This window comes from Pseudomonas saliphila (assembly GCF_008638345.1).
GTDB lineage: Bacteria > Pseudomonadota > Gammaproteobacteria > Pseudomonadales > Pseudomonadaceae > Halopseudomonas > Halopseudomonas saliphila.
The window spans coordinates 1-230,686 of record NZ_VTVA01000006.1 but is presented as its reverse complement, the minus strand read 5'-3'; the positions used below and the strand labels follow the sequence as shown (position 1 = coordinate 230,686).

Here is a 230,686-nt window from a genome sequence, read left to right as displayed (position 1 = left end):
CACCAGCGCCTTGCCAAGCTCCGGATTGGCTTTCAACACCTCCGTATTGACCGCCATCATGTCGATGATCTCACCCGGAATCTCGGTGGAATCGAACACCTGGACCGCATCCGGTGATTGTTGCTTGATCAGGCTCAACTGCGGATTCCATACCGCCGCTGCCGTCACGTCCGGAGTCATGAACGAGGCGACCGCATCAGCGTCCGAGGTATTCATTACCTTGATGTCGCGCTCGGACATGCCGTGCTTTTCCAGCGCCCGCGCCAGCAGATAGTGGGAGACAGACAGCTCGACCAGATTGACCTGCTGACCGCGAATGTCTTCCATGCTGGAGCCCTTCTTCAGCAGGACGCCGTCGTTGCCATTGGAGTAATCACCGAGAATCAGGGCGGTGGTATCCACCCCGCTGGCCGCCGGAATGGTCAGGGCGTCCATATTGGTCATGCCGCAGGCGTCAAAGGCACCCATGGTGTACTGGTTGATCGACTCGATGTAATCGTTGAACTGCACGATCTCGATCTCGATGCCGTATTTGTCTGCCCATTTATCGACAATGCCGTAATCCGCCGCATAGGCCCAGGGCATCCAGCCGGCATAGATCGACCAGGCGACCTTGAAACTCTGCTTCTTCTCGTTGGCAACCGCGCCGGTTGCCAGGCACAGACTGGTAGCCAGCACGGCCGCCCATTTGCAGATTGACGTTTTCAACATGGTTATTACCTCGTGCATCGATAAAAGGATGCCGCTCCGGCCTCAGTAATGCGGCTCGGTATAGCGGGTCAGGGTTGGGGATTCGTGGTCATACCAGGCGGCAGCGTCTTCGCTGAAGTCGGCGGCCTGTTTGAAACTGATTACTGCTTCAATAGTGTCGACAGCGAAGCGCCGCTCACAGCGCGAGCCCTCAATGGTCAGTTGCTGAACGATCTGATGGGAGTCGGGGAGGTATTCGAATCCATCCAGGGGACACAGAAGCTGCCCGACTCGGGCCGGACAGGTCGAATGTTCGACGCGATAGTCAGCGGTCATCGATCCCGATGCCACGGAGGTCTCGAAGTTGAATAGATGGGCCAGGCGCTCGGCATCTCCAGCGGCCTCGGCTACCTCGTCGCGCAATAACCCGCTTGCGCTACGCGGTATGACATCATCAGCGCGCCCAAGCACCAGCGCGGCATGGTCGCCACAGATGATAAGCCCGCCACCGCGATGCCGACGCACGTCAGTGTCGAGATCCCGTTCCTCGATCAGTCTCAAACCGATCAGCGGCCCAGGAGGCGACGGCTGCAAGCGCCAATCCTCGACATAGGCCCCGCTGGGGGCGAACTCGATCATGCAGTTACCGACGCGCTGCAATAGGGCCGGCTCCGGCCACCGGTTGTGCAGTTGCAAGGAGGATTCGCCATGCCAGCTTAGCGTTTCACTGGTCCATTCAGAGTCCGCAGCCCAGCCTTCGTAGTCGGCCAGCACTTCAAGCTCTGCACGTGTGTAGTCGGCCCAATCGCGCGGTGGCGGCTGCACCTGCGCTATTGGCAGACGCAGGTCGATGGTGAAAGTGCGGCTCTGAATCCAGCATACCGTCGTAGTCGTATCAGTCTGGCCATTGGCAAAACTGATGGCGCGGCGTCGGAAATACCCCAGCATCCAGTCAGGCACACCGCTGTTCGCGGGGTGCGGATATCTTTCCAACAGTTCCTGCAGCCTCATGCCGTTTCCCCTTGCTTGCGTCCCTGATGCCCAAAGGAAGCGAGGCCGCGGGCGCCCTCCGGCATCGATAGTTCGCCGGTTTCGAGGCGGCGCTTGAGGTAGCCAAAGGTCTGCACCGTCTGCGCAAACAGGTGGTCACCACAGCGTACGGGCTCGTAACGCGCCGGTGCTGACTCGCTTAACAGCTCGGGCACCGGTGCAATGACCGTGTCGTAATCACAGGCGCAAAACAGCGGAAACGAATAGCGTTCCTCGGCAACCTTGCGCACCCGGTGCGAGGTGGCGACATACATCCCGTTGCTGAGCACTTCGAGCATATCGCCGATGTTGATGACAAAGGCGCCGTCAACCAGCGGCACATCAATCCACTCCCCAGCACCGTTGAGCACCTCCAGGCCAGGGGCTGTCGGCAGCAGGATGGTGAAGCACTCATAATCGGTGTGCGCACCAATACCCGGCCGGTCTGCCGCGTCGGGGTTGAAAGGATAATGGACCAGCCGAAGCTGGCTTGGCGGGGTCGTGACATAGCGGCTGAAACCGTCCTCCGGCAGGCCCAGCGCCAGCGCAAAGCCTTTGAACAGCTGATTGCCCAGGGCAAGCACCGCATCGTAGTAGGCTTTTACGTCCTCCTTGAACCCGGGCATATCCGCCCACTGGTTCGGCCCAAGCATTGGCCGGCGCTCCGCGCGCGGGTCCAGATCAAATCCCAGGTCATAGGCTTCCTTGTGGTCGATGGCGCCGGAGTCGAACTGCTCCTCGCCTTCGGGCACATAGCCGCTATGGTTGCTCGAATGGCCGATATAGTGGCGCATCTTGTCTTCCAGCGGCTGTGCGAAGTATTCCTGTGTGCGGGCGACCAACCTGTCGATCAGTGCCTGGGGTACGCCGTGTCCGGTGATATAGAGAAAGCCTGCATCCTTCGCTCCCTTTCCAAGGTGCGTGGCGGTTTCCTTGCGCGTGGCCGAATCGGCCGAAAACAGTCCGGATACGTCTACAACCGGGAGGCTGGTGAAAGCGGAATGGGTGGTACGAGCGCGCAACTCTTCGGACGCCATGGGTCACCTCCTGTTCGGATAATCGAGATGTCACCTGGTCGTCCAGGACTAATGCGAACGGAGCAAACATGTCCAGCAAATAGCCTGGACCTGCTGCCTGATCGCCCCGGGTCGTCCCGGGAAATTCAGCACGTATCCACACGGCCAAGCAGCGCCGTGATATCTGAGATAAAGCAAGACTCATACCATTGACCCAGCCCATCGCTAACAACGCGCGGCGTGCCCCATGCCGGAGTACTTGTAAGCAGCTGATAGCTGATCCTGCCGGGAACAACGCACCAAAACGGCGCATCGATGCTCGCCCTCGGTGCGGTGTTGGATCCCAAAACAGGGCACGGCCAGCGGACCTGTAGCCCGTCCAACGCAGCACAACACGCGCCAACCGGGAGGCAACGCCTCTTTTTCGAGCGCTGGCATGGCGATTGCTACATCTCTGGTGCAGGAAGCTGCGAATCAAAAATGGCTGACTAGGGTTCCGGCTCGCATCGCGAGTGACTGGTCCGAGAGTTGGCGACCTCCAGTGAGGTTACACGGCGGGACAAAAGCCCGGGAGAACAGCGTCTTAGAGCGCAGCTCCGTGCCGTCATGCCTAAAACTGGAGGTCAAACATGCGCCGATCAGCACCCGAAATGCGATGGATCCCGCGCCGCTACATAACCGGGATAAGTCATACCGCTACGGGTACCTCTAGCGAACAGTGGGGGCTAGCCCCATGCGCCTGATCAACGTCCGTCCCGGCAAACCCGGCAGGCTGCTTCTGCTACTGCTGCCCTTCGCCCTTCTGGTGCTGGTGTACCTGTCCTATTCTGCCCAGCGCCTGGAAATCAACCCAAGCGACAAGCTGTTGCCGAGCCCGGCGCAGATGGCCACGGCGATGGATACTCTGGCCCTGCAGCCGGACCGGCGCAGCGGTGACTACCTGTTCTGGCAGGACACTGCATCCAGCCTGCAGCGCATTGCGATCGGCCTGAGCATAGCCGCCCTGGTTGGCCTGTGTCTGGGCGTCGCAGCCGGCGCCATTCCGCTGTTCAGTGCAACCCTTTCCCCGCTGCTGGCGGTGCTATCGATGGTTCCACCACTGGCCTTGCTGCCCATCCTGTTCATCGTGTTCGGGCTGGGGGAACTGTCCAAGGTCATGCTTATTGTGATCGGGATAACGCCGATCATCGCGCGCGATCTGGAACAGCGCGCCAGAGAGATTCCTCAGGAATTACTGATCAAGGCACAGACGCTCGGCGCCAATACCTGGACCCTGATCCTTCGAGTCATCCTTCCGCAACTGCTGCCGCGCCTGCTGATCAGCCTGCGACTGGTGCTGGGGTCGGCCTGGTTGTTCCTGATTGCCGCCGAAGCCATCGCCGCCACCGACGGTCTGGGCTACCGCATCTTTCTGGTACGTCGCTACATGTCCATGGACGTCATCCTGCCCTACGTCGCCTGGATCACCCTGCTTGCCTGGACCATGGACTTCGGTCTGCGCGGCCTGATTCGCCTGGCATTCCCCTGGTACGAAGGAGCCAAACCATGAATGACACCACCCTTGTTGCGCAACCGCCCTTTCTCCAGGTGAAAAACGTCTGGCAGCAATACGGCGATCAGGTCGTCCTGGAGCGTTTGAATCTGACTTTTGCCGAGGGCGAGTTCTGCACCCTGGTCGGCACCTCTGGCTGCGGTAAATCTACCTTTCTGCGCATGCTGCTGGGCCAGGAAACACCCAGCCGCGGCGATATCCTGCTCGACGGCCGGCCGCTCCAGGGCGAGCCCGACGCCAGCCGCGGCGTGGTTTTTCAGCGCTACTCGGTGCTGCCTCACCTGAGCGTGCTGGATAACGTCGCGCTCGGCCTGGAGCTCCCCAGAGCACCGCTGTTCGGCAGGCTGTTTGGCCGTGCGAAGCGCGACGTACGCGACCAGGCGGCGGTGATTCTCAACAAGGTGGGCCTGGGCCATGCGCTGGATAAATACCCGGCGCAGCTGTCCGGCGGCATGCAGCAGCGTCTCGCGATCGCCCAGGCGCTGATCATGAAGCCGCGCATTCTGTTACTCGACGAGCCCTTCGGTGCGCTGGATCCGGGGATTCGCAAGGACATGCATAGCCTGCTGCTGGAGCTCTGGCAGGAGACCCGCCTGACCGTCTTCATGGTGACCCATGACCTGTCCGAAGGCTTCACGCTCGGCACCCGACTGATGGTGTTCGACAAACCGCGAATCGACCCCGATGCACCACATGCCTATGGCGCACGCATCACCTACGACATTCCGCTCAACAGCAATCGCCTGGCTGCTCGCACCGCGGTCGAGTCGTTACCCGAACATATCATCCACAGCCTGAATTCAGCTGCGTAAGGAGCTTCACATGACTGCTGAACTGACTCTACGTCCTACCTTGTACGAGGAAACCGTCCCCGGTGGCGGTCATACCTCATTCGTGCTCAAGCGTGGCCAATTGCTGCGCATCACCGATCCCCAGGGCGGCGCGAACGTCAGCCTGATGCTGCTCAATGCGCATGAAAAGAGCGAGCGGCTGAACCTGCCCGATACGTTGAAAGGCCAGCACACCGCCAGACTCACCGCCGGCCATTGCCTGTACTCAGATATGGGCCGGGTACTGGCAGCCATTACCGCGGACAGCTGCGGCTGGCATGACAGCTTTGGCGGCGTGCTCAACGCAGCAGAGACCGCGGAAAAATACGGCCAGGGCCGCTACCAGGAGCTGCGCAACGGTTTCTATCGCAACGGTCATGACAATTTGCTGGTGGAAATGGGCAAGTGGAACCTCAACCAGCAGGACCTGCTGATGACCCTCAACCTGTTTAGCCGGATCAATGTGGACGCTGATGGCTGCTTCGAATTTGTCACCGGCAACTCGAAAGCCGGCGACTACATCGAACTCTACGCGCCCATGGACAGCCTGGTGATTCTGACCCCCCTGCAGCATCCGATGGACCCTAATCCAGCCTATGACCCGCGCCCGATACAGCTCAGCTGGCATCAGATCGAGAGCGACGGCATCACTGTGCTCTGCCGCACCTCGCGCCCGGAGAACAGCCGGGGTTTCCACAACACTGAACGACTCTATGTCTAGGGGATCCGAGATGATTACCGCAAGCGAAAAACATCCCGAAGCCGCCGTGTATCAGGCCACCATCCCCGCAGGTGAGCCCTTCCTGTTCGACATCAAGGCGGGCCAGACACTGCGCCTGCTCGACCTGGAGGGCAATCAGGCAGTCGATACCCTGTTCTTCAGCGCAGCCAACCCGCGCGAACGCTTCGATCCACAGCGCACCCTGCGCAAACAGAACCGCGTGTACCTGACCACCGGGACGGTGCTCTATTCCAACCTGGGCAATCCGCTGCTGACCATCGTCGCCGACACCTGTGGCCGGCACGACACCCTTGGCGGCGCCTGCGCGCAGGAAAGCAACACCGTGCGCTACTCGCTGGACAAGCGCTACATGCACAGTTGCCGGGATAACTTCCTGCGCGCCTGTCTCACTGATGGGCGTCTGGACAAACGCGATATCGGCGCAAATATCAACTTCTTCATGAACGTGCCAGTGACCAGCGAGGGCGGCCTGACCTTTGAAGATGGCATTTCCGCTGCGGGCAAATATGTCGAGTTGCAGGCACACATGGACATCATCGTGCTGATCTCCAACTGCCCGCAGCTGAACAACCCCTGCAATGCCTATAACCCGACGCCGGCACAGGTGTTGGTCTGGGACTGACTGATCGATCAACCACGGACGACCGTGGTGCAGAAGATAAAAGCGGGACGGCCCGCCTACCCTCTCGAGGGAACTGCCATGTTCGACAAACTGCTTATTGCCAACCGCGGGGCCATTGCCTGCCGCATTCTGCGTACCCTTCGCCAACTCGACGTAAAAGGTGTCGCGGTCTATTCCGAAGCCGACGCCGCCAGCCTGCATATTCAGCAAGCCGATGAAGCTCATAGTCTCGGCGAAGGCCCTGCGACCGGAACCTACCTGGCCGTGGACAAGATACTCGGCATTGCTCAGGCCAACGGCGTCCAGGCTATCCATCCCGGCTACGGCTTTTTATCCGAAAATGCGGCCTTCGCCGAAGCCTGCGAAGCGGTCGGTATCGCCTTTATCGGCCCGACGCCGGAGCAACTGCGCGTGTTCGGTTTGAAGCACACCGCTCGCGCGCTGGCCAAACAGCACAATGTACCGCTGCTCGAAGGCACCGAGCTGCTCGACAGCCTGGAAACAGCCCTGACCGCCAGCGCTCAGATCGGCTACCCGGTGATGCTCAAGAGCACCGCTGGCGGTGGCGGGATTGGCATGCGGGTGTGTAATACCGAACGTGAACTCAGTGAAGCCTTCGAAGCCGTCAAGCGGCTCGGACAGAACAACTTCAGTGACGCGGGCGTGTTCATCGAGAAGTACATCCAGCACGCCCGCCATCTGGAGGTGCAGATATTCGGTGACGGCCAGGGCGAGGTGATTGCTCTGGGCGTACGCGACTGCTCGGTTCAGCGGCGCAACCAAAAGGTGCTGGAAGAAACGCCCGCACCCAATCTTCCCGACGGCATGGCCGAGGCCTTGTGCCAGGCGGCCATCAAGCTCGGCGAAGCGGTGAAGTATCGCAGCGCCGGCACCGTGGAATTTGTCTACGACGGCGATGCCGAGCAGTTCTATTTCCTGGAAGTGAACACCCGCCTTCAGGTCGAGCACGGCGTTACCGAACAGGTATGGGGCGTTGATCTGGTGCGCTGGATGGTGGAACTGGCGGCTGGCGACCTGGCGCCACTGTCCACGCTGGCACAGTCGCTCAAGCCAGAGGGTCATGCTATTCAGGCGCGGCTGTATGCCGAAGATCCGGGGCGCGACTTTCAACCGAGCCCGGGGCTGCTCACTGCAGTCGACTTCCCGCATGCCGATGGCAAGCAGCTGCGTATTGATACCTGGGTCGAAGCGGGCTGCGAAATCCCGCCGTATTTCGATCCGATGATTGCCAAGGTCATCAGCTGGGCTGAATCCCGGGCGTCGGCCAGCGCCGGCCTCGACGCCGCGCTGGCAGACATCACGCTGTATGGCGTAGAAACCAACCGCGACTATCTGCGGCAGATTTTAGCCGATATGCCCTTTGCCAGCGGCGCGCCCTGGACCCGTTGCCTGGAGCAACTGGAATACCGGGCCACTACCTTCGAAGTGCTGAGCGCCGGAACCCAGACCACCGTGCAGGACTATCCCGGCCGGCTGGGTTACTGGGCCGTCGGCGTCCCGCCCTCAGGCCCGATGGACAGCCGTGCCCTGCGCCTGGGCAATACCCTGCTGGGCAATGACGCAGACGCGGCCGGCCTGGAAATAACCATGAGCGGCCCCAGCCTGCGCTTCAATACTGATGCGGTAATCGCTGTAACCGGCGCGCCTCTGCCGATCAAGCTGGACGGTATCGAACAACCCATGGCCACCGCGCTATTGGTGTCGGCTGGCAGCGTGTTGACGCTGGGGACCATTGCCGGCACGGGCGCACGCAGCTATCTGTGCGTGCGCGGCGGGCTGCAGGTGCCGGACTACCTTGGCAGCAAGAGCACCTTCACCCTGGGCCAGTTCGGCGGCCACGGTGGTCGCGCCCTGCGGGCCGGTGACGTCCTGCATCTCGCCCCGCTTGATGACACATCTGTCGGTGCAAGCCTGCCAGGCGAGCTGCTGGGTGAGCTTCCGGAAGTGCGCGAGATCCGCGTCATCTACGGGCCCCATGGCGCGCCGGAATACTTCACTGATAACTACATAAAGACCTTCTTCACCACCCATTGGGAGGTGCATTTCAACTCCAGCCGGACCGGCGTGCGACTGATCGGCCCCAACCCTGAGTGGGTCCGCGACAGTGGCGGCGAAGCCGGGTTGCATCCCTCCAATATCCATGACAACCCCTACGCCATCGGTGCCGTGGATTTCACCGGCGACATGCCGGTGATCCTGGGGCCGGATGGGCCCAGTCTCGGCGGGTTCGTCTGCCCGGTGACGGTGATCGAGGCTGACCTCTGGCAACTTGGCCAGCTCAAGGCCGGCGACAAGGTACGGTTCGTACCGGTGTCCGTTGATATTGCGCGCAGCCTGGCACGCACAATGAACGCGGAATGCGCCAGCCTGCAGCCACAGCCTTCCCAGAAAACCGACGATCTCGCCGTGCCTGAGCTGTGCTCACCGATCGTTCTGGATCTGGGACAGCACGACAAACGGCTGGTTGCGCGGCTGGCCGGCGATACGCACCTGCTGATGGAAATTGGTGATGCCGAGCTCGACCTGGTGCTGCGCTTTCGCGGGCACGCCCTGATGCAGGCGCTGGAAGCCAGACAACTGGACGGCGTGATCGATCTGACGCCCGGCATCCGCTCCCTGCAGGTGCATTATCAGCCGGAGACGCTGCCCCTCGCGTCGCTGCTGGAGACCATCACAGGCCTGTGGGATCAGGTCTGTGAGACTGACAACCTCAAGGTGCCGTCGCGCATCGTGCATCTGCCGCTGTCCTGGGACGACCCGGCCTGCCAGCTGGCCATCGAGAAATACATGACCACGGTGCGCAAGGATGCGCCCTGGTGCCCGAGCAACCTGGAGTTCATTCGCCGGATCAACGACCTGCCCGATCTGGATGCGGTACACCGCACAGTATTTGACGCCAGCTATCTGGTCATGGGCCTGGGCGATGTGTATCTGGGTGCGCCCGTGGCGACGCCCCTGGACCCGCGCCATCGTCTGGTGACGACCAAATACAACCCGGCGCGCACCTGGACGGCGGAAAACTCGGTGGGCATTGGTGGCGCCTATATGTGCGTCTACGGCATGGAAGGTCCCGGTGGCTATCAGTTCGTCGGCCGTACCCTGCAGATGTGGAACCGCTACCGCGAAGTCGCGGCCTTTGATGGCAAGCCGTGGCTGCTGCGCTTCTTCGATCAGATCCGTTTCTATCCTGTTTCCGCTGACGAGCTGCTGCGCATTCGCCGCGACTTCCCGCTCGGCCGCTTCGACCTGGAGATCGAACACAGCGAATTGTCCCTGGCTGACTACCAGGCCTTTCTCGACCGTGAAGCATCCGAAATCGGTGATTTTCGTACCCAGCAGCGCTCGGCGTTCAGTGCCGAACGCGAGCGCTGGATTGCATCCGGGCAGGCTGACTATCAGAGTGTTGAACCAGCGCCGGAACCCGAAGAGAACGCTCCGCTTGAAGCAGGCCAGCACAGTGTCGAAAGCCATATTGCCGGTAACCTGTGGCAGGTACAGGTTGAGCCCGGCGCTGTCGTCAAGGCTGGCGACGTGCTGGTCATTCTTGAATCAATGAAAATGGAAATCCCGCTTACTGCGCCCCACGACGGGATCGTGCGTGAGGTCCGGGTTCAGCCCGGTTCAGCCGTGCGAGCCGGTCAGCGGGTGATCGTTCTGGAAGAGGTCCGTGAAACATGCCAGTAAATACCTTTGATCTGCGTCTGGACACCCTGCGCCTCGCTTACCGCGAAGGTCAGTTGACCCCGCGCGAACTGATACGCAGCCTGCGCGACCGGGCCGCCGCCCTGAACCCGGACTTCAACCTGTTCATCCATCTGCTCAGCCCAGCCGAACTGGAGCCCTATCTGGATGCGCTGGACGGCAAGCAACCTGCCGAGCTGCCCCTGTTCGGCGTGCCCTTCGCCATCAAGGACAACATTGATCTGGCCGGGGTGCCAACCACCGCCGCCTGCCCCGCCTTTGCCTACACACCGGACCGCAGCGCTACGCTGGTTGAGCAGTTGATCGCCCTTGGCGCGATTCCGCTGGGCAAGACCAACCTGGATCAGTTTGCTACAGGACTTAACGGCACGCGTTCGCCCTATGGTGAATGCCGCAACAGCGTGCATCCGGAGTATCCCTCTGGTGGATCCAGTGCCGGGTCCTCACTCGCCGTTGCCCTTGGCGTGGCCAGTTTCGCGCTGGGTACCGACACCGCCGGATCCGGCCGGGTGCCGGCAGCGCTGAACAATCTGGTCGGGCTCAAACCCAGCAAGGGATTGCTGTCCACCGCCGGCGTCGTACCGGCCTGTCGCACACTGGACTGCGTGACCTACTTTGCCGCCACCGCGCAGGAAGCCAGCCAGCTGCTAGCGCTCACTGCCAAGGTCGATCCGCGTGACCAATACAGCCGCAAGAATCCGCTGTGGAACGACGGCTCAGCCTTCGGCGCAGTAACGTCTTTCCGCTTTGGCGTACCCAGGCAGCTCGAGTTTCTCGGCTGCGTCGAAAGCCCGGCGTTATTCGATAAGACTATCGCCGATCTTCAAGCCATGGGCGGCGAAGCGGTCGAAATCGATTTTTCACCCTTCCTGGAAGCTGCCAAGCTGTTGTATGAAGGGCCTTGGGTCGCGGAGCGTTACAGCGTTGCCGGAGAACTGATCGAGCAACAACCCGATGCGGTGCTGCCGGTGATTCGCGCCGTGCTTGAACAGGCGCCGGGTACCACGGCGGTGCAAGCGTTTCGTGCCCAGTACCGGTTGCAGGAACTCAAGGCCGTCTGTGATGCAATCATGGCCGACCTCGATTGTGTGCTGACCCCGGCCTTCCCGCGCCCGGTGACGCTGGATGAACTGCACGCCGAACCGGTCAAGCGTAACGCCGACCTGGGTTACTACACCAACTTCATGAACATGCTCGACTTCGCAGCCGTCGCTGTACCGGCGGGGTTCATGGGCAATAACTTGCCTTGGGGCGTCACACTGTTCGGACGTGCCTTTACCGACCAGTACCTGCTCAGCCTGGCAGCCAGCTTGCAGCGTCAGCACGGGTTGTCACTGGTTGGCAGAACCCGGCTCAACGCTCTGCCACCGCAGCAGCCAGCGCGCAATGACCGCGCGCGGCTGGTTGTCTGTGGTGCCCATCTGGAGGGGTTGCCGCTCAACTGGCAACTGCAGCAACGGGGCGGACGGCTTGTCAAAGCCACCCGCAGCTCACCCGACTACCGGCTCTACGCCCTGGCAGGCGGCCCGCCCTATCGTCCCGGCATGGTACGCGTGGCAGAAGATGGCGCAGCCATCGACGTAGAAGTCTGGGAGTTGCCGAGCGGTGAACTGGGATCGTTTCTTACCGGGATACCTGCGCCCTTGGGGCTGGGCAAGGTGCAGCTTGAGGACGGTCGTTGGGAGACCGGATTCATTTGCGAGCCTTATGGTCTGGCAGGTGCCGAGGATATAACCCGCTTCGGTGGGTGGCGCGCTTATCTTGCCGAAAAAAACCGGTAACCGCCCGAGACAGTAGCTGAAAGTGGAGAGTGCTCCGGACCGTCAAACTGCGCCGGACCACTTTCAGTCCGCATCGAAGGTGATATGCACCGACGGAGCGCTACGCTTGGCTTCGCCGTGATAAACGACCTCAATGTTGTTGCCATCGGGGTCCAGCACAAAGGCGGCGTAGTAGCCGGGATGATAGTCCCGATCGCCCGGCGCGCCGTTATCTGTGCCGCCGTTAGCAAGCGCAGCACGATAGAAACGTTCCACCTGTTGAGGGTCTGCCGCTTGAAACGCGAGATGTTGGCGGCCGGTCAGCTCGCCAAGCGCGGCCGGGGAGTCGGCGCTTGATACAACCAGCTCATCGGCCCAGAAGAATCCCTCGCCTCGCCCGCCCAGCGGCACGTCTAAAACGTCCAGCAAAGCAGTATAGAACCGTTCGGCGGCGGCAAGGTCGCGCACGACGAGCTGGATGTGATCGATCAGTCGGCCGCGATATATCTCCAGAGTTTCCATAATGTTCACCTGTGCGGTTTGATTATCGACTTCTCAGGTTAGATCGCGCCCCACCTCCTCGCCAGGTAACACATCGGGCGATCGCCCGTCCCTGGGCGACCAGCAACAGGCGCGATGCTTAGGCCTGTTTTTTCTCGCTGACCGCAACAATGTGCCCGTCGCGCGGATTGACCCGACCTAGAACCAGGTCTTCGATCAGCTGCTGAGCCGATTCGAATCCGGCATGCTGAGCGATATTCATCCAGGGTGCGCTCGGATTACTAACACGGCCGATGAACGCCAGCTGCGCTTCATTGAAACGGCGCGTGACTTCCTTCGGACCCCAGTCGGTGTTGCGTTTCTTGATCTGATAGGGTGCGAAGTAAGGCTGCGGCTGCGGTCCCGGCAGGTCCTGGTCTGCCTTGTCGAGGTGATCCTGCGACTGCGCCGAACCGGCGTAGCAGTTGTAAACCAGAGACTCACCGAAATGCTTATATACACGGGCACGCAGCGCATTATCCCCGGCAAAATCCACATAGAGTGTCGGCACGCTTGGATCCAGTGACTCCAGTTCGTCGTAGGTCACGGCTTTTTCGTAGCAGCCAAGGGAGTCGACAAAGTCACGATTGCCTTTGGAGGTCCAGCCCAGCAGCTTCACATCGTCGCGATTCTCCAGGCAGAAGGCGGTGCCGTAGGCGGTCTTGCTTGACGCGCTGGAAAACAGGATCTGTTTCGCACCGAAGAAGCTGTTGTCCTCGAGGAAGTCAGCGAGCATGAAGGAAGTGATGAACAGGGGCCGCAGAAGCGCCTGATAGGGCTCGTATTCCGGACGATATGCGGCATCGGTGGTGGTGCGCTGGTAATGGTTATAAGCAGAAGTCAGGTCCAGGCGGTGCGGAGCGCCGTCATAGAATCCGCGCTCGCTAACACGCACCGGCTGCATGACCAGGTGCGTCGCGATCGGCCAGTAACCGTAAAAACGCTCGCCGGGCTCCAAGCCTTCAACAGTGGACTCAACTACCTCGGCAAAGCCCCAGGCGGGCATGTGGCCCCAACCTTCAGCCTTGGTCGGGAAGAAACTCCAGTAGCGCAAATGCGGCGTGTCACCAAAGGCGGCATAGGTGATGTTGTTGGCGGTGATCGCCAGATCAGTTATTTTCAACAGCGCTTCGCCGACTTCGAGCTTCGGCAATTCGGACGTCACGAGGCGCGTGCGTTCCAGGGCTGATTTATCGGTTTGCAACTGCGTTACAGTAGTCATATTCATTCCTTCCTGTCAGTGAGGCCAAGGTGCAACGACTGTATCCCATCAATCCGGCTCCCGGGTTCGGTTACCACTGATGCGTAACCGGCCACCGGAACCCCGCACCAAGCCGCTCAAGCGCCCCTCTCAGGCCCGCGCAAAGGTCACGGTGCAGGCGATTTTCGACACCTATGTTCGGATTTGGCAGCGCGATGGCTGGGAGCGTATCAATACCCGCGCCATTGCTCTGGAGTGCGGCATCGCCGTTGGTACGCTGTACGATTACTTCCCCAGCAAGATGGCCTTGCACTCCGGATATATTCGACACTGCATCGAGGCGCTGATTCAGCAAGTTGAGCAAACCGCAGTCGAACCCGAAGAGCTACCTTGGGAAGAGCGCATCCATCGCTTGCTGCAGCTGGTGTGCGGGCTCGAGCGTTCAGGCCTGCCGTGGTATCACCCCAAGTTGCTGGAACTGGAACCGACGGTGGCGGAGCACAAGCACCAGCAACGCGCGCATAACGAGCTCAAGCATATGTGGCAGCGCGTTTTCGAAGCCTGCAAAGACCTGCCCCGGCCGGTCAGCGCTGAAACAATCGAGGCACTGCATCTGGCCGTGTGGGGCGGGCGGCGCTACAGCATCCTGCTGCAGCTTGGCGAGGATGAGGTCCGGAGCTGGGCGGGTGAGATGGAGCGGATGTGTCGGGGGGTGGTTTTGGGGGGTGAGTGAGCGTGGATGCTAGCCATCTCACCGGCTGCTACGCTTTATTGGATGGTGAGTTGCTGGAACCGATGCGTAAGGGTCATGCTTCATATTCTGCTGGTATACCGCTNAAGGGTCATGCTTCATATTCTGCTGGTATACCGCTATCGCCGCGGGTCGCGCCTCCCACAAATTAGGCGGCAGATGCTTCTCTGAGCTCTTGTGTTTGGCTCTGGCCCCGGATTATCGGTCAGTCACGTAATTTTCTAATATTTGCTTAGTTTCCCGTGGGAGGCGCGACCCGCGGCGATGGCGGCCGCAGGACGCCCGGGGTTTGGTTCCGCGCTACTCGGGCTAGACCCTATAGATCCCGCACCGCCCGCGAAGCCAACACAATCCTGTCTGCCGGCACCCGCAACTGCGTCATCAGATACTCCTTGAACGCCCCCGACCAATCCTGCCGCTCGATAGCATCCGCCATACAGCTCAGCCAGATATCCCGCTCGGCCTCGTGAATAGCCCAACGCGCGTGAAAGGATGGAATACTGATCTGGCCGTAACGCTCGCGATATAGTCGCGGCCCTCCCAGCCAGCCACAGAGAAAACGAGTCAGTTTGTCCCGCGCCTCGCTGAGATCTTCCGGATACAGACGGCGGACCTCTGCTGCTCCCTCAAAGCCATCCATGGTCTGATAGAAATCGTCCACCAACTGACGGATGCCTTCATAGCCTCCGGCGGCCTGGTACGAGGCGTCACCCTCACCGAATTGCGGCATTCTCTAATTCCTTATTCAACGTGCCGAGCTTACCCATTAATCAAGAAAACCCTTGAGCTGCTGTTCGCGCTTCTGCGCATGGTCGGTCATGCATAACTGGTAGGCCGGTATGCGTATTGAACCGCCCTGGTTGAGCGCGAAGCGAGCATCGCAATCGGTCTTGCGAAATGCCGCCCATTGATCCTGCGCATGGACCAGCAATTCACGCGTTTCAAGTGCATGGGGATTGTTCTGGGGGTGGGATTCGAGCTCATCAAGCAGTGCTCTTAACGTCTCGTCGAGGCGTGCGTCAGCGCGTTCACTTTCCTGCGTCACGCAGTCGATGATGTCTGCATCCGAAATAAATTGGCCGCATTCGCTGCCAGCCATAGCCTGCGATGACAACACCAGCATGCTGCCCGCGATTACCGATTTCATTTGCCCCATGACTTTTGCCCCTTCAACCCGGTCCCCGAAGATTATCAGCAAACCTTCGATCCAGCTGCTTGTCACACAGACAGGCATCGAAAGAGGACATGACATGGCGCATAAATTCAAGGTCGGTGACCACGTCAGCTGGAATTCCGAAGCCGGGCGGGTCAGCGGCACCATTACCAGGGTGCACACCTCCGACACCACGTACAAAGGGCATACCCGGCGAGCAAGTGAAGACGCGCCGCAGTATGAGATCAAGAGCGACAAAACCGATCACATCGCCATGCACAAGGAAGATGCGCTCAGGAAACTGAACTGAATATGACGTTCCCTGAAACCGTCTGGACCATCGGCCATTCAACCCGCTCGATCGAAGAGTTCGTCGCTGTGCTTCAGCACCACGGGATCGAAGCGGTGGCTGACGTGCGCCGCTTCCCCGGCTCACGACGTCTGCCTCAGTTCGGTACAGAAACCTTGCAAGCGAGCCTGGCCGCTCATGACATAAAGTACGAGTTGATCACCGAGCTCGGCGGTCGACGCCGACCCGCCGCAGATTCGGTCAATATCGCCTGGCGCAACACGTCGTTCAGAGGCTATGCCGATCATGTTGCGAGTGACGAATTCCGTGTCGGATTGCGGCGCTTGTGCGATTTTGCTACCCAGTACAGAACCACGATGATGTGCGCTGAGGTGCTATGGTGGCGCTGCCACCGCTCACTGGTATCGGACGTGTTGCAGGTCGCCGGGACACGCATCGTCCACATTCAGGATGAGAAACACTGTACCGAACACCCGTTCACGCGTCCCGCTCGACTGTACAAGGGTGCTCTGACCTACGATTCGAGCAAAGGCGAACCGCTGAACGCGAAAGAGCGAAGCCAGGGCATCCAGACTCAGCTTGATTTATGATGTGCGCTATCGCACTCACCCGGCAGGCACCTCGGCCTGCCCTGTTCTATCTTTAACCCACACTTCTCAGCCGGAGCCTTTCATATGGCGGATAAAAAAGACGACATGCGCAAATACTCATCGCAGGTAGTGGATGGCGTCGCAACCGCCCCGGCTCGCGCCATGCTCCGCGCCGTAGGCTTCACTGAAGAAGATTTCAGCAAACCCCAGGTCGGGATTGCCTCGACCTGGGCAAACGTGACGCCGTGCAACATGCACATCAACCGGCTTGCTGAAGATGCCGGGCGCGGCGTGGATGCCAATGGCGGCAAGAGCGTCATCTTCAACACCATCACCATTTCCGATGGCATCGCCAACGGCACCGAGGGCATGAAGTATTCGCTGGTGTCCCGTGAGGTGATCGCCGATTCGATCGAAACCGTTGCCGGATGCGAAGGCTTCGATGGTCTGGTCGCCATTGGCGGCTGCGACAAGAACATGCCGGGCTGTCTGATCGGTATGGCGCGGCTGAACCGCCCTTCCATTTTTGTGTATGGCGGCACCATCAAACCGGGCGCTAATCACACCGATATCATTTCTGTGTTCGAAGCCGTTGGCCAACATGCCAAGGGCGATATCGACCTGCTGCAAGTGAAGCAGATCGAAGAAACCGCCATTCCCGGTCCCGGTTCCTGCGGCGGCATGTACACCGCCAATACCATGGCCTCGGCAATTGAGGCACTCGGCATGTCGCTGCCCGGTTCGTCTGCGCAGAATGCGGTTTCGCTGGACAAGAGTGAGGACTGCATCAACGCCGGGCGACAAGTGCTCGAGCTGCTCAGACAAGACATCAAGCCGCGGGACATCATGACCCGCAAGGCCTTTGAGAATGCCATCCGTGTGGTGATTGCGCTGGCCGGCTCGACCAACGCGGTGCTGCATCTGTTGGCCATGGCCCATGCGGTGGACGTGGAACTGACCCTGGATGATTTCACCGAGACCGGTAAAACCACCCCGGTGCTCGCCGATCTACGCCCCAGCGGCCAGTACATGATGTCCGAGCTGGTTGAGATTGGCGGTATACAGCCGCTGATGAAGCGTCTGCTGGACGCGGGCTTATTGCACGGCGACACACTGACCGTCACTGGCAAGACGCTGGCTGAAAACCTCGCTGATATTGATGACTATCCCCAGGGCCAGCAGATCATTCGCCCCTTCTCCGACCCTATCAAAAAGGATTCCCATCTGGTGATCCTGCACGGCAACCTGTCACCAGATGGCGCCGTGGCGAAGATCACTGGCAAGGAAGGACTGCAATTTGCAGGCAATGCCCGCGTGTACCACGGGGAGGAAGCCGCGCTGGCCGGCATTCTCGACGGCCAGGTGGTTGCCGGTGACGTTGTGGTAATCCGCTACGAAGGGCCTAAAGGCGGGCCTGGCATGCGCGAGATGCTGTCGCCAACGTCAGCCATCATGGGCAAGGGGCTGGGCAAGGACGTGGCGCTGATTACCGATGGCCGCTTCTCCGGCGGTTCGCACGGTTTTGTCGTCGGCCACATTACGCCGGAAGCCTTCGACGGCGGGCCTATCGCGCTGGTCGAAGACGGCGACCGCATCAGTATCAATGCCGAAACCCGCCAGATCACGCTGGACGTAACAGAGCCTGTGCTTGCCAAGCGCAAGGCGCGATGGCGCAGGCCGAGCCCGCTCTACACCCGCGGGGTACTGGCCAAATACGCAAAGCTGGTGTCCAGTGCCTCCGAGGGTGCGGTCACGGACAAATAGTCCCGCTCAGAACGGTTCCGGGAATGCGACTCTGGACGCTTCATCCGAGATATCTCGATCCAAAAGGCCTCGTAGCGTTGTGGCGTGAAGGCCTGCTGGCGCGTGCTGTGCTGCATAACCAGACCAAGGGTTACAAGCAGCATCCCCAGCTTGAGCGGTTCCGGGCTCATCCGGATCCGCTCGCGGCGATCGATGCGTACCTCGCTGCGGTGCTGGCCGAAGCCACTGCACGGGGGTACCGCTTCGATCGCAGCAAGATCGCCTACACCGGGCCCGTCGCACCCATCGCTGCGACGACTGGCCAGATGGCATGCGAGTGGGCCCATCTGATGAACAAACTGCAAGCCCGTAGTCCCGACTTGCATACACGCTGGCTTGAGATCGCGAACCCCGATTGCCATCCCCTCTTTGTTGTTGCGCCCGGTCCGGTCGCGTCCTGGGAACGGGCGCCCATCGTTTCCGGCTAGGTCCGCTTTCAGCGTCTGCGCAAGCGCCTCGACTCGGTATGACGCAATGCCCGCTCCCCGCTCTGGCACGCAAACTGCACCCTTCAAGGTACATCCATCCCGATAACCTTAAAGGGGAGCATATGAACAAGAGCTTCTGGAACGCAGGTCACACGCCCACGCTGTTTGCCGCCTTTCTCTACTTCGACCTGAGCTTCATGGTCTGGTACTTGCTTGGCCCATTGGCGGTGCAGATCGCCACCGATCTGGACCTGACCGCACAACAGCGGGGCATGATGGTCGCCACGCCAATACTTGCCGGCGCTATTTTGCGGCTGGTTCTAGGCTATCTGGCGGACCGCGCGTCGCCCAAAACTGCAGGGATAACCGGCCAGCTGATAGTGATCAGCGCGCTGCTGTTTGCCTGGCTGATGGGTATCAACAGCTATCAGCAGGCGCTGTTGTTAGGGGTTGGCCTCGGCTTTGCCGGCGCGGCCTTTGCCGTAGCGCTGCCGCTCGCCTCACAGTGGTATCCCCCCGAACATCAAGGCACGGCAATGGGCATTGCCGGCGCGGGCAATTCCGGGACGGTACTCGCGGCGCTGTTTGCGCCAGGTCTCGCCTATCTGTTCGGCTGGCAGAACGTGTTCGGTCTGGCGCTGATTCCACTGGTCGCGACACTGATCATATTCATTCTGGTGGCGCGCAACGCTCCTGCACGCCCCAAGCCCAAGGCGGCGCGTGATTATCTTAAAGCGCTGAGCGACAAGGACAGCTGGTGGTTCATGTTCTTCTACAGCATTACTTTTGGCGGCTTTATCGGGCTGGCCAGTGCCTTACCGGGCTATTTCAATGATCAGTACGGCCTGGACCCAGTCACCGCGGGCTATTACACCGCCGCCTGCGTCATGGCTGGGAGCTTCATGCGCCCCCTCGGCGGCGCGCTGGCAGACCGGGTCGGTGGTGTCACCGCGCTGTCCTGCATGTACGCGGTGGCCGCACTATGCATCGCGATTGTCGGCCTTAATCTATCAAGCTCTTATGCGGCACTGGCCTTGTTCGTTGCGGCCATGCTCGGACTCGGCGCTGGCAATGGCGCTGTATTCCAGCTTGTTCCGCAGCGCTTTCACGGTGAAATCGGCGTCATGACCGGGCTTATCGGTATGGCCGGCGGTGTCGGTGGCTTCGTATTGGCCGCCGGTCTGGGCACGCTCAAGCAGTACACCGGAGATTATCAATTGGCGCTCTGGCTCTTCGCCGGTCTGGGAATGCTCGCCTGGGTGAGCCTGTTGAATGTGAAATACCGCTGGAGGACCACCTGGGGATCGTCGGTAATGACGGCGGCACGGGTTTGATAATGGATGCCGTCTCGACCATTGGCCTCGCCGGTGAGCACTTGCCGGAGTTGAAACCGAGCGCTTTGGGGTGTCGAGTTCCATCTCGACAAATGTGACTTCCCCCAGCGCCGCTGGCCGGGATGGAACCCGGCCCTCCAAAGTAGGTCCCCAACAAGATCAAGCATTCCAGTCGGCCATGGGTTTCGCCGGAACACATCCCATCACTGCGCACCACCAATGCGCATCAAAGCTTCAACGCGGTGCAATTACGGCGCTGAATTCCCGGCACAACGCCTCTAGCCCGCTATTCAGGCCGGCAGCTGACATGGCACAACCTGTGCACTCTTCTCACAGCAAAACGAGGTGTCCATCGGCGCGATGGGCGCTCCCGCTAAACAAGCGCTGAGCACTGCGCGTATAAAAGGAGCACTCCATGCAGAGGCTTAAACTGGTCCTGATTGGCAACGGCATGGCCGGTATTCGCACCCTTGAAGAGCTGATCAAGCTGACTCCGGATATGTACGACATCACGGTGTTCGGTGCCGAGCCGCATCCCAATTACAACCGCATCATGCTGTCCCCCGTACTCGCCGGCGAGCAAACTTTCGACGACATTATTCTCAACGACCTGGACTGGTATCGGGACAACGGTATCCAGCTACACCTTGGTCGCAGAATCGAAAAGATCGATCGCATTCGGCGCCGGGTTATCGCCGACGACGGTACCGAAGCCGAGTATGACCGCCTCGTTCTGGCGACAGGCTCCAGACCCTTCATGCTGCCAGTGCCGGGTAATCACCTGGGCGGCGTGATCGGTTACCGCGATATCGAAGATACCCAGGCCATGCTCAAGATTGCCCGGCGCTACAAGCACGCCGTCGTCATTGGGGGCGGTCTGCTGGGGCTGGAAGCTGCGAACGGCCTGAAGCTGCGCGGCATGAACGTGACGGTTGTGCATATCGGCGAAACCTTGCTCGAACGTCAGCTCGACAAAACCGCCGGCACCCTGCTTCAACAAGCGCTGGAGCAGCGTGGCCTGAACTTTCTGCTACCGAAGTTCACCAGTGAACTGGTCGATGACGGTGCGGGACGGGTGTGCGCCGTGCGGTTCAATGACGGCACCGAAATTCCGGCGGACCTCGTGGTGATGGCGGCGGGCATACGGCCTAATACCGAGTTGGCCGAATCCGCCGGGCTGGCCTGCAATCGCGGCATTCTGGTCAACGACACCCTCCAAACCTTTGATCCACGCATCTACGCGATCGGTGAATGCGTCAGCCATCGCGGCATCGCCTATGGGCTAGTGGCGCCGCTGTTCGAGCAGGCCAAGGTCTGCGCCAACCACCTCGCCATGCTGGGCTTCGGTCGTTATCAGGGCTCAGTCACGTCGACCAAGCTCAAGGTGACCGGGATCGACCTGTTCTCCGCCGGCGATTTCCTCGGCGATCAGGAGTGCGAATTCATCACCCTTTCTGACCCTATCCGCGGCGTATACAAGAAGTTGGTGATCAGGAAGGACGTTCTTGTTGGGGCCTGTCTCTACGGTGACACGTCCGACAGCGGATGGTATGTCCGTCTGATTCAGAACGGGCAGGACATCAGTGAGATCCGCCACCATTTGATGTTTGGCGAAGCCAGTCTGGCCGCACAGCCCGCCGGCGAAATACGCCGCATCGATACCAGCGCTCAGCGCCAGACCGCCAGCAACGCAGAACCGTTGAGAGCCATAGCATGACCTTCAAAACCGCGTCCACCTGCTGCTACTGCGGCGTCGGCTGCGGCGTGCTGATCGAGCATGATGGCGAACGCATTCTGGATGTGCAGGGCGATCCGACCCACCCCGCCAATTACGGACGCCTGTGCACCAAGGGCTCGACGTTGCACAAGACCGGCGATCTGGCGGCCCGCGCCCTCTACCCGCAATTGCGCCTCGGCAAGGGGCTCGCACGCACGCGCGTCGACTGGGATTCTGCCATGGGCCATGCGGCTCAGATGTTCGGACAGGCAATTGCCGAACACGGTCCCGACAGCGTCGCGTTCTATATTTCCGGACAGCTGTTGACCGAGGATTACTACGCCTTCAACAAGCTGGCACGCGCCCTGATCGGCACCAATAATATCGACAGCAACTCACGGCTGTGCATGTCCAGTGCGGTGGTAGGCTACAAACGCAGCTTGGGCGCCGATTCACCGCCCTGCTCCTACGAGGACATCGAACGCAGCGACTGCGTGCTGATCGTCGGCAGCAATATGGCCTACGCACACCCGGTGCTGTTTCGCCGGCTGGAGCAGGCCAAGGCCGAGTTTCCGGACAAGCGCATTATTGTGGTCGATCCACGTCGCACCGATACCTGTGAGCTGTCAGACCTGCACCTGCAGATCCAGCCCGGCACCGATGTCGCGCTGTTCCACGGCCTATTGCATCTGCTGGTGCGCGGGAAGCTGATTGACCGTGCTTATATCGATGCACACACCCGGGGCTTCAGCGAACTCGCAGCGCTGGCTGCCGAATACACGCCGGAGAGGGTGAGCACTATCTGCGGCATTCCCCAGGCCGATCTCGAGACGGCTGCGCGCCTGATCGGCAGCGCGCCGAGCTTTCTGTCGCTATGGTGCATGGGCCTGAACCAGTCAACCTCCGGCAGCGCCAAGAACAGCGCACTCATCAACCTGCATCTGGCAACCGGACAGATCGGCAAAGCCGGAAGCGGTCCCTTCTCGTTGACCGGCCAACCCAACGCCATGGGTGGCCGCGAGACCGGCAGCCTGTCGAATCTGCTGCCCGGCCATCGCGACGCCGGCAATGCCGAGCATCGTGACGAAGTGGCGGATTACTGGGGCGTCGATCATCTGCCTTGCACGCCGGGGCTGAGTGCCATCGAACTGTTCGAAGCAGCGCGCAGCGGCCGCATCAAGGCACTCTACATCGCCTGCACCAACCCCGCTCAATCCCTGCCGGACCAGACGCTGGTGCGTGAAGCGCTTGCGGCCTGCCCCTTTGTGATCGTGCAGGAGGCCTTCGGTAACACCGAGACCTGCCAATACGCCGATCTGCTGCTACCCGCCGCCAGCTGGGGCGAGAAGCAGGGTTCGGTGACCAATTCCGAGCGACGCATCAGTCATGTACGCGCTGCGATACCTGCGCCCGGGGAAGCGCGCGCGGACTGGAATATCGTCTGCGATTTCGCCCGTCGGCTGGAAAAACAACTGCGCCCGGGGCAGGCAAGTCTGTTTGATTTCAGCGCACCGGACGAGCTGTTTGATGAGTTCATCGGTCTGACCCGGGGCCGCGACCTTGACTACAGCGGTTTGAGCCATGCAATGATCGACGAGCTGGGGCCGCAGCAATGGCCCTTCCCTGTTGGCGCGACTGTCGGAACGCGACGGCTGTATGCCAATGGCCGTTTTCCCACCGATGACCGGCGCGCGCGTTTTCTGCATGAGCCCTATTTGCCGGCCATCGAACAACGCGACTCAGAATTTCCTCTCACACTGAATACCGGCCGTCTGCGTGATCAATGGCATGGCATGAGCCGCACCGGTACCGCGGCGCAACTCTTCGGGCATGTCGATCAGGCGCAGCTGAGCCTGCATCCAGACGACCTTGAACGACGCCACCTCAGCGACGGCCAGCTGGTGAAGGTAACCAGCCGGCGGGGCGAGCTGATTCTCCCCGTGCTGGCGGATGATCAGCTGCGGCCCGGCCAGGCGTTTATTCCCATGCATTGGGGTGACCGTTATCTGAAAGGCCTCGGAGTCAACGTGCTGACCCAGCCGGCGTTCGATCCGTTGTCCAAACAGCCCGAGCTCAAGCACACCGGCATTGATGTGCAGCCGGTTGCGCTGGCGTGGGAGCTTTTCGTTCTGGTGGAAGGCGATGTGCAACAGCGGTTCGACGCGCTGCGCCCGCTGTGCGAGCAGTTTGATTTCGCCAGCTTCGCACTGACGGGCCGCGATCGGCCGGCCTTGCTGATCCGCGCTGCACACACAGTCGCACCGGATACGGCCTGGATGGATAACCTCGACCGGCTAATCGGCGTTAACGAAGGGTCCGTGCTGGTGTACGACGATCCTGGTCAGTCCGTTGGCAAGCGCATCCGCATCGAACAGGGACGCATCACCGCTATCCGGCTGACCGGCGAAGCGGTTGCACGCGACTGGCTACGCGGCCTGTGGGAAAGAGGCGAAATCAGCTCACCGTTGCATCGCTGGTTCCTGGCGCCACTGGCATCGCCACCCGGCGGCGGCGCAGCAGCTACGGATAAAACCATCTGCAACTGCATGAACGTCAGCGCCAGCCGAATTCGCGCTGGCGTCGAGCATGGAATGGACTTGCAGGGTTTGAAGGATCAGCTCGGTTGCGGAACGCAATGCGGATCATGCGTTCCTGAAATCAAACGCATGCTAGTGGCTCGTGTGCTTACCACTTGAACCGCAGGGCGTAACGCAACCGCGCCACGCCCTCCGGCCGCCCTACTCGGCGATCAACTGACGCAGCACATAATGCAGGATCCCACCGGCTTTGAAGTAATCCACTTCATTACGGGTATCGATTCGGCACAGGACGTCAAAGCTGAACTGTTCCCCATTTGAGCGGGTACCGTTCACCTTTAGCGTCTGGCCTGGCTGGATGTCATCAGTGATGCCCTGGATATCGAGTACTTCATGACCATCCAGCATCAGCGACGCCACGCCCTGGCTGTCAAGAAACTGCAGCGGGAGGATGCCCATCCCGACCAGATTGGAGCGGTGGATACGCTCGAAGCTTTCAGCGATGACCGCCTTGACCCCGAGCAGATTGGTGCCCTTGGCCGCCCAATCCCGGCTGGAACCGGTGCCGTATTCCTTGCCGGCAATCACCACCAGTGGCGTGCCCTCGCTCTGGTAACGCATTGCCGCATCGTAGATCGCCATACGCTCGCCAGACGGCGTGTGGATGGTTTCCCCACCTTCTTCGCCGCCCAGCATGCGGTTGCGGATACGGATGTTAGCGAAGGTACCGCGCATCATCACTTCATGGTTACCGCGGCGCGAGCCATAGGAGTTGAAGTCTTGCGGCTTTACGCCCAGGCTCTGCAGGTATTCGCCCGCAGGGGACGACGCCTTGATGTTACCGGCCGGAGAGATATGGTCAGTGGTGATCGAATCACCAAATACTGCCAAGACGCGAGCACCGGTGATAGGCGCAAGCGGGATCAGCGGCTGGTCGATCGTCTCGAAATAGGGTGGATTCTGGACGTAGGATGACTGACTGTTCCAATCGTAGGTGCTGCCCTCGCTCACCTTGATCGACTGCCAATGCTCGTCGCCAGTGAACACGTCTGCGTAGCGAGTGCGGAACATGCTGTCTTCAACCAGCGACACCGCTTCGGCGATCTCTGCGTTACTGGGCCAGACATCGCGAAGGAATACCGGCTTGTTGTCCTTGTCCAGACCCAGCGGTTCCTCAAGCAGGTTCATGCGGGTGTTCCCGGCCAGTGCATAGGCGACCACCAACGGCGGAGAGGCCAGCCAGTTGGCTTTGACGTGCTGATGTACCCGTCCCTCGAAGTTGCGGTTGCCTGAGAGCACAGCCGACACCACCAGATCATGCTCACCAATCGCCTGGGCGATCGGCTCGGGCAACGGGCCAGAATTACCGATGCAGGTAGTACAGCCGTAGCCCACCAGGTTAAAACCAAGCTGGTCGAGATACTGGGTCAGCCCGGCCTTCTGCAGATAGTCGGTGACGACCTTAGAGCCCGGCGCCAGGGACGACTTGACCCAGGGTTTACGTTGAATACCGCGCTCGATCGCCTTCTTGGCGACTAGCCCAGCGGCCATCATTACGTTGGGGTTGGAGGTATTGGTGCAGGAGGTGATAGCTGCAATCACCACGGCGCCGTGCTCCAGCGTATGCTTTTCGCCGTTAAGCGTTATGGATGCCTGGCTGCCTTCGGCGCCAACCGCAGTGCCGCCACCGCCCTCGCCTTCCAGCCGCGCTTCTTCCTGATCGGCAGGTTTGACCTGTAATCCCAGCAGCTCATCGAACGCTTTGCCCACATTGCCCAGTTCCACCCGGTCCTGCGGACGACGCGGTCCGGCCAGGCTGGGCACAACCTCGCCCAGATCAAGGTGCATGCTATCAGTGAATTCCGGCTCGTCGCCAGGGTTGCGCCACATACCCTGCGCCTTGCAGTAGGCCTCGACCCGCTCGACGACTTCGGTCGGGCGGCCGGTCAGACGCAAATAGCCGATGGTGATTTCGTCAATCGGGAAGAACCCGCAGGTAGCACCGTATTCCGGCGCCATATTGGCGATCGTCGCGCGGTCGGCCAGCGGCAGATCAGCCAGACCATCGCCATAGAATTCAACGAACTTACCCACTACGCCCTTAGCGCGCAGCATTTGGGTGACCGTCAGTACCAGGTCAGTGGCGGTCAGGCCTTCCTTCAACCGGCCGGTCATTTTGAAGCCGATCACTTCGGGTATCAGCATGGACACCGGCTGACCCAGCATAGCGGCCTCGGCTTCGATGCCACCTACACCCCAGCCTAAAACGCCGAGACCATTCACCATCGTGGTATGGGAATCAGTGCCGACCAGCGTGTCCGGATAGGCCCACTGCTGACCATCCACCTCGGAGGCCCAGACGCTTTGCGACAGATACTCCAGATTCACCTGGTGGCAAATGCCGGTACCAGGCGGTACCACGCGGAAATTATTGAAGGCCTTCTGCCCCCAGCGCAGGAATTCGTAGCGTTCACCGTTACGTTGCATCTCCATTTCGACATTGTCGTTGAAGGCGCTGGGATCACCGAAGTGGTCGACCATGACCGAGTGGTCGATCACCAGATCAACCGGGGACAGCGGATTGATCCGCTGCGGATCGCCGCCAGCGCGGGCGACTGCGTCACGCATCGCCGCCAGATCGACCACCGCCGGCACACCGGTGAAGTCCTGCATCAGCACGCGGGCCGGCCGGTATTGAATTTCGCGGGAGGATGAACGGTTCTGAAGCCAGTCCGCCATGGCCTGAATATCGTCACGTTCGACGGTCACGCCGTCTTCATGACGCAGTAGATTCTCCAGCAGCACCTTCAAGGATTTCGGCAAACGGTCCAGATTGCCGAGCTGTTCGGCTGCTTTGGGCAACGAATGATATCGGTAGGTCTGGTCTCCGACCTGCAGGGTAGACATGGTACCCAGACTGTTCACTTGGGACATTGATCAAATCTCCTCTCGGGCTGACCGACGGAAGGCGGCCATGGCGTGGAATAAGGTCACCCTGAATGATCATCAGAGCCATTGCAACCTGGGGGCCGGCACGGGTGCTGCGCAGTTGATACAACCAGCATAGACAACAAATTCACCCTCAGCGTTGCATCGCCACTATAGAGTCACACGGGTAAAGCCCACACCGCTGCAACATCGTGCTCCGCTTCGTACCCAGGGGCTACCCTCAATGCTAGAATGCACCTTTTGCACATCCTCAAGGAACAAGACCTATGTGCGGCATCGTCGGCGCCATCGCTCAACGCAACATCACCCCTATTCTCCTGGAAGGCCTGCGTCGGCTTGAATACCGGGGTTACGATTCAGCCGGCGTTGCGGTGATTGCTGAAGGCAATGGCATCCAGCGCGTGCGTGCAGAAGGCAAGGTCATCGAGCTGGAAAACAGCCTCGCGGTGCAGCCTGCCAACGGTCACCTGGGTATCGCGCACACCCGCTGGGCTACGCATGGCAAGCCGGCGGAACGTAATGCCCATCCGCACCTGTCCACACGGCTGGCTGTTGTGCATAACGGCATCATCGAGAATCATGCCCCGCTGCGCAGCAAACTCAAGGATCTGGGTTACCAGTTCACCTCGGATACCGATACCGAAGTCGTCGGCCATCTCTTGGCCCACCATTACAGTGAATCAAAGGATCTGCTGGCGGCGTTCCGCGCAACGCTTGCGGAACTGCATGGCGCCTACGCTCTTGCCATGATCCATGAGGATCAGCCCAACACGCTGTACTGCTCGCGCATGGGCAGCCCGTTGGTTATTGGCGAAGGCAGTGAGGAGCACTACCTGGCCTCGGATCCACTGGCGCTGCTGCAGGTGACGGACCGCTTCCGCTACCTCGAAGAAGGCGATTACGCCCGCATCAGCATGAACTGCTGCGAGATCTGGAACGCCGAGCATGAGCTGGTCGAGCGGCCGGTCAAGCGTTATGAACATGCTGCGCACAGTCTGGACAAGGGTGAATACCGGCATTTCATGCTCAAGGAAATCTTCGAACAGCCAGCGGCCATTGCCGAAACCCTTGCCGGAACGCTTGCTGATGATCATGTGATGACCGCCTTGCTGGGCCCGGACGCTGAAACGCGCCTGGCCGATGTGGCCAACATTCATATTGTGGCCTGCGGCACCAGTTATCACGCGGGGCTGGTCGCTCGCTACTGGATCGAAGCGCAGGTCGGCATTCCCTGTCAGGTGGAAGTCGCCAGTGAGTACCGCTACCGCACCGTGGTCGTGCCGGCCAATACGCTGCTAATCACCATTTCCCAGTCGGGCGAGACCGCCGACACCCTCGCCGCCCTGCGCTATGCCAAGACTCAGAATTACCTTGCGTCGCTTGCTATCTGCAACGTAGCGGGTAGCTCTCTGGTACGCGAAGCCGATTGGCGCCTGCTCACTCACGCTGGCCCGGAAATCGGCGTGGCATCCACCAAGGCTTTCACTACCCAACTGGTTGCTCTGCTGTGGCTGACCACTGCGCTGGCGCAAGTGCGCGGTACCGGCAAGGAACAGATCATTGCCAACATCATGGCGCTGCGCGCTCTGCCTGACGTGATAACCAAGGTACTGGCGCTTGAGCCAGCTATTACCGAACTGGCGGAACGTTTCGCCAACAAGCAGCACGCCCTGTTCCTGGGTCGCGGAACGCACTTCCCGATCGCCATGGAAGGCGCGCTAAAACTGAAAGAAATCAGTTATATACACGCCGAAGCTTATGCAGCAGGCGAGCTCAAGCACGGCCCGCTCGCGCTGGTCGACGAAGATATGCCGGTGGTCAGTGTTGCGCCAAGTGACAGCTTGCTGGAAAAACTGAAATCCAATCTGGAAGAAGTCCGCGCCCGCGGTGGCCAGTTGATTACCTTCGCCTGTGAGACCATCGAGCAGACCCCCAACGATGAAAGCAACGAAACCATCGTGCTGCCCTGGGTCGAAGAATGTATCTCTCCGATCGTCTACACCATCCCGCTGCAGCTACTCAGTTATCACGTGGCATTGGTCAAGGGCACCGACGTCGACAAACCACGGAACCTGGCCAAATCGGTAACGGTGGAGTAATTCAGAGCGCGCCACAGCGTAAGCCGCAACACCACGGACCGACCCCCTCCGGCAAAGGCTGGGGGGATTCGGTTTTAGCCGCCCCACCCTGCAATCACTTGGGCGCGAAAAAGCCTTCGACCCGGTCTATCTCAAGCGGACGAAAATGCAGCTCCACCTGATTGGCACCGTGGGCCTGGCTGATAATCAGGCGCTTGTCGGCGGATACGTTTTGGAGCCGTCCTTCATGCACACGCCCCGTCAGGGTGGTCAGGCGCAGTAGCGTGCCCCTGAACAGATCCGGCTCCTCCACCACCGTCAACAGACTCAGCGGGTGCCAGGCAGGTTGCGGCGCTGTCGCCACCTTGGCAGACGGGGCTGAGGGCATGGTCGGCTCTTTGCGTGCGGCTTTACGACTGACCACGTCCACCAGCCAGGCAGGCGTTTCCTCCAGCACAGCAGTGCCGACCAGCCAGGTTTGCTGTGCGGTGGGTAAATGCAGCTGTATCTGCAATGCGGTTGTGCCATTGATCTCGGGATCAAGATCCAGGTCAAGGCTGTATTCCCCGGTCACCAGTCGCAAGCCGGGGCTAGTCAGCGCACCCTGATGCCAACGCAACCGCACATGCGGCCACTCGCCTGCATCAGTGGGAATACGCTCGATCGAAGTGGCGCTCAAGAGTGATGGGGCGGAGCTGAAACGGATCGCCAGGGAGCGGCGAACACGCTCTGCAGAGGTCTCTTCGAATATCAACTCATCATCGCGCCAGTACACCCGCTGGGGCGCAAAGGTCTGCCCGGCTACTTCGCCATGCAGGGTGGTCTGTTGAGCAGGTGCGGCGATCCAGTCGCCTGACATCAGCATTGCGTAACGCTCCGGCTGTTGCTGATGCAGCAGCCCCAGCCCGAGGGCGATCGCCAGACAACCTATGCACAGCGTCAGGCGCGGCCAGAACGCAAAGCCACGGTCACGCATGAGCAGGGTAACAAGCGGAAACGTCAGCGCTAACAACACCAGGCCGATGGACAGGTGCCGAGACTGCACGACCAACCAGACCCAGGCCGCGCAAGCAAGAAAAATACCACTCAATATCAACAAAGCGTCCATGCTCTCGGCCCTTTAGCCAGGGTCCGGCTTCTTTCAGCGAAGAAGACGGTTCGTCCTAGTCCAGCTTGAAGTGTGCCCGGGCAGTGGCAATCGGTTCGTTGGAGCGAGTCTGCCAGGCTGTGATGGCTACATTACCCACACGCCGACCCTGACGCCATACCTGACAGCTGGCGTAGGTATCCTTCTTCAACCCCGCCCGCAGGTAGTCGATCGAGAAATCGATGATTTTGGGAAACTGCGGGCTGTTCATGAAGATCATCAGATGCAGCATTGCAGCCTGCTCCATGAATCCGGCGATGACGCCGCCATGGATCGCCGGCAATACCGGATTCCCGATGTTGTCACTGCTCATCGGCAAGCGAAACAACACCTCATCGCCGAGCGCCTGAACCTGGATACCGATTAACTTCGCGTAGGGTACGGCGTCGATCAACGGCTCATAGTCGCCACTGTCGTGTGCCTGACGGATTAACGATTCGATTCTTGCTGCGTCCTGACTCATGCTGCTCCCTCGTCGATCGCCCGTGCCAGTTGACCGGTTGCGGCGGGCTTACCCATGCGCATGAATGTGCCAACCACGTGGGCGATAGGCTCCTCGCGGGACGCCTGATAAGCCACACCACGGGTAAAGATCACGGTCGGCGTGACCCGATAGCATTCAGCAAACCCGTAGATAGTCTCGCCCGGTTGCGCAGGTCGCATGTAGTCGATGCGCAAGTCGAGTGTCGGACAGATTTCGAATTCGGTAAGAAAACAGACTGTCGATATCCCGCAGCAGGTATCCATCAAGGTAGTGATCGCACCACCATGGACCAGACCGTTGACTGGATTACCGACAATTTTGTCGCTATAGGGCAGTTTCAGAACAAGCCCGTCCTGGTCTGCCTGCTCGACGGTGATGCCGAGTACCTGGCAATGACGCAGCACGGATAGAAAATTGCGCGCGCGGTCTTCAATGGTTCCCATAATGTTCCTGAACTGAGCCTTTCAAGCGCCGCATTCTATCAGAGAATCCTGAGTCAGAGCCGTGCGCAGCAAGGCTCAAAATAGAGTCTCTGGAACTAACCCCCTAATAACATGACCAAAGCTGTGAATATATTCACGGGAGAACACTATGAAAAAACTTTGCGCAACAGCGGTACTGGTAGCCAGCTTTGGTCTTCTCGCCGCGTGTGGTGGGGATGAAGAAGAAGTGGAGTATCCACCAGAAACGACTGACGAAAGCACCATGGGCACCGATGACACCATGGGCTCTGATCCAGGCGCAACGGGTACCGATATGGGCACCGGCACGGGTACGGGTACCACTGGCACTGGCACTGGCACTGGCACTGGTACCACCGGAACCGAGACCGGAACCTACACAACCGAACCGGAAACCGGCACCAGCCCCGGGACAACCGACCCGGATATGGATACTGGCACTGGCACCGGCACTACAGGCTCAGGCACCAGCGGCACCGGAACCCAGTAATAGCAGTCACGGTTTTCTGCAGGGTGCGCCTGACGGGCGCATCCTGCTTGAACCGACATCCCTCCCTGCCCGTTTTCAGGCCAGATGCAGTCAGCATGACGCCGCCTTGACCCACCATCACACCATGCCAATGCAAGCCGCTAGCGCTACTCGGGATTATCCGGTTTAGGGTCAACGAATGCCGTCGGGGTAAACATCATTGCCTCGAGCACATGGGAATGAAACTCGCGCCGATACAACACCCAGACGACCCAGGTGGTCGCTGCCAGAAACAATACCGGGTTGATAAACCAGGCGAGTGTTGCCAACGCAAAGTAATAGGCCCGCAAGCCTAGATTGAATGAGTAACCAGCCATCGACAGAACCCTGGCAGCGCGCGCCGCATAGGCCTTGCGTTCGCCTTCGGTGACTCGCTTCTCGCCTATCAGGGGTGCAGAGCCAAGCAATACCGAGGCAAAATTGTACTGACGCATCCCCCACGAAAACGTAAAAAAGGCATAGACGAAGATTCCGAGCATGACCAACAACTTGATCTCGGATGCCCCGCGGCTGACAGGAACCACAAAGGGCAGGTCCTGCAACAGGCTCTGCGCTCGGTCGGTCGCCCCCATTACCGTAATCAGGCCCGCCAGGATCAACAGTGTGCTGGAGGCAAAGAACGCCGTGTTGCGTTCCAGGTTGGCAATCACACTCACGTCGGCGATTCTCTGCTCGCGCATCAACAGCCGACTCATCCAGTCCTTGCGGTAAAGGTGCAGAACGCTGGCCAGACACGCCGTATCACGCGCCTTGCGACGCGCATAATAGGTGTAGCCGACCCAGCAAAGAAGAAACCACACAAGAGCGATGGTATTAAGCCAGACATTTCCGGCATCAGGTAGCGACAGCATCAAACCACCTCAATTATTGGCAGCAGGACGCAAAGCGCCGTGCCGACTGCGATCCACGACAATGGCAACCACCAGCATTGCCACCGCCGGCACGAGCCAACCCAGTCCCTGGGAGGATAAGGGCAACGCCTGCAACCAGGTGGTCTCAGGGTCCATCAAGCCAGCCGCTTTGAGCCCGTCGATAACCCCGAAGACCAGTGCCACCAGCATCACCGGCCGCATAATATTCTGCGGGCGAGCCCAGCCATGTACCAGTAGCCCAACCAGCACCAGCACAATGGCCAATGGATATAGGCCGACCAAGACCGGGATGGAAATCCGTATGAGGTTATCCAGCCCCTGGTTCGCCACAGCCATGCTGAACAGCGTGAACACCCAGACCACCGCTTGATAACTGACCGGCATGATGCGGCTGAAAAACTCACCACAGGCCACCATCAGGCCCACCGCGGTGGTCAGACAGGCGAGCGTAATCACCACGCTCAACAATAAGCTTCCGGCAGTGCCAAAGCGAAACTGCACAAAGGCCGCCAGAATTCGCCCACCGTTGGCCCCTGGCTCCACCAGCGAGCCACTGGTCGCTCCCAACTGGAACAATGCAAGGTAAACCAACCCCAGGCCGATAGCCGCAATCACGGCGGCGACCATGGTGTAACGAGTGACAAGACCGACGTCAGTGATCTGGCGATCACGTATGGCAGTGGTGACAACGATGCCGAACACCAGGGCCCCCAGGGTATCCATGGTCAGGTATCCCTGCAGGAACCCCTGAATAAAAGGTGCACGGCGATAGGCTGCCTCTGCTGGCGCGACGTCCCCTGCAGGAAAAATGAGCGCAGCCAGACCTAATATCACCAGCGCTGCTATCAGTATTGGCGTGATGTATTTACCGACGTTATCCATCAGGCGCCCCGGCTTGAGAGCCAGAAACAACACCGCCGAGAAGAACACCAGCGTATAGACGAGTAACGCCTGCCAGCTGTCCTGCACGAAAGGCACTATACCTATTTCATATGACACTACGGCGGTACGCGGTGTGGCGAACAGTGGGCCAATCGCAAGGTACACCAGTATGGCCAGGACCAGACCGGGCCAGCGGCCTAATGAACTGGTCAGCTCATTGATGCCACCGCCTACTCTGGCAAGCGCCACCAGGGTAAGCAAAGGCAGACCCACCGCGGTGATCAGGAAGCCGAGCGCCGTCGGCCAGAGGTTTTGCCCAGCGACCAGCCCGGCCTCGGGGGGGAATACGACGTTACCAGCGCCAAGAAACAGAGCGAATGTCATAAAGCCCAGAGCAAGCAGATTTGCGGATGACAGTTTTTTCACGAGATCTCTTCAAGGTCAGGCTCATCCGGTAAAGACGAGCGATAGCCCGCGCATTATAGATGACCAGATACACAAAAACCCCGCCGAAGCGGGGTTTCATTTGACGCAGGGGCCGTAGCCCCGGATATCAATTACTTCATTGCCCAGCCAGTCAGCTCGGACAGTGCCTTGCCAATATCAGCCAGGGAACGTACGGTCTTGACGCCCGCATCTTCCAACGCTGCAAACTTCTCGTCGGCAGTACCCTTGCCGCCGGAGATAATCGCACCGGCATGGCCCATACGCTTGCCCGCCGGAGCGGTTACACCCGCGATGTAGGAAACCACCGGCTTGGTGACGTTGGACTTGATATAGGCTGCAGCTTCTTCTTCAGCACTGCCGCCGATCTCGCCGATCATCACGATAGCTTCGGTCTTCGGATCCTTCTCGAACATCTCCAGGATGTCGATGAAGTTCGAGCCCGGGATCGGATCACCACCGATACCTACACAGCTGGACTGGCCAAAGCCGGCGTCCGTGGTCTGCTTGACCGCTTCGTAGGTCAGGGTGCCTGAACGGGACACAATACCGACCTTGCCAGGCAGGTGAATGTGGCCAGGCATGATGCCGATCTTGCATTCGCCGGGAGTGATAACGCCTGGGCAGTTAGGCCCGATCAGACGTACGCCCAGTTGGTCACAGACGACTTTACAGTCGAGCATGTCCAGAGTCGGGATGCCTTCGGTGATGCAGACGATCAGCTTGATGCCACCGTTGGCCGCTTCAAGGATGGAGTCCTTGCAGAACGGCGCCGGAACGTAGATCACGCTGGCAGTAGCACCGGTCTGTTCGACGGCTTCACGAACGGTGTTGAACACCGGCAGGCCCAGGTGGGTAGTACCCCCCTTGCCCGGCGTGACGCCACCAACCATCTGGGTGCCGTACTCGATGGCCTGTTCGGTGTGGAACGAACCCTGCGAACCTGTGATGCCCTGGCAAATTACCTTGGTATCTTTATCGATCAAAATGCTCATTTATTTACCCTCCGCGGCCTTGACGACTTGCTCAGCAGCGTCGGTCAGACTGGTTGCTGCAATGATGTTCAGACCACTTTCCTGCAATACCTTGGCACCCAGGTCAGCATTGTTGCCTTCCAGACGAACCACTACCGGTACTTTCACGCCGACTTCTTTCACCGCGCCAATGATGCCTTCGGCAATCATGTCGCAACGAACGATGCCGCCGAAGATGTTGACCAGAACGGCCTTAACATTGCTGTCGGACAGAATGATCTTGAAAGCTTCGGTAACGCGCTCTTTAGTCGCGCCGCCGCCCACATCCAGGAAGTTCGCAGGCTTGCCGCCGTGGTGGTTGACGATGTCCATAGTACCCATGGCCAGACCGGCACCGTTGACCATGCAGCCGATGTTGCCTTCAAGGGCAACGTAGTTCAGTTCGAACTTGGCGGCGTGAGCTTCGCGCGGATCGTCCTGCGACGGATCATGCATTGCACGCAGTTTTGGCTGGCGATACATGGCGTTGCCATCAATGCCAAGCTTGGCGTCCAGGCAGTGCAGATCACCGTCGGCCTTGATGACCAGCGGGTTGATTTCCAGCAGAGCCAGGTCGTAGTCGGCAAACAGTTTACCCAGACCCATGAAGATCTTGGTGAACTGCTTGATCTGGTCGCCTTTTAGGCCCAGCTGAAATGCCAGGTCACGGCCCTGATAAGGCTGTGGTCCGACCAGCGGATCGATGGTTGCCTTGAGGATCTTCTCGGGAGTGTCTTCTGCGACCTTTTCAATCTCCACGCCACCTTCGGTAGATGCCATGAACACGATACGGCGGGTGGAACGGTCGACGACTGCGCCAAGGTACAGCTCCTGGGCAATGTCGGTGCAGGATTCAACCAGAATCTTGGCAACGGGCTGGCCATCGGCATCGGTCTGATACGTGACCAGACGCTGGCCAAGCCATTTTTCAGCGAAAGCCTTCGCGTCTTCCTTGCTTTTGATCAGCTTGACGCCGCCTGCTTTGCCGCGACCGCCAGCGTGAACCTGAGCCTTGACGACCCACTCGGTACCACCGATTTTGTCGCAGGCTTCTGCTGCTTCTTCAGGAGTGTCAACAGCGTAACCCTTGGAGACAGGAAGGCCGTACTCAGCGAAGAGCTGCTTTCCCTGATATTCGTGGAGATTCATACGTGTCTACCGTTTTGATCGTGTAGGAATTGCGTTCATGGCAGCGGCCAGACCGCACCGCCGTCACCCTTGCCAGGCGATGTATCGTTCTCATCCGACAGGATTCATCGTCTGGGTATCACCCGCAGGTGACTGGCCGATCCTTCGACCTGTGCTTGCAGATAAGGGCCAGGCAACCGGCGGATTTTATGACCCGCCGGTCACAGGGGCGATATCTTAACGCTTCTTGCGATTGGCTACATGTATTGCGTGGCCATTTACCGCTAACGCTGCTTCCTTCAGCGCTTCTGATACGGTCGGATGCGAGAAGACCATCATGCCGATGTCTTCTGCGCTGGTGCCGAACTCCATAGCAATGGCGCCCTGCTGTACCAGCTCTGCTGCACCAGGACCAATCACGTGTACACCCAGTACACGGTCAGTCTTGGCATCCGCAATCACCTTGACCATACCAGTGGTTTCGTTAGCCGCTACTGCGCGGCCATTGGCTGCGAAGGGGAATACGCCGACATTGACTTCGACGTTTTCAGCCTTGAGCTGCTGCTCGTTCTTGCCGACCCACGCGATTTCCGGGTGGGTATAGATAACCGAGGGGACCAGGTCATAATTCATCGCAGCTTTCTGGCCCGCGATACGCTCGGCAACCATCACGCCTTCTTCAGACGATTTGTGTGCGAGCATCGGACCACGAACCGCGTCTCCGACGGCATACACGCCCGGTGCGCTGGTTTCGCAGTAGTCATCAACGAAAATCACACCGCGCTCATCCAGATCAACGCCACAGTCGGAAGCCAGCAGGTTCTCGGTATAAGCGCGACGCCCGACCGCCACAATCAACTTGTCGAATGTCAGCTGCTGCTCGCCGTTGGCGTCAGTGAACGAAACGGTTACCTGCTCACCCTTGACTTCAGTGCCAGTCACCCGGGCACCCAGACGAATCTGCAGGCCCTGTTTGGTGAAGGTCTTGAGTGCTTCCTTGGCCACCTGCTCGTCGGCCAGGCTAAGGAACTTGTCCATCGCCTCGAAAACCACAACCTCGGCACCCAGGCGACGCCATACCGAGCCAAGCTCCAGACCGATCACACCGGCGCCGATCACGCCCAGCTTCTGCGGAATGGTCTGGAAATCCAGTGCACCGGTGGAATCGACAATGATGTTTTCAGTCAAAGGTGCAGGCGGGATTTCGATTGGGCGTGAACCGGAGGCAAGAATGACGTTAGTCGCCTCGATAAGGGTGGTGGTGCCGTCCTTCGCGGTGACTTCAACCTGCTTGTTGGCCAGCAGCTTGCCGTGGCCTTCGATGGCGGTGACACCATTGGCCTTGAACAGCGCGGCTACGCCACCGGTGAACTGCTTGACGATCTTGTCCTTGCGGTCAACCATCGCCGGCACATCAATAGTGACACCTTTGGTTTCGATGCCATGCAGCGCCAGACCTTCCTGCGCTTCATGAAATTTCCAGGAACTGTCCAGCAACGCCTTGGACGGAATACAACCCACGTTCAAGCACGTCCCACCGAGGGCCTGTTTGCCGTCCTTACCTACGTATTTCTCGATACATGCGGTTTTCAGACCGAGTTGTGTGGCGCGAATGGCGGCCACATAACCACCGGGACCGGCACCGATAACGACCACATCGTATTTCTCACTCATATCCATTTCCTCTATTTGCGGCGGAGCTCAGAAGCTGTCAGGCACAATCCCCGCTGACAGCTTGCCGCTCGACACTGAACGCGTTGACTGAATCAGATTTCCAGCAGAATGCGCGCTGGATCTTCCAGCAGATCCTTGATGGCAACCAGGAAGCTGACCGCTTCCTTGCCGTCGATCAGGCGGTGATCGTAGGACAGTGCCAGATACATCATTGGCAGCACGACTACCTGTCCATTCACGGCCATCGGACGCTCCTGGATCTTGTGCATGCCCAGAATCGCGGCCTGCGGCGGATTCACGATCGGCGAGGACAACAGCGAACCAAACACACCACCATTGGAAATGGTGAAGGTGCCGCCAGTCATTTCTTCCATCGACAGCTTGCCGTCACGCGCCTTGCGGCCGTAGTCGGCAATGGTGCCTTCGATCTGTGCGAGCCCCATGTGCTCAGTGTTGCGCAGGATAGGTACAACCAGACCACGGTCACTGGATACGGCAACGCCGATATCCTGATAGCCGTGATAGACGACGTCATTGCCATCAAGGGACGCGTTGACCGCGGGAAAACGCTTGAGCGCCTCGGTGGCCGCCTTGACGAAGAACGACATGAAGCCGAGACGTACACCGTCGTGTTTCTTCTCGAACTGGTCCTTGTACTTCTTGCGCAGATCCATGATCGGCTTCATGTTAACTTCATTAAAGGTAGTCAACATCGCCATGCTCGACTGGGCATCCACCAGACGCTCGGCGATACGTGCGCGCAGGCGGGTCATTGGTACGCGTTTCTCAACACGATCACCCTCTCCCAGCGCCTCGGCACCGGAGGCGGCAGCCGCCGGCTTGGCAGGTGCTGCAGCGGGTTTGGCCGGAGCCGCTTTCTTGGCTTCGATGGCGTTCACCACGTCTTCCTTGGTGATGCGCCCGCCCTTGCCGGTGCCGGAAATCTGCGAAGCGTTCAGCCCATTCTCTTCGGCCAGCTTGCGTGCGGCAGGTGCCATTATCGCGTCGTCAGCCGATTCAGCTGCAGCAGGTGCAGCTGCCGAGGAGGCTTCCTGCTTGGGTGCTTCCTTGGCAGCAGGCGCTGACGCGGCGGCACCTTCGTTCAAGGTGCCAAGCAACTCGGCGCTGAGCACGGTCTCGCCTTCGCCCTTGATGATGTCTCCGAGTACGCCATCGGCTTCCGCCAGTACTTCCAGTACGACTTTGTCGGTTTCGATATCAACGATCAGCTCGTCGCGCTTAACTGCATCACCCGGCTGCTTGTGCCAGGTCGCCACGGTGCCGTCGGCAACCGATTCAGGGAAAGTAGGGGCCTTGATTTCAATAGCCATGGTCGATCCTTATCAATTCTGTTGTGTCTGCAACGGCTTAGATGGTGAAAGCGTCTTGCAGGAGTTTTGCCTGTTGTTCTGCATGCATGGACGCATATCCACCAGCGGGCGCAGCCGAGGCTTCCCGTCCAGCGTAGTCCAGATACAGGTTGTCGATCTTGTGCTGGCCGATTACCCGACGCATATGATGCTGGCTGCAATACCAGGCGCCCTGGTTCATCGGCTCTTCCTGACACCAGATGACCTTCTTCAATGACTGGTAGGGCGCCAGCGCTTCGGCGAGGTCTTCCTCGGGGAACGGGTACAGCTGCTCGATACGCACGATGGCCACGGTCTCATTACCCTCGGCACGACGTTTTTCCAGCAGATCGTAGTAAACCTTGCCGCTACACATCACGACGCGCTCAACCTTGGCAGGGTCGAGCGTGTCAATCTCCGGGACAACCGTCTGGAATGAACCCTCGGAGAGGTCTTCCAGGCTGGATACCGCGAGTTTGTGACGCAGCAGTGACTTCGGCGTCAGCACGATCAGAGGCTTGCGCAGCGGACGAATCACCTGGCGACGCAATAGGTGATAGATCTGCGCAGGCGTGGTCGGCACACAGACCTGGATATTATGCTCGGCGCTGAGCTGCAGGAAACGTTCGAGACGCGCAGACGAGTGCTCCGGACCCTGCCCTTCATAACCGTGCGGCAGCAGCATGGTCAGCCCGCACAGACGGCCCCACTTGTGCTCCCCACTGGAGATGAACTGGTCGATAACCACCTGGGCACCGTTGGCAAAGTCACCGAACTGTGCTTCCCAGATCACCAGTGCATTGGGAGTAGTGGTTGCGTAACCGTACTCGAAGGCCAACACCGCCTCCTCCGACAACAGCGAGTCATAGATATCGAAGCGCGGCTGGTTTTCCGACAGGTTGGCCAACGGAACGTAGCTGGTCCCGTCCTTCTGGTTGTGCAACACCGCATGACGGTGCGAGAAGGTACCGCGACCAACGTCCTGACCGGAAATGCGCACCGGGTGTCCTTCATGCAGCAACGTGGCGTAGGCCATGGTCTCTGCGAAACCCCAGTTCAATGCCAGGCCGCTGGCGGCCATCTTGCGACGGTCTTCGATGATCTTGCCTGTCTGACGCTGCACGACCAGGCCATCAGGCAGGGTATTGAGCTGATTGGCCAGATCCTGCAGGGTCTTCAGATCGAAACGCGTGTCGTGGCGCGCTGTCCACACGTGCCCGAGATAGGGTGCCCAGTCGACGAATGAGGTGCTATCGGGCTCCTTGACCAGACTTTTGACGACGTGGTCGCCATTGTCCAGCGCGGTCCGATATTCATCGATCATGCTCTCGACATCTTCGCTAGTCAGCACACCGGCTTGCACTAGACGCTCGGCGTAAATATCACGCGTGGTCGGATGCTTGCTGATGACTGAATACATCAGCGGCTGGGTGCCGGAAGGCTCGTCCGCTTCGTTGTGACCACGACGGCGATAGCAGACCAGGTCGATAACCACGTCGCGCTTGAACTGCATGCGATAGTCGACAGCCAGCTGGGTGACAGACAGGACTGCTTCAGGATCGTCACCGTTCACGTGAAGAATCGGGGCCTGGATCATCTTGGCCACATCCGTGGAGTACTCAGTGGAGCGCGCGTCTTCCTGACGGCTGGTCGTAAAGCCGACCTGGTTGTTAATAATGAGGTGGATGGTGCCGCCGGTCTTGAAGGCACGGGTCTGAGACATCTGGAATGTCTCCATGACCACGCCCTGGCCGGCGAACGCCGCATCACCGTGAATACTGATCGGCAACACCTTGTTGCCAGTGGTGTCCTTGCGACGGTCCTGACGCGCTCGCACAGACCCTTCGACCACCGGAGATACGATCTCAAGGTGTGAGGGGTTGAATGCCAGTGCAAGATGCACTTCACCGCCGGAGGTCATCACGTTGGACGAGAAGCCCTGGTGATATTTGACGTCGCCGGAGCCCAGCTCCAACTTGGTCTTGCCCTCGAACTCGTTGAACAACTCGCGTGGGTTTTTGCCAAGCGTATTGACCAATACGTTCAGACGGCCGCGGTGGGCCATTCCCAATACGATCTCCTGCGTGCCATAGGAACCGGCACGCTGGATGATTTCGTCGAGCAGAGGAATCATGCTCTCGGCACCTTCAGCGCCGAAACGCTTGGTACCCGGATATTTGGTACCCAGGTACTTCTCAAGGCCTTCGGCAGCGGTCAGACGCTCAAGCAGGTGCTTGCGGCTTTCCACCGAGTGCTGTGGACGACCGCGCACGGTTTCCAGTCGCTGCTGAAACCAGCGACGCTGGGCCGAGTCGACGATGTGCATGTATTCGGCGCCGAAAGTCGAGCAGTAAGTCGACTGTAACGCCTCAATGATTTCTCGGAGGGGGGCTTCTTCCTTGCCGATTTTCAGTTCACCCGTGCGGAACACGGTGTCCAGATCGGCGTCGGTCAATGCGTAATCGTCGAAGGTCAGGTCAGCGATATTGTCCCGAACCCACAAGCCGAGCGGATCGAGACGAGAGGCCTGGTGACCGCGCATCCGATAGGCCTGGATGAGGCGCAGTACATCAACCTGCTTCTTCTCGTGCTCACTGCTGACTTGGCCACCGGCACTCGCCTGGGGACGGCGGTTACTGGTCGCAAGCTTCTGAAAATGCTCGCGAATGGTGGAATGGGAAACATCCGATGCGGCGTGTCCGTTGATCTGTGGCAGCTTCTGAAAATAACTGCACCACTCCTCGGCTACGCTGTTCGGATCGTGCAGATAGAGCTCATAGAGCTCTTCAACATAGGAGGCATTCCCACCGGATAAGTGAGACGTGCTCCACAGCTGCTGCATTTCGCTGTCTGGCATGCTTGGTCACCCTCTTTAAGGGGACACCATCTGGCGCAAAGACCATTAATCGGCATAAGAAACTGCCTTCCGTGCAGGCTATGATTAAAGCGTTCGACAGTGTCGCTGCCGCTCTCTGCTCTGCTCATCCTGATGCCCGGAATAATTGCCGGCCCCGACAGATAGTTCGGGTGTTACCCGAGTGCCCCTGTTGGTTTATAGGTATTACAAACCGCGGCTTTGTGGGCTGCGGCTCGACTAATTCTGACTGGCTCCCTATAGCAGGAGCCAGCACAGGCCAACCTTAATGCAGAATCACGCCAATCAAATACCGCTTTGCAACAGCATGTTGCGGATGTGGCCAATAGCGCGGGTCGGATTCAGACCCTTCGGGCATACATTTACGCAGTTCATGATGCCGCGGCAGCGAAACACGCTGAACGGATCATCCAGAGAAGCCAGACGCTCATCGGTCTTGTTGTCGCGGCTGTCCGCCAAAAAGCGGTAAGCCTGGAGCAGACCAGCAGGACCAATAAATTTGTCCGGGTTCCACCAGAACGAAGGGCAGGAACTGGAGCAGCATGCACAGAGAATACACTCGTACAGGCCATCCAGCTTCGCGCGCTCTTCAGGCGATTGCAGGCGCTCAATAGCTGGCGCCGGCGTGTCATTCTGCAAATACGGCTGAACCTTCTCGTATTGCTTATAGAAGATGCTCATATCCACGACCAGGTCACGTATTACCGGCAAACCAGGCAAAGGACGTAAAACCAGCTTGTTGTTCTTCACGACATCCGACAACGGAGTAATACAGGCCAGGCCGTTTTTTCCGTTGATGTTCATCCCGTCTGAACCACAAACACCCTCACGGCAGGAGCGACGGTAAGCCATACCCACGTCCTGCTCCTTGACCAGCGCCAGTACGTCAAGAACCATGATGTCCTTGCCACCGGTGTCGATCTGGAAATCCTGCATATAGGGAGCGTTGTCGCTCTCGGGGTTATAACGGTAGACGCTTACTTTCAACATATCGGTCACCCTTAATAAGTACGCACTTTAGGCTCGAAGGTCGGCACTGTCTTTGGTGAGAAATTCACCGCACGCTTGCGCAGTTCCTTGGTCTCGGGCATGTACAGGCTGTGACACAACCAGTTCACGTCGTCCCGGTCCTCGTAATCTTCGCGTGCGTGGGCCCCACGGCTCTCAGTGCGCGTCTCAGCGGCGATAGCAGTGGCCTCAGCGACTTCCAGCAGGTTCTGCAGTTCGAGGGCTTCGATCCGGGCAGTGTTGAACGCCTGGCTCTTGTCATCGATCTTGACGTTGGCGATACGCTCGCGCAGATCGGCTAGCTGCTTGATGCCTTTCTGCATGAACTCGCCGGTACGGAACACACCGAAATAGTTCTGCATGCAGTTCTGCAGTTCTTTACGCAGCGGTGCTACATCCTCGCCAGTGGTGCGTTCGTTCAGACCGGACAAGCGTGCTAGGGAGGTTTCGATGTCGGACTCCGAAGCGCCGCGGTGCTCGATACCTTCCTTCAGTGCGCTTTCCAGGTGCAGACCAGCCGCACGGCCGAACACCACCAGATCAAGGAGCGAGTTGCCGCCCAGACGGTTGGCACCGTGAACCGATACGCACGCCACTTCACCCACGGCAAACAGACCGTCGATAATCTTGTCATTGCCCTGGGCATCCTGGGTCAACGCCTGGCCATGAATGTTGGTGGGAACCCCGCCCATCATGTAGTGACAGGTCGGCACCACAGGAATCGGTGCGGTTACAGGATCAACGTGAGCGAAGGTCTTGGAGAGCTCACAGATCCCAGGCAGACGGCTGTGCAGAACCTCTTCGCCCAGGTGATCAAGCTTAAGCATCACGTGATCGCCATCCGGACCACAGCCGTTACCGGCAAGGATTTCCTTGACCATCGAACGCGCGACGACGTCACGGCCTGCAAGGTCTTTGGCGTTCGGCGCATAGCGCTCCATGAACCGCTCGCCATGCTTGTTGATCAGGTATCCACCCTCACCACGGCAACCTTCGGTGACCAGCGTACCCGCGCCAGCAATACCGGTGGGGTGGAACTGCCACATTTCAATATCCTGAACCGGCACGCCTGCGCGCAACGCCATGCCGACGCCATCGCCTGTATTGATCAGCGCGTTGGTAGTGGAGGCATAGATGCGCCCCGCTCCACCGGTGGCCAATACGGTTGCCTTGGCGCGGATGTAAACGGTTTCACCGGTTTCGATACAAATAGCGATGACACCGACAACCACGCCGTCCTGGTTCTTGACCAGATCCACCGCATACCATTCATTAAGGAAGGTAGTGTCATGCTTGATGTTGTTCTGATACAGCGTATGCAGCAACGCGTGACCAGTCCGGTCAGCGGCGGCGCAGGTACGAGCAGCCTGAGTCGGGTTATCCGGACCTTTGGACTGACCGCCGAACGGACGCTGATAGATGCGGCCCTGCTCGGTACGGGAAAACGGCAGGCCCATATGCTCAAGCTCGAACACCGTTTCGGGTCCTACGGAACACATGTATTCGATAGCGTCCTGGTCACCGATGTAATCGGAGCCCTTGACAGTGTCATACATGTGCCAGCGCCAGTCATCGTTCGGATCTGCCGAGGCGATCGCGCAGGTAATGCCGCCCTGGGCGGATACCGTGTGCGAACGGGTCGGGAATACTTTGGTGACAACAGCGGTCTTGTGACCACCTTGAGCCAGTTGCAGTGCCGCGCGCATACCGGCACCACCGCCACCCACAATGATGGCATCAAAAGTCAGTGTACGAATATTAGCCATTTATAAACCCCAAAGAATCTGGACGCCCCAGACGAACAGGACAAACATTGCCAGCCCGCAAACAGTCTGGAAGAGGAAGCGAACAACGGTGGCGGACTTGCCCAGCGCCATCGAGGTGAGATAGTCAGTAGAAATCGTCCACATTCCGACCCAGGCGTGCACACTCAGAGCAACCAGCGTCAGCAGACTGAAGATGCGCATCCAGTTCTGGCTGAACAGGCCATGCCATTGTTCATAGGACAGGCCAGGATTGGCGATCAGGTAACCGAGCAGAAACAGAGTGTAAACAGCCAGTACCACTGCAGAAACACGCTGCGCCATCCAATCATACAGGCCGCTGCGCGACAGGTTGGTGACGTTGGTTACCATATCCATACTCCCAGAAGAACAATCAGAACGGCGGCGATGACGATGACCGCCTGTGCGCCACGCTTGCCACTTTCAAGCCCTTCACCGATGCCAGCATCCATTACCAGGTGGCGTATGCCAGCCACCAGGTGATACAGCAGAGCGGATACGACGCCCCAGGTGATGAACTTGACTAATGGGTTCTCGAATACATCCTGAACATGCTCGAATCCGCTTTCAGATCTCAGAGAGCTGTCCAGCATCCACAGCAAACCTGCTATGGCGATGAACAGAATGATGCCCGAGATACGGTGAGCAATAGATGTGTAGGCAGTGACAGGAAGTTTGATGGTCCTGAGGTCTAAATTGACAGGTCTTTTGCTATTCACGGCTATATTCACACTCATGGCCCTGTGGGCAGGGCTGGATTATAGGAAGGCGCACTCGCGTGGGTACCCAAGCGCCCATATCAGGCAGCCTCGCCGGGACAGGCAGAAGGCTAATGGGCCGCTTTTCCGGACAAGGAGTATAGAGACTCAGGCCCTTGATTACAATCCGATACACTCTTCCAGGCAGGCATCCTCAAGCCATCTCATGCGCTGAACATCAGGGATCTGGCAGCCTATTGACTGCCTAAATCGCGCCTATAACCATTCGCTATCCGCATAATTGACAAACAGGATTATGACCTTATAGTGATGCGGGCCCTGCGTGGGGGCACACTTTCGATACCATCAAACAGGAGGCCTCATGGCTGATAAAAAGGCGCAATTGATCATCGAGGGCGCTGCCCCCATCGATCTGCCAGTTTACTCTGGCACCCTAGGCCCAGATGTGGTCGACGTACGCGGTTTGACGGCGGAAGGGGTCTTTACGTTTGATCCCGGCTTCATGGCCACATCATCCTGTGAATCAAAGATCACCTACATTGATGGCGACAAAGGGATTTTGTTGCATCGGGGATACCCGATCGAGCAATTGGCCGAGAAATCCGATTTCCTCGAGACCTGCTTTTTACTGCTGAAGGGCGAGCTTCCAACGGACGAAGAGAAGCACGCCTTTGACACCACCATCAAGCGCCACACCATGGTGCATGAGCAGCTGTCGCACTTCTTTAACGGCTTCCGTCGTGACGCGCATCCGATGGCGATCATGTGTGGCGTAATAGGCGCACTGTCTGCTTTTTATCACGACTCACTCGACATTAACGACGCCCATCATCGGGAAATTTCGGCGATCCGCCTGATTGCCAAGATGCCTACCCTGGCGGCGATGGTGTACAAATACTCGGTTGGCCAGCCGTTCATGTTCCCGCGCAACGATCTGTCCTACTCGGAAAACTTCCTGCACATGATGTTCAACACGCCATGTGAAGAGAAGAAGATCAGTCCGATCCTGGCCAAGGCAATGGACCGGGTGTTTGTGTTGCACGCAGACCATGAACAGAACGCTTCAACTTCTACCGTACGCCTGGCCGGCTCCTCCGGCGCCAACCCCTTCGCCTGTATCGCAGCCGGCATTGCCGCTCTGTGGGGTCCAGCACACGGTGGCGCCAACGAGGCCGTCCTGAGGATGCTGGACGAAATCGGTGACGTCTCCAATATCGATAAGTATGTCGACAAGGCCAAAGACAAGGACGACCCGTTCAAGCTGATGGGCTTCGGCCATCGCGTTTACAAGAACTTTGACCCGCGCGCCAAGGTCATGAAGCAGACCTGCGACGAAGTTCTCGGCGAACTCGGCATCAACGATCCGCAGCTCGAGCTGGCGATGAAGCTGGAAGAAATTGCGCTCACCGATCCCTACTTCGTCGAGCGGAACCTGTACCCGAACGTAGACTTTTATTCCGGCATCATTCTCAAGGCCATCGGCATTCCTACCGAGATGTTCACCGTAATATTTGCTACAGGCCGCACGCCAGGCTGGATCGCTCACTGGAATGAGATGATCAGCATGCCGTACAAGATCGGCCGTCCGCGCCAGCTGTACACCGGCGCGCTCCAACGGGACTACCCGGAGAAGTAAAGCAATACAAAGAACCCCGCCAACAAGCGGGGTTTTTATTGTCCGGACCGAAACAAATGCTCGCCGCCGATTAGATGCTCAGGCGGTTTGCTGCTCCCACCAATGCAATATCATCAATGCTTCTTCTCTGATCTCCCCACACACCTCCGGGTCAGCAGAAAACTGCCCACATACCAGCGGACGCGACGGTGAAGTAAAGATCCCGCATCGATGCTCTGGAGTCAGGTGAATGCACGCAACGCCCGCAGGCTTACCCTCAGGCATTCCCGGAATTGCAGAGCTTATCGAAGGCGCAATACAGCAAGCGCCACAGCCTTCCCGACATTTCATACCGGCCTACCTCGCTGAAACAAACCTTCTCGGCTCGTCTGCGCTCAAGCCATCCTGAACGCGTGCAGACACGGCCGGCGACAGTTTATTTGTCGCGATCAAGCCTGGCAATCAGACTCGAAGTATCCCAGCGCCCTCCTCCCATCGATTGGACATCAGCATAGAACTGGTCCACCAAAGCCGTAACTGGCAACTGCGCACCGTTTTCGCGCGACTCATCCAGCACGATACTCAGATCCTTACGCATCCAGTCCACCGCAAAGCCGAATTCAAACTCACCGGCAATCATGGTCTTGTGGCGGTTCTCCAGTTGCCATGATTGCGCCGCACCCTTGCTTATTACCTGCATCGCGGCCTCGGCATCCAGACCCGCACAGCGAGCAAAATTCAGCGCTTCGGCGAGCCCCTGTACCAGGCCGGCAATACAGATCTGATTGACCATCTTGGTCAACTGCCCACTGCCCACCTCGCCCATGCGCCGCACCATCTTTGCATAGCTACCGATGGCTGGACGGGCCAGGTCATAAACCGCCTCGTCGCCGCCGACCATTACGGTCAGCTGCCCAGCCTCGGCGCCGGCCTGGCCTCCGGATACCGGTGCGTCCAGAAACCCGACCCCCTTCGCCGCACACAGCTGAGCCATCTCACGCGCGACGCCAGCCGAAGCCGTTGTATGGTCGACCAGCACCGCACCGGATCGAATCCCCGCAAGGACCCCATCGGGACCACCAATCACCTGGCGCAGGTCATCGTCATTACCTACGCAGAGCATAATGAAATCACGGTCAGCCGCCACTTGCGCCGGCGTGGCAAAGGCTTGCCCCCCGTATTCGGCAACCCAGGCCTCGGCCTTCGAAGCAGTGCGATTAAAGACGCCCACTTCATGCCCCGCGCGAAGCAAATGACCGGCCATGGGATACCCCATTACGCCCAAACCTATAAAAGCGATGCTCGCCATATTACCTCCCGGGTCGGTACAAAGTTGTCAAAGGGATACATGCTCTGCAGCCAGGCTATCGACCTGTGCTCGAGAGAATCAGTCATTGCATGCAAGGGATGATAACAGGGCTCAAGGGGGAAACCAGGCCGCAGATCTCCTGCGGCAGCTGGGCACGCCGGTGACTCAGTCGTCGATTTCAATTTCTGTGGCGATCATCTCGCCGTCAGTCTCTTCGTAATCCACCTCGACGCGCAGGCCTTGCTTGAGATCGTCGAAAGACTTCAGCTCGTCTTCGTATTCTGTCTGCTCATTGGTCGAGTAGATTTTGCCATCGACCGTTATAGACTTCGCTTCTGCGTCAACAGACTCAATCTCACCGTCCACATCATCGGCGTGGGCAGAAGCGGCCGACAAACCAAGGACCAGCGCAGCAAACCAGGCAGTTGCAGAGGCTTTCATAAGGACTCCGTATGGTTGTGGGGTACACATTAGCTGACCGTCAAAGTCAGGCCAGGTTCAGCAATGAAGGGTTGAGCAGCCCATTAATCGGTCAGGCCAGGAGAAGAAAAGATTAGCGCTACAGTGCAAATAGCATTGCCGCTGCAAGAGTCGCATCGGCATAATGTTGACCTTTTCGACGATCTATCAGGAGCGCATCAATGTTCACGGTAAACGAATACTTCGAAGGCAAGGTAGCCTCTATCGCCTTTCGGCAACCAGAAGGCTCAGCGACCGTCGGCGTGATGGCGCCTGGAGAATACGAGTTTGGCACCAGCCAGCTGGAGATCATGCACGTCATCAGCGGCCACCTGACCGTAAAACTACCAGGTAGCGAGCAGTGGGAAGAGTTCAGTGCGGGCATGCAATTTACTGTGCCTGGTAACAGCCGCTTTCATTTGCAGGTCGAGCAGGATACCGCCTATCTCTGCGAGTATCGTTAAGTAACGCCCCGCCGGTTTCAACGGCGCGCCGCCACTCTGGTCGGCTCGCCTTGCCTTCCTGCTAGCCCCATCCCGCTCTCAGCTCTGCATCTGCGCTTCCGTCAGACCACGAGCATATTTTTCAATAAAAACCGGCGGCATGCGTCTCGGTTTGCCGGAGCTCATTTCGATGCAGGCGAAGATGGTCTCTGCTCGCAGCAGCGTTGCCTGATCTGACTTGCGCACTAACTGGAAATGGCGCGTCATGCGTAGCTTGCGGTCCCAGTGAACGATCCAGGTCGCCATCACCAGCTCGTCGCCCTGGTAGGCCGCACCGAGGTAATCGATCTCGTGGCGCAGCACCGCCATTGCCCGATCCAGCTCGCGGTATTCCTCCACGCCCAGTCCCAGAGTCTGCGAATGTTGCCAGGCACAACGCTCCAGCCAGCCGACATACACGGCGTTATTGGCATGCCCCAATTCGTCTATATCGACCGCTTGGACGGTAATATCGCAGGTGTGCGGATTATCGAAATCCCAGTTCACAGAGTCAGCTCCTTCAACTTCAACGCATTCGACGGATACGCAGCATAACATTCGTCAGCCGCCATCCTTCCCTCAGATTCAGTTGCTCGCACGGAGTTCGCTTGCCGCAATGGCAACCAAGCGGCTAGTTTGTACCCATTCCTCTGACGGAACCTGAACATGTTCAAACACCTGCACTTTCCCATTCTGGTTATCAATCCTCATATCGGCCGCCAGGATGTGGCTGGCACTCAGCTTACGGAACTCTTCAAAGGGCTGGAGCAGGAAGGATTCGAGGTTCTGGGAACCGCGTCAACTGACGAGGGCCGCCTGATCGCCGAAGCGCACCGGGGCCTGTCCTGCATTCTGTTTACTGCGGATCTGGAAGCCGACCTGACACCGGTGCGGGCACTCTTCGAAGCCGCGCATTCGCGCTCACCCGAACTGCCGATAATGGCCTTGAGCATTCAACAGAACCTGGACAGCGCCAAGCTCGCCGAGCTGCGCAACCTGCATCAGTTGCGCGGCATCATCTACCTGTTCGAGGATACCCTGCCCTTTATCGCCGGACAGATTGCGCGCACTGCCCGTTCTTATCTATCCCAGCTGTTGCCGCCGTTTTTCAAGGCGCTGATGGATTACACCGGACGCGCCAGTTACTCCTGGCATTCTCCTGGACATGGTGGCGGTGTGGCCTTTCGCAAGAGTCCGGTCGGGCGCGCTTTTCACGATTTCTTCGGTGAAAACACGTTGCGCTCGGATCTGTCGGTGTCGGTGCCAGGCCTGGGCTCGCTGCTGGACCACAGCGGCCCTATCGCGGCGGCGGAGGCCAACACCGCACGGACCTTTGGCGCCGACCACAGCTTCTACGTGGTTAACGGCACCTCTACTGCCAACAAGATCATCTGGCACGCCTATGTCACCCGCGATGACGTGGTTCTGGTGGACCGCAACTGTCACAAGTCGATCTTGCACGCGATCATCATGACCGGTGCGATTCCGCTATACCTCACCGGCTCGCGAAACGACTACGGCATTATCGGTCCGATCAGCCTCAATTCGTTTTCACCCGAGCGACTGCGCGAACGATTGGCAGAACATCCGCTGCTGCAGGGACGCGACGCTAAAATTCGCCTGGCCGTTGTGACCAATTCAACCTACGACGGCCTCTGCTATAACGCTGAGCTGATCAAGGACGAACTTGAGGACGCGGTCGACATTCTGCATTTTGACGAAGCCTGGTACGGCTACGCCGCCTTCCACGAATTTTATGCCGGGCGCCATGGCATGGGTCGCCATCGCGGGTTTCCCCGCGCGCAGCATCCGCTGGTATTCGCAACGCAATCGCCACACAAGGTATTGGCGGCCCTGTCCCAGGCCTCAATCATTCTTGCCGAGAACAGCGAGGAGCAGTCACTGGATGCAGAACGGTTCAACGAAGCCTTCATGATGCACACCTCCACCTCACCGCACTACGGCATCATCGCCTCCATCGATGTGGCTACAGGCATGATGGCCGGTGCTCCGGGTCGCTCACTGGTACAGGAAACCCTGGACGAAGCGCTATCGTTTCGTTGCGCCATGCAGCAGATCGCCGAGCGGCTGGACGAGGATGAGTGGTGGTTTGATCTCTGGGAGCCTGAACAAGCGCTGGCAGCAGAACCGCTTGCGCCGCACGACTGGACACTCGACAGCGAGGCCGAGTGGCACGGCTTCGGCTCGATGGCGGACGACTACGCCCTGCTGGATCCGATCAAGGTCACCCTGCTCACCCCCGGCGTGGAGGAACAGGGGCGCCTGGCCCGAAGTGGCATTCCCGCGGCCATCGTGACGCGCTTTCTCGCCGAGCGCGGTCTGGTGGTCGAGAAAACCGGGCTGTATTCCTTCCTGATCCTGTTTTCGCTGGGCATTACCAAGGGCAAGTGGAGCACCCTGGTGTCCGAGCTGCAGGAGTTCAAGCGGCTGTATGACACCAACGCGCCGCTTGAGACAACGCTGCCGGGTATCGCGCGGACAGGCCAGTATAGCGGCCTGGGCCTGCGCGATCTCAGCCAGCAGTTGCACCATTTCTACAAGACCCAGCGGCTGGTGAAGATATCTCGCCAACTCTATACCGAGCTACCGGAGATCACCCTGCGGCCGGCCGACGCCTATCAGGAGATGGTGCGCGGCAACGTCGAATCGGTTGCCGTCGAGCAGCTGGCAGGTCGAATCAGCGCCGTCATGCTTGTGCCCTATCCGCCAGGTATCCCGGTGATTATGCCCGGCGAACGCTTCCCCGCCGACAGTACCGCCATCGTCGACTTTCTGAGAATCGCCTCAGCACTCGACCGGCAATTTCCCGGCTTTGAGAGCGATATTCATGGCCTGCGTCGTCTGGTTTCCGCCGAGGGTCCGCCCTCTTTCTGCGTCGATTGCCTGACAACCTGACCCGGGCCAGCTCCCCCTGGAACCTCGAGAAGCGACCCGGTTAACCGACAGGTTGAGGCTCGCTTCTCCAACGGCAACATTCGCTGGCTGCAGGTCACATTAATGTCATGAAAGAGTCGCAAGCTGAGGGCTCTTCCTGTTGAATACCGGCCTTGCAATACCTGCACATTCTCATCAGGAAGAGCATCGATCGAGTTCTGGTCTGCGCTTGCCGCACGATGTCCTGGAGCTCACTCAGACACAACGCGTTATCCGCCGGGTGCTGATAACGAGGCCAGGAGCAGCTGCAATGAACTATCGAAGCCTGAACGACCTATCAACCTTGATCAACGATCATGCCGGCAACTTTCCCCGTGATATTGAATTGGTGGTCGGCGCCTCCCGTGGCGGCATGCTGGTGGCGAACATCATCGCGCTCAAGCTCAACCAGCCCAGCATGGAACTCCAGGTGCTGCTGCGTGACGATGCTTCATCTACACCTGCCGCGCAGAAGATATTGCTGGTAGACGATTGCCTGGCGACCCCCGACTCAATACTGCAAGCGAGACGGAGAATCGAAGCGCATTGCTGCGCTTCAGTGACGACACTGGTGGCCTTCGCCGAAAGAGAACATGTCCTGGGCATCGATCTGGTGCTGGAAGTACTGGAGCACCCTCGAATCTACGAATGGAACATCATGCATCACCCGCTGGTCGGCGCGACCTGTTTCGATATCGACGGCGTGCTCTGCGTCGACCCGACCCAGGCGGAGAATGATGATGGAGCGGGCTACCGGCATTTTTTGCGTACCGCCAGGCCACTGCACATCCCATCGCTACCGATCGCGCATCTGGTCACCAGTCGCCTGGAAAAATACCGCGCCGAGACCGAGGAGTGGCTGGAACGCAATGGTGTCCGGTACGGCACCCTGCATATGCTGGATTTGCCATCGGCAGCGGAGCGGCGCCGGTTGAACATGCACCACAAGTTCAAGGCGCAGGTATATCGCAACGACCCGCAGGCGCAGCTGTTTATCGAAAGCGAAAAGGCTCAGGCAATCGAGATCATGCGTACCACCGGCAAGCCGGTGTTTTGCATTGAAACCAACCGCATGTATGTGCACGGTATGAAGCAGAAGGAACTGGGTACCACCCGGGCCGGCGGTTTGCGCAAAGCATTGGGCAAGGCGCGGCGCTTGCCGAGAAAGGTGGTGGACTCGGCGCTCGCCAGGCTCATGCCAGTCGCTCAGTAACATCGCGCCCTCAACCACATTCAACGCCGGCCGCTTATCGCGCCGGCGTTGTTGTCTGAGGCTATCGGGATAAACACAAACCAAAAAAAAAGGACCAGCAATAAATGCTGGCCCTTCGAAATGGTGGAGCTAAGCGGGATCGAACCGCTGACCTCCTGCATGCCATGCAGGCGCTCTCCCAGCTGAGCTATAGCCCCGTGGTCTTGCGACCGCCGATACAAAACCAACTGTACCGGATCAATAATGGCGTCCCCTAGGGGACTCGAACCCCTGTTACCGCCGTGAAAGGGCGGTGTCCTAGGCCACTAGACGAAGGGGACGCAAACCCTTCTATGCGTTTGAGGCTGGGCGCCTCAAGGCATCAGTGTAAAAACAGGTCAACGTATAACGTTGACCAAAGAAAATGGTGGAGCTATGCGGGATCGAACCGCAGACCTCCTGCATGCCATGCAGGCGCTCTCCCAGCTGAGCTATAGCCCCGTCTTCTGGACGGGGCGCATATTATGATCCATGCCCTTGTCTGTCAACAGAATTTAACGCAAAACAGCAACTTAACCAGCGAAGCGTGGGAAGTCTCAGCCACCCAACCCCACCAGCAGCTTCTCCCATGCTTTCACTTCCTTTTTCGAACTGCCGCCCAGCAGCTCGAGCGCCTGACGTAGCCGGAAGCGGGTCAGATCCGGTCCCAGATGAGCCATGGCGTCCAGTACCGAGACCGAGCTCGCCTGACCGGTGATAGCAGCGAAAAGCAGCGGCATCAGGTCACGAAGCTTGAGCTCGAGCCCTTCGGCAATGAACTGAATACTGCCGGTGATAGCGTCCTTGTTCCAATGACGCAAGGCTTCCAGCTTCCATAGCAGCAGCTGCAGCGCCTGGCGTACCTGATCGGGTGACAGCTTCTTGTGGACGAACAGCTCTGGAGCGGGGTTCACCTTGCCGCTCATGAAAAAGCCCGCCAAGGGGACCAGATCACTGAAGGTCTCAACCCGCGCCTGAACGAGCGGAACCATAGGGCGCAGATACTCAGGGTTGAGTGCCCAGCGTTGTACCGCTGCAACAAAGTCATCCTCGGACAGCTCGCGAATCCACTGACCGTTGAGCCAGGCCAGTTTCTCGACGTCGAAAATCGGTCCGCCGAGCGAGACGCGCTGGATGTCGAAGTGGGCCACCATTTCATCGAGGGAAAACTTCTCGCGCTCGTCCGGCATCGACCAGCCCATGCGCCCCAGATAGTTGAGCATCGCATGGGGCAGATACCCCATGCGTTCGTAAAAGGTAATGCTGGTCGGGTTCTTGCGCTTCGACAGCTTGCTCTTGTCCGGATTGCGCAGCAGCGGCATATGGCACAGCTGAGGCATAGCCCAACCGAAGAACTGATACAGCAACATGTGCTTGGGCGCGGAGTTGATCCACTCCTCGCCACGGAGTACGTGGGTGATACCCATCAGGTGATCGTCTACCACGTTGGCCAGATGATAGGTGGGCAACCCGTCCGCCTTCATCAACACCTGCATGTCGACCTGTTCCCAGGGAATGTCGATCTCGCCACGCAGCATATCCTGCACGGTACAGATCCCTTCGGTTGGCACCTTCATGCGCACCACATGCGGTTCGCCGGACGCGACACGACGCAGGACTTCATCAGCATCCAGCCCAAGGCAATGACCGTCGTAACCGGGGGTTTGCTTGTTGGCCGTCTGTTCGGCGCGCAGTGCGTCAAGCCGCTCCGAGGTACAGAAACAGCGGAATGCATGGCCGTCGCTGATCAGCTGCTCGCTGTGCTGCTGGTAAATGGCGCTGCGTTCGCTCTGTCGATACGGGCCGTGCGGACCGCCGACATCCGGGCCTTCGTCCCATTCCAGTCCCAGCCAGCGCAATGAGTCCAGAATCTGCTTTTCCGATTCTGTGGTGGAGCGCACCTGGTCGGTATCCTCAATGCGCAGCACAAACTTGCCGCCATGCTGGCGCGCAAAACACTGGTTGAACAATGCAATATAAGCCGTGCCCACATGGGGGTCACCGGTGGGGGACGGGGCAATTCGGGTACGAACGGTCATGAAATCTCTCGTCAGGAAGCCACCCGGTTGAATCCCGGGCTGTACAGGAAAGGGAATCTTATCAGCGCTTAGCGGTTCGTCTCTACCGGCCGATCAAGGAATGTCTCGAGGCGCTCAGTCATAAAATCAATAAAGGCCTTGACCTTCATTGCCTGGAAGCGCCTTGACGGGTACAGCGCGTAGAGCTCGGTGAAGGGCAAAACAGTGCCCTCCAGCACGCGGCATAGCAGGCCTTGTTCCACATAGGGCTCTGCGATAAACGCCGGAACGTTAATGATGCCTGCTCCGGCAAGGGCCGCCTCGCGGGCAAATGTGATGTTATTCACCGTCATCACCGGGTTTATGGCGACGCTGAGCTGCGGCTCATCGAAGTGCCACTTGCGCGCCCCATCCATCATGGTCTGGATGCAGCGGTGTGCAGACAGCTCTTCGGGGCGCTCCGGCATGCCGTACTGGGCAATATAGGCCGGACTGGCATACAACTGTCTTGGGCTGGCCAGCATCGAGCGGGCCACCAGGCTCGAGTCCTGCGGCCGACCACGATGAATAGCGATATCGACGCCATCCTCGATCGGATTGACCACAAGGGTGGTCAGCTCTACCTCCACGTGAATGGCGGGATAGCGGCACATGAACTCACCCACCACACCGCCCAGGAACAACTGCCCAAACTCGATCGGCGAAGTGACCCGCAGCAGGCCGGTGGGCTCACGCTGCAGCTGCATAATCGCCTGCTCTGCCTCGGCAAATTCCTGCATGATCTGCCGGCACCGCTCATAGTAAGCCTGGCCGACTTCGGTCAGGCGCAGTTTGCGCGTAGTGCGGTTGAGCAGGCGCACGCCGAGCCGCGATTCGAGCTGGGCAATCCGCCTGCTGACCGTGGACTTCTGCATATTCAAGGTCAGCGCAGCGCTGGTAAAACTGTGGCACTCCACCACGCGGGTGAATACGAGCGCATCATCCAATCCCATGACAACTGTTCCTGTGATGCAACAAAGAGGTTGATTCTAAACCTTCACCCATGCAGGTGTAATATCGCCGTAACAACAAGTTGAAATAACTGACTGATCAGTGGCGTTCCGCAGACTAGAGCGGTAGGATCGGTAATGTAAAATATTTCAAACATCAGGTGTGCCATGTCTGCTACGCCGCATACTGCTTCCTACTACGCTGCCAGTGCCAACCCCGCCCCTTTCAGGCCGCCTCTCCTCGGAAGCCATGAGACCGACGTGTGCGTCATCGGCGCGGGCTACACAGGTATTTCTGCAGCCCTGCATCTGCTTGAACAGGGGTTTCGAGTCACGGTGCTGGAAGCGGCCAAGGTCGGCTTTGGCGCCTCGGGTCGCAACGGCGGCCAGATCGTCAACAGCTACAGTCGCGATATCGACGTCATCGAGCGAACAGTCGGCGCGCAACAAGCGCAATTGTTGGGGGAGATGGCCTTCGAGGGTGGCCGCATCATTCGTGAGCGGGTGGCCAAGTACGACATCCAGTGTGACCTGAAAAATGGCGGCGTATTTGCTGCGTTTACTCCCAAGCAAATGAAACAGCTGGAAGAGCAGAAGGCGCTCTGGGAGCGGTACGGCAACACCCAACTGGAAATGCTCGACACGCGCCGCATCCGCGAGACGGTAGCAACCGAGCTGTACGTCGGCGGCATGCTTGACATGAGCGGCGGCCATATCCATCCGCTCAATCTGGTTCTCGGTGAAGCTGCCGCGGTGGAGTCGCTGGGCGGAATCATTCATGAGCAGTCGGAAGTGATCCGCGTTGATCAAGGCGCCAGCCCGGTCGTGCACACGAGTCGGGGCCAGGTGACTGCCAAGTTTGTCGTGGTGGCTGGAAACGCCTACCTGGGCGATCTGATTCCCGCCCTGGCTGCCAAATCAATGCCATGCGGCACACAGGTTATTACCACCGAGCCGCTGGGGGACGATCTGGCGAATTCGCTTCTGCCGCAGGATTATTGTGTAGAGGATGCCAGTTATCTGCTGGACTATTACCGTCTATCAGCGGATAAGCGACTCATCTTCGGCGGCGGCGTAGTGTATGGCGCACGCGACCCGGCCAACGTCGAGGCCATGCTTCGCCCTCACCTGGTGAAGACGTTCCCACAGTTGAGCAATACAAAGATCGACTATGCCTGGACCGGTAATTTTCTGCTGACGCTGTCGCGCCTGCCGCAAGTAGGCCGACTGGGTGACAACATCTACTATTCCCAGGGCTGCAGTGGGCATGGCGTGACCTATACGCACCTGGCCGGCAAGATTATCGCGGAAGCTCTGGCGGGTCAGGCCAAGCGCTTCGATGCCTTCGCCAGTCTGCCCCATTACCCCTTTCCCGGAGGCCGCTTATTGCGGGTTCCATTCACCGCCCTGGGCGCCTGGTATTACCAGCTCAGGGATAGGCTGGGTCTATAATCGCATTGCCAAGCGGAACTCCCGATTTTCAAAGCGGGTCGACTGATTGGCAATACCTGCGCACCTTCTTCGGGTCGCAGCCGGGAGACCGGAATGAACGGCTGACCGCATGGACAGCCAAACAAGAAAAAACAGGAGTTGTAACCATGAAATTACTGCACTCAACCAAACGCTATATCTCCATCATGCTCACTGCCCTGTTCATGCTTACCAGCTTGGCAAGCATTCAGGCTCAGGCATCAACCTCCATGGTGGGTACCCATGAACTCATTGCTGAAGAGAAGCTGAATCTCGACCGCGACGCGCTCAAAGGCATGCTTGCCGATCAGGACGTGCAGGACAAACTGGCTGGCATGGGCGTTTCGCCTGACCAGGTCGAAAAGCGCATCAACAGCCTGACTGCCAGCGAACTGGCTAGCTTCAATGCCCAGCTCGACAATGCCCCTGCTGGTGCCGGCGTGGTCGGCGTGATTGTGTTGTTTCTGGTGGTATTCGCCATCACCGACATCCTGTGCGTGACCAACATCTACAGCTTCATCAACTGCGCCAGGTAACATCAGTGTCGCCTATCTGGCGCACGGTGGGCTTGCTAGGGCTGACAGCATTGCTGTCAGCCTGCGCAGGTCGATCAATGATCCTGCCTGATCAAACCCAGCTGCGAGACGTCCCCCAGCAAACCTTACTGACGGACGTCCGCTTTTATCCCCAGGATGAGTATCAATGCGGCCCAGCCGCCCTCGCCATGGTGCTCAATCACCGAGGCCTTCCGGACACGCCGGAGCAACTGGTAGAGCGCGTCTATATACCCGAGCGAGAGGGCAGCCTGCAGGTCGAAATGGTCGCCGCCGCACGAGAAAGAGACCTGCTCGCTTACCCCTTGGATGGAAAGATCGAATCGGTCATACAGGAAGTCGCCGCAGGCAATCCGGTGCTGGTCATGCAGAATCTTGCATTGAACTGGTACCCGCAATGGCATTACGCAGTGGTAATAGGCTATGACCTCGAACGCCAGGTCATGATTCTTCACAGCGGACTGAATGCCAATCAGCGCGAACCTTTCAGATTATTCAGCAAGACCTGGAGCAGAGCCGACAATTGGGCGCGCGTCATGCTTCCGACAGATCAGCTACCCGCAACGGCTGCCCCCCTGCCCTACCTTTCTGCAGCCAGCGAGCTGGAGCAGACCGGCAAACTGGTGAGTGCCCGCACGGCCTATCAGACAGCGCTAAATGAATGGCCAGAGCAGCCGGCTGCACGCTTCGGGTTGGGCAACATCGCCTGGGCACAAGGGGGGCGCGAGGAAGCAGTACGCCATTTCCTGCAGGTGACACGCGAACACCCCAAGCTCGAAGCGGGCTGGAACAACCTGGCTGTAGGGCTCGATGCGCTGAACTGCAGCGATAGCGCAGAACAGGCCCGGGATTGCGGGACGGACGTGACCAGATGTTCGTCGCACTTCCAGGACACGCTGGTGGAAAAGTGTCCTGCGCTTGGACATGAATAACGAACAATCTCCATACAATAGTTAATCACGTCACACCATTCAAAGTTCAACATAGAACTTTGGATGGATAGCGAAGCCTTCTCTCAAATATCTACAGTCAACCCTCCAGCGTATTAAACATCGACCAGCTCTCATATTACTGACTAAACGAGAGACGTACATCTCACCGCTGCAATCCTCGCGCTAGAGCAGCTGATAACAGCTTGTTGAAACAGCTCGCCGTTCGGTAACGCTTTTCTGGCGCCATTGTTATTAGTTCCCTCTAATTACTGGTATAGCAAACCAGCTCACAGTTCGCGCCTTGTCGCTTCAAGCACTCGCCATTAGGATACCTCCAGCTAAAGACGGCATGCGCAACTTCTTGCGCGATCAATTTATATGTGAACTTCAACGCATTAATTCTGACGCTAAACATTTATCTGAACAGTTCCATAAACAAGTTCTGAGTCGTTCAGATGTAATAACCGATATTCAGGATTGAACATCGGCATCGAATAATGGATCACGGCCCGAGGGCCGACACATCAAGGACCGATGGCACCCATGCCCGTACAGCATTACCTTGAAAACCTGGCCCGCAAGCCCATCAACGATGCCGACTTTGCCGGCACGGATGTGCGCTACTCGCCCGAGTTCGAGGCTCTGGAAGCCGAGCTGGCTAAAACCGGCTCCCTGCACAAGGGCGAAGGGACTGATTGGGAAGTTGTACGCCTGGGCGCCGAAGCGCTCCTCACGAACGCGTCCAAGGACTTGCGCGTTGCCGTCTGGCTCGCCTGGAGCCTGTTTCAGCAGCAATCACTGGCCGGGCTCCACGCCGGCATCGCTGTCATCCATGCGCTGTGCACCGAGCACTGGCCTGACCTGCACCCGCGCAAGATGCGCACCCGTTCAGCAGCGCTGCTCTGGCTACAACCCCGGCTGGAACAGGTCATCGGCGAGTGTTCACCGCAGCCAGATGAGTTCGACGCGCTCCGCGCCATCGCTGCGCTGCTGCGCGGTCTTGATACGCACCTGGCTGCTCAGCTTGGCCCCGATGCACCCGAACTGCTTCCCCTATGTCGCCGACTGGAAGAACTGATCAAACGCAGTGAGCAGCAGAACGCGCCCTCACCCGCTGTGTCGACCGTTATCAAACAGGCGGCCGTTTCCTCGCCCAGCACCGATTCGGAGGCGCCTCAATCCAGCAAGGATGCGCATAAGCTACTGCGTCAGCTGCAGGATCAGTCACGCCAATTGTGCAGCTGGTGGCAACACCAGAAAGCCGGGGACGTACGCAGCATCAAGCTATCCCGAACGCTGTTGTGGCTGCCGATCGACAGCGCCCCGGAACACGATGCCAATAATGTTACGGCGCTGCGCGGACTGCCTGCCGACCGTCTGGCGTCCTATCAGGAACGCCTCGCTCAAGGACACTACAGCGAACTGTTATTGGACCTTGAAACCAGCATCGCCAGAGCACCCTTCTGGCTGGATGGCCAATACCTCGTCTGGCAGTGTCTGCAGAACCTCAAAAACGAAGCAGCCATGCAGGAGCTGGAATTACAGCTCGGTGCGTTTCTCAGGCGACTGCCTGACCTGCACACCCTGTGCTTCCACGACGGTGTGCCCTTCGCCAGCAATGAAGCGCTGAATTGGATCAATACCCGCGTCCTGGCGCAGAGTCAGGCACAACCCGACGCGGACTCTGCGTCTATAGCACATGACACCACAGCGGCCTGGAACGCAGCCTTGCAAGACGCATTGGTCGTGCTGCGCGATGACGGTTTGAAAGCAGCCGTGCAGCACATCAAGCAGGCCAGCCAACAGGCAGCGGGCGGCCGCGATCGCTTTCACTGGAAGCTGGCGCAGGCGCGTCTGTGTTACCACGCCGGAAAATACGAGCTGGCCAGCGTCCAGCTCGACTCACTCGATCAGCTTCTCCAGGCCAGCGGCCTGGGGGACTGGGAGCCCGATCTCAGCCTGCAGGTATTGAACCTGTCATATCGCTGCTGCGAGCGATTGCCGCAGCAGCACATGCGCGAACGCAAGGAAGAGATCTACCGCAGGTTGTGCCACCTCGATATTGAAGTGGTACTGGATCAGGCCTTCGGGCCATAACTGTAACGGAGAACGACCATGGCCAAAGACGGCTCAGTAGCACCCAAGGAACGCGTCAATGTCACCTTCACCCCTGATGCCGGAGGCGCTCAGGAGGAAGTCGAACTGCCACTGAAACTGATGGTGCTGGGGGATTTCACCCAACGTCAGGACGACAGGAAGATCGAGGACCGCAAGCCCATCGCCATCGACAAGAACAGCTTCGATGAAGTGCTCGGCAAGCAGGACCTGCAGCTGATCTTTGCGGTGCCCAACTGCCTGCAGGAGGACGCCACCCACGAAGAGCTCGCCGTCGATCTGAAGATCAACTCGATGAAGGATTTCAATCCGGGCAGCCTGGTCGATCAGGTTCCGGAGCTGAAAAAATTGATGGAACTGCGTGATGCCCTGGTGGCGCTGAAAGGTCCGCTGGGTAACGCACCGGCATTTCGCAAGGCGATCGAGAGCGTGCTTAGCGATGACGACTCGCGCGAGCGTGTATTGGCCGAACTGGGCCTGGCCGACCAACAACCGCAAACCTGATTCGCTCAGACAAGGACGCTACTCATGAGTACTCAAGCCGCAACAGCCGCCGGACATACAACTGGCGACGTCAGCATTCTCGACAGCATCATCGCCGAAACCCGGCTGACCCCCGAAGACGAAGCCTACGCTATCGCCAAGCGCGGTGTATCGGCCTTCATCGAGGAACTGCTCAAGCCGCAGAACCAAAAAGAGCCGGTCAAGAAGGCAATGGTTGATCGCATGATCGCCGAAATCGATGCCAAGCTCAGCCGGCAGGTGGACGAGATTCTGCACCATCGTGATTTCCAGGCGCTGGAATCCTCCTGGCGCGGCCTGAAACTGCTGGTCGACCGCACCAACTTCCGCGAGAACATCAAGCTGGAGCTGATCAACGCCTCCAAGCAGGATCTGCTGGAAGATTTCGAAGACAGTCCTGAAGTCACCCAGTCCGGCCTGTACAAGCACGTCTATACTGCGGAATACGGCCAGTTTGGTGGCCAGCCGGTGGGCGCGCTGATTGCCAACTACTTCTTCGATCCCAGCGCGCCAGACGTCAAGACCATGCAGTACGTGGCCAGCGTTGCGAGCATGTCCCACGCCCCCTTTATCGCCTCGGCCGGCCCCAAGTTTTTCGGCCTGGAAAGCTTCACCGGGTTACCGGACCTGAAGGATCTGAAGGACCATTTCGAAGGCCCGCAGTTCGCCAAATGGCAGAGCTTCCGCGAGCAGGAAGACGCCCGTTATGTCGGTCTGACTCTGCCGCGCTTCCTGCTGCGCAACCCCTATGACCCCGAAGACAATCCGGTCAAGAGCTTCGTCTACAAGGAAAACGTGGCCAACAGTCACGAAGACTACCTGTGGGGCAACACCGCATTCACCTTCGCCACCCGCCTGACCGAGAGCTTCGCCAAATTCCGCTGGTGCCCGAATATCATCGGCCCGCAAAGCGGCGGCGCAGTCGAGGATCTTCCGCTGCACCACTTCGAAAGCATGGGTGAAATCGAGACCAAGATTCCCACCGAAGTATTGGTATCTGACCGCCGTGAGTACGAACTGGCCGACGAAGGCTTCATCGCCCTGACCATGCGCAAGGGCAGCGACAATGCCGCATTCTTCTCCGCCAACTCAGCACAGAAAGCCAAGTTCTTCGGCAACAGTGAAGAAGGCAAGACAGCTGAACTCAACTACAAACTCGGCACCCAGCTGCCCTACCTGTTCATCGTTAACCGTCTGGCGCATTACCTCAAGGTACTGCAGCGCGAGCAGATCGGCTCGTGGAAGGAACGCACCGATCTCGAGCTGGAACTGAACAAGTGGATTCGCCAGTACGTCGCTGACCAGGACAACCCAAACCCGGAAGTTCGTGGCCGCCGTCCGCTGCGCGCAGCTCAGATCAGTGTCAGTGACGTCGACGGCGAGCCAGGCTGGTATCGGGTGACGCTGAGTGTTCGTCCGCACTTCAAGTACATGGGCGCCGATTTCACCCTGTCGCTGGTCGGCAAGATGGACAAGGAGTAAGCACCGTGAGCTATGGCAGCCTGTTCGAGCGCCTGGGCGGCGAAAGCGCCCGACGCAGCGGTTGGCAGCATGAGAAGGCCGTGACGGCATCAGTTGCCTGTCATCTGGCGAAGATGCTGAGTACCCGCGCCGGCAGCGTTCAGGCGCTGCCGGACTATGGGCTGCCGGACCTCAACGATATGCGTCTGTCGCTGCACGATTCGCTGCAGCAGGCGCGCATCGCTATCGAACGCTTCATCGAGAATTACGAGCCACGCCTGTCCAAAGTGCGAGTCATTTCGCTGCCACGTGACCATGATCCGCTGAGCCTGGCCTTTGCAGTAGAGGGCCTGCTGGAAGCGGATGGTTTCCGGCAACAGGTGAGCTTTTCGGCGCGCCTCGATGGCAGCGGCCAGGTTCGGGTTCAGTAAGGAGCACAACTATGTCTGGCAAACCGGTCGCGCGCGTCGGCGACATGACTGCATGCCCGAAGGATAAGCACGGCGGCAATCCGATCACTCAGGGATCAACCGATGTATTGATCGAGGGAATGCCGGCAGCCCGCATGGGCGACCCAACAGCGTGCGGCAGTACGCTGGTCGGCGGCGTCAGTGGCAGCGTAATGATCAACGGCAAGCCCGCCGCAATATTGGGCAGTACCGGAAGCCACGGCGATGCGGTGGTCTCAGGGTCGGCGACTGTTGTAATCGGCAAATGACTGCCTTCTTTTCAAAGGACTGATCCGTGTCATTCAACCATTACTACCAGAGCGAGCTGTCCGCGCTGCGCCAGCAGGGCAAGCGCTTCGCCGAGCGCAGCCCGGCACTGGCACCGTTCCTCGGGCAGAGCGGTCGAGATCCGGATGTCGAGCGGCTGCTTGAAGGCTTCGCTTTTCTCACGGGACGTCTGCGGCAGAAGCTCGACGATGAACTGCCAGAACTCACGCATTCGCTGATGCATCTGTTGTGGCCAAACTACATGCGGCCACTACCAGCCTTCAGCATGCTGCAATTCGATCCGTTGAAGCGATCCGGACCGGCGCTGATGGTCGCGCGCGACACGCCGGTTGAGTCGCGCCCCATCGACGGGGTGACCTGCCAATTCCGTACCGCCTATGCGACCGAGGTCATGCCCCTGGCGCTGAGCCAGCTGGACTACTCAGTCAAAGGTGACGGAGCGCTGCTCAATCTGCGACTGAACATGACCGCAGACGGCCACCTCGGCGATCTGAATATGCGCAGTCTGCGGCTGCATCTGGCGGGCGAGCGGTATATCAGCCAGATGTTATATCTGAGCCTGCTGCGCCACCTTCAGGGCATCAGCCTGGTACTACTGGACAAGGCTGGCAAACCCATCACCGACGCCAACGGCATGCCATTGGCCAGCCTGCATATCGGCGCGGAGCAGGTCACGCCGATCGGCTTTGCCGAGGATCAGGCGCTGATCCCATACCCTTTGAATACCTTCCGCGGCTATCGCTACCTGCAGGAGTACTTTGCGTTTCAGGAGAAGTTTCTGTTTGTTGATGTGGGCGGTCTGGAGCGAATCCGCCAGTTGCCTGCAGACGTACTCAAACAGGTGCGCGGTATAGAGTTGCGGTTCGATATCCGCAAATCAAGCCTGCAACGCATCCGCCCTACCCTGGATAACGTTCGCCTGTACTGCACACCGGTAGTCAACCTGTTCAGTCATGACGCCACTCCCATTCGCCTCGACGGCCGCCAGGATCAGTATCTGCTGCGCCCAGCCGACTATGGCAGCAGTCAATGCGGGGTGTTTTCCGTGGACCGGGTGACCGGCTGGAAGCCAGGCGGCATGGGCTACGAGGAATACGTGCCGTTCGAGTCATTCGAACACGACACCAGCTTCGATGTGGCTCAGGCCCGCCCCCACTACAGCCTGCGGCAGCAACCTTCGCTGCTCGGCGATAGCCAGGATACCTACCTCAGCTTCGGGCTGCGCCAGGTTGACCAACACGAAACCCTGTCCATCGAGCTGACCTGCACCAACCAGAATCTGCCACGCCAGTTGGCGCTTGGTGACATCTGCCTGCCCAGCGAGGAAACGCCGGAATTTCTCACGTTCCGTAATATCAGCGCCGTGACGCCGTGCTATGCGCCGCCCTTGCACGAGGATTTCCTCTGGAAGCTGATCAGCAATATGTCACTGAATTACCTGTCGCTGGCCAACGTCGAGGCGCTCAAGGTGATCCTCGAAACCTATGACCTGCCGCGCCATTACGACAAGCATGCAGCCAAGGTCAGCCAACGTCTGCTGGGCGGCCTCAAACATATCGGCCACAGCCACGTCGACCGCTTGCATCGCGGGTTGCCGGTTCGAGGTGTGCGCACGGAACTGCTCATGGATCCGGAAGGCTATCTGGGTGAAGGCGATCTATTTGTATTTGCCTCAATACTGAATGAGTTCTTTGCACTCTATGCCAGCCTGAATTCCTATCACGAGCTGGTCGTCAAAAGCACACAGGGAGAAGTGTACCAATGGACGCCGCGCATGGGGCAGCAGCCCCTGCTTTGAACAACCTGCCAGGCCGGAGTATCCGCGAGTACAGCCTGTTTCAGGGCGTCCTCCTGGTGCTAGATCAGCTGCGCCAGGCGCATCCACAACTGGATGACGAAACGCTGTACGAATTGCTCGAATTCCGTGCGCACCCAAGCATGGGCTTCCCCGGCAGCGATATTCAAAGCGTTGAGTTCTTCACCGAGAATGGGCAGCTGCGCGCCATCCTGTGCGTGAACATGGTCAGTCTGTTCGGCGCCGGATCACCGATTCCGGCCTTCTATGGCGAACAGGCATTGGGCGAAACGCCCGAGGGCAACCCGACGCGCGTGTTTCTGGACCTATTCAACAACCGCCTGCAGAGACTGATGCTGCCGATCTGGCAGAAATACCGTTACCGCGCGCGGTTTACTGCCGGCGCTCAAGACCCGTTTTCCGCCCGCCTGTTTGCCCTGATGGGGCTCGGCGGCGACAACATTCGCAGCGCTACCGAGCTCAACTGGAAGCGGCTGCTGCCCTACCTTGGCCTGCTGAGTATGCGCGCGCAGTCTGCGGCCCTGATCGAATCGGTGCTGCGTTATTACTTCAAGCACCCGGATCTGCGCATCGAGCAATGCCTGGAACGCCGCGTGGACATTCTGCCCGAACAGCGTAACCAGCTTGGACGCGCCAACAGTACGTTGGGCTCCAGTCTGGTATTGGGCGACAGCGTGCGCGACCGCAGCGGAAAATTCCGGGTGCATATACGCCAGCTGAGCTGGGACCGCTTCCAGGAATTTCTGCCGGTGGGTCCGGGCTATCAGCCGCTCTGCGCGCTGGTGCGCTTCACCCTGAGAGACCCGCTGGCCTACGACATCCAATTGCAGTTACGCAAGGAAGATATACGAGACCTGCGCCTGGGCGCAGAAAACCCATGCCGGCTGGGATGGACCAGCTGGCTGGGGCTGGAAAACGCCGACGCGATTGTCACGCTCGCCGGACAGACTCATTAAGGACGATGAACATGATCAACGTAGACCTGCAAAAACTGGTCAAGACACTCGATGCAGCAAGCCGCGCCGACCTGGAAGGTGCCGCTCAACGCTGCGTGGTACGCGGCGGCACCCAGGTGCTGGTCGAGGATGTATTACTCGGCCTGCTGGAACGTCCCGACAGCCTGCTGATGCGCGCGCTGCAGGAAGCGAACCTGGAAGCAGCCGATCTGGCCCAGGCACTGACTATCCGAACCCAGCCAAGCGAGTCGGGCAACCCGGTCTTCTCCGTGGAGCTGGTGCAATGGCTGCAGGATGCGTTGCTGGCGGCAAATCTGGAATTGGGCAGCGGCGAGATCGACCAGGCCGCCCTGCTGCTGGCACTGCTACGCAATCCGTTACGCTACGCCGGCAGTCGCTACCAACCGTTTCTCGCACAATTGAATATTGACCAACTGCTCAGCTTCGCTCTCTCCGAACAGTCCACCGATACTACGACTTGCCCGGCCCGCACCGCCGAATCCGCACTGGGTCGCTTCACTCACAACTTCACGCAACAGGCCCGGGACGGCAAACTGGATCCGGTGTTGTGCCGTGATGCCGCCATTCGCCAGATGATCGACATCCTGGCCCGGCGCCGCAAGAACAACCCAATCGTGGTGGGTGAAGCCGGAGTCGGCAAGACCGCCATCGTCGAAGGCCTGGCATTGCGCATCGTTGCAGGTGAAGTGCCCGATGCGCTCAGGGGCGTGGAACTGTTGTGTCTCGACCTCGGATTACTGCAAGCCGGCGCGAGCGTCAAAGGTGAATTCGAGCGCCGTCTGCAGGGAGTGATCGACGAGGTCAAAGCCTCAGCCAAGCCGGTCATTTTGTTTATCGATGAAGCGCATAGCATGATTGGCGCGGGTGGCCAGGCTGGCAGCAACGATGCAGCAAATCTGCTCAAACCAGCCCTGGCACGCGGCGAACTGCGCACCATCGCCGCCACCACCTGGAGCGAGTACAAAAAGTATTTCGAAAAGGACCCGGCGCTCGCCCGCCGCTTCCAGCCCGTGCAGCTACATGAGCCAACCGTGGCCGAGGCAGTCACTATTCTGCGCGGCCTGGCTCCGGTCTACGAGCGCAGCCATGGCATCTACCTGCGAGACGATGCCGTTGTCGCGGCGGCTGAATTGTCCGCCCGCTATCTCGCCGGCCGACAGCTTCCAGACAAGGCGGTCGATGTGCTCGATACCGCCTGTGCGCGTGTACGCATAGGTCTGGCAGCAGCGCCCGAAGCCGTTGAACAGTTGCGTGGTGAGATCGCCGAAGGTGAGCGTCAGCGGACCGCCCTGCGCCGCGATTACGAAGCCGGACTAAGCATCGATGGTGACGCCTTTGATCAGCTCGAGACCCGACTGCACGAAGCTGCGAGCCAATTGAGCGAGCTGACCGCACGCTGGGAAACCCAGCGCGATCTGGCCGAACGTTTGCTCGATCTGAGTAATCAACGCGCGCAGCTCACCGCTGAAAATGCTGATGCGACCCAGCCAATGGATGAATCCGTCAGCCAGCTGGACGATGCCCTGCGCGACACCCGTCAGGGGCTAATCGAGGCGCAGGCCAACGAACGACTGGTCAGCCATGAGGTGTGTCCGCGCCTGGTGGCCGAAGTCATCAGCCACTGGACAGGCATTCCGCTGTCACAACTGGCCCGCGAACATAACGCCAGCGTCACTGCTTTTGCCGAGGACCTTCGGGCGCGGGTGCGCGGTCAGGAACAAGCCGTGCAGGCCCTGGACAGAGCCATGCGCGCCAGCGCAGCCGGGCTCAACAAGCCCGACGCCCCGGCGGGTGTCTTTCTGCTGGTAGGTCCCAGCGGCGTAGGCAAAACCGAAACAGCACTGGCATTGGCTGACCTGCTGTATGGCGGCGAACGCTTCCTCACCACCATCAACATGTCAGAGTTTCAGGAAAAGCACAGCGTTTCGCGCCTGCTGGGCGCGCCACCTGGCTATGTCGGATATGGCGAAGGCGGCATGCTGACCGAGGCCGTCAGACAAAAACCCTACTCCGTAATCTTGCTCGACGAGGTCGAAAAGGCCGACCCGGACGTGCTCAATGTCTTCTACCAGATCTTCGACAAGGGCGTGGCCAATGATGGCGAAGGCCGGGAAATCAACTTCCGCAATACGCTGATCCTGATGACCTCTAACCTCGCCAGCGATCGCATTGCCAGCCTCTGCACCCAGAATCAGCGCCCCTCGGCTGCAGATCTGGAGCAAGCCATTCGCCCAGCCTTGAGTCACCACTTCAAGCCGGCATTGCTGGCGCGCATGACAATCGTGCCCTACTTCCCGGTCGATGGAGATGTGCTGCAGGAGCTGATCACGCTCAAGCTGGCGCGCTTCGGCGAACGCCTGCAGCGGCGCCAGCTCGCATTCACTCACTGCGACAAACTGGTAGACCATTTCGCTTTGCGCTGTGGCAGCAGCGACAGCGGGGCCCGACTGATTGATCACCTTATCGACAGGCATCTGCAACCCCTTGCGGTGGACCGTCTGCTCGAGGCCATGGCATCAGGCGAAACACTGCGCAGGGTTCATGCCACGATCAACGAGCAAGGAGCCGTCAGCTGTGAATTCGCCTGAGGCTTCGGCCATGTTCAGCCAGATCCAGCAGCCGCTGCAGTATGCGGAAGCCCTGCTCGAGCGACTTGCCGATCTCAGCGGTCGAGCCAATCGCGGCGCCCTGCTGGATGGTTTGGTCGAAGCGGCCGCCGAGCTGGCCGGTTGCGAGCTGAGTCAGCTGTACCTGCTGGACGAAACCCATACCCGACTGTACCTGACCGCCGAATGGCTGGACGGCTCAAGACAATCAGTTGCCTCCTCCAGCCTGCCCAGCGACTACCACGCGGAACAACTGTTGCAATACAGCCTGTGCCAGAACCAGGTCGTGTCCCTCGCTGGACTGGATCGCAGTATCCATGACATCAACTTCCTGCCGTGGACGCCTGACGCCTGGCGCGGCTTGCTGTGCCTCCCGCTGCGCAACGAGCACAAGCAAGTCGGCGGCCTGTTGTTGGTCGCCAGTCGCAGCGCCTGCGACCTGAAACGCTTCACCGATTCACTGGCACTGTTGGGCAATTGCATATTGGCGCAGCTGCACGTATTGCATCGCCTCGGTGTGCAGCGGCCCGACCAGACCAGCGCGGTACAGGACAGCCTGCCCTGCGCCAGTGGTTACGGCCTGATCGGCGATAGCCCGCGTATGCGCGCCGTATACAAACTGATCAGCAAAGTACTGCATAACCCGGTTAACGTCATGCTGACCGGCGAGACCGGCACGGGTAAGGAACTGGTAGCCCGCGCAATCCATGAGTGCGGCTTCCGGCGCAGCAAACCCTTCGTGGTGCAGAACTGCGCCTCCCTGCCGGAGAACCTGCTCGAGAGCGAGCTGTTCGGCTACCGCAAGGGTGCCTTCACCGGTGCGGATCGGGACCGTAAGGGACTGTTTGATGAAGCGGACGGCGGCACCCTGTTTCTCGATGAAATCGGCGATATGCCGCTGACGTTGCAAGCCAAACTGTTGCGCGTATTACAGGAAGGCGAAGTCCGCCCGCTGGGCAGCAACGAAACACACAAGGTCGATGTACGCATCCTCGCCGCGACCCATTGCGACCTGCGAGCGCTGGCCGATCAGGGCCGATTTCGAGAGGACCTGTTCTACCGGCTTTCGCATTTCCCTATCGAACTGCCGCCGTTGCGCGAGCGCAGCGAAGACATTCTGCGCCTGGCCCGGCACTTCACAGACAAGGCATGCACCTTCCTGCAACGCGACCCCTGCGACTGGTCAGACACCGCTCTGCAACAGATTGCCGCCTACGCATTTCCAGGCAACGTGCGTGAACTCAAAGGGCTGGTCGAGCGCGCGGTACTGCTCTGCGAGGGCAACCTGCTGTTACCCGAGCATTTCAACCTGCAACCCAGCGAACCGACCCAAAATGTTTTGAACCTGCGTGAACGCCTGGAACAGGTTGAGCGCAACCTGCTGATGGATTGCCTGCGCAAGAACCAGGGCAACCAGACCAGCGCCGCCAGCGAACTGGGCCTGCCGCGGCGCACCCTGCTGTACCGCATGCAACGGCTGAACATCAACCCTGCCGAGCTCAAAACCAAGGAGAGAATCCATGTTCAGTCCAGGCAATGAAGCGCACTTCAACCTGACCATCGAAGCCACCGAGCCCGACTTCAAGGTGCTTGAGTTCACCGGCCACGAAGCCCTGTGCCAACCCTATCGCTTCGAACTGGATCTGGTCAGCGAAATCCCTGATCTGGACATCGAAAGCTTCCTGCACAAGCCCGCCTTTCTGGCTTTTGCCGCCGATGGCACTGGCGTGCATGGTCTGATTCACACTATCGCCCAGGGCGAAGCCGGCAAGCGGCTAACGCGCTATCGCATCACGCTGGTACCGCAACTGGCCTACCTCACGCACCGCACTAATCAGCGCATTCTCCAGCATCTCTCAGTACCGCATATCATCGCGCAGCTGCTCGAAGAGCACGGCATCCAAGGCAACACCTACCGTTTTCAGTTGGGCAGTCAGTACCCCGAACGGGACTACTGCACCCAGTACGACGAGACCGATCTGCATTTCCTGCAGCGCTTGTGTGAAGAAGAAGGCATCCATTACCACTTCGAACACACCGGCGAGAGTCACACCATCGTCTTTGGCGATGATCAGACATCCTTTCCCAAGCTGGCACCGACCCGTTTCGAACAGGGCAACGGCATGGTGGCGGATGAGCTAGTCATCAAGCGCTTCGCCCTGCGCCTGGAAACCCGGCCCAGCCGTGTCACCCGCCGCGATTACGATTTCGAAAAACCGCGCCTGCAACTCGAAAGCGCCGCCCGCGGTACTGCCGTTCCGGACCTGGAAGATTATGATTATCCTGGCCGTTTCACCGACCGCGAGCGGGGCAAGCATCTGGCCCAGCGTGGCCTAGAACGTCACCGCAGTGACTACCGCCTGGCCGAAGGCTCCAGCGACCAGCCTCTACTGATTTCCGGCCATTTTCTTCCGCTCGCCAACCACAGCCGTGACAGCTGGAACGATCTCTGGCTGCTCACCGGGATTCATCACGAAGGCAAGCAGCCACAGGTGCTGGAAGAGTCGGTCACCAGTGACGTCACTGCCGCCGATGGATTTACGCAGGGCTACCGCAACCGTTTCACCGCCACGCCCTGGGATGTGCCGTACCGCCCACAGCTAGAACACACAAAACCCCAGGTGCTGGGTAACCAGACCGCCGTCGTGACCGGCCCGCAAGGCGAAGAGATCCATTGCGATCAATACGGCCGTATCAAGGTCCAGTTCCATTGGGACCGTCACGGCCAGGCCAATGACAAGACCAGCTGCTGGTTGCGCGTTGCCAGCAGCTGGTCCGGCGACCGCTATGGCGGCATCGCCATTCCACGCGTTGGTATGGAAGTGCTTGTTTCCTTTCTCGAAGGTGACCCCGATCAGCCGCTGGTGACCGGATGCTTGTACCACAAGGAACATCAGGTCCCCTATGACCTACCGGCGAACAAAACCCGCACCGTATTCAAAACCTTAAGCAGCCCCGGCGGGGACGGCTTCAATGAGCTACGCATCGAAGACAGAAAGGATCAGGAACAGATTTTCATCCACGCCCAGCGCGACTGGGAGCAGAACATCCAGCACGACCAGAGCATCCGCGTCGGCCACGAACGCCACAACCGCGTCGAAGCCAACAGCTACACCGAACTGCTTGCCGAAGAACACCACACCACCCACAGCGACCGCCGCTCCGAAATCAAAGCAGATGACCACCTGACAGTCGGCGGGACCCAGCATGTGAAAGTCGGGGCAGGCCTATTCATAGAGACGGGGAATGAGATCCACTATTACGCTGGGGACACAGTCGTATTAGACGCCGGCTTGGAGCTTACCGCCAAGGGAGGAGGAAGTTTCCTGAAGATTGATCCCAGTGGCGTGACGCTAAATGGTGGGAGCATCAAGATCAACTCGGGGGGCAGCGCCGGCGACGGAGCGGGGATTGGCGTTCTGGGCGCAACGCTACCCTTCATTGCTGCGGCCGACCAGCCAGGCCACATTCTGGCGAAGCCTGCCTCTTTCGCCAGGTTCCCTGAACCAGAGCTTGATATGCGGGCTACCCCTGTCATCGAAGCCGAAACGATCGAGGATGAAGAAGAGGAAACTGAACTGCCACTAGCGCAGCTAATCACCTTGAGAATCGGCGTATTCTTTGACGGCACAGGCAACAACAAGGAAAACAGCCAAAGCGTCGCTGGGTGCCGCGCCGAAGATGTCGGCCTAGAAAATATAGCCGAAGAGATTCGCGAACATTGTGCCAGTCACGGATTTGATAGGCAGGGAAACTCGCCTGACAATAGTTACGGCAACGATTTGACTAATGTGGCGCGACTGTATGGTCTTTATCGGGATGAGAGCGGTACAGAAATCGAGCCCCACGTACAAGAAGCATCCGTGAAAGTGTATCTGGAAGGAATCGGCACGCGCAGCGGGGGTTCGGACTCTATATTTAGTCAAGGAACAGGTCAAGGCGGAACTGGAGTCCGCGCAAGGGTTGAAGAAAGTCCAACCAAAATATTAAGCGTCATACGCAGACTTTTTGAACAGAATCCAAATGTGCTGATCGAGCACATCGAATTTGATGTCTTCGGCTTTAGTCGAGGCGCGGCCGCTGCCCGCGATTTTGTCAACGAACTGAAAAAAGGCAGCGACAGTTTATTTGCCGCGGCCTTGCCGCCAGGTTCATCTGCTTTGACACCTTCCTTCAGCTGGCGTCTCAACGCTGATCTACGAATAGGATTTGTCGGCCTTTTCGATACCGTCGCGGGTATCGTATCGCTTGGCGGGTTGGATTTCAGCCCTCACAACAGCAGAAACCCGGGACTTGACCTGAAGCTTGCACCAGACATTGCGAAGAAAGTGGTCCAACTGGTGGCGCGTGATGAACTCCGGCACAACTTTTCCTTGAACAGCGCAGGTTCAGCCGACCTAGTAGTGCCTGGAGCACATTCAGATATAGGCGGAGGCTATATGCCCCGGGCCCAAGAGAAAGTTTTGCTAAGTCGCCCTAGAAGCAGTCGGGTGAGACGCACTACACCTAACGAAGACGCCAACGCATGCACTCTGACGGTTGCTGAAATGAACAAGAGCCTCAGCCATCTCCAGCGTTATGGCACCGGGATTTCCGTTGAGAGTTGGGCGATCGACCTCCCCTACAATCGGCGACGCGACCTTTACCGGGAAAAGCAAGTCTTCTGTGCCATTAAAAGCGAACGCGAAGTTTCAGGAGCCCTATCTCTAGTTTACTTCTACGTCATGAGAGAGTTAGCCGTCCAGGAAGGGGCACCCATGGATGAGATCCCGGCCATTCCACAGCTTACTTTGCCTCAGGAACTGGAATCGATCTATGCAAAGATCTTGGACTATGCAAGCGGGAAGATTGCGGTACTGCGGTTAACTGATGAAGAGGAGGCTTTATTGTATAGACGCTATATACATCTCTCGGCCAATTGGAATGCCGCTAATGGCTGGAATAGCAGCAGCCTCGACATTTTGTTTATCAACCGTCCAGCCCAAAATGGTAAGCGCATGGAGTATATACATGATTAAAACCCGGTTCATTACGCTACTGACAGGCTTGGTGATGAGCGGCTGCGTCTCTGGGTTCGGCAAACCATTACCTTATGATGCCTGGTTTATAGGCTTCTTTGCTCCCAGCTACATGGAGGTCTGGATTGAAACTGCAGATGTGGTGGATATTGACGAACGTGTATATCGACAAGCCATGAGCGGCTTCGCCTCGATACGGACTCCACCCGAAAACCTGGGAGATCCTAAGGGTTGGCCTAACCGGCCCGGCATGGGCGCAGGCAAGCATGTCATTGGAGCCAAAATTCCCAGACTTATCTATGTACGCTGGCAGTCGCTGGCCGAACCCCAAACCTACGATGTTTATTTCGAGATTCCGCAGCCAGTCAGAGATCTGATGATGGAGCCCACTAAAACCTTCTGCAATGCAGACGGAAAGTGGATAACTGATTACCGCAAGATGCTAACCATAGGTCTAGCCCCAGGAGGCATAGCAAAAGCATGGGTTGGCGGGCCCTGTCTGGCACCTATCGAAGTCGCCCGAGTTAAAGGAAAAATAGTCACCCGCGGCCCTTACCTGGGTGAAATGAACGGCGTATATGCCGCAAAGCTGAGGCCTGAGTCGCAGGCTTATGTGGATAAATTCGGCATCCCTTTTGACTCCTGGTAACAAGCCAAGCAACAACAAGGAGTAGCAACATTCCAAGGACGCACTTTTTCTATTTTTCCTGCCTGCAACCTCAACAAATCTAACAGAGATCGAGTTAGCCAAGGCCAAAAGTCGCATATCGGTACTCCTTGGCAATTGCAGTGACTCGGGGTCTAGAATCTGCGACCTGAGTCGCAGGCTCGGGCTGCAGGCGTCTTGGCTCAGTATGGCTTGGGTTGCTTAGAAAGTACTATTGGGCCTCCACGAATCATCGTGCAATGGATACTTTGGGATGGCCAACCTGGCCTCCCCTGACAGGGACGTACAGCCATGAGTCTGGCTAGAAACACGGATGTAATGCCATCTATCGAGAGCATCGTCAGGACATCACCGCCGGCTGCATCCAGACTGGCCTCCTGCTACCGCCAGCGCCTTCCGGTCAGACCTCGTCGGACCGCACTTTTGCTCGCAATGGGAATCGCCGTCGCCGGGTGCAGCAACCACAGATTCAATGATGACGACTACCGCCCCCTCGGTGAGTCGCAAACGGTAGAGCGCAGCAATTAAGCGTAAGGAGCAAGACACCATGGAATTGGTATTCGATGTGGTCGGCGACCAGCCATTTACCGCTGGTTTTCCCGCCACCATGACGTTCAGGAAAGCCGGCGGCATTATCGGCCGGGCCGACAGCTGCGACTGGGTTATCCCCGACCGCAAGCGCGTGGTATCGGGTCGCCATGCGTTGGTCACCTTCGAAAATGGTGCTTTTCATCTGACCGACACCAGCAGCAATGGAATATTGATAAGGGATTCGGGCGCTCGCCTGCAGAAGAACGCGCCCCATCGCATCGAGCATGGGAGCGTCTACTCTCTGGGCGAATTCGAGATCCGTGCGCGCCTGATTCAGGACCCTGCGATTTACGAAACAGACCTCGGCCGCCCCGAAGCATCAGGCAGCATCATTCCGGACGATGCATTCCTGGATCTGGACCCGCTTAATGCGCTGGATCAACAGGAAAGTGCCAGTGCACAGAAAAGCGATCTGGACCTGCTCGATATCCCTTCCCCCGACCATGGCGCCCAACAGGACTACGCACGCATCGATATGGAAAGCCTGTTGGTGCCTGAGATGGTCGCTGCACCCACCCCGCCACCGCAGACCGAGCCCGCAGCACCACCCTCCCGCATGTCTTCGCGCTTCTGGGAGAAATACAGCGATGCGCTGGGCGTGAACATGGACGATCTGGGCGATGAGGAAAAAGAGGCGCTCGCGCTGGCCGCGGCCAAGCTCCTCAAGCAAAACATTGCCGGGCTGCAGCAGAGTCTAAAAACCCGAAGCGATCTTAAGAGTGAGATGCGGCTGGCGCTGACTGCCGTTCAGGGTGCCGATACCAACCCGCTGAAACACGCCAGCGAAACCAGCGACGCCCTGACCGGCATGCTACGCAATCCCAAGCCGGGGCAAATGCCTGCATCCAGAGCAGTCAGCCTGGCCTTTCGCGATATCCAAGCGCACCAGGTTGCCCTTATCTCAGCCAGCCGCGCCGTGGTGAAGGCGGTACTGGATCAACTGGCACCCGAGCAACTTGCCCTGCGCTTCGAAAGCGAAAATAAATCATTGCTGCGCACCGCCGGTGGGAACTGGCGCGATTACAGCCGCCTGCACCATTCCATGCAGCGCGATGACGAATGGAGCAAGCGGCTGTTTGCCCGTGACTTTGCCATGGCCTATGAAGAACAAGTCCGCCTTATTGCCACCCTCAATACCGATATTCAAGGATGAATCCCATGCCCCGCCTCGCCACACTTGCTCTGATTTCCGCCCTTGCCCTGCTCGGCGGCTGCTCAGGCCTAACCAAAATTGATCTCTCTCTGGAGAGCAGCAACAAGCTCAATCCGGATCTGAACGGTCGGCCCTCCCCGGTGGTGTTGCACCTGATTGAACTCAAGCATCCGGTTGCCTTTGAAAATGCTGACTTCTTTTCCATTTACCAGCACCCCCGGGAAACCCTCACGCCGGACTTCATCCGCCTGGAGGAACTTGAAATGCGTCCGGGCGAGCGCCGCAGCGTGAAATTCTCGGTGGCAGAAGATAGCCGTTATCTCGGCATTCTGGCCGCTTATAGAGATTTGTCCGGCGGCGAATGGCAGACCGTGATTCCACTTCGCGCTAAGAAAAAACATAACGTTTCGCTGTATCTGGACGAACGCGGAATCCGGGGCGCGGGCGACACGACGGGTAGGGACTGAGCCATGAGTACGCAGAAAGTCGTCTGGCAGGAAGGCATGCTGCTGCGCCCGCAGCACTTCCAGCAAAATGATCGATATTTCGACAACCAGATCAAGTCGCGCACCCAGCGCTTGGATATTTACCCCTGGGGGTTCTTCAGTCTGGAGATCGATAACCAGTTTCTCAGCATGGGCAAGCTGGTAGTCAGCCATGCCAGCGGCGTACTGCCTGACGGCAGCCTGTTCGATCTGGGTGCCGAACGCGAGCCGTTGGCGCTGGATATCCCGGCTAATACCTCCGACAAGCCGGTGTATCTCGCGTTGCCGCTGGTCACCGGTAACCACGTCGAAACCCGTCGCCCGGAACAAAAAGACGTATTGGCCCGCTATACCGCCTATGACGCAGAGGTAGCGGATTCCAACGCGGGGGATACCAGCAGCAGCCAGGTCAGTTGCGGCCTGCCGGATTTCCGGCTGCTGCTCGGTGAACAGCAGAGCGACCAGGCCTGCGTCAAACTCAAGCTCTGTGACGTGCTGGATACCACGCCCGACGGCGTTATCAGCCTCGACACGGAATTTGTCCCGACCTACATCCACTTTCAGGCCAGTAGCTTCCTGCAGTCGTGCATGAAGGAAACCATCAGCATGCTCGCCCATCGCGGCGACATTCTCGGTGAGCGCATCCGCGCCACGGGCAAAGTGGGTAGCGCCGAGTTTGGCGACTTCATGATGCTACAGCTGATCAACCGCTACGAGCCCATCCTGCGGCATTACATGAGCATTGAGCAGATCCACCCGGAGCAGATTTATCGGGAGTTGCTCGGCCTGCTCGGCGAGCTGTCGACCTTCGCCAGCGAAACCAAGCGTCCGCGTCTGGACAGCCGTTATCAGCACAGCGACCAGGGCCAGAGTTTCCGCAAGCTGCTCGATGCCATCCGTCAGGTGCTGTCGATGGTGCTGGAACAGCATGCCGTCGAACTGCCTATGCAGCAGCGTCAGTACGGTATTCAGGTCTCCCCGCTGCACGATCACAAGCTATTGGCGTCGGCCTCGTTTGTACTGGCCGCCAGCGCGCAGTGCGATTCGGAAGAACTGCGCAAGCGTCTGCCGGCCCACCTGAAGATCGGTCCGGTAGAGCGGATACGCCAGCTGGTGAACCTGCATCTGCCAGGCATCAAGGTCAAGCCGTTGCCGGTCGCGCCGCGCCAGATCCCCTTCCACTCCGGCAAAACCTATTTTGCGCTGGAGCTCGGTTCGGAAGACCTGGCGCAACTCGAGCGCTCCGGGGGTTTCGCGTTCCACGTGTCGGGCGAGTTCTCCGCTCTCGAGTTGAAATTCTGGGCGATAAGGAATCAATAACATGAACAACGAAATGGATTACCGCCAGGACGACCAGACCGTCATTCTCAACCGCAACGGCAACCTCCCGGCGCAAACGCCGCTGACCGATTTCGATGCCCCGCCGAAGTACGAGAAGCTTGAGCAGCGCATGATCTACGCGGCGCGGATCCGCCCGGCCGAAAGCTACAACTTCAGTCTCAATCCGCTGGTTGCCATGGCCTCCGGCCTACTGTCAGAAGTAGTTCGACTCAAGCACAGCTATGACCGCGAAGACCTGCACGCGCTCAAGGACCGGCTCAGCGCCGAGATCAAGTTGTTTGAGCATCGTGCGCTGCAAAGCGGCGCCGAAAGCACCGAAGTGATGGCCGCCCGTTATGTCATCTGCACCGCCCTGGATGAAGCAATCGTCACCACACCCTGGGGCAACGAAAGCGAGTGGTCACAAATGAGCCTGCTCAGCAGCTTTCATAACGAAACCTTTGGCGGGGAGAAGTTTTTTCAACTGCTTGAGCGGCTATCACGCAATCCGGTCAAGCACCTTGCCATGCTCGAGTTGATGTACTTGTGCATATCACTCGGTTTTGAAGGCAAGTACCGCGTCATGCCCCGCGGCATGATGGAGCTGGAAGTTATCCGTGACAGTCTGTATCGCCAGATCCACCAGATCCGCGGCGACATACCCCGCGATATCTCCCCCCATTGGGAAGGCCTGACGGATACACGCCGCAATCTGATTCGCATTGTTCCCTGGTGGCTGGTCGTGCTGTTTACCGCAGTGTGTCTGGCCACCCTGTTCACCGGCTTCAGCTGGGTGCTCAGCGAACAGCGCAGCGCCGTGCTACAGCCATTCGAACAGCAGGATGCTGAACCTATCATCACGCCGTTTTCAGGGATGAACTGACATGAAATCGCAACTGTTCCGCTTCACCCGATTTGCGCGAATCAACCAGCTATCGCGTCTTCCACAGGTGTTGCGCCGCGGCTGGGCCTTGAGCCTGTGTCTGGTGCTCGCACTGGCAGCACTGGTGTGGTTTGTCGGTCCTCTGCTGGCGGTGAATGACAACAAGTTCTGGGCATCGGCGAGCAGCCGACTGGTGACCATCAGCCTGCTGTTTTTGATCTGGGGTTTGTCGATGGTGTTCTTCAGCTGGAAAGCAGGCCAGCAGAAGAAAGCCGACGAGGACGATGAGGACGCTCAGGAGCGTCTGCGCCGTGAAGGGTTGATCGTCGAAGAACAGGTTGAACTGCATAGCCGTTTCAAGAGTGCCCTGCGCACTCTGCGCCGTTCAAACCTCTACCAGGGACGCAGCGAGCGCTGGCGCAACGAATTGCCCTGGTATTTGCTGATTGGCCCGGAAGCCAGCGGTAAAACCAGCTTGCTGGATTTTTCCGGTCTGGAGTTCCCGCTTAACCAGACTGGCCAACAGCGCCTGACCCGTGACATTAACGGCACCCGTTATGCCGACTGGTATTTCGCCGAACACGCGGTCCTCATCGACACGGCGGGGCGTTACCTCAGCCAGCCGGCCGAAGATATCGACGGCATGGGCTGGCAAACCCTGCTCGGCCTGTTGCGCCGACGCCGCCCTCGCCCACTCAACGGTGTGCTGGTGAATGTCCCGGTTGAACAACTACTGCAGGCCAGCGAGCAGGAGCTGGAAGTGCTTGCCCGGCAGACCCGGCAGCGCCTGCACGATATCAATCAACGCCTCGGGGTGGATGTACCTGTATATCTGGTGCTCAGCAAGGCTGACCGCATTGCCGGCTTCGACGAGTTTTTCGATCAGTTGAGCCGTGAGGACAGTGACCAGGTGTTCGGCACCAGTTTCCGCAAGGAACAGGACGGCACCGATACCCAGGTAGTACGCCGCGAGTTCGAAGAGCTGCTGCATCAGCTGAACAGCCAGGTCATCATGCGGATGCATCAGGAGCGCGATCATCAGCGCCGCGGCCGCATCATGGGTTTCCCGCATCAGTTGAGCCAGATCGGCGAGCCGCTGAGCCTGTTCATCGAGCTGGCGTTTGCCGGCAACCGCTACCAGCGTGCCAGCCAACTGCGCGGCTATTACCTGACCAGCGCGCCTGAGCTGCAGCATGGTCTCGACCCCCTCACTGCCAGTATCGGACGCAATTTAGGGCCCGCTGGCAATGACCTGCCAACCTTCCGTAATGGCCGAGCACGCTTCATCCACAATCTCATGAGCCGGGTGATCTTCCCGGAAGCCGAGCTCGCCGGCCTGGACGACCGCGAGGTCAAGCGCATCGGTTGGGGTCAGCGCTCGTTGTATGCAGCCGCCGTGATATGTCTCGCCGTATTCGGTCTGAGCTGGGCAGTGAGCTTTTCAAATAACCATGATCGCCTGGAACAACTGCGCGATCTGGCGCAGGACCTAAAAGACCAGCGCCAGCAAGCCCAGAACGAAAAAGATGCGCTGGATACCCTCGATACGCTTGATACAAGCTACGCCTCTACCCAGGTGTTTGCGCCCAGCGAAGACGTCGGCTGGTTCCAGCGCGGCGGACTGTATCAGGGCGAGCCTGTGAACAGTATCGTCTACGAGACTTATCGGGATGATCTCGAATCCGTCTTGCTGCCACGGGTGGCACGGCAGATCGAAGAGCAAATCCGCGCCAGTCTGGATAACCGCGAAGGCCTTCTCGCCAGCCTGCGCGCCTACCTGATGCTAAACCTTGAAGGTCGCCGTGACGCCAAGTATCTGCAGGAGTGGATGGCTGCCGACTGGTCGCTGCGCTACCCAGGCAACAGCGACGCCCAGCAAGGTCTCAGCGCGCACTTCAGCCGCTTGCTGGAAGGCTCGTTCAAGCCCTACGCATTGGATAACCGGCTGGTCGCGGACGCCCGCCAGCAACTGCGTAGTGAATCACTGGCCACCGTGGTTTACCGCATGCTGCGCGAACAGGCACGCAATCTGCCTGACTACCGGCTGGAACAACACCTCGGGCCACAGGCCGCGCTACTGACCAGCAGTAACAACATCATCCCCGGCTTCTATACCAAGCGTGGTTACGACAGCATGTTCGTGGCCCAGGGCGGGGATCTGGTGAAGAACATCCTGCGCGATAACTGGGTGCTGGGCGGCAGCGACACGCTGAGCCGCAATGACCTGAACCGTCTGATGGTTGAAATGGAGGAGCTGTATTTCCAGGATTACGCAGGCTACTGGACGGACGCCCTGGCGAGGCTGCACCTGGAACCCCTCGGCGATACCGCGCAGGGTTCTCTGCAACTGGCCAGACTGACCGCCTCCAACTCTCCCATTCTCGAACTGCTCTCTCAGGTAAAGGAGAACACATCCTTCAGCGAAGCCCCGGAGACCACCGATTCGTTGCAGGCCAAGGTCAACCTGCTGCAGGCCGAAGATGCGCGCAAGACTTTGGAACGCCGCTTCGAGCCGCTGCATCGGTTACTCGATAATAACGGTGGCCCCGCTCCGGAACTGGCGAGCAGCCTGCAGGCACTCGATGCGCTGCAGCTGCAACTGACCAGTCTGGCCCAGGCCAGCGTGCCGCAGCAGGCCGCTTTCGACATGGCGAGGGCCCGCATGGATGGTCGGCGTGACGCCATCAACCAGGTACGCGCCAGCGCAGCCCCGCTGCCGCAGCCGGTGGGCAAATGGTTCGAGGCCCTGGCGGCGGATAGCTGGATGATGGTGCTCGCGGATGCACACAGCTTCCTCAATCAGCGCTACCGCAGTGAGCTATACGCGGCGTACAACGATTCGCTGCATCAGCGTTATCCATTCAATGTGCAGAGCGAAAGTGACGTGGCACTGACTGACTTCCGTGAGTTTTTCAGAGTGCAGGGCATCGCCGACAGCTTCTACGAGCGCTATCTGAAGTCCTTCCTGAGCGATGCCAACGGCAGCTACCGGGTTCGGCAGATTGACGGCAGAGGCATGCCCATGTCGCGACAGTTCCTTGCGCAAATGGGCAACATCCTCACTATCCGCAAAAGCTTCTTCGCCGAGAACCCGAACGAGCCACAGATTCTGTTCAAGCTGGAGCCCTACTCACTGGACTCCAGCCTGGGCCGCGCCAGTTTCCGCTTTGGCAGCCAGCAGATGGAATACCGTCACGGCCCGATCATGCAGACCGCCTTTCAATGGCCGACGCTGACAGAAGACGGTCGCGTGACCCTGCAGCTGGAAGACCTAGGCGGACGGCGGGTGAGTCTCGACGAAGCGAGCGGGACCTGGTCACTGTTCCGCATGTTGGATCAGGTTGAAGTCGGTAAACACTCCGAGCGCGATGTGCTGATGCTCAAGGCAGACCTGAGCGGTTTGCGGGCAAATTATCTGTTACACAGTCAGCGCTCGCCCAACCCCTTCGAGACCGGTTCGTTACGCTCGTTCAATCTGCCTGCGAGGCTCTGATGGTGGCAGGTGACCGCTCCTGGCGCAGCGCTGGCCGTACCGATACCGGTAAGGTCCGCGCGCGCAATGAGGATGCCTTTCTGGCGCAGCCCGAGAAGCGATTCTGGGCCGTGGCCGACGGTATGGGTGGTCATCAGAACGGCGCGCTTGCCAGCAGACTCATCGTTGAGCACCTTGCGGAACTGCCGCATCGCGACAACATGGATCAACGGGTCAAGGATGTGCGACGTTGCCTGCACCTGCTCAATCGCAGGCTCACTCAGGAACTCACGGTTACCGCTGAGCAGCCAGACCCGGTCATTGGCAGTACTGTGGTTGTGCTGTTGATTGAAGGGGACCACGCGGTGTGTCTCTGGGCGGGCGATAGCCGGTGTTATCTCTGGCGCGGCGGCACGCTATTTCAGCTATCGCGTGATCACTCATTCTATGAAGAACTGATACAGGAAGGCCGGCTCACGCCGGCTCAGGCGGCTCAGCATCCTTCAGCACGTGCGCTGACCCGCGCAGTGGGTGCCAACGAGACCCTGACACTGGACCTGGTGGAGTTCACCGTATACCCCGGCGACACGCTGCTGTTGTGCAGCGACGGCCTCTACCAGGAGATGACCACCGATACCATCGGCCGAGGGCTGAGTCAGCCTTCAGTCCGCCTGGCATTACAGAAATTATTTGATTTGGCCTTGAGTGGCCCTGCACGCGACAACTTGAGCGCTGTGGTAATTCGTCATTAACGAGATGGAGCTCTGTATGGATACCCCCCTCATGGACGAGGACGCCGATCTGACTCATATGGTCGGCGGTGCCCCCTCTGCACTTTCCGAAAGCGGACCGGCGTCGCCGGTTGCGGCATTACCCGAAGTGCTCTGCAAGCGCTACAAGGTCGAACGGCTGTTGGGCGTTGGCGGAATGGGCGCGGTGTACCGTGCGCGCGATCTGCTGCGTGAGCAATACGGCGATCCAGAGCCCTATGTCGCGCTGAAAGCGCTGAACGAAGAATTCGCCCAGTACCCCGACGCCAGCGCCCTGCTCTATAGTGAATTCGCGCTGACCAGCCGGTTGCGGCATTCAAATGTGATCCGGCTGTACGCCTTTGACATCGATCCGCCGAGCCAACGCGCGTTCATGACCATGGAACTGCTCAAGGGCCCGACGCTGGATCAGCTGTTAACTGAGCGTCCTGACGGCCTCCCCTGGGCCGAATGCCAATCCATTGCCATCCCTCTGCTTGAAGCCCTGAAATGTTCGCACAGCCTGGGCGTGCTGCATGGCGACCTGAAACCCAGCAATGTCATGCTCGCCGCCGATGGCTTACGGCTTTTTGACTATGGCCTTGGCCAGCCCACCAAAGGCCTGCTGACCAGCCTGCCCCGGCTCAGCCGTTCGCGTATCGCCGCCTGGACGCCCCGATATGCCGCTCTGGAACTCCTGAACGGCGAAGCCTTGACGGCCCCGGCAGATATCTACGCGGTGGCCTGTGTGTTGTATGAACTGAGCAGCGGCCTTCACCCTTTCAGCCGCCTGACCGCCAGACAAGCCAAGGCCATGGAGCAGGACAAAAGCCTGCAACGCCCCACTAACCTGCCAGCGCATTGCTGGCCAGCACTGCAACGCGCCCTCGCCTTCGATCCGGAGCAGCGCGATATCGATGCCACCGCGCTGCTGGATGCGTACAAAGGTGAAGAGCCAAGCCTGTTGGGGCGTCTGTTCGGGCGTAAGCGGGGATAAAGATCCGCCCTTCGGCGCCCGATCAGCTTCGCATCGTTATTCGCTGTGCACAGGGTAATCAACATAGCCTTCGGCATTGCCGCCATACATGGTGGCCGGGTTCAACGGATTCAGCGGCCAGTCATGGGCGAAGCGTGCGGGCAGATCAGGGTTAGCGATAAAGGGACGGCCGAATGCCACAAGGTCTGCCAATCCTGAATCGAGCAACTTCGCACCCGATTCTGCGGTGTAGCGGCCTGCATAAATGATCGCGCCGCTGAAGGTGCTACGCACCGCCCGCCGAAAATCTTCCGGCATCATTGGCGCATCGTCCCAGTCGGCTTCGGCGATGGACAGATAAGCGATACCGACATCTTCAAGCACCTTGATGGCTTCGATATAGGTGGCGTGCGGATCTTCCTCAACCATGCCCAGGTAGGTCCGCGCCTCATCAGTGGTGGTGAACAGAGGTGCGAAACGCACACCGACTTTCTCCTTGCCAATGCACTCGGCGACCCCGGCGACTACTTCCCGCAGAAAGCGCAGGCGGTTGTCCAGCGAGCCACCGTACTGATCCTCACGGTGATTGCTGTGGGCAGAAATGAACTGGTTAACCAGATAGCCATTGTCGCAATGCAGTTCGATACCATCGAATCCTGCTTCCATCGCATTACGCGCAGCCTGGATATAGAGTTGTACGAGTTCCTGAACCTCATCAGTGGTCAAGGCTCTGGGGGCCGACGGCTCTACCAGTGCACCGGCACCGGGCGCGGTCTCGATGAACACACTGACCCGGTCGGTGGCAATCGCGGAGGCCGAAACCGGCGCCGCGCCTTGAGGTTGCAGGGCGGTGTGGGAAACACGGCCGACATGCCAGAGCTGGGCAAAGATCACCCCCTCCTTCGCATGGACAGCCTCGGTCACCTTACGTCACCCGGCGATCTGCTCGACGGTATGGATGCCCGGCGTCCAGGCATAACCCTGGCCGCGCGGTTCGATTTGTGTGCCTTCGGTAACAAGCAAACCGGCGCCAGCACGTTGCTGGTAGTACTCAGCCATCAGTTCATTGGCTACGTTGCCCGGCTGGGTGCTGCGCTGACGAGTGAGAGGCGGCAACACAATTCTATTTTTCAGAGTGTGGCGGCCAAGTGTTGCGGGTTCAAAAAAACTGCTGTTGTTCATCGGATCTGCCTTGGTAGGTACATGCAGCCTCTGGACGTATTAGACCAGTCGACTATTTGTTGAGCGAAAAAACAACACCGTGCGACACGCGCACGGTGTTCGGTTGGAGTGTGTAGGACTAATTCAGGAAAATAACGTCAGGCCAGCATCTTCAACAGCTTTTCAGCCGCAGCGGCGGAACTGGCGGGATTCTGACCGGTGACCAGTTGCCCATCAGCCACCACGTGCACCTGCCAATCGTCGGCCTTGGAGTACCGGGCGCCAAGGCGCTGGAACTCGTCTTCAATCAGGAACGGCACCACATCCGTGAGACCCACCGCAGCCTCTTCGCCGTTGGTGAAGCCGGTCACCTCACGATCATGAATCAGCGGTTTGCCGTCTGCCGCCGTCACGTGACGCAGCACGCCCGGCGCGTGGCAGACAAAACCGTGGGGTTTATTGCTGCGCGCAAAGGCTTCAATCAGAGCGATGGAGTCTTTGTCCTCGGCCAGATCCCAGAGCGGACCGTGTCCGCCAGGATAGAACACCGCATCGAAATCATCGGCACTGACATCCGCCAGGCGCCCAGTGTTTGCCAGCGCCTGTTGAGCCTCGGAATCGTTGCGAAACCGTTTGGTCTCAGCGGTCTGTGCATCGGGTTCATCGCTCTTCGGATCGAGCGGCGGCTGGCCGCCGGCCGGCGAGACGAGCGTGATGTCCGCGCCAGCGTCCTTGAAGGCGTAATAGGGAGCGGCAAATTCCTCGAGCCAGAAACCGGTTTTATTGCCAGTGTTGCCAAGTTGATCGTGTGATGTCAGAACCATCAAGATTTTCATAGAGCACCCTGGGTTGGACAGGTGTGATCGAATTCGCGCTTCTTCGTCACCCTGGGAAGGATTAGTGGCGCACAGCATAGGTATGTATTAGACCAGTCGTCTAGTTATTTCTCAGTACTGTGTGTTTAACCGACCACTGTGGCAAACTCCCGTTCCATGAGAAATATACGACTGGTCTATTGTCTGGTAATTTGCAGCCCATGAAACCGACCTACGACGATACACGCCAACACTTGCTCGATACCGGCCACTGCATGATGGCCGAGAAAGGCTTCACCAGTGTTGGCCTGAACGAAATCCTGCAAACCGCAGGTGTGCCCAAGGGCTCGTTTTATCACTACTTCAAATCCAAGGAACTGTATGGCCAGGCCTTGCTTGAGGATTATTTTGTCGGCTACCTCGCCGACATGGAGCGCCTCCTGACGTTACCCGGGCTAACAGCCTACGAACGGCTGATGGACTACTGGCAGGGTTGGCAGGACCGCTGCGTGCAGGGAAACCAGGGAGACGAGTGCCTGGTGGTAAAACTGAGCGCCGAGGTCGCTGACCTGTCGGAGTCGATGCGCCTCACGTTGCGCGATGGCACGGAGCAGGTGGTGTCCCGTCTTACGAGCTGCATCGAGCAGGGACAGGCGGAAAAAAGTCTGCCCGAGACCGACCCCCGCCAACTCGCCGAAACCCTATACCAGCTGTGGTTAGGGGCCAGCTTGCTGAATAAACTGCAACGCACGGGGCAATCCCTGGCCACTTCGATGTCGACGACACAGCGGCTTTTGAGCCTTTAGTCCAGCCTGCCAAGCGCCGCCGTCGCTAGGCGTCGCGGTGATCGTCTGCTCCCCCAGCATGATTGCCGCGCTCAAGACGCCACCTCAGTAATGCAGTCTGATCGCCATATCCAGGTTCTGCCCATCGTACGAGAAGCTCGCGTCCTCGAACGATGGCGCACTCAATGACGCTCTGGCACCGCTTGAAAAACCGTAGCCTTCCCTGGGGATCCCCAGCCAGTTCCTGGCAAGCTCGCCGTCCCGGTTCTCATCATGAATGACGGCCAAGGCGTAGGTACCAGGAAGAATATCCAGAAAGCTGCAGCGCGCCTGCGTATCGCGAATTTCCATCATCGCGATATGCGTTGCGAAGCGCAGAACCTCAGCCGGGAAACCCTCGGCGGATTCGAACAGCGCACAGGCTATCGCCCCGGTGCTGTTTCTGATGTCCAGAATCGTCACGTGAATTCCGGGGCATGCTGGCGGGGCAACTACGACATTGGAAAAACTGGCTAACGCCAGCAACAACCAGCAGGCCGCGCGCCGACGCTCCGGAATGAGCCGCGCCAGCGGTAGCCGGACAGTGAGGTTTAGCGCCGAGCACCCATTGGTTGGCTCTCTCATGATCGCTCCTTATCGCTCCGAGGACGAACGCCTTCAGCAAGTGATACCCAGAACGGCTCAGATCGGACACGCATCAGCTCATGCCGCGTACTGGCTTTCCAGGTGGGAATGTGACGTTCAGTATAGGTTCAAACCACCGGTCCAAAAGCCTTTGCGCGACTTGAACCTCACTCGGTCGGCGGGCAGAATACTGTATATATAACTAGCAAGTAGCCCTATGCAGATTCCCGCCGGCCCCGCGTTTTATTATCTGGCCAATTTCCACATCGCGATTGACTGGCTCTCGTCTCGCTATGACGACGTACTCGATGAGCAGGAACGTCAATTCATCGCGGATTTCCGCGCACTGGCACTGCCGCCCCAGGCGCTGCTGGTGCGTCTGGTCATGCGTAAGGGTCCGCATTTTCGTCGCAGCAAACTGGATTATGCAGAGATCGGTGATATCAGCGCCGCTGCCGAGCCCCTACTTGAACTCGGCTGGGTCAAACAGGACTCCGCGCTGACCATTGAGGAGACACTGGGCTTGCTGCGCCGGGACGAAGCGGTCGACTGTTTTGGAGAGCTTGCTCCATTACGCTCGGCGCCAAAAAGTGCCATGCATCGGCTGCTTGCGGATATCTGCCCTGGCGGTCGTGCATTCGCTGAATGGTGTCCGGCTCTGCCGGATGCGCTGTACACGCTCGTCATCGGCGCGCTCTGTGACCGGCTGCGGCTGATCTTTTTCGGTAACCTGCGCCAATCCTGGTCCGAGTTTGTTCTGGCGGATCTGGGGATCTTTCGCTACGAGCAGGTGCCTATTTCGCAGCATTCGCGGGGGTTCAGTTGTCGGACCGATATCGAGCAATACCTGCATATTCATCGCTGTCGGGAGGACTTTGACGGCGGCGTACCGGTGGCCGAGGTCCTCGAACGCCTCGGCAACCCTGAGTGCGCCAACCCTTACGTTCGCACCCGCTACGCCAAGCTGTTATTTCTGATGGCGCGCCAGCTTGAGCGGACAGATGATTGTGAACTGGCCCTGGAGCTGTATCAGCGCAGTCAATACAGCGGCGCGCGCCAGCGCCGTGTGCGCATTCTGGAGAAACGCGGGGACAACGCAGAAGCCTATGCGTTAGCTCAGCAGGCACTTGCAGCTCCGGAGAGTGATACCGAACAGCAATTGGTTGAGCGCGCCCTAACCAGAATATCCCGCCGACTCGGACGCGCAGCCACGGCGCGATGCCTCCGTCCGGCTGAACGCCGCATCGATCTCAGTCTACCTGGGCCCGCGCCTGTTACGGTCGAGTTGCTGGTACGTGACCACCTCTCCAGCCCCGACGCGCCGGTGCATTACGTGGAGAACGCGCTGATCAGCAGCCTGTTTGGTCTGCTGTGCTGGGAGGCGATTTTTGCGCCGTTGCCGGGGGCGTTCTTTCATCCGTTCCACAATGCGCCGATGGATTTGCACAGCGCGGATTTTCGTCAGCGTCGCGCCGACCTATTCGAGGCTTGTCTGGGGCAACTTGATTCCGATGCCTACCTGCAAACCATATGGCGAACCTGGGAGGTCAAGTACGGCATCCAGTCCCCCTTCGTATTCTGGGGCGCGCTGTCGCCGGACCTGCTTGAACAGGCGCTTGCCTGCTTGCCGCCGACACACCTGCGCATCTGGTTCGAGCGTCTGCTGTGCGATGTGCGCGCCAACCGCGCCGGCATGCCGGACCTTATCCAGTTCTGGCCCGCCGAACACCGCTACCGCATGATCGAGGTCAAGGGACCCGGCGACCGGCTGCAGGATAACCAGCGCCGCTGGCTCGCGCTCTGTGCCCAACACGACATGCCGGTCGACGTCTGTTACGTGCAGTGGGCCGACGCGTGAACTACCGGATTGCCGTGCGCGCATTGTGTGAGTTCACCGCCAAGGAAGGCGACCTGGACCTGCGTTTCACCCCCGCCCCGACCGCACAGGAAGGCATTGCCGGACACAGGACAGTTACCTCCCGGCGTGGCGATCAATACTTGAGCGAAGTCGCCTTGGCGGGCAGCTATTCAGGGTTGCTGGTCACGGGCCGGGCTGATGGTTACGACCCTGATCTGAATCTGCTGGAAGAGATCAAGACCCACCGCGGCGATGTAGCGCGCATTCCACAGAACCACCGCTTGCTGCACTGGGCCCAGGCCAAGGTTTACGGCTGGCTGCTCTGCGAGATGGAGGCGCTGGAGGAAATCGATCTGGCGATCGTGTATTTCAATGTCATCAGCCAGAAAGAAACGGTATTTCGCGAGCGCTTCTGCGCCGACAGTCTGCGTGAGTTTTTTGAGCTGCAGTGCCACCGGTTCCTCGCCTGGGCGGAGCAGGAAGCGGCGCACCGGGTAGCGCGCGATCTGAGCCTGACGACACTGCAATTCCCGCACGCCAGCTTTCGCAAAGGGCAGCGGCAATTGGCCGAATCCGTGTATCGCGCAGCGCGTGACGGCCAGACGCTGATGGCTCAGGCCACCACCGGTATTGGCAAGACAGTGGCCACGCTGTTTCCGCAACTCAAGGCCTTTCCGGATCAGCAACTTGATAGGCTGTTCTTTCTGACCGCAAAAACGCCCGGTCGCAGCCTCGCATTGGATGCGCTGGCGACCCTGCGCGAACATGACCCCGAAATGCCACTGCGGGTGCTGGAACACGTCGCTCGCGACAAGGCTTGCGAATATCCCGACCGGGCCTGCCATGGCGAATCCTGCCCGCTGGCCCAGGGTTTTTATGATCGGCTCCCGGCTGCCCGGTCTGCTGCGCTGGCAAGGCGCGTGTTAACCCAGCAGGTAGTACGTGAGGTCGCGCTGGAGCATCAGGTCTGCCCCTACTACCTCAGCCAGGAGCTGTGCCGCTGGGCCGACGTGGTGGTGTGCGACTACAACTATTACTTCGATATGACCGCCCTGCTCTATGGGCTGACGGTGCTCAATGACTGGCGCGTCACGCTGCTGGTCGACGAAGCGCACAACCTGATTGACCGTGCGCGCGGCATGTATACCGCCGAGCTGAATCAGGCGCGTTTCAATGACCTGCGTAAGCTGGCTCCCGTCGGGGTGAAGGCGGCTCTTGATCGCGTCGGACGACACTGGAATCAGCTGCACCGGGATCAGGAATCTGACTATCAGATCTATCCAGCTATCGCCGATCTGTTCATTGCCGCGCTGCAAAAGGCCGTTAGTGCCATCACCGAGCACCTGACCGACCAACCCACCGGTAACGACGGCACGCTGTTACGCTTTTACCTGGACGCCATGCTGTTCTGCCGTCTGGCTGATGCTTACGGTCCGCATTCGTTGTTCGATATTTCAAGACATCCCGGCAATTACAAACGCACGCTGTCGACGCTCTGCTTGCGCAATATCGTGCCGGCACCCTTTCTGGCGCCGCGCTTTGCCGCAGCCCACAGCGCCACGTTATTCTCGGCCACACTCAGCCCGCAGAGCTACTACAGCGACCTGCTCGGCCTGCCCGAACAGGCGCAGTGGCTGAACGTGGAATCACCCTTTGCAGCAGAACAGCTCGATGTCCGCATCATCGGTAATCTGTCGACCCGCTACCGGGATCGCGAGACGAGTCTTGCGCCCATCGGCAGGCTGATGGCAGATCAGTTTGATGCCCAGCCCGGCAATTATCTGGCCTTCTTCAGCAGTTATGCCTATCTGGAACAGGTGCTGGATCGCTTCCGGCTGGAACACCCGGACATTCCGGTATGGGCGCAATCCCGCAGCATGAATGAAGCGGACCGGCAGACGTTCCTGGAGCGCTTCAGCAGCCACTCGGAAGGCATCGGGTTCGCTGTGTTGGGCGGCGCTTTTGGCGAGGGCATTGACCTGCCGGGCAAACGCCTGATCGGCGCCTTTATCGCCACCCTGGGGCTGCCGCAGATCAATCCAATCAATGAGGAAATCAAGGCGCGGATGCAGCCGATGTTCGGCAATGGCTACGAATATGCCTACCTGTACCCGGGCATCCAGAAAGTGGTTCAGGCGGCGGGCCGGGTGATCCGCTCGACGGATGATCGGGGTGTGGTGTATCTGCTCGATGACCGCTTTGCACAATCGACGATCCGCCATCTGTTACCCGATTGGTGGCGACCGGTACGCCAACTGATTGATATCAGGCCAGCTGCGCCCAGCCACCTTGAATCCGCACCCGCCAGCGACCGACTCTTCCCCTGAGCCCGATCAGCGGTTGAGCATGAAGGTGTCGTACTTGAGATCCTCCAGTGCGCGGTTCAACCGCACCAGCGCGACGAACACACAGCACACCAGCGAGACTGTGAAGCCATAGCCGAAGAAGCTCGGCCCGAGATACTGACTCAGCAGCGTCAACAGTGCATTGAGCACCACAAAGAGTGCGCACAGCTCAAGCACCACCGTACGCTTGTCCAGATAGAAGAAGACGTTCAATAGCGCCATGAACACCACTTGAACGCTGACGCCGACCAGATCGACATAGAACAGCGGCAGGTAATAGCGCGACATGCCGAGCCAATCGAGCAGGTTCGGAGCAAACAGTAGAAGCAACACCACGGTAAGCCCCTGCACCTTGCAAATCTCCTGCAATCCCTGACGGATCGACAAGGTCATCTCGTTTTTCAGGTGGCCGATGTGCTGCAGCGTTTCGCCTTCGCGAATGGCGCGGAACAGCCGCTCATACCACTCGGCAAAATCGGTTTCGATGCGTACCAGAAACACCGCCATACCGGGAATGATCGCCAGATAGGCGAGAAAGATCGGCAGGTCGTAGAGCATCGATGCGCGCAGCGGGCCGACGATCTGGTCCGAGGTCGCCGGGTTGAACCAGAAGATCAGCTTGTCGATCCAGATGCCGAGGTTGTAACAGAGGCCGGTCAGCAGCAGGCTGAGGAAGACCTTGTTGCGGTCGAGAAAATCGAAGGCAATCAATCGGTCCGAATCGAAGTCGCGCGCAATATCAAACAGGAACATGAACAATAGACAGCCGTGGCCGATCAGTAGCGCCAGCAACAAACCGTCTACTCCCCAATGCCGGAGCAGGAAGGCGCTGGCGACCATGATCGAATACCCGCCGGCCATCACCAACAGGATGCGGTTGTAGGCTTTCATGCCTGAGAGAAAGATGATTACCAACCACAGATTGCAGAGCACCACGAAGTTGGCCAGCACCAGCAGGCGGTAAATAAAGGGCTCATCAAACAGGGTGATGAGGACGGCGCAGGCCAACACCCCCGCGCCCAGCGTCACGAGCAGCAGGATACCCAGCAGATTGGGCAGGATGACCTCGGTCCGCTTCTGAAACAGCTGGTCCGAGACGAAACGGGTGAAAAACAGCTGCAGCCCGCCCGTGGCGATCAGCGAGCTGGCCATCAGGTAGGTGACTGTCACCAGAAACTGGCGCACCAGGCTTTGCGAGCCGACCACCCCGACGCTCAGCAAACCAATCAACATCACGCTGATGATCGAGAGCACCCAGGGGCCCGAACTGATCAGTCCCGCATAGACATAGGCTCTAAGCGTTGCAGTGTAGGAGTCTCGGGAGAGGATTTTTCGTAGTTCGAAGCCGATACCAGCCATTCGGTATTCTCCATGGCAGCGTAATAAATTTCGAGATAGCAGGCGAACATCAGTGCTTCACCGTAATACCGTTTCACCCGAGCGAGGCCGCTGGCCTGAGCTGCCTGCCAGCGAATCGGGTCCATTAACAGATCGAGAATTGCGCGTGCGGTCGCCTGCGGATCGGCAATCGCGACCACCTCCCCTGCCGGTCCCAGCGCCTGGTCATCCCGCGTGCCGCCTTCTATCAATTCCCGGCAGGAACCTACGTCTGAACTGACTACTGGCGTGCCGGCGCACCAAGCTTCGAGAATGACCAACGGCTGCGCCTCACTGATCGACGTGAGGACCATGACGCCCAGCTGCGGCAGAATTTCCTGGATATTCTGAAACCCCAGAAAACGCACCTTGTTTTCGAGCCCGAGACTGGCGACCAGGCTGTGGCATTCCGCAGCGTAGGACGGGTCTTCATCCTCTGGACCGACTATCCAGGCCTCGGCTTCGGGCATCGCACTGACCACACCGCGAATCGCACGGATAAAGGTCTTGAGATCCTTGATTGGCACCACGCGCCCGATAAAACCCACCACCGGCGCAATCCCTGCGCCGCGCGTGGCCAGGGCATCACTCCAGCCCTCCAGATCAATGCCATTGGGGATGATGCGCGTGCGTGTCGGGTCGGCGCCGTCCTTGATCTGCCGTTGGCGGTTACCTGCGTAAAGCGAAATGATCGGGCTGGCCGAACGGTAGGTAAGCAGACCGATGCGCTCGAAATAGCGGATCCACAGCGACCGGATGTAGCCGGTCCCCGAATCGATACCACCACTCGCCGCCGTCCTTGCGTCTTCGCCAATCCAGCTGGCCTGGGCCAGATCGATCTTGCGTTCCTTGGTGTAGATACCGTGCTCGCTGAGCACGTACTCGCAGCCCCACAGCCGCTTGAGGATACAACCGAGCAACCCGGCATAGCCGGTTGAGATCGAATGCAGTACTCGCGCTTTCGGGAGCTGGCGGGCCGCCTGAGCAAGCATTACCAGGGGTGCCTGGATGGAGCGCAAGGTCCAGAAGAAATCGATAAATGATGGATCGCTGCAATGGGTGTAATACCCATCGGTGACGATGTCCCAGTTTTCGCGGCTGTGCAGGACGTCATCCAGATCCAGCTTGCCACCCGCCAGGGAGGCGACCAGCGCCTCCCCAGCTGATTCGCCAGGTGCATCCGGATGGTGAAGAAAGCGGTACAGACTCAACAGTTGGTCGCGGGGTGCATTGCGTTTGGGGCGTTTGCTGCTGCGCCCATGGGGCTGCCAGGACTCCTCGATGTAGAGTTCTTCTACATGCACGACGTTAGCGGGAATATCGTAACGTCGGTGCGGGTAGGCTTCGCGCTTGCCGCCAATGAAGACGACGGAGAAGGTCAGCTCCGGCAAACCCAGAATCAACTGATTAACCCAGCTGGATACGCCTCCTCGCACGTAGGGCCAGGTACCCTCGAGCAGCAAACAGATATCAGCCATGGGGGCATCGTTAGTGGCAGTCGGTTGGTTCATAGCCAATACCTCGCCAGGTCGGTGAAAGGTGGACGTCTGAGTACGTCGCTCGGCAAGCTGGCGAGCAGCCCTGGCACCTCGGCGTATTCGGTGGCGAGAAAAGCAGCTTCGGCGCGAAACGGAGTGAGCTTCTCCGCCGCGATGCCACCTTGCTCTGCGCGTCTCAGGAAAAGCCTCGCCTCCTGTGGCAGTCCTTGCTCCAGCGCAATGCGCGCACCCAACAGCTCCAGCTCGGGATTTGATGAGATCTGCAGTGCGCTTTCAACGTGATCACGCGCCTGCATCAGCACATGCTTTAACACGCTGCCCTGAGCCAGTCCCAGATAGGCCAGCTCCCAGTACCAGCGGGCCAGCGCAGCATGCAAGGCGGCCTTCTGCCGCCCCTGCGCAATGGTCAGCCTGGTCAGCAGCGCTTCAATCCGCTCGTTGATCCGCGTTTCCTGTTGATCGAGCATCGAATAGGCCAGCAAGCGCACGTCGTCGACTGGATCCCTCAGCGCCAACTTGAGTATTGGCACCGCGGACTGCCCTGTCATACGCCGGGTGGCCAACAGCGCCGCCAGGCGCTGATCCGGATCGGGGGCAAGTTTGAGTACATCCTGGAGACCACCGTCATTGAATAGCGGTGACCTCTGCTCGGTCATTGGCCGAAACGGCAATTGTGGGGCACTGACTGCCCGCCAGCTTTTGCTCTCACGGCGCCGCTGGAACCACAGGGCAGGCATCAAGGCCAGTAAGATCCCCAGCGCGCCAAGCACTGGAATAAAGAAAGCCAGACTGAACAGCAGCAACGGTGCCCAGGGCCAGGGCTGTTGATAACGCGCCGGTAATAATCGCCACAGCCCCGCCGCCAACAGAGCGCAGGCTAAGGCATGCGACAGCACGAAATACCTGAGCCCATCGGCCAGCGCGGGATGCAACCCGAGATGCGACCAGCCACCCACCTCGATTACCGTGGCGCTGAGGATCAAGGCTGCGCTAGACAGCAATCTGACTTTCATTCAGCTGGCACTCCTTCATCAGGAATTCACGCAGGGCAGTTCGAGACCCGGCGGGCTGCAGCTCGAACTGTCTGACCAGCACGCCGAGCTCCAGCAGCGTATAGCCGGGGCCAAACTGCTTGGCCAGTAACTGTTCCAGGCGCGCGGCAAATCCGCTAACCCCGGTTTGCGGCGTGAGCGGCATGAGAATCAGCAAGCAATCGTTATCCCGGCCATTGCGTACGCGAAGATGCAGGTCCAGGCCGCGTTGACTCTCAATAAACAGTCGCATCAGATCCTCATCGACATCCGGCACCTCCAACAGACACAGGGTGCCAGTCAACCGATGACGCTCCGCATCCATCAGAGAACGATGTAGTTGCTGGGAGAACGACTGCAGATCCGCGCCTGGCAGCTGCAGCGCGCGCGGGTCGCTCTGTAACAGGTCCGCTGCGTGCCCGGCCAGTAACATCAGCAAGCTCAGCGTCTTGTCGTTGAACAAAAAAAACGGCATCTGCCGAACGGCCAGGATAGCCAGCAGATTGCCGTGGGTATCGATCAACGGAATGCATGCCTGCAGCGAAGAGAAGCCCTGTCCTTCGCCGTGCTCAATGGCATCTTCACCGACACTCACCAGATCGCCCCGATCGAGGCACAAGCGAATCAGGCGATCATCGGCGTCCAGCTCGCCCATCTCGCCGACAGTCGCCAGTGGCCAGGGCATTACCTGTCGCTCCTTGTTCAGGGCGTACAAACCCGCCACCCTCAGCGACCCGTATTGCCCGAGCAGGTCAATGATCGGTTCGGCCATCCAGATCAAGGCCTCGTCAGGCGTTTTCAGTTCACGCATACGTTCACGCAACAGCAGCAGGGAGCTGCGCAGGCTTTGACCGCTCCCGGCCACGCGCTGCTCCAGGCGGTCATGGGAAATACGCAGCATCTGATGTGCGCGGGTAAACTCGTCGAGGCGGTACTGTCGATATTCGTTGGCCATCTTCAGCCCTTCAAGACGGCGGCCCCATAAATCCCGAAACTCCCCGACGAGCATGCCGCTGACCAGCACACCGATGATGTAAGGCCCCGGCAGCTCGTCATAGAGCGGTCCGTAAAAACGCAGCAATAACAGTGTGATAACCAGCAGCGAAGCACTGATCAAGGCTTTTACAAAACCGTAACGCACCCCAAGCAACAGGGGCGCAAGCATCGGCCAGGGGAATCCGAAGACCTGCAGCGGATCTTCAGGTGCCAGCCAGAAACCGAGTATCAGCGCCAGCGCGGTGAGCCCAAACGTTTCGCTCCAGGCACTGACATTGCCAGCCTGTGGGGCGAGGCTGTGTTCCCTGTGCGTCAGATCGGTATCCATCATTCAATCCGCAGGTCATCAACCAGTTCGCCCAATACCTTCTGGGCGGTGCCTGCCAGGCTCTCTCGCGACCAGCCAGCACGTGCGGCACTATTGCTCCACAGCACCTTACCGGTGGACGGCTCGAGCACTCGCAGGCTAATGCCCACGGCAGGCTCGCCGTCGAGGCCATTCTTGTATTGCCATTCCTCGACGCTTCCGCTGACCAGATAGTCGAAGTCCTGCTGGCGTGCCCAGGTCATGGCTTCGGCGAAGCGCTCACGATCATCCAGTAGCACTGCATCCTGGTTGCTGGAGTGAGGGTAAACCTGGGGCTGAATGTTCTGCTTGCTCAGGATGCTGATCAGTATCTGTTCGCTGCGCTCCCCCGCTTGGGGGGCCTGGGAATAATTGATAATAGGCATCAGTCCCCAGCGGGCGTCCGCCGGCAACGCAGGGCTTTGCTTGCTGGTAATGCTGGTGCAGCCAACGGCAAGCAGGGTCGCCATTGCCATGGTCAGACAACGTATGGATTGCATGGTATTTCTCCTTGATAGGGTCAGCGTCCGAAACGCCGGCTGTAAGTTAATCCCAACGACCCGCCTGATGATCCGTCACTGCCACGCGGCGTAGACTGATAACCCAGGGTTATCGCCAGTTCGTCATCCCCCACGACTCCCGTTCCCACTCCTGTGGTGATGCCATAGGTCAATTCGCTGTCAGTCCATTCCCAACCAGCCTGAACATCGATCAACCAGGTAAATTGCGGCTCAGTCCGATTCAGCGCGCCCGGCATTCCGCGCCTTAGCGTGCTGCCCAGATACACCCGGCCGTATCGGCTTTGCAGTAGACCCTCGGTCACTGGCTCGTCGAAGGTCAGCGGACTGCCTGCCTCAGCCAGGGACACATCACGCAAGCGATTGGTCTGGTAATCAACGCCGACCCGGGTGGTCCAGGTAGGCCCGCGAAACTGCTGAACCTGATTGAATTCGAGATTCACTGCTTCGCCTTCTCCGAGGTCGTCACCGGAGCGGGTGGAGAAGTCTCGATGGGCAACCCACCAGGACAGTTGGTCGCGGGCAGAAAAACCGTGGCTGCCTGCCAGCCAAAGCGAATCCGTCTGCCCCAGCGCCCGCATCAGCCCGCTATCCTGACTTTCCCGCTGCCAGTCCAGACCGAGTTCTACCTGGTCCCGCGCGCTTAGCTGCCACTGACGTGCTATACCCAGGCCATGACGGTCATGATCCCGGCGTGAGCTGCTGTCCAGCAATATCGAGAAACGCCCGTTATCAAGTGGCCGCTGCAGGGTGGCCAGGGCATTGGTTTCGGTTCCCAGCTGGCTTTCATTCAGACTGACAGCCTGGTAGCGATCGCGGCTGAGCTTGAGGCTGGCATACCAGGTATCGTTCAGGTGACGTGCAATGAGCCACTCTGGACCAGTGAGTTCGAGATCGCCGAAGTCCCGCCGAAACCATCCCAGCCGAATACCCTGGGGCGCTCTTTCGAGCAGGTCGGTGGCCATCAAGCGCAGAGGGCCATTGATGAGCGGTGACGGATTACTGCCGAGCTGGCTCAATGCACTGCCCAGCGCCTGACTATCGCGTCGCAGCAGGGACAGCGCACCGGTTTCCTGCACAGGATCGAGCTCATTGCTGGCTAGCGCGCGTTCGAGCATGTGACGGTTGTACTGGCGTAACCCCTGCTGCAGCTCCTCATAGCGATCAATTTTCAGGCCACGCCCGCGGGCCCATGCCAGCCATTGATCCTTGGCCGCCTCCTGATTCGATTCATCGAGCTGCGCCAGTACCCGATCAAACCAGACTTGTAGCATCAGGGGATCATCACCGCGACTGCCCGCCGCCAGTTGCTGGGCCTGCAGACCCGATCGGGTGCTAGCAACCAGGCGCAACCAGGTCGCGTAACGTTCGGGCGTTTTTTCCACGGTCTCGGTCTCGAACCGGGTGACCAGGGATTTGCGCAACCGCAGTGCCTGATCGAAACGGCCTGCGCCCTCCAGCGCGTCGGCATAGGCAGCCCTGACCAGAAGATCGTCAGGCTGCCCCCGCAGATAGAAGTGATACCAGGCCAGCGCTTGATCGTAATGCCCGAGCATCTGATGACCCGCTGCGAAGGGTAGCCACAGATCACCCGAGCGCAGGGCCGCGATACGCCATTCCTGGAGCAGTTGCGCCAACTCATCGGCGCGCCCGTGGTCAATCAGAAACCATATGAGGCGCTCCCGAAATACCGCCACCGACGGCGAGCGCTTGCTGCCCAATCGATAGATCCGCTCCGCCTCATCGAGACGATTCTCATGCACGGCCAACGAGCCGCGGGCAAGCATCACGGCGGGCAGATTCGCCACCGCCGGATTGCGTTGCGCCTCGGCCAGCAACTCTGCGACCAGCTCGAAATTGCTGTAGGTCTCAGCCAGTTCCAGGGCACCCACCAGTCGTTCTGCCTGCCTATGACTGCGCCAGCCCGCGACCATCAGGTTCAGCGCCTTGCGTGGGGATTCGAGCCGATACAGCTCGATCAGCTCTGATTCTTCGCTGAAAAAAAGCTCAATATCTCTCTGGCGCATGGTTTCGTAGGCATGTTGCAACTGGTCATCACGCTCCAGCTCCCAGGCCAGGCCGGCGCGGGTTCGCCAGTAATCGGGGTCTTTGATTCCATCGGATTCGACATCCAGTACGTCCCAGGCGTGCTCCGGCTGATACAACTTCCAATTGACGCTGGCCCATTCAACGCGCTCGGAAACGCTCAGCTCGAACTGTTCGGCCATGGCCTGCCAGACGTCCGACTCTTGCTCATACTGCAGCGTGTTCTCCAGATTCTGCACCAGCCGGATCCAGCCGAGCCGGTGCTTCGGGTAGGTCTGAAGATAACCGCGTAGCCAGTTTTCAGCCTGACGCGGCGTACCCCGCGACTCATGCGCATAGACCAGCGCATTGAGCTCCTGGTCGGTCAACTGGCGTTCTGCCGTCAGATCGGTAAGCAGCGGCAAGCCCCGTTCGAAATCAAACATCTGGAAGGCCCGGCGCCAGGCGTAATCCTGTATTTCCGGATCGGGACGTAGCCGCAGATAGTCGATCCACAGGGTCAAGCTCTCGGCATTCAGATCATTCCATTCGGCGACTCTGGCCATCTGCCGTTTCAGCTCGACGTCAGCCGGGCGAAGCTGCAACAACCGGCTCCCTGACTCCCAGGCTCCGGGCATATCCCCGGATGCAAGAGCGAAATCGAGTGCGGCCCGCACCGCCTCCGGATCGTTCGGGTGAAGCTGCTGCCAGCGACTGACAATCGGAGCTACAAGATCCAGCCGCGACAATGACATGGCCACGTTCCGCCCCTGCTCCAACCACAGCCGATCGGGCATTGACTCGGTCAATTGTTCGAGTTCGGCCACCAGGACCAGCGTTGCCTCTTCCTCACGCCCCGTCTCCAGCAAGGTCCTGTAGGCCTTGCGCGCGAAGGCCAGACGTTTTTCCGGATAGCGGTTTTCCGCCAGCAGAATCAGATACAGCTCGCTGGCCTTGCGTGGTTGATTGCTGGCCTGGTACCACTGCGCCGCGGCTTCAAGGTACTCGCTCCGGTGTGCCGGCTGCCCCTGCGACAGCTCGCGGTATATATCAGCCGCCAGCCAGGGTTGCTCGAAGCTGAGGGCCAGCTGCGCAAGCGTCGCCAGGCGCGACATGGACAATGGGCTGCGATCGAAGGCGGGCAGCTGATTCTGCACCTGGCTGACCATGTCCGGGTCATCCGCTTGCAGTGCAGTCTGTGCGTCGATTACCAGACGAAAGAAATCCGCTAAGAGCGGCTCGGTTGATTGCCAACCAAGAAGATGGAAACGCGCCCGATCATACTGGCCGAGGTCGATAAGCAACTGCACCAACTCCTGACGCAACTGCGTCGCCTCGGGATTGTGTGCAAGCATCAGCTCGGCGTAACTGGCGGACACCGCATCGGCGCCGCGGCCGTCGGGCAGAAAGGCGTCTTCCTTGGCCAGCACCAGCACCAACACCACCAGTACAGCTACCGCGGCGAGCGCAAGCGTCCGAAATCGCAGCAGCCGAACCGGCTTAGTCGCAGAGGAGTAGCGCATTGCTCACCTCGCTGGCGTCGAATTCGAAGTGCCAGAGGCCGTCTTCAGCGCGGCCCGCATGACCTGCACCGCCTGCATTCACTTCGCAGCGCTGCGCCGAACGGACCGAAAAACGCACGGGGAATTCGCCGGCAAAAGCAAAGCGCACCCGGCCATCGTCCAGGTAGGTCCACTGCTGCAATGGAACATTTGCCTGCTCGAGCGCAGGCGCGGGGTCACGCTCCGGACGCAGTACCAGCTGAGCACGATCGGCGCTAAGGTGAACGTAGCGGCCCTGGGGTAAATCCCGGACACCAGCTATTCCGGAGGATTGTCTTAGATCAGGCCAACCGAGTGCCGGATCCAGCCGCACGGTGCGCAACCCCTGCAGCGCGCGAATCTGCCAGGTGCCATCCGCCGTCAGACCCAGAGAGGCGCTATGAAGCCCAAACACGCGCTGCAGATAATCACTCATCCATAACGATATCGGCTGCTGCTCGAGCATGTACTGGTAGATCTCGTCCATGACCTTTATCGAGGCCTGCTTGGTCCCCGAGTAAAAATGGTAATAGAGGTGCAGGCCACGGAAGCGGCGCGGCGCGTCGGTCAGCTCAAAGGTTTCAATGACACCGCGAAATCCGTAGTAGGGCCCATGCCAGAGATTGGTATACACATTTTCATTGATGATCGGCGCGTATACATGCAGCCCACCGGCGGTGGGCCGTAACAGGGGGTACAGCCCGGTCAGGGACGGTTCGGCGTAGGTCAGCTTGGTCGTGCCGCCGTTGACATTGGTCAGGCCAGCTTCATAGGTGAGGCGCAAGGTCTCGGCATCCGGCATGGCGTCGCCGCTCCAGAACATCATTTTTACCGGCTTGTCAGGCGAGGTGAGCTGGTCGTTGATGTACTGGGTCGAACCGATAATCTCTCGCTTGAAATCGAGCTTCTCATAGCCGGGGATGTCCATATGCAACCCGTACTCCGGATTGAACCCCTCGCGTTTGCTCGCAACCTCCGGCTGCCAGAAAAACGGGTGGCTGAATGAATGCGACGCCGCTTCTACCCGCTCTTCGGCAAAAAGCGCCCTGGCGATAGGTTCAAGCGAGTCCGCCAGGTAAGGGAAGGCGCCAGCAGTACTGATCTCCCCTTCAACGATGGAAACGGAGGTGAGCAACGGATAGGGCTTGATGAACGCATCCAGCACTTTTTGACCGGCGAAGGGCGTCCCAGGGATTTCAGCGCGCGATGGAAAGCCGTCACCATCGATATGCACCGTTGCAATACGTCGCCCGTTTTCGGTGGTGACGTCCGGCGCAAGAATCGGTGGCAAGCGCAAGGTTTGCTGGAGGAATGCGAAGGGATCGAGAATCCAGCGGCGGCTTTCCCCGCCCTCCTCCAACACATAGGGTGCCAGAGCCATGCCGCCCCAATCAGCGACCACCACGGGGGTGTACTGGTTGCCTGAACCATCGCGTACCAGCAGCGCAGCCCTGGCCGCTTCCTCGCGTATGGAAACCGGCAAGAGTCCACGGGTACGGGCTGCCAATGGCGCTTCGAAGTCACCCAGCAACTTGGCATCATGCTCGACAATACTGGCGCCGGTCTGTACCACATCACTGGTCCGACGCAATCCAAGGCGGCGCAAGAGTGCCGCATCCTCTACCGGCAGGCCTGCCATGAACACCAACGGGACCTGTTCGTCCAGCCGCGCCGTGATCCATCGCTGAAAGTTTTCGGTCGCCAGCGGCACGCCGCTGGTCATCCACACCACCACGCCGGCATAGAATCCAGCCCCTCTGTTCATCGGCAGCGTGCCGTCCGCGGGCAGATAGTCCACACGATAACCCAGGTATTCCAGCAACCCGCCGAGCAAATGGTGGCCAGGACTCTGATCCAGCGTGCCCTCGCGCGGGTCGAAGAGCATGGCGATGCGGCGAGGTTGAACCTCTACATTGCTGATGCCCAGATAGTCGAGTTCGGGGGTGGTAACAAAAGGAACATACCCTTCAGCGTGCAGCCGTTTGGCCAGCGTGCGGGCTTCGGCCCGGCGATGCGGGGGCAGATAATCGATCGCAATAATCGGAATGCCACGCGCTCGTAGGGGTGCAAGCTGAGCGAGCAGCCACTCTCGATCCGCTTCGGGCACCTTTCGATAACGTTGTGTTCCAGCATCCCATCCCTGATAAAAGGATTCAGCCGCGACAGCCGCGACGCTGTCACCGACATCGCCGATAACCTCAAAGCCGCGGTTGAAGATGAGTTGGAGTCGCGGAAAGCGCTTTTTCATCTCCAGCAACAGGTCGACCAGCGCGGCTCTCTGGTCCTCGTGCTGGGCGGCAGGGAGCAAGGTGAAACTGTCCAGCGTATCGAGGAACAGGCCGGCGTAACCCTGTGTATTCAGTCGCCTCGCCTCAGCCAGCAGATGGTCACGCCATCCTGCAGTAGTCAGATCCATTACCTGACTGTCCCAGGCATCGTTGCGCGCTGAGGAAGCGAATTCGCGCAGCGATGGATCCTTGCCTGCATCATGCGCATCCAGCTCGCCCACAGATAGGTAGGCAAAGGGTTGCGCTCCCTGGCTGCGAACAAGAGCAACGTCGTCGGCGCTGAGATGTTCCGGCTCGACGACCACCCAGTCGAACTGCACCAGTTCTGACAAGGGCGGTCTATCGCCGTACCAGAAACCAATGCTCGTCGGGGCGAGCGTTTCAGCTCGTGTCGATAATGAAACTAAACACAGAACGAACAGCGTTCCGACCAACAAGCCGGATCGTCCTTGGCGCAATCGCCTTTCCATTGCTGTGCCTTACTGTTGATATATGACTGACCTGGAACCCATTCCCATTACTCCCAGGAAGGGAATGGACGTCAATAAACTCTCTATTTCTCAAGTGCTCAAGCACAGATGTCAAAATACTAGCAGCAGTTCAAATATGCGCTCGAAACAAGTCAGGAAACTCTGAACCGGAGGCACCTAAGCAACGCTCATTGAAATGCTGGCAACACATCCGCTCCGCTGCGCCTGACCAAAATTGAAAGCATTTCAACATCACAATGCCATCGACAAGGATTGACCCTATTCGAAGAGATCAGTTCACAACAGGACAGAAAAACCACCTGCAGGGGTGCGGGAAAAGGTGGGCACATTGCTGATACACTAGCGACCCTTGCGCTGGATCAGCGCGGCACCATAATCGAACCAATTCACTGGACCCTGTCACGTGAACCACGTCGGACACCTCCTTAGCAGGCTTCACGAAATGCCCCTGGAAACGCCAACCCAGCCAGTTAACCCTCGCCCTGCACCGTCGCGCCGATTCTGCGTTGCGCCGATGATGGATTGGTCGGATCGTCATTATCGCTACTTCGCGCGGCTGATCAGCCGGCACGCGTTGCTCTATACCGAGATGGTGACCACCGGTGCGGTGATTCATGGCGATCGCGAACGCTTTCTCGGCTACAACCCGGAAGAACAACCGCTGGCGCTGCAACTGGGCGGTAGCAACGCACAGGAGTTGGCGACCTGCGCCGCTCTGGCGCAGGAGGCTGGCTTTGCCGAGGTGAACCTCAACGTCGGCTGTCCGAGCGACCGCGTACAGAACAACCTGATCGGCGCCTGCCTGATGGCGCGCCCTGATCTGGTAGCAGAAGGCGTCAGGGCAATGAAAGCTGCCTGTGATCTGCCGATCACCGTAAAACACCGCATCGGCATCAACGGGCGGGATAGCTACGAGGAGCTGTGTGATTTTGTCGGCCAGGTGCACGCCGCCGGCTGCGAAACCTTCATCGTGCATGCACGCATCGCCATTCTTGAAGGCCTTTCGCCCAAGGAAAACCGCGATATCCCACCGCTGCGCTATGAGGTTGTACACCAGCTGAAAAGGGACTTCCCTGGTCTTGAAATCATCATCAACGGTGGCCTGAGTCAGCTCGACACCATGACCGAGCAACTGCAGTACGTGGATGGGGTAATGGTTGGGCGCGAGGCCTATCACAACCCTTATCTCATGGCCGAGGTGGACCGCCTTTTCTATGATGACCAGCGCCCTGCCCTCGGCCGAATCGACGTGTTGAATGCGATGCGTCCCTACATCGTGCGTCACCTCGAGCAAGGCGGCATGATGCATCACATCACCCGGCATATGCTGGGACTGTTTCAGGGGCTGCCCGGGGCCCGGCATTTTCGCCGCGAATTGAGCAGCTCTCTGCACCGTACTGACCAGCCCCTGGCGCTCTACGATCAACTTACCGACGATATGTCACGGCGCCTGGCGCCGCGGGATTGCTCCGCGTAATCGCCATGGGGTAAGGTCAAGACATATTCGTCTTTCGCGGAAATGTTCATGACCAGCAAACTAGACAGCCTCAAGAAGCTCACACAGATCGTCGCCGACACCGGCGACATCAATGCGATCCGGACCCTGCAACCCGTCGACGCGACCACCAACCCGTCGCTGATGCTCAAGGCTGCTAGCCAGGCCGAGTATGAGCAAATGCTCGAGCAGGCCGTGCAGCAGTCCGCCGACAGCTTCGATCAGGCCAGCGATGCCTGCGATCATTTCGCCGTCGCGCTTGGTTGCGAGATCCTGAAAATCATTCCCGGCAGAGTGTCTACCGAAGTCGATGCGCGCCTCTCCTTTGATCGCAAAGCGACACTCGCCAAGGCGCGGCGCATCATTCAGCGCTACGAAGAGGCCGGCGTCACGCGCGACCGCGTCCTGATCAAGATCGCCTCCACCTGGGAGGGCATCCAGGCCGCTGCCGAACTGGAAAAAGAAGGCATTCAGTGCAACCTGACCCTGCTGTTTTCCTTCGCCCAGGCTCAGGCGTGTGCGGACGCCGGCGTCTACCTGATTTCTCCGTTCGTGGGGCGTATCTATGACTGGTACAAGCAGCACGAGCAGCGAGACTATGTCGGCCAGGAAGACCCAGGGGTGCAATCGGTGGCGCGCATCTACCGCTACTTCAAGCAGCACATGTACGAAACTGTGGTGATGGGCGCCAGCTTCCGCAATGTTGGCCAGATCGAGGCATTGGCCGGTTGTGACCGCCTGACCATCAGCCCTGCCCTGCTGCAGCAGCTATCCGAGGAAGAAGGTGAGCTTGCCCGTTCCAGCCTCCTCGAACCTGGCGCGGGCGAACCACGGGTGGTGCTCGGCGAGGCCGACTTCCGCTGGTCGCACAATGAAGATGCCATGGCCACCGAGAAGCTGGCCGAAGGGATTCGCGCCTTTGCAGCGGATCAGATCAAGCTGGAGCGATTGCTAGGATCACTTACCTGATTCAAGCGTGCTGACGAGGTCACGGAAGGCCTCGCGGTTATGATCGTTGAGGTTCATCAAAATACGATGCGCCTCGAGGACCTTATCCTTTACCACCTCTTCGGATAACACCTGGCCGGGCAAATCTTCCAGCTCCACGCTGGTCGGTGTGCCTTCTGACAGGATGTTGAATACCTGATCGAAACCCATGCTCTGCAACAGCCGATTCATGTCCTCGTGATTGGACACCAGCGTCGGCAGCAAACCGACCTTCTGCCGAGACAGATTCGAGAGTTTAGCCAGCAGCCCAAGAGAGGTGCTGTCGATATTTTCCGTTTCGGTCAGATCGATGATGATCGAATCGAAACTCAGGGCGCTGAAGATTTTCTCGATATAGGCGTCGAGCGCCGCACACAAGGTCAGGCGTACGTCACCAATGAACTTCAGAACAAAGGTGCCCTCCGACTCCGCGAACTGGATCTTGCCAGTAGTCATCATCTCGGGTTCCTGCTTAGCACCAGTAGTGAAATATCGTCCGGCATCGCTTGACCCGGCTCCAGGCCAAGTTCGGCCAGAATTCTTGAGAAATCACCTTCAGCCTGCTCGACAAGACTGGGCAAGCGAGCCTCCTTTTCCCTAAGCGTAGTTCCTTCGAGGCAATCGAGCACCCCGTCCGAACACAGGGTAAGACTGAAGTGCTCAGGCAAGCTGATTTGATGATTTTCGTAAACGGCGTCTTCGAACAGGCCGACGGGACGCCCCTTTCCCAATAAATACTCGGCCTTGCCGTCGACGTAAAGCACCGGCAGCGGAAGATGCCCGCCGATGCTATACGTCAGCGTATGGTTGGTCTCGTCGATGACGCCGCCAAGCATGGTGACATGCTTGCCAAGCTTGCAGCTGATCAGGCTACGATTGATATGCTCCAGCACATCCGAGGGCTGGAACGCGATCGGGCCAACCGTGTCTTGCCGACGTTGCTCGTACAGCAAACGGGTCGTCATGAACTTGAGCAGGACAGTGACAAAGGCTGACGAAGCGCCATGCCCCGACACATCCGCCAGGTAGAACGCCAGCTGGGTGTCGGATACGCGGAAATAGTCAACGAAGTCACCGGAAAGATACAGGGACGGAATGATGCGATGCTCGAGCCGATACTGTCCGCTCTGCCAGGGGCTTGCCGGCAACATGTTCAGTTGCACCTGGCGTCCGGCTGCCTGGTCGTCCTTGAGCTCCTGCAGGTGGTTCTCGAGCTCACGGTTGGCCCGTTCAAGGCGCTCGCGGATCCGCTGATTCTCGACGCGCAGATGCGCACGATCCAGCGAACGTCGAACCGCATGCTCCAGCACAGCCAGATCGGAAAATGGCTTGATCAGGTAATCGCTGGCGCCGACGCGCAAGGCTTTCACGACGTCATCCATGCTGCCCGCAGCAGACATCACGATTACCGGGGTATCCGGCGAATCATCAATGATCTGACGGATCAGCTCGAAGCCACACATGTCTTCGATGTGCAAACCGCATAGGACAAGCTCCGGCCTATGCTTTGCGAACAGTTGGAGGCCCTGCTCCGCGCGGCTCGCCTGCAGTACATCGAAGCCACTATTCTCAAGGTAACCAGTAACATGCTGACGTACTGCATCGTCGTCATCTATTACCAGTAAAGTCATGCCAGGAAGCTGCATAGAGTCCCTACGTCAATGCTATGGTACAAGGCGAGTGCCACAGCCACAGGGTGTGTGCCGTGTCAGGGATGACCTGACGCTTTGAAGGGGCAAACAGTACTCCCATCCAATGCGCCAGGCAACCGCTGCCAGGTCCCGAAATTCGAGGCGCCGAAAGCCCGCGACTCAGAACTCGTCAACCACCTCTCCGTCGCGCACGCGGTACTCACGGTTTTGCAAATAGGCATTACGAACAAAGGCGTAACGATCACCACGAATCAGCCGCTCCCGACTCAACAATGCCGCCCGGGTATCGAGTATGTCGGTACCAAACGCAGTATTGCGCGTTGGGACGTGATCGACCTGCCCCGTATAGGTGTATCCGATGAAACTCTCGGGCACACGCGAACCAGCGTCACGTACGGTCGAAGGCCCCAGCAACGGCAACACGGCATAGGGCCCGCTTGGCGCGCCCCAGCTACCAATGGTCTGACCCAGGTCTTCATCGTTGCGTTGCAAACCCATACGGGTGGCGACGTCAAAAATCCCGACCACGCCCAGGGTCGTATTCAGCAGAAACCGGGAAAGGTCCACGCTTGCATCGTGAAATTTGCCCTGCAGGGTATTGTTGACCAGGTTTCTTGGCTCACCCAGGTTACCGAAAACGTTGGTAACGCCGTCATTGAGAAATTCGGGCATAACCGCGTTATAACCCTTGGCCAATGGTTTGAGGGTGTAGGTATCTACCGTGTCGTTAAAGCGAAAAACCGCCCGATTGAAGGGCTCCCAAGGATCCGGGTTGGTAGATTGCTCAGCGTAATCGTCATAGGCTTCCTGCGCGGAAGCCGGCGTACTACACACAAGCGAGGCTGCGCAAGCCAACGCCAGAGGGGTAGCGAACTTCAAATGATTCATTCAGCATCTCCAGTTGCGGCGATCAACCTGGCCAGCCTGTTGTGTTCCGCGGTCCGCAAATTGTAATCGAAATAACCAGACCAGAAGTGAATTCTGTCATGAGTGAAGATCAAAGAGCGCTTCTCCACGAAGCAGAGATTACCGGGCGTAGGGGCGATATGCCTATCAACCAGCACCTCAGCAGATCCAGTAACCACAGGATATTAACAATATCTCGACGAAGCGAGAATCGAGTGGCTTGACGGCCAATGTTCGGGCAGCCATGGGGCCGCCCGCCTACAGCGACCAACCCGGCATGATTGACCGGCGCGACGCTGGCCGGGAAGACAGGTTATAGTGAAACAAGACCGCCAACTCAGGAGAAGCCAAAATGGCCGAGCAGCACTTGAAAGAACAACTGGAATCCCTGGAAGAGATGCTGGAGGATCCAGAAGCGCCCTTGTCGGCCGAAGAACGCGCCTCACTTCAACAACTTGCGACCAATATTAAAGCCAGATTGATAGCTCGAGACGTCAACGAGGAAGCCGAGGCCGACCCTACCCTGGTCGATGGCGTCAACCTGATGATCGAGCAGCTCGAAGCCCGTCACCCGACCACAGCCGCGACCTTGCGTAGTGTTATGCAGACGCTAGTGGACATCGGTATCTGACAGACTGTCTAGCCCGGCGCGCTTTTGATAGGGCAACCGTCGGGCTTGAATGAGCCCGTGGTGCCTGATTACTGCCGGGCGAGGCGGAAATTGTCTGCCGGGCCCGGCTCGGTAGAACGATAAGGATTGATATCCAGGCCACCGCGCCGCACGTAACGGGCGTATACCGTCAGCTCGCAGCGCCCGCCCAGCAAGCTATAGAGATCAGTAAAGATGCGCTCCACACACTGTTCGTGGAAATCAGCCTGCTGACGGAAGGACAACAGATATCTCAGCAAGCTCTTGCGATCCACTGTAGCCCCCGCATAGCTGATGACCACGCTACCCCAGTCCGGCTGGCCGGTTACCGGGCAATTGGACTTGAACAGATGGGTATACAGGGTTTCCCGGATACGCCTGGCAGCGGGGGCCAACAGCAGCAGGTCCGGATTATATTGGTACTGGTCGATATCCACCTGAAGGTCATCGAGACATTCCCCCGGCAATTCAACCATCCCCTTGCGATACAGCTGATCCATGGTCAACAGCTTGACCATTACCGGGCCCTGCGCTGCCACCGACAGGTCTGACTCGAGCGTGCGCAGCACTTCATGGCGATCACGAAACACCGTTTGATTGAACGAGTTCAGATACAGCTTGAAGGACTTGGACTCGACAATCCGCTGCGCAGTGATCGGAAAAACAAACTCGGCAGCGGCAATTTCCGGCTTGCCCGAAGGCGTCAGCCAGGAGAGTTCATAACAGTTCCACACGTCAGCGCCGCTAAAGGGCAAGTCGTCGGGATTCAGCCCCAGCTCCCGCCACTTGGGCAAACGGGAAATCGGGAACAGTAGAGATGGGGTGTAGACACTTACGTAAGCACTTGATTTACCAAGAGGTGAATCATCTGCCGGGTGCTGATTCATAACTTTTCTCCATGCCGGGCCGGCAGCATACCTTGCCTCTGCCAACCCGGCCAACCACGGTTACTGACGCATGCCAATGCCGCGTTTGAGCAGCCAGTAGCTGAAGCAATACATCACGATGACGAAGCCGACCATCAGCGTCAGAGCGACGCCGATGTGGATATCCGAAACGCCGAGAATGCCGTAGCGAAAGGCGTTGACCATATGCAGTATCGGGTTGATCAACGACACCTTCTGCCAGAACTCTGGCAGCATACTGATCGAATAGAACACCCCACCGAGATACGTCAGAGGCGTCAGCACGAAGGTCGGCACGATGGAAATGTCATCGAAATTGCGCGCGAAGGTCGCATTGATGAAGCCGCCCATCGCAAAGACCAGCGAGGTAAGAAACACGACCGTGACCGTCAAGCCGATGTGTTGCACCTGTAACCGCGTGAAGAACAACGACATCAGGGTCACGATCAGTCCCACCGCCAATCCCCGCGCCACGCCACCAAAGGTATAGCCAAGCAGGATCACGTGCGGCGACACCGGCGCCACCATCAGCTCCTCGATGGATCGCTGGAACTTGGTACTGAAGAAGCTCGACACCACGTTGGAATAACTGTTGGTGATGACCGACATCATGATCAGACCGGGGACGATGTAGTCGATGTAGGGATACCCATCCATTTCACCGATTCGGCTGCCGATCAAGTTGCCGAAAATGACAAAATACAGAGCCATGGTGATACCCGGCGGCAACAGCGTTTGCGGCCAGATGCGTGAAAAACGACGGACTTCTTTTGAAAGAATGGTGACAAAAGCGACCCAGCCACTACGCCAATGAGTCATCAGGCCACCCCTTTTTCGGCATTTTCATCAACCAGGTTGAGAAACAGCTCCTCGAGCCGGTTGCTCTTGTTACGCAAACTCAGCACCTCAATACCCTGCGTAGCCAGTTCGGCAAACAGACCATTCATGCCCTGCGCCTTGTCGATCTGCACCTCAAGTGTGTGCTCATCGACCAGCCGGCACGGATAGGCGTCGAGCACCGGCGCTGCGTGCAGCGTCTCACGGCAATCCAGCAAAAAGGTTTCGACGTGCAGCTCCTTGAGCAGACGACGCATGCTGGTGTTATAGATGATCCGGCCCTGATCGATAATGGCGATGTTCTTGCACAGCTGTTCGGCCTCTTCCAGATAATGCGTGGTAAGGATGATGGTCACCCCCTGCGCGTTTATCTCCTGCAAAAATTGCCACATCGAACGCCGGATCTCGATATCCACCCCGGCGGTGGGCTCATCCAGAATCAGCAAGCGGGGCTCGTGGATCAACGCGCGGGCAATCATCAGCCGCCGTTTCATCCCGCCGGAGAGCATGCGCGATGCAACATCGCGCTTGTCCCACAGGCTCAGGCGCTTGAGATACTTTTCTGCGCGCCGGGCTGCTTCCCCAGCAGGAATGCCGTAGTAACCAGCCTGATTGATCAGGATATCCATCGCCTTCTCGAACTGGCTGAAATTGAATTCCTGCGGTACCACACCGATGCAGCGCTTGGCCGCCATCAGGTCGGTGTCAATGTCATGACCGAAAATACTGACGCGACCGGCCGTCTTAGTCACCAGGGACGAGAGGATGCCAATGGTGGTGGATTTTCCGGCACCGTTAGGTCCCAACAGGGCAAAGAAATCACCCTGCTGCACTTCCATATCGATGCCTTTGAGGGCGGTAAAACCATTGCCGTAGGTTTTTTCCAGCCCCTTGATACTGATAGCTGCGGTCATGCACACGTCTTCCGGCCTTGAGAGTCGAGGGCTAATGATGGGGGCACACTTCGAAAAATCAAGACCTTGCGCCAGATGACGGCGATCTGCGCAGTACATCTCGAGATTACAAAACCCCTACAAATGTCCGCCATACGTCAATTGTCCATGCCTCCAGCCAGCCCTTATGCTCTCCGGCACAAAGACAACAGCCCAAGGAAAGCCCAATGGCTAATACGCCCGAACCCGCGGCAGTAGAAGCAATAGAACAGGACGACGTTGCCAGCCGCATCACGCCAGCCTATCGACGCTATGCATTGATCGTGCTGCTCGCGGCCTACACGTCCAGCCACGTTGACCGCAACATCGTCGGCATTCTGATCGAGCCGTTGAAGGCAGACCTGCTGCTCTCCGATACTCAGCTGGGTTTCCTGTCGGGCATTGCATTCGCTTTGTTCTATGCGACGTTGGGCATTCCGATCGCAATATTTGCCGACCGCTCCAACCGCCGTAATATCATCGCCTGGTCTATCGCGATCTGGAGCGGCATGACTGCTCTTTGCGGTGCTGCGCAAAATTTCTGGCAACTGGCGGCCGCCAGGGTCGGTGTCGGTATAGGTGAAGCCGGCTCGAGCCCCCCTTCCCACTCAATGCTTTCCGATCTGTATCCCAAGGAAAAGCGTTCTGGGGCCATGTCGATCTATTCGCTGGGTGTGTACTTCGGCATCATGATCGGCTTTCTGGTGGGCGGTTTTGTCACCGAATGGTGGGGCTGGCGCGCAGCGTTTCTGGTGGTTGGCCTTCCCGGCCTGCTGATTGCCGCACTGGTCCGGTTCACCATGATCGAGCCGCCGCGTGGCTTCGCCGACGGGGTCAAACCACCACCGCTGGGCAAGATCAACGTACGTGCGGGGTTCGCGGTGTTATGGCGAGTGCGCACTACCCGGCATGTAGTACTCGGCCTGACCCTTACCAGCCTGGTCGGTTACGGCAGCATTATCTGGAGCCCGGCCTTCCTGATGCGTAGCCACGGGCTGACGGCGAGTGAAGTGGGTCTGTTTCTCGGCCCGGTAATGGGTGTCATCGGCGGCCTGGGTGCGTTCGTCGGCGGCATGCTGGCTGACAGACTCGCCGCCCGCGATCAACGATGGAATGCCTGGATCGTCGGTCTGGCAAAATTCCTGTCCGTCCCCTTCATCGCAGCCTTCTACCTGATCGATAACACCATGTGGGCACTGATCGCTTATATGCCCGCTGTGTTCCTCGGCGCTTTCTATCTAGGCCCTAGCTTCGCCATGATTCAGAGCCTGACCCCACTGCGCAGCCGGGCGCTGGCCTCAGCCATCATGTTGTTGGTGCTCAATCTGGTCGGTCTCGGACTTGGCCCACAGGCCATCGGCATCATCAGTGATCTGATGCGCGTCTGGTTCGAGAATGACAGCCTGCGCTACGCCCTGCTTGGCGCCGCCGTTATCAACTTCTGGTCTGCCGCGCACTACTACCTGGCAGGCCGTACCATCAAGCAGGATACGGCCAACCTCGAAAGCTAGCCTGCAATACACATTGCTGCCCGCTCTGGGCAGCAATGTTCCGCTATTACCTCCAATTATTGCCGGAGTCTTCGCAACGCCACCCTGCTCGTTGCGCTCACATCAAACCCCGACAGACCCTCGCGCTTTAAAAGCGCTATGCTGGTTGCTGGACATTTCTCAAATCGAAGGAGCGCTAAATGGTGACCCTGCTCTGGCTCATCGGCCTGATACTTTGCATAACCGTGCTGGCTCACATGCGCAGCGGCTTGCTGAATGGCTGCATAGCCACCGCGGTCTATCTGCTTGCGATGACCGTTTTAAGTCCCGCGCACTGGTTATTGATGCTGGTGCTGTGGGTGGTATTCCTCGGCATCGCGATACCGCTGAATCTCCCTGACTGGCGCCGCGCCAACATCAGCACCCCAACCTTTCACTGGTTCAAGAAGGTGCTGCCGCCCATTTCCGACACCGAACAGGAAGCACTCGAGGCTGGCACGGTATGGTGGGACGGCGAACTGTTCAACGGTCGGCCTGACTGGAACAAACTGCACGCCTTCCCTCGCCCGACCCTGACCGCTGAAGAAAAGAACTTCATGGATGGGCCCGTCGAACAGCTGTGTGCCATGACCAGCGAATGGGAGGTGACGACCGCCTTTCAGGATCTGCCGGCGGATGTCTGGGCGTTCATCAAGGATAACGGCTTCTTCGGCCTGATTATTCCCAAGGAACATGGCGGCAAAGGGTTCTCCGCCTTCGCGCATTCGCAGATCGTGATGAAGCTCGCCAGCCGTAGCGGCGACCTGGGCTCAACCGTCATGGTGCCCAACTCGCTCGGCCCGGCGGAGCTGTTATTGCAGTACGGCACTGACGAGCAAAAGAATCATTACCTGCCGCGGCTGGCCGCTGGCAAGGAAGTGCCCTGCTTCGCCCTGACCTCGGCTGAAGCCGGTTCCGACGCTGGCGCCATGCCGGATAAAGGCATCGTCTGCATGGGCGATTGGGAAGGCAAGCAAACCCTGGGCCTGCGCGTCACCTGGGAAAAACGCTACATCACCCTGGGCCCCGTCGCGACGTTGCTGGGGCTGGCATTCAAGGTCTATGACCCTGATCACCTGCTTGGCGAAGAAGAGGAACGCGGCATCTCGCTGGCGTTAATCCCCACCGAGACCCCCGGCGTCGAAATCGGTCGCAGACACTTCCCGCTGAATGCGGCATTCATGAACGGACCCAATTCTGGCACCGACGTATTCATCCCCATGGAGTACCTGATTGGCGGACAGGACATGATCGGTCAGGGCTGGGTCATGTTGATGAATTGCCTCTCCGTCGGCCGCTCCATCTCCTTGCCCGCCGGCAGCACCGGCGCGGCCAAGATGGCCAGCATGACTACCGGCGCCTATGCGCGTATCCGCCAGCAGTTCGGCCTGCCCATTGGCGAGTTCGAGGGCGTTCAGGAAGCCCTCGCCCGGATCGGCGGCAACACCTACGTAATGGACGCAGCGCGTTGCATGACCGCTGGCGCCATCGACCAGGGCGAAAAGCCTTCGGTACTGTCCGCGGTAGTCAAATATCATCTGACCGAGCGCATGCGCCAATGCCTGAATGATGCGATGGATGTTCATGGCGGCAAGGGCATCTGCATGGGCCCGAAGAACTATCTGGGCCGTGCCTATCAGTCCATTCCGATCTCGATCACCGTCGAGGGCGCCAACATTCTTACCCGCAGCATGATGATTTTTGGCCAGGGCGCAATCCGCTGCCATCCATATCTGCTGCAGGAAATGACCGCCACCCAGGATCCTGACGTGAACAGCGGGATCGAGCGCTTCGACAAGCTGCTGTTCGAGCATGTCGGTTTCGGCGTCAGCAACGCTGCCAGCAGTTTGTTGCTCGGACTCACCGGCGGTGCGTTGGCGAAAACACCAGGCAACGCTGCAACCAAGGGCTATTACCAACAGCTCTCACGTCTTGCCGCGGCGTTCGCCACGCTGGCTGATACCACCATGCTGATGCTCGGCGGTGAACTGAAGCGCCGGGAGCGGTTGTCGGCGCGGTTGGGCGATGTGCTGAGCAATCTGTATCTGGCCAGCGCCACCCTCAAGCACTTTCACGACCAGGGCTCGCCTGAGGAAGACTTGCCCTTCGTGCGCTGGGGCGTAGAAGATCTGCTCGCCCGGACCGAGCAATCAATGCATGAGATATTGCTGAACTTTCCTAATCGGGTGGCAGGTGTACTGCTGCGCATTGTGGTGTTCCCGCTCGGACGTCACCTCGCTCCGCCTAGCGACAGTATCGGTGCGGAGATCGCCCGTCGCCTGATGACACCAGGCGCCTCGCGGGATCGCTTGCTGGCTGGCTGCTACCGCAGCAACGACCCTGACGACGTCACCGGCCTGCTGAACAGCACGCTGGAGCAAGTCATTGCAGCTGACGCACTGCACGCGCACATCCGCAAGACAAGCAAAGCGGAAGGGACGAAAGGTGATAGCCAGGAAGACCTGGTTGCCTCAGCACTGGCGAGTGGAACCATTACCGAAGCCGAAGCCGAACAGCTCAGCGCCGCCATAACCGCGAGACGTGCGGTGATTGAGGTCGATGACTTTTCTGCAGAAGAGATGAATCCTCAGCACGACACCTCGGTTCCGCTCAAAACCTGACCCCAGAGAGCGATGCCGGCCAGCGAGCCGGCATCGCCAAGCGGTCTTTACGCGTCCCAGTGCATGCACGTTCCGCGTCTTCTGCTAGACTCCCGCGCTTGCCAAGGAGACACCCATGAATACCTCACTGCCCTACCACACCTATCATCTGGCGCTGCTCAAAAGCCTGTTCGATACTCTGCGCGCCCAGTCAATGCTGATGGAGCAGGTGCCCGAGGAGAGCAATATTCTTTTCCTCGAGCGCTTCGACGAAATGATCAACGACCTTGAAGCAGGCGATGACGCCGCGCTACAGCAAGGTCAGGAAATCATCTGCCAGATTATCTCGCGCTACCCTCAGATCGCCCATCTGATTCCGCGCGACCTGCTGTGGTATTTCGGTGGGGATTGCCTGCATTTCATGCCCGACGAAGAAATCGCCCTGTACCAGCTGCTCGACGAGCATCAGGCCGAGGCTGAAGCGCGTGGCGAGGCCTTCGACTGGGCACAGGCCAAACAGCTGCTGATGAGCAATCCAGGCCAGAGCTGAGTGCGTAGGTGGTCAGTTCTAGGCTGCTCAAGCGTTGAGCCAAACCGTAGACCTCGTCCTGCAACAGGGCCAGACCCCAAATTCAGCCATGTGCAGGAGCACCCACCGGGGCCACCCGAGCCACCGGTGAATGGGTAAGCCGCGCGCTATTGGCGACGACGCTCAGGCTGCTGACGAGCATGGCAATCGCGGCGGCGACAGGGGGCACCGCGCCGGTTGCGGCAAAGCTCAGGATAGCGGCATTGTAAATGACCGAGAAAACCAGATTCTGGCGGACGATTTGCAAAGTCCGGCGCGACAGGTGCCATGCAGAGGTCACCCCGGTAAAGCCCCCATCCGCAATCACTACCCCGGCTGTCGCAACCGCCGGAGCCGAAGCGCCTTGCACGGCAATACCACAATCCGCTGCTGCCAGCGCGAGCGCATCGTTGACGCCGTCGCCCACGAACACTACCGGCTTTTCAGCGTTATTCACGTGCGTCACTTTATCTTCCGGCAGACAGCCGGCGTACACCCGGTTCGGCTGCAGACCGATCGCAGAGGCAACCACTGACGCCGCATCTGCATGGTCTCCGGTTGCCAGAGCGAGTTTCACGCCAGCGTTCCGCAGGGTATCTGCCGCCTGGATGGCGCCGGGACGAAGGGCATCCCGCAGCAAGATCAACCCGAGCCATTCTCCGTTGCGGGCTACGCCAACAGGCGTGGCACCAGGATTCCCTTCACTCACTTCGGCGGGAATCCCAACGCCCTGCTCTCGCAGCCAGCTCACGGCGCCGACCATGACGTTGTCAGCGGCGTCTGCGGCGCGCCAGATGGAGCCCCGGGCATAGCGGGTGGTATGGCCGGGCCCGTCAGTCTGCGTAGCAGCGTCGGCGGCACGGTTGATCGCGTCTGCAATGGGGTGAGCTATTCCGGCTTCAGCCTGCGCGGCGAAGCGAAGCAGTCTATGCCGTGAAAAGCGCTCGCTGATGACTTCCTCTACTTCCAGCTTGCCTGAGGTCAGCGTGCCGGTTTTATCGAACAGCATCTCCCGGGCGCCAGCCAGTGCTTCCATAGAGGCAGGATCACGGAACATGATGCCTTGCCGGGCGGCGGTGCCGGTCGCAGTGGCATAGGCCAGCGGCAGGGCCAGACCCACCGCACAAGGGCAGGCGGCCACGAGCACCGATAGCGCACGCAAGGCAGCCTCCGCAACGTCACCGGTGGTGCCATAACCATAGGCAAAGGCTACTGCAGAAAGCCCCACCGCAGTGGGGACCAACCAGCGTGCGAACCGCTCTGCCTGGAGTGCTACCGTACTTTTAGCCCCTGACAGCTCCAGCATGCGGACACCAATCCGGTCGACGAAACGGTCGCCATACGCAACGTCTGCACGCACGGTGATCTGGCAAGAGAGATTGATGCTGCCGGCTTCTACCACCGCTCCGGGCGCAATCGCCAAAGGACGGGCTTCGCCTGAGACAATCGCGCGATCGACCTCGCTCTCGCCATCGAGAACCGTCCCATCAACAGCAATGCGCTCGCCTGCTCGTATCTGCACCGACTCGCCTACTTCGAGATCAGCTGCGCGGATTTCTTCGCTGGTGCCATCGCTCCGTAGTCGTCGAACCGTTTCTGGCACGGCCTGACGCAGCGCGTTAACTGCAGCGGAGTTGCGGCGACGAGCATGGAGTTCGATCAGACGGCCACACAGCAGAAACGTCACCAACATCGTCGCCGTGTCGATGTAGATGTCGGCGCTGCCCCGAGCCACCTGCCAGACGGAGAGACCGGTTGCAGCCAGCACGCCGAACGAAATCAGAGCGTCCATACCCGGCACGCCTGCCTTCAAGGTTCGCCACCCAGCAAGATAGAACGCCCAGGCCGAGTATGTCAGGACCGGTATCGCAGAGATGACCGCGGCAACAGCGATCCACCAGCCCGCGGCGGACTGTGCAATCACCGGGTCGACGTAGAGCATGATCGAGCCGAGCATGCTCCACATGCCGAAGAAAAGAGCGACCGCCAGCCGTACCCAGACCTTGCGGGATTGCTCGTCGATCCGCTGCTCCATCTGATCGACTTCAATCAGTGGGGAGACGCGATAGCCCAGTTTGGCCACGCGCTCGAAGATTCTTCGCGGGTCGAAGTCGTCGTTCTCCCAGGTCACCAGAGCACTGCCGCCGGCGAAGCTCGTACTGGCAAACGAGACGCCTGGAATCCGCTGGATGATCCGTTCAACCGCCATGGCGCAGCCGGCACACCACATTCCCTCGATGGTCACCACCAACCGGCGTGCCCGACGAATGCTGGCTAAGTCCAACTGATCGGCATTCATCTGGGATGGCGTCCCGGGTTACCGGGACGCGTCAGCCTGTTCACGGCTGACGCCTTGCCCCAAAATCTCGCCGCGCACTTTCTGGCCATAATAGATCTGGTCGCCCTCGTGATACTTCGCGCGGTTTTCTTCAACGCTGCCGGTCTGGCGAGGGTCCTTTGGCCGTTCAAAGCTATTGATATAAGCGGCCACGTCCCACGCTTCCTGATCGGTCAGACTGTTGGGCTTGCTCAGCGGCATATTGGCCTTGATAAAGGCCGCGGCGGTATTGATCCGGGACATGCCCGCGCCCCAGTTGTAGGCCTCTGGCCCCCATAACGGCGGGAATTGCACGCTGCCGTCGGCTTCCCGGCGTCCTTGACCGCTTTCACCGTGGCAGAGCGAACAGTTTGCCTGGTAGACCTCCTCTCCCCGCTCGTAGTCGTAGCCGAGCTCGGTTTTCGCCACCTTTGGATAGCCAGCCCCCGGTACTGTTCCGCCGGCGGGCAGACCATCCGCAAGCCAGTACGCATAGGCCTCAAGGTCAACGTATACGTCGCTGCCCAGAGGCGGGGGCATCCCGGAAGGTGAGTCCGGCGCGTTCATCGAATAGGTAAAGCAGCCTCTAATACGCTCCTGAAACGTGTTTACCTTTTTATTCTTGCCACGGTACATCGGGTACTTGGGATAGGCGCCCCACAGCGGCGCAGAATTCTCCTTCCGCCCGCCGTCCAGGTGGCAGTTTGCACAGGACTGGCTGTTGCCTACGTAGTCCGGTGCGTGCTTACCCGTGTTCAGAAAGACGTCCCTGCCGCGACGAATCGATTCGCCGAATGGTGTATCGGGGATATCGGCTTCAGCAGGAGGCGCGTAATAGCCTTCGCTGGATACCGGAATCTTCGGCGGATCGGATTGAACATCCGCCAGCCACGTCTCCCGGGCATCCAGCATTTCCGCCCGACTGGCCAGCGCTTGCTTTTCAATGTCCGCTTCGTCGGTTTTCGGTATACCGCTTACCGCGCTATAGGCGTCGTTCCAAACACCTGACTGGAAGAGCAGCGTGCCGAAGGCAAACACAGCCAGGCCCAAGGCCCCCGCCTTGAGCAGACGGCGCAAGGTTTGGCTCAAGCCACCGCTCTGTGAGGAATTCGTGCTCATTTTTATTCTCCGACTGGTCCGGTAAACGATTGCGCCTGTGTTCTTGATCTGAGAGGCAATGTGGCCAGGAAGTCTGACACTGCTCGCATGTCCTCCGGGCTCATCGCTTCGGCAATGCCGTCCATCAAGGCCTGCGGCGAATTACCGCGAGCTCCAGCGTGCCATTTGGCAAGCTGGACAAAGGTATATTCAGGGTGCTGGCCGGCCAGCATAGGGAAGAAGGGTTCTACACCTTCACCGCTGCCCCCGTGACACTGTAAACAGGCCGGTACGTTTTCTTCCCAGTCGCCGCTTTCAGCAAGTACCCGGCCACGCTCAAGATCGCCACCCATCGTCGGTGCCACGCGTGAAGGCAGGCGGATCTGGGCATAGTAATCTGCGAGGTCCCGCATCTCGTCTTCGTTCAGAGCACTCACGACGAAAGCCATATTGTCGTCATCGCGGCTACCGCTGTGAAAGTCCTGGAGCTGTTTGAACAGGTAATCCCCTACCTGGCCGGCCAACCGTGGTGTCGAGGCAGTCCCCTCTCCACTCGCTCCATGACAGGACGCACAGCTCCACATATCGTCCTTACCCGAGTACACCAGTCCCAGTACTTCCGGCGATGCATTCTGCAGACCCTGCGCTTCAGCAGCGGTCGAGGCCTCGGGAATGTCCGGACTGGCTTGCTGGACAGCTTCGGGGCCGGTTTCATCGTGGGCGGCACCGAATTCGCTCAGGTAGGTCAACGCACCCCAGACGGCAAGCGCAAAGGCCAGTGCGATAACGAAAAGCGGGATCGGCTGATTGGGCTCCCAGGGCTCGAAATGCTGGTCAACCTGGTCGAGATGATTGTCCGACTTATCACGCCGCTTCATTTGTTCTCCCCCTTACGCGTGTCGAAGCCTTGATCCCGAATGCTGCTCAGCTCGCCTTCCACCGCGTAAGTCCGATTCAGGCTTTGCAGGTACGCCACCAGATCGAGCGCTTCCTGTCTGGCTACCACCACCTTGCCGTCAGGCCGGAACGCCGCCGGAAGCTTGACGACCACATCCTCCGGCGAAGCCGCTGCTTTGGCCTCGAACAGGAACGGGTACGCCGGCATGATGCTCCAGTCGAAAATCGCCCGGGGCTGATAGAGGTGCGTGAGGTGCCATTCGGCGCTGGGCAGTCGCGCGCCTATGTTCAGCAGGTCAGGTCCGGTACGCATGGTGCCTAACTGGTGTGGCGCGTCGTAGTAATAATCGCTGCCGACTGACGCGCGCCCCCATCCGTGGGCCGCGTCTGCCAGGGTCTGCGAGCCCGAGCGGGGTTGCTGGCTATGACAATAGACACAACCCAGGCTGACGTATTGGTCACGCCCGGCCTGCTCCTGCGCGGTGTAGGGCTTCAATTGCTCCGCAGGCTTCTGCTTATTGATCTGCATACCCGGCAGAATGACGAGCATCAGCGTGGCCGACGCCAGTATTGCAACAGCACCGATAGAGAGGGGAAGCAGACGATTCATATCAAATGCCCTCCACAGTGGCGGGACGACGGGCGGCTTCCGGTTCAGTTTTCGAACGTGCTAACAAACCCTTCCCCAAAAGCAATGCAGCGATATGGACAGCGAAGATAACGTGACCAAGCGTCATCAAGGTCCCGCCAACGGAGCGGGCTTCCAGATAGGGACGAACCGACTGGGTAATGTCAGCGAACGGATGCCCGACTTCCAGGAGCCCCAGCCCTTGCAGCCAGCCGCCAATGGAGACGGCAAAGAAGTAGATCCCGAAGCCGCCCACCACTAACCAGTAGTGCGCAGCCAGCAGGCGGGGCCAGGGCCATTCGCGCCGGGTTAGCAACGGCAGCATGTAATAGAAGGCGCCGAACATGACCATGGTGGTAAACGCGTAGGCGCCGAGATGAGCGTGACCGACGGTGTAGTGCGTGAAGTGGGTAACGGAGTTGATCGACCGGAGTGCCTCAAGGGACCCCTGAAAAGAAGCGAGCGTATACATCACCGCGCCAGTAGAAACGAAACGGAGCGCTAGCGACTGCTTGAAAGCCCACAGGTTGCGCAGCACCGTACCGTGCTGGTTGATCGCTACGGCAATCACCGGGATGAACATCATCACGCTGTGGACGACGGACAGTGTCACCACCCAGGTTGGGACCGGACCACCGATAAGATGGTGGATGCCCACCTGGCTATAGAACAGTGCCAAACCCCAGAACCCTAGAAGGGACAGGCTATAGGAAAAGACGGGGACGCCGATGATCTTAGGGATCAGGTAGTACGCGGCCCCTACACCCAAAGGGGTCAGCCATAGACCGAGTACGTTGTGGGCAAACCACCAGTTCATCGTCGCCTGCTGTACCCCGGAATGCAGCTCAGGGATCTTGGCAATAAGGAACAGAATCGGGAACCAGCACAGCGCTGCCAGAAAATACCAACCCGTGACGTAGATATGATGCACTTCACGGTGTCTGGCGGTGCTGATCAACGAAAACGCCATGCACGCCCCGCCGATTGCCATCAACAGGCCAATCTCCCAGGGAATCTCGAGCCACTCCAGCCCCTCTGTCCAGCCACTACCGATGGCAACAACACCCGCAAGGACGCCGATGCTCCAGAGACTGGCGCCGAAATACGCGAGGTTAGGCCGGCGAAGAGGTGTATGGAACATGCGCGGCAAAATCCACAGCGCAATCCCGATCCCGGCAACTGAAAGCCAGCCGTAAGACACCAGGTTGAGGTGCATGGTGCGCACCCGGCCAAACGTCATGGCAGCGCTGTCGCTTAGCAGGTCAGGCATATGTAACTTGAAGGAGGCGAGCAGACCGAAGGCGGTGCCCAGTAGCAGCATGACGGCCGCAACCACCGTCATGAGGATGACGACTTTGCGACCTGGCTCATCGATGCGTGAGCGCACTGCGTCGAAGACTTGCTGCTCCTTGTTCTTCTCGCCGTCGAAAGCGGTGGAGTCATCCGGCTGACCTACCTCGCCCTTCTCGAAGATCGACTCCGCATCCTGCTGGCTGACAGAGAACTGGCGATTGGCAATTGCCCAGATCAGTATGCCGAGCGCCGCCAGCGATCCGATGAAGCTGAGAGTCAGCAGAAGCCCTGTTGTTATCATGGTGAAGGCCTACTCCATTCAAATGGTTGATAGCCTCCGGAAACGTTTTTTTAGGCCCGGACTGTCCGGTGATTACCGCGCTGAAAGCCACGGGTAACAAACCAGGTTTTACCCATGCCGGGCTGACCGCCCGCCTCTGCACGAATCGTTGCCCTGAACGTAGCCGGAAAGGTACTGATCAACGTCAACGACGTCAGTGGTGGAAACTAACCGCCCACCATTAAGGGAAGATTAAAAGCCCGCGTGTGGGCGTATGGAGGTGTACTGCAAACAACGCGGACGCACCGAGAATGTTAGGCGCACTCAGGTGAAGGCGAGCCACTATGCGAGTCGTGAATTCAGACAGGGTCTATCGCGCGAGCGTATGCAACGAAGCATGAGGAGGCAGGGAAACTGCTGGAATTGCAGGCACAAAAAAGCCGTCACATGGACGGCTTTTTTGATGAATCTGGAGCGGGAAACGAGACTCGAACTCGCGACCCCGACCTTGGCAAGGTCGTGCTCTACCAACTGAGCTATTCCCGCAAAACTGACGCCGAAGTGGCGTCCCCTAGGGGACTCGAACCCCTGTTACCGCCGTGAAAGGGCGGTGTCCTAGGCCACTAGACGAAGGGGACGTATCCGGACTTCCTTCACAGTGCCGAGGTTATTAACCCTGGCTACTTGCTGCTCCCGTGTTTCAATGTTCGCTGCAAGTGGCGCGCATTTTAGGCAGACCCCGGAGAACCGTCAACCCCCAACCTGATATTTTTTCAGGTTTTTTTCCGGTGCCGCGTAATTTCAGGGCTCGCGGGCAGGCTCGTCTTGCAGCACGCCGTTAATACGCCCTGCGCCACTGACAATGAATCAGCGCAGTCTAGTACTACCTGTACCCAGATGCGAACCACGTCACATAAATTCGCGCTTGCAACGCTTCCTGTTTAGTTCGATGCTTGCTCTTCTACCACGTACGTCACAAGGAAGAGAGAGCGATCGTGTCCCCTTTAGTCATTGGAGCCCTGGTAGCCGGCGGCGTGCTGATATTGATCAGCATCGGTTTCATCAGCCATAGCCTCGAACGCGCGCGACTAGAGCGCGCACGGCAAACCGCTGAGCTTAGCGCTCGCGTCAGATACTGCTCAGCGCTGGGCGAAGAGTTACCTGGTCAGTTCATGACGGTGGAGCTGAAGTCACTGCTACTGACCATCGAAGAGCATCTACTGACTCAGCTCCTGAAGCTGGATCGGAAAAACACCAAGGCCGAAAACCAGCTTGCAATGGTCCGCCAACAATTGTCGACCGGCGATCTAAGTATCGGCAACACGCCGATCGCGATCACCAGCGAGATCCAGGCCCGCGACGTGCGCCTGCAATTGGAAAACCTGCACAAACTGCTGTCCCAGGCTCACAAGGACGGGTTGCTCGATAGCGCTGGGCTGCAGCAATGGATCGCCGGTATCCGCCAGCATATTGTTGCCACCACTATCGAGATGTTCCAGGCGCTGGCAAACGACGCCCTGCAGCAGGGCAAACCCCGCGTAGCCAAACTGCAGTACGAGCGTGCGGTGGCGTATCTGCAGAAGCAGAACGATCCGGCCTGCGCCGAGGTACTCACCCAGATGCGCCGCAAGCTCAACGAGGCCGAACAAGCCACCATCCGCACCGAGCAGATCGCCGACCCGTCAAACAGTGAACTACTCGCCGGAATGGACGCGCTTGAAGAAGATGATGAAGCCTGGAAAAAACGATCCGTGTACGATGACTAGCGGCCGCCGATACACCAGGCACGCGTAACCGCTGTCCGCGCTATCCTCCGTGCATTGTGGATCCAGGCCCTTTATTTCCAACACATACCGGAGCCCCGCATGGCATTGACTCTTTATGGCGCGATTCTGTCCCCCTTCGTTCGCAAGGTCCGCATCCAGCTGGCCGAGATCGACCAGGATTATGAACTGGTCACGGTGAATCCCTTTGGACAACCCGACTGGTATTACCAGATCAACCCGCTTGGCCGCGTGCCTGCCATCCAGGACGACGAGCTGAACCTGGCCGACTCTGCGATTATCGCCCAATACTTGCATGACACCCGCGGCAGCGTGCTATATGGCACCACGCCTCAGGAAGCCGCCAGGATTCGCTGGCTGGAAAAGTATGCCGATTACGAAGTAGCGCCCTTCGCGACCTTCACGGTGTTTTACAACCGTATTGTTCGACCGCTCAAGGGCGAGACGACCGATGAGCAACTGATCGCTGCCGCGCTGAGTGAGAAGCTACCGCCGTTGTTCGATTATCTCGAGGCCCAGCTGGGCAGTAATGAGTACCTGGTCGGCAACCGATTCAGCATGGCCGACATCGCGGTGGCCTGCCAGCTGATCAATCTGGGGCACGGGGGCGAGACGCTCGACCCCCGTCGCTGGCCAAGCCTGGCTGGTTTCCTTGAGCGAGTGAGTACCCGCAGCAGCGTCAGCGAGCGGCTCGCCGAGGAGCGCAACCTGCTGGCCAAGATAGCGGCGCGCTCTGCGCAGAAACAACCCGGCTGACGGCTAGGCCTCCAGCAGCGCCCGCCCTACCCAGGAGCGGGCGAACTGGTAGGCGCACCGCCCGTTACGATTGCCCCGCGCCAGCGCCCAACGTATTGCTTCCTTTCTCAGCTCATCATTCCATTGCCACGCCAGGCCATGCTCCGCGGCCAGCGATCCGAGCCAGTGCTGTACCACGTCCAGATAATGATCCTGGGAAAACGGATAGAACGAGACCCACAGCCCGAAGCGATCCGAGAGTGCGATTTTCTCTTCGATGGCCTCACCGGGGTGCAGTTCGCCATCGACCATCGATGCGCCCTGATTATCGCTGCGCTGCTCGGGCAACAGATGCCGACGATTGGAGGTGGCGTAGAGCAGCAAGTTGTCCGGCGTCGACTCCAGGGTGCCGTCGAGCACTGTCTTCAAGGTCTTGTAGGCACTGTCATCCGCCTCGAAGGCCAGGTCATCGCAGAACAACAGGAACTGCCAAGGCTGCGCCCTCACCTGCTCGATCAGTACCGGTAGATGCACCAGATCATTCTTGTCGATTTCGATCAGGCGCAGCTTGCGGCCGGCATATTCGCCCAACAGGGCTCGGATCAACGACGACTTGCCCGTGCCGCGCGCGCCCCACAACAGCGCATTGTTGGCCGGCAGGCCTTTGACGAATTGTTCGGTATTGGCCCGCAGCAACTCTTTCTGGCGCTCCACGCCGACCAGATCGGTCAGTCCTGTATGCTGGCCGATCATCAAAGGCCGCAACCAACCTCGGTCCCCTTCACCCATCCAGCGTGCCGCCAGCGTGTCCGTCCAATCGATGGTCACCGGCTCTGACGGGAGGGTTTTTTCGAAGCGATCCATAAACGCCACTGCGCGCTTCATGAACTGCTCGGGAGTCATTACACTCATTTCCTGTATTCCTGTTCAGGGCAAATGACTTAGCATGCCACGTCCAACCCAAACGACCGATACCCATTCGATCAACCAGGCAGCCGTAAAACTGAGCTAATCTGATGGCGACAGCAAAACCCAGGATGACCCGTGAACCATATACGCTTTACTGATCGCCTCTCGTTCAAGCAGGCGCGACAGGGCGTTCTGGCAGCTTTCATTCTGGGCACCCTGCTGGGTTTGATTCAGGTCTCGCTCGATTATCGAGCCGAAGACGCTGCAATTGATCATGAAATCGCGGCACAGATCAATGTCAGCCTGGGCCCAGCGTCGCGCATCGCTTATAACGTCGATACCGAGCTCGCACGCGAGCTGACCAGCGGATTGCTGCAATCACCTCCCATAGTGCGCGCGGAGATCATTGATGACACCGGCGTCGCCCTGGCCAGCGTCAACCGGCCAATGATGGAGAGTCGTTACCGGGCATTCAGTGATGCGCTGTTCGAGCCGGTGCGCAATTATTCGCAACCGCTTTACGTTGAGCACTCACCCAACGAGCTACTCGGCCACCTGGTGATCGAGGTCGATACCTTCCATCAGGGCTCGAAGTTCCTGCGCCGCGCGGGCCTCACCCTGGTCTCGAACTTCATCCTGTGCCTGGTGTTGTCGCTGATATTGGTGGTGCTGTTCTACGGCATGCTGACCAAGCCGCTGGTGCGCCTGATCACTGATCTGCTCGGCATGAAGACCGAGCACGAACGCAGTCGCCTACCCTGCCCGACCGGCCATGAGCGCGATGAAATCGGCGCGCTGGTGGAGGTCATCAACCAGCAACTACAGAGCATCGACGTCAACCTTCGGCAAAAGCTGCGCGCAGAAGATCGGCTTCGCCAGTATCTCGACGAGCTGGAAACCATTGTCGAGGCGCGCACCACCGAGCTGCAGGACACCAACCGCCAGCTGCGCCTGTCCAACCGCGAGCTGGAAGACTCCCGCCAGGCAGCACTGGACACAGCGAGTTCGACTGCCGCCTTCCTCGCCGCCATGAGCCATGAAATCCGCACCCCGATCAACGGCCTGCTGGGCATGATCGGCCTGGCGCTGGACAGCGAGCTGAGTGATGAGCAACGCCAGCAGTTATCGATAGCCTACGATTCCGGGAAGATTCTGGTCGAGCTGCTGAACGATATTCTTGATCTGTCCAAATTCGAGGCAGGAAAACTGCAGCTCGAAGAAATCCCCTTTGATCTCGGTGCTCTGCTCGAGGACACCACGAGCCTGCTTTCCCAGAATGCCTACAAGCGCGATATCGAACTAAGCTGCCGCATTGATCCAGCCTTGCCTGCCATGCTGCTTGGCGACCCAATGCGGGTCCGTCAGATCATCAGCAACCTGCTATCCAATGCGCTCAAGTTCACCGAACAGGGCCAGGTCTCGGTGTACCTGGCCGTCGCGCCTAACCGGGGCGGGCAACAATGGGTTGATATCTACGTGCGCGATACCGGCATCGGCATTCAGCCAGAAGCGCTGGAATCGGTATTTTCTCCCTTCACCCAGGCCGATGCAGAAATCTCCAGACGCTTTGGCGGCACAGGCCTGGGGCTCGCTGTGTGCAAAAGTCTGGCGGATGCGATGCAAGGCACCCTGACGGTTGAATCCGAACCGGGTCAGGGCAGCAAGTTCACCGTCAGCCTGCCGCTCAAGACGCACTCTACAGAGCCCACATTCTCATTGCCCACGCCGCGTAGCGTGTTGATATGGAATCGCCTGGGACGGTTACAGGGCCGATTTCTCCTCGAACAGCTAGAGCACTGGGGCATGCGCTGTCTGCTGGTCAACTACAGCGACCAGGTTCACCCTCCGCTGAATAATGCTCAGTTTGACTTCTGGCTTCTAGACAGCCCCGATGTGGCGCACCGGCTCGCTGGCCAGCGCATGGAGATCCCGCGCCTGCTGGTATGCCCCTACACCGGCTGGCTGGGTTCAGCGGACGCGCGCGCTACCGGTGTTCGCCAGCAGGTAGCAAGCCCACCCTCGCGCGCGCGCCTGGCACGCGCCATCGATGAGCTGTTTGCCAAGGATCCTTCCAGCGCGGACGGCATTGCCGCAGCACAGGTGCAAACCGGCCGGACGTTATTATTGGTCGAAGACAACCAGGTCAATCAGATGGTCGCCAAAGGCATGCTCAGCCGTCTGGGTTACCAGGTGATGGTCGCAGAGCATGGCGAAGCGGCCCTCGCGCTACTGCAGGAAAACGACTTCGATCTGGTACTGATGGATTGCAACATGCCGGTCATGGATGGATACGAAACCACCCGGCGTATTCGTGAGCAGCCCCAATGGCAGGCGCTACCGGTCATCGCGCTCACGGCCAATGCAATGGAAGAAGACCGCCAGCGTTGTACCGACGCCGGCATGAACGACTATCTGGTAAAACCGTTCAAGCGGGAAGATCTGCAAAACATGATGAACAAGTGGCTCGGCGACGGCAACGGCGAAAGCCGCGCCGACCCTGAGCTAAGCCAGTAACGCCTCGATATCCTTGGCCACCTGCTCCGGTTTGGTGGTCGGCGCATAGCGCTTGACCACCCGCCCCTGGCTATCCACCAGGAATTTGGTGAAATTCCACTTGATGCCCTTGCTGCCAAGCAGACCAGGCGCCTGGGATTTCAACTGGGTGAACAACGGATGTGCGCCGCTACCATTCACCTCAACCTTGCTGAACAACGGAAAGCTGACACCAAAGCGCATTTCGCAGAATGACGATATTGCCTGTTCATCCCCCGGCTCCTGCGAACCAAACTGGTTACAGGGGAAGCCCGCAACGCGCAGCCCCTTATCCCCATAGTTCTTCCACAGTGTTTCCAGCCCCTCGTACTGCGGCGTGAAACCGCATTTGCTGGCTGTGTTGACCACCAGATACGCCTTGCCCCCCAGCTCCGCTAGGCTGGTCTGGCGACCATCGATGGTGGTACAGGGAATGTGCAGCACGTTGTTCTTGTTGTTCATGTCATCGTTCCGTTGAGTTATTCGTCACGCGGGTGCAATTGCAGCGCCACCGAGTTAATACAATATCGCAAACCGGTCGGCGGTGGGCCATCAGGAAACACATGCCCGAGATGCGCGTCACACCGCGCGCACAGCACCTCGGTGCGCATCATCCCGTGACTGGTGTCCTGCTGTTCGACAACCGCCGCTCCGCTGACCGGCTGGGTGTAGCTCGGCCATCCGCATCCGGCGTCAAACTGGGTGGCGGTATCAAACAGCGGCGCATCGCAGCAAATACAGTGATACACACCCGGCGTGGTGTTGCTGTTATAGGCACCGGTATAGGGGCGTTCGGTGCCCTTGAGACGACACACCTGGAACTGTGATTCGTCCAGCTGCTCGCGCCAGGCGTCTTCGGACTTGATGATCTTATCCATATTTCCTCCACACACTTGCGATTATCAGACTTCCCCGAGTATGGCTGCTCGACGTATCATGCCGTTTCATTTTACTGGCTTCGCGCTACGTCAGCCCTCAGGAACCCAAGGGAAACATCATGCAGGTTAGCAAGTCCAACAAATTGGCCAACGTCTGTTATGACATCCGCGGGCCCGTCCTGCACCATGCCAAACGGCTGGAAGAGGAAGGTCACCGGATCCTCAAGCTAAATATCGGCAACCCTGCGCCCTTTGGTTTCGAAGCCCCGGAAGAAATCCTCCAGGACATTATTCACAACCTGTCCACTGCCCAGGGCTATAGCGACTCCAAGGGTCTGTTTTCTGCGCGCAAGGCGGTCATGCATTACACGCAGACCAAGAACATTCCCGGCGTCACGATCGAGGACATCTACCTCGGCAACGGCGTATCCGAGCTTATCGTCATGGCCATGCAGGGCTTGTTGAACAATGGCGACGAAGTGCTGATTCCGGCGCCAGACTACCCATTATGGACCGCCGCCGTGAGTCTGTCCGGTGGCAAGCCGGTACATTATCTGTGCGACGAAGAATCTGACTGGTATCCCGACATCGAGGATATCCGCAGCAAGATCACACCGAACACCCGCGCACTGGTCATCATCAACCCCAACAACCCCACCGGGGCGGTCTACTCGCGCGACATGCTCGAGCAGCTGGCGCAGGTAGCCCGGGAATTCCACCTCGTGCTGCTGGCTGACGAGATCTACGACAAGATCCTGTACGACGGCGTCGAGCACGAATCCATTGCGGCCATTGCGCCGGATGTGTTCTGCCTGACCTTCAACGGCCTGTCCAAATCCTACCGCGTAGCCGGCTTCCGTTCGGGCTGGATGATCCTCAGCGGACCAAAAGCCAAGGCTCACAGCTATATCGAAGGGCTGGATATCCTGTCGTCCATGCGGCTGTGCGCAAACGTACCGGCGCAGCACGCGATCCAGACCGCCCTCGGCGGCTACCAGAGCATCAATGATCTGGTGCTGCCGGGCGGCCGACTGCTGGAGCAGCGCGATACCGCCTGGGAATTGCTCAACGATATTCCCGGCGTGAGCTGCACCAAGCCCAAGGGCGCGCTCTATCTGTTCCCCAAACTGGATCCCAAGGTCTATCCGATCCATAACGATGAAAAGATGGTGCTGGATCTGCTGCTCAAGGAGAAGATCCTCATCGTTCAGGGCACGGCGTTCAACTGGCCCTGGCCGGATCACTTCCGCATCGTATCGCTACCGCGCAAGGATGATCTGGAAGTCGCGATTGGCCGGATTGCCAATTTTCTCAAGGACTACCGTCAGTAAAACCACTGACGGTCGGGGCGTATCCTATGGCCGACCTGCATATCGACGACTTCTACCGGGACGCAGCGGGCATTCTGCTGAGCCTGTACAACGGATTTCCGTCGCCAAGCATCCTGTTTGTTGAAGATCTCATCGGGCCGCATGAGCCCGATGTCTTCGGCGTGCCCGCGCCCCGTCACCTCGCCTGTTTTAACGCCATGCTGTGGATGGCTGGCGAGGGCTTTCTGCGTTACGGCGATACCATTCGCCAGGAAGGCCTCGACCAGTGCTGCCTGACCGAGCGTGCCTTTCTGATGCTCTCGACACCTACAATTGGCTGGCTGGAAGACGACTTGCCGCGCAGCATCGCCCGTCAGCGTGCCACGCCTGCCCAGCGGCTGCGCGACGCGCTCTCCAACCAGAGCTCCGTCGAGCTTGAGGAGATCGTGCAGCATTGCTTTGCGCAGGCTTCCCCACGGCGCTGAGCAGTACACGATTTGAAATAGACTGCCGATTGAAAGCGGTACGGAATCCCCCAATATACCCACCAGTAAAACGAGGGGTCCGGAACGCGTCTGACAGCAGGATGGAGCCCTAATCGAATATCAAAGGAGTTATGAATAGATGATGCGCATTGTGCTGTTTCTGGCCACCAACCTCGCGGTAATCCTGGTCGCCAGCGTTACTCTCAGTTTGCTGGGGGTCGGCAGTGTTTACGACGGCCAGGGCGGCATGAATCTGCAGTCGCTGCTTATCTTCTGCGCTGTGTTCGGCTTCGCCGGCTCCTTCATATCGCTGTTCCTGTCCAAGTGGATGGCCAAGCGCGGCACCCGCACCCGGGTTATAGACGCCCCGCAGACCCGTCAGGAACAGTGGCTGGTCGATACCGTTGCCGAACTGGCGCAAAAAGCCGGCATCGGCATGCCCGAAGTCGGCATTTTCCCCTCGCGTGCGCCTAACGCCTTTGCCACCGGCTGGAATAAGAACAACTCGCTGGTAGCGGTATCCGAGGGCATGCTGCAGCGTTTCAGCCCCAACGAAATCAAGGCCGTCATGGCCCACGAAATCGGCCACGTCGCCAACGGCGACATGGTGACCCTCACGCTGATCCAGGGCGTGGTGAATACCTTTGTGATGTTCTTCGCACGGATCATCGGTAACTTCGTCGACCGCGCGGTGTTCAAGAATGAGGGCAGCGGTCCGGGTATCGGCTACTTTATTGCGACGATTTTTGCCGAACTGGTACTGGGTATTCTCGCCAGCATTATCGTGATGTGGTTCTCGCGCCAGCGCGAATTCCGCGCCGACGCCGCCAGCGCCCAGCTGGTCGGCAGCGGCATGATGATCGCAGCCCTTGAGCGCCTGCGTGCCGAGCAAGGCATACCGGTGGAAATGCCCGGCGAAATGACGGCCTTCGGCATCAATGGCAACCTGAAGAACGGCCTGGCGGGCCTATTGATGACCCACCCGCCGCTCGAACAACGCATCGCCGCGTTACGTGCCGGTAACTATTAAAAACGTCGGGTATATAGATCAGGTTGCGTATCCGCGGCTTGGTCAGCACGGGTAGGAGGAGCAGACGGTTCAGCGGGTATACTTCAAATGTTCGAGCGACATGAATGTTTGCAAGTCAATCATGAAAGGAGCCACGCCGATGAAAGCCCTGATCCTGATTAACGACCCGCCTTATGGCACTGAACGCCTCTACAACGGCTTACGTATGGCGCACGCGCTGATCAAGAAGGACTGTGAAGTGACAGTTTTTCTGATTGGCGATGCAGTGTCGGGCGCCAAGACCGGTCAGAAAACTCCAGATGGTTTCTATAATGCCGAGCGCATGCTCAAGCGAGTTGCCCTGAAGGGAAACGTTCTACTGTGCGGCACTTGCATGGATGCTCGTGGCATTTCCGAGGATGAAGTGATCGAGGATGCCCAGCGCAGCACCATGGAAGAGCTGGCAGATGTGACCATTGCCGCTGATAAGATAATGGTGTTCTGAGTAGCGGCCCTGAGCGGCGTGGTTAGCCAGAAGTTGAGCCCCGATCCGGGTAACGGATTACCCGATTTACCTTGGTCACAACGCCGTCACGGCAGTTGCGGTTGCGGTTGCAGTTGCGGTTCTAGTGTAGCCGCAACCCTGGCGTAGCGCAGGCGCGCTACACCCCCAGGAAAACCGCCACCCAGTGCCTTACTCTGCCTCAGCTTTCCAACTGACGGGATAGAGCATCTCTTCGCGATATCCACTTAGCACCCGACGCAAACCGGTTAGCCTTTGATCGAGCTCTGCATCGCCGGTGTCGACCAGAAACGGCCTGCCCTGCAGTGTTTTGAGTTTGGTTTTGGTGGCGACGACGAACAGGTTGTCGAGGCCTACGGCTTCGAGTACCCGCGGTGAAATCTGCTGGTTGCCGCGCCCGAGGATATGTCCTTGCCCGCCGATGGCGGTTACCAGGATTCGCCAGTCGCCCTGTTTGACCAGTTCCCACAGCTGCGCCTCAGTGGCGTCAGCGAGAATCAATTCGCCGTTGCGCACCACATCGACACCCAGCAAGGTGCCTTCCAGCCCCATGGCTTCGAGCAGACCAAGATTGGTCGAGCCGGGGCCGAAGATCCATCCGTCGACGTCATCCTGCATCTCTTGTAACCAGGCCGCCACGTCATCCAGCACCAGGGTTTCCTGTTCACGACCACCCTGCTTGACCTGCTGGACGAAACGCCCCTCCTCCGGGACGTTCAGCTCACCATAGTGTCGGGTGCGCACCGATCCCTGGCGAAAGGCATCTTCGTCAATATCGCGTACCTCCGCTTCACCCAGCCGAACCAGCTCACCCTGCAGCAGCAGCGCAACCAGTTCACCGGCGGCCCGGGGGTTGACCGCGTAAACGCCCGAGTGGATTTTCACACCCGCGGGGATACCTAACACCAATTGCCCCGGCCGAATGCTGTTGCATACATCGCGCGCGGTGCCGTCGCCGCCGGCGAACAACAGCAGATCGATACCCCGTGCCTGCAGCAGCTTCACCATGCGTTCGGTATCGGCGGCGCTGGTTTCTGCACCGGCAAGCTCGCCAACCACTTCATAGTCAAAACCCATGCTGGCCAGCAGGTCCTCCCCCATCGGACCCGGTGCGCAGAAGATCTGCAAACGCTCGCGCCAGGGCTCGATACCTTTCAGTGTCTGACGTACACGCTCGTGGGCACGCGGTTCGATGCCCATGGCTAACGCCTGCTGCGCGACACCGTCGGACCCCTTCAAAGCAGCCTGACCACCCAACCCGGCATACGGGTTGATAACCAGGCCCAGTTTAAAAGCCTCTTTCATTGGAATTTTCCTGGCCGTTTGGCTGTCACAAAGTTGCCACCTTTATGCCATACCCTGCGTTTGAGGGTCAGTTGCAAAGAAGTGTCGACCCATCATGCCGGATCGAGAGGAGCACCAACGACATGAGTTTACACACGCTGGATATCAGAAATGCTAACTCGGACAAGAACGCTATGAGCACCGAACCTGCCGGGTACGTCATCGATGAACAGGGACGGGAGATCGCGATTACCGAACAGATGATCCAGAGAGCCTGCACCGAACTTGACCAGCATTGGACGCCCGTCAGCCCCGCGATGAGCGCATCGGCTAGAGCTTGAACCCCGCCGCACCCAGCATATCAGCCACTGCATGCTCCATCGGAGCGTCGGTGGCGACGCGGTAAAACGCATTCTCCCGCCGCAACGGATACGCCTTGCGCAACAGATCAAATCCGCTGCGTATATCCCGGTCTGACACCGCCTTGCCGAGCATGGCTCGGAATCGGGCGTCATCGTCACGTACGTCATATACCAGACGCAAAGCCTTACTTAGCAGCCACCCACCGGGCGTGGCTGCGCTGACCTTGAGTTCACCCATGCCCTGCGACGGCGCAATGTCGTCGAGCCGAATGGCAATCCGCTCGCCAAGAAAGCTACACAGCGCCTGATAGATCTGCTCGGTGCCGCGCAGTTTGCCGTCCAGGCTGTAGCCTGCAATGTGCGGCGTGGCCAGCGTGCAAAGTGCCGCCAGCGCAGGGTCGACACGCGGCTCATGTTCCCACACATCCAGCGCTACCTGCAGATCCGTGCGGGTGCGCAGCAACGACGTTAACGCCTCATTGTCGATTACCGGGCCGCGGCTGCTGTTGATCAGCCAGGTGCCCGGACGCAGCCTGGCCAGGCGTCTGGCATTGAACAGATGATGGGTTGGATACTGGCCTGAATCCGTAAGTGGCACATGACAGCTGATCACATCAGCGCGCTCGATGAGCGTCTCCAGATCCACATAGCCTGTTTCATGCTTTGCCTGTGGCGGATCGCAGAGCAGATATTCCACGCCCAGCCGGCCTAGCGTATCAGCCAGCCGACCGCCCACCTGCCCGGCCCCGACAATACCTACCACCTGCCGATGCCAAGGGATGCCGGTGCGCTCGGAGAATGTCAGCAGACAGCTCAGCACATACTCCACCACCCCCCGGGCGTTGCAACCCGGCGCGCTGGCAACACAAATACCCGCCCTTGCCAGCCCGCGTAAATCGAGGTGGTCGGTTCCGATCGTACAGGTGCCGACAAACCGTACCGGGCTATCTGCGAGCATGGGCGCCGAAACCAGCGTCACCGAGCGCACCAGCAGCACATCCGCATTGCGCACCGAGTCGCTGTCTATCTCACGACCGGGCAGACGGGTGATGCGGCCAAAACCGGACATGAATTCATCAAGCAGCGGGATATTTTCATCAGCAACAATATGCATGGGGGCATTCCAAGTGGTGCGGCGCGGTCATTGTCGGCTGGCACTCGTGTACCTGTCCAGCCACCCCGCAGACCGCCTAGAGTTGGTCGAGAGTGAAAGCTTCCGCGGTCAGCAGCGTCCCCGGACGATAACAATCCAGCAGAGCCTGAATAAAGCGCTGCGGCCGCTCCGGTACACCTTCAGCCAGATAGGCATGAACCTGCGCCACTACGCTTTGTTTGAAAGGTAAAGCGTCGGTCGATTCGCCGCTGAGGTTATCCAGGCTGACCCCGAACCGGTGCCCCGCTGCTTCGCAAAACAGCCATTCCAGCGCCTGGGGCTTTACTTCAACCTGCTCGAAAGCCTGCTGTTGCGCTGCCGTGCGGCCATCCGGGGCATACCAGTAGCCAAAATCGGGCAGCAACCGCCGTTGCGGGCCCGCCACACACCAATGCGAGATTTCGTGCAGCGCGCTGCGAAAATAATCACGGGTGAACAGAATGCGGTGATGGGGGCTGGTTTCGTCGGCCGGCAGGTATTCCGGCTCTTCGGCACCGCCTATGAGGATGGTGTTCAGGTCAGTGGCAAAACAGCCCTCGAACAGGCGAACCAAGTCCTTACAATCGAAAGTCATGGGCAGGTGGACAATATTGGGCAAATTGATAGAGTGGGGCGCTTTTCTTCAGACCATACCTTCATGACAGTCGCTCAAACGCACCCCCGATGGCATCGCAGTGTAACAGAACTGCGCAGCCTGACCTGGCTCGCCCTACCCATTATCGCGGCGCAAATGTCGCACACCCTGCTCGGCTTCGTCGACACTGCGATGGCTGGTCGGGTCAGCGCACTCGATCTCGCTGCGGTCGCCCTCGGCAATGCGTTCTGGGTGCCGACTTTTCTGTTTCTCACCGGCGTGCTGATGATCGTCACCTCCAAGGTGGCAGCCAGCAATGGTCCCGCTCAGATTGGTAAGACGGGTGCACTGGTACGCCAGGGCGCATGGCTGGGCGCTGCTGTGGGCGTGGTCTGTGCGGCTTTCTTATGGTCGGTTGAACCGGTCCTGCATGTCATGGATGTGCAGGCTGACCTGATTCCCCTGACAATGGGTTATCTGAAAGCCGTGGCCCTCGGATTTCCGGCGGTGGCGGTTTACCAGGGACTACGCGGATTGAGCGACGGGCTGTCGCGCACCAAGCCCACCATGCTCATCGGCTTTGCCGGTTTGGCGCTTAACGTGCCGCTTAATTACGTCCTGGTTTACGGCAAGCTCGGCATGCCCGCGTTGGGTGCTATCGGCTGCGGTATCGCCACGGCAGTGGTTATGTGGTTCATGCTGGGTTGTATGCTGATCTACCTGAAACGCTCACCAGTTTATCGCGCCAGCAACCTGTTCGAACGCTTCGACTGGCCACGCTGGCCTGCTCAACGGCACCTGCTGGGCCTGGGCTTGCCGATCGGCATCGCGCTGTTTGCCGAGACCAGCATGTTCTGCGTCATCGCCCTGTTGATTGCCGGGCTGGGTGCCGAAGTCGTCGCCAGCCATCAGGTAGCGCTGAATTTCTCCTCGATCACCTTTATGGTGCCCTTCAGTCTGGGCCTGGCTATCACCGTTCGGGTAGGTCATAACCTCGGAATGAATGGTGCCCGCGCTGGGTTGTTTGCAGCCAAGGCCGGGATCCTCGCGGCGCTGGTCTTTGCAGCGATCGCCGCGAGTCTGATGTTGGCGCTGGCGGACAAGATCCCGCTGTTGTATACCCGCAATCCGGAAGTCATAGCATTAGCCTCCACGCTGTTTTTCTACGCGGCGCTGTACCAGTTCTCCGACTCGGTACAGGTCGCGTGCGCTGGTGCACTGCGGGGTTATCAGGACACGCGCCTGCCCATGCTGTTGACCATGATTGCCTACTGGGCCATTGGCCTGCCCAGCGGCTACATTCTGGGTCTGACCGATCTCTGGGGCCCGGCGCAGGGGCCTGCCGGATTCTGGCAAGGGCTGATTCTGGGTTTAACCGCCGCGGCGGTCTTCCTGTCGATCCGTCTGGCCATTGTCGGTGCGCGACGTAAACGAGACCGACCCTATGGCGTCAGCCTGGCCGGCCGCGAGTAACCGCTGCGTGCCCGGATCGCCCGAATCGTCATACTGACAGGATCAGTAACTGGGCACCGCTGGAGAACTGCCGATGCTGCGCGTCATCGCTATCCTGCTTGTTTGCGCTCTGACCACCGCCTGTCAGCGCGCGCCTGAAGCCAGCCGGCAGATGGACAACTACCTCGACCGGGTCGGCCGCGTACTGGGGCAGGAATGGCAGCCATGGGATGAGAACGAACTAAGCCTATACCGGTTACCGGCACGCCGAAGCCGTATGCAACCGGTGCCGCAATTACGCCTGGGCATGCTCGATCTGGTGGTTGAATCGAACCAGTGTCCGGCCCTGCAGCAGACCATCGCACAACGTAACAGCAGCCTGGGCAAGGTGATGCCCGGCAGCCACCTTCTGGCGTATGAGGGCGAACTGCTGCGCAACCTGGATACCTGTCTGGACATCATCAAGGACGACGCCGAACGCAGCGCGCTGCACCAGCAGCTCAGCGACATTGCCGACAGCAAGCGGACCAGTCTGCCAACCGCCTTCTGGAATGCGCTGAACGCGAGCCCTGAGTTCGAGCAATACCTGCGCTTCAATGATCAGCCGCTACCCGTCAGCGAGGCAGCGCTGACTGACCATGCCGCAATGGATGCCCTGCTCGGTCTGGCTGCCATAGGTCAGACCCTGCCCGCCCGGCTGCCGCCCGGCCAATCCACCCTCGAACCGCTGTTCGAAGCGCTGCAGCGCAGCGACCGGGGCGGCCAGCTGATTCACAGCCTGTCACGCCTGAGTCATACCCTTGACCAGGCGACGGCCATGTTGCGCGCCAGACCGCCGGCTTTTTTGTGCCCTATGGGCCAGCCAACGCAACGTTCACGCACGCTACTGACGGTCTTCACTACCTTTTATGCCGGAGACATCCAGCCACAGATGGCCCAGGCTCAGCGACTTGCCCAGCCCTGGCAGCAAGCAATTATCAGGTTAAGTCAGACGGCAGAAATCCCCAGCGCCACGGCAGACTATCTGCAGCGTCTCGCCGGTGAGCAAGGTTCACTCTGGGAGCGCTATCAGCGCAGTATTCAGGGGCATAGCAAGGCCTGGCAGGATGTGCTTGGCGCCTGCCAGCAACGTCCGGGACAGCCCGGTTGGGACGCTGCGCGGAAGGAGGCGTCGTGAGCTCAGCTCTTGCGGATGAGATACCGATAAATTCCGTCCTGCACATCCTGCTCGACCAGTTGATGGCCAAGGAAGTCACAGAAACGGGGAATGTCACGCTGGGTGGAAGGGTCGGTCGCCAACACTTCGAGCAAATCGCCACTGCTGATGTCGCGCACTGCATTGTGCAACATCATCACCGGTTCAGGGCACAACAGCCCCTTCGTATCGAGGCGGCTTACCTCCGCAGATTCGGTCACTACATGCTCGCTCATTCAGCTCTCGCTCATTCATACCGGGGCTGTTCTCGCTCGTCCGCCGACTAGATGCAAACCGGATAACGACGTGAGGGGGTAACAGCGGGGCAAATATTATCGGAAAAAAGTCTGTCGCTTGCCAGCAGCGCCAGCAGAGATAACACTATGGGTGACCGGACTAAAAATCACTAAGGAAACTCCATGATCAAAGTGTTGATTGAGCGTGTAATTGCCGAAGGCCTGGAAGACCATTACGAGGCCGCGGCACGCAGAATCATCCAGCAAGCCATTCAATCCCCCGGGTTCATTTCCGGTGAATCATTCCGGGACCTGGAACGACCAAACCACCGCATCGTCATGGTCACCTGGCAGAATCGTCACTCCTGGGAGCGCTGGGAGAACTCCGAGGGGCGCAGGAACAGTCTCAACGAATTCAGACCCATGCTCCTGGAAGACGAACGCATCACCCTGCTTGAGCCGCTTTAATCCTCAAGGCGCTAATCGTCAACGCATCCGCCGGCTCGGGGCAGCCGGCGGATGCGTCGTTCGACTTACTGTTGTACCGGTTGCACCCGGTAGCTGCCCGCATGCAATACCCGCACATGACAGGTCACTTCTTCGCGGTCGGAATACAACTGTTTACAGGAGATCGTGGCGCGTATGCCCGCCTCGTCCAGTGCAGCCTGAACGTGATCCATGCATTGCAGCACCTCGTAGTAACGGCGTTTCATCGGCAGCTTGAAGTTCATGATCGCTTCGCGACACCAGCCTCGAGATACCCAGCGCGCCAGCAATGAGCTGCTGCGGGCAGGCTTGTCGACGATATCGCACACCATCCACTGCACAGGCACCTTCGGCTTGTACACATAGCCGTCAGCCTCGACGTGTTCGACCTGACCACTATCCATCAGTTTCTTGTCCATCGGCCCATTGTCCACCGCCACGACTTTCATGTGTCGGTTGACCATCTGCCAGGTCCAGCCGCCGGGTGCCGCACCCAGATCCACTGCCGTCATGCCGGGCGCCAGCCGACTGTCCCATTCATCCCGGGGGATAAAATGGTGCCAGGCTTCCTCAAGTTTCAAGGTTGACCGGCTGGGCGCCTCACGGGGCACTTTCAGACGTGGAATACCCATTGGCCAAGGTGCAGCATTGTCTGCCCATGACCAGCCGACAAAGACGCGCTGCCCGCTTTCGAAGCACAGGTGCAACCGTGGCGCATCGGCTTTTGTCGGGCGGATAAAGCGCGTCTTGAGCAGCGCTGTTTCCAGGGGTTTGCCAAGCTTCTTGGTCAGCGCGGCCATCGCCTTGCCGTCGTTGGTGTCGGCGGTCTCCAGCCACAGGCTGGAGGCCAGCGGCCCCTTGGAGCAGGCGGTAATGATCGGCGAGATGCGGTCTTCAACCGACACGTCGAGCCAATCGCCAAGTGCCCACTGTCGAACGAAGATCAGATCGCGGAAGTTCAGCTTGCGCATCAAGGTCGCGGCATCGCCGTCAGCCGGACATACAAAGCGCACCAGCGCGGTGCCTTCCTTCGTGACGGCATAGCCTGCGATACCCTTTGCAGCAGACAACTCCTGCATCTCGGCAGCGGCTTCGCCTTCAAATCCCGGCCGACAGTGCAACAACAATTCCTGCATGGAAAACCCCAGATAAGTAAACGGTCGCTACTTTACAGGGTAGAACGACGCGGAAGAAGACAATTAGGATCTACCGACGCTTCCTGCTGCCGCAGTTGACGGGCGGCATCGACCATCGCTTTCAGCGCAGCTCTGGTTTCCGCCCAACCCCGCGTCTTCAAGCCACAATCCGGGTTGACCCATAAGCGCTCCAACGGAATGACGCGCGCGGCCTTGCGTAACAACCGCAGCATTTCATTGCACTGCGGAACCCGCGGCGAGTGGATGTCATACACCCCCGGCCCAATGGCATTCGGATAGGCAAAATCGCCAAAGGCATCCAACAGCTCCATATCCGATCGCGATGTTTCGATGGTAATGACATCGGCATCCATATCCGCGATGGCGCTGAGTATGTCGTTGAACTCGCTGTAACACATGTGCGTGTGTATCTGGGTGGTATCGGCCACGCCACTGGCGCTGATCCGGAAGACCTCGGACGCCCAACGCAGATAGTCGCCCTGCTCTGCCTTGCGCAACGGTAATCCCTCGCGATAGGCCGGCTCGTCGATCTGGATGATGCTGATACCGGCGCGCTCGAGATCCACCACTTCGTCACGGATTGCCAGCGCCAGTTGCCGCGCACTGACTTCACGTGGCACATCCTCACGCTGGAATGACCACATCAGCATGGTCACCGGGCCGGTAAGCATGCCCTTCACCGGACGCTCGGTCAGGCTTTGCGCATAGCGCGCCCATTCCACTGTCATCGCCTTGGGCCGACTGATGTCGCCATAGATAATCGGCGGCTTCACGCAGCGCGACCCATAGCTCTGGACCCAGCCGAAGCGGCTGAAAACGTAGCCTTCGAGCTGCTCACCGAAGTATTCGACCATGTCGTTGCGCTCGGCTTCACCGTGCACCAGCACATCCAGATCCAGCGCCTCCTGCTCGGCAATCACCTCGGCGATTTCCGACTGCATCGAGGCTACATACTCCGCCTCAGAAAGATCACCGGCCTTGAACGCCCGGCGCGCGGAGCGAATCTCGGTCGTTTGCGGGAACGACCCAATGGTCGTAGTGGGCAATAAAGGCAGACGCAGCGCCTGCTGCTGAACCTCTGCACGCACTGGATAGGCCGAGTGGCGCTGACTGTGCTGCGCCTGGATACTTTTTAGTCGCGTGGCGACAGCCGAATCATGGATGCGGCCTGAGGCCCGACGCGTCTCCTGAATCTGGTCGGATGCCTGAATAGCCGCAACCACTGTGGGGTCGGAGGGATCATTCAGTGCCTGGGCCAGCAACGCTGTTTCGCCGACTTTCTGCACGGAGAAGGCCAACCATTCGCGTAACTCCTCGTCGAAATGATCTTCGCGCTCAAGATCGACCGGCGCATGCAGCAGCGAACAGCTCGGTGCCACCCACAGCTGCTCGCCCCATTTTTCCTGGGCACTGCGCAGCGCCACCAGCGCAGCGGACAGGTCACACCGCCAGATATTCCGGCCATCGACCACGCCCAGCGACAGCACCTTGTAACTCGGCAGGCGGTCCGTAACTGCCGCCAGCTGCTGCGGAGCACGCACCAGGTCCACGTGCAGACCATCAACCGGCAAGGCGCAAGCCAGACCGAGATTGTCATCCAGTGCGCCAAAATAGGTGGCCAGCAGTTTGCGCAGCGGCGCGCGTTGCAACAGGTTATAAGCGCTCTCGTACGCGGCGCGCCACTGCGCGGGCAGGTCGAGCACCAAGGCCGGCTCATCAATCTGCACCCACTCGACGCCCCGCTCTGCCAAACGCTCGAAGATCTGGCAATACACCGGCAGCAGGCGCTCAAGCAATTGCAGGCGGTCAAACTCGCTGCCCTTGGTCTTGCCCAGCCATAGATAACTGAGTGGCCCGAGCACGACCGGCTTCACCTTGTAGCCCAGCGCCAGCGCCTCGTCGACCTCATCGAACAGCTGCTGCCATTGCAGACTGAACTGCTGATCCTCCACGAACTCCGGGACCAGATAGTGGTAGTTGGTGTCGAACCACTTGGTCATTTCGCAGGCAAAGGTTTCAGTACCGGCGTTGCTTACCCCGCGCGCCATGCGAAACAGCGTGTCCAGATCCGCTTGTTCACCGCTGCTGAACCGGGATGGAACGGCGCCCACCATCAGGCTATGGGTGAGGACCTGGTCGTACCAGGCAAAGTCGCCTACCGGCAGCAGATCCAGGCCCGCGTCGGCCTGCACCTGCCAATGCGCCGCACGCAATTCACGGCCCGCCTGCAGCAGTCCCGTTCTATCCAGCGTGCCGTTCCAGTAGGCCTCCAATGCCTTTTTCAGTTCACGGTCGCGTCCTATCCGGGGAAATCCCAGGTTGTGTGCCAATGCCATGTCAATCTCCACGTCTCGAATCAAGGCACACAGGATCAACCCCATCCGATGCTGAATCAAACTCATCGTGTTAATGTTCAACTTCTAAATTATTCATGATGAGCCGCAGATGCTTGAGCTTCGACACCTGAAAACCCTTACCACCCTCCGTGAAGCCGAGAGCCTGGTTGAAGCGTCCGAACGGTTACATTTGACGCAATCGGCCTTGTCTCACCAGCTGAAGAACCTTGAGGAAGAGTTGGGCCTGCAGCTGTTTGTCCGCAAGACGCGCCCGGTAAGCTTCACCAGTGCCGGCTTGCGCCTGTTGCGGCTCGCGGACAACCTGTTGCCGCAGTTGCGTCAGGCAGAGCGCGACTTGCAGCGTCTGGCGGGTGGCCAGGCCGGACGCCTGCATATGGCTATCGAATGCCACAGCTGCTTCCAGTGGCTGATGCCCACCATCGACCAGTTTCGTAATGCCTGGCCCGAGGTGGAGGTCGATTTCGCTTCGGGGTTTTTCTTCGCCCCACTCCCCGCCTTGGCCCGCGGCGAACTCGATCTGGTCGTGACCTCAGACCCCCAGGAAATTCCCGGCATCACCTATGTGCCGCTGTTCACCTACGAGGCGCAACTGGCGATCAGCAACCAGCATCCGCTGGTTAACCGCACATTCGTCGAACCGGCGGACCTGGCCGACGAAACCCTGATCTGCTATCCGGTGGATCGTGAGCGACTGGATATCTTCAAGCACTTTCTTGAGCCCGCCGGTATCGAGCCCACCGCCGTGCGCAATGCCGAACTGACGGTGATGATGATGCAGTTGGTCGCGTCCGGCCGTGGAGTCTGTTGCCTGCCCAACTGGGCCATGGCGGAGTATCTGCAACGCGGCTATGTGAGTGCCCGGCCGCTGGGGTCCGAGGGCCTGTTCGGCACTTTGTACGCAGCCGTGCGCGACGACATGCTGGACACCTCATATATGCAGGACTTCCTGCTGACAGCCAAGGACATCTCCTTTGCCACGCTCGACGGGGTCACGGCCAAGACGCTCGGCTAACCTGTTTCAAATTCGACTGGCAGCTAGACGCGGACGTCAGAAGCGGCTCCATACTTTGGAGGGCCGGGTTCCACCCCGGCTATGGGGCTCGCTGACCCAACCATTTGGTCGAGATGGAACTCGACCGTCCATTGGCGGGTGCTATGACGTCCAGCTGCGGTGGGCATGGTAATTCTCTGACAGCGCTCACATTTTTTCGCCGCCGCTCCCCCAATCAGGCGAGATCCAGCGTCGCGCCGGTCAATATACATTGACCGGATCCAGAGCCTGACTTCGGTCTCGGCCATAGCGCTCGGTAAGCAGTAACAATAAGAATTGACAGGATTCCTACAATGAATGCTTCCTTGCACAAACTCACGGCTGTTGCTTTTGGTCTGTTGTTGTCGTCTGGCGCGATGGCCTACAACCCAACGCCGCCAACCAACCCCGATCCCGACCCGAATCCGGGTGACGGCACAGGCTTTCCATCAGTATCCGATTTCAGCCGCTCCGGCTCATTCTCTACCACCAATGGGAACGAAGGCCCGAACTGCACTATCTTTCGGCCCCGCACCCTCGGCGATAACGGTCTCAAGCACCCGGTCATCCTCTGGGGTAACGGCACCGGTTCCTCGCCAAGCACCTACAGCGCGTTGCTGACCCACTGGGCAAGCCACGGTTTTGTCGTCGCAGCCGCACGGACCTCCAATGCAGGCTCCGGCGAAGAAATGATTGATTGCCTCGATTATCTGGTCGAGCAGAACGGCCGCAGCAGCGGGACCTATGGCGGCAAGTTGAACGTGAACCGCGTCGGGACTGCCGGTCACTCCCAGGGTGGCGGCGGCAGCATCATGGCCGGCCAGGATAACCGGATCACCGCAACCGCGCCGTTCCAGCCCTACACCATCGGTCTGGGTCACCGGTCCTCCTCACAAAGCAACCAGAACGGGCCCATGTTTCTGATGACTGGCGGCGCAGACACCATTGCCGCGCCAGCACGTAACGCAGAACCGGTATTCAACCGCGCCAACGTGCCGGTTTTCTGGGGTGAACTGAACTCAGCCAGTCACTTCGTGCCAGTCGGCAATGCCGGCGGATTCCGTGGGCCGTCTACAGCCTGGTTGCGTTATCACCTGATGGCGGACCAGAACGCGCGCGGCATGTTCTACGGCAACAGCTGCACCCTGTGTTCAGACCGCGGCTGGACGGTTCGCCGCAAAGGCATCAACTGATTCTCAGTGTTCACTTAGTTCCTCTCTTTTCGGCTGCTCACGCAGCCGTTTTTTTTGCCCGCTCACCCATATGTGTCTCATTGCTCACCCGAACAGGCGACTGTGTATCAAATGCGAACGCGCTAGGGTTTGTTCCGTGAACGTGAAACACCGTCGTTGGAAGTAGCCCCCGAGCTCAATGATGAATCCCTATAAGAACGCTAAAAAGAGAGATCACCATGAAAGCACCACTGTTGAAGATGACAAGCGTCGCCATTGGCGTCCTTCTTTCGGCCGGAGCCATGGCCTACAACCCACCCGGCGATGGAGGTGGCGGCGATAATGGAGGCGGTGGCGGTGGCGACTTCCCATCGGTTTCCGACTTCAGCCGGTCAGGCTCCTTCTCGACTACCAATGGCAACGAAGGCCCCAGCTGCAGCATTTACCGTCCGCGCACCCTCGGTGAAAATGGACGTCAGCATCCGATCATTCTCTGGGGCAACGGCACCGGCTCCAGCCCAACTACTTACCGCTCACTGCTTGATCACTGGGCGAGCCATGGCTTCGTCGTCGCCGCGGCACGCACCTCCAATGCCGGTACCGGCCGCGACATGATTGCCTGCCTCGACTATCTGGTTCAGCAGAATGGCCGCAGCACAGGTACCTATGCCGGCAAGCTGAACGTCAACCGCGTGGGCACTGCAGGGCACTCTCAAGGTGGCGGCGGTAGCATCATGGCTGGTCAGGACAGCCGCGTGACCGTTACTGCACCCTTCCAGCCCTACACCATCGGGCTTGGCCACAGTTCATCCTCGCAGAGCAACCAGAACGGCCCGATGTTCCTCATGACCGGTAGCTCAGACACCATCGCTTCCCCAACCTTGAACGCCGCTCCGGTGTTCCGCCGCGCCAACGTGCCGGTATTCTGGGGCGAGCTGTCACGTGCCAGCCACTTCGAGCCTGTCGGTGATGGCGGCGGATTCCGCGGCCCATCCACTGCCTGGTTCCGCTTTCATCTGATGAGCGACGGCAACGCCGAGAGCACCTTCTACGGCAGCAACTGCGGCCTGTGTAGCGACCGCAGCTGGGACGTAGAGCGCAAAGGCATCAACTAAACTGAGGCATCGAGACTCCAAGCCGGTTACCGAAAGGTAGCCGGCTTTTTTTATTTAGGGTTGGCAGAAAGCCACTGCGCGTGCAGTGATGTGTGACACAAAACAGGTCGACTTCACCCTTTTGGGCGAGTGAATAGTCATTCACTGGCCGATAGGTTTCTTACTCGCAGCGAGCGCAGCAGTTGTCAGGGATGATCTTGAGCTCAGTTCAGCCCTCACAATAATGCTAAGAGAGAATACGATGAACCTACCCGTAATGAAGCTTTCCGCTCTCACACTCGGTCTTGCACTGTCTGCCAGCGCATTGGCCGGCAACCCTCCAGGTAACAATCCTCCAGGCGATCTGCCGGTAGACTCGGGCTTTCCGGCGGTAAGTGACTTTGCTGCTGACGGTCCATTTGCTACGACCGCCAGCAACGAAGGTCCCGATTGCCGCATCTCGCGTCCGCGCACCCTGGGTGCAGACGACCTTGAGCACCCGATCATCATCTGGGGTAACGGCACCGGGGGTGGCGCCACGACCTATGCCGGTCTGCATGAGCACTGGGCAAGCCATGGCTTCGTTGTCGCAGCGGCCACCACGGCCAACGCGGGTAGCGGTGAGGAAATGCTCGCCTGCCTCGACTACCTGGTTCAACAGAACGGCCGCAGCGGTGGGACCTACGGCGGCAAGCTTGATCTGAACCGGGTTGGCGCATCCGGTCATTCCCAAGGTGGCGGCGGCACCATCATGGCCGGCCAGGATCCTCGCATCACTACCACTGCACCCTTCCAGCCGTACGTACTCGGTCTGGGCCACGTATCATCCTCGCAGCGCAACCAGAACGGTCCTATGTTTCTCATGACCGGCAGCGACGATACGCTCGCAGGCTCGACATTGAATGGGCGTCCAGTCTTCAACAATGCGAACGTCCCGGTGTTCTGGGGTGAGCTGCAGGGTGTAAGTCACTTTGAACCTGTCGGCGACGCAGGCGGATATCGCGGTCCGTCGACGGCCTGGTACCGCTTCCAGCTGATGGGTGATCAAAACGCCGCACTGGTGTTTCAAGGCGCCGACTGCACCTTATGTACTTCGCGCGACTGGGACGTCCAGAAGAAGAACTTTAACTGATATCCAGGCTCGCAAAAGCCTGATCGCAGCCTGACCGAAAGCCGGCTATCAGTCCTGATAGCCGGCTTTTTTGTTCAAGCTTATCCGCTCTCGCGTCGACCTCCCGGTCAACAACTGACTGTCCGGCCGGCTGACATATCCAGTTTCCGCTATTGCTGTATACAAATCCTGTGGCTGATTCCAGAAACACGAATGCAAGTATCGTTCGCTGTGCGCACTAAATGCTCATTCGATGGACGATTCACTGGCTGCTCCATCCTCGGGACACTTTTATTCTTGGTATCAGCCTTGCTACTATAGGCGCCGGCAATGAAAATCCCGCGACCAAATAGGCAGTCGATATGAGTAAGCCCAACACCCCGCTGGCCCAGGCACTTTCGCAGCGCAAATCAGACGAGCGCGCGACGCCCTTGAGCGCCTTTCGCATGGCGCGGCGATGGTGGCTGGAGGGACGCAGGCTAAATCTTTCGTTGCTGGCAGAAGAGCTGGATATCGGTCGAGCGACCTTGATGCGTTGGGTGGGCAACAAAGACCTGCTGATGGGCGAAATACTCTGGTCGCTGTACAAGGAAATCTACGATGAGTCGATCGAGCGCGCCCAGGCGGATCCCGGTCTCATCGGGATCGACTTTCTGGCGCGGATCTATAGCGACATCAACGTCGCTCTGATCGAAGCCAAACCGCTGCATAATTTTCTGCATGCTGAACCCCAGTGGGGCCTGCAATTACTCACTTCAAATATTGCGGGTTTGCAGATTCGCCTGATCGAGACCTGGCGCAAACTGTTCGAGCAGGAAATAGAGGCCGGCAGGATAAACCCGGAAATGGACGCCGAAAGCCTGGCCTACTTCATTATCCGTATCGGTGAGAGCGCCATTTACTGCGACCTTATTTGCGGCCGCACACCCGATGCGAAACAGGCCGACACTGCCTTCCGCCTGCTGGTTAACGGTCATACTCGCTAAAGTTGCCCGTCTAGCTCCGGCGTAACGGCCAATCCAGAATGAAAGCTGCCCCGTGCAGCTCTTTGGAGCGCTCCACTCGAGCGCTGCCCTGGTGCCAGTAGATAATTCTCCGCACGATAGCCAACCCCAACCCATATCCGCCCGACGACCGTGTACGGCTGTCATCCAGGCGCAGAAAAGGCGTAAAGATACGTTCGCGAAAATCCTCCGGGATACCCGCTCCGTCATCTTCAACTGTGATGATGCACCGGTCGTAATGCACCTGGGTGGTGATCAACACACGGCTTGTTGCATAGCGCATCGCATTGCTGACCAGGTTGGTCACGGCCCGCTGCAGGTAGCGTGATTCTGCCTCAACAGCGCGCGCCCGGCCCATGGACCGGTCCTCATGGCGCACATCCAGCTGCCGATTGAGCGGAGCCAGTTCACTGACGACCTGCTCGACCATCGCCGGAACATTGGTAGGATTGAACGTCAGCTCCGGCGCACCCTGATCCAGTCGCGCGTACACCAGAATTTCATCCACCAGGCCATCCAGCTCGTTGAGGTCACCGTCCATCCCCTCGAGGTATTTGCGCCGATCCTCGGGTTTGACGGCGTTCTCGACCATTTCAATGCCGAAGCGTAACCGCGCCACAGGCGTACGCAGCTCATGGGATACCGCGCCGATCATTTCCTGCTGGATACGCATCAGCCGCTGAAGGTGCGTCGCCATCCGATTGAAGGCCCGAGCCAGACGGCCGACCGAATCGTTGCCACGGGCATCGACCCGTGCATTCAGATTGCCCGCACTGATATGCGCCGCGGCGGACTCAAGCGTGAGCAAACGCCTTTCCAGTTGCCGCACCAGCAGATAAATAAGCAAGCCGCAAAGCGCCAGCATCACCATGCCGGTGACAAGCAGCAGCCCGGCCGGATACTCATTCATCTGATACAGGGGGCCGAGGCTCAGAATCCACTGGGTGTCCGGAATCTTCAGATAGAGCAGCACCGAGTCGCCGTCAGGTCCCAGTGTCATCACCGTATCGCTCTCCTCCAGGCGGCGTCGCTGATCCGGGTCCAGGTCCGCTTCGCGAATAGGGGTCAAACGCAGAGGATAGCCAAAACCCTTGTCACCTCTGAGATGTTGCAGCCGACCCGGCATAGCCGCCTCGGGATAGCGAACCAGCTCATCGGCTACCAGAAACAGCGTGGCCCTGCCCAACTGCTCGGAAATGCGATGAATGGCTGCCTCCAGAACGATCCCTTCATCCACGCTGACCATCGAATAGACGCGCAACCGCGGATTGCTCGCGGGTCTGACCACCACCCGGCCCTGGAGCAACCGGGACCAGATACTCGTTTCCAGATTGAGCTCGTCGAGATGATGCAATTCAAGGGGGACCCCAATCAGCCGGGTCCAGGTGGCCAGCGCACGCATCCGCTCGGCGGTGTCCATGTCTTCCAGGTTATCGGCCATGAGCCGGAAGGTCCCGGTGGCAATGCGTTCGCGATAGTCGCCGGCGCGCATATCGTTAACCAGCCAGACGGCGGCCAGTCCGAGCAACAGCACGGTAATCAGCACCGCCAGGATGCCGCCATAGACCCGGAAAAAAATGGAGTTCACTTGAGGGTTGGCTCAGGGGCGACGAACAGATAGCCCTTGCTGCGAACCGTTTTGATAATCCGCGGCTGTTCAGGATCGTCGCCGATCTTGGGACGGATGCGCGAGATGCGCACGTCGATCGAGCGGTCCTGGCCGTCGTAGGCTATGCCGCGCAAGGCAACGAAGGTTTCCTCACGGCTTAGTACTCGCCCGGCGTTGCTCGCCAAAAGCCAGAGCAGATCAAATTCGGCGCCGGTCAGGTCGATCAGATCCGGGCCCAGCCAGGCTTCGCGCCGCGTGTTGTCGACCACCAGCGCTCCAAACTGCAGCCTGCTCGGCGGCACATTGGGCTGATCAGTCTCACCCCTGCGCCGTAACAAGGCTCGGATACGGGCCAACAGGACCTGCGGCCGCACTGGCTTGTTGACGTAGTCATCGGCACCCAGCTCCAGCCCCTGAATGTGGTCCTTGTCATCGCTGCGCGCCGTGAGCATCAGAATCGGCCGGGTGTAGCCCTCTTCACGCAAACGCTTGCAGATCGACAGACCATCTTCGCCTGGCAACATCAGGTCCAGCACCACCAGATCCGGCATATGATTCAGGACCCGCTCGACCGCCTTGCCACCGTCCGGCTCTACAGATGCCTGCAAGCCCTGCGACTGAAGAAAATCAGCAATCAGGGCGGCAAGTTTAAGGTCATCCTCAACAATCAGAATGCGTTCGTTTTCGTCCACGTGTTCACCCGGTGCGTTCTAGCTCAGCGCGGCATTGTAGCATCAGCGCCCGAACGCCCTGCAGCGGTCACTCGCAAATACACAAACCACAATATCTTGTATTAACGCGCCAAGCCAGACGACGGGCGCATGTACGCCTGAAACGGCGCTGTTATCGCTACACCCCCTCCACGCATTTCTGTGTCCAACACTTGCACCCTCGCCAATACCACACTATCTTGTGCCAATAATTACGCATGGCACTACATATACGACAACCTCTAAGCCAGCCTTAGGGATGAAAACACCGCACAACAGAACTGATGCTAACCAAGAGCTCCAGGCACAGCATATTCATGACAAACACCAACCACTACATATAGTGAGCAAAGGAGAAACCCATGCAGCCATTACCTGGCCCCGACACGCACCTCTCGACCGGCGCCACCCCTGCTGAAAATCACCCGGACACGGACCTTTTGGTGACTGCGCCTGGGGGCCTGCGGGTCATCAAGCGTAATGGCGCGCTGGTCAGCTATACCGATGACAAGATCAAGGTCGCCATCACCAAAGCCTTCCTCGGTGTAGAAGGAAGCCAGGCCGCCGCTTCAAGTCGCATTCATAACGTAGTCGATACGCTGACGGAAACCATCACCGCGACGTTCTGGCGGCGCATGCCCTCCGGCGGCACCCTGCACATCGAAGACATCCAGGATCAGGTAGAACTCGCACTGATGCGCTCGGGTGAACAGAAAGTCGCCCGCGCCTATGTGCTGTACCGGGAAGAACATACCCGCCAGCGGCAAGCGCGCCAAGGCAACGAACCCGTTGAGGCACATCCGAGCATTCGCGTCACGCTGAAGGACGGCAGCCAGCAGCCGCTGGACCTTGGACGGTTGCGCACGCTGCTTATGGAAGCCTGCGAAGGTCTGGCCGAAGTTGATGCTGAGCTGATCGAGCGCGAAACACTGAAAAATCTGTACGACGGCGTGACCCAGCAGGACGTCAACACTGCTCTGGTGATGACCGCCCGCACCTTGGTGGAACGCGAGCCGAACTATAGCCAGGTGACAGCGCGTCTGCTGATGGACAGTTTGCGCGCCGAAGCGCTGGGCTTTCTCGGTGTGGCCGCCAGCGCCACGCATCACCAGATGGCTGACTATTACGCCAGAGCCCTGCCGGTCTACGTCAGCACCGGCGTCGAACTGGAACTGCTGGACCCACGTCTGAATGATTTTGACCTCGCCGCGCTGGGCGCAGCCATCGAGCATGAGCGCGATCAGCAATTCACCTACCTGGGCCTGCAAACACTTTACGACCGCTACTTCATTCACAAGGGCGGCGTGCGCTTCGAACTGCCGCAGATATTCTTCATGCGCGTCGCCATGGGCCTGGCTATCGAGGAAGCAGACCGCACTGCACGCGCCATCGAGTTCTACAACCTGCTCTCCCGTTTCGACTACATGGCGTCAACGCCGACCCTGTTCAATGCCGGCACCCTACGCCCGCAGCTGTCGAGCTGCTATCTGACGACCGTTCCTGACGAACTATCCGGCATCTATCACGCCATCCACGACAACGCCATGCTCAGCAAATTCGCTGGTGGCCTGGGCAACGACTGGACCAACGTGCGCGCACTGGGCGCTTACATCAAGGGCACCAACGGCAAATCCCAGGGCGTTGTGCCCTTCCTCAAGGTGGTCAACGACACCGCCGTGGCGGTAAACCAGGGCGGCAAGCGCAAGGGCGCGGTCTGCGCTTATCTGGAAACCTGGCATCTGGATATCGAGGAGTTTCTTGAGCTGCGCAAGAATACCGGTGACGATCGCCGCCGCACCCACGACATGAACACCGCCAACTGGATACCCGACCTGTTCATGAAGCGTGTATTCGACGACGGCCGGTGGACGCTGTTCTCCCCGTCCGATACGCCCGATCTGCACGACCTGACGGGCAACGCCTTTGAACAGCGCTATACGTACTACGAAACACTGGCCGAGCAAGGCACACTCAAACTGCACAAGACCCTGCAGGCTCGCGACCTGTGGCGCAAGATGCTCAGCATGCTGTTCGAAACCGGGCATCCCTGGTTCACGTTCAAGGACGCCTGCAATCTGCGCAGCCCGCAGCAGCACGTCGGCGTCGTCCACAGCTCCAACCTGTGCACCGAGATCACGCTGAACACCTCGGCCGATGAGATCGCCGTGTGCAATCTGGGGTCGGTCAACCTGCCGAACCACATGCAGGACGGCAAACTGGATACCGTCAAGCTGGCTGCCACGGTCAAGACCGCCGTACGCATGCTGGATAACGTCATCGACATCAATTACTACTCGGTGCCGCAGGCAAAGAACTCCAACCTCAAACACCGCCCGGTCGGCCTCGGCATCATGGGTTTTCAGGATGCGCTCTATCTGCAGCACACCTCCTACGGCTCGGACGCCGCCGTCGCCTTTGCCGACCAGTCCATGGAAGCGCTCAGCTATTACGCGATTCAGGCCTCCTGCGATCTGGCCGAGGAGCGCGGCGCCTATGCCAGCTTCGAAGGCTCGCTGTGGAGCCGGGGTATTTTGCCGCTGGACTCACTGGACATCCTCACCGAGCAGCGTGGCGCCGAGTATATCGATGTCGACCGCAGCCAGACCCTGGACTGGGAGCCGCTGCGAGCGCGCGTGAAGCAAGGCATGCGCAACTCCAACATCATGGCCATCGCCCCGACGGCGACCATCGCCAACATCACTGGCGTTTCCCAGTCCATCGAGCCGACCTACCAGAACCTGTATGTCAAATCGAACCTGTCCGGTGAGTTCACCGTGATCAATCCCTATCTGGTGCGCGACCTCAAGGCACGCAATTTGTGGGATCCGGTCATGGTCAACGATCTGAAGTTCTATGACGGATCGGTGCAGCAGATCGAACGCGTGCCAGCGGACCTCAAAGCCCTCTACGCCACGGCATTCGAAGTGGATACCCAATGGATTGTCGAAGCCGCCAGCCGCCGCCAGAAATGGATCGACCAGGCCCAGTCATTGAACCTGTACATCGCTGGTGCCTCGGGCAAGAAACTCGATCTGACCTATCGCATGGCCTGGTACCGCGGCCTGAAAACGACTTACTACCTGCGTGCCCTGGCCGCGACCAGCACGGAAAAATCCACCGTCGAAACCGGAAATCTCAACGCTGTGTCGTCCGGCCCGGCGCCAGTGCCCAACGCCTGCTCCATCGACCAACCCGATTGTGAGGCTTGCCAGTAAAACAACTCAGCGTAGCGCTCGTGCTATCCCTGGGGGCGTAGTGCGCCTGCGCTACGCCAGGTCTACGGCTGCGGCTACAACAAATCCTGTCGGCGCGCAGGCGCACGCCAACCCCAGGAAAACCGGCGCGTCCGAACGCAGCCCGAGCCGCACGCCAATCCCAGCAAAACCCAGCTGCCCCCTGGGGGTGTAGTGCGCCTGCGCTACGCCATACGGCAGCGAACACGCTAAGCAGTGCCCAAGCGCACCATTTAATGACACAACAGAACAGGAGCTAGCCCATGCTCAGCTGGGACGACCAAGACAACGAACACACCACCGCCACGCCGTTGAAAGCGTCGAGCGCTACCTCGACCCAAGCGCTCACCGACAGCGCTCGCCGCGTCGCCAGCGACGACTCTAACGCCGTCGCCCGTGCCAAGGCGGCTCTGGACGAGCTCGACATCCAGGAAGGCCTGGAAGATCTGAAAGGCTCCGCTGCACGAGTAAACGTCGACGCCAAGCGCATGATCAACTGCCGCGCGGATCTCAACCAACTTGTGCCCTTCAAGTACGACTGGGCCTGGCAGAAGTACCTCGACGGCTGCTCCAATCACTGGATGCCGCAGGAAGTAAACATGACCGCCGACATCGCTCTGTGGAAAAACCGCGAAGGGCTGACCGACGACGAACGCCGCATCGTCAAGCGCAACCTCGGCTTCTTCTCCACCGCCGACTCCCTGGTTGCCAATAACCTGGTATTGGCCGTATACCGGCTGATCACCAACCCCGAGTGCCGCCAATACCTGCTGCGCCAGTCCTTCGAAGAGGCAATCCACACCCACGCCTACCAGTACTGCGTGGAGTCATTGGGGATGGACGAAGGTGAGATTTTCAACATGTACCATGAGATTCCCAGCGTCGCGAAAAAAGCCGCCTGGGGCCTCAAGTACACGCGCTCGATCTCCGATCCGACCTTCGAGACCGGCACGCTGGAGACCGACCGGGAGCTGCTGCGCAACCTGATCGCGTTTTACTGTGTACTAGAAGGGATTTTCTTCTACTGCGGCTTCAGCCAGATTCTGTCCATGGGCCGGCGCAACAAGATGACCGGCGTCGCCGAGCAGTTTCAATACATCCTGCGCGACGAATCCATGCACCTGAACTTCGGCATCGACGTGATCAATCAGATCAAGATCGAAAACCCGCACCTGTGGGATGCCACTATGCAGGACGAAGCCGCGCAGATGATTCTGCAGGGCACTCAGCTGGAAATCGAATACGCCCGCGACACCATGCCCCGCGGCGTGCTTGGCATGAACGCGGCGATGATGGAGGATTACCTCAAATACATCGCCAACCGCCGCCTGACGCAGATTGGTTTGAAAGAAGAATACCCAAGCACCACCAACCCCTTCCCCTGGATGAGCGAAATCATGGACTTGAAAAAGGAGAAGAACTTCTTTGAAACCAGGGTGATCGAGTACCAGACCGGCGGGGCCTTGAGCTGGGATTGATTCACCCTGTTGAAGCCCGGGGCGTCCTGCGGATGCCCCAATCACTGCCCATGAGCACAAATCCCATCCCGTGGGAGGCGCGATCGGATCGCCGCACCGCCGCGGCGAAAACCTTCAGCAGCTCAAGAGCTTAACCTTAACTATTACCCCGCAACAATGAGCACCACCAACTTTGAACCGTTACCAATAGTTGCCTAACCCCTGATCGGATTAGCCGGTTACCACCCGATTCCTGCCCTGCTCCTTGGCCATATACAAACGCTTGTCAGCCTGAAGGACGGCGGATTCAAAATCCTCGACTCGATCCAGATTGGCGATGCCGGCACTGAAGGTCACGGGCACCCTGGTTGCGTTGTTGCTCAGGGGCTCGCTGTGAAAGTTGTCTTTGATTCTGCATATCAGTTCAGCGGCTGAGTCGATCGAGGTGCCATAGAGCACTACCAGAAACTCTTCGCCACCCCAGCGCCCGACAATATCTCCGCCCTTGGTATGCTTTTTCAGGCTCTCGGCGAGATAAACCAACACCCGATCACCGAAGTCATGGCCATGGGTATCGTTGATGTTCTTGAAGTGATCGACGTCGATCATCACCAATGCGGCGGATGACCCCAGCGGCCGGGCCTTGAACCTGCTTTGCACCCCGTGGCGATTGAGAATATGCGTCAGCGGATCAGAGTTGGCCTGGGCCCGGTACGATTCGGAAGCCGATGAAATGGCGCCGTAGGAGCCGATCCGGATCCATTCGCTGGCCAGAATCAGGGTGTAGAGGATGACCGAGGTGGAGATGATCCGCGAAACACTGATGTCCGAGTATGCATAGACAAAAGGCAGCGAACTGGACAACGCCAGACTATTCAGCAGCAGATATAACGCCATGTACAGCATGCCGATTTTGGGCCCGACCAGCAGCACCATGAGCATGGTCACAGCATAGGACCAATAGGCGCCGGTGCCGTCCGCGCCGCCACCCAGCAGCAGATAACTTGATAGAAAGAACAACACCAGCCCAAGAAACAAGCAGACCCGCTGGACTTGCACCAGTACCTTCGCGAGGTAGGCGCAGGCGAGAACAATCCCAACGAAAAGCAGCAGAATAAAGGCCATCAACGTGCGGCCTTGAACGAAGGAGACCACGCAGAAGGTCGAAAGGAAGGTAGTGCCAAGGGCTGCCGAGGCGTAAAGCAACAAACGCTTACGCTGGTTTTCTATCTCGTCCGGTGTGCTGCCGAAGTTCAGGCCAGCTATCATACTGACGCGACCGAACAGTCTGTGGGTAGGCAGCGCATGCCGCAGACCCGGTTATTCAGGGCTGACACACAGCATGCCGCACAGGCGCATACGTGAAGTTCGGTTTGCTGATAATGCAAAGGGGTGAGGCCTCCATTCCGGTATATCGGATACGCTTCGATTGGCGAGCAATCCCGCTCGCGCCAGCTGATTTCTTATTGCCACTACCAAGCTTATGCCAGTCATCTGACAGTGTCCAAATAAAAGCTGTTGGCTGCTAGCCGGAAGCCCTAGGTCAGAATTCGCACCGCCCGGATTCTGCCTCAATCTTCACGCAGACGAATAGCGCGTTGCCGGATGTTCCGTCCCAGGGAAGGATGCTCTCGTAGTCATGCTCCAGCACGTGGACCTCAAAATACGGCTGCAACAGCTCGATCAGCTCGCTGAAACTCACCGCCACCATAGGGTGCTCGTCTTGCCATACATGGCTTTCATCAGCAGCGGTTCTTTCGATGCGCAGCCTCAAAGACTGCTGCTCGCCCTCGCCTGAATAATGCCAACCGGAACTGAAGTTGAATACACCGTCGGCATGCGTGGCGGTGTGCGATACACAAGACGCATTGTCGATCATGCGTTTCTCGACAGCGTTGAAGCAGAACAGCCCACCTGCCACCAGCGCAGCATGCACACTGGCGATGCATGCCTGCAGCCTCTTCAAGCCGGCACTGTAGTGGATGGAATACAGGAAACAGGTGATCAGGCTGACTGGCTGGCTCACCGTGAAGCCACACATATCCTGCAGAGAAAAGTGCGCCTCCGGACAGCGCTTCAACGCCAGATCCAGCATTGGCTGATTGATGTCGAGCCCACTGCTCTGGTAGCCCGCATCCAGAAGATGCCGCACATGCGGCCCCGTCCCACAGGCCAGATCAAGATGCGTCGTTCCAGCATTACCGAATAACTGATGCAGCCGCTGAATACCCTGGCTCTGAGCCCTGTAGTCGATATCCGCACACATTAAGTCGTAGTAACCCGACAGATCGGTATAAATGGCGTTTCTGGGCATGATGGGCGGATGCTTGAGGCTGCGTGATGGGGCGCGAATAATATCCCGGCCGCACGCAAAGCGCCCGCAATTGTGTGGTTCTCGAAATGAAGTGCCAGACCGCGCATTGTGTAGCAAAGCGAGGCCCCATTCTGAACTGCCCCCAAGAAGTTGGACACCATCCAGCTTACTGGGGGATCGAATGAACAAGTACACAGAGCAATTCAGGATCGCGGTCTGCAAGGCGTATCTTGAAGGTGATAATGGCTTTCGCAAGGTTGCCAGGCAGTTTGATGTCGACGTCAGTCTGCTGCGGCGGTGGGTGTCGAGTTATCGGCTCCACGGGGTTACCAGTCTGAGCAAGCCAGGTCAGCAGTACACTCCTGACTTCAAGCGTGAAGTTGTGGGATACAAACGCGCCCACCACCTCTCTCTTCGCCAGGTTGCCGCACATTTTGGTCTGGGCCACTCGTCTCTGGTAGGCATCTGGGAGCGCCAGTATTACAGTAATGGCAGTGAACCCCAGACTCTTGCCAAACAACGAAAGCCTGCCATGTCGAATAAGCCCAAACCCGCTCCACCTCCAGCCAAAGAAGATGCACTCAAGTCACGCGAGCAATTGATGACTGAAATTGAATACTTGCGCATGGAGAACGCCTACCTAAAGGAGTTGGAAGCTTTGCAGGAACAGAAAAGGCGAAGGCGGCAGAAAATACCCGGATCGTTGCGAAGCTGAAAAGCCGGTTCCCGCTAGCCTCTCTTCTGAAGCTATCTGGTTTGGCTCGCAGCACGTTCTACTATCAGCTCAGGGTGCAACAGCGTCCAGACAAGGATGCCCTGCTCAAACAGTGGATACAGCAGGTGTACGCTCGGGAGCGCGGGCTTTACGGGTATCGCCGTATTACTGCTGTGCTTCGTGCAACGGGTACATTGGTCAATAAGAAGGTGGTAGAGCGTCTGATGGCAGAGCTGAATCTACGCTCGGTTGTACGGCCCAAGAGATACCGTTCGTATCGCGGAGAGGTCGGCAGGATTGCACCCAACCTGCTGGAGCGCAACTTCCACGCCCAGTGCCCGAACCAGAAATGGGTGACTGACGTGACCGAGTTCAAGGTGGCCCAGAAGAAGCTGTACCTCTCACCCGTAATGGATTTGTACAACCGTGAAATTGTCGCTTATGAAATGGCTAACAGACCCTCTTTTGCGCTGGTCGACAACATGCTGAACAAGGCCCTCGTTCGCTTGCAGGAGCAGCCAAAGCTGGTGATCCATTCTGATCAGGGGTGGCACTACCAGCAGCGACAGTACCGGCAAAAGCTGGCCGTCCACGGTGTCAGCCAGAGCATGTCGCGCAAAGGTAACTGTCTGGACAATGCCGCAATGGAGAGCTTCTTCGGCACTCTCAAGTCCGAGTTTTTCTACCTGAAGCATTTTGAGAGTATCGAAGAGCTAAAGACAGGGTTGGATGAGTATATCCACTACTACAACCATGACCGTATCAAGCTGAGTCTCAACAGCCTAAGCCCTGTGGTATACAGGAACCGGGCTGTTGAGGCTCGTTAGAAAATCTGTCCAATTTTTTGGGGGCAGTTCATTTTGTAGGAGTCGGGCGCGCTGCGCACGCCGTCGGGCCGAGGCGGTCCGGCGACNGCGACCCGCGGCGATTGGGCCTGGTCGCCAATACTTAGCCATTACCTATCTCCAAATCCTAGCAGCATCCCAATGCGAATAATCCCCCACCGACTCCATCAGTCCGTGCCGGGCTCGGAATGTCGGCCTTTGCGTAGCGATTGGGAATGGGGTTTGGGTTTCATGGGGGGTGTAGGTATGTGGGTTGAGTTTCGTTTGATCAGTTACGGCTTTGCTGGCTGGGTGAATGGCTCGAGTTTTGTGATGTGGACCTGGAAGGTTGCGGAAACTGTGAAGTGGTTTAGCTTTTTAGGGGCTGCTAGTCCCAATCGCCGCGAGTCGCGCCTCCCACGGGTAGGTAGCGTGCCGATTGCGGGTTAGTGCCTTGAATTGACAATGGAACTGTACCAAACCCCATTCTTATCCAGCGCACCAACTAACCCGTGGGAGGCGCGATCGGATTGCCGCACCGCCGCGGCGAAAAACCCTCAGTAGCGCCAAAGCTCCGCCCCAACCATGACGAACCTCAGACCAACGAACGCAAGTGGCTCACCGGACGAGCCGCCTCCCATCACGACAGACGACATAAACAGCCACAGCAACAACAAGCGCCACTGCCGCCACCACATCCGCCAGCACCACCCGGCGAATCGCCTCGTTGAAGCCACCCACTGACCATGCGATGAGGATAAAAGACACCACGCTGACGAAACCCGCGCCTATCGCCAACAACTGCATAGCAGGCCTGAACGCCGCGTAGATCAGAAACAGGCCAAGCAAGCCGAACAGGACTGCGCGATGCCGCATGAGGATTTCAAGGTTGGGCTCGTCCAGCGACACACCATACAAGGCAGCCAGACTCTCCGGTCCCAGCACACCAGAAACGGGCAGCAGATGGATGATGCCGACCAGCACCAGCAGCCCAGTGATCACTCTCTCCATGTTCGCAAGTCTCCATCATCAGCAGTTGTTGGGAATCGCAGGCCTACTAATGCATAACAGTTGGATCGCGACAATCGCGCACGGGCGAATACGAGAACCCGTCGACGCGCGCCTGAATTCGGGCTTCGATTGAGTCAAGCACAGCAGGTCGACATTCGCCTCAGCGATAAAATCCAACGCGCTGAACGCACACGTCAACATCGAACGCCGTACCAATGGCCACCACGGCAACGCTGCGGATCGTCACTGGGTCAAGCTCGACGTCGATGCGGTGCGGACGCAGCTCTGCATAGGGCACGACAAACCGCGTCCACTGCGGCGCCACCGTCAGCGTCCGGCGGTAGGATTGCCAGGGCCTAGTGAGCTGAGAGGTTTTGACGCTCAGGTTATAGTCGTGCGCCGCCCCGCATAGTTCGATAAACATGCCCGCGTAGTCGCCACACTGCCAGCTCGGATCAATCTCGAGCTTCATCTGCACAAAGCCGCCGTTGTTCTCAAGACGGGTGCGGCCAGTCAGACAACTACAGGCCGAGCCCTCGCGCTCGGCCTGTCGTACCTCAGCAGTGGAAACACCACCCATCACCTGGTCGCTGATCGCAATCCACGGCGATGGCCCACCCTCTTCTGCTCGATATACATCGACCAGGTGCTCGTCCCGGACAGCGGGGCCTTGAGTCTGCATCTGTTCGCTCATAACTCTGACTACCTTCCAATAATGATCGGGTTTCAATGGCCGCTGCTACACACAAGCTAGACTACTTCACAGCCAAAGATTAAACAGTCAGGTCACGACAGCCTGGGACAGGAGCGTTGTTATGTCACTGCCCACCCAACAGCCACCAAACGCCTGGACCCGCTTTCTCGCCCACCTGCTGTTCATCCTCGCCGCCTGGACGCTGTTCATCAAATACCTGTTTCCGATTGGCTATGCGCTGGCTTATGGAGAGCCCTGGGCGCGTTATATCTATTGGGATCTGTGGCCACTGGCGCACATCTGGCTGGGGTGGGCGCTGTTGGCGCGGCCTCGTTACACGCGTGCGCTGGCTATTGGCATGTCCGTCATTGAAATCCTCATCATCTGCACCCTGTTCGTCCGTTTTCTCGCCGACCCGGAGTGGTCAATCTGGCGTACCAACTGGTTTGTTAATAAGGTATTTGTGCTGACATGCTTTGTGCTGGTGTTGGCCTCCACGGTCCCGATTCATAAAAGCATGGAGGAGCGGCCGCTATGAACCATCGCATCACGCGCAGACAAAGCCTCAAGCTCATCGGCGCGACACTAGCCGCCATGATGCTGCCGTCGATAGGCCTGCACGCAAACATCAGCGGGCCGCGGCACACGCTCCCGGTCATCGGCCTGGGGACCTGGCGCACCTTTAATGTCGGCAGCGATCCGAAATTGCTCGATGCCCGCACCGAGGTGGTAAAGGCGTTTTTCGAGCACGGTGGCGGCCTGATTGATTCCTCGCCCATGTATGGTTCGGCGGCGGATGTCATGGGCTATGCGCTGCAGCAGCTCGGCACGCCCGGCAGCTTGTTTTCCGCGGAGAAGGTCTGGAGCCCGGCCGGGGGCTCAGCCCGCGAGCAGGTCGCCGAGCTGAAAGACCGCTGGCATGTGGAGCACTTCGATCTGGTGCAGGTACACAACCTGACCGACTGGCGCGCGCATCTGGCGGCGCTCAAGGAGATGAAAGCCGAGGGCGCGATCGGTCACATCGGTATCACTACCTCCCACGGGCGGCGTCACAGAGAGATCGAACAAATCATGCGCTCAGAGGATATCGACTTCGTTCAGCTCACCTACAACATCACCAACCGCGAAGCGGAAGACCGGCTGCTGCCCCTGGCAGAAGAACGGGGCATCGGCGTGATCGCCAACCGGCCTTACGATGGCGGTCGCCTGATCAAGAACCTCAAGCGCCGTAACGAGCCACTGCCCGAGTGGGCGCAAGCGGAATGCGGCTGCAGCACCTGGGCGGACTTTCTGCTGAAGTTTATCGTCAGCCAGCCGGCGATTACCTGCGCCATCCCGGCGACCACCCAGGTCGAGCACCTGCACGAAAACATGCGCGCCCGCCACGACCCCATGCCCTCGCCTGACGCCCGGCAGCGGATGGCAGCCTATATCGAATCGCTATGAACGACTGGTCGAGTTACCAGCTGCAGGACTTCATTCCCTTCACGGCGGATGTGTACTTTCGCCTGCTTGAGCGCATGGGTGAGACCTTCTGGCCGCTGCACCTGCTGACACTGGCGCTCGGCGCAGCCTCGATTGTGCTGGCACTCAAAGGCCACACGCGGCTCGCCTGCCTGCTACCCGCCCCGCTCTGGGCATTCGTCGCCGTCGCGTTCTTCTCTCTGCGCTATGCAGAACTCAACTGGGCCGGAGGCTATGTCGGCTACGCGTTCTTCGCCCAGGCCGTGCTACTGATAGTGCTTGGGCTGACCGGACTTGGCCTGGACACAGCACCACGCCGCACCAGCCCGCCGGTCATCATCGGCGTGGCAATCGCCCTCTTCGGCCTGATCATCCCGCCGCTCATGACGCTGTTGAACGGCGGTTCCTGGTACCAGGCAGAAGTGTTTGGCATACACGCCGATCCCACTGCGATCACCACCTTGGGTCTGGGGCTGATACTGCTGCGCGGTTTGGCCGTCTGGATCGCCGCCATCGTTCCCGCGCTCTGGGTACTGATCTCCAGTCTCACATTGCAGGTGCTGAATGCGTCGGGAACCGGTGCGCTGCTTGCCGTGCTAGCCATCGCGCTGCTCGGTCTGGTCTGGAAGAGCATTGAGTCTCGGCCGGCCATCACAGCGGATACCTGATAACCTGAGCGGCTGTGAAGTGGAAGACCAGAAGAGAGCCCCGATGTCCCAGAATGCAAATCGCCCGAACATGGTGCTTACCGTACTGTGCGGCACCCTTACGTCCCTGGTGGTGATCGGCTTTGCCCGTCTCGCCTATGGCATCATCCTGCCTGCAATGCGCGCGGACCTTGGTTTGTCCTACCAGCAGGCGGGGATTCTCAGCACCGTTACGGCCCTGTGTTACGTCAGTTTTGTCATGGCCGGCGGCCTGGCGGCGGCGCGCTGGGGAGCCAAGGCCTCCGTCATGTTCGGCATGCTCTCGGTTTCAGTGGGGTTCCTCGGCCTGGCATTAGCGACCAACTTCTGGCTGGTGTTGATCCTTATGGGGTTGCTGGGATTTGGCACCGCCTTTTCATTTGCGCCCATGGTGGCGCTGCTCGCGACCTGGTTTCCCGAGAAACGCGGGTTCGTCATTGGCTGCATGACCAGCGGTGTCGGTATCAGCATTCTGGTCTCCGGCGTCCTGGTGCCCTTTATGTTCACGGTATTCGGCGATCAGGGCTGGCGGGTCAGTTGGGGCGTCTTCTCGGGCGTTGCCCTGTTTGTGGCGCTCATGATCGGTCTCTTTGTCCGTAATCCGCCCAGGGCCACGACCGGCGCTGCTGGCAGCCTGCCGTCCGATGACAAATGGCGCATCTACCGGAATCCGCGCGTACTGATCGTGGCCACCACCTACGGCATCATCGGCCTGGGTTATATCGTCCAGACAGTGTTCATGGTCAGTTTCATGATCGAAAGCGGCCACACCGCAGCCATGGCAGGCCGTTACATGGCAATGATGGGCCTGCTTTCCATTGCCGCGGGTCCGCTATGGGGCTGGGTGTCGGATTCCTGGGGCCGGGGCAACGCACTGGCGATGTGCATTTTCCTGGTAATCGCCGCCGTCGGGTTGCCGCTCATCGGGCAGACCCTGCCCTATTTCTTCTTCCACTTCCTGGTGATGGGAGCATCGGTCAACGGCCTGTTTGCGATGATCCAGACCAGCGTGACCGATCAGGTTGCGCCCCGCTACATCCCCATCGCGTTCAGTTTCGCGACCCTGTTCTTTGCCTTCGGACAGTTCCTCGGCNGTGGCGACCTCGCCGCGACGGCGTGCGCAGCGCGCCTCTGGTTTACTATCGTTTAACTCCGGACCCGCTGATTGTAGGAAGATCCCCCGGCCCAACGGTGTCCCCAGTAAGCCGCCTTGGTTACGCCGCCCATCACAACCCGCTCGGAAAGGTTTCGTCCGGTTCCAGGCCGGGCGCGGTGGCGCCTTCGGCCAGTGCCTGCAACGCATGGGTCTGGTCGAAATGCAGCACAAAATCATATTGCTTCGGCAGCTGACTGAAAAAACAATGACTCTGGCGCTCGGTTTCCGGGCGATAGATCACACCGATGGCGCGGTGCAGGCGGGCCTTGCTCAAGGCCTCTGTCAGCGCAGTGCTGCCGCGCAGATCGAGCAGGAAATTGCTCGGGCTGGCCTGCTGAAACAGCTGCTCATAGCTGCCCGCCAGCGGCGCACGCACTGTCTTGCGCTCCCCCGGGGCATCCCAGTCGGTGGCGGCGGTTACCTCGCCCGTCGCCGTGGTAAAACCCACCAGCAAGGCCTCACTACCGTACTTCTCCCGCGCCAGCTGGCCGATGTTGAATTCACCGTGCTGGCCCATCTCGGTCGCCGCCGCATTGCCAATATGTGAGTTGTGCGCCCAGACCACTATGCCGACTGCGTCCCCCAGCTGGTGATCCAGATGCTCGCGCAGGGCTTCCAGCGTCTCGAACATGTGTCCGTCGCGCAGGTTCCAGGAGCTGGTCTCGCCACGGAACATGGAGCGGTAATATTCCTCGGCATTGCGCACCAGCCGGGCGTTCTGCTCGGCGCAGAAACGCTGTTCGTCCTCCACCAGCCCGAGGCCCATCAGCCGTTGCAGCGCCATGCCCTGCATTTCAATCAGCTGATCGGTAATGGCCTTCTCACAGGACTCGCTCATGCCAAAGGCCACCGAGTGGCCGTAGCGCTGCGGCTCACCGAGGAACTGTTCCAGACAGGCGTAACGCTCGCGGGCGCGCCGCGCCGCCGGCGGATCGTGTTCATCCAGATAGGCAATCACCGCATGCGCCGAACTGGACATGCTGTACAGATCCAGCCCGTAAAACCCCACGGGACGCTTGCCGGCTTCGGCCCGCTGCGGTGACTGGTTGAACTCAGCCTGCCACCGGACAAATTCGAGCACCTCGGTGTTGGCCCACATCCACAGGGGGAAGCGCTCGAACACATCCAACGCCTGTTCGGCGGTCGCGCCTGGGTCAAGGTTCCAGACAAAGCGGTTGATGGCGTAGGCGTCCGGCCAGTCGGCTTCAACCGCCACCGCCGCAAATCCCTGCTCCTCGATCAGCCGACGGGTGATCTGCGCGCGTGCGTGATAGAACTCCTGGGTGCCATGCGAAGCCTCGCCGATCAACACATATGGCTTGCCGCGCGCGGCGTCGATAATCGCATCGTAATCCGCGTCGCTGCCGGTGAGGGGCACAGCATGCTGCTCGATGACCTCAATCGCCCGTTGATCATTCGTCTTCTTCACGCGCACCTCCCCGTCGGTACTGCTCGAGCAGCTCTATTACCTGTTCATCGGTGGTCTGGCTGAAATCGCCATACCAGGCGCCCACCCCGCCCAGATCATCCAGCGGGTACGGACATTCCAGCCTATCGACCAGCGGCGCCAGCTCGGCGCAGGTATCCGAAGCGCCGAGCGGCACCGCAACCACCACGCTGCGGGCTCCGGCCTGATTGGCTGCCCGTATCGCAACGCGCATGGTCGCGCCCGTAGCCAGGCCGTCATCGATGAGTACCACGTTGCGGTCTTTAAGGTCTGGGGCTGGATAGTCGCCACGGTAGCGCTGCTCACGGCGATGCAGTTCGGCGCGCTCGCGCTCAATGACGGCATCGACCTGGCTTTGCCCAAGGCGTAGCTGCCTGAGCACTTGCTGGTTGAGGAAGATCAGGTCGCCACCGGCAATCGCGCCCATGGCGTATTCCTCATGACCGGGCACGCCGAGTTTACGCACCAGCAGAATATCGAGCGGCAGGCCGAGCGCCTTGGCCACCTCGGCGGCCACAGGCACACCACCACGCGGCAATCCCAGCAGGATGGTGTCGGGTTGCCCGGCCAGATAGGAGAGTGCAGCGGCCAGGTGTTGGCCGGCGTGGACACGGTCGGTGAATAACATGTTCGCCTCCAGTCATTCATCTCTAATGAAATTGACCGGGGAAGCGGCGGGCTGTTCAATCCGCCAGCCGGATAGCTGGCGGATCCAGACAGTGATCAGGGCTTGAGCTTGTACCCGGTGCGGAAGATGATCCAGACGATCGCCAGGCAGATCGTGAGGAACACCAGCGTCATGCCCAGGCTCACGCCGATGTGTACGTCAGCGACACCGTAGAAGCTCCAGCGAAACCCGCTGATCAGATACACCACCGGATTGAACAGGGTGATGGTCTGCCACATGGGCGGGAGCATATTGATCGAATAGAAACTGCCGCCGAGAAAGGCCAGCGGCGTCACGATCATCATGGGCACGATCTGCAGCTTCTCGAAGCCATCGGCCCACACGCCGATAATGAACCCGAACAGACTGAAGGTGATGGCGGTCAGCACCAGAAAGCCGAACATCCATATCGGGTGCAGAATTTCGTAGTCCACAAACAGCCGGGCCGTCAGCAGAATCAGGATACCCAGCAGTACCGATTTGGTAGCCGCCGCGCCGACGTAGCCGACGACGATCTCCACCGGCGATAACGGCGCCGAGAGCACCTCATAGATGGTGCCGGTGAATTTCGGCATGTAGATGCCAAAGGAGGCATTGGAAATGCTCTCGTTGAGCAACATCAGCATGATCAGACCGGGAATGATGAACGCCCCATAGCTGACACCATCAATCTCCTGCATGCGCGAGCCGATGGCCGCGCCGAAGACGATGAAGTACAGCGACGTGGAAATCACCGGTGAGGCGATGCTCTGGAACAGCGTGCGCCACATACGGCTGAGCTCGGACAGATACAGCGCACGGATACCGTAACCGTTCATGCCTGGCCCCCACTCAGCGCTGCCGCCTGCGCCCCGGCTACCGCGCCGGGCCGGTTCTCTTCATGCACCAGGCCGACGAAGATGTCTTCCAGCGAGCTCTGACTTGAATGCAGATCCTTGACCTCAAGGCCTGCCTCGTTGAGCGCCCGCAGCAGATCGGCCAGACCGGTGTGATCGCACTGGGCATCGAAGGTGTACACCACGGCATGGCCTTCCTGCGCCAGCTGCAGGCCATAGTCTGCGAGGCTGGACGGTATCTGGGTCAACGGCTCCTGCAACTGAATGGTCAGCTGCTTGGTGCCCAGCTTGCTCATCAGGTCGGCCTTATCTTCGACCAGGATAATCTCGCCGCGATTGATCACGCCGATGCGGTCGGCCATTTCTTCAGCCTCCTCGATATAGTGCGTGGTCAGGATGATGGTCACGCCCTGCTCGCGCAGCCGCCGGACCATGTTCCACATGTCGCGGCGCAGCTCGACATCCACGCCGGCGGTGGGCTCGTCGAGAAACAGTACTTCCGGTTCGTGGGCCAGCGCCTTGGCAATCAGTACCCGGCGCTTCATGCCGCCGGACAGGTTCATGATCCTGTCGTTACGCTTGTCCCATAGCGACAGCTCGCGCAATACGCGTTCGATGTGCGCCTTGTCCGGCGCCTTGCCGAACAGGCCGCGGCTCAGGTTGACGGTGGCCAACACGCTATCGAACATATTGCTGGTCAGTTCCTGTGGCACCAGGCCGATCGCCGTGCGCGCCTTGCGGTAGTCCTTGACGATATCGTAGCCGGCTACGATCACCTCGCCACGGGTGGCGTTGACGATGCCGCAGATGATGCTGATCAGGGTGGTCTTGCCGGCACCGTTCGGACCGAGCAGCGCGAAGATTTCGCCACGCTTAATGGTCAGATCGATATGCTTGAGCGCCTGAAAGCCCGATGCGTAGGTCTTGTTCAGGCCTTTGACGCTGATAACAGATTCCACAGTCCCTCCGGAGGATCGCATTGCTTCCCGAGACCTGACCCGCAGTATCGCAGGCCAGGCGCAGGGGGTTAGGGGGATTCGCTTTTCAGGGTTTGATCTCAAGCCGCTTCGATACGGAAGCCGTAACGTGGGAAGTGCACGTGCAGCAGACCAGCACGCTCGTCCTCACGGGCCACCACGATCTCTTCGTTATCTTCATAGACCAGCGAGCCACTGACCGGGTCAGTGCCGTAATCCACAGCGCTGACGTTCACTGCCTGACCGAGCTCAAACCCACCCGGACTGACGAAATCGATTTCCGGCAAGGCCGCCGGACTCGCCTCCCGCGCTATACGGATAGCCTCAGATGACTCCATTGCCGTGCTTGAGCCGTGGCCGATATCGGCGATGCGGCCCATCCAGGCGGCGATGGCCGGATAGCCGACCAGTGCGTCGGCGACAGCCTTGTTCGAGGCGACAAACCACAACGGATGATAGTGCGCCAGGTCAGCAATACAGGGCAGATCGCCGAGGATGAACTCGCCGTCACGCTCCAGTTGCAACTCCAGTCGGCTCATCAATGCCGGCCACTGGGATAGCGCAACCTTGGTGTCGAGCGCCCTGGCGGTGCCACTGGCAAACAGCGCCTGACGATCCGCCACGAAGCCCTTGATCACCTCTTCGGGCATATTGGCGAAACGGAAGGCGAGTCCCTTTTTCTGGAAATTGATCGCCACGCCATGTTGAAACATGACCTGGTCAGCAAACTGGGCGAGCCCCGCCGCAGCGGCTTCACGGCCCTCGGGAAACAGTGCCGGCATGACCTTCTCCTGCTCCAGTCGCCGGGCGATCAATGCCGTATCACAGTAGATGTCCGCGCCGATCTGCAGCACCGGAGTGCGCCGATAGCCACCCGTCAGCGCGGTCAGGTCCGGCTTGGGCATCACCGCCGGGATCATCACCGAATGCCAGGACAGGCCCTTGAAGCCGAACATCAGGCGCGCCTTTTCGGCGAAGGGGGATTGCGGGTAATGATGCAGAATCAGGTCGGTCATAGTGCGGCTCCGTTCAAGGTCGGTGACATTCGCGGGCCGCGACAACACATCAGCTGACCCTGGATCAGTCCAGCTTAGCGGGTGCCGCGTCCGCTGCACAGTCACCATTGGCGTCTGACGCCGTCTCGGCAAACAGCCGGATCAGCCGTTCCTTGACGGGCTTGGCCAGCGCCTTGATGGCCAACTCCTGGCGCAGCGCATCGGAATGGTCAATACAGATTTCCTGCCACACCAATGCCTGCGCCGGGCTACGATTAAAGAACCGAGCGCCCCTGCCGCTGGCGTGCTGACGAAAGCGCCGTTGAGGGTCGGTGGAAATGCCGGTGTACAGATGGCCGTTCTCTGCCCGCACCATATAGACCCACCAGGTTCTGGCGGCCGGTTCGGGCGTGTGTTGGGAAGTTTCAGAAGGCATACTGGCGCTTACGACTGCAGGAGTTAGCCATGTTTATACAGATTTTCAGCACCGGCGGCACCCTCGACAAGGTGTACTTCGATGCGCTGAGTGAATATCAGATCGGCGAGCCTATCGCGGGCGAGCTGCTTGAACAGGGTAGAGTCGGCTTCGAGTACGCCGTCGAGTCGCTGGTCAAAAAAGACAGCCTGGACCTGGACGATGCTGACCGCGAGCTGATTCGCGGCAGAGTGTCCGCCTGCCCCCACGAGCACATACTGATCACCCACGGCACCGATACCATGACCGTCACCGGCGCGGCATTGGCCGATATCGACGACAAGGTCATCGTCCTCACCGGCGCCATGCAGCCGGCACGCTTTCGCGACTCCGACGCCCTGTTCAACCTCGGCCTCGCCGTCGGCGCCCTCAACACCCTAGGCCACGGCGTCTACGTAGCCATGAGCGGGCGGGTATTCCCGGTCGATCAGGTCCGCAAGAACCGTCTGGCCGGACGCTTTGAAGGGCTATAACAGCCCGCGGACCATGGAATGTCGAGTTCCATCTCGACAAAAGCTTCAAACCAACACCGAGCAATGGAATGTCGAGTTCCATCTCGACAAAAGCGTGCTGCCGCAACTCCGCCGGCCGGGATGGAACCCGGCCCTCCATTGTTTTGAGTGTCTTGCGAGATTGTTGAACTGGACAGGGTTACCTGCCTTACACCCAAAGCTCAAAACCACCACCGAANCGGCTGGCTGATCGAAACCACCGGCCGCTTCACCGTCGCGTTCAGCTTCACCTTCGTGGTGCTGTCCGTGGGTTTTGCCTTGACGTTACTGATCCGCCGCTTCCCCAACGAGTGGGCGGTCGGGGAGCCTAAGGTGGAGCCGACGCAGACTTCTGACGGCTCGGACCCAGCAAGATAACCGTGCAGCCGCTGTGATGCCCCGTTTCCTCATGCCATGCACTGAGGATTTTCTGCAGGGACGCTCCAGTGGTCAGCGAAACGGGATTTTCCATGGGAAAACACGCCTATTCCGCATAAGATTCCATGGAACTTCACGATTACGGTTATTGAATGTCCAACCCGTCTGACCTCGAACGCGATGTTTCAAGAATTGCCAGGATCGACGCCGTCTCGCTTATCCTCACCATGGTGAAACATACTACCGGGATGCGCTTTGCGGCCGTTGCACGGGTGACCGACTCACGGTGGGTCGCCTGCGCAGTGGACGACTCTATCGACTTCGGCCTGAAACCTGGCGGCGAATTGGTACTCGAGTCCACCATCTGTCACGAGATCCGCGACCACCGTCGCCCAGTGATCTTCCAGCACGCCAGTCAAGACAGTGTGTACTCCGAGCATCACACCCCGCGGCTATACAAGCTGGAAAGCTACGTATCCATCCCCATCATCAGAACCAACGGCGAGTTCTTCGGAACACTCTGCGCCATTGACAGTGTGCCAGCCCAGTTTGATGAGATGGCTGTCCTGAATACGCTGGAACTCTATGCACAGCTGATCGGCGTCCAGTTGGACATGCAGGAAGCACAGGACAACACTGAGGTCGCGTTGGTCAACGAAGAGGAAACTGGCCGGCTACGCGAGCAGTTTATCGCCGTCCTGGGGCACGATCTTCGCTCGCCCCTCACCGCAATCGGCATGAGTTCGGAGCTGCTGGAAGCCAAGCTCACCGACGAGCGTGAGCACGGCCTGGCCGTCGCCATCAGACAGAGTTCGAAGCGGATGAGCGAGCTCATAGAAAACGTCCTGGATTTCTCCAATGCGCGGCTGGGTGACGGCATTCCGGTCAATCGCGTGTTAACGAGCGACCTGCTCCCGGTTCTCGATTCCGTCATACACGAAATAGCCATTTCTCATCCGGACGTCTCGATCACCCGTCATTTCTCGATTGCGCAACAGACGTTTTGCGACACCGGCAGAATGGGGCAATTACTCTCGAACCTTCTGCTCAACGCAGTGACGCACGGCTCGCGTGATGCACCGGTCAGTGTGACTGCGACGGCGGACCACGACGATGTCGTCCTGTCGGTAACCAACCAGGGCACCCCTATTCCGCAGGAATTGATATCGCTGCTCTTCAAGCCCTTCACTCGATCCCACGCAGGCGGTAGAGGGAAAGGACTGGGATTGGGCTTATACATCGCTTCACAGATTGTAGCCGGGCACGATGGCACCCTCTCCGTGTGCTCTACTCCGGAGACGGGTACTCGTTTTACCGCCAGGTTCCCCGGCATTCGTAAAGCGTCGGCCACGGTGCAGACGCGCGGTGCTGCCATCAACCGTCCTGCAGAGCCTCAGCAATAAGCTGCAGTGACATCAGCCGCTTCGCCGGATCANATGGAATGTCGAGTTCCATCTCGATAAAAGCGTCCGCCGAACCTCAACTGACCGGGATGGAACCCGGCCTTCCATGGCTGCTTGGAGCCGTTAAGCGCCAGTACCGCCTACGGTGATCTGGTCGATCTTGAGGGTCGGCTGGCCGACGCCGACTGGCACGGACTGACCGTCCTTGCCGCAGGTGCCGACGCCGCTGTCGAGCTGCAGGTCGTGGCCGACCATGGATACGCGGTTCATGACTTCGGGGCCGTTACCGACCAGGGTTGCGCCCTTGACCGGGGCGGTGATCTTGCCGTCCTCGATCAGGTAGGCCTCGCTGGTGGAGAACACGAACTTGCCGCTGGTGATGTCCACCTGACCGCCGCCCAGATTGGCGCAGTAGATGCCCTTTTTCACCGAGCGGATGATGTCCTCCGGATCGCTTTCGCCGGCCAGCATGTAGGTGTTGGTCATGCGTGGCATGGGCAGGTGCGCATAGGACTCACGACGGCCGTTGCCGGTCGCCTGCACACCCATCAGCCGGGCGTTCAGCTTGTCCTGGATGTAACCCTTGAGAATGCCGTTCTCGATCAATGTGGTGCACTGGGTCTGGTTGCCCTCGTCGTCCACGCTCAGCGAGCCGCGGCGACCAGGGATCGTGCCGTCATCGACGATGGTGCACAGGCTGGAGGCGACTTTTTCGCCGACCCGGCCGCTATAGGCCGAGGTACCCTTGCGGTTGAAATCGCCTTCCAGACCATGACCGACCGCTTCATGCAGCAGTACGCCGGACCAGCCCGGACCCATCACCACTGGCATGCTGCCGGCTGGAGCGGGAATGGCATCCAGATTGACAGTCGCCTGACGCACCGCTTCACGGGCATAGGCCATGGCGCGCTCTTCCGCTTCAAAGTACAGATAATCGGTACGACCGCCGCCGCCAAAGCTGCCGCGCTCACGCCGGCCGTTGTGTTCGATGATGACGCTGATGTTCAGCCGCACCAGCGGACGGATATCGCCGGCCCAGGTGCCGTCGCTGGAGGCGACCATGACAGTGTCATGGGTGCCGCCTAGGCTCACGGTAACCTGGGTAATGCGCGAGTCCAGGCTGCGAGTATAGGCGTCCAGCCGTTGCAGAAAGGTCACCTTGTCCGCCTGCGCCATGACTTCCAGCGGGTTGGCGGTGGGATACAGTGCCTGGCTGGTGTCACGCTTCCATGCCTGCACGCCGCCCGACTGCCCCGCCCGGGCGATGGAACGCGCGGCGGAAACCGCCTGGGTCAATGCCGGCAGACGAATGTCGTTGCTGTAGGCAAACCCGGTTTTTTCCCCGGCCTGGGCACGCACACCTACGCCCTGGTCGACGTTGAAGCTGCCGTCCTTGACGATGCCGTCCTCGAGTACCCAGGACTCGTTCACCTGGTGCTGGAAGTACAGATCAGCCGCATCCACACCGGGGGCCGAGACCAACTGGCCGAGTACCCCGGCGATCAGATCAGGGCTCAGCTCTGCGGGCAGCAGCAGACGGCTTTCAACATTGGCTATCAGATCACTCATTCTTGTCGGACTCCTTGGCCTTTAGTTCGGCCGGGGCAAATCGGCGATGCCCGGAGACGGGCATACGCTGGCGAATAGCGTTTAGGTGGGCGTGGTCGAGTGGCGCAGCGACCACCCCTTCTCCCTGCTCAAGCGAAGCGATTACGTCACCCCAGGGATCGATCAGGCAGCTGTGCCCAAAGGTCTCACGCCCGCCGGGGTGCAGCCCACCCTGGTTGGCAGCGAGTATGTAACACTGGGTTTCGATGGCCCGCGCGCGCAGCAGGACGTCCCAGTGCGCAGCTCCGGTCACCGCCGTGAAGGCCGAAGGGACCACAATCAGATCCGCGTTGGCGCGGGCCAGTGCAAGATACAGTTCGGCAAAGCGCAGATCGTAACAGATCGTCAGTCCGACGCGCCCGACCGGGGTATCCACATACACCACCTGATCACCGTAATCGTAATCCCTGGATTCGCGGTAACTGCGGGTGCTGTCGGCTACTTCCACATCGAACAGGTGCAGCTTGTCATAACGCGCGACTTCGCTGCCCTGATCATCGACCACCAGACAGGTCGCCATTGGCTTGCCGGTGGCGGTGCGCGGCAACGGAATACTGCCGCCGATCAGCCAGACGCCGTATTGGCGCGCCTGCTGTGCGAGAAACGGCCTGATCGGACCGGTGCCCTGGAACTCAGCGGCGCCGATATTCGCCAATGAGCGATTGCCGAAGGCGGCGAAACACTCCGGCAGCAGTACCAGCTTGGCGCCGCCGGCGGCCGCTTCGGCAATCAGGCCGGCGGCGCGTTCGAGATTGGTGGCGACATCTGATCCGCTGATCATCTGGATGGCGGCAACGTTCATCTAGTCCTCCAGTGCGGCTTCGTTATCAAAGGCGCGATCGAATTCGACGTTGGGTTTCTGCCAGTCTCCGCTGATCTTGTATTTGACCGACGCGAAGCGGGCGATCCGGTCGCCGAGTATCTTGTCGGCAATAAACAGCGCGCCGCCAATATAGGGCGCACCGGCAATGATCGCCGCCAATGGCAGGTTGTTGGTAACCGGCAGTGTCACCAGCATACCCATGTCAATTTCATTCTGTGGCAGGTCGAGCCTACCATCCAGCTGCAACTTGACGCTCGGCCCTTCCATCACCAATGGCGTGCGGTTGTGCATCACACCCTCGGTGAATAGCAGATCCCCGTCGAGGGTATCGTACGCCGTACCTTTGCCGAACATATCCGAGAAGTCCAGACGCAGCCGGCGGGTCAGCGCGTTGAAATTGAGCAAACCGAACACCCGCAGCGCATCCGCCGAACTCTCCCCGCTCTGCAGCACGCCATCACGGGCGAGCAACTGCAGCGGGCCGGTGCTGCGCTTGAGCGCGAAATACGCCGGCGAGCCAGGCCACTCCAGCTCGGTTGTCGCCGCAAATCGTTTGCTGGTCAGCGTTGGTGCGTAGTTCCAGGCGCGCAGCACATCGCCGATATCCTCCGCGCTGAGGCTGCCTTCGAAGCGGGTTCGCTGGTCAGCGTCACGCCAACTCAAGCCGCCGCGCAGCTGTAACCCGCCGCGCAATGCGAGGTTCGCGTCCTCGATTGTCAGCCCCTGGTCCGTGGGGCGCATGCGAAACGACACCGGACCGACCAGATCATCGCCCCAGAAAAGCTGGGCAACACTGAGATTGACCGCCGGCAGTGAGGAAGGCGTAATGCCGCTCAGGGGATCCTCAGCCACCAGTGGCTCGACCAATGCGTCGGACTCGCCTGCTATCGATTGGTTACTGGCAAAGCGCAGGCGTTGCAGGTCGATTTCCAGCGGCTGGTCAGCATCGTCTGGCAACAGGATGCGGCCCGCCACATCAGCCTGCCGCACATCGAATTCCCAGCCGGTCGGCAGCTGTTCGCCCTGCACCTGCAGATCGGAAAGCTCCAGACCAAGGCCTTCAAACCGCGCCGCGTTCAGATTGATCTCCCGGATGAGGGCCAACGGAGACGCGGCGGAAGCGGCAGGGCCGGCGGCCTGCGGCGCCGCACTCTGGGCATTGGCGTTGAAATCCTTGAGCCACTGCTGCCAATGAGTCCATTGCAGATCGGCGAAATTCGCCCTGACACTCAGGCCTTCTGCAGAGGGAAGCGAGGGATTACCGCTGCGATAACGCAGGTCACCGCGCAGGGAATCGCCGGACTGGGTGATCAACCCGCGTACATCGCTACCGGAACGGAACGACCAGCGCTGGCCCTGATCGTTGAGCCGCAGGGTCACTTCGGTGGGCTGCGCCTGGTCGGATTCCTTGGCAAAGGGTTGCGGCAGATCGAGCACCACGCCGCGCAGATCGGAGGCCACCTGAATACTCTGGCTACCCGGACGCATTGCCAGTTGGGCGTCCCAATCCACACGGCCGGTGGCCAACTGCAGCGGCGCCTTGTCGAGTATCGACCAGCCCTTCAGTGCCTGCACCGGATGGCTGCCTTTCATGCGGACCAGCTGCTCGCGGTCGATAACGCCAATGGTGCCGGTAACCGGCTCACCGAGAAATTGCGCGCGCACGCTGTCCGCGGTCAGGCCTTTGCTGTGATCGTAGGCGAAGTTGCCGCTGACCTGATGCAGCGGGACGTCGAGCTGCGGGATGAAGAGTTGCTCGGCCTCCGCTTGCCAGCTCAGACGAACCTCCGGTTGCCCGCCCTGTTGCAACGGAATAACCAGGGAGCCCTTGCCCGCCAGGGTCCCGTTGCCCGTCCAGCCAGCGAGGGGATCATTGGTAATCTTCTTGAGCGGCGTGTCCTGCATCAGGCGCAGGGCATCCTGCAGCGAACCTGCCGCCTCGCCTTCGACGGACAGCAGCAAGGGCGCGTCGGGGCGTGCGCGGTCAATAGCGACCTCTACATCACTAAGCTCGGTGCCCCACAGCCGCGCACGTCCCTCTTGTACGGTGACGGCGGTATTGCGCAGATGCAGCGTGCCGGAGACGTCCTCCAGCGCTGGCCAGCCGGGCTGAAAGAACAGGCTGCCCTGATCCACACTGCCATAGAGTTGCAGCAGACGATCCGCGGGATCAGCATTTTTTGCCAGCACGCCGCGGTAGCTGAAGATAGCCAAGGGAACCGTGCCGGACAGATCGGTCGAGAGCAGCCACTCGGTCAGCTCAGAGCTCATCGCGGCAGCGCGCGACGGGAGATAGCGGCGGTAGAAATGCGCCTGGCTGTCGCGCAGCGCCACCCGCAGATCCATACTCGGCGGATTCCCGGGACGCGGTAGATGCAGGGAAAACTGCGCCGTGGCCTCGCCCTCCTCGCCGCTGACAGCCAGGCCGGGGGCCTGCAATTGCATGCCAGTATCGTCCGACCATTGCCAACCCAGGCTGCCCGTCAGCCGATCATAGTGCCAGGCTTCGGGGAACAGCTGCGGCAGGAACATGCTCCAGTTCTCGCTGTTGAGCCTGAGCTCACCCAGCGCGCGGCTACCGGCAAGCGTGCCGCTGATGCCGGTGAATCCCGGAACGGCGCGCCAGGGTTCAATACTGATATTGTCCAGCCGGGCTTCAATGCTCAGATCCTCGAGTGACAGCGAGGTACGGCTGCCACGCAGCCCGATGTCCAGCACCTGTCCATGCGGATCGAGGGTCGCGAGAATCTCAGCGAAGCGGTCGTCAGGGAGGGAGCCAGCGAGGCCGGCAGCCAGTGGCTCCAGCGGAAGACGGTCGAGCCGCAGCTGCCAGCTGCCATCGTCCACCTCACGAGTCGCAGCCAGACGCGTGTGGGGCCACAGGATCTCGTTCACCCGTAAACCCAGCTGCTCGACGCGCAGTACCTGCTGTGCGTCATCCAGCTGCAGATCGAACTGCGCCTGCAGATCAGTCAGCGGGGCACCCGGTCGCAGCGTCTGCAGCTTCACCTCGGGCGCCGTCACCACCCCCTGCAGCCGACTCAGGCGGCGGTCCTGCCAGCTGCCCCAGAAACTGCCGCCAGCAACCAGTTGCTCGAGCCTGGCCTTCTCCAGCCAGGCGCCCGGGATCCAGTTGCTCCACTGCATGGCGGGAAGTTCGGCGAAAAACTCGACGGACATATTCCGCCAGTCGTCGCCGCTGCTCTGCCCTTCCAGTTGCAGGCGCAGCTCACGGCCATCGGGTAGGGCCATGCGTGCGTCAAACCGATGCTCGCCCCACCGGTTGACCAGCGTCAGGTCGCCCTCAGTGAAGTTCCATTCAGGCAGGTCGTGGGGATTGATGCGAATACGGCTGTCGAGCAGGGTAATCCGGCGCTGGTTGAGCAGTTTATCGAGCGTCTCGTCGAGCCCGCTTTCGACCCTGTCCCGCGCGCCCAGACCGCGTAAGCGCCAGCGGCCATCGGGCTCCTGCAACAGTTCCAGCGCCAGGCCTTCGACCTGCAGCGCATCGAGCACCAGCTCCCGGCGCCACAGGCTGGCGAACACGTCCAGGCGCGCAGTGACGTTATCCAGAGCAAACAGTACCGAGCTGTCGAGGTCGGCTTCGGCGTGGACCTGCAGGCCACGGAGCATGAACACGGGCTGGGTGCCCTGCATCTCGCCGCTCAGATCCTCCAGCAGGATCGCTCTGCCGGTGAGTTCTTCGGCTCGCTTGACCAGCTCGGCCTGATAATCCGCCACCGCCGGCACAAACTGTCGACCCAGACTCACATAGGCGGCAGTCACCAGCAGCCAGACGACAAGACACAGAATCAGTCCATCCAGACCCCGTCGAACCCAGGTTTGCCAGCTCATGCGGTCAGGCGCTCATCACATCAGTACCACGTCGTACTGTTCCTGGGTGTACACCGTTTCGACCTGGAACTTGATCGGTCGCTCGATGAACACTTCCAGATCCGCGACGTTGCCTGATTCTTCGTCCAGCAGGCGGTCGATAACGGCCTGCGACGCCAGCACCATATAGGCACCCGCCTGATAGGCCCGGGCCTCGCGCAGTATCTCGCGGAAGATTTCGTAGCAGACGCTTTCCGGCGTTTTCTGAATGCCGCGACCCGAGCAGCAGGGACAGGGCTCGCAGAGAATCTGTTCGAGACTCTCGCGGGTACGCTTGCGGGTCATCTGCACCAGACCCAGCTCGGTGATGCCGATGATGTTGGTTTTCGAGTGGTCGCGCTCCAGCTGTTTTTCCAGCGTGCGCAATACCTGGCGCTGATGCTCCTCGGCCTCCATATCGATGAAGTCGATGATGACGATGCCACCCAGATTGCGCAGGCGCAGCTGGCGGGCAATCGACGTGGCCGCCTCCAGGTTGGTCTTGAAGATTGTCTCTTCCAGATTGCGGTGCCCCACGAACGCCCCGGTATTGACGTCGATGGTGGTCATGGCCTCGGTCTGGTCAATTACCAGATGGCCGCCTGACTTGAGCATGACCTTGCGTTCCATGGCCTTCTGGATTTCATCTTCCACGCCATAGAGTTCGAATACCGGGCGCTCCCCCGGATAATGCTCAAGCTTGTCTTCGATGCCAGGCATCAGCTCCTGCACAAACTGCTCGACGCGCTGAAAGGTTTCCCGCGAATCAATACGCACCTTTTCTATCCGCACATTGGCCAGATCGCGCAGGGTGCGCAGGGCCAGCGGAAGGTCTTCGTAGATTACCGAGGGTGCCGGACAGGCGCCCATCTGTTGGGAGATCTGCTGCCATAAGCGTCTGACGTAGCGAATATCAGCCAGGATATCTTCCTCGCGCGCTGCTTCGGCGGCCGTGCGCAGGATGAACCCGCCGGGCTCGTCGATGGCTTCATCGGCAACGCACTGGGCGACGATGCGCTTGAGGCGTTCGCGCTCGGTTTCGTCCTCGATTTTCAGCGAGATGCCCACGTGGGGCGTGCGCGGCATGTACACCAGATAACGCGACGGCACCGACAGGTGAGTGGTCAGGCGCGCGCCCTTGGTGCCAATCGGATCCTTGGTCACCTGGACTATGAGCGCCTGACCTTCATGCACCAGCGCATTGATCGGCTCGACCGCAGAACCCTCGCGTTCGGAGATCTCCGAGGCGTGGATGAAGGCCGCACGCTCCAGACCGATATCGACGAAGGCAGCCTGCATACCCGGCAGCACGCGGACAATCTTACCCTTGTAGATATTGCCGACGATGCCGCGGCGCAGGGTGCGCTCGATATGCACTTCCTGCAGCACGCCGTTTTCTACCAGAGCGACCCGTGTTTCCATCGGGGTTATATTGATCAGAATCTCTTCGCTCATGGGCTCTCCCAGTGTTATCGGACCGTTAGACTACGGTCATCGGTGCCCTATGTCAGGACGCTTGCCAACAGGAAATCCCGAAGTCATGCAGCAGTGCAGCGGTTTCCATCAGGGGCAACCCGACCACCGCGCTGTAACTGCCTTCAATGCGTTCGACGAAAATCGCACCCAACCCCTGGATAGCATAGCCACCCGCCTTGTCGGCCGGCTCGCCGGTATCCCAGTATGCGCTCTTTTCGGCTTGGGAAAGGTGGCGAAACCATACCTGGGTTTCGACACTCGCCAGACGCAGCGTATCGCCCTGACACACCGCTACGCTGGTAATGACACTGTGCGCCCGACCCGACAGGCTTTCCAGCATCGCCAGGCCCTGCTCGCGGTCGGCTGGCTTGCCGAGGATGACATCGCCCAACACCACAGCAGTATCCGCCGCCAGCACTACCGCCCCATCCGGCGCCTTGCCGATACCGGCACGGGCCTTGTCCCGGGTGACGCGTTCGACATACGCCAGCGGGGACTCGCCGGGGAACACTGCTTCATCGATGTCGGAGGGTATCACCCGCGTCGGCACGCCGATCTGCGACAGCAATTCACGACGCCGGGGTGAGGCCGAAGCCAGGTAGAGAAGGCCGCGGTGCGCCGCCGGATCAGACGACATGGAAGCGGCGCCGGAAGACATCGAGGAACGCACAGCCCCACGGCCACAGGAAGGCGCTGACCAACGCCGGCAGCAATAACAACAGCATTGGCGGCCGGCTCCCGGCGAGGCTGTCCAGCCACAACGATAGTAACTGCGCGATGCCGAACACCGGCAGCATCACCAGACTCTGTTGCCACAATGGAAAACGCCGGATGCGCTGATACAGCACCAGCACCATGGTGGCGACCAGTGTCATGACCAGCGCTTGCTGCCCGAATAGCTCGCCGTAGAGCACATCGGAGGCAAGACCAGCACACCAGGCCGTCACCAGCCCGATTCTGTGCGGCAGGATCATCACCCAGAAGGCGACCGTCATCGCCAGCCACATTGGCCTGCCGAAGCTGAACGGCTCCGGCATAGGCATGACGCTAAGCAACAGCGCCAGCAAAATAGTAAAACCCACCACCAGACTATGGCGCATCGTCGCTGCCCTCCTCTGTCGCCGCGGGTTCAACTGTTTCGCTTGAAGCGCCGCCAGCGTCTGGCACCTTCGGCGCGGGAACCGGCCCATCGGACGCGGCGGTCTGATCCAGCTTCAGCGCCGGAAAAACATCGCCATAGGCGCTCTCCGGGCTGAACACCAACAGCAGGTAGCGGCTGCGGTTCAGTTGTGCGGTGGGGGCAACCTTGACGATGGAGAAGGGTTCGGCGGGATCCTGTTCGACCGAGATCACGCGGCCAACCGGATACCCGGCCGGAAAGCGTTGACCCAGCCCGGAACTGACCATGATGTCGCCAATGCGGATGTCGGCCGTATCGCTGACATGGCGCAGCTCGAGCCAGTCGCTGGTGCCGGTTCCGGTGGCGATCGCCCGCAGACCGTTGCGGTTGACCTGCACCGGCAGGCTGTGAGAGACATCAGTCAGCAGCAATACCCGCGAGTTGAACGGCATTACCTCCACCACCTGACCCATCAGACCTGTAGCATCGAGGACCGGCTGGCCAAGAAACACGCCATCGCGTTCGCCCTTGTCGATCATGATGCGCTGGGTGAAGGGATTGGGGTCGACACCGACCAGCTCGGCCACCAGGACGCGCTCGTCGACCAGCGAGGAAGAATTCAGCAGCTCACGCAGCCTCACGTTCTGCTCGGTCAGGGCGGCGAGTTTTTGCAGCTTGCGCTGGGTCAGCAGGGATTCGGCCCGCAGGCGCTCATTCTCGGCGATCAGATCGGCGCGGCTGGTGAGCTGGGTTTGCACATTTTCCCAGGCGCGAACCGGCAGTTCGGCGACATAGTAGAGGGGCATCAGGATCATGCCGAGCTGCGCGCGTACCGGCTGCAACACGTTTAACCTGGCGTCAGTCACCATCAGCACCACCGACAACACTGTCAGCGCCAGTAAACGAACACCCAGCGAAGGGCCTTTGATGAACAGCGGTTTGATGGTGCACTCCTCATGAACCTGTGCGGCTCCTGCTGCCGCCAACGCAGGTGAGCCAATCGTCAGCCCCTATCATGCAACACCGGCATGACAGGGACCAAGGGAAGCACTGAACAATTCCTTACGTTCTCTGCGTGACCTGAAGCGTGCAGGTGCAAGGCGTGATTCGCAGTTAATGGCCGTAGCCCTTAACAAGGAGCACAACGCAGCAGATGCGCGCTTCAGGCCACGCCCTTCGGGGCTTTCAGGCTGGCCCGCACTCGTCGTTGCGGTTTCTCGACAGGCCCCGGCATGCCTTCAAAACCGCGCCTCGATTGCGAACCAGCCTGAAAGCCAGAGAGCGCAAGGAATTATTCAGCGCTTCCCAAGACCTGGTGAACAGTGCGACAGTTTACTCGGTGGAGAGCAAATCCATATTGTGACGGTCCATCATCTCCAGTGCCTTGCCGCCGCCACGGGCGACGCAGGTCAGGGGGTCTTCGGCGATGATCACCGGCAGACCGGTTTCCTGGGTCAGGAGCTTGTCGAGATCACGCAGCAGCGCGCCGCCACCGGTGATGATCAAACCGCGTTCGGCGATGTCGGAGGCCAGTTCCGGTGGGGATTGCTCGAGTGCACTCTTTACTGCCTGAACGATGGTCGCCAGAGATTCCTGTAAGGCTTCGAGCACTTCGTTGGAGTTCAGCGTGAAAGCGCGTGGCACGCCCTCGGCCAGATTACGCCCGCGCACGTCCACCTCGAGGATCTCACCGCCGGGAAACGCCACACCGATTTCCTGCTTGATGCGCTCTGCTGTCGCTTCGCCGATCAGGCTGCCGTAATTGCGGCGCACGTAGGTAACGATGGCTTCGTCAAAGCGATCACCGCCGACCCGCACGGATTCGGCATAGACCACACCATTCAGCGAGATCAGGGCGATTTCGGTGGTACCGCCGCCGATGTCGACGACCATGGAACCGTGTGCTTCTTCAACTGGCAAGCCGGCACCGATCGCGGCAGCCATCGGCTCCTCAATCAGAAAGACTTCCCGTGCGCCAGCGCCCAAGGCAGATTCGCGAATGGCGCGACGCTCAACCTGAGTGGACTTGCACGGCACGCAGATCAGTACCCGCGGGCTTGGCTGGATGAAACTGTTTTCGTGGACCTTGTTGATGAAGTACTGCAGCATCTTTTCGCAGACGCTGAAGTCGGCGATAACGCCGTCTTTCATCGGGCGGATGGCCTGGATGTTACCGGGCGTGCGGCCGAGCATGCGTTTGGCTTCCATGCCGACGGCTACAACACTTTTCTGATTTCCCTGGGTGCGGATGGCCACGACGGATGGCTCATCCAGTACAATGCCGCGGTCACGTACATATATCAGTGTATTGGCGGTGCCCAGGTCGATGGACAAGTCACTGGAAAACATGCCGCGTATTTTTTTGAACATGCGTTGAATATACCCCGGTGCGGGTGAGTTAAATTGAAAGAAGCACTGAGAAGCCGCCTGGTCCCATGGCAAACGCCGCCAAGGCCTGTCGTTGAAGGCCCTGTGGCGACAGGACAGTGTGAACTGACAGGTTACTGGTCGGTACTTCCTGAAGTGTCGCAACTCTAACAACGGCGGGGTTTTTGGGCAAGGCGCGTCTATGGTAAATTCGCCGCTTTGTCCGGGCTCGGCTACAGCCTTTCCTACATTGGCGCATCGGCCGTACAGCGCCGGCCACGCCCCGGTTTCATGGAGAACAGAACATGGCACTAGAACGTAAAGAGGTGGAGAACGTCGCCCATCTTGCCCGTATCGCCATTGACGACGCGGACGCCACTGCGTTCACGGCCAAACTGGCCGGCGTCATGGACCTGATCGATCGCATGCAGGAGGTCAATACCGACGGTGTCACGCCACTGGCCCACCCACTGGAAACTACCCAGCGCCTGCGTGCGGATGTCGTCACCGAGACCAATCAGCGCGATGCCTATCAGGCCATTGCCCCCGCTACCGAGGACGGCCTGTATCTGGTCCCTCAGGTGATTGAATAACTGCTGCGCCCCGGAGAACACCCCTCATGCACGAGAAATCCCTGGCCGAGTTGTCGCAGGCCCTGCAGAACAAGTCGATCTCAAGCGTCGAACTCACTCAACATTATCTCGACCGTATCGCCCAGTTTGACGGCACGCTCAACAGTTACATCACCGTGACCCCCGAGCTGGCGCTGGAACAGGCGCGCGCCGCGGACGCACGCATTGCCGCCGGTAACGCTGGCCCGCTCACCGGTATTCCGCTGGCGCACAAGGATCTGTTCTGTACCCAGGGCGTGCGCACCAGCTGCGGCTCGCGGATGCTCGACAACTTCATTGCGCCCTACGAGTCCACCGTGATCTCGCGCTTGCTGGATGCCGGTACGGTCATGCTCGGCAAGACCAATATGGACGAGTTCGCCATGGGCTCGTCCACCGAGTCCAGCTTTTACGGTGCGACTCGCAATCCCTGGGATACCGACCGGGTGCCAGGCGGCTCCTCCGGCGGCTCGGCCTCCGCGGTGGCAGCCCGCCTGTGCGCGGCGGCGACCGGTACCGATACGGGCGGCTCGATTCGCCAGCCCGCTGGCTTTACTGCACTGACCGGCCTCAAGCCGACCTATGGCCGGGTCTCGCGCTGGGGCATGATCGCCTATGCCTCCAGCCTCGATCAGGGCGGCCCGATGGCCCGCACCGCAGAAGACTGCGCACTGATGATGCAGGTCATGGCCGGCTTCGACGAGAAAGACTCGACCAGTGTCGACGAGCCAGTGGCCGACTATTGCGCCAGCCTGAACGATTCGCTCAAGGGGCTGCGCATCGGTCTGCCCAAGGAATACTTTGCCAGTGGGCTGGATGCCGCGACTGCAGACGCCATTCAGCAGGCGGTCAAAGCGTTTGAAGCGCTGGGTGCAGAGGTGCGCGAAATCAGCCTGCCGAACGCCGAGCTGGCGATCCCGGCCTACTATGTCATCGCGCCAGCCGAGGCCTCCTCGAACCTGTCGCGCTTTGATGGCGTGCGTTTCGGTTACCGTTGCGACAACCCCACCGACCTCACCGACTTGTACAAGCGCTCGCGCAGCGAAGGCTTCGGCAATGAGGTGAAGCGGCGCATCATGGTCGGCGCCTATGCCCTGTCCGCCGGCTATTACGACGCCTATTATCTGAAGGCACAGCAGATCCGCCGGATGATCAAGAATGACTTTATGGCCGCCTACGAGCAGGTTGACGTCATTCTCTGCCCGACCTCCCCGACGCCGGCGTTCCGCATTGGCGAGAAGATCGATGATCCGGTCAGCCTGTACCTCACCGACATCTACACCATTACCGCCAACCTGGCTGGGGTACCCGGTATCGCCTTGCCCGCAGGCTTCGCCAATGGCCTGCCGCTGGGCATGCAGTTGCTCGGTCCGTATTTCAGCGAGGCCCGCCTGTTGAATATTGCGCACCAGTACCAGCAGGTCACCGACTGGCATACCCGCGTACCCCAGGGCTATTGAGCGCCACGGAATTTCTGAGGAATATTAAAGATGCAATGGGAAATCGTTATCGGGCTGGAGATTCACGCCCAGCTCACTACCGCCTCGAAGATTTTCTCGGGTAGCTCGACCACCTTCGGCGCCGAACCCAACGTGCAGGCCAGTCTGATTGATCTGGGCATGCCCGGCACCCTGCCGGTACTCAACCAGCAGGCAGTCCGCAATGCGGTGAAGTTCGGTCTGGCGATCAATGCCGAGATCGGCATGACTAACGTGTTTGCGCGCAAGAATTACTTTTATCCGGATTTGCCCAAGGGCTATCAGATCAGCCAGATGGATCTGCCCATCGTTGGCAAGGGCTTTCTCGACATTACCCTGGACGATGGCAGCATCAAGCGCGTCGGCGTGACCCGTGCTCACCTCGAAGAAGATGCTGGCAAGAGCCTGCATGAAGACTTCCAGGGCATGAGCGGCATCGACCTCAACCGTGCCGGCACGCCGCTGCTGGAAATCGTCTCCGAACCCGATATGCGCAGCGCCAAGGAGGCCGTCGCCTATGCCCGCACCGTGCATTCGCTGGTGCGCTATCTGGGTATCTGCGATGGCAACATGGCCGAAGGCTCACTGCGCTGCGACTGCAACGTGTCCATACGGCCCAAGGGCCAGGAAGCCTTCGGCACGCGCTGCGAGATCAAGAACGTCAACTCGTTCCGCTTCATCGAGAAGGCCATCAACACCGAAGTGCAACGTCAGGTCGAGCTGATCGAAGACGGCGGCAAGGTCGTTCAGGAAACCCGCCTGTATGACCCGAACAAGGACGAAACGCGTTCCATGCGCAGCAAGGAAGAAGCCAACGACTACCGCTACTTCCCGGATCCCGACCTGTTACCGGTGGTGATCGAACCCGCCTTTATCGAAGAAGTGCGCGGCGAGCTGCCAGAACTGCCGCAGCAGAAGCGTGAGCGTTTTCAGGGCGAATTCGGCCTGTCGGTTTACGATGCCAGCGTGCTGTCTGCCAGCCGCGAAATGGCCGACTATTTCGAGGAAGTCCAGCGCGTCTGTGGTGACGCCAAACTGGCGGCCAACTGGGTGATGGGCGAGCTGTCCAGCCGGCTGAACAAGGAAGGACTGGAAATCGACCAGACACCGGTCAGCGCCATCCAGCTCGGCGGCATGATTCTGCGCATCAAGGACAACACCATCTCCGGCAAGATCGCCAAGATGGTCTTCGAGGCGATGGCCAAGGGCGAAGGCGACGCGGATCAGATCATCAAAGCCAAGGGCCTCAAGCAGGTGACAGACAGCGGCGCGATCGAGTCGATGCTCGATGAGGTCCTGGCAGCCAACGCCGAACAGGTGGAGCAGTATCGTGCCAGCGATGAAGCCAAGCGCGGCAAGATGTTTGGCTTCTTCGTCGGGCAGGCCATGAAGGCCTCGAAGGGCAAGGCCAATCCGCAGCAGGTCAATCAGTTACTGAAGCAGAAACTGGATGACTGAGAGTCGATCGACACCCTCTGACCGGGGTGTCGATCTGGCGGTCTACGCACGCTCCTGCGTGCGTCGCTTGCTGATGTCTGCACTGTTGCTGATCCCGGCGGCCGCCTGCGCCAGCAACGAGGCCCTGGAACCCGACCCGGCCGGCGCGCTGAACCACTACAGCGAAACAGGCAGGGCGTCCTACTATTCCTCCCAACTGCATGGCCGCCGCACCGCCAGCGGGGCGATATACGATCAGACCCGGCTGACGGCGGCCCACCCGAGCCTGCCATTCGGCACCCTGGTGTGCGTCACCAATCGACAGAATCAGCAGAGCGTAATGGTCGAGATCAACGACCGCGGGCCTTATAGCGGAAAACGCGTCATTGATCTGTCGCTGCGCGCTGCCAAGGAAATAGGCATGACCAGAGCTGGCACCGTACGGGTCGATATCGAAACCTGCGAGGAGTCCTGACGGCCTCCGCCGTTGTGTCACCCGCCTCACCCTCTATACTCACCTGAATCAGCCCGCGCAGACGCCTTCTGAACGTCTTGCGCCGCTTGGCTGTCACATTGCACAGGAGAATTACGTATCGAGCGCTCAACCTTCCGATCCGACTACAAGGAACAACTCCAATGAAGGCTGAAAAATCCGGTTGGAATTCGACCATCCTGTTTCCCGTATTTATACCCGCCGTGGTGGTAACGCTGTTACTGGTAATCGGCACTGTCAGCAACCCCGATCTAGCGGGCGACGCCTTCGCCGCGACCCTGACCTATATCAACACCACTTTTGGCTGGTTTTATATGCTGTCGGTGGCCTGTTTCCTGGTGTTTATCACGGCGATCGCATTCAGCAACTGGGGGCATATCAAGCTGGGCCCGGACCATGCCGAACCGCAGTACAGTTTTCCGGCCTGGTTCGCCATGCTGTTTTCGGCGGGTTACGGTATTGCCCTGTTGTTCTTCGGTGTAGCCGAGCCGGTGCTGCACTATGCCTCGCCCCCGGCCGGCGCGGCGGAAACCGTCGATGCGGCCAAACAGGCGCTACAGATTGCGTTCTTCCACTGGGGCTTTCATATCTGGGCAATTTACGGTCTGGTTGGCCTGGTCCTGGCCTACTTTGCGTTTCGCCACGGCCTGCCACTGTCCATGCGCTCAGCCCTGTATCCCCTGATCGGTGAACGCATTCACGGCCCTATCGGCCACACCGTGGACGTATTCGCGATTCTCGGCACACTCTTCGGCATCGCCACCACGCTGGGGCTGTCGGTCACACAGATCAACGCCGGGATGAACTATCTCTGGCCGCAGATACCGGTATCCATCACGGTACAGATCATCACCATTGCGGTGATTACCATGCTGGCGCTGATCTCGGTGGTAGCAGGTCTCGACAAGGGTGTGAAAAACCTTTCCATAGTGAATATGGTGCTGGCCGTTGCCTTGATGCTGTTTGTTTTTCTGGTCGGCCCTTCGGTGTTTATCCTTGAAACCTTCCTGCAGAACACCGGCAGTTACCTCAATAATATTGTCGAGCGAACCTTCAATCTTCAGGCTTATACGCGCTCTGACTGGATCGGCAACTGGACGCTGTTCATCTTCGGCTGGACCATTGCCTGGGCGCCCTTTGTTGGCCTGTTTATCGCCAAGATCAGCCGCGGGCGCACCATCCGCCAGTTCGTGGTTGGCGTCATGCTGGTGCCGAGCATTTTCACCTTCATGTGGTTCTCCATCTTCGGCGACACCGCCTTGCACCTGATCATGAACGAGGGTTACACCGCGTTGATCACCGAAGTGCAGAACGACAACGCGATCGCCCTGTTCAAGCTGTTTGAACGCTTGCCGTTCACCTCGATCGTGTCCTTCCTGACGGTGCTTCTGATCATTACCTTCTTCGTGACCTCATCGGACTCGGGCTCCCTGGTCATCGATTCGCTGGCATCAGGCGGGGTACTCGCAACCCCGGCCTGGCAACGCGCGTTCTGGGCCATTCTGGAAGGGGCTGTGGCGGCGACCCTGCTGTTGGCCGGCGGCTTGAGTGCCCTGCAGACCATGACCATCGCCAGCGCCCTGCCCTTTGCCATCATCATGCTGATATCCGCCGTGGGAATGTGGCGGGCGCTGGTGATCGAAGGACACCGTGATCAGAGCCTGATCCATCACATGCAATCCGGCCGGCATTCCAAGGGCAATACGGCCTCCTTGTGGAAGAAGCGCGTGGCGGGGATCGTCAACTTTCCGGAGAAGCAAGCGGTCGAGCAGTTCGTCTCGCAAACCGTGCTTCCGGCCATGCAGCGCCTGGCAAGCACCCTGGCCGACCAGGGCTGGCCAGCCACAGCAAGTCATGACGCCGATCTGGGACGTGCCTGGATCGAAATCATCAAACCGGACCAGACCGATTTCATTTATGAGATCCGCATCCGCGAATACACCCGTCCGACCTATGCCTTCCCGGAGGTGGCATCGACTGAAAATGCCCCCGAGGCACATTACTACCGCGCCGAAGTCTTCCTGCGTCGCGGCGGGCAGACCTACGATATCTACGGCTACGATCAGGAGGAAATCATCGGCGACGCCCTTGACCATTTCGAGCGCTACCTGCACTTCCTGCATATCTCGCCCGGCTCTCTGCCCTGGAACATGGCTGAGCACGACGTGATGCTCCAGCCCTCTCCGACCATGACGCCGCCACCCGAAAAAGGATAATCGGGCGGTTGCAAGTCACCCACAAAAAAGCCAGACCTCAGGGTCTGGCTTTTTTGTGCCGGCCGATTAATCAGCTCGGCGTGCTGAACGCTGGGTTATCGCTGCAGAACCCGGACAATTTCCTGATCGCGGAACATCCGTGACAAGGCGTCACTCATGACTTCGGAGACCAATTTGGTATTGGTCGCCTGATTGGGCGCGTAGCCGAAGCGATGCTGAGCCGATGCGCTGTAACGACCGTTATAGACCTGGTCGCCCCCGCGCGCTTCGGCGGTGAACACGGCGCCAATATCAGCCTGGGTCACGTATGCACCGTCACTGGGTGAGCGGTAGGTCACCTCGGCAAGGTTGACCGTCAGGCTGTTGGCGTTGGCGGCACCGGGCTGAACCACGACAAACCCAAGTTGACGTAGCGACTGTTCGACTTCCTGGCGGATGGCCGGGATCGATTTATCGCTCAAGGTCAGGTTGCTGGAGTTGGGGTAAATGCCACCGCGGGTACCGAGCACCGTAGAAGACCGCGTGTCCTGCACAGTAACGGCCACCGGCTGATTGCCCGCCACGGGATTCAGGGCGACCTGAACCTTGGGCTGCACGCTGAGCTGCTGGGGACTATGGGCGCAGCCCACCAGAATCAGAGCCAGAGCACATACAGCCAGCATACCCACAGGTTTCAACATGACACGGCACTCCTCAAAAATACGATTATCAATTGTCCGGGCGGCGACCAGATCAGGCTACGCCAGGGTTCACAGCATAGCTCAGTGGCAGTCTGACAGCACGATACCAGGGTGTGGCCTGCTTGCTTCAGCGCGCGCCAATGGCCTCAAGCGCGACGATATAGTCCTCGGCCTGAGCGTGATCACGCAGGGTGCTCAGAAAGGTCCGGCCCTGTGCGTCAGTGGCATTGATGTCATAGCCTTCAGCGCGGAACATTTCAAGAAAACGCTGGAAATCCTCAGCGCGCAGGCCGCGATAGGCCTTGGTCAGGATATGCAGCTCCACCGACTCATTGGCATCGAATGGCCTGGCCTGCAAAAAAACCGCGACCTGTTCGTCTGTAATCGGCTCACCGACTACCTTCTGCTTGTCTTTACGCACGGAAACCTCGTTGCACAGTGTTCAGGGAGCGCAATTGTAACCAGACCAACCAGCCCCCACCAGCACCCCCTGCCGCAACGCGCTCAGGCGCAGCTTTTCCTGCCGGCGCAGGAACGCGGTCTTGCGATAAATGCGCGCACCGCATGGCGCTCGGCTCGATACAAGCCGTTCGAGGAGTATGCTATGGGAGTTCCCTGGCTAGACGGGAATGATTTTCAGGACAGGGCTGCGTCCGGCCCAATCATCGGCACGACAGGATACTCTATGGCACGCGCACGTTCAGGCCGGCTGCCCCTCTTCGCAGCGATGCGTGAAAGCATCAAACAGGGATATACCCTCAAGACTCTACGCGGCGACATGCTCGCCGGCCTCACGGTTGGCATCATCGCCATCCCCTTGGGCATGGCGCTGGCCATCGCGGTGGGCGTTGCCCCGCAACACGGACTCTACACGGGAATCGTCGGCGGGCTGATCATCGCCTTGACCGGCGGTTCGCGATTCAATATTTCCGGCCCCACCGCCGCTTTTGTGGTGATTCTGCTGCCGATCACGCAGCAGTATGGCATCGGGGGACTGCTGGTAGTGACCGCCATGTCCGGGGTGATCCTGCTCACCCTGGGGCTTGCACGCATGGGCAGCCTGATTCAGGTGGTGCCCTACCCCGTTGTCATGGGCTTCACTGCAGGCATCGGCGTGGTCATTGCTACGTTGCAGATCAAGGATTTCCTCGGTCTACAGAACGTTGCCCAGCATGAAAGCTACGTCGACCAACTTTTTGCACTGGCGCAGGCGATGCCCAGTATCCAGCTCGGCGATACCCTGGTGGGCGTCGTCACCCTGGGTGTGTTGATACTCTGGCCGCATATTACCCGTCGGATCCCCGGCCACCTGGTGGCCTTGCTGGCAGGTGCGTTGCTGGCGATGGTACTGATGAGCTTCGGGCTCTCGGTGGATACGCTGGGCTCACGCTTCAGCTATGTCATGGACGGGGTCACCCATGCCGGCATTCCGCCGATTGCGCCACACTGGGTTCTGCCCTGGACACTGCCTGGACCCGATGGCGAGCCCCTGGCAATCAACTTCAATCTGATCCGCGAGCTCATGCCAGTGGCCCTCGCCGTGGCCATGCTCGGCGCCATTGAGTCACTGCTCTGCGCACTGGTGGCCGACGGTATGGGCAATACCCGTCACGATCCCAACGCCGAATTAATGGGCCAGGGTCTGGGCAATCTTATCGTGCCCTTCTTCGGCGGCATCACCGCGACGGCAGCCATTGCCCGCACCGCAACCAGCGTGCGCTCAGGCGCGCGCTCCCCTATAGCGGCAGTGGTTCACGCCTTAGTGATTCTGCTGGCAGTGGTGCTGTTGGCTGACCTGTTTGCCTACCTGCCGATGGCGTCGCTGGCGGCGATGCTGCTGATCGTGGCCTGGAACATGGCCGAAGTACCCCATGTATTGCATATGCTGCGCATCGGGCCGCGCCAGGACGTCTGGGTATTAATCATCTGCCTGGTGCTTACGGTGCTGTTTGACATGGTCCTGGCGGTTGGCGTCGGCCTGCTGCTGGCCTCTGTGCTGTTCATCAAACGCATGGCAGACCTGAGTCAGGGCAGCAAGAAACCTACCCACAGCGATGCGGCACTGGCGGCATTGCCGGAAAGCGTAGCGCTGTATCAGATCCATGGTCCGCTGTTCTTTGCTGCCGCTGACAAGGCGTTAAACGCCTTGAATCGATACGATGAAGATGTTCATTATCTTGCCATCGATATGCAGACAGTGCCGAGCATGGACATGAGCGCGCTGGTGATCTTCCAGAAGGCGCTGCAGGACCTGGAGAAACGCGGGATACAGGTCTATCTGATTGGCGTGAAAGCACCCCTGCGGCTCAAGCTGAAGCGAGCCGGTATGGGTGCGGTACGTGGGAGCCGGCGCTATGTGGCCAGGCCAGCAGAGGCGGCCCGGTATATCCGTGAGGAACTGGCCAAACAGGCGCAGGAGACAGCGACTGCCTGAGGGCAGGCGCTGGCAGTGCTGGGTATCAGTGACCTTTAAGGGCGAAGATACCCGGCGCATTGCGCCAGTAGCCCTTGTAATCCAGACCAAAGCCGAAGATGTAACGGTCTTCTACGTCCATACCGGTGAAATCGGCGCGCATGCCCGGATACGCCTTGCGATCGTGCTTCTTGTCCAACAGCACCGCCGTGAGCACATTGCTGGCGCCAGCGTCGCGGCAATATTCAACAATCGCCGCGAGGGTATGCCCCTCATCGAGAATGTCGTCGAGAATCAGCACCGTGCGGTCGACCAGCGAATGTTCGGCGCGGGCTTTCCAGAACAACTCACCACCGCTCAGCTTGTTACGGTAACGCGTCGCGTGCAGGTAACTCAGCTCGAGTGGAAAACTCAGCCGGGTAGCCAGTTGACCGGCAATGATCAGTCCCCCGTTCATCACGCTGTATACGATGGGGTTGCTGCCTGCCAGGCGGGCGTTTATCTCTGCAGCCATGTTGTCCATGGCCGCCCGCACCTGGGTCTCGGTGAACAGACAATCGGCCTCAGCCATTACCTGACTGATGTGTTCAAGATCGACGGGCATTGCGATATCTCCGGGGGGCTACTACGAGAAGTGGCGCAAATTACTGGTCCTGAGGGTTAAACGCAAGCACAGAACCAACGCGGCCGGCATATCCGGACGCGTGGTTCTGCTGAAATCAGCTGGGCCGACTGCAGCCTTATGCTTGCGACCCGATGCGCTGAGACTCTAAGCTATAACGCATTCCTTTCCCCCCGCGTGCACGAGAGCCTTCCATGAAAGTCAAAGAGATCCGCCATCCGCTGATTCGCCACAAACTGGGGCTGATGCGCCGCGACGATATAAGCACCAAGAATTTCCGGGAACTGGCCCAGGAGGTCGCCGCGCTGCTGACCTATGAGGCGACCCAGGACATGCCGCTCGAAGAGGCTGTCATTTCAGGCTGGTGCGGCGATGTGACGGTGGAAAAGCTGTCCGGCAAGAAGATTACCGTGGTGCCCATTCTGCGCGCCGGCATCGGCATGCTGGATGGGGTTCTGTCGCTGATTCCCAGCGCCAGAGTCAGCGTTATCGGCCTCGCGCGCAACGAAGAAACGCTGGAAGCCGACACCTATCTGGAAAAGCTGGTTGGCGAGCTGAATCAGCGTCGGGCACTGATCATTGACCCCATGCTCGCGACTGGCGGCTCCATGGTCGCGACCATCGACCTGCTCAAGCAGGCCGGGGCCAAGGAAATCCGCGCATTGGTGCTGGTGGCGGCGCCCGAGGGGATCAAGCGGGTCAATGAGCTGCACCCGGACGTGGAAATTTACACGGCCTCGATTGATGAACGTCTGAATGAACATGGTTATATCATTCCCGGTCTGGGTGATGCAGGCGACAAGATTTTCGGCACCAAGCAAAAGGACGTCCATTGATGCAGGGAGTTGAAACCAGTGGCTGGCGCACCGCGCTAGCCGGTTCGCAGATGTTGTTCGTGGCCTTTGGCGCGCTGGTGCTGATGCCACTGATCACCGGGATGGACCCCAGCGTAGCCTTGTTTACTGCTGGTATCGGCACCCTGATGTTCCAGTTCACCACGCACCGTCAGATACCGGTGTTCCTCGCCTCCAGCTTTGCCTTCATCGCTCCCATCCTTTACAGCAACCAGACCTGGGGACTGCCCGCGACGCTCGGCGGCCTGTTTGCGGCCGGGGTGGTCTATATCCTGTTGAGTCTGGCGGTCAGGTTGCGCGGCCCCGGATTTATCCAGCGCTTGCTGCCGCCGGTGGTGGTCGGGCCGGTGATCATGGTCATCGGACTTGGTCTCGCCTCGGTCGCGGTCAATATGGCCATGGGCAAAACGGGTGACGGCAGTGCAGTCCTGATCGATTACCCGATCGCCATCATCATTTCCATGGCGTCGCTGGCGACCACCATCGCCGTGGCTGTGCTGGCCAAGGGGATCTTTCGGCTAGTGCCGATCCTCGCTGGCGTGCTGGTGGGCTACAGCCTGTCCTGGGCATTCGGGGTGGTGGATTTCACGACAGTCGGCGAGGCCAGCTGGTTTTCCATACCCCAGTTTGTGACCCCCGAATTCCACCTGGCAGCCATCCTGTTCATGCTGCCGGTGGCGATTGCGCCGGCTATCGAGCATATCGGCGATGTGCTGGCGATCGGTTCGGTAACCGGCAAGGACTATCTGCGTAAACCCGGGCTCCAGCGCACGCTGCTGGGCGACGGTATAGCCACCTCCGCCGCTGCCTGCCTCGGCGGCCCGCCCAATACAACCTATTCGGAAGTGACGGGTGCGGTGATGTTGACCCGCAATTTCAACCCGATGGTGATGATCTGGGCCGCGGTGTTCGCCATCGGCCTGGCCTTCGTCAGCAAGTTTGGTGCAGTGTTGTTGGGTATGCCGGTACCCGTCATGGGCGGCATTCTATGCCTGCTGTTCGGCTCGATTGCCGTGGTCGGCATGAACACGCTGATCCGCCACCAGGTCGACCTGTCACAGCCGCGCAACCTGTGTATCGTCTCGGTAACGCTGGTGTTCGGCATCGGCGGGATGATTGTCGGCAGCGCGGAAGTCAATTTGCAGGGCATCAGCCTGTGCGGCGTGGTTGCGATCATTCTCAATCAGTTACTGCCGGGCACAGGCGAGGAAACCCTGCCCACCGCCTGAATATTCAGCTGTTCAGCGCCGCCAGCATTTGGCATCGGCTGGCGTGCGCTGTCCCACCTGATTGAGCGTATAGACCGCGCAGGTGTCACCAGCAAGAATCCCCCCTGCCGCAGCTGTGGCAGTCAACGTATAGGTCTCCGCGCCCAGCACCGCAACAATTGTCGCCACCGCATTGCCGCTGACAGGGCTCTGAGTAGCAAGACTCACCGTCCCCGAATCGTAGGCACCCTGGCGAGTGTAATGCCGCTCCAGCAGCTGCGCATTCTCCAGCAGCACGGTCGTCACTTCCGCGCGTCGGGTCTGACGTACATGCTCCAGATACGACGGATAAGCAATTGCCGCCAGAATGCCAATGATGGCGACCACGATCATCACCTCGATCAAGGTAAAACCGCACGTTCTGTTGTTCTTCATCCCTGTGCCCTCACATCCGTTGCCGCCAATTGATCCGGTCGAAACGGCAGGTGGCGGTGGCAGTCACCACCGCTACGCCGCTGGAACCCTGCACCAGAATGATGTCCGGCGCGCAACCGGTCTGGCTGACCTCAGGATCATCCTCGCGACGCAGAATGTTGAGATCCCCCGGCAGGCCGATGTCCAGATCCTTGCCGGCGACCTGCTCGTCATCGTTATCGACGTTGTTGTCATTGTTAGTATCGAGAAATTTGCCCGGCGCCATGCCGCCACTATCGAGCGACACGATCATCAGCCAGCCTGCGCCCTGGGTCATGCAGGGATCGGTGTCCGGTTTGATATAGCCGGTATTGAAATAGACCTTGCCGTCACGCACGGCAAAATCCCGGGTCACCCTTTCGCCCACTGCCTGCGCGCCACTGATCAGCGGCAGACGCCAGCCAGACTGCGTCGTCCAGTCGACCGCATTGCCCGACACGCGGCGAAAGGTGCCTCCGGCGCCATCCGAGACGGTGGTTGGATTGATCTGTTGCGCCTGAAGATCGGCCGGCGCAAATCCACCAGCCGGAGGACTGGCAGCGTCCAATACCGCGTAAAACGCCTGCACCGCGGTATCGGTGAGATCGGTCTGCTCCATGAATTTCCCTGTACCGAACAACACCAGATAGCCTCCGGCATCGGCGCTGCGATGCATCTGCGGCCGAACGGTGATGGGCTGATCAGCATTGGCGGTGAAGAGCGGTGTGCCGCCATGGGCAATGCTCCAGTTGGCGCTGTCAGGGTCGCTAAGATCGAATTTCCACAACTGCCCGTGCAGGTCTCCGGCGAACACGGACAGATTGCCGCTTCCGTCATCATGCAGCACCGGCGCCGACAGGCCGTTTGCTTCGCTGGCGTGCTCCCGGCTGGTGACGTCCAGCCTGCGAATCAGCATGCCCGTTGCGGGATCAATAACGAGTAATGAGCCGGTCCCCTGCGTGCTGCCATAACCATTGCCGGTAATGAGTACGCTGCGATCATTCAGCCGCGCGAGTACCGGTTGCGCATAGATATGACCGAGATCCTCCCAGCCGGGCTCGGTGGCATTGATTTCCCATAACGCACCGATCGCGCTGTTGCCGCTGTTTGCGTCAAACAGCCGAATCGCCGCCAAGCCTTTGCCACCGGCGCCAAAACCCGTTGCAGCCACAGTGGACCAAATACCGTTCAAGGGGATGTCTGCCACGGTCAAGCGACCGTCTACCCCGGACCGGTGATTGTTGCCGTTGGCATAATCCTCTCGCGCCCGGGCACCCAGGCTGGCATGCAGACCGGCGGGGAGGAAGGAATAGCGGTGCTGACCCGCGGTATCGAACACCCGGATAAATCCGTCGTTGGCACCGACTACCAGCAATTCGGTCAGTTGCTGCTTGGTGCTTCGATACGCCGCAGGAGCGCCGGATGTCGCCTGATGTCGAGCGACCAATACCGGCGAGGCGTTGATGACATCGCCAAGCAAGGACGTGCGCGCGCGCAGACCCGTCACGCTCTGTCCCAGTACCCAGTTCAAAAGCGTCTGCCCAGCCTCACCAGCGAGACCGGCCTGCACGGCTGCGTTATCAATTAGCGTCTGTTGAACCGGCGCCAGCAGCGCCCGGGTCGCGCCGTTCAACGCCACCGGACCGGCCAGGGTAGCGTCATGTCCAAGACGCCAGGTCTGAAATACGCCGGGTCGATTGGCCGAGGTGAAGGTCGAATCGGTGGACCAGAGCAGCACGTCCGGTTCGCCGTTTTCGTCCAAGGTATGGGCACTGAGCGAACCGCTCCAGTCCTGGGGGTCGAATGCCGTCTGGTAATAGCGGCTGGTGCCGGCCTGCAGTACCTGACTGTCGATGGTCGCGCCGCCGCCGGAGCCGGATGAGGCCATGATTTCGCGCAGTGCGGTGCGAAGCGCTTCCTTCAGTTCCGCGCGGTCGCTCGCCGTATAGTATTTTCCGCCGCCAGAGGTGGCCGTGTCGCGCAAACGTGAGTCATCCAGCGCGAATCCCACCGTAAAGGTCTTCATGTTCTGTGTTGCAAAGATCGGATCGTCCCAGCTTTTGCCGGCCTGGTCGGTACCATCGCCGGTGCTGCGCATATCGGTATCCAACGCAAAACGCGCGATATCGTTCAGATAGAAGGTGCTGCCCTCGGTGGAGGGATTGCCGCTATTCACATCGCCCTGGCTGTCACCGTCCCAGTTCGGCAAATTGAATGCGCCGGCGACCTGTGCATTGTTGCCGGCCGGCTCTTCGGCGAATGTCGTGGGAAACTGGCTGTCGTAGGTCGGCAGGCCATCTGTCAGGACCAGACCGAAGTTCTTCTGGCAGCGATATTCGATCGGGCTGTCGAATTGCTCCCGATCCTGTTCGGCGTCTGACTGCGGATAGAAAGCCCGCAGGCCGCGCATGTACCGCGTGACTTCGTAATAACTCTCCGCCAGAGGCGTCCAGGTCAGTTCGGAGCCACTGCGGCCAGGATTGACGCCGTCGAGTGCGGCGTTCAGGTCGCTGAAACGGGACTCACCTGCCGCCGTGTCCATCGCAATGGACCCCACCGGCACGCGCAACAATCCACCCGGCGCACCGGTTCCAGAGCGAAAGGTAAACAGGCCGAAGCGTACATCGCGATTATCGCTGATGACATCCTTCGCCGCCTCCCTGGCAATATTCAGACGGGTATCGCCATCTATCTGGTTGATCACCATGCTCGAAGAGCTGTCGAACAGCATGACCACATTCGGCGGCACACTGGATGCCGAGAGCACCGGACCGCTGAGCGGCGTGAACGCGTTAGCCGAGCAGGCCACGGACATGCCCAGTGCGAAACTGGCCATCCGGCCGACGCAGGTCCGCACTCGCGCGGCATTATATTCTGGTGTGTGCATAGGTTGCCTCCAGCACAGTGCGGGTGGTGCCTTTGAAACCCACCACCGATATTCGGTAGAGGGTGCTGGGGGCGCTGGCAGTCAGATTGACCGGTATTTCGCTATCGCCCAGCCGCACCACGCGATACCAGACCGAGGCCGCGTTGCCGGCCGTGGCCTCAGGCACCGCGATCCAGTTCGCCCCGGGCGATGACAGCTGATCAATATCGAGGGCGGCGGCATCAATCTCGCACTGCAGGCCAACGCAGACAGCCGCAGGTAACAGCACATCCAGCGTGCGCACCTGCGCTTCGATAAAGCGCATGCCTGTTTCAGCCGCCTGGAAGCTGTCATTCTTGAGTTTGAGATTGGCGGCCATGCGTTCCTGGCTGATGGAGGTCTTGACCCCCGCTATCGCCGCCAGACTCAGTAGCAACAGCAGCACCATGCTGATGAGCAAGGCGCTGCCCTGCTGGTTATTCTGAAAGGGGCAATGACGGCATAACATGGGGGGCTTCCTTGCGTGTTCAGTCGAGACGATTGCGCAGCGCCGCAACCAGGGTGAAATCCTGCGGTTTAACGCTACCAGCGGCCGGGTCGGACGGATCCTCAGCCAACTGCAACGCCAGGCGAACGCTGCGCACACGATTTTCCAGACCGGTAACGTCGGTGACGTAGGTTCCTGCGACATGTACATCGGCGTTCGATGCCGCGAGACCGAACTGCACCTCGAACCCCGACACACCCTCAATCAGCGTTTCGAAATTGCCTACCCCGTTTACCCGCGTCTTGAGTGCATGATTTGCCAGTTTGTATTCCAGTTGCCGCACCGGAATGACCAGATCCCCTGCTGCGGCAGTAACGCCGGCGCCGGCATCAATACGCAACGCGTCTACGCAGTCACTCACCAGTAACCATCCGGCGCCAAGGCCCGCGGCCGTCAGCGTCACCTCCTCGGTTACACGGGCAACCGTCGAGTCGGCGGTGACGATGCTCAGCACGCCGTCCTGAAAGGACACCGGATTGGCAAATACAGCGGGGATCTGATTGCGCGTTGCGAGGGGGAGCCGTTCGATATCCATGCAGCCGAACATGCCCACCTGTCTCAATTCCGAACTGATCCTGCTCAGAACGAACCGCGCATTTTCCTGCATGCTGGCGGCGCTCTGTTGCACGCCGTAGGTCTGTTTGCTGGCGATGAAGATCTGCATGATGCCCATGATCAGAATGAGCCCCAGCAACATGGCGATCATCAGTTCAACCAGACTAAAGCCGCGCTGCCCAGCCGGCGTGCCAGATCGGTGATAGGTCGAGCCGTTCACGGTGTGCGCCTCACAATGGACGAGACCACGAACTCGGTATCGTTCTGTCCTGCCACGATCCGCGCTTCGGACCAGCTGATATTGATGGTGGCCTTATCGCCAACCACCTGAACACTGGCCTCACCCGATGGCAACTGACAGGTCACCGCCTGGGCAAAGTCACCCTTGTCGCTGGCGAGGATGCTGGCAGGCGCCGCGGCATCAGGATCGCAGGCCCCGGAGACAGAGGTCGCATAGGAGGCTAAATCGGCTGCGTTGGCGCGCATGCGATCGAGCATGTCGTACGCAATAAAGCTGGCGTGGGTGGTATGCCCGGCGCTGGCACTGTACCGCACCGCATTAAGCTGTAGCGAAGCCGCGCCCAGCACGCCGATAGCCAATACCAGCACCGCGATGAGTACCTCGAGCAGGCTTACGCCCCGCTGACTGATGCGCTGGACTTCAGACCAGTCGCAGAGACGGTGGGCGGGCGTGGACAAGTCATCAAACAGAAAAGGGTTTGTTTCCGCATGGGCTGGAGGTTGTCTGGTGGGGGCATTGGACGTCATTACTTGCTCGATCCCTGAGCGAAAGATGATCCGACCTTATGCCCGCCCCACCCGACCTAGCCATCACCTAAAGAGGTGGCGAAAGCCGAAGTGTGCGTCAGTCGATGACAGATCGATGCAAATGCCGGCTCGTTCACGTTACCGAGCGGCGCACCGACCCCTCGACAAAACCGGCCAGATTCTCCGTGAGCTGCGCGACAATCCGCTGGCGTGCCTCACGACTGCCCCAGGCGCTGTGCGGCGTGATAATCAGATTGGCCACTGCGGCGTCCAGTAACGGATTGCCGCGAACGGGCGGCTCCTCACTCAACACATCCAGCGCGGCGCCGCCCAGATGCCCGCTTGTCAGGCTGGCGAGCAACGCCTGCTCGTCGACCAGTCCGCCGCGCGCGGCATTGATCAGCAGGCTGCCCGGTTTCATTAGCGCCAGCTCCGGCGCACCAATCAGGTGGCGAGTAGTCTCCGTCAGCGGGCAGTGCAGACTCAGTACATCGACCTGCGGCAACAGCTCGTGCAATCCCGGCCGACCGGGCTGTTCACGCCCGGGCAACGCGCCCACCAGAAGTTGCATGCCGAACGCCTCGGCAAGCTTGCCCACAGCCCGGCCCAGCTCGCCATAGCCGAGCAGCCCCAGCGTCCTGCCTGACAGCTCGCCAATGGGATAATCCAGCAGACAGAACTGGCTGCTGCGCTGCCAGGCTCCGGCTTTGACTGCTTCGCGATAGGATTCGAAGTGCGTGATCAGCGCCAGCATCAACATAATGGTGTGCTGTGCAACGGAGGGAGTGCCGTAGCCCTGGCAATTGCAGACCTGAATCCCCAGCCGGCGCGCAGCATCCAGATCGACATTGTTGGTCCCGGTGGCGGCGATCAGAATCAGTTTCACCGCTGGACAGGCTTGCATGGCGGCCTCGTCTATCACCACCTTGTTGGTGATCACTACCTGATGCTCGCCAATCCGCTCGATCACCTGCTCCGCGGTGGTTTCGTCGTACAGCGTCAGTATCGAGACACTGTCAGCCAGCGGCTGCAAGTCGAGATCATTCTTGTCCAGGGTAGCCTGGTCCAGAAATACCATGCGCAATTGTTCATTCATGACTAGGGTCCGTTGCTGTCGTTGGGTTTAAAATGTCCTATTTTCACGGGAGCAATCCATGTACCTCAATGAATTCCTGCTGGTGGCGCTGGTGCATCTGCTAGCGGTAATGAGTCCCGGGCCGGATTTCGCGGTGGTCATTCGCAACAGCGTCAGCGCCGGACGACAGGCCGGACTGATGACCGCTGCCGGCGTTGGCACCGGCATTCTGATTCACGTTGGCTATTCGCTGCTGGGCATTGGCCTGATCGTTTCGCAATCGGTATGGCTGTTCAATCTGCTCAAGCTGCTGGCGGCGGCCTATCTTATCTATATTGGGATACGCGCCCTGCGCGCACAGCCACAGGCTCAGACCATTGAGGGGGCCAGCACGGTGCACATGGCGCCGCGACAGGCTTTTCTCAACGGTTTCATTACCAACGGCCTGAACCCCAAGGCCACGCTGTTCTTTCTCTCGTTGTTCACTGCGGTCATCAGTGCGCAGACGCCATTGATGGTGCAGGCCGGCTACGGTCTCTATCTCATGCTAGCGACCGGGACCTGGTTCGCCCTGGTCGCTGTGCTCTTCAGCCAGCCCCGGGTGCGCCGCGGCTTTGCGCGCCTCGGGCACTGGTTCGACCGGCTGATGGGCGTCGTGCTTATCGGCCTGGGCTTACACCTGGTGCTGTCCGAATGGCTGCGCCGCAGCTGACCCCGCTTTGGCTCAGACCGCAGCCGGCTCGGTACGACACCAATGCTCCAGGGCATCGATCCACTTTGGATGATCATTCAGGCAGGGAACCAGCACCAGTTCCTCACCTCCGGCTTCCACAAATTGCTCACGACCGCGATCGCCGATTTCCTCGAGCGTTTCGATGCAATCAGCTACGAAGGCCGGGCACATCACCAGCAGGCGCTTGACGCCTTGCGCTGCCAGCTCATCCAGACGCTGTTCGGTATAAGGCTCAATCCATTTGTCGCGCCCCAGCCGCGACTGGAACGCCATGGACCACTGGTCTTCGGACAGCCCCATACGCGCGGCGAAGGCTTTGCTGACCGCCAGACACTGAGCGCGGTAGCAGGTGGCATGCGCCGGCGACGGCTGCTCGCAGCAGGTGGGGAAATTGCCACAGTGCGAGCCGGTCGGGTCGGCCTTGCGCAGGTGCCGTTCGGGCAACCCGTGAAAGCTCAGCAGCAGGTGATCGAAGCCCTGTTGCAGGTGCGGCTCGGCACTGGCCACCAGGGCGTCCATGTAGCCAGGGCGATTATAGAATGCCGGCACCACGGTCAGCTTGAGTTTCAATTGGTGCTTGGCAATGACCCGCTCAGCTTCCTTGATCGACGTGGTGATGGTGCTGTCGGCATGCTGCGGATACTGCTGCAACAACAGGATTTCGCGTATGCCCGGCTTGGCGGACAGCGCCAGAATGCCCTGCTCGATTGAGGGCTCACCATAGCGCATGGCCAACTCAACGGGCATGTCCAGACGCGCCTGCAAGGCCTGCTGCACTCGCCGACTGATCACTACCAATGGCGAGCCCTGCTCCCACCAGATCGAGGCGTATGCATGCGCGGACTGTTTGGGCCGATTGATCAGAATCAGCCCCACCAGTAGACGACGTAACGGCCAAGGGATATCGACTACATACGGATCCATCAGGAACTGATTCAGATAACGGCGCACATCAGCCACGCTAGTGCTGGCCGGCGAGCCCAGATTCAACAGTAAAACCCCACGATCCGACATTAACTGCTCCGATGGTCAGTGATTATTGATTACATCATCCAGCGCCGCATCAAGCGTCGCATGGCGAAAGGTGTAGCCTGCTTCGGTGATCCTGGCCGGCAGCACGCGCTGACCGGTCAGTAGTAAAATGGACATTTCTCCCAGCGCCGCTTTCAAAGCGATACCGGGGACCGGCAGGAAGGCAGGACGATGCAGCGTCCTGCCCAACGCACGGGCGAACTCTTTGCTGGTTACCGGGTTCGGTGCAGTGGCGTTATACACACCTTTGCAATCCGGGTGATTCAGCAGGTGCAGGATGATGCCCACCTCATCCTGGATATGGATCCACGACATGTACTGTCTGCCCGATCCGATCGGCCCGCCCAGCCCCAGACTGAATGGCTTGAGCAGGCGCTGCAAAAAGCCGCCATGTGGCGCAAGCACCAAGCCGGTGCGTACCAGACACACCCTGATGCCATGCGAGCTGGCACGTCGCGCCGCGGCCTCCCAGGCATCGCAGAGGGTATGGGCATATTGCCGATTGGCCGCGCTGTCTTCGGTCAGTTCCGCCTGGCCACCATCGCCATACCAGCCAACGGCCGATCCGCTGATCAACACCGCTGGCCTGTTTGTCAGGCCACCCATCCAATCCACCAGATGTTCGGTGAGTGTCACCCTGCTGGCCCAGAGCTGCGCTTTGCGCTCCGCGGTCCAGCGTCGGTCGGCTATGGGGGCGCCAGCCAGATTGATGACTGCATCCAATGCAACATCATCAAGCTGCTCCAACCGGCCAACGCCTTCTACTTCCGACCCGCACAATCCGCGGACCTGTTCCGGTCGCCGGCTCCACACGCTCACCTTGTGTCCCTGGGCCAACAATCGATGACACAGCGCCCGTCCAACCAGGCCTGTGCCACCTGTCAACAATACGTGCATGGCGTGACTCCCTGCATGCGTAACTCCCTCTGGAAACATCGTTACGAAACGACAACCGACCCTGGCACCCAGCTTAACAGGTCACTGGCGAATCGCGATCAATGCAGCTGAACGGCACCATCCAGAGCGGTCCTGAATGTACAGAGGCAGGTAACCGACCTATGATGATCGTCAAACAAGTCTAGCCTAGGAACCCCCGCCCCATGAGTTCTCTTCGTATTGCCGTGATCGGCGCCGGTCTGGCGGGCGTCAGCGCAGCCAGCGCGCTGCACGAGGCTGGTCATCAGGTGTTTGTGTTCGACAAAAGCAGAGGCTGTGGCGGTCGCCTGAGCACTAAACGCACCCCTGTGGGTGGGTTTGACCTCGGCGCACAGTATTTCACGGCGCGAGACAGCCGCTTTCGTCACGCACTGCAGCATTGGCTGGACAGCGGTTGGGCAGCGGAGTGGACGCCAAAACTTTACCGTTACACCGACGCAGGCCTGCATGAGTCCCCCGACGCCCAGCAGCGCTTTGTTGGTGTGCCGGGCATGTCGGCACTGCCGCGCCAGCTGCTGGCGGAGGTGACCTTCACCAGCCAGACGCGTATCACTCGCTTGCACCAGGCCGATGACGCGCAATGGACGCTGGAGGACGATTCAGCCACCATCCATGGCCCTTTCGATCGCGTCGTCGTTGCCGCCCCCGCGCCGCAGGCCATAGCACTGCTGGATCTGGCGCCGACGCTGCAACACACCGTAGCGCAAATCAACATGGCGCCCACCTGGACGCTGGCAATCGCCTTCGATCAGCCGCTGCCAACCTCAGTCGAAGCCTGTTTCGTACGCGCAGGGCCGCTCGAATGGATCTCGCGCAACAGCAGTAAACCGGGACGCCAGGACAGCGATACCTGGGTGGCGCACGCCACAACTGCCTGGTCTGCCCACAACCTGGAGGCTTCAAGCGAATCGGTCGCCGCTCGACTGTCCGACGCACTGGCCGAGGTGCTCGGGATCACCCTGCCGGAACCCGCTTTTGCTCATGCGCACCGCTGGCTCCTTGCTCGCCCCGTCGAGGAGCGTAGCTGGGGCGCACTGGCTGCGCCGGAGCTGGGGCTGTATGTCTGTGGTGACTGGTGCATGGATGGCCGGGTAGAAAATGCCTGGTTAAGCGGACAGCAGACTGCCCGCACGCTGATCTGACCATTCGCCTCGGCTGCATCGGGTAGACTTGGCGCCCGGTTTCACCGTTCAGAGGACATCATGTCTGCACCAAGCAATCTCATTAACGCATCGCTGTTCATTGTTGGCTGGCTAGCCTGCGTATTGGGCGGATCCACCTGGTGGTTGCTGATTCCACTGGTGGCGCTGACGGTGCATTTCGTGCTGGTCAGTTCCTGGTCGGCGGAAGGTAAAACCGTGGTCAGCGTCATGTTGGCGGGCGCCACGCTGGATTCCTTTCTATTGCAGATGAATGTGCTGACCTATCCTGGCGATCCAGCTCTGGTGCCGCTTTGGCAGGCACTCGTCTGGGCGCTGCTGGGGACCACCTTGAATCATTGTCTGGCCTGGAGTGGCCGCAGCTGGTGGCTGGCCAGCGCGGTGGGCGCCGTCGCCGCACTGCTCTGCTACAGCGCTAATGCTGCGTTACGCGGTGTGGGTCTGGGGCAGAATCCGATGTCGACTCTGGCGATCACCTCGATCAGCTGGGCCGTATTGTTTCCGCTGCTACACGGGTTCGCTCAGCTGTATCGTGAGCAGCATCGCATGCAAATGGCTGCTGATAAGAGGAAGAGTCGCTAGGTACCCCGCCTGACTGCGGCGGGGTCTCGTCGTCCCGGCTATGACAGGTCGCGATCAGATATCGAAACGATAATGCAGGGAGACCGTCTCGATACCCTGGTTCGGGCTTTTGATGCCCGCGTTGGAATAATGAAAGGCCCGCAGACCCAGCTCCGAGCCGTCAGCAAAACGTATACCCGCGCCTAGACGATCCTCGAACTGAAATTTCGAGCCCAGATCGACATCCTCATCGGTGAAGTTCGAGCGCGTGAAATAGGACGCGCCGACACCCGCCTCGAGATAGGGGGTTATACCGCTATTGCCGCGACCGAAATCTAGTCGCAGTACCGGCGAAATGGCGAAGGTGGTCGCGTCCAGCCCGCTCCAGCGGCGAACTCCCGCATCCCAATAACCGCCCAGCCGGACATTGCCCGCCTGGTTTTGCCAGATAGTCTGTCCGAAGTCGAACTGAGCGGCCAACCGGAAGGTATTGGTCGATTCCGAACTTCTGCCCGCTTCAATCGAGATGCCATCTACCGCGTGAACCAATGGTGCCAACGTCGTGCAGGACAGTAGGCATCCAACTACAAGACCGCGTTTCTTCATTGATTTTTTTCCTTGCGTAACGGGCAACAAGCCCGGGTGTCTCGCTTAAACAGACAACGGCCGTACCGTCTCGTTCCGCCCCCAGAGCACGGGCATCACGTCCTGCAGCGACGCGGGTACTGCGGTCGTCCAGAACTGAGGGGGCTCAGAGGGGCTGGCGGCAAGGAGGTCGGCCTCGGTTAACCGCGCGCGCAGTTGCCGCGCCACGGCCGCGCCGGTATCAACCAGAGTGATTCCTGAGGGGAGGATGGCCAGCAGCTGGGCGCGCAGGAAAGGGTAATGGGTACAGCCAAGGATCAGCGTATCGCAGCCAGCTTCGAGTAGCGGATCGGTATAGGCGCGCAGCAGTTGCTCCGCATGCGGCCCCTGCAGCTCGCCGCGCTCCACGCACTCAACCAGCCCCGGGCACGGCTGCGTTATCACCCGTACCGAGCCGGCGAACCGATCGAGCAACGCCGCAAAGCGCGCGCTCTGCAGCGTGCCAGTGGTCGCCAGCACACCCACCACACCGGTGCGGGTTGCCAGCGCTGCGGGTTTCACGGCGGGCTCCATGCCGACCACAGGAATGGAGTACCGGCTACGCAGATCCGCTACCGCGGCCGCCGTGGCGGTATTGCAGGCGAGCACCAACGCCTTGGCACCCTGCTCCACCAGAAACGCAGCGATGTTACGGCTGCGCTCGCGGATATATTCAGCTGACTTCTCGCCGTAGGGAACGTGGCCACTGTCGGCCACGTATAGCAGCGATTCATGCGGCAACAGGCGATTGATTTCGCCCAGCACCGACAACCCGCCGACCCCGGAGTCGAACACGCCGACCGGTGCGTTACTGCCCACGGCCGCCGGTTCCACAGCAGCTGCAGGCAGGATCGCGCTTGATGCGCATTTCCCGGAAGCGACTGGTCAGTGCATCGATCAACAGTAACCGCCCGGTCAGTGGCTCGCCAAAGCCGACCAGCAACTTGAGCGCTTCGAGTGCCTGCAGACTGCCGATCATGCCAACCAGCGGGCCGATGACACCCGCCTCGCTACAGCTGAGCGCCTCTTCGCCACTCTCCCCATACAGACACTGATAGCAAGGGCTGTCCGTCAGCCGCGGGTCGAATACACTGACCTGCCCTTCCAGGCGGATCGCCGCGCCCGAGACCAGGGGTTTTCCGGCAGCGAAACAGGCCGCGTTGACTGCCAGCCGGGTAGCGAAGTTGTCCGTGCAGTCGAGTACCAGATCCACCTCCTGCACCGCGCGAGTTAACGTCTCGCCTTCCAGTTCGCGTTCAATCAGGGTCAGCTGGACATCGGTGTTCAGCGCGCGCAGCGTATCACCGGCCGATTCCACCTTGGCCCGCCCGACATCGCGGGTGAGGTGGATGATCTGACGATGCAGGTTAGTGGTGTCTACCGAATCATGATCGGCCAGCAACAACCTGCCGACGCCGGCCGCCGCCAGATACAACGCGGCCGGTGCGCCCAGTCCGCCCAAACCGACGATCAGGACGCTGCTCTTGAGAAGCGTTTGCTGGCCCGCGATATCGATCTGCGGCAGAAGAATCTGACGGCCATAACGCAATAACTGTTGATCATCCACGCCAACACCCTCCAGTGATACGTTGATGGCCAGCCAGATCCTGCCAGGATTGCACCTCCATGAAGCCCCGTGCGCCGAGCAGGTCGCGTACCGCTGCAGCCTGCTCCCAGCCGTGCTCCAGCAATAACCAGCCACCTGGCTGAAGAAACGCCGGCGCTGTCTGGGCGATATGACGGATGGCATTCAGACCGTCGGCACCACTGACCAATGCACTGGCGGGTTCAAACCGCACGTCGCCCTCGGTCAGGTGCGGGTCGTTGTCGGCAATGTAGGGCGGATTGGAAACAATCAGATCGAAGCCGACTCCCTCTTCCAGCCCGGCGAACCAGTCGCTGGACAAAAAGGTGGCATTACCGATGCCCAGCCGCTGGCGGTTGCGTTCGGCCAGGGCAACGGCCGCGACCGAGCTGTCGCATCCGGTGACCTGCCAGGTTGGCCGCTCGACGGCAATGGCCAGCGCGACAGCGCCGGTCCCGGTACCCAGATCAAGGACCCGCGCCGGCTGATTGACCACGCGCTCAAGGGCGACTTCCACCAGCCTTTCGGTATCCGGCCGCGGAATCAGCGTGGAACTGTCGACCTCCAGATCCAGGCTCCAGAACCCGCGCCGTCCGAGTAGGTAGGCAACGGGCTCGCCCTGCTGGCGGCGCTTGAGCAAACAGTAGAAAAGCTCGATCTCGGCGGGTTGCGGCTGATGTTCGGGCCAGGTCAGCAAGAAGCTGCGCGGCTTGTTCAGTACATGCGCCAGCAGCAACTCGGCATCAAGCCGCGCGCTGTCTGACTGCGGCAGTATCGCCGCGTGCAACAGGGCTGCCACGGTCAGGCTCATGCCTGTTCCAGATCTGCCAGCTGATCGGCCTGATGCTCGCGTAGTAGCGGCTCGATTACGTTATCAAGCTCGCCCTGGATCACCTGGTCGAGGCTGTACAGCGTCAGGTTGATACGGTGATCGGTCACCCGACCCTGGGGAAAGTTGTAGGTCCGGATACGTTCGGAGCGGTCGCCTGAGCCCACCAGCTGCCGGCGGGCATCGGACACTTCTTTTTCCTGCGCATCACGCTGGCGGTTGACCAGTTTCGACTGCAGCAGACTCATGGCCCTGGCGCGGTTCTTGTGCTGCGAACGCTCCTCCTGACACTCCACCACGATACCGGTCGGCAAGTGGGTCAACCGGATAGCCGAGTCGGTCTTGTTAACGTGCTGCCCACCCGCGCCGGAGGAGCGGTAGGTATCGACCCGCAGATCCGCCGGATTGATTTCGACGGCTGCCTGTTCATCCATCTCCGGCAACACCGCCACGGTGCAGGCCGAGGTATGGATACGGCCCTGTGATTCAGTTTCCGGCACGCGCTGCACACGGTGTGCGCCCGACTCAAACTTGAGCTTGGAATAGACGCCGCGCCCTTCAACCCGGGCGATGACTTCCTTGTAGCCACCATGCTCGCCAAGATTCTCCGAGAGGATCTCGACCTGCCAGCCCTGGCGCTCGGCGTAACGCGAATACATGCGAAACAGATCGCCGGCAAAAATCGCCGCTTCATCCCCACCCGTGCCGGCGCGCACCTCAAGGAATACGTTGCGTTCGTCGTTCGGGTCCTTGGGCAACAACAGTCGATTGAGGTCTGCTTCGAGAATGACCAGTTGCGCCTGACATTGCTTGGCATCTTCCTCGGCCATTTCGCGCATGTCCGCATCGCTATCCTTGAGCAGACTGCGCGCCTCGGTCAGGTCGGCACTGACCTGCTGCCACTGCGCATAGCAATTGACGGTCGCCTCAAGCTCGGCATATTCACGGGAATAGGCGCGAAAGCGCGTCTGATCGCTGATCACTTCTGCATCGCTCAGCAATGCAGACAGTTCTTCGAAGCGTTCCGTCAGTATGTCCAGCCGGTTTAACAGTGATGCCTTCATGGTCAGCCTTGTGGTGAATTCGTCTCGTCGTCCAACGCGAACAGTTCCTGCGCCAACGCCAGCGCTTCAGCCCGACCCTCTGCGCTCATCTGCTTGAGCTGCACGCTTGGGTCATGCAGCAGCTTATTGGTCAGCGCGCGCGCCATCTCCGTCAATACAGCGGTAGGGTCAACCCCGCGCTCAAGCCGCGCCTGGGCTTTGAGCAGCTCCTGGTCGCGCAATTTTTCCGCCTTCTGACGATAACGACGCAGCACATCCACCGCAGCCAGCGCTCGCAAGCGCTGCATAAACTCGCTGGTGCCCAGTTCGATCAGCCTTTCAGCCGCCTCCGCTGCGCCCTGTCGCGAACGCATGTTCTCTTCGATGACCTGGTGCAAATCATCGACGGTATACAGATAGACGTCCGAGAGGCCGCCAACTTCCGGTTCGATGTCCCGCGGCACGGCAATATCGACCATGAACACCGGCCGGTGTTTGCGCTTGCGCAGCGCACGCTCGACCATGCCTTTACCCAGGATCGGCAGCGGGCTGGCGGTGGAACTGATAATGATGTCGCACCGCGACAGCACGTCGGGGATCTGGTTGAGAATGATAGCCTGCCCGCCCAGCGGCTCGCTGAGCAGTTGTGCACGCTCCAGGGTACGGTTGGCAACGATGATATTGCTGACACCCTGGTCATACAGATGCCTGGCAACCAGCGCGATCGTCTCGCCCGCGCCGATCAGCAGAGCCGTACTGCGCTGAAGATCGGAAAAGATCTGTCTTGCCAGGCTGACTGCAGCAAAGGCAACCGACACCGGGTTCTCACCAATCGAGGTGTCGGTACGGACCTGTTTCGCGGTATTGAAGGTGCTTTGGAACAGCCTGTCGAGGTAGGGGCCCAGCGTGCCGGCGGTGCGCGCGGCCTGCCAGGCATCCTTCATCTGTCCGAAAATCTGCGGCTCGCCCAACACCATCGAATCCAGGCCGGCGGCAACACGCATCATGTGGCGGACCGCGCCGGCATCGCTATGCAGGTAACTGCAACCCTGAAGATCGGCCACTGCAACGCCGTGATAACGCGCCACCCATTCCAGAACGCCTTCGATATCCGGATGGTCCTGGGCACAATAAATCTCGGTGCGATTGCAGGTAGAGAGGATCGCCACTTCCTGGGCGTGCGTTTCGTCCAGCATCTGCTGGAGTGCATCTGCCAATCGTTCAGGGGCAAACGCAACCCGCTCGCGCACGTCTACTGCAGCAGTCTTGTGATTGATCCCGAATGCGAGAAAGCCCATGGAGCCTCATATACCCGAACGACACGGGTCGAAAACGTGTAATTGTCCTATGTAAGCGGGCGCCGATCAATTCCCGCAGGAAATACCGAAAACCATAACGCCCGCTCAGATCCCGCTATTTCTCATTCACGCTTTCGTGACACTGAGTTTGAACACGGATAAAAAGCTCGCCGCCGCAATAATGGCTAGCATAATCGCCGGGGGCGGTTTTGGGTTTGCGCGGTATCCTGTGTCATGATGAACCTCCCGCCTGTAACGATCCGAGCGTCCTAGAGAGCATCCATGAAGGCTTCCTACACCTACCCCTTGCTGGTCACGGCATTCGGGCTCTGGCTCACCGGTTGCGCTGCCACTGGCAACTCCCAGCAGTCATCTCCGCAGCTAGCGAACCCTGAAACCACGATTTCGCCGTTACCTGAACCTGAGCCGCCCATAGTATACGGCCAGTTCAGTCAGGACACGCTGTTCGCTCTGCTTACTGCCGAGATCGCCGGGCAACGCAACCGGTTCGATGTGGCGCTGAGCAATTACCTTGAGCAGGCCCGCATCACCCAGGACCCAGGCATTATTCAGCGTGCCATGCAGGTAGCAGAGTTTCTCGGCGCCCAGCAGCCTGCCTTGGAGATGGCCCTTCTGTGGGTAGAAGTTGAGCCGGAAGATCCTGAGGCGCTGCGCGCCGCGGCGTTACAACTAGCCAGAGCAGGCGACCATGAGCGCGCCATGGGCATGATGGAGCAAGTGCTCGCCCTTCACGGCGAAACGCATTTCGACTTCCTCGCGCTGGCGGCCGCACAGACCGACTCGGCTACACGTCAGGCCGCCCTGCAGAGCCTGCAGCAACTACAGCAGAAAAATCCGGAAAACGCTCAATTGGTGTTCGCCACTGCTCTGCTGCTGCAACAGGAGGATCGACAAGCGGAGGCTCTGGCGTTGCTTGAGCAGAACCCGGCGGCGCATACCGCTGCCGCGCCAGTCATGCTGCATGCGCGCCTGCTGGCAGAACAGGGCGAGGCGCAGAAAGCCATCTCCACTTTGCAAGATGGTCTGATCAGCTTTCCCGATGATTCGCGCATGCGCCTGTTGCTCGCCCGCCTGCTGGTAGCGAACGATGACCTGGAAGCTGCCGCGGCGCAGTTTGCCTTGCTGGTCGAGCAGAACCCGAATGACGCTGAGCTGCTTCTCGCCTTGGGGTTGGTGAACCTCGAGAATGGCGACCCGGATGCGGCGATCGAGTACCTCGAACGCCTGACCGACATTGCACCAGGCGATAGCACGGGTTTGTATCACCTGGGCCTGGCCTACCTGGAATCTGATCGCCAGGAAGACGCCCTGCGAACCTGGCAGAGCATCGACGACGGCAATGAGTTTCTGACCTCACGTCTGCAGATCAGCCGCGTGCTGATCGAACGCGACAACCCTGACAGGCTCGCAGTCACCCTGGCAGCGGATCGCCTGGCCAACCCCGACCATCAGCTGCAGCTGTATCTGATCGAAATCGAAGCACTATTCGATAAACATCCAGAGCGCGCATTGGAGCGTATCAACGAAGCCCTGCAGGCATTCGAGGCTCACACCAACCTGCTCTACATGCGGGCCATGGTCTCGGAAAAACTTGGCGACCCGGCGGGACTGGAGCGCGATCTGCGCGCCATCCTCGAACGTGAGCCAGACAATGCCATGGCGCTCAACGCCCTGGGCTACACACTGGCCGACCGTAACGAGCGCCTTGATGAAGCGCTCGAACTGATCGAGCGCGCGCGCAGCCTTGAACCGGACGATCCGGCGATCGTAGACAGCCTGGGCTGGGTACATTACCGCCTGGGCAATCTGGATAAAGCCGAAGAACTGCTGCGGCAGGCCTACCGTGAATTTCCCGACCAGGAAGTCGCAGCACACCTGGGCGAGGTCCTGTGGCAACAAGGCCGCAAGGCCGAAGCACGCGCCATCTGGAAAGAAGCCGTGGAAGACGAGCCAGAAGGCGCACTGATCCGCTCTACCCGTGAACGCCTGGAGGCCCGGTAATGCATTCGGCTATACGTGTCGCCACGGTGTTCTGCCTGGCGTTGGCGCTGAGCGCCTGCGGCAATCTGCATAAACGCGAAACCCTCGAATTCGGCGGCGACACCCGCGCCTGGAAGGCCCATCGCCAATCGGTAGAGCCCATTATCAGCTGGACCCTGCAGGGCAAGCTGGGCATGCGCTCAGCACAGCAATCCGGTAGTGGGACCCTGCTCTGGCTACAGCAGAGCGAGAGCTACGACATCCGCCTGTCCGGCCCGCTGGGACGGGGCGCCACCCAGATAGTCGGGACCCCTGCCGGTGTCACCCTGGAAATTGCCGGCCGCGAACCCATGCAGGCGGCCACCGCCGAGGCACTGCTTGAAGAACAGATAGGCTGGCGCTTGCCGGTGGAGCATTTGCTCTGGTGGGTGCGAGGCTTACCTGCGCCGGACAGCCCGAGCCGCCTGCAACTGGACATCGACAGCCGACTGGCGCGCCTGCAACAGGCCGGCTGGACCATTGAATACAGCCGCTATCAGGACGTCGATGGCCTTCAGTTGCCACAACGCATGCAATTGGCCGGGCATGATATTTTGCTCACCCTGATCGTGACGCAATGGGAGCCCGAGTTTTCCGAATGACCACTACCTCCCTGAGCCTTCCGGCGCCGGCCAAGCTGAACCTGTTTCTGCACGTCACCGGCCGCCGGGCGAATGGCTATCACGAGCTGCAGACCCTGTTCCAGTTCATTGACCATGGCGACACGCTGCATCTGGTCGCACGCGACGATGGCCGTATCGACCTGCAACCAGAGCTGCCCGGGGTGCCCGCCGAGGACAACCTGATCGTCAAGGCGGCACGCTTGCTGCAAAAATCCAGCGGCTGCACCGCTGGCGCGAATATCCGCCTGGAGAAGCGTCTGCCCATGGGAGGCGGTATCGGCGGCGGCAGCTCCGACGCTGCGACCACCCTGGTCGGACTCAATCACCTGTGGAAAACCGGACTCAGCATTGACCAGCTAGCGACCCTGGGCCTGCAACTCGGTGCGGACGTGCCGGTGTTTGTGCGCGGTGAGGCGGCCTGGGCAGAAGGCGTCGGCGAGCAGTTGACGCCCGTGGAGCTGGACGAACCCTGGTATCTGGTGGTGGTACCGCCCTGCCAGGTCAGCACCGCGGAAATATTTTCGGATCAAAGGTTGACGCGTGATACGCCGCCCATTACATTAGCGGCCTTCCGGAGGCATGGCGGTCGAAACGATCTCTTGCCTGTTGTTGAAGCGCGTTATCCTGAAATACGTAACGCGTTGATCTTGCTAAACAATTATTGTGAAGCTAAGATGACCGGATCTGGCAGTTGCTTATTTGGGGCCTTCCCAAGTAGACGCGAAGCTGATAAAGTTCGCGCCCGGTTGCCAGCCACACTGCAAACCTTTGTTGCAAAGGGATGTAACAGATCACCGTTACACCAATTGCTCTACAAAGCGGCGTAAGAAGGATGCAACCTTTGCATCCGGACAGTTACAGGGGCGTAGCCAAGCGGTAAGGCAGCAGGTTTTGATCCTGCCATGCGTTGGTTCGAATCCAGCCGCCCCTGCCATTTTCCCGGCAGCAATCATTACATCTTGAGTCGACCTAACCGACCAGGCACTTTTGCCCGCCGTCGGTATACCGGCTCATTCGCAACGACCACTACCCAGAAAGGTATTGCTGCGTGTCCAAGATGATGGTTTTCACGGGGAACGCTAACCCCGATCTGGCACGACGCGTCGTGCGTCAATTGCACATCCCCCTTGGTGATGCATCCGTCAGCCGCTTCAGCGATGGCGAAGTCAGCGTTGAACTCAACGAAAATGTGCGCGGCAAGGATGTCTTCATGATCCAGCCGACATGCGCACCGACCAATGACAACCTGATGGAACTGGTCGTCATGGCCGATGCCCTGCGCCGCTCTTCGGCGTCGCGCATCACGGCGGTGATTCCCTACTTTGGTTACGCCCGTCAGGATCGCCGCCCGCGTTCTGCCCGCGTCCCCATCAGCGCCAAGGTTGTCGCCGACATGCTGGATGTGGTCGGTGTTGACCGCGTCCTCACCGTCGACCTGCACGCCGACCAGATCCAGGGTTTCTTTGATATTCCGGTGGACAATATCTACGGTTCCCCGGTGCTGATCGACGATATTCAGGATCAGCGCATGGACAACCTGCTGATCGTCTCCCCTGACATTGGCGGTGTCGTACGTGCCCGCGCCGTTGCGAAATCATTGGGTGTAGATCTGGCGATCATCGACAAACGCCGCCCCAAGGCCAACCAGTCCGAAGTCATGCACATCATCGGTGATGTTGAGAACCGCAACTGCATCCTGGTTGACGACATGGTTGATACCGCTGGCACGCTATGTCACGCCGCCAAGGCCCTGAAGGACTTCGGCGCCACCCGCGTGTCCGCCTATTGCACCCACCCGATCCTGTCGGGCAAGGCAATTGAAAACATCAACGGTTCCATGCTCGACGAACTCGTCGTGACCAACACTATTCCGCTGTCGGCTGCTGCAGAAAACTGCGACCGCATCCGCCAGCTGGACATGGCACCGATTATTGCCGAGGCGATGCGTCGCATCAGCAACGAAGAATCCATTAGCGCAATGTTCCGTTAAGGCCCACTGCACTGATACCAACAGCCCGCCCATTTCGGTCGGGTTTTCATCATTCATCCGACGCGTTGGTCGCAAATGCCCGGATGCTTAGCAAGGAGACTACATATGGTCGACTTCACACTGAATGCGAAAGAGCGTAACGACCTGGGGAAAGGTGCGAGCCGCCGCCTTCGTCGTATCGCTGATCTGGTACCGGCTATTGTTTACGGTGGCACCAAAGCACCACAGAGCATCTCGCTGGAAACTCGCCAGCTGAACAAGGCGCTCGAAAGCGAAGCTTTCTACTCGCACATCATCTCGCTTGACGTTGATGGCAAGAAACAGAATGTCCTGCTCAAGGCCGTGCAGCGCCACCCTTCCAAGCCGCGCATCATGCACGTCGATCTTCTGCGTGTTATTGCCGGTCACAAGGTAACCGTCCAGGTTCCGCTGCACTTCCTCAACGAAGACACCTGCCACGGCGTCAAGCAGCAAGGCGGCATCATCTTCCGCAACCTGCCGGACATCGAAGTCAGCTGTCTGCCGAAGGATCTGCCAGAATCGATCGACGTTGATCTGGCCGATCTAAAGCTGGGTGAAATCATCCACCTGTCCGAGCTGAAGCTGCCTAAAGGCGTCACTATTCCTAGCCTGGCGCAGGGTAGTGATCACGACCTGCCGGTTGTGAATGTCATGGCTCCGCGCGTTGCCGTTGAAGATGAAAGTGACGCAGCAGCACCTGAAGCAGGCGAAGAGTCAGCAGAATAATCTCTGCTGAGTCTTCTGGAGGGCGCCCGTTGTGACGCAGGGAATCAAGTTGATGGTCGGCCTGGGAAATCCAGGACCTGAGTATGAACTGACCCGTCACAACGCTGGCGCCCTTTTTATTGAGCGCCTCGCGCACCGGCATAATGCTGAGCTGCGTCACGAGAGCAAATTTTTCGGCCTGACCGGCCGTCTCACCCTTTCCGGTCAGGATGTTCGCCTGTTGATACCTACTACCTTCATGAACCGCAGTGGTCAGGCTGTTGCCGCACTGGCTGGCTTCTACCGCATTACCCCCGAAGAGATCCTGGTCGCTCATGATGAGCTCGACCTGCCTCCCGGCGTGGTCAAATGCAAACAAGGTGGTGGGCACGGCGGACACAACGGGCTGCGCGACATCATTGCCAGCCTGGGCAATCAGAATACCTTCCACCGCCTGCGTCTGGGGATCGGCCATCCCGGCCACAGTTCTCAGGTGACCGGCTTCGTACTCGGCCGCGCCCCGCGCAGCGAGCAGGATTTACTCGACGCTTGTATCGACGAAGCCGTGCGCGAACTTCCCGGCATGCTTGCCGGCGATTGGACAGCGGTCATTAGACGCCTGCATAGCTTCAAAGCCTGAATCATTTATCCGCCGCGAACGCGGCAGAGGACACCAGTATGGGTTTCAATTGCGGTATTGTCGGCTTGCCTAACGTGGGCAAATCCACCCTGTTCAATGCCTTGACCAAAGCCGGCATAGGGGCTGAGAACTTCCCCTTCTGCACCATTGAGCCGAACAGCGGCATCGTGCCTATGCCCGACCCGCGCCTGGATGCGCTCGCGGCGATCGTCAAGCCGCAGAAAGTGCTCGCTACCACCATGGAGTTCGTTGATATCGCCGGCCTGGTGGAAGGTGCGTCGAAAGGCGAAGGCCTGGGCAACCAGTTTCTGGCCAACATTCGCGAGACCGATGCCATTGCCCACGTCGTGCGCTGTTTTGAGGATGACAACGTTATCCACGTCTCCAACTCTGTGGACCCCAAGCGCGACATCGAGATCATCGATCTGGAACTGATCTTTGCCGACCTCGACAGCTGCGAAAAGCAACTGCAACGTGCCACCCGCAATGCCAAGGGCGGGGACAAGGAAGCCGTTGCGCTGAAGGCACTGATCGAGAAGCTCATCCCGCACTTTTCGGAAGGCAAGCCTGCGCGCTCGCTGCTGAAGGATCTCGGCGATGAAGACAAGAAGCTGATCAAGAGCCTGCATCTACTCACCAGCAAGCCGGTGATGTATATCGCCAACGTGGCCGAAGACGGGTTCGAGAACAACCCGCTGGTTGACGTCGTGCGCGCTATTGCCGAGGCAGAAGGTGCTCTAGTCGTGCCGGTGTGCAACAAGATCGAGGCCGAGATTGCCGAGCTCGACGATGGCGAAGAAAAGGACATGTTCCTCGAAGCCATCGGCATGGAAGAGCCTGGGCTGAACCGCGTCATCCGCGCCGGCTATGAACTGCTGAATCTGCAGACCTACTTCACCGCAGGCGTGAAGGAAGTCCGCGCCTGGACCGTAAAGGTCGGTGCCACCGCCCCCCAGGCTGCTGCAGTCATTCATACGGATTTTGAAAAAGGCTTCATCCGCGCCGAAGTTATCGCCTACGAAGATTTCATCAAGTACAACGGCGAGAACGGCGCCAAGGAAGCGGGCAAGTGGCGCCTGGAAGGCAAGGAATACATCGTCAAGGATGGCGACGTCATGCACTTCCGTTTCAACGTCTAAATAAAGCGTTGTTGCCAAGCCGCCTCCGGGCGGCTTTTTTGTGGCCGATATCGGGAAAAGGAACTTATCGATGCCACAGTCGCCAGAATTCATGCCGCATTCACCTAAGCTCAAGGAGAATCCACAGCATGAATTGGGACGCCTTCTGGAATCATCCGCTCCTGTTTGACCTGGCAGTTCTCTTCACAGTCACCACTGCCAGTTACCTCGTTCTCTCCGTAGCGCTGAGGATCGCCAGCCAGCGTCTGGACTCGCTGTCCCAGCGCCGACGTGCCAAGAGCTACTTCTTTGCCGCCCAGCTGCTGCGCAACACCAGCCGCCTGCTGGTGTTGGCCTTCTCTCTGCTGATCGGTTTGAAGGTGGTGGAGCTTTCTCCACGCTGGCAAGACGCCATGTCCCATGGGTGGTTTATCGCCCTCGCCTTTCAGATTGCGCTTTGGCTGGATATGGCCGTACGCCTATGGACGGAGAGTCTGACGCGAGACGGCAAGGCCCGTAATCCGGTAACCACGACGATCATTGGCATCATGATACGTATCGTCGTGTGGACGATGATGCTGCTGTCGATTCTGGCCAATCTCGGCGTGGATATCACAGCCATGGTTGCGAGCCTCGGGGTCGGCGGTATCGCCATCGCGCTGGCGGTACAGACCTTGCTGAGCGACATATTTGCCTCCCTCTCGATTGGCATCGACAAGCCCTTCGAAATCGGCGATTTCGTGGTATTCGGCGACGAGGCCGGCAATATCGAACACATCGGTCTGAAGACCACCCGCATCCGCAGCCTCAGCGGCGAGCAGATAGTCTGCGCCAATGCCGACCTCCTCTCGCAAACATTGCATAACTACAAACGCATGCAGACCCGCCGTATCGTGTTCCGATTCGGCGTCAGCTACCGCACCTCGTCCAAGGACGTCAGAGAGGTGGGTCAAATGGTGCGCCGCGTTGTCGAGGCCATCGACAAGACCCGGTTCGACCGAGCACACTTTTCTGCCTTCGCCGACAGCCAGCTGACCTTCGAGGTGGTACACATCGTTCAGACCGCTGATTACAACGAATACATGGACATTCAGCAGGAGATCAACCTGGGGATCATGCAGGGCCTGGAATCGATGAACGTCGAGTTCGCCTTCCCGACTCGCAGTCTAGAGTTTATAGGCGGCACCTTTCCCGATATCAAGTTCGAGAGTTCACCCCAGGAAGCTGCGACGGAAGCCAGTGGCTGACATTACCGTGCTGCGACTCATGGGACGGCCAGAGCAACCCGGATAAGCGCGGGCAACGAGGCTAAGCAGTTGAAAATTTTAGGAATCGACACGCTCGGAAGCTTGACAATATTTACCCAGATGGGAATAATGCGCGCCTCGGACGGCTACATAGCTCAGTTGGTTAGAGCACAGCATTCATAATGCTGGGGTCCCTGGTTCAAGTCCAGGTGTAGCCACCAACCTTTTCAAGGGCTTAGCTTCGGCTAGGCCCTTTTTTATTGCACGTCTTGTCTCGCGTACCTCTTAAACGAATCGCCCCCCCCTGACCACCCAGTTCCCCGCGGCCTGAACACCGGACTCTGCGCGAGCATTATCGACCCCGATCATCTCTGCACAAAGAGGCCAACTCTTCATTCGTCCGATACCGGTTGCACCTGGTTGCACCTTTGGCTTAATTTTCCGTTTCGACCAATACTGACTGCTTGCCTGAGTCGCTAACGGAGTACAATCGCATGGCCAACACCACCCTCGGCGTCAAGCTGGACGAAGTCACCCGCGCCAGACTCAAGGACGCTGCTGCCCGCCTCGATCGCACTCCGCATTGGCTTATCAAGCAGGCTATATTCAGCTATCTGGAAACCCTCGACCGCGGCATTGAGATGCCTGAACTGGCTGCTCTGGCGCAGCGTATCGGCGATGGCGACGACGACGACGATGCTGTAGAGGCCTTGTCCGATCAGTCGTTTCAACCCTTTCTCGAATTTGCGCACAGTATTCTGCCGCAGCCAGTACTTCGCGCGGCCATCACGGCGGCGTACCGTCGCCCCGAGCCGGAAATCGTTCCGCTATTGTTGGAACAGGCCCGCGTCCCCGAGCAGATCGCCACTTCCAGCTATGAATTGGCCTACCGCCTGGCCGAGCAACTGCGGGCACGTAAGGGGGCCAGCGGCCGGGCCGGATTGGTCCAGGGACTGCTTCAGGAATTTTCTTTGTCTTCCCAGGAGGGAGTCGCGCTGATGTGCCTGGCCGAAGCCCTATTGCGTATACCCGACAAGGGCACCCGCGATGCGCTGATTCGCGACAAAATCAGCCATGGCAACTGGCAGCAGCACCTAGGCAACAGCCCGTCGATGTTCGTCAACGCTGCCTCCTGGGGGCTGCTGGTCACCGGCAGACTGGTATCGACACACAACGAAACAGGCATGACCCGCTCACTCAATCGCATTATCGGCAAGAGCGGCGAACCAGTGATTCGCAAGGCCGTCGATATGGCCATGCGCATGATGGGCGAGCAGTTCGTTACCGGCGAAACCATCGGAGAAGCGCTGGCTAACGCGTCGAAACTGGAAGCGCAGGGATTTCGCTATTCATACGACATGCTCGGCGAGGCGGCGATGACCGAGGAAGATGCCCGCGCCTATATGACCTCGTACGAACAGGCTATCCATGCTATCGGCAAGGCGTCGAACGGTCGAGGTATATACGAAGGGCCCGGTATTTCCATCAAACTTTCTGCCCTTCACCCGCGATACAGCCGTGCCCAGTATGATCGGGTCATGGACGAGCTTTACCCGCGGTTACTGGAGCTGGTCCGCCTGGGCCGCCAGTACGACATAGGCATCAATATCGATGCGGAGGAAGCAGACCGCCTGGAGCTGTCACTCGACCTCCTCGAGCGGTTGTGTTTCGAGCCCGATCTTCGCGGCTGGAACGGAATCGGCTTTGTCATCCAGGCCTACCTGAAGCGCTGCCCCTATGTAATCGACTATCTGATCGACCTGGCGCGTCGCAGCAGCCATCGTCTGATGATTCGCCTGGTTAAAGGCGCTTATTGGGATAGTGAAATCAAGTTTGCTCAGCTTGAGGGGCTTGAGGGCTATCCGGTGTATACCCGCAAGATGTACACCGACATTTCCTATATTGCCTGTGCGCGCAAGCTGTTGGCGGCACCGGATGCGGTATACCCGCAATTCGCTACCCACAACGCGCACTCCTTGGCGACCATCTACCATCTGGCCGGCCAGAATTATTACCCCGGACAATACGAATTTCAGTGCCTGCACGGCATGGGTGAGCCCTTGTATGACCAGGTCGTGGGCAAGACCGCCGATGGCAAACTGAACCGCCCGTGCCGGATCTATGCCCCGGTTGGCACCCATGAGACCCTGCTCGCCTATCTTGTGCGGCGGCTTCTGGAGAACGGCGCCAATACGTCCTTCGTCAATCGCATCGCTGACCGCTCGGTAGCCATCAGCGAGCTGGTCGAGGATCCTATTGTGACGGTGCAGCAGGCCGCGGCCCAGGAGGGAGCGCTGGGACTGCCCCATCCACGCATTCCCTTGCCGCGGGACCTGTACGGCTCCAGGCGCGCCAACTCGAGCGGCATAGACCTGTCCAACGAGCAACGCCTGGCATCGCTGTCCAGCGCCCTGCTGGCCAGCACCCAGCTGCAGTGGCGGGCCCAGCCGATGCTCGGATGTGAGATTGCCGAGGGCACATGGGAAGACGTACACAACCCAGCCGATCTGCGCGATTGCGTGGGTCAGGTACGCAATGCAACCGTGCAGGAGGCAGCCAACGCCTTGCAGGCCGCGCGGACTGCAGCGCCTATCTGGCAGGCGACTCCACCGGCGGAGCGTGCGGCTATCCTTGAGCGCGCCGCTGATCTGATGGAGGCCCAGATCCAGCCGCTGCTCGGTCTGCTGGCTCGCGAAGCCGGCAAAACCTTTTCCAATGGCATCGCCGAAGTCCGCGAGGCGGTCGACTTCATGCGGTTCTATGGTCTACAAGCCCGCGAGGATTTCAACAACGACACACATCGGCCGCTGGGCACCGTGCTGTGTATCAGTCCCTGGAACTTCCCACTGGCGATCTTTACCGGGCAAGTGGTGGCTGCACTGGCTGCGGGCAATACCGTGATTGCCAAACCCGCTGAACAGACACCACTTATCGCCGCCCAGGCCATCCAGTTTCTGCTCCAGGCCGGCGTACCCGAAGGCGCAGTCCAGCTGCTGCCAGGTGATGGCGCGACACTGGGTGACGCACTGGTTGGCGACGAGCGCATCAAGGGTGTGATGTTCACCGGCTCAACCGACGTCGCGAATATTATTTCGCGTAACCTGGCCGGCAGACTCGATGCCCAGGGGCGTCCGATTCCGTTGATCGCGGAAACCGGTGGGCAGAACGCGATGATTGTCGACTCCTCGGCTCTGACAGAGCAGGTGGTCGCCGATGTGGTCGATTCAGCCTTTGATAGTGCGGGCCAACGCTGTTCAGCGCTGCGAGTACTCTGCGTGCAGGACGATGTAGCGGAGCGTTTGTTAAGAATGCTTGAGGGGACCTTTGCCGGTTATAACGTCGGCAACCCTGATCACCTGGCCACCGATGTAGGCCCGGTCATAGACGCCGAGGCCAAGGCTACGATTGAGCGCCATATCGCCGACATGCGCTCGAAGGGCCGCCGGGTTGTACAGGCTGGACGCCATGAACCTGATGCACTGGAACGAGGCACCTTCGTGCTGCCAACCCTGATCGAAATCGATAATCTGGCAGAACTCCAGCGCGAGGTATTCGGGCCGGTACTGCACGTGTTGCGCTACCGTCGCGAGGAACTTGCCAGTCTGCTGGATCAGATCAACGGCACCGGCTATGGACTGACCCTCGGTGTGCATACGCGCATAGATGAAACCATCGAACAGGTGGTGAGTAAGGCCCGGGTCGGCAATGTATACGTCAATCGCAATATCGTCGGCGCGGTGGTCGGCGTGCAACCCTTCGGCGGTGAAGGTCTGTCCGGCACCGGCCCAAAGGCGGGTGGTCCACTCTACATGTATCGTTTACTGGCAAGCTGTCCCGCAGAAGGCGCGGCGCCGACCTTCAAGCGCATGGGCATTGAAGGTGAAAACGACACGCGCGTGCGTGAAAGCATGGCCGAGCGCATCGACCTGCCGCTGACTGCGTTCAGGGACTGGGCGCGCGAGCAGAACAATGCAGGACTGGTGACTGCCTGTGACACTTTCGCCGCCCTCTCGCAGAGCGGTGTGACGCGCGTGCTGCCAGGCCCGACCGGTGAGCGCAACGCTTATACGATACTGCCGCGCGAACGCGTACTGAGCCTGGCGGATGACCAGCAAGACCGCCTGATCCAGCTAGCGGCGCTGCTTGCTGTCGGCTCCACAGCAGTCTGGCCGGAAGACGACACCAGCCGGTATCTGCTCGGCCGTCTCCCCGCTGCGGTACAGGCAAGGATCGAGAGCACCACGAACTGGCAGGAGGATAGCCTTGAATTCGAGGCGGTCTTGCACCACGGCGACTCCGATCAGTTGCGCGCCTTGTGCAAACTCCTGGCGCAACGCAGCGGACCCATAGTCGGTGTGAGCGGATATGTGCCCGGAGATCGGCAGGTAGCGCTCGAGCGCCTCTACATCGAACGCTCGCTCAGCATTAACACCGCTGCGGCCGGGGGCAATGCTAGCCTGATGAGCATTAGTTGAAGCAGAGATAGGCGGCCGATCAAGCTACCTGGCGTGCCCGGGACGGGTAGCCAGAACCAGACCAAGGAAGGTCAGCGCTCCGCCAACAAAGTGAAACCATTGCAACTGCTCACCCAGAATGAACATACCGAGCAAGGCCGCGAATACAGGCATCAGGTAACTGAACAATGATGCAGTGGCTGGCCCCAGCACCCGAACCCCGTTATTCCAGGCCCAATACGCGAGCAACGAAGCGAAAACCGCGGTATAGGCCACCGCACCCACTGCCTGAGCCGTCAACGGCATCCCACCCGTCGTGCTGTACTCCCATAAATAGAAGGGTAACAAGATCGGCACGCCACAGATCAGCAAAGCAGCCAGCTGAACCAATCCCGGCACTGGCAGCATCCAGTACCGTAGTAACACCGAGTACAGGCCCCAACATAAAACCGCCAGAACCATGATCAGGTCGCCCCGATTGAATGCCAGCGACAGCAGCCGTTCAGGCTGTCCCATGCTGAGTATAACCAGCAGGCCGAGAAAGGACAGCAGCGTACCCAGCAGGGTCAGGACGCTGGGCCAGATACGCAGCAGCACCACGGACCAGATAAACGCAGCGACCGGCAGGCCGGTGTTCACCAGCGTCAGGTTGATGGCCGTGGTGCTCTGTGCAGCCTGGTAAAGCAAAGTGTTGTAGGAGGAGATACTCAGTCCCGCGAGCACGACGACATGCTTCCACCGCGTACATAACACCTCGCGATGCTGCCATAGGCCACGGACAGTAAAGGGCAGCAGTAGTGCCAGAGCGGTCGACCAGCGCCAGAAGGACAAGCCTATCGGGGGCAACTCACCTGCGGTAGCCCTGGCGACCAGCGCATTACCAGCCCAGGCCAGCGTGCAAATCACCAGCCCTGCCATGGCCAAGGATCGCTCGCTACGCATCAGGGCGGGCTGAGACGGTACTGCTCGGGGATCTGCTCCGGGCCGGTCACGGTGACATCGAGATTCTTCAGATGACCATTCTTGATGCCATAAATGAAGCCGTGCACGGCCAACGGCTGTCCTCGATGCCAGGCGTTTTGCACAATACTGGTATGACTGGCATTGGCCACCTGGCGAATGACGTTCATCTCACACATGCGGTCCAGGCGAACTTCTTCATCTTCGACCAGACGCAACCGTTCGCGCTGCTCGAAATACAGGTCGCGAATTGTCCTCAGCCAGCCATCGCTTAGACCCAACTGTGTATTGCTCATGGCGGCTTTGACGCCGCCGCAGCCGTAGTGACCGGTTACGATAATATGTTTGATCTTGAGCACATCAACGGCGAATTGCATGACCGATAAACAGTTCAGGTCAGTATGCAGCACGACATTGGCTATGTTGCGGTGGACGAATAATTCGCCCGGAAGCAAACCAACGATTTCATTGGCGGGCACCCTGGAATCCGCGCACCCGATCCAGAGAAACTCCGGCGCTTGCTGGCCCGCCAGTTTGGTAAAGAATGTCGGGGCCTCCTGCTTGATGGAGTCCGCCCATTCACGATTGTTCTTGAATAGCTGTGTAAGGTCGTCCATGCGTTTCCCTGTTGAGTTTGATCTGATTCGCGGCGTAGCGTCAGCCGTCATTGCTCTTGGGCAATCGCTCAGTCCAGCAGCGAGAAGGCCATCACCAAGGCATCCTCCTGGCCCTGTGCTGCCGGATAATAACCGCGTCGACGCCCGATCTCATTGAACCCGAAGTTCTCATACAAGCGGATAGCCGACACATTGGATTCACGCACCTCAAGAAAAGCCACACCCGCGTCACGAAGCTTGGCGCGCGCCATCAGCCGTTCCAGCATCTTGAGGCCATAGCCTCGACCCTGACGATCCGGCCGAACTGTCAGGTTGAGCAAGTGCGATTCCTGAGCTGCAGCCGAGAGTACGCCGTGACCTACCTGCCTATCACCTTCGAATGACAGCCAGCATTCATAGCCGGAACGGATACAGTCCAGAAAAATGCCGCGCGTCCAGGGATGAGAGAAGGCAGAACATTCGATATCCAGCACAGCGTCCACATCGCCCTCGAGCATTGGGCGGAAATACAATTCAGTCATTCACTACCGCCCACTGTGCCTTTATGCGTTTGAGAAAATGCCAGAGCCGGCGCTTCGCTTCGGGCTCAGCCATTAAGCCTTCCAAAGAGGGAACAAACCAGGCGGGGGGAAGCTGATCAATCGACTCCACTCTCCCAGCGAGGTCTGCAATGGCCTCGGCATCCGGATCGCTCAATAACACTGTATGAGCACCAAAACACCCGATAGAATCGATCTGCTGAGACTCTAAACGCGCCTGCATGAAGGCTTGCAAACCCTGACTGGCGGCCACCGCGCTGTTATCCAGCTGCCGGTTCCTGGTCAGGGGCCAGTGAAAGTCGGCGTAGAGCCTGGCCGGCGTCGGCAACTCAGCCGCACGAAGAATCTCATTGAGTAACCGAAACGTGGGAGACGCACTCTCCAGACCAGGTTCCTGCGTCTCAATCAGCAGCGCGCAGGGCCCGGCCAACCAAAGCTGCACATAAAAGGGGCCCACAGGGACTGCCGGCGCAGTCTGCTGGGCCGGCTCGGGTGGGGATTCGACCGCCGGTCTGCTTGTAGCGCCGGGGCGCGGCACCGGAATCGGTATGTGTTTCCTGGCAGGCGGCGCGACGACCTCAGGGGCGATGAGCGCCGAAGTAGGCTTTTCAGGTGGCTCTGATACGGGGGCGGCCTGCAATGGAGGTGGTGGGACGTCGGCCGGCACACGTTGTGCCGCGTTAGCAAGCACCGCACGCGGCATCCAATTGGCGACCCCCATGGCCTCAAGATAAGACAGGCGCGTCTGCTCAAGCATCAAACACCAGCTTCCTGTGGGTGTGCTTTGAGCGCTCCAGCCTGAATCAGGTTCAGGGCGTTGATATAGGCCTTCGCCGAGGCAACAATAATATCGGTATCTGCACCGTTGCCATTGACTATACGTCCGGCTCTTTCCAGCCGCACCGTGACCTCTCCCTGGGAATCTGTGCCCTGAGTAATGGCATTCACCGAATAGAGCTGCAGAACTGTATTGGACTGAACGACTTGTTCGATTGCCTTGAACGTCGCATCCACTGGGCCGGAGCCTTCTGACTCAGCCTTGTGCTCTACTCCATCGGCAGTCAGTGTCACTCGCGCTATAGGTGTCTCACCAGTGCGTGAAGTCACGTCCAGATAAACCAGCTTGAGATGTTCAACCGCTTCGGTGAGTGTGTCCGAGACCAGTGCCTGCAGGTCTTCATCAAAAATCTCGTGCTTCTTGTCAGCCAGTTGCTTGAAGCGGCTAAAGGCAGCGTTCAACTCGGCGTCACCAGGCAACTGAATGCCCAGCTCGTCCAGACGATTGCGGAACGCATTGCGCCCCGAGAGTTTGCCGAGTGACAAGCGATTGGTATGCCAGCCGACCGACTGGGCACTCATTATCTCGTAGGTTTCGCGGTGCTTGATCACGCCGTCCTGATGGATACCCGATTCATGCGCAAAGGCATTGGCACCAACGATCGCCTTGTTCGGCTGCACAGGAAATCCGGTAATTCCGGAGACAAGACGTGAGGCGCTGAGAATGTTCTCGGTAACGATACCGGTATGCACACCGAGGATGTCTTCCCGCGTCTTGATCGCCATAACGATTTCTTCAAGCGCCGCATTACCGGCCCGCTCACCGAGGCCATTGATCGTGCATTCCACCTGTCTGGCGCCGGCGCACACTGCCGCAAGAGAGTTGGCTACCGCCAACCCCAGATCGTTATGGCAATGCACCGAGAAGATAGCCTGATCGGAATTCGGCACCCGCTCGATGATCTGCCGAATAGTCTCGCCAAACTGGTGGGGAATGGAGTAGCCGACAGTATCCGGGATATTAATGGTGCGCGCGCCGGCAGCAATAGCCGCTTCGATAATCCGGCAGAGGAAGTCGATTTCGGAACGGCCGGCATCTTCACAAGAGAACTCGACGTCGCCACAGAGATTACGCGCATGCTTGACCGCGCGCACCGCCTGCTCAAGCACCTGATTGGGCTCAAGGCGCAACTTGTGCTGCATGTGTATCGGGCTGGTCGCGATAAAGGTATGAATGCGGCCTGAATTAGCGCCGGCGAGGGCCTCGGCCGCGCGCTCTATATCGGCTTCCACTGCCCGAGCGAGACTGCACACGGTGCTGTCCTTGATGTTGTCCGCGATCGCCTTGACCGCTTCAAAGTCACCCGGACTGGCAATGGCAAAGCCGGCTTCGATGACATCGACCTTCAGCTTTTCCAACGCCTTGGCGATCCGCAGCTTTTCCTCGCCCGTCATCGACGCCCCGGGGCTTTGCTCTCCGTCGCGAAGCGTTGTATCGAAGATTAAAACGCGATCCTGGTCCATGGCAGTCTCCTCAGTATCAGGCCCGGCCCAAACAAGGGCGCATCAGTGGAAAATATCGGACAAGTATACCGCATAGGATGTCGGCAGCGCCCTGCGACAACTGACCGTCAGGCACCAGCAAAAAAAAGGATATAGGCAAACTTAAATATATCGCGCACAAAAGAACACCCCGACC

At 59.4% G+C, this 230,686-nt stretch carries 193 protein-coding genes, 7 tRNA genes, 2 pseudogenes and 1 riboswitch (1 of these 203 cut by a window edge); of the genes and pseudogenes, 97 read left to right on the top strand and 105 right to left on the bottom strand.

The genetic code is table 11. The features are described 5' to 3' along the window. The 3 genes in view from FHK95_RS09240 to FHK95_RS09230 are tightly spaced (at most 42 nt apart) and all read right to left on the bottom strand, a layout consistent with a single transcriptional unit that may run on beyond the window. Window positions 1–711 carry the 5' portion of a putative urea ABC transporter substrate-binding protein gene (locus tag FHK95_RS09240; protein ID WP_150304317.1) on the bottom strand. It extends 363 nt beyond the left edge of the window, so the window shows 711 of its 1,074 coding nt (coding positions 1–711); it begins with the start codon at window positions 709–711; its stop codon lies off the left edge, out of view. Window positions 712–753: 42 nt separating this feature from the next. Further along, window positions 754–1,701: a hypothetical protein gene (locus FHK95_RS09235; RefSeq protein WP_150304316.1), complete on the bottom strand. Its 948-nt coding sequence runs from the start codon at window positions 1,699–1,701 to the stop codon at window positions 754–756. Beyond that, the gene (locus FHK95_RS09230) at window positions 1,698–2,756 is read right to left on the bottom strand and encodes an isopenicillin N synthase family dioxygenase (RefSeq protein WP_150304315.1); all 1,059 of its coding nucleotides are present in this window, start codon (window positions 2,754–2,756) and stop codon (window positions 1,698–1,700) included. Before FHK95_RS09230 ends, FHK95_RS09235 begins: the two co-directional genes overlap by 4 nt. A gap of 456 nt (window positions 2,757–3,212) precedes the next feature. Further along, a riboswitch (guanidine-I (ykkC/yxkD leader) is annotated at window positions 3,213–3,311 on the top strand. A gap of 157 nt (window positions 3,312–3,468) precedes the next feature. Here FHK95_RS09230 and FHK95_RS09225 point away from each other — a divergent pair. The 6 genes from FHK95_RS09225 (at window position 3,469) to atzF (ending at window position 11,985) form a co-directional block, all read left to right on the top strand. Continuing rightward, window positions 3,469–4,284 (top strand): ABC transporter permease, encoded by an 816-nt coding sequence (locus tag FHK95_RS09225; protein ID WP_150304314.1) that lies wholly within the window; start codon window positions 3,469–3,471, stop codon window positions 4,282–4,284. Continuing rightward, complete coding sequence (locus tag FHK95_RS09220; RefSeq protein ID WP_150304313.1) at window positions 4,281–5,099, top strand: ABC transporter ATP-binding protein; 819 nt, start codon at window positions 4,281–4,283, stop codon at window positions 5,097–5,099. Before FHK95_RS09225 ends, FHK95_RS09220 begins: the two co-directional genes overlap by 4 nt. Before the next feature lie 10 nt (window positions 5,100–5,109). After that, window positions 5,110–5,838, top strand: coding sequence for an urea amidolyase associated protein UAAP1 (locus tag FHK95_RS09215; protein WP_150304312.1), 729 nt, complete (start codon window positions 5,110–5,112; stop codon window positions 5,836–5,838). A gap of 10 nt (window positions 5,839–5,848) precedes the next feature. Further along, a complete protein-coding gene (locus FHK95_RS09210; protein WP_150304311.1) occupies window positions 5,849–6,481 on the top strand; it encodes an urea amidolyase associated protein UAAP2 in 633 nt (210 codons plus the stop codon). 78 nt (window positions 6,482–6,559) lie between these two features. After that, the gene (gene uca, locus FHK95_RS09205) at window positions 6,560–10,186 is read left to right on the top strand and encodes an urea carboxylase (protein ID WP_150304310.1); all 3,627 of its coding nucleotides are present in this window, start codon (window positions 6,560–6,562) and stop codon (window positions 10,184–10,186) included. Continuing rightward, a complete protein-coding gene (atzF, locus tag FHK95_RS09200; RefSeq protein ID WP_150304309.1) occupies window positions 10,177–11,985 on the top strand; it encodes an allophanate hydrolase in 1,809 nt (602 codons plus the stop codon). The genes uca and atzF overlap by 10 nt, the downstream gene beginning before the upstream one ends. A 63-nt stretch (window positions 11,986–12,048) precedes the next feature. Here atzF and FHK95_RS09195 read toward each other — a convergent pair whose 3' ends face one another. Further along, complete coding sequence (locus FHK95_RS09195) at window positions 12,049–12,486, bottom strand: VOC family protein (protein ID WP_150304308.1); 438 nt, start codon at window positions 12,484–12,486, stop codon at window positions 12,049–12,051. A gap of 118 nt (window positions 12,487–12,604) precedes the next feature. Next, on the bottom strand, window positions 12,605–13,726 hold the full coding sequence (locus FHK95_RS09190; protein ID WP_150304307.1) for a DUF2855 family protein: 1,122 nt from the start codon (window positions 13,724–13,726) through the stop codon (window positions 12,605–12,607). Between the two features lie 79 nt (window positions 13,727–13,805). Between FHK95_RS09190 and FHK95_RS09185 the strand changes: the two genes are divergently transcribed. After that, window positions 13,806–14,438, top strand: coding sequence for a TetR/AcrR family transcriptional regulator (locus FHK95_RS09185; RefSeq protein WP_150304306.1), 633 nt, complete (start codon window positions 13,806–13,808; stop codon window positions 14,436–14,438). Between the two features lie 334 nt (window positions 14,439–14,772). Here FHK95_RS09185 and FHK95_RS09180 read toward each other — a convergent pair whose 3' ends face one another. Further along, complete coding sequence (locus FHK95_RS09180) at window positions 14,773–15,186, bottom strand: group II truncated hemoglobin (RefSeq protein ID WP_150304305.1); 414 nt, start codon at window positions 15,184–15,186, stop codon at window positions 14,773–14,775. 36 nt (window positions 15,187–15,222) lie between these two features. Beyond that, window positions 15,223–15,612: a lysozyme inhibitor LprI family protein gene (locus FHK95_RS09175; RefSeq protein WP_178114752.1), complete on the bottom strand. Its 390-nt coding sequence runs from the start codon at window positions 15,610–15,612 to the stop codon at window positions 15,223–15,225. A gap of 94 nt (window positions 15,613–15,706) precedes the next feature. Here FHK95_RS09175 and FHK95_RS09170 point away from each other — a divergent pair, with 94 nt between their 5' ends. From FHK95_RS09170 to FHK95_RS09140, 7 genes and pseudogenes are all read left to right on the top strand, one after another. Then, a complete protein-coding gene (locus FHK95_RS09170; RefSeq protein ID WP_150304303.1) occupies window positions 15,707–15,919 on the top strand; it encodes a hypervirulence associated TUDOR domain-containing protein in 213 nt (70 codons plus the stop codon). Window positions 15,920–15,921: 2 nt separating this feature from the next. Further along, complete coding sequence (locus FHK95_RS09165; RefSeq protein WP_150304302.1) at window positions 15,922–16,509, top strand: DUF488 domain-containing protein; 588 nt, start codon at window positions 15,922–15,924, stop codon at window positions 16,507–16,509. 84 nt (window positions 16,510–16,593) lie between these two features. Then, complete coding sequence (gene ilvD / locus FHK95_RS09160; RefSeq protein WP_150304301.1) at window positions 16,594–18,273, top strand: dihydroxy-acid dehydratase; 1,680 nt, start codon at window positions 16,594–16,596, stop codon at window positions 18,271–18,273. Between the two features lie 23 nt (window positions 18,274–18,296). Then, on the top strand, window positions 18,297–18,740 hold the full coding sequence (locus tag FHK95_RS09155; RefSeq protein WP_150304300.1) for a pyrimidine dimer DNA glycosylase/endonuclease V: 444 nt from the start codon (window positions 18,297–18,299) through the stop codon (window positions 18,738–18,740). A gap of 122 nt (window positions 18,741–18,862) precedes the next feature. Then, window positions 18,863–20,074, top strand: a complete 1,212-nt coding sequence (locus tag FHK95_RS09150; protein ID WP_150304299.1) for a nitrate/nitrite transporter — start codon at window positions 18,863–18,865, stop codon at window positions 20,072–20,074. Window positions 20,075–20,489: 415 nt separating this feature from the next. Next, window positions 20,490–21,698: pseudogene (locus FHK95_RS09145) on the top strand (NAD(P)/FAD-dependent oxidoreductase); the annotation flags it as partial. An 89-nt stretch (window positions 21,699–21,787) separates the two neighbouring features. Then, a complete protein-coding gene (locus FHK95_RS09140) occupies window positions 21,788–24,487 on the top strand; it encodes a nitrate reductase (protein ID WP_150304297.1) in 2,700 nt (899 codons plus the stop codon). A gap of 42 nt (window positions 24,488–24,529) precedes the next feature. Here the strand turns inward: FHK95_RS09140 and acnA are convergent, their stop codons facing one another. Beyond that, complete coding sequence (gene acnA / locus FHK95_RS09135; protein WP_150304296.1) at window positions 24,530–27,262, bottom strand: aconitate hydratase AcnA; 2,733 nt, start codon at window positions 27,260–27,262, stop codon at window positions 24,530–24,532. A gap of 281 nt (window positions 27,263–27,543) precedes the next feature. On the opposite strand from acnA, the gene glmS reads away from it, so the two are divergent. Next, window positions 27,544–29,376: a glutamine--fructose-6-phosphate transaminase (isomerizing) gene (glmS, locus tag FHK95_RS09130; protein ID WP_150304295.1), complete on the top strand. Its 1,833-nt coding sequence runs from the start codon at window positions 27,544–27,546 to the stop codon at window positions 29,374–29,376. 94 nt (window positions 29,377–29,470) lie between these two features. On the opposite strand, the gene FHK95_RS09125 is transcribed toward glmS, so the two are convergent. Genes FHK95_RS09125 through FHK95_RS09115 form a run of 3 tightly spaced genes read right to left on the bottom strand, consistent with a single transcriptional unit; the run spans window position 29,471 to window position 31,429 of the window. Beyond that, window positions 29,471–30,463: a hypothetical protein gene (locus FHK95_RS09125; protein ID WP_150304294.1), complete on the bottom strand. Its 993-nt coding sequence runs from the start codon at window positions 30,461–30,463 to the stop codon at window positions 29,471–29,473. Between the two features lie 55 nt (window positions 30,464–30,518). Further along, complete coding sequence (locus FHK95_RS09120; protein WP_150304293.1) at window positions 30,519–30,965, bottom strand: PaaI family thioesterase; 447 nt, start codon at window positions 30,963–30,965, stop codon at window positions 30,519–30,521. Next, complete coding sequence (locus FHK95_RS09115) at window positions 30,962–31,429, bottom strand: PaaI family thioesterase (protein ID WP_150304292.1); 468 nt, start codon at window positions 31,427–31,429, stop codon at window positions 30,962–30,964. The genes FHK95_RS09120 and FHK95_RS09115 overlap by 4 nt, the downstream gene beginning before the upstream one ends. Window positions 31,430–31,577: 148 nt before the next feature. Here FHK95_RS09115 and FHK95_RS09110 point away from each other — a divergent pair, with 148 nt between their 5' ends. Beyond that, window positions 31,578–31,937, top strand: a complete 360-nt coding sequence (locus FHK95_RS09110) for a hypothetical protein (RefSeq protein ID WP_150304291.1) — start codon at window positions 31,578–31,580, stop codon at window positions 31,935–31,937. Between the two features lie 146 nt (window positions 31,938–32,083). On the opposite strand, the gene FHK95_RS09105 is transcribed toward FHK95_RS09110, so the two are convergent. The 11 genes from FHK95_RS09105 to sdhC all read right to left on the bottom strand — a co-directional run bounded on the left by FHK95_RS09105 (window position 32,084) and on the right by sdhC (window position 45,724). After that, on the bottom strand, window positions 32,084–32,827 hold the full coding sequence (locus FHK95_RS09105; protein ID WP_178114751.1) for a DUF599 domain-containing protein: 744 nt from the start codon (window positions 32,825–32,827) through the stop codon (window positions 32,084–32,086). A 9-nt stretch (window positions 32,828–32,836) separates the two neighbouring features. Continuing rightward, entirely contained in the window at window positions 32,837–34,156 is a 1,320-nt protein-coding gene (brnQ, locus tag FHK95_RS09100) for a branched-chain amino acid transport system II carrier protein (RefSeq protein WP_150304290.1), read from the bottom strand. A gap of 131 nt (window positions 34,157–34,287) precedes the next feature. After that, window positions 34,288–35,169 (bottom strand): succinate--CoA ligase subunit alpha, encoded by an 882-nt coding sequence (sucD, locus tag FHK95_RS09095; protein WP_150304289.1) that lies wholly within the window; start codon window positions 35,167–35,169, stop codon window positions 34,288–34,290. Beyond that, window positions 35,170–36,336: an ADP-forming succinate--CoA ligase subunit beta gene (gene sucC / locus FHK95_RS09090; protein WP_150304288.1), complete on the bottom strand. Its 1,167-nt coding sequence runs from the start codon at window positions 36,334–36,336 to the stop codon at window positions 35,170–35,172. Window positions 36,337–36,552: 216 nt separating this feature from the next. Continuing rightward, entirely contained in the window at window positions 36,553–37,989 is a 1,437-nt protein-coding gene (gene lpdA / locus FHK95_RS09085; RefSeq protein ID WP_150304287.1) for a dihydrolipoyl dehydrogenase, read from the bottom strand. Window positions 37,990–38,081: 92 nt separating this feature from the next. Then, window positions 38,082–39,320, bottom strand: coding sequence for a 2-oxoglutarate dehydrogenase complex dihydrolipoyllysine-residue succinyltransferase (gene odhB, locus FHK95_RS09080; RefSeq protein ID WP_150304286.1), 1,239 nt, complete (start codon window positions 39,318–39,320; stop codon window positions 38,082–38,084). Between the two features lie 37 nt (window positions 39,321–39,357). Then, window positions 39,358–42,195, bottom strand: a complete 2,838-nt coding sequence (locus FHK95_RS09075; RefSeq protein ID WP_150304285.1) for a 2-oxoglutarate dehydrogenase E1 component — start codon at window positions 42,193–42,195, stop codon at window positions 39,358–39,360. Window positions 42,196–42,498: 303 nt separating this feature from the next. Continuing rightward, window positions 42,499–43,203: a succinate dehydrogenase iron-sulfur subunit gene (locus FHK95_RS09070; RefSeq protein ID WP_150304284.1), complete on the bottom strand. Its 705-nt coding sequence runs from the start codon at window positions 43,201–43,203 to the stop codon at window positions 42,499–42,501. A gap of 11 nt (window positions 43,204–43,214) precedes the next feature. After that, window positions 43,215–44,987 (bottom strand): succinate dehydrogenase flavoprotein subunit, encoded by a 1,773-nt coding sequence (sdhA, locus tag FHK95_RS09065; RefSeq protein WP_150304283.1) that lies wholly within the window; start codon window positions 44,985–44,987, stop codon window positions 43,215–43,217. Beyond that, a complete protein-coding gene (gene sdhD / locus FHK95_RS09060) occupies window positions 44,988–45,356 on the bottom strand; it encodes a succinate dehydrogenase, hydrophobic membrane anchor protein (protein ID WP_150304282.1) in 369 nt (122 codons plus the stop codon). Further along, window positions 45,350–45,724, bottom strand: coding sequence for a succinate dehydrogenase, cytochrome b556 subunit (gene sdhC / locus FHK95_RS09055; protein ID WP_150304330.1), 375 nt, complete (start codon window positions 45,722–45,724; stop codon window positions 45,350–45,352). Before sdhC ends, sdhD begins: the two co-directional genes overlap by 7 nt. A gap of 361 nt (window positions 45,725–46,085) precedes the next feature. Here sdhC and gltA point away from each other — a divergent pair, with 361 nt between their 5' ends. Continuing rightward, complete coding sequence (gltA, locus tag FHK95_RS09050) at window positions 46,086–47,360, top strand: citrate synthase (RefSeq protein ID WP_150304281.1); 1,275 nt, start codon at window positions 46,086–46,088, stop codon at window positions 47,358–47,360. A gap of 78 nt (window positions 47,361–47,438) precedes the next feature. Here the strand turns inward: gltA and FHK95_RS09045 are convergent, their stop codons facing one another. The 3 genes from FHK95_RS09045 to FHK95_RS09035 all read right to left on the bottom strand — a co-directional run bounded on the left by FHK95_RS09045 (window position 47,439) and on the right by FHK95_RS09035 (window position 49,089). Next, a complete protein-coding gene (locus tag FHK95_RS09045; protein WP_150304280.1) occupies window positions 47,439–47,690 on the bottom strand; it encodes a YkgJ family cysteine cluster protein in 252 nt (83 codons plus the stop codon). An 85-nt stretch (window positions 47,691–47,775) separates the two neighbouring features. Beyond that, window positions 47,776–48,648 carry an NAD(P)-dependent oxidoreductase gene (locus tag FHK95_RS09040; RefSeq protein ID WP_150304279.1) on the bottom strand — a complete coding sequence of 291 codons (873 nt, stop codon included), beginning with the start codon at window positions 48,646–48,648 and terminating at the stop codon, window positions 47,776–47,778. Window positions 48,649–48,813: 165 nt separating this feature from the next. Further along, entirely contained in the window at window positions 48,814–49,089 is a 276-nt protein-coding gene (locus FHK95_RS09035; RefSeq protein ID WP_178114750.1) for a DUF5666 domain-containing protein, read from the bottom strand. A 200-nt stretch (window positions 49,090–49,289) separates the two neighbouring features. On the opposite strand from FHK95_RS09035, the gene ppnP reads away from it, so the two are divergent. Continuing rightward, window positions 49,290–49,571, top strand: coding sequence for a pyrimidine/purine nucleoside phosphorylase (ppnP, locus tag FHK95_RS09030; RefSeq protein ID WP_150304277.1), 282 nt, complete (start codon window positions 49,290–49,292; stop codon window positions 49,569–49,571). Between the two features lie 78 nt (window positions 49,572–49,649). On the opposite strand, the gene FHK95_RS09025 is transcribed toward ppnP, so the two are convergent. Further along, a complete protein-coding gene (locus FHK95_RS09025; RefSeq protein WP_235906746.1) occupies window positions 49,650–50,096 on the bottom strand; it encodes an acyl-CoA thioesterase in 447 nt (148 codons plus the stop codon). 159 nt (window positions 50,097–50,255) lie between these two features. Between FHK95_RS09025 and FHK95_RS09020 the strand changes: the two genes are divergently transcribed. Beyond that, window positions 50,256–52,505: an Orn/Lys/Arg family decarboxylase gene (locus tag FHK95_RS09020; protein WP_150304275.1), complete on the top strand. Its 2,250-nt coding sequence runs from the start codon at window positions 50,256–50,258 to the stop codon at window positions 52,503–52,505. Between the two features lie 289 nt (window positions 52,506–52,794). Further along, the gene (locus tag FHK95_RS09015; RefSeq protein WP_150304274.1) at window positions 52,795–53,736 is read left to right on the top strand and encodes a phosphoribosyltransferase; all 942 of its coding nucleotides are present in this window, start codon (window positions 52,795–52,797) and stop codon (window positions 53,734–53,736) included. A 121-nt stretch (window positions 53,737–53,857) separates the two neighbouring features. On the opposite strand, the gene FHK95_RS09010 is transcribed toward FHK95_RS09015, so the two are convergent. The 5 genes from FHK95_RS09010 to FHK95_RS08990 all read right to left on the bottom strand — a co-directional run bounded on the left by FHK95_RS09010 (window position 53,858) and on the right by FHK95_RS08990 (window position 56,764). Then, window positions 53,858–53,933: transfer RNA gene (locus FHK95_RS09010), tRNA-Ala, on the bottom strand. Between the two features lie 47 nt (window positions 53,934–53,980). Continuing rightward, window positions 53,981–54,056, bottom strand: a tRNA-Glu gene (locus FHK95_RS09005). Window positions 54,057–54,140: 84 nt separating this feature from the next. Then, a tRNA-Ala gene (locus FHK95_RS09000) sits at window positions 54,141–54,216 on the bottom strand. Between the two features lie 95 nt (window positions 54,217–54,311). Then, window positions 54,312–55,793, bottom strand: a complete 1,482-nt coding sequence (gene gltX / locus FHK95_RS08995) for a glutamate--tRNA ligase (protein WP_150304273.1) — start codon at window positions 55,791–55,793, stop codon at window positions 54,312–54,314. A gap of 68 nt (window positions 55,794–55,861) precedes the next feature. Then, window positions 55,862–56,764 carry a LysR family transcriptional regulator gene (locus FHK95_RS08990; protein ID WP_150304272.1) on the bottom strand — a complete coding sequence of 301 codons (903 nt, stop codon included), beginning with the start codon at window positions 56,762–56,764 and terminating at the stop codon, window positions 55,862–55,864. Between the two features lie 165 nt (window positions 56,765–56,929). Here FHK95_RS08990 and FHK95_RS08985 point away from each other — a divergent pair, with 165 nt between their 5' ends. The 21 genes from FHK95_RS08985 (at window position 56,930) to FHK95_RS08880 (ending at window position 85,286) form a co-directional block, all read left to right on the top strand. Beyond that, window positions 56,930–58,213 (top strand): NAD(P)/FAD-dependent oxidoreductase, encoded by a 1,284-nt coding sequence (locus tag FHK95_RS08985; RefSeq protein ID WP_150304271.1) that lies wholly within the window; start codon window positions 56,930–56,932, stop codon window positions 58,211–58,213. Between the two features lie 146 nt (window positions 58,214–58,359). Continuing rightward, a complete protein-coding gene (locus tag FHK95_RS08980) occupies window positions 58,360–58,767 on the top strand; it encodes a PA2779 family protein (protein ID WP_150304270.1) in 408 nt (135 codons plus the stop codon). 77 nt (window positions 58,768–58,844) lie between these two features. Continuing rightward, on the top strand, window positions 58,845–59,717 hold the full coding sequence (locus FHK95_RS08975; RefSeq protein ID WP_150304269.1) for a PA2778 family cysteine peptidase: 873 nt from the start codon (window positions 58,845–58,847) through the stop codon (window positions 59,715–59,717). Window positions 59,718–60,260: 543 nt separating this feature from the next. Continuing rightward, on the top strand, window positions 60,261–61,814 hold the full coding sequence (tssA, locus tag FHK95_RS08970; protein WP_235906745.1) for a type VI secretion system protein TssA: 1,554 nt from the start codon (window positions 60,261–60,263) through the stop codon (window positions 61,812–61,814). Between the two features lie 18 nt (window positions 61,815–61,832). Next, window positions 61,833–62,336, top strand: a complete 504-nt coding sequence (gene tssB, locus FHK95_RS08965; RefSeq protein WP_150304267.1) for a type VI secretion system contractile sheath small subunit — start codon at window positions 61,833–61,835, stop codon at window positions 62,334–62,336. Between the two features lie 24 nt (window positions 62,337–62,360). Then, a complete protein-coding gene (gene tssC, locus FHK95_RS08960) occupies window positions 62,361–63,836 on the top strand; it encodes a type VI secretion system contractile sheath large subunit (protein WP_150304266.1) in 1,476 nt (491 codons plus the stop codon). 5 nt (window positions 63,837–63,841) lie between these two features. Further along, entirely contained in the window at window positions 63,842–64,246 is a 405-nt protein-coding gene (gene tssE, locus FHK95_RS08955; RefSeq protein WP_150304265.1) for a type VI secretion system baseplate subunit TssE, read from the top strand. A gap of 11 nt (window positions 64,247–64,257) precedes the next feature. Continuing rightward, window positions 64,258–64,533: a PAAR domain-containing protein gene (locus FHK95_RS08950; protein WP_150304264.1), complete on the top strand. Its 276-nt coding sequence runs from the start codon at window positions 64,258–64,260 to the stop codon at window positions 64,531–64,533. 26 nt (window positions 64,534–64,559) lie between these two features. After that, window positions 64,560–66,350, top strand: coding sequence for a type VI secretion system baseplate subunit TssF (gene tssF / locus FHK95_RS08945; protein WP_150304263.1), 1,791 nt, complete (start codon window positions 64,560–64,562; stop codon window positions 66,348–66,350). After that, a complete protein-coding gene (gene tssG, locus FHK95_RS08940) occupies window positions 66,314–67,324 on the top strand; it encodes a type VI secretion system baseplate subunit TssG (RefSeq protein ID WP_150304262.1) in 1,011 nt (336 codons plus the stop codon). Before tssF ends, tssG begins: the two co-directional genes overlap by 37 nt. Before the next feature lie 5 nt (window positions 67,325–67,329). Beyond that, complete coding sequence (gene tssH / locus FHK95_RS08935; protein WP_178114749.1) at window positions 67,330–69,933, top strand: type VI secretion system ATPase TssH; 2,604 nt, start codon at window positions 67,330–67,332, stop codon at window positions 69,931–69,933. Window positions 69,934–69,943: 10 nt separating this feature from the next. Then, complete coding sequence (locus FHK95_RS08930; RefSeq protein WP_150304329.1) at window positions 69,944–71,491, top strand: sigma-54 interaction domain-containing protein; 1,548 nt, start codon at window positions 69,944–69,946, stop codon at window positions 71,489–71,491. Then, window positions 71,472–74,969: a type VI secretion system tip protein TssI/VgrG gene (tssI, locus tag FHK95_RS08925; RefSeq protein WP_150304260.1), complete on the top strand. Its 3,498-nt coding sequence runs from the start codon at window positions 71,472–71,474 to the stop codon at window positions 74,967–74,969. The genes FHK95_RS08930 and tssI overlap by 20 nt, the downstream gene beginning before the upstream one ends. Beyond that, a complete protein-coding gene (locus tag FHK95_RS08920; RefSeq protein WP_150304259.1) occupies window positions 74,962–75,618 on the top strand; it encodes a DUF2931 family protein in 657 nt (218 codons plus the stop codon). The genes tssI and FHK95_RS08920 overlap by 8 nt, the downstream gene beginning before the upstream one ends. 565 nt (window positions 75,619–76,183) lie before the next feature. Next, window positions 76,184–77,380, top strand: a complete 1,197-nt coding sequence (gene tagH / locus FHK95_RS08910; protein WP_150304257.1) for a type VI secretion system-associated FHA domain protein TagH — start codon at window positions 76,184–76,186, stop codon at window positions 77,378–77,380. A gap of 5 nt (window positions 77,381–77,385) precedes the next feature. After that, window positions 77,386–77,847, top strand: coding sequence for a type VI secretion system lipoprotein TssJ (tssJ, locus tag FHK95_RS08905; RefSeq protein ID WP_150304256.1), 462 nt, complete (start codon window positions 77,386–77,388; stop codon window positions 77,845–77,847). Window positions 77,848–77,850: 3 nt separating this feature from the next. Continuing rightward, on the top strand, window positions 77,851–79,185 hold the full coding sequence (tssK, locus tag FHK95_RS08900) for a type VI secretion system baseplate subunit TssK (RefSeq protein WP_150304255.1): 1,335 nt from the start codon (window positions 77,851–77,853) through the stop codon (window positions 79,183–79,185). Between the two features lies 1 nt (window position 79,186). After that, on the top strand, window positions 79,187–80,068 hold the full coding sequence (gene icmH, locus FHK95_RS08895; RefSeq protein ID WP_150304254.1) for a type IVB secretion system protein IcmH/DotU: 882 nt from the start codon (window positions 79,187–79,189) through the stop codon (window positions 80,066–80,068). A 1-nt stretch (window position 80,069) separates the two neighbouring features. Next, window positions 80,070–83,561, top strand: coding sequence for a type VI secretion system membrane subunit TssM (tssM, locus tag FHK95_RS08890; protein ID WP_150304253.1), 3,492 nt, complete (start codon window positions 80,070–80,072; stop codon window positions 83,559–83,561). Beyond that, a complete protein-coding gene (locus FHK95_RS08885; protein ID WP_150304252.1) occupies window positions 83,561–84,292 on the top strand; it encodes a PP2C family protein-serine/threonine phosphatase in 732 nt (243 codons plus the stop codon). The genes tssM and FHK95_RS08885 overlap by 1 nt, the downstream gene beginning before the upstream one ends. Window positions 84,293–84,350: 58 nt before the next feature. Continuing rightward, window positions 84,351–85,286 carry a serine/threonine-protein kinase gene (locus FHK95_RS08880; RefSeq protein ID WP_235906750.1) on the top strand — a complete coding sequence of 312 codons (936 nt, stop codon included), beginning with the start codon at window positions 84,351–84,353 and terminating at the stop codon, window positions 85,284–85,286. A gap of 36 nt (window positions 85,287–85,322) precedes the next feature. On the opposite strand, the pseudogene FHK95_RS08875 reads toward FHK95_RS08880, so the two are convergent. Continuing rightward, window positions 85,323–86,447 (bottom strand): annotated as a pseudogene (locus FHK95_RS08875) (alkene reductase). Between the two features lie 137 nt (window positions 86,448–86,584). Beyond that, the gene (locus tag FHK95_RS08870; RefSeq protein ID WP_150304250.1) at window positions 86,585–87,262 is read right to left on the bottom strand and encodes a type 1 glutamine amidotransferase domain-containing protein; all 678 of its coding nucleotides are present in this window, start codon (window positions 87,260–87,262) and stop codon (window positions 86,585–86,587) included. Between the two features lie 200 nt (window positions 87,263–87,462). Here FHK95_RS08870 and FHK95_RS08865 point away from each other — a divergent pair, with 200 nt between their 5' ends. Then, complete coding sequence (locus tag FHK95_RS08865; protein ID WP_150304249.1) at window positions 87,463–88,047, top strand: TetR/AcrR family transcriptional regulator; 585 nt, start codon at window positions 87,463–87,465, stop codon at window positions 88,045–88,047. Window positions 88,048–88,131: 84 nt separating this feature from the next. On the opposite strand, the gene FHK95_RS08860 is transcribed toward FHK95_RS08865, so the two are convergent. Continuing rightward, window positions 88,132–88,650 (bottom strand): DUF2141 domain-containing protein, encoded by a 519-nt coding sequence (locus FHK95_RS08860; RefSeq protein WP_150304248.1) that lies wholly within the window; start codon window positions 88,648–88,650, stop codon window positions 88,132–88,134. 217 nt (window positions 88,651–88,867) lie between these two features. Here FHK95_RS08860 and FHK95_RS08855 point away from each other — a divergent pair, with 217 nt between their 5' ends. Together FHK95_RS08855 and FHK95_RS08850 are read left to right on the top strand one after the other, a co-directional pair. Further along, window positions 88,868–90,508, top strand: a complete 1,641-nt coding sequence (locus FHK95_RS08855) for a VRR-NUC domain-containing protein (protein ID WP_150304247.1) — start codon at window positions 88,868–88,870, stop codon at window positions 90,506–90,508. Then, window positions 90,505–92,835 (top strand): ATP-dependent DNA helicase, encoded by a 2,331-nt coding sequence (locus FHK95_RS08850; RefSeq protein WP_150304246.1) that lies wholly within the window; start codon window positions 90,505–90,507, stop codon window positions 92,833–92,835. The genes FHK95_RS08855 and FHK95_RS08850 overlap by 4 nt, the downstream gene beginning before the upstream one ends. 6 nt (window positions 92,836–92,841) lie before the next feature. Here the strand turns inward: FHK95_RS08850 and pelG are convergent, their stop codons facing one another. The 7 genes from pelG to FHK95_RS08815 are packed head-to-tail and all read right to left on the bottom strand — an operon-like array spanning window position 92,842 to window position 104,944. Next, complete coding sequence (pelG, locus tag FHK95_RS08845) at window positions 92,842–94,212, bottom strand: exopolysaccharide Pel transporter PelG (RefSeq protein ID WP_150304245.1); 1,371 nt, start codon at window positions 94,210–94,212, stop codon at window positions 92,842–92,844. Next, a complete protein-coding gene (pelF, locus tag FHK95_RS08840) occupies window positions 94,125–95,741 on the bottom strand; it encodes a GT4 family glycosyltransferase PelF (RefSeq protein ID WP_150304244.1) in 1,617 nt (538 codons plus the stop codon). Before pelF ends, pelG begins: the two co-directional genes overlap by 88 nt. Then, window positions 95,738–96,727: a HEAT repeat domain-containing protein gene (locus tag FHK95_RS08835; protein WP_408003607.1), complete on the bottom strand. Its 990-nt coding sequence runs from the start codon at window positions 96,725–96,727 to the stop codon at window positions 95,738–95,740. Before FHK95_RS08835 ends, pelF begins: the two co-directional genes overlap by 4 nt. After that, the gene (locus tag FHK95_RS08830) at window positions 96,720–98,084 is read right to left on the bottom strand and encodes a PelD GGDEF domain-containing protein (RefSeq protein WP_150304328.1); all 1,365 of its coding nucleotides are present in this window, start codon (window positions 98,082–98,084) and stop codon (window positions 96,720–96,722) included. Before FHK95_RS08830 ends, FHK95_RS08835 begins: the two co-directional genes overlap by 8 nt. Then, a complete protein-coding gene (locus FHK95_RS08825; RefSeq protein ID WP_150304242.1) occupies window positions 98,084–98,602 on the bottom strand; it encodes a penicillin-binding protein activator LpoB in 519 nt (172 codons plus the stop codon). Before FHK95_RS08825 ends, FHK95_RS08830 begins: the two co-directional genes overlap by 1 nt. Window positions 98,603–98,622: 20 nt before the next feature. Continuing rightward, on the bottom strand, window positions 98,623–102,168 hold the full coding sequence (locus FHK95_RS08820) for a tetratricopeptide repeat protein (RefSeq protein WP_150304241.1): 3,546 nt from the start codon (window positions 102,166–102,168) through the stop codon (window positions 98,623–98,625). Further along, window positions 102,146–104,944: a bifunctional glycoside hydrolase 114/ polysaccharide deacetylase family protein gene (locus tag FHK95_RS08815; RefSeq protein ID WP_150304240.1), complete on the bottom strand. Its 2,799-nt coding sequence runs from the start codon at window positions 104,942–104,944 to the stop codon at window positions 102,146–102,148. The genes FHK95_RS08820 and FHK95_RS08815 overlap by 23 nt, the downstream gene beginning before the upstream one ends. A gap of 463 nt (window positions 104,945–105,407) precedes the next feature. Between FHK95_RS08815 and dusA the strand changes: the two genes are divergently transcribed. Both dusA and tal read left to right on the top strand, forming a co-directional pair. Beyond that, the gene (gene dusA, locus FHK95_RS08810) at window positions 105,408–106,442 is read left to right on the top strand and encodes a tRNA dihydrouridine(20/20a) synthase DusA (protein ID WP_150304239.1); all 1,035 of its coding nucleotides are present in this window, start codon (window positions 105,408–105,410) and stop codon (window positions 106,440–106,442) included. 48 nt (window positions 106,443–106,490) lie between these two features. Then, the gene (gene tal / locus FHK95_RS08805) at window positions 106,491–107,429 is read left to right on the top strand and encodes a transaldolase (protein ID WP_150304238.1); all 939 of its coding nucleotides are present in this window, start codon (window positions 106,491–106,493) and stop codon (window positions 107,427–107,429) included. Here tal and rssC read toward each other — a convergent pair. From rssC to FHK95_RS08790, 3 genes are all read right to left on the bottom strand, one after another. After that, a complete protein-coding gene (rssC, locus tag FHK95_RS08800) occupies window positions 107,418–107,903 on the bottom strand; it encodes an anti-sigma factor antagonist RssC (protein ID WP_150304327.1) in 486 nt (161 codons plus the stop codon). The genes tal and rssC overlap by 12 nt on opposite strands. Then, window positions 107,903–109,093 carry a PP2C family protein-serine/threonine phosphatase gene (locus tag FHK95_RS08795; protein ID WP_150304237.1) on the bottom strand — a complete coding sequence of 397 codons (1,191 nt, stop codon included), beginning with the start codon at window positions 109,091–109,093 and terminating at the stop codon, window positions 107,903–107,905. The genes rssC and FHK95_RS08795 overlap by 1 nt, the downstream gene beginning before the upstream one ends. A gap of 165 nt (window positions 109,094–109,258) precedes the next feature. Further along, on the bottom strand, window positions 109,259–109,987 hold the full coding sequence (locus tag FHK95_RS08790) for an MlaA family lipoprotein (protein ID WP_150304236.1): 729 nt from the start codon (window positions 109,985–109,987) through the stop codon (window positions 109,259–109,261). Between the two features lie 370 nt (window positions 109,988–110,357). Here FHK95_RS08790 and FHK95_RS08785 point away from each other — a divergent pair, with 370 nt between their 5' ends. Continuing rightward, entirely contained in the window at window positions 110,358–110,636 is a 279-nt protein-coding gene (locus FHK95_RS08785; protein WP_150304235.1) for a DUF4404 family protein, read from the top strand. Window positions 110,637–110,704: 68 nt separating this feature from the next. Here the strand turns inward: FHK95_RS08785 and queF are convergent, their stop codons facing one another. The 3 genes from queF to FHK95_RS08770 are packed head-to-tail and all read right to left on the bottom strand — an operon-like array spanning window position 110,705 to window position 113,310. Further along, window positions 110,705–111,541, bottom strand: a complete 837-nt coding sequence (queF, locus tag FHK95_RS08780; RefSeq protein ID WP_150304234.1) for an NADPH-dependent 7-cyano-7-deazaguanine reductase QueF — start codon at window positions 111,539–111,541, stop codon at window positions 110,705–110,707. Window positions 111,542–111,601: 60 nt separating this feature from the next. Beyond that, window positions 111,602–112,381 (bottom strand): ABC transporter permease, encoded by a 780-nt coding sequence (locus FHK95_RS08775; protein WP_408003606.1) that lies wholly within the window; start codon window positions 112,379–112,381, stop codon window positions 111,602–111,604. Continuing rightward, window positions 112,378–113,310, bottom strand: coding sequence for an ABC transporter ATP-binding protein (locus FHK95_RS08770; RefSeq protein ID WP_150304232.1), 933 nt, complete (start codon window positions 113,308–113,310; stop codon window positions 112,378–112,380). The genes FHK95_RS08775 and FHK95_RS08770 overlap by 4 nt, the downstream gene beginning before the upstream one ends. 206 nt (window positions 113,311–113,516) lie before the next feature. Between FHK95_RS08770 and FHK95_RS08765 the strand changes: the two genes are divergently transcribed. The 3 genes from FHK95_RS08765 to FHK95_RS08755 all read left to right on the top strand — a co-directional run bounded on the left by FHK95_RS08765 (window position 113,517) and on the right by FHK95_RS08755 (window position 118,007). After that, complete coding sequence (locus FHK95_RS08765; RefSeq protein ID WP_150304231.1) at window positions 113,517–114,839, top strand: spinster family MFS transporter; 1,323 nt, start codon at window positions 113,517–113,519, stop codon at window positions 114,837–114,839. Window positions 114,840–115,021: 182 nt separating this feature from the next. Further along, window positions 115,022–117,478 (top strand): acyl-CoA dehydrogenase, encoded by a 2,457-nt coding sequence (locus tag FHK95_RS08760; RefSeq protein WP_150304326.1) that lies wholly within the window; start codon window positions 115,022–115,024, stop codon window positions 117,476–117,478. Between the two features lie 115 nt (window positions 117,479–117,593). Beyond that, on the top strand, window positions 117,594–118,007 hold the full coding sequence (locus FHK95_RS08755) for a PA2817 family protein (protein WP_150304230.1): 414 nt from the start codon (window positions 117,594–117,596) through the stop codon (window positions 118,005–118,007). Window positions 118,008–118,089: 82 nt separating this feature from the next. On the opposite strand, the gene FHK95_RS08750 is transcribed toward FHK95_RS08755, so the two are convergent. From FHK95_RS08750 to FHK95_RS08720, 7 genes are all read right to left on the bottom strand, one after another. Beyond that, entirely contained in the window at window positions 118,090–120,324 is a 2,235-nt protein-coding gene (locus tag FHK95_RS08750) for a heavy metal translocating P-type ATPase (RefSeq protein ID WP_150304229.1), read from the bottom strand. A gap of 18 nt (window positions 120,325–120,342) precedes the next feature. After that, window positions 120,343–121,461 (bottom strand): c-type cytochrome, encoded by a 1,119-nt coding sequence (locus tag FHK95_RS08745; RefSeq protein WP_150304228.1) that lies wholly within the window; start codon window positions 121,459–121,461, stop codon window positions 120,343–120,345. 2 nt (window positions 121,462–121,463) lie between these two features. Then, complete coding sequence (locus tag FHK95_RS08740) at window positions 121,464–122,318, bottom strand: c-type cytochrome (RefSeq protein WP_150304227.1); 855 nt, start codon at window positions 122,316–122,318, stop codon at window positions 121,464–121,466. Beyond that, the gene (locus FHK95_RS08735) at window positions 122,315–122,947 is read right to left on the bottom strand and encodes a cbb3-type cytochrome c oxidase subunit II (RefSeq protein WP_150304226.1); all 633 of its coding nucleotides are present in this window, start codon (window positions 122,945–122,947) and stop codon (window positions 122,315–122,317) included. Before FHK95_RS08735 ends, FHK95_RS08740 begins: the two co-directional genes overlap by 4 nt. Before the next feature lies 1 nt (window position 122,948). After that, window positions 122,949–124,559 carry a cbb3-type cytochrome c oxidase subunit I gene (locus FHK95_RS08730; protein WP_150304225.1) on the bottom strand — a complete coding sequence of 537 codons (1,611 nt, stop codon included), beginning with the start codon at window positions 124,557–124,559 and terminating at the stop codon, window positions 122,949–122,951. Window positions 124,560–125,008: 449 nt separating this feature from the next. Beyond that, window positions 125,009–125,084 (bottom strand) — tRNA-Gly (locus FHK95_RS08725). Window positions 125,085–125,100: 16 nt separating this feature from the next. Beyond that, window positions 125,101–125,176, bottom strand: a tRNA-Glu gene (locus FHK95_RS08720). 357 nt (window positions 125,177–125,533) lie between these two features. Here FHK95_RS08720 and FHK95_RS08715 point away from each other — a divergent pair. Both FHK95_RS08715 and FHK95_RS08710 read left to right on the top strand, forming a co-directional pair. Next, window positions 125,534–126,304: a hypothetical protein gene (locus tag FHK95_RS08715; RefSeq protein WP_150304224.1), complete on the top strand. Its 771-nt coding sequence runs from the start codon at window positions 125,534–125,536 to the stop codon at window positions 126,302–126,304. Window positions 126,305–126,403: 99 nt separating this feature from the next. Next, entirely contained in the window at window positions 126,404–127,078 is a 675-nt protein-coding gene (locus FHK95_RS08710) for a glutathione S-transferase family protein (protein ID WP_150304223.1), read from the top strand. A gap of 3 nt (window positions 127,079–127,081) precedes the next feature. Here the strand turns inward: FHK95_RS08710 and FHK95_RS08705 are convergent, their stop codons facing one another. Further along, on the bottom strand, window positions 127,082–127,960 hold the full coding sequence (locus tag FHK95_RS08705) for an ATP-binding protein (RefSeq protein ID WP_408003605.1): 879 nt from the start codon (window positions 127,958–127,960) through the stop codon (window positions 127,082–127,084). A 141-nt stretch (window positions 127,961–128,101) separates the two neighbouring features. Between FHK95_RS08705 and FHK95_RS08700 the strand changes: the two genes are divergently transcribed. Further along, a complete protein-coding gene (locus FHK95_RS08700) occupies window positions 128,102–130,480 on the top strand; it encodes a response regulator (RefSeq protein ID WP_206668556.1) in 2,379 nt (792 codons plus the stop codon). Here FHK95_RS08700 and FHK95_RS08695 read toward each other — a convergent pair. Together FHK95_RS08695 and msrB are read right to left on the bottom strand one after the other, a co-directional pair. Continuing rightward, window positions 130,469–130,960 (bottom strand): glutathione peroxidase, encoded by a 492-nt coding sequence (locus FHK95_RS08695; protein ID WP_150304221.1) that lies wholly within the window; start codon window positions 130,958–130,960, stop codon window positions 130,469–130,471. The genes FHK95_RS08700 and FHK95_RS08695 overlap by 12 nt on opposite strands. Before the next feature lie 17 nt (window positions 130,961–130,977). Next, entirely contained in the window at window positions 130,978–131,376 is a 399-nt protein-coding gene (gene msrB / locus FHK95_RS08690) for a peptide-methionine (R)-S-oxide reductase MsrB (RefSeq protein ID WP_150304220.1), read from the bottom strand. Window positions 131,377–131,495: 119 nt separating this feature from the next. Between msrB and FHK95_RS08685 the strand changes: the two genes are divergently transcribed. The 4 genes from FHK95_RS08685 (at window position 131,496) to FHK95_RS08670 (ending at window position 134,685) form a co-directional block, all read left to right on the top strand. Next, window positions 131,496–132,707: a pyridoxal phosphate-dependent aminotransferase gene (locus FHK95_RS08685; RefSeq protein ID WP_150304219.1), complete on the top strand. Its 1,212-nt coding sequence runs from the start codon at window positions 131,496–131,498 to the stop codon at window positions 132,705–132,707. 26 nt (window positions 132,708–132,733) lie between these two features. After that, window positions 132,734–133,171, top strand: coding sequence for a hypothetical protein (locus FHK95_RS08680; protein WP_150304218.1), 438 nt, complete (start codon window positions 132,734–132,736; stop codon window positions 133,169–133,171). A 139-nt stretch (window positions 133,172–133,310) separates the two neighbouring features. Beyond that, on the top strand, window positions 133,311–134,201 hold the full coding sequence (gene htpX, locus FHK95_RS08675; RefSeq protein WP_150304217.1) for a protease HtpX: 891 nt from the start codon (window positions 133,311–133,313) through the stop codon (window positions 134,199–134,201). 139 nt (window positions 134,202–134,340) lie between these two features. Next, window positions 134,341–134,685 carry a DsrE/DsrF/TusD sulfur relay family protein gene (locus FHK95_RS08670; RefSeq protein ID WP_150304216.1) on the top strand — a complete coding sequence of 115 codons (345 nt, stop codon included), beginning with the start codon at window positions 134,341–134,343 and terminating at the stop codon, window positions 134,683–134,685. 189 nt (window positions 134,686–134,874) lie between these two features. Here FHK95_RS08670 and FHK95_RS08665 read toward each other — a convergent pair whose 3' ends face one another. Further along, window positions 134,875–136,008, bottom strand: a complete 1,134-nt coding sequence (locus FHK95_RS08665; protein ID WP_150304215.1) for an ATP-NAD kinase family protein — start codon at window positions 136,006–136,008, stop codon at window positions 134,875–134,877. A 122-nt stretch (window positions 136,009–136,130) separates the two neighbouring features. Between FHK95_RS08665 and FHK95_RS08660 the strand changes: the two genes are divergently transcribed. Then, a complete protein-coding gene (locus FHK95_RS08660; protein ID WP_150304214.1) occupies window positions 136,131–136,328 on the top strand; it encodes a PA1571 family protein in 198 nt (65 codons plus the stop codon). Here FHK95_RS08660 and pdxB read toward each other — a convergent pair. Beyond that, window positions 136,318–137,463, bottom strand: coding sequence for a 4-phosphoerythronate dehydrogenase PdxB (pdxB, locus tag FHK95_RS08655; RefSeq protein ID WP_150304213.1), 1,146 nt, complete (start codon window positions 137,461–137,463; stop codon window positions 136,318–136,320). The genes FHK95_RS08660 and pdxB overlap by 11 nt on opposite strands. A gap of 76 nt (window positions 137,464–137,539) precedes the next feature. After that, window positions 137,540–138,076 carry an elongation factor P hydroxylase gene (locus tag FHK95_RS08650; RefSeq protein ID WP_150304212.1) on the bottom strand — a complete coding sequence of 179 codons (537 nt, stop codon included), beginning with the start codon at window positions 138,074–138,076 and terminating at the stop codon, window positions 137,540–137,542. Between the two features lie 63 nt (window positions 138,077–138,139). Between FHK95_RS08650 and FHK95_RS08645 the strand changes: the two genes are divergently transcribed. Both FHK95_RS08645 and FHK95_RS08640 read left to right on the top strand, forming a co-directional pair. Then, window positions 138,140–139,549 (top strand): MATE family efflux transporter, encoded by a 1,410-nt coding sequence (locus FHK95_RS08645; RefSeq protein WP_150304211.1) that lies wholly within the window; start codon window positions 138,140–138,142, stop codon window positions 139,547–139,549. 73 nt (window positions 139,550–139,622) lie between these two features. Next, on the top strand, window positions 139,623–140,705 hold the full coding sequence (locus FHK95_RS08640; RefSeq protein WP_150304210.1) for a DUF3080 family protein: 1,083 nt from the start codon (window positions 139,623–139,625) through the stop codon (window positions 140,703–140,705). A 2-nt stretch (window positions 140,706–140,707) separates the two neighbouring features. On the opposite strand, the gene tusA is transcribed toward FHK95_RS08640, so the two are convergent. Continuing rightward, a complete protein-coding gene (gene tusA, locus FHK95_RS08635) occupies window positions 140,708–140,959 on the bottom strand; it encodes a sulfurtransferase TusA (protein ID WP_150304209.1) in 252 nt (83 codons plus the stop codon). Between the two features lie 183 nt (window positions 140,960–141,142). Between tusA and FHK95_RS08630 the strand changes: the two genes are divergently transcribed. Further along, a complete protein-coding gene (locus FHK95_RS08630) occupies window positions 141,143–141,427 on the top strand; it encodes an antibiotic biosynthesis monooxygenase family protein (RefSeq protein ID WP_150304208.1) in 285 nt (94 codons plus the stop codon). A gap of 65 nt (window positions 141,428–141,492) precedes the next feature. Here the strand turns inward: FHK95_RS08630 and rlmM are convergent, their stop codons facing one another. Together rlmM and metE are read right to left on the bottom strand one after the other, a co-directional pair. Beyond that, a complete protein-coding gene (rlmM, locus tag FHK95_RS08625) occupies window positions 141,493–142,581 on the bottom strand; it encodes a 23S rRNA (cytidine(2498)-2'-O)-methyltransferase RlmM (RefSeq protein ID WP_150304207.1) in 1,089 nt (362 codons plus the stop codon). A gap of 32 nt (window positions 142,582–142,613) precedes the next feature. Continuing rightward, window positions 142,614–144,938: a 5-methyltetrahydropteroyltriglutamate--homocysteine S-methyltransferase gene (metE, locus tag FHK95_RS08620; protein WP_150304206.1), complete on the bottom strand. Its 2,325-nt coding sequence runs from the start codon at window positions 144,936–144,938 to the stop codon at window positions 142,614–142,616. A gap of 109 nt (window positions 144,939–145,047) precedes the next feature. Here metE and FHK95_RS08615 point away from each other — a divergent pair, with 109 nt between their 5' ends. From FHK95_RS08615 to FHK95_RS08595, 5 genes are all read left to right on the top strand, one after another. Further along, window positions 145,048–145,971: a LysR family transcriptional regulator gene (locus FHK95_RS08615; protein ID WP_150304205.1), complete on the top strand. Its 924-nt coding sequence runs from the start codon at window positions 145,048–145,050 to the stop codon at window positions 145,969–145,971. 332 nt (window positions 145,972–146,303) lie between these two features. Then, window positions 146,304–147,182, top strand: a complete 879-nt coding sequence (locus tag FHK95_RS08610; RefSeq protein WP_235906743.1) for an alpha/beta hydrolase family protein — start codon at window positions 146,304–146,306, stop codon at window positions 147,180–147,182. A 281-nt stretch (window positions 147,183–147,463) separates the two neighbouring features. After that, on the top strand, window positions 147,464–148,276 hold the full coding sequence (locus FHK95_RS08605; RefSeq protein WP_408003604.1) for an alpha/beta hydrolase family protein: 813 nt from the start codon (window positions 147,464–147,466) through the stop codon (window positions 148,274–148,276). A gap of 241 nt (window positions 148,277–148,517) precedes the next feature. Continuing rightward, complete coding sequence (locus tag FHK95_RS08600) at window positions 148,518–149,387, top strand: poly(ethylene terephthalate) hydrolase family protein (RefSeq protein WP_150304203.1); 870 nt, start codon at window positions 148,518–148,520, stop codon at window positions 149,385–149,387. 341 nt (window positions 149,388–149,728) lie between these two features. Beyond that, complete coding sequence (locus tag FHK95_RS08595) at window positions 149,729–150,352, top strand: QsdR family transcriptional regulator (RefSeq protein WP_150304202.1); 624 nt, start codon at window positions 149,729–149,731, stop codon at window positions 150,350–150,352. A gap of 10 nt (window positions 150,353–150,362) precedes the next feature. Here FHK95_RS08595 and FHK95_RS08590 read toward each other — a convergent pair whose 3' ends face one another. Both FHK95_RS08590 and FHK95_RS08585 read right to left on the bottom strand, forming a co-directional pair. Then, the gene (locus FHK95_RS08590; RefSeq protein WP_150304201.1) at window positions 150,363–151,958 is read right to left on the bottom strand and encodes an ATP-binding protein; all 1,596 of its coding nucleotides are present in this window, start codon (window positions 151,956–151,958) and stop codon (window positions 150,363–150,365) included. Continuing rightward, window positions 151,955–152,671 carry a response regulator gene (locus FHK95_RS08585; protein WP_150304200.1) on the bottom strand — a complete coding sequence of 239 codons (717 nt, stop codon included), beginning with the start codon at window positions 152,669–152,671 and terminating at the stop codon, window positions 151,955–151,957. Before FHK95_RS08585 ends, FHK95_RS08590 begins: the two co-directional genes overlap by 4 nt. Before the next feature lie 380 nt (window positions 152,672–153,051). Between FHK95_RS08585 and FHK95_RS08580 the strand changes: the two genes are divergently transcribed. Next, window positions 153,052–155,904, top strand: a complete 2,853-nt coding sequence (locus FHK95_RS08580; protein ID WP_150304199.1) for a ribonucleoside-diphosphate reductase subunit alpha — start codon at window positions 153,052–153,054, stop codon at window positions 155,902–155,904. 281 nt (window positions 155,905–156,185) lie between these two features. Beyond that, entirely contained in the window at window positions 156,186–157,400 is a 1,215-nt protein-coding gene (locus FHK95_RS08575; RefSeq protein ID WP_150304198.1) for a ribonucleotide-diphosphate reductase subunit beta, read from the top strand. A 210-nt stretch (window positions 157,401–157,610) separates the two neighbouring features. Here FHK95_RS08575 and FHK95_RS08570 read toward each other — a convergent pair whose 3' ends face one another. Then, a complete protein-coding gene (locus tag FHK95_RS08570; protein WP_150304197.1) occupies window positions 157,611–158,648 on the bottom strand; it encodes a GGDEF domain-containing protein in 1,038 nt (345 codons plus the stop codon). A gap of 274 nt (window positions 158,649–158,922) precedes the next feature. Continuing rightward, window positions 158,923–159,693: a class I SAM-dependent DNA methyltransferase gene (locus FHK95_RS08565; RefSeq protein WP_150304196.1), complete on the bottom strand. Its 771-nt coding sequence runs from the start codon at window positions 159,691–159,693 to the stop codon at window positions 158,923–158,925. A 181-nt stretch (window positions 159,694–159,874) separates the two neighbouring features. On the opposite strand from FHK95_RS08565, the gene FHK95_RS08560 reads away from it, so the two are divergent. Further along, a protein-coding gene (locus tag FHK95_RS08560) for an IS3 family transposase (RefSeq protein ID WP_456239137.1) occupies window positions 159,875–161,235 on the top strand; the annotation gives its coding sequence in 2 pieces (ribosomal slippage) (window positions 159,875–160,370 and window positions 160,370–161,235; 1,362 coding nt in all). Window positions 161,236–161,850: 615 nt separating this feature from the next. Here the strand turns inward: FHK95_RS08560 and FHK95_RS08555 are convergent. Both FHK95_RS08555 and FHK95_RS08550 read right to left on the bottom strand, forming a co-directional pair. Then, complete coding sequence (locus FHK95_RS08555) at window positions 161,851–162,243, bottom strand: phosphopantetheine adenylyltransferase (RefSeq protein ID WP_150304194.1); 393 nt, start codon at window positions 162,241–162,243, stop codon at window positions 161,851–161,853. Window positions 162,244–162,403: 160 nt separating this feature from the next. After that, window positions 162,404–162,937: a CIA30 family protein gene (locus FHK95_RS08550; RefSeq protein ID WP_150304192.1), complete on the bottom strand. Its 534-nt coding sequence runs from the start codon at window positions 162,935–162,937 to the stop codon at window positions 162,404–162,406. A gap of 121 nt (window positions 162,938–163,058) precedes the next feature. Between FHK95_RS08550 and FHK95_RS08545 the strand changes: the two genes are divergently transcribed. From FHK95_RS08545 to FHK95_RS08530, 4 genes are read left to right on the top strand one after another with little or no spacing between them, the layout of a single operon-like run. Then, a complete protein-coding gene (locus tag FHK95_RS08545) occupies window positions 163,059–163,475 on the top strand; it encodes a hypothetical protein (protein WP_150304190.1) in 417 nt (138 codons plus the stop codon). Then, complete coding sequence (locus tag FHK95_RS08540) at window positions 163,472–164,383, top strand: aldo/keto reductase (RefSeq protein WP_150304189.1); 912 nt, start codon at window positions 163,472–163,474, stop codon at window positions 164,381–164,383. The genes FHK95_RS08545 and FHK95_RS08540 overlap by 4 nt, the downstream gene beginning before the upstream one ends. Beyond that, window positions 164,380–165,069 (top strand): DUF6064 family protein, encoded by a 690-nt coding sequence (locus FHK95_RS08535; protein ID WP_150304188.1) that lies wholly within the window; start codon window positions 164,380–164,382, stop codon window positions 165,067–165,069. Before FHK95_RS08540 ends, FHK95_RS08535 begins: the two co-directional genes overlap by 4 nt. 43 nt (window positions 165,070–165,112) lie before the next feature. Further along, window positions 165,113–166,237: an MFS transporter gene (locus tag FHK95_RS08530; protein WP_150304187.1), complete on the top strand. Its 1,125-nt coding sequence runs from the start codon at window positions 165,113–165,115 to the stop codon at window positions 166,235–166,237. A gap of 76 nt (window positions 166,238–166,313) precedes the next feature. Here FHK95_RS08530 and FHK95_RS08525 read toward each other — a convergent pair whose 3' ends face one another. The 6 genes from FHK95_RS08525 to FHK95_RS08500 all read right to left on the bottom strand — a co-directional run bounded on the left by FHK95_RS08525 (window position 166,314) and on the right by FHK95_RS08500 (window position 171,601). Continuing rightward, window positions 166,314–167,672, bottom strand: a complete 1,359-nt coding sequence (locus FHK95_RS08525; protein ID WP_150304185.1) for an erythromycin esterase family protein — start codon at window positions 167,670–167,672, stop codon at window positions 166,314–166,316. After that, window positions 167,656–168,318, bottom strand: a complete 663-nt coding sequence (locus tag FHK95_RS08520) for a phosphoribosyltransferase (protein WP_178114748.1) — start codon at window positions 168,316–168,318, stop codon at window positions 167,656–167,658. Before FHK95_RS08520 ends, FHK95_RS08525 begins: the two co-directional genes overlap by 17 nt. 95 nt (window positions 168,319–168,413) lie before the next feature. Further along, entirely contained in the window at window positions 168,414–169,175 is a 762-nt protein-coding gene (locus FHK95_RS08515; protein WP_150304182.1) for an ABC transporter permease, read from the bottom strand. Next, window positions 169,172–170,152 carry an ABC transporter ATP-binding protein gene (locus FHK95_RS08510; protein WP_150304181.1) on the bottom strand — a complete coding sequence of 327 codons (981 nt, stop codon included), beginning with the start codon at window positions 170,150–170,152 and terminating at the stop codon, window positions 169,172–169,174. The genes FHK95_RS08515 and FHK95_RS08510 overlap by 4 nt, the downstream gene beginning before the upstream one ends. Before the next feature lie 98 nt (window positions 170,153–170,250). Then, complete coding sequence (locus tag FHK95_RS08505; protein ID WP_150304179.1) at window positions 170,251–171,186, bottom strand: glutathione S-transferase family protein; 936 nt, start codon at window positions 171,184–171,186, stop codon at window positions 170,251–170,253. Between the two features lie 64 nt (window positions 171,187–171,250). Further along, the gene (locus tag FHK95_RS08500) at window positions 171,251–171,601 is read right to left on the bottom strand and encodes a GIY-YIG nuclease family protein (RefSeq protein ID WP_150304178.1); all 351 of its coding nucleotides are present in this window, start codon (window positions 171,599–171,601) and stop codon (window positions 171,251–171,253) included. A gap of 29 nt (window positions 171,602–171,630) precedes the next feature. On the opposite strand from FHK95_RS08500, the gene FHK95_RS08495 reads away from it, so the two are divergent. Both FHK95_RS08495 and FHK95_RS08490 read left to right on the top strand, forming a co-directional pair. Further along, window positions 171,631–172,113: an asparaginase domain-containing protein gene (locus FHK95_RS08495; protein ID WP_150304177.1), complete on the top strand. Its 483-nt coding sequence runs from the start codon at window positions 171,631–171,633 to the stop codon at window positions 172,111–172,113. Window positions 172,114–172,661: 548 nt separating this feature from the next. Beyond that, entirely contained in the window at window positions 172,662–173,912 is a 1,251-nt protein-coding gene (locus FHK95_RS08490; RefSeq protein ID WP_150304176.1) for a GAF domain-containing sensor histidine kinase, read from the top strand. Between the two features lie 123 nt (window positions 173,913–174,035). Here the strand turns inward: FHK95_RS08490 and tldD are convergent, their stop codons facing one another. From tldD to FHK95_RS08450, 8 genes are all read right to left on the bottom strand, one after another. Beyond that, window positions 174,036–175,481, bottom strand: a complete 1,446-nt coding sequence (gene tldD, locus FHK95_RS08485) for a metalloprotease TldD (RefSeq protein ID WP_150304174.1) — start codon at window positions 175,479–175,481, stop codon at window positions 174,036–174,038. After that, window positions 175,474–176,322: a carbon-nitrogen hydrolase family protein gene (locus tag FHK95_RS08480; RefSeq protein WP_150304173.1), complete on the bottom strand. Its 849-nt coding sequence runs from the start codon at window positions 176,320–176,322 to the stop codon at window positions 175,474–175,476. Before FHK95_RS08480 ends, tldD begins: the two co-directional genes overlap by 8 nt. Next, window positions 176,323–180,198: a YhdP family protein gene (locus FHK95_RS08475; RefSeq protein WP_150304172.1), complete on the bottom strand. Its 3,876-nt coding sequence runs from the start codon at window positions 180,196–180,198 to the stop codon at window positions 176,323–176,325. It abuts the gene before it with no gap. A 15-nt stretch (window positions 180,199–180,213) separates the two neighbouring features. Next, window positions 180,214–181,671, bottom strand: a complete 1,458-nt coding sequence (rng, locus tag FHK95_RS08470; protein ID WP_150304171.1) for a ribonuclease G — start codon at window positions 181,669–181,671, stop codon at window positions 180,214–180,216. Between the two features lie 52 nt (window positions 181,672–181,723). Continuing rightward, the gene (locus FHK95_RS08465; protein ID WP_150304170.1) at window positions 181,724–182,329 is read right to left on the bottom strand and encodes a Maf family protein; all 606 of its coding nucleotides are present in this window, start codon (window positions 182,327–182,329) and stop codon (window positions 181,724–181,726) included. Then, a complete protein-coding gene (gene mreD / locus FHK95_RS08460) occupies window positions 182,319–182,792 on the bottom strand; it encodes a rod shape-determining protein MreD (protein ID WP_150304168.1) in 474 nt (157 codons plus the stop codon). Before mreD ends, FHK95_RS08465 begins: the two co-directional genes overlap by 11 nt. Next, window positions 182,782–183,711, bottom strand: a complete 930-nt coding sequence (mreC, locus tag FHK95_RS08455; protein ID WP_235906748.1) for a rod shape-determining protein MreC — start codon at window positions 183,709–183,711, stop codon at window positions 182,782–182,784. Before mreC ends, mreD begins: the two co-directional genes overlap by 11 nt. A 433-nt stretch (window positions 183,712–184,144) precedes the next feature. After that, on the bottom strand, window positions 184,145–185,182 hold the full coding sequence (locus FHK95_RS08450; protein WP_150304165.1) for a rod shape-determining protein: 1,038 nt from the start codon (window positions 185,180–185,182) through the stop codon (window positions 184,145–184,147). A gap of 302 nt (window positions 185,183–185,484) precedes the next feature. Between FHK95_RS08450 and gatC the strand changes: the two genes are divergently transcribed. The 5 genes from gatC (at window position 185,485) to FHK95_RS08425 (ending at window position 191,414) form a co-directional block, all read left to right on the top strand. Next, window positions 185,485–185,772 carry an Asp-tRNA(Asn)/Glu-tRNA(Gln) amidotransferase subunit GatC gene (gatC, locus tag FHK95_RS08445; protein ID WP_150304164.1) on the top strand — a complete coding sequence of 96 codons (288 nt, stop codon included), beginning with the start codon at window positions 185,485–185,487 and terminating at the stop codon, window positions 185,770–185,772. Window positions 185,773–185,798: 26 nt separating this feature from the next. Continuing rightward, window positions 185,799–187,250 (top strand): Asp-tRNA(Asn)/Glu-tRNA(Gln) amidotransferase subunit GatA, encoded by a 1,452-nt coding sequence (gene gatA / locus FHK95_RS08440; RefSeq protein ID WP_150304163.1) that lies wholly within the window; start codon window positions 185,799–185,801, stop codon window positions 187,248–187,250. 30 nt (window positions 187,251–187,280) lie between these two features. Beyond that, window positions 187,281–188,726 carry an Asp-tRNA(Asn)/Glu-tRNA(Gln) amidotransferase subunit GatB gene (gene gatB, locus FHK95_RS08435; RefSeq protein ID WP_150304162.1) on the top strand — a complete coding sequence of 482 codons (1,446 nt, stop codon included), beginning with the start codon at window positions 187,281–187,283 and terminating at the stop codon, window positions 188,724–188,726. Between the two features lie 58 nt (window positions 188,727–188,784). Next, complete coding sequence (locus FHK95_RS08430; RefSeq protein ID WP_150304323.1) at window positions 188,785–189,180, top strand: septal ring lytic transglycosylase RlpA family protein; 396 nt, start codon at window positions 188,785–188,787, stop codon at window positions 189,178–189,180. Between the two features lie 161 nt (window positions 189,181–189,341). Next, window positions 189,342–191,414, top strand: a complete 2,073-nt coding sequence (locus FHK95_RS08425) for a BCCT family transporter (protein WP_150304161.1) — start codon at window positions 189,342–189,344, stop codon at window positions 191,412–191,414. A gap of 95 nt (window positions 191,415–191,509) precedes the next feature. On the opposite strand, the gene FHK95_RS08420 is transcribed toward FHK95_RS08425, so the two are convergent. Both FHK95_RS08420 and FHK95_RS08415 read right to left on the bottom strand, forming a co-directional pair. Beyond that, window positions 191,510–192,094, bottom strand: coding sequence for a YajG family lipoprotein (locus tag FHK95_RS08420; protein WP_150304160.1), 585 nt, complete (start codon window positions 192,092–192,094; stop codon window positions 191,510–191,512). A 127-nt stretch (window positions 192,095–192,221) separates the two neighbouring features. After that, window positions 192,222–192,515 carry a PA4642 family protein gene (locus tag FHK95_RS08415; protein ID WP_150304159.1) on the bottom strand — a complete coding sequence of 98 codons (294 nt, stop codon included), beginning with the start codon at window positions 192,513–192,515 and terminating at the stop codon, window positions 192,222–192,224. A 264-nt stretch (window positions 192,516–192,779) separates the two neighbouring features. On the opposite strand from FHK95_RS08415, the gene dauA reads away from it, so the two are divergent. Next, on the top strand, window positions 192,780–194,528 hold the full coding sequence (gene dauA, locus FHK95_RS08410) for a C4-dicarboxylic acid transporter DauA (RefSeq protein WP_150304158.1): 1,749 nt from the start codon (window positions 192,780–192,782) through the stop codon (window positions 194,526–194,528). A gap of 25 nt (window positions 194,529–194,553) precedes the next feature. Here dauA and FHK95_RS08405 read toward each other — a convergent pair whose 3' ends face one another. After that, window positions 194,554–195,111 (bottom strand): hypoxanthine-guanine phosphoribosyltransferase, encoded by a 558-nt coding sequence (locus FHK95_RS08405; protein ID WP_150304157.1) that lies wholly within the window; start codon window positions 195,109–195,111, stop codon window positions 194,554–194,556. Between the two features lie 212 nt (window positions 195,112–195,323). Between FHK95_RS08405 and upp the strand changes: the two genes are divergently transcribed. Then, window positions 195,324–195,965: a uracil phosphoribosyltransferase gene (gene upp, locus FHK95_RS08400; RefSeq protein WP_150304156.1), complete on the top strand. Its 642-nt coding sequence runs from the start codon at window positions 195,324–195,326 to the stop codon at window positions 195,963–195,965. Further along, the gene (locus FHK95_RS08395) at window positions 195,965–197,212 is read left to right on the top strand and encodes a uracil-xanthine permease family protein (protein WP_150304155.1); all 1,248 of its coding nucleotides are present in this window, start codon (window positions 195,965–195,967) and stop codon (window positions 197,210–197,212) included. Before upp ends, FHK95_RS08395 begins: the two co-directional genes overlap by 1 nt. A 12-nt stretch (window positions 197,213–197,224) precedes the next feature. Here the strand turns inward: FHK95_RS08395 and FHK95_RS08390 are convergent, their stop codons facing one another. The 6 genes from FHK95_RS08390 to FHK95_RS08365 all read right to left on the bottom strand — a co-directional run bounded on the left by FHK95_RS08390 (window position 197,225) and on the right by FHK95_RS08365 (window position 203,476). Further along, entirely contained in the window at window positions 197,225–197,626 is a 402-nt protein-coding gene (locus tag FHK95_RS08390; RefSeq protein ID WP_150304154.1) for a type IV pilin protein, read from the bottom strand. A gap of 10 nt (window positions 197,627–197,636) precedes the next feature. After that, the gene (locus FHK95_RS08385; RefSeq protein ID WP_150304153.1) at window positions 197,637–200,531 is read right to left on the bottom strand and encodes a PilC/PilY family type IV pilus protein; all 2,895 of its coding nucleotides are present in this window, start codon (window positions 200,529–200,531) and stop codon (window positions 197,637–197,639) included. Beyond that, entirely contained in the window at window positions 200,512–201,018 is a 507-nt protein-coding gene (locus FHK95_RS08380) for a pilus assembly PilX family protein (protein ID WP_178114747.1), read from the bottom strand. The genes FHK95_RS08385 and FHK95_RS08380 overlap by 20 nt, the downstream gene beginning before the upstream one ends. A gap of 19 nt (window positions 201,019–201,037) precedes the next feature. Continuing rightward, window positions 201,038–201,832 (bottom strand): prepilin-type N-terminal cleavage/methylation domain-containing protein, encoded by a 795-nt coding sequence (locus FHK95_RS08375; RefSeq protein WP_178114746.1) that lies wholly within the window; start codon window positions 201,830–201,832, stop codon window positions 201,038–201,040. Continuing rightward, complete coding sequence (gene pilV / locus FHK95_RS08370) at window positions 201,829–202,380, bottom strand: type IV pilus modification protein PilV (protein ID WP_150304150.1); 552 nt, start codon at window positions 202,378–202,380, stop codon at window positions 201,829–201,831. The genes FHK95_RS08375 and pilV overlap by 4 nt, the downstream gene beginning before the upstream one ends. Window positions 202,381–202,513: 133 nt before the next feature. After that, window positions 202,514–203,476: a 2-hydroxyacid dehydrogenase gene (locus FHK95_RS08365; RefSeq protein WP_150304149.1), complete on the bottom strand. Its 963-nt coding sequence runs from the start codon at window positions 203,474–203,476 to the stop codon at window positions 202,514–202,516. Between the two features lie 58 nt (window positions 203,477–203,534). On the opposite strand from FHK95_RS08365, the gene FHK95_RS08360 reads away from it, so the two are divergent. Next, window positions 203,535–204,167, top strand: coding sequence for a LysE family transporter (locus FHK95_RS08360; RefSeq protein WP_150304148.1), 633 nt, complete (start codon window positions 203,535–203,537; stop codon window positions 204,165–204,167). A 12-nt stretch (window positions 204,168–204,179) separates the two neighbouring features. On the opposite strand, the gene hemH is transcribed toward FHK95_RS08360, so the two are convergent. Then, the gene (hemH, locus tag FHK95_RS08355; RefSeq protein ID WP_150304147.1) at window positions 204,180–205,202 is read right to left on the bottom strand and encodes a ferrochelatase; all 1,023 of its coding nucleotides are present in this window, start codon (window positions 205,200–205,202) and stop codon (window positions 204,180–204,182) included. A gap of 15 nt (window positions 205,203–205,217) precedes the next feature. After that, window positions 205,218–206,117 (bottom strand): TIGR01777 family oxidoreductase, encoded by a 900-nt coding sequence (locus FHK95_RS08350; protein ID WP_150304146.1) that lies wholly within the window; start codon window positions 206,115–206,117, stop codon window positions 205,218–205,220. Between the two features lie 203 nt (window positions 206,118–206,320). Between FHK95_RS08350 and FHK95_RS08345 the strand changes: the two genes are divergently transcribed. Both FHK95_RS08345 and FHK95_RS08340 read left to right on the top strand, forming a co-directional pair. Next, a complete protein-coding gene (locus tag FHK95_RS08345) occupies window positions 206,321–207,298 on the top strand; it encodes an NAD(P)/FAD-dependent oxidoreductase (RefSeq protein WP_150304145.1) in 978 nt (325 codons plus the stop codon). A 60-nt stretch (window positions 207,299–207,358) separates the two neighbouring features. Then, window positions 207,359–207,898 carry a DUF2878 domain-containing protein gene (locus FHK95_RS08340; protein WP_150304144.1) on the top strand — a complete coding sequence of 180 codons (540 nt, stop codon included), beginning with the start codon at window positions 207,359–207,361 and terminating at the stop codon, window positions 207,896–207,898. A 54-nt stretch (window positions 207,899–207,952) separates the two neighbouring features. Here FHK95_RS08340 and FHK95_RS08335 read toward each other — a convergent pair whose 3' ends face one another. The 6 genes from FHK95_RS08335 to hemA are packed head-to-tail and all read right to left on the bottom strand — an operon-like array spanning window position 207,953 to window position 213,256. Beyond that, complete coding sequence (locus FHK95_RS08335) at window positions 207,953–208,483, bottom strand: acyloxyacyl hydrolase (RefSeq protein WP_150304143.1); 531 nt, start codon at window positions 208,481–208,483, stop codon at window positions 207,953–207,955. A 45-nt stretch (window positions 208,484–208,528) separates the two neighbouring features. Then, window positions 208,529–209,320 (bottom strand): glutamate racemase, encoded by a 792-nt coding sequence (murI, locus tag FHK95_RS08330; RefSeq protein ID WP_150304142.1) that lies wholly within the window; start codon window positions 209,318–209,320, stop codon window positions 208,529–208,531. Continuing rightward, the gene (gene moeB / locus FHK95_RS08325) at window positions 209,310–210,068 is read right to left on the bottom strand and encodes a molybdopterin-synthase adenylyltransferase MoeB (RefSeq protein ID WP_408003602.1); all 759 of its coding nucleotides are present in this window, start codon (window positions 210,066–210,068) and stop codon (window positions 209,310–209,312) included. The genes murI and moeB overlap by 11 nt, the downstream gene beginning before the upstream one ends. Next, complete coding sequence (gene prmC, locus FHK95_RS08320; RefSeq protein ID WP_150304141.1) at window positions 210,061–210,897, bottom strand: peptide chain release factor N(5)-glutamine methyltransferase; 837 nt, start codon at window positions 210,895–210,897, stop codon at window positions 210,061–210,063. The genes moeB and prmC overlap by 8 nt, the downstream gene beginning before the upstream one ends. Further along, on the bottom strand, window positions 210,894–211,979 hold the full coding sequence (gene prfA, locus FHK95_RS08315; protein WP_150304140.1) for a peptide chain release factor 1: 1,086 nt from the start codon (window positions 211,977–211,979) through the stop codon (window positions 210,894–210,896). Before prfA ends, prmC begins: the two co-directional genes overlap by 4 nt. A gap of 2 nt (window positions 211,980–211,981) precedes the next feature. After that, on the bottom strand, window positions 211,982–213,256 hold the full coding sequence (gene hemA, locus FHK95_RS08310; protein WP_150304139.1) for a glutamyl-tRNA reductase: 1,275 nt from the start codon (window positions 213,254–213,256) through the stop codon (window positions 211,982–211,984). 282 nt (window positions 213,257–213,538) lie between these two features. On the opposite strand from hemA, the gene FHK95_RS08305 reads away from it, so the two are divergent. The 11 genes from FHK95_RS08305 to putA all read left to right on the top strand — a co-directional run bounded on the left by FHK95_RS08305 (window position 213,539) and on the right by putA (window position 226,115). Continuing rightward, on the top strand, window positions 213,539–215,278 hold the full coding sequence (locus FHK95_RS08305; RefSeq protein WP_235906741.1) for a tetratricopeptide repeat protein: 1,740 nt from the start codon (window positions 213,539–213,541) through the stop codon (window positions 215,276–215,278). Beyond that, window positions 215,278–215,898: a lipoprotein insertase outer membrane protein LolB gene (lolB, locus tag FHK95_RS08300; protein ID WP_150304138.1), complete on the top strand. Its 621-nt coding sequence runs from the start codon at window positions 215,278–215,280 to the stop codon at window positions 215,896–215,898. Before FHK95_RS08305 ends, lolB begins: the two co-directional genes overlap by 1 nt. Continuing rightward, complete coding sequence (ispE, locus tag FHK95_RS08295; protein ID WP_150304137.1) at window positions 215,895–216,746, top strand: 4-(cytidine 5'-diphospho)-2-C-methyl-D-erythritol kinase; 852 nt, start codon at window positions 215,895–215,897, stop codon at window positions 216,744–216,746. Before lolB ends, ispE begins: the two co-directional genes overlap by 4 nt. A 32-nt stretch (window positions 216,747–216,778) precedes the next feature. Beyond that, window positions 216,779–216,853, top strand: a tRNA-Gln gene (locus FHK95_RS08290). Between the two features lie 114 nt (window positions 216,854–216,967). Further along, window positions 216,968–217,909, top strand: a complete 942-nt coding sequence (locus FHK95_RS08285; RefSeq protein ID WP_150304136.1) for a ribose-phosphate pyrophosphokinase — start codon at window positions 216,968–216,970, stop codon at window positions 217,907–217,909. 105 nt (window positions 217,910–218,014) lie between these two features. Beyond that, window positions 218,015–218,656, top strand: a complete 642-nt coding sequence (locus FHK95_RS08280) for a 50S ribosomal protein L25/general stress protein Ctc (protein WP_150304135.1) — start codon at window positions 218,015–218,017, stop codon at window positions 218,654–218,656. 52 nt (window positions 218,657–218,708) lie between these two features. After that, window positions 218,709–219,275 (top strand): aminoacyl-tRNA hydrolase, encoded by a 567-nt coding sequence (gene pth, locus FHK95_RS08275; RefSeq protein ID WP_150304320.1) that lies wholly within the window; start codon window positions 218,709–218,711, stop codon window positions 219,273–219,275. 38 nt (window positions 219,276–219,313) lie between these two features. Continuing rightward, window positions 219,314–220,414 carry a redox-regulated ATPase YchF gene (gene ychF, locus FHK95_RS08270; RefSeq protein WP_150304134.1) on the top strand — a complete coding sequence of 367 codons (1,101 nt, stop codon included), beginning with the start codon at window positions 219,314–219,316 and terminating at the stop codon, window positions 220,412–220,414. 128 nt (window positions 220,415–220,542) lie between these two features. Next, window positions 220,543–221,640 carry a mechanosensitive ion channel family protein gene (locus FHK95_RS08265; RefSeq protein ID WP_150304133.1) on the top strand — a complete coding sequence of 366 codons (1,098 nt, stop codon included), beginning with the start codon at window positions 220,543–220,545 and terminating at the stop codon, window positions 221,638–221,640. A 144-nt stretch (window positions 221,641–221,784) separates the two neighbouring features. Further along, window positions 221,785–221,861 (top strand) — tRNA-Met (locus FHK95_RS08260). Between the two features lie 273 nt (window positions 221,862–222,134). Continuing rightward, window positions 222,135–226,115, top strand: a complete 3,981-nt coding sequence (gene putA, locus FHK95_RS08255) for a trifunctional transcriptional regulator/proline dehydrogenase/L-glutamate gamma-semialdehyde dehydrogenase (RefSeq protein ID WP_150304132.1) — start codon at window positions 222,135–222,137, stop codon at window positions 226,113–226,115. Between the two features lie 24 nt (window positions 226,116–226,139). Here putA and FHK95_RS08250 read toward each other — a convergent pair whose 3' ends face one another. The 5 genes from FHK95_RS08250 to FHK95_RS08230 form a co-directional block, all read right to left on the bottom strand. Continuing rightward, entirely contained in the window at window positions 226,140–227,036 is an 897-nt protein-coding gene (locus tag FHK95_RS08250) for a DMT family transporter (RefSeq protein WP_150304131.1), read from the bottom strand. Continuing rightward, a complete protein-coding gene (gene can / locus FHK95_RS08245) occupies window positions 227,036–227,671 on the bottom strand; it encodes a carbonate dehydratase (RefSeq protein WP_150304130.1) in 636 nt (211 codons plus the stop codon). Before can ends, FHK95_RS08250 begins: the two co-directional genes overlap by 1 nt. 68 nt (window positions 227,672–227,739) lie before the next feature. After that, on the bottom strand, window positions 227,740–228,192 hold the full coding sequence (rimI, locus tag FHK95_RS08240; protein ID WP_150304129.1) for a ribosomal protein S18-alanine N-acetyltransferase: 453 nt from the start codon (window positions 228,190–228,192) through the stop codon (window positions 227,740–227,742). After that, window positions 228,185–228,967, bottom strand: coding sequence for a superantigen-like protein SSL4 (locus FHK95_RS08235; RefSeq protein WP_150304128.1), 783 nt, complete (start codon window positions 228,965–228,967; stop codon window positions 228,185–228,187). Before FHK95_RS08235 ends, rimI begins: the two co-directional genes overlap by 8 nt. After that, complete coding sequence (locus tag FHK95_RS08230; protein WP_150304127.1) at window positions 228,967–230,511, bottom strand: 2-isopropylmalate synthase; 1,545 nt, start codon at window positions 230,509–230,511, stop codon at window positions 228,967–228,969. Before FHK95_RS08230 ends, FHK95_RS08235 begins: the two co-directional genes overlap by 1 nt. Between the last annotated feature and the right edge of the window lie 175 nt (window positions 230,512–230,686).

What these genes read in the sequence shown, in the direction of transcription:
- FHK95_RS09125 (WP_150304294.1), bottom strand. Translation starts at nt 30,463, where the DNA reads ATGGACGCTTTGTTGATATTGAGTGGTATTTTTCTTGCTTGCGCGGCC.
- FHK95_RS08755 (WP_150304230.1), top strand. Translation starts at nt 117,594, where the DNA reads ATGAATACCTCACTGCCCTACCACACCTATCATCTGGCGCTGCTCAAA.
- putA (WP_150304132.1), top strand. Translation starts at nt 222,135, where the DNA reads ATGGCCAACACCACCCTCGGCGTCAAGCTGGACGAAGTCACCCGCGCC.
- FHK95_RS09165 (WP_150304302.1), top strand. Translation starts at nt 15,922, where the DNA reads ATGACGTTCCCTGAAACCGTCTGGACCATCGGCCATTCAACCCGCTCG.
- FHK95_RS08615 (WP_150304205.1), top strand. Translation starts at nt 145,048, where the DNA reads ATGCTTGAGCTTCGACACCTGAAAACCCTTACCACCCTCCGTGAAGCC.
- uca (WP_150304310.1), top strand. Translation starts at nt 6,560, where the DNA reads ATGTTCGACAAACTGCTTATTGCCAACCGCGGGGCCATTGCCTGCCGC.
- FHK95_RS09020 (WP_150304275.1), top strand. Translation starts at nt 50,256, where the DNA reads ATGTTCAAACACCTGCACTTTCCCATTCTGGTTATCAATCCTCATATC.
- gatA (WP_150304163.1), top strand. Translation starts at nt 185,799, where the DNA reads ATGCACGAGAAATCCCTGGCCGAGTTGTCGCAGGCCCTGCAGAACAAG.
- pilV (WP_150304150.1), bottom strand. Translation starts at nt 202,380, where the DNA reads ATGACGTCCAATGCCCCCACCAGACAACCTCCAGCCCATGCGGAAACA.
- FHK95_RS08405 (WP_150304157.1), bottom strand. Translation starts at nt 195,111, where the DNA reads ATGCCCGTCGATCTTGAACACATCAGTCAGGTAATGGCTGAGGCCGAT.
- FHK95_RS08335 (WP_150304143.1), bottom strand. Translation starts at nt 208,483, where the DNA reads ATGAAGAAACGCGGTCTTGTAGTTGGATGCCTACTGTCCTGCACGACG.
- FHK95_RS08680 (WP_150304218.1), top strand. Translation starts at nt 132,734, where the DNA reads ATGGCCGACCTGCATATCGACGACTTCTACCGGGACGCAGCGGGCATT.
- FHK95_RS09120 (WP_150304293.1), bottom strand. Translation starts at nt 30,965, where the DNA reads ATGAGTCAGGACGCAGCAAGAATCGAATCGTTAATCCGTCAGGCACAC.
- icmH (WP_150304254.1), top strand. Translation starts at nt 79,187, where the DNA reads ATGAACAACGAAATGGATTACCGCCAGGACGACCAGACCGTCATTCTC.
- FHK95_RS09180 (WP_150304305.1), bottom strand. Translation starts at nt 15,186, where the DNA reads ATGCCGCAATTCGGTGAGGGTGACGCCTCGTACCAGGCCGCCGGAGGC.
- FHK95_RS09070 (WP_150304284.1), bottom strand. Translation starts at nt 43,203, where the DNA reads ATGTTGAAAGTAAGCGTCTACCGTTATAACCCCGAGAGCGACAACGCT.
- FHK95_RS08980 (WP_150304270.1), top strand. Translation starts at nt 58,360, where the DNA reads ATGAAATTACTGCACTCAACCAAACGCTATATCTCCATCATGCTCACT.
- FHK95_RS08870 (WP_150304250.1), bottom strand. Translation starts at nt 87,262, where the DNA reads ATGAAAATCTTGATGGTTCTGACATCACACGATCAACTTGGCAACACT.
- FHK95_RS08550 (WP_150304192.1), bottom strand. Translation starts at nt 162,937, where the DNA reads ATGAGCGAACAGATGCAGACTCAAGGCCCCGCTGTCCGGGACGAGCAC.
- tagH (WP_150304257.1), top strand. Translation starts at nt 76,184, where the DNA reads ATGGAATTGGTATTCGATGTGGTCGGCGACCAGCCATTTACCGCTGGT.
- FHK95_RS08860 (WP_150304248.1), bottom strand. Translation starts at nt 88,650, where the DNA reads ATGAGAGAGCCAACCAATGGGTGCTCGGCGCTAAACCTCACTGTCCGG.
- FHK95_RS08930 (WP_150304329.1), top strand. Translation starts at nt 69,944, where the DNA reads ATGTTCAGCCAGATCCAGCAGCCGCTGCAGTATGCGGAAGCCCTGCTC.
- FHK95_RS09140 (WP_150304297.1), top strand. Translation starts at nt 21,788, where the DNA reads ATGACCTTCAAAACCGCGTCCACCTGCTGCTACTGCGGCGTCGGCTGC.
- FHK95_RS08235 (WP_150304128.1), bottom strand. Translation starts at nt 228,967, where the DNA reads ATGCTTGAGCAGACGCGCCTGTCTTATCTTGAGGCCATGGGGGTCGCC.
- msrB (WP_150304220.1), bottom strand. Translation starts at nt 131,376, where the DNA reads ATGGATAAGATCATCAAGTCCGAAGACGCCTGGCGCGAGCAGCTGGAC.
- glmS (WP_150304295.1), top strand. Translation starts at nt 27,544, where the DNA reads ATGTGCGGCATCGTCGGCGCCATCGCTCAACGCAACATCACCCCTATT.
- tssH (WP_178114749.1), top strand. Translation starts at nt 67,330, where the DNA reads ATGAACATGATCAACGTAGACCTGCAAAAACTGGTCAAGACACTCGAT.
- FHK95_RS08730 (WP_150304225.1), bottom strand. Translation starts at nt 124,559, where the DNA reads ATGATAACAACAGGGCTTCTGCTGACTCTCAGCTTCATCGGATCGCTG.
- FHK95_RS08855 (WP_150304247.1), top strand. Translation starts at nt 88,868, where the DNA reads ATGCAGATTCCCGCCGGCCCCGCGTTTTATTATCTGGCCAATTTCCAC.
- lolB (WP_150304138.1), top strand. Translation starts at nt 215,278, where the DNA reads ATGCATTCGGCTATACGTGTCGCCACGGTGTTCTGCCTGGCGTTGGCG.
- FHK95_RS08465 (WP_150304170.1), bottom strand. Translation starts at nt 182,329, where the DNA reads ATGTCGTCTGATCCGGCGGCGCACCGCGGCCTTCTCTACCTGGCTTCG.
- atzF (WP_150304309.1), top strand. Translation starts at nt 10,177, where the DNA reads ATGCCAGTAAATACCTTTGATCTGCGTCTGGACACCCTGCGCCTCGCT.
- can (WP_150304130.1), bottom strand. Translation starts at nt 227,671, where the DNA reads ATGGACGACCTTACACAGCTATTCAAGAACAATCGTGAATGGGCGGAC.
- FHK95_RS08395 (WP_150304155.1), top strand. Translation starts at nt 195,965, where the DNA reads ATGCAGGGAGTTGAAACCAGTGGCTGGCGCACCGCGCTAGCCGGTTCG.
- FHK95_RS09190 (WP_150304307.1), bottom strand. Translation starts at nt 13,726, where the DNA reads ATGACTACTGTAACGCAGTTGCAAACCGATAAATCAGCCCTGGAACGC.
- pelG (WP_150304245.1), bottom strand. Translation starts at nt 94,212, where the DNA reads ATGGCTGGTATCGGCTTCGAACTACGAAAAATCCTCTCCCGAGACTCC.
- rng (WP_150304171.1), bottom strand. Translation starts at nt 181,671, where the DNA reads ATGAGCGAAGAGATTCTGATCAATATAACCCCGATGGAAACACGGGTC.
- tldD (WP_150304174.1), bottom strand. Translation starts at nt 175,481, where the DNA reads ATGAGTGATCTGATAGCCAATGTTGAAAGCCGTCTGCTGCTGCCCGCA.
- FHK95_RS08450 (WP_150304165.1), bottom strand. Translation starts at nt 185,182, where the DNA reads ATGTTCAAAAAAATACGCGGCATGTTTTCCAGTGACTTGTCCATCGAC.
- dauA (WP_150304158.1), top strand. Translation starts at nt 192,780, where the DNA reads ATGGCACGCGCACGTTCAGGCCGGCTGCCCCTCTTCGCAGCGATGCGT.
- FHK95_RS08665 (WP_150304215.1), bottom strand. Translation starts at nt 136,008, where the DNA reads ATGAAAGAGGCTTTTAAACTGGGCCTGGTTATCAACCCGTATGCCGGG.
- FHK95_RS08920 (WP_150304259.1), top strand. Translation starts at nt 74,962, where the DNA reads ATGATTAAAACCCGGTTCATTACGCTACTGACAGGCTTGGTGATGAGC.
- FHK95_RS08735 (WP_150304226.1), bottom strand. Translation starts at nt 122,947, where the DNA reads ATGAATCGTCTGCTTCCCCTCTCTATCGGTGCTGTTGCAATACTGGCG.
- FHK95_RS08545 (WP_150304190.1), top strand. Translation starts at nt 163,059, where the DNA reads ATGTCACTGCCCACCCAACAGCCACCAAACGCCTGGACCCGCTTTCTC.
- FHK95_RS09210 (WP_150304311.1), top strand. Translation starts at nt 5,849, where the DNA reads ATGATTACCGCAAGCGAAAAACATCCCGAAGCCGCCGTGTATCAGGCC.
- FHK95_RS08420 (WP_150304160.1), bottom strand. Translation starts at nt 192,094, where the DNA reads ATGTTGAAACCTGTGGGTATGCTGGCTGTATGTGCTCTGGCTCTGATT.
- tssM (WP_150304253.1), top strand. Translation starts at nt 80,070, where the DNA reads ATGAAATCGCAACTGTTCCGCTTCACCCGATTTGCGCGAATCAACCAG.
- FHK95_RS08540 (WP_150304189.1), top strand. Translation starts at nt 163,472, where the DNA reads ATGAACCATCGCATCACGCGCAGACAAAGCCTCAAGCTCATCGGCGCG.
- FHK95_RS08815 (WP_150304240.1), bottom strand. Translation starts at nt 104,944, where the DNA reads ATGGAAAGGCGATTGCGCCAAGGACGATCCGGCTTGTTGGTCGGAACG.
- tssJ (WP_150304256.1), top strand. Translation starts at nt 77,386, where the DNA reads ATGCCCCGCCTCGCCACACTTGCTCTGATTTCCGCCCTTGCCCTGCTC.
- upp (WP_150304156.1), top strand. Translation starts at nt 195,324, where the DNA reads ATGAAAGTCAAAGAGATCCGCCATCCGCTGATTCGCCACAAACTGGGG.
- FHK95_RS09195 (WP_150304308.1), bottom strand. Translation starts at nt 12,486, where the DNA reads ATGGAAACTCTGGAGATATATCGCGGCCGACTGATCGATCACATCCAG.
- pelF (WP_150304244.1), bottom strand. Translation starts at nt 95,741, where the DNA reads ATGAACCAACCGACTGCCACTAACGATGCCCCCATGGCTGATATCTGT.
- FHK95_RS08750 (WP_150304229.1), bottom strand. Translation starts at nt 120,324, where the DNA reads ATGAATGCCGATCAGTTGGACTTAGCCAGCATTCGTCGGGCACGCCGG.
- gltX (WP_150304273.1), bottom strand. Translation starts at nt 55,793, where the DNA reads ATGACCGTTCGTACCCGAATTGCCCCGTCCCCCACCGGTGACCCCCAT.
- FHK95_RS08820 (WP_150304241.1), bottom strand. Translation starts at nt 102,168, where the DNA reads ATGCGCTACTCCTCTGCGACTAAGCCGGTTCGGCTGCTGCGATTTCGG.
- FHK95_RS09150 (WP_150304299.1), top strand. Translation starts at nt 18,863, where the DNA reads ATGAACAAGAGCTTCTGGAACGCAGGTCACACGCCCACGCTGTTTGCC.
- FHK95_RS08505 (WP_150304179.1), bottom strand. Translation starts at nt 171,186, where the DNA reads ATGACCGACCTGATTCTGCATCATTACCCGCAATCCCCCTTCGCCGAA.
- FHK95_RS08520 (WP_178114748.1), bottom strand. Translation starts at nt 168,318, where the DNA reads ATGTTATTCACCGACCGTGTCCACGCCGGCCAACACCTGGCCGCTGCA.
- gltA (WP_150304281.1), top strand. Translation starts at nt 46,086, where the DNA reads ATGGCTGATAAAAAGGCGCAATTGATCATCGAGGGCGCTGCCCCCATC.
- FHK95_RS08345 (WP_150304145.1), top strand. Translation starts at nt 206,321, where the DNA reads ATGAGTTCTCTTCGTATTGCCGTGATCGGCGCCGGTCTGGCGGGCGTC.
- FHK95_RS08490 (WP_150304176.1), top strand. Translation starts at nt 172,662, where the DNA reads ATGTCCAACCCGTCTGACCTCGAACGCGATGTTTCAAGAATTGCCAGG.
- metE (WP_150304206.1), bottom strand. Translation starts at nt 144,938, where the DNA reads ATGGCATTGGCACACAACCTGGGATTTCCCCGGATAGGACGCGACCGT.
- sucD (WP_150304289.1), bottom strand. Translation starts at nt 35,169, where the DNA reads ATGAGCATTTTGATCGATAAAGATACCAAGGTAATTTGCCAGGGCATC.
- FHK95_RS08340 (WP_150304144.1), top strand. Translation starts at nt 207,359, where the DNA reads ATGTCTGCACCAAGCAATCTCATTAACGCATCGCTGTTCATTGTTGGC.
- acnA (WP_150304296.1), bottom strand. Translation starts at nt 27,262, where the DNA reads ATGTCCCAAGTGAACAGTCTGGGTACCATGTCTACCCTGCAGGTCGGA.
- FHK95_RS08885 (WP_150304252.1), top strand. Translation starts at nt 83,561, where the DNA reads ATGGTGGCAGGTGACCGCTCCTGGCGCAGCGCTGGCCGTACCGATACC.
- FHK95_RS08630 (WP_150304208.1), top strand. Translation starts at nt 141,143, where the DNA reads ATGATCAAAGTGTTGATTGAGCGTGTAATTGCCGAAGGCCTGGAAGAC.
- FHK95_RS08565 (WP_150304196.1), bottom strand. Translation starts at nt 159,693, where the DNA reads ATGCCCAGAAACGCCATTTATACCGATCTGTCGGGTTACTACGACTTA.
- sdhD (WP_150304282.1), bottom strand. Translation starts at nt 45,356, where the DNA reads ATGGTAACCAACGTCACCAACCTGTCGCGCAGCGGCCTGTATGATTGG.
- FHK95_RS08950 (WP_150304264.1), top strand. Translation starts at nt 64,258, where the DNA reads ATGTCTGGCAAACCGGTCGCGCGCGTCGGCGACATGACTGCATGCCCG.
- ppnP (WP_150304277.1), top strand. Translation starts at nt 49,290, where the DNA reads ATGTTCACGGTAAACGAATACTTCGAAGGCAAGGTAGCCTCTATCGCC.
- FHK95_RS09155 (WP_150304300.1), top strand. Translation starts at nt 18,297, where the DNA reads ATGCGACTCTGGACGCTTCATCCGAGATATCTCGATCCAAAAGGCCTC.
- htpX (WP_150304217.1), top strand. Translation starts at nt 133,311, where the DNA reads ATGATGCGCATTGTGCTGTTTCTGGCCACCAACCTCGCGGTAATCCTG.
- FHK95_RS08785 (WP_150304235.1), top strand. Translation starts at nt 110,358, where the DNA reads ATGGCCGAGCAGCACTTGAAAGAACAACTGGAATCCCTGGAAGAGATG.
- ispE (WP_150304137.1), top strand. Translation starts at nt 215,895, where the DNA reads ATGACCACTACCTCCCTGAGCCTTCCGGCGCCGGCCAAGCTGAACCTG.
- FHK95_RS08880 (WP_235906750.1), top strand. Translation starts at nt 84,351, where the DNA reads ATGGTCGGCGGTGCCCCCTCTGCACTTTCCGAAAGCGGACCGGCGTCG.
- FHK95_RS08305 (WP_235906741.1), top strand. Translation starts at nt 213,539, where the DNA reads ATGAAGGCTTCCTACACCTACCCCTTGCTGGTCACGGCATTCGGGCTC.
- tssA (WP_235906745.1), top strand. Translation starts at nt 60,261, where the DNA reads ATGCCCGTACAGCATTACCTTGAAAACCTGGCCCGCAAGCCCATCAAC.
- FHK95_RS08645 (WP_150304211.1), top strand. Translation starts at nt 138,140, where the DNA reads ATGACAGTCGCTCAAACGCACCCCCGATGGCATCGCAGTGTAACAGAA.
- FHK95_RS09040 (WP_150304279.1), bottom strand. Translation starts at nt 48,648, where the DNA reads ATGGCGAGCATCGCTTTTATAGGTTTGGGCGTAATGGGGTATCCCATG.
- sdhA (WP_150304283.1), bottom strand. Translation starts at nt 44,987, where the DNA reads ATGGCTAATATTCGTACACTGACTTTTGATGCCATCATTGTGGGTGGC.
- FHK95_RS08575 (WP_150304198.1), top strand. Translation starts at nt 156,186, where the DNA reads ATGCTCAGCTGGGACGACCAAGACAACGAACACACCACCGCCACGCCG.
- FHK95_RS09015 (WP_150304274.1), top strand. Translation starts at nt 52,795, where the DNA reads ATGAACTATCGAAGCCTGAACGACCTATCAACCTTGATCAACGATCAT.
- FHK95_RS08570 (WP_150304197.1), bottom strand. Translation starts at nt 158,648, where the DNA reads ATGATAGCTGGCCTGAACTTCGGCAGCACACCGGACGAGATAGAAAAC.
- FHK95_RS08770 (WP_150304232.1), bottom strand. Translation starts at nt 113,310, where the DNA reads ATGACCGCAGCTATCAGTATCAAGGGGCTGGAAAAAACCTACGGCAAT.
- FHK95_RS08975 (WP_150304269.1), top strand. Translation starts at nt 58,845, where the DNA reads ATGATCCTGCCTGATCAAACCCAGCTGCGAGACGTCCCCCAGCAAACC.
- rimI (WP_150304129.1), bottom strand. Translation starts at nt 228,192, where the DNA reads ATGACTGAATTGTATTTCCGCCCAATGCTCGAGGGCGATGTGGACGCT.
- FHK95_RS09115 (WP_150304292.1), bottom strand. Translation starts at nt 31,429, where the DNA reads ATGGGAACCATTGAAGACCGCGCGCGCAATTTTCTATCCGTGCTGCGT.
- FHK95_RS08670 (WP_150304216.1), top strand. Translation starts at nt 134,341, where the DNA reads ATGAAAGCCCTGATCCTGATTAACGACCCGCCTTATGGCACTGAACGC.
- FHK95_RS08640 (WP_150304210.1), top strand. Translation starts at nt 139,623, where the DNA reads ATGCTGCGCGTCATCGCTATCCTGCTTGTTTGCGCTCTGACCACCGCC.
- FHK95_RS08350 (WP_150304146.1), bottom strand. Translation starts at nt 206,117, where the DNA reads ATGCACGTATTGTTGACAGGTGGCACAGGCCTGGTTGGACGGGCGCTG.
- FHK95_RS09220 (WP_150304313.1), top strand. Translation starts at nt 4,281, where the DNA reads ATGAATGACACCACCCTTGTTGCGCAACCGCCCTTTCTCCAGGTGAAA.
- FHK95_RS09225 (WP_150304314.1), top strand. Translation starts at nt 3,469, where the DNA reads ATGCGCCTGATCAACGTCCGTCCCGGCAAACCCGGCAGGCTGCTTCTG.
- tusA (WP_150304209.1), bottom strand. Translation starts at nt 140,959, where the DNA reads ATGAGCGAGCATGTAGTGACCGAATCTGCGGAGGTAAGCCGCCTCGAT.
- FHK95_RS08515 (WP_150304182.1), bottom strand. Translation starts at nt 169,175, where the DNA reads ATGAACGGTTACGGTATCCGTGCGCTGTATCTGTCCGAGCTCAGCCGT.
- tssC (WP_150304266.1), top strand. Translation starts at nt 62,361, where the DNA reads ATGAGTACTCAAGCCGCAACAGCCGCCGGACATACAACTGGCGACGTC.
- FHK95_RS09215 (WP_150304312.1), top strand. Translation starts at nt 5,110, where the DNA reads ATGACTGCTGAACTGACTCTACGTCCTACCTTGTACGAGGAAACCGTC.
- FHK95_RS08660 (WP_150304214.1), top strand. Translation starts at nt 136,131, where the DNA reads ATGAGTTTACACACGCTGGATATCAGAAATGCTAACTCGGACAAGAAC.
- FHK95_RS08765 (WP_150304231.1), top strand. Translation starts at nt 113,517, where the DNA reads ATGGCTAATACGCCCGAACCCGCGGCAGTAGAAGCAATAGAACAGGAC.
- rlmM (WP_150304207.1), bottom strand. Translation starts at nt 142,581, where the DNA reads ATGCAGGAATTGTTGTTGCACTGTCGGCCGGGATTTGAAGGCGAAGCC.
- gatB (WP_150304162.1), top strand. Translation starts at nt 187,281, where the DNA reads ATGCAATGGGAAATCGTTATCGGGCTGGAGATTCACGCCCAGCTCACT.
- FHK95_RS09230 (WP_150304315.1), bottom strand. Translation starts at nt 2,756, where the DNA reads ATGGCGTCCGAAGAGTTGCGCGCTCGTACCACCCATTCCGCTTTCACC.
- prmC (WP_150304141.1), bottom strand. Translation starts at nt 210,897, where the DNA reads ATGAGCCTGACCGTGGCAGCCCTGTTGCACGCGGCGATACTGCCGCAG.
- gatC (WP_150304164.1), top strand. Translation starts at nt 185,485, where the DNA reads ATGGCACTAGAACGTAAAGAGGTGGAGAACGTCGCCCATCTTGCCCGT.
- pdxB (WP_150304213.1), bottom strand. Translation starts at nt 137,463, where the DNA reads ATGCATATTGTTGCTGATGAAAATATCCCGCTGCTTGATGAATTCATG.
- FHK95_RS08605 (WP_408003604.1), top strand. Translation starts at nt 147,464, where the DNA reads ATGGCCTACAACCCACCCGGCGATGGAGGTGGCGGCGATAATGGAGGC.
- FHK95_RS08685 (WP_150304219.1), top strand. Translation starts at nt 131,496, where the DNA reads ATGCAGGTTAGCAAGTCCAACAAATTGGCCAACGTCTGTTATGACATC.
- FHK95_RS08705 (WP_408003605.1), bottom strand. Translation starts at nt 127,960, where the DNA reads ATGACTCCCGAGCAGTTCATGAAGCGCGCAGTGGCGTTTATGGATCGC.
- FHK95_RS09045 (WP_150304280.1), bottom strand. Translation starts at nt 47,690, where the DNA reads ATGAAATGTCGGGAAGGCTGTGGCGCTTGCTGTATTGCGCCTTCGATA.
- FHK95_RS08535 (WP_150304188.1), top strand. Translation starts at nt 164,380, where the DNA reads ATGAACGACTGGTCGAGTTACCAGCTGCAGGACTTCATTCCCTTCACG.
- dusA (WP_150304239.1), top strand. Translation starts at nt 105,408, where the DNA reads ATGCCCCTGGAAACGCCAACCCAGCCAGTTAACCCTCGCCCTGCACCG.
- FHK95_RS09075 (WP_150304285.1), bottom strand. Translation starts at nt 42,195, where the DNA reads ATGCCAGACAGCGAAATGCAGCAGCTGTGGAGCACGTCTCACTTATCC.
- FHK95_RS08610 (WP_235906743.1), top strand. Translation starts at nt 146,304, where the DNA reads ATGAATGCTTCCTTGCACAAACTCACGGCTGTTGCTTTTGGTCTGTTG.
- FHK95_RS08600 (WP_150304203.1), top strand. Translation starts at nt 148,518, where the DNA reads ATGAACCTACCCGTAATGAAGCTTTCCGCTCTCACACTCGGTCTTGCA.
- FHK95_RS08745 (WP_150304228.1), bottom strand. Translation starts at nt 121,461, where the DNA reads ATGAGCACGAATTCCTCACAGAGCGGTGGCTTGAGCCAAACCTTGCGC.
- FHK95_RS08865 (WP_150304249.1), top strand. Translation starts at nt 87,463, where the DNA reads ATGAAACCGACCTACGACGATACACGCCAACACTTGCTCGATACCGGC.
- prfA (WP_150304140.1), bottom strand. Translation starts at nt 211,979, where the DNA reads ATGAAGGCATCACTGTTAAACCGGCTGGACATACTGACGGAACGCTTC.
- FHK95_RS08495 (WP_150304177.1), top strand. Translation starts at nt 171,631, where the DNA reads ATGTTTATACAGATTTTCAGCACCGGCGGCACCCTCGACAAGGTGTAC.
- FHK95_RS08475 (WP_150304172.1), bottom strand. Translation starts at nt 180,198, where the DNA reads ATGAGCTGGCAAACCTGGGTTCGACGGGGTCTGGATGGACTGATTCTG.
- FHK95_RS08985 (WP_150304271.1), top strand. Translation starts at nt 56,930, where the DNA reads ATGTCTGCTACGCCGCATACTGCTTCCTACTACGCTGCCAGTGCCAAC.
- tal (WP_150304238.1), top strand. Translation starts at nt 106,491, where the DNA reads ATGACCAGCAAACTAGACAGCCTCAAGAAGCTCACACAGATCGTCGCC.
- FHK95_RS08265 (WP_150304133.1), top strand. Translation starts at nt 220,543, where the DNA reads ATGAATTGGGACGCCTTCTGGAATCATCCGCTCCTGTTTGACCTGGCA.
- FHK95_RS09185 (WP_150304306.1), top strand. Translation starts at nt 13,806, where the DNA reads ATGCGTAACCGGCCACCGGAACCCCGCACCAAGCCGCTCAAGCGCCCC.
- tssK (WP_150304255.1), top strand. Translation starts at nt 77,851, where the DNA reads ATGAGTACGCAGAAAGTCGTCTGGCAGGAAGGCATGCTGCTGCGCCCG.
- sucC (WP_150304288.1), bottom strand. Translation starts at nt 36,336, where the DNA reads ATGAATCTCCACGAATATCAGGGAAAGCAGCTCTTCGCTGAGTACGGC.
- FHK95_RS08790 (WP_150304236.1), bottom strand. Translation starts at nt 109,987, where the DNA reads ATGAATCATTTGAAGTTCGCTACCCCTCTGGCGTTGGCTTGCGCAGCC.
- FHK95_RS09110 (WP_150304291.1), top strand. Translation starts at nt 31,578, where the DNA reads ATGAAAAAACTTTGCGCAACAGCGGTACTGGTAGCCAGCTTTGGTCTT.
- ychF (WP_150304134.1), top strand. Translation starts at nt 219,314, where the DNA reads ATGGGTTTCAATTGCGGTATTGTCGGCTTGCCTAACGTGGGCAAATCC.
- FHK95_RS08500 (WP_150304178.1), bottom strand. Translation starts at nt 171,601, where the DNA reads ATGCCTTCTGAAACTTCCCAACACACGCCCGAACCGGCCGCCAGAACC.
- queF (WP_150304234.1), bottom strand. Translation starts at nt 111,541, where the DNA reads ATGAATCAGCACCCGGCAGATGATTCACCTCTTGGTAAATCAAGTGCT.
- FHK95_RS08385 (WP_150304153.1), bottom strand. Translation starts at nt 200,531, where the DNA reads ATGCACACACCAGAATATAATGCCGCGCGAGTGCGGACCTGCGTCGGC.
- ilvD (WP_150304301.1), top strand. Translation starts at nt 16,594, where the DNA reads ATGGCGGATAAAAAAGACGACATGCGCAAATACTCATCGCAGGTAGTG.
- hemH (WP_150304147.1), bottom strand. Translation starts at nt 205,202, where the DNA reads ATGTCGGATCGTGGGGTTTTACTGTTGAATCTGGGCTCGCCGGCCAGC.
- FHK95_RS08250 (WP_150304131.1), bottom strand. Translation starts at nt 227,036, where the DNA reads ATGCGTAGCGAGCGATCCTTGGCCATGGCAGGGCTGGTGATTTGCACG.
- odhB (WP_150304286.1), bottom strand. Translation starts at nt 39,320, where the DNA reads ATGGCTATTGAAATCAAGGCCCCTACTTTCCCTGAATCGGTTGCCGAC.
- FHK95_RS08555 (WP_150304194.1), bottom strand. Translation starts at nt 162,243, where the DNA reads ATGGAGAGAGTGATCACTGGGCTGCTGGTGCTGGTCGGCATCATCCAT.
- FHK95_RS08280 (WP_150304135.1), top strand. Translation starts at nt 218,015, where the DNA reads ATGGTCGACTTCACACTGAATGCGAAAGAGCGTAACGACCTGGGGAAA.
- FHK95_RS08740 (WP_150304227.1), bottom strand. Translation starts at nt 122,318, where the DNA reads ATGAAGCGGCGTGATAAGTCGGACAATCATCTCGACCAGGTTGACCAG.
- FHK95_RS08830 (WP_150304328.1), bottom strand. Translation starts at nt 98,084, where the DNA reads ATGGATACCGATCTGACGCACAGGGAACACAGCCTCGCCCCACAGGCT.
- FHK95_RS08480 (WP_150304173.1), bottom strand. Translation starts at nt 176,322, where the DNA reads ATGAACGTTGCCGCCATCCAGATGATCAGCGGATCAGATGTCGCCACC.
- FHK95_RS08710 (WP_150304223.1), top strand. Translation starts at nt 126,404, where the DNA reads ATGGCATTGACTCTTTATGGCGCGATTCTGTCCCCCTTCGTTCGCAAG.
- FHK95_RS08650 (WP_150304212.1), bottom strand. Translation starts at nt 138,076, where the DNA reads ATGACTTTCGATTGTAAGGACTTGGTTCGCCTGTTCGAGGGCTGTTTT.
- tssB (WP_150304267.1), top strand. Translation starts at nt 61,833, where the DNA reads ATGGCCAAAGACGGCTCAGTAGCACCCAAGGAACGCGTCAATGTCACC.
- rssC (WP_150304327.1), bottom strand. Translation starts at nt 107,903, where the DNA reads ATGACTACTGGCAAGATCCAGTTCGCGGAGTCGGAGGGCACCTTTGTT.
- FHK95_RS08580 (WP_150304199.1), top strand. Translation starts at nt 153,052, where the DNA reads ATGCAGCCATTACCTGGCCCCGACACGCACCTCTCGACCGGCGCCACC.
- FHK95_RS08425 (WP_150304161.1), top strand. Translation starts at nt 189,342, where the DNA reads ATGAAGGCTGAAAAATCCGGTTGGAATTCGACCATCCTGTTTCCCGTA.
- FHK95_RS08795 (WP_150304237.1), bottom strand. Translation starts at nt 109,093, where the DNA reads ATGCAGCTTCCTGGCATGACTTTACTGGTAATAGATGACGACGATGCA.
- FHK95_RS09175 (WP_178114752.1), bottom strand. Translation starts at nt 15,612, where the DNA reads ATGGGGCAAATGAAATCGGTAATCGCGGGCAGCATGCTGGTGTTGTCA.
- mreD (WP_150304168.1), bottom strand. Translation starts at nt 182,792, where the DNA reads ATGCGCCATAGTCTGGTGGTGGGTTTTACTATTTTGCTGGCGCTGTTG.
- FHK95_RS08230 (WP_150304127.1), bottom strand. Translation starts at nt 230,511, where the DNA reads ATGGACCAGGATCGCGTTTTAATCTTCGATACAACGCTTCGCGACGGA.
- FHK95_RS08390 (WP_150304154.1), bottom strand. Translation starts at nt 197,626, where the DNA reads ATGAAGAACAACAGAACGTGCGGTTTTACCTTGATCGAGGTGATGATC.
- FHK95_RS08990 (WP_150304272.1), bottom strand. Translation starts at nt 56,764, where the DNA reads ATGGGATTGGATGATGCGCTCGTATTCACCCGCGTGGTGGAGTGCCAC.
- FHK95_RS09035 (WP_178114750.1), bottom strand. Translation starts at nt 49,089, where the DNA reads ATGAAAGCCTCTGCAACTGCCTGGTTTGCTGCGCTGGTCCTTGGTTTG.
- FHK95_RS08365 (WP_150304149.1), bottom strand. Translation starts at nt 203,476, where the DNA reads ATGAATGAACAATTGCGCATGGTATTTCTGGACCAGGCTACCCTGGAC.
- tssG (WP_150304262.1), top strand. Translation starts at nt 66,314, where the DNA reads ATGGACGCCGCGCATGGGGCAGCAGCCCCTGCTTTGAACAACCTGCCA.
- lpdA (WP_150304287.1), bottom strand. Translation starts at nt 37,989, where the DNA reads ATGAGTGAGAAATACGATGTGGTCGTTATCGGTGCCGGTCCCGGTGGT.
- pth (WP_150304320.1), top strand. Translation starts at nt 218,709, where the DNA reads ATGGTCGGCCTGGGAAATCCAGGACCTGAGTATGAACTGACCCGTCAC.
- hemA (WP_150304139.1), bottom strand. Translation starts at nt 213,256, where the DNA reads ATGGGCTTTCTCGCATTCGGGATCAATCACAAGACTGCTGCAGTAGAC.
- FHK95_RS08695 (WP_150304221.1), bottom strand. Translation starts at nt 130,960, where the DNA reads ATGAACAACAAGAACAACGTGCTGCACATTCCCTGTACCACCATCGAT.
- FHK95_RS09105 (WP_178114751.1), bottom strand. Translation starts at nt 32,827, where the DNA reads ATGCTGTCGCTACCTGATGCCGGAAATGTCTGGCTTAATACCATCGCT.
- tssI (WP_150304260.1), top strand. Translation starts at nt 71,472, where the DNA reads ATGTTCAGTCCAGGCAATGAAGCGCACTTCAACCTGACCATCGAAGCC.
- FHK95_RS08380 (WP_178114747.1), bottom strand. Translation starts at nt 201,018, where the DNA reads ATGTTATGCCGTCATTGCCCCTTTCAGAATAACCAGCAGGGCAGCGCC.
- FHK95_RS09170 (WP_150304303.1), top strand. Translation starts at nt 15,707, where the DNA reads ATGGCGCATAAATTCAAGGTCGGTGACCACGTCAGCTGGAATTCCGAA.
- FHK95_RS08595 (WP_150304202.1), top strand. Translation starts at nt 149,729, where the DNA reads ATGAGTAAGCCCAACACCCCGCTGGCCCAGGCACTTTCGCAGCGCAAA.
- FHK95_RS08360 (WP_150304148.1), top strand. Translation starts at nt 203,535, where the DNA reads ATGTACCTCAATGAATTCCTGCTGGTGGCGCTGGTGCATCTGCTAGCG.
- FHK95_RS09235 (WP_150304316.1), bottom strand. Translation starts at nt 1,701, where the DNA reads ATGAGGCTGCAGGAACTGTTGGAAAGATATCCGCACCCCGCGAACAGC.
- FHK95_RS08825 (WP_150304242.1), bottom strand. Translation starts at nt 98,602, where the DNA reads ATGCAATCCATACGTTGTCTGACCATGGCAATGGCGACCCTGCTTGCC.